211 protein-coding genes and 1 riboswitch (2 of these 212 only partly in view) are annotated in these 227,224 nt (G+C 63.2%); of the genes, 103 read left to right on the top strand and 108 right to left on the bottom strand.

The features are described from left to right. The 3 genes in view from fliE to flgB are tightly spaced (at most 1 nt apart) and all read right to left on the bottom strand, a layout consistent with a single transcriptional unit that may run on beyond the window. Nucleotides 1-235, bottom strand: partial view of a flagellar hook-basal body complex protein FliE gene (gene fliE / locus JKL45_RS03380; RefSeq protein WP_201859692.1) — the 5' portion only. Its footprint begins 98 nt before the window's first position; 235 of the gene's 333 nt are visible here — the first part of the coding sequence; its start codon is at nt 233-235; the stop codon falls past the left edge of the window. A gap of 1 nt (nt 236) precedes the next feature. Then, nucleotides 237-653, bottom strand: a complete 417-nt coding sequence (flgC, locus tag JKL45_RS03375) for a flagellar basal body rod protein FlgC (RefSeq protein ID WP_201859691.1) — start codon at nt 651-653, stop codon at nt 237-239. After that, the gene (gene flgB, locus JKL45_RS03370; RefSeq protein ID WP_201859690.1) at nt 650-1,039 is read right to left on the bottom strand and encodes a flagellar basal body rod protein FlgB; all 390 of its coding nucleotides are present in this window, start codon (nt 1,037-1,039) and stop codon (nt 650-652) included. The genes flgC and flgB overlap by 4 nt, the downstream gene beginning before the upstream one ends. A 395-nt stretch (nt 1,040-1,434) precedes the next feature. Here flgB and JKL45_RS30755 point away from each other — a divergent pair, with 395 nt between their 5' ends. From JKL45_RS30755 to JKL45_RS03355, 3 genes are all read left to right on the top strand, one after another. Then, nucleotides 1,435-4,173, top strand: coding sequence for a PAS domain-containing sensor histidine kinase (locus JKL45_RS30755; RefSeq protein WP_201859689.1), 2,739 nt, complete (start codon nt 1,435-1,437; stop codon nt 4,171-4,173). Further along, nucleotides 4,139-4,759: a response regulator FixJ gene (fixJ, locus tag JKL45_RS03360; protein ID WP_201859688.1), complete on the top strand. Its 621-nt coding sequence runs from the start codon at nt 4,139-4,141 to the stop codon at nt 4,757-4,759. The genes JKL45_RS30755 and fixJ overlap by 35 nt, the downstream gene beginning before the upstream one ends. 66 nt (nt 4,760-4,825) lie before the next feature. Further along, entirely contained in the window at nt 4,826-7,582 is a 2,757-nt protein-coding gene (locus tag JKL45_RS03355; protein ID WP_201859687.1) for a heparinase II/III domain-containing protein, read from the top strand. Nucleotides 7,583-7,675: 93 nt separating this feature from the next. Here the strand turns inward: JKL45_RS03355 and JKL45_RS03350 are convergent, their stop codons facing one another. The 5 genes from JKL45_RS03350 to JKL45_RS03330 form a co-directional block, all read right to left on the bottom strand. After that, complete coding sequence (locus tag JKL45_RS03350; RefSeq protein WP_201859686.1) at nt 7,676-8,377, bottom strand: protein phosphatase CheZ; 702 nt, start codon at nt 8,375-8,377, stop codon at nt 7,676-7,678. A 19-nt stretch (nt 8,378-8,396) separates the two neighbouring features. Continuing rightward, nucleotides 8,397-8,780 (bottom strand): response regulator, encoded by a 384-nt coding sequence (locus JKL45_RS03345; RefSeq protein ID WP_036358805.1) that lies wholly within the window; start codon nt 8,778-8,780, stop codon nt 8,397-8,399. A gap of 59 nt (nt 8,781-8,839) precedes the next feature. After that, nucleotides 8,840-9,328 carry a chemotaxis protein CheW gene (locus JKL45_RS03340; protein ID WP_201859685.1) on the bottom strand — a complete coding sequence of 163 codons (489 nt, stop codon included), beginning with the start codon at nt 9,326-9,328 and terminating at the stop codon, nt 8,840-8,842. Between the two features lie 2 nt (nt 9,329-9,330). Continuing rightward, the gene (locus JKL45_RS03335) at nt 9,331-12,135 is read right to left on the bottom strand and encodes a hybrid sensor histidine kinase/response regulator (protein WP_201859684.1); all 2,805 of its coding nucleotides are present in this window, start codon (nt 12,133-12,135) and stop codon (nt 9,331-9,333) included. 766 nt (nt 12,136-12,901) lie between these two features. After that, complete coding sequence (locus tag JKL45_RS03330; protein ID WP_201859683.1) at nt 12,902-13,588, bottom strand: response regulator transcription factor; 687 nt, start codon at nt 13,586-13,588, stop codon at nt 12,902-12,904. 922 nt (nt 13,589-14,510) lie between these two features. Between JKL45_RS03330 and JKL45_RS03325 the strand changes: the two genes are divergently transcribed. Both JKL45_RS03325 and JKL45_RS03320 read left to right on the top strand, forming a co-directional pair. Then, entirely contained in the window at nt 14,511-17,414 is a 2,904-nt protein-coding gene (locus JKL45_RS03325) for a bifunctional diguanylate cyclase/phosphodiesterase (protein ID WP_201859682.1), read from the top strand. 141 nt (nt 17,415-17,555) lie between these two features. Continuing rightward, nucleotides 17,556-18,440 (top strand): aldose 1-epimerase family protein, encoded by an 885-nt coding sequence (locus JKL45_RS03320; protein ID WP_201859681.1) that lies wholly within the window; start codon nt 17,556-17,558, stop codon nt 18,438-18,440. 16 nt (nt 18,441-18,456) lie between these two features. On the opposite strand, the gene JKL45_RS03315 is transcribed toward JKL45_RS03320, so the two are convergent. Next, complete coding sequence (locus JKL45_RS03315; RefSeq protein ID WP_201859680.1) at nt 18,457-18,843, bottom strand: response regulator; 387 nt, start codon at nt 18,841-18,843, stop codon at nt 18,457-18,459. Between the two features lie 70 nt (nt 18,844-18,913). On the opposite strand from JKL45_RS03315, the gene JKL45_RS03310 reads away from it, so the two are divergent. Continuing rightward, nucleotides 18,914-19,150 carry a hypothetical protein gene (locus tag JKL45_RS03310; protein WP_201859679.1) on the top strand — a complete coding sequence of 79 codons (237 nt, stop codon included), beginning with the start codon at nt 18,914-18,916 and terminating at the stop codon, nt 19,148-19,150. Nucleotides 19,151-19,239: 89 nt separating this feature from the next. Here JKL45_RS03310 and JKL45_RS03305 read toward each other — a convergent pair whose 3' ends face one another. Further along, complete coding sequence (locus JKL45_RS03305; protein WP_201859678.1) at nt 19,240-19,455, bottom strand: hypothetical protein; 216 nt, start codon at nt 19,453-19,455, stop codon at nt 19,240-19,242. Between the two features lie 360 nt (nt 19,456-19,815). On the opposite strand from JKL45_RS03305, the gene JKL45_RS03300 reads away from it, so the two are divergent. The 7 genes from JKL45_RS03300 to JKL45_RS03270 all read left to right on the top strand — a co-directional run bounded on the left by JKL45_RS03300 (nt 19,816) and on the right by JKL45_RS03270 (nt 28,791). Beyond that, the gene (locus JKL45_RS03300; RefSeq protein WP_376770998.1) at nt 19,816-21,360 is read left to right on the top strand and encodes a UbiA family prenyltransferase; all 1,545 of its coding nucleotides are present in this window, start codon (nt 19,816-19,818) and stop codon (nt 21,358-21,360) included. A gap of 81 nt (nt 21,361-21,441) precedes the next feature. After that, nucleotides 21,442-21,837 carry a GtrA family protein gene (locus JKL45_RS03295; RefSeq protein WP_201859676.1) on the top strand — a complete coding sequence of 132 codons (396 nt, stop codon included), beginning with the start codon at nt 21,442-21,444 and terminating at the stop codon, nt 21,835-21,837. Next, nucleotides 21,834-23,168 carry an FAD-binding oxidoreductase gene (locus tag JKL45_RS03290; RefSeq protein WP_201859675.1) on the top strand — a complete coding sequence of 445 codons (1,335 nt, stop codon included), beginning with the start codon at nt 21,834-21,836 and terminating at the stop codon, nt 23,166-23,168. The genes JKL45_RS03295 and JKL45_RS03290 overlap by 4 nt, the downstream gene beginning before the upstream one ends. Beyond that, the gene (locus JKL45_RS03285; RefSeq protein WP_201859674.1) at nt 23,168-23,911 is read left to right on the top strand and encodes an SDR family oxidoreductase; all 744 of its coding nucleotides are present in this window, start codon (nt 23,168-23,170) and stop codon (nt 23,909-23,911) included. The genes JKL45_RS03290 and JKL45_RS03285 overlap by 1 nt, the downstream gene beginning before the upstream one ends. Before the next feature lie 25 nt (nt 23,912-23,936). Beyond that, nucleotides 23,937-25,553: a hypothetical protein gene (locus JKL45_RS03280; RefSeq protein ID WP_201859673.1), complete on the top strand. Its 1,617-nt coding sequence runs from the start codon at nt 23,937-23,939 to the stop codon at nt 25,551-25,553. Beyond that, nucleotides 25,550-27,172 carry a hypothetical protein gene (locus tag JKL45_RS03275; RefSeq protein WP_201859672.1) on the top strand — a complete coding sequence of 541 codons (1,623 nt, stop codon included), beginning with the start codon at nt 25,550-25,552 and terminating at the stop codon, nt 27,170-27,172. The genes JKL45_RS03280 and JKL45_RS03275 overlap by 4 nt, the downstream gene beginning before the upstream one ends. Further along, entirely contained in the window at nt 27,169-28,791 is a 1,623-nt protein-coding gene (locus JKL45_RS03270) for a hypothetical protein (protein ID WP_201859671.1), read from the top strand. Before JKL45_RS03275 ends, JKL45_RS03270 begins: the two co-directional genes overlap by 4 nt. Before the next feature lie 12 nt (nt 28,792-28,803). Here the strand turns inward: JKL45_RS03270 and JKL45_RS03265 are convergent, their stop codons facing one another. Then, entirely contained in the window at nt 28,804-29,982 is a 1,179-nt protein-coding gene (locus tag JKL45_RS03265; RefSeq protein ID WP_201859670.1) for a glycosyltransferase family 87 protein, read from the bottom strand. Between the two features lie 212 nt (nt 29,983-30,194). Here JKL45_RS03265 and JKL45_RS03260 point away from each other — a divergent pair, with 212 nt between their 5' ends. Beyond that, a complete protein-coding gene (locus JKL45_RS03260; RefSeq protein WP_201859669.1) occupies nt 30,195-31,385 on the top strand; it encodes a YihY/virulence factor BrkB family protein in 1,191 nt (396 codons plus the stop codon). Between the two features lie 204 nt (nt 31,386-31,589). Here the strand turns inward: JKL45_RS03260 and JKL45_RS03255 are convergent, their stop codons facing one another. The 7 genes from JKL45_RS03255 to JKL45_RS03225 all read right to left on the bottom strand — a co-directional run bounded on the left by JKL45_RS03255 (nt 31,590) and on the right by JKL45_RS03225 (nt 39,442). Then, a complete protein-coding gene (locus JKL45_RS03255) occupies nt 31,590-32,624 on the bottom strand; it encodes a UDP-glucuronic acid decarboxylase family protein (RefSeq protein ID WP_201859668.1) in 1,035 nt (344 codons plus the stop codon). 111 nt (nt 32,625-32,735) lie between these two features. Then, nucleotides 32,736-33,845, bottom strand: a complete 1,110-nt coding sequence (locus JKL45_RS03250; protein ID WP_201859667.1) for a CgeB family protein — start codon at nt 33,843-33,845, stop codon at nt 32,736-32,738. Then, nucleotides 33,842-34,936: a CgeB family protein gene (locus JKL45_RS03245; protein WP_201859666.1), complete on the bottom strand. Its 1,095-nt coding sequence runs from the start codon at nt 34,934-34,936 to the stop codon at nt 33,842-33,844. Before JKL45_RS03245 ends, JKL45_RS03250 begins: the two co-directional genes overlap by 4 nt. Next, the gene (locus JKL45_RS03240) at nt 34,933-36,045 is read right to left on the bottom strand and encodes a CgeB family protein (protein ID WP_201859665.1); all 1,113 of its coding nucleotides are present in this window, start codon (nt 36,043-36,045) and stop codon (nt 34,933-34,935) included. The genes JKL45_RS03245 and JKL45_RS03240 overlap by 4 nt, the downstream gene beginning before the upstream one ends. Further along, the gene (locus JKL45_RS03235; protein WP_201859664.1) at nt 36,042-37,175 is read right to left on the bottom strand and encodes a glycosyltransferase family 4 protein; all 1,134 of its coding nucleotides are present in this window, start codon (nt 37,173-37,175) and stop codon (nt 36,042-36,044) included. Before JKL45_RS03235 ends, JKL45_RS03240 begins: the two co-directional genes overlap by 4 nt. A gap of 42 nt (nt 37,176-37,217) precedes the next feature. Further along, nucleotides 37,218-38,333 (bottom strand): SDR family NAD(P)-dependent oxidoreductase, encoded by a 1,116-nt coding sequence (locus JKL45_RS03230; RefSeq protein WP_201859663.1) that lies wholly within the window; start codon nt 38,331-38,333, stop codon nt 37,218-37,220. Continuing rightward, a complete protein-coding gene (locus JKL45_RS03225; RefSeq protein WP_201859662.1) occupies nt 38,330-39,442 on the bottom strand; it encodes an NAD-dependent epimerase/dehydratase family protein in 1,113 nt (370 codons plus the stop codon). Before JKL45_RS03225 ends, JKL45_RS03230 begins: the two co-directional genes overlap by 4 nt. 402 nt (nt 39,443-39,844) lie before the next feature. On the opposite strand from JKL45_RS03225, the gene JKL45_RS03220 reads away from it, so the two are divergent. Genes JKL45_RS03220 through JKL45_RS03195 form a run of 6 tightly spaced genes read left to right on the top strand, consistent with a single transcriptional unit; the run spans nt 39,845 to nt 45,168 of the window. After that, a complete protein-coding gene (locus JKL45_RS03220; RefSeq protein ID WP_201859661.1) occupies nt 39,845-40,927 on the top strand; it encodes an inositol-3-phosphate synthase in 1,083 nt (360 codons plus the stop codon). A gap of 12 nt (nt 40,928-40,939) precedes the next feature. Next, the gene (locus JKL45_RS03215; RefSeq protein WP_201859660.1) at nt 40,940-41,539 is read left to right on the top strand and encodes a histidine phosphatase family protein; all 600 of its coding nucleotides are present in this window, start codon (nt 40,940-40,942) and stop codon (nt 41,537-41,539) included. Next, nucleotides 41,536-42,645 (top strand): CgeB family protein, encoded by a 1,110-nt coding sequence (locus tag JKL45_RS03210; protein ID WP_201859659.1) that lies wholly within the window; start codon nt 41,536-41,538, stop codon nt 42,643-42,645. Before JKL45_RS03215 ends, JKL45_RS03210 begins: the two co-directional genes overlap by 4 nt. A gap of 2 nt (nt 42,646-42,647) precedes the next feature. Further along, on the top strand, nt 42,648-43,460 hold the full coding sequence (locus tag JKL45_RS03205) for a sugar phosphate nucleotidyltransferase (RefSeq protein WP_201859658.1): 813 nt from the start codon (nt 42,648-42,650) through the stop codon (nt 43,458-43,460). A gap of 8 nt (nt 43,461-43,468) precedes the next feature. Continuing rightward, on the top strand, nt 43,469-44,242 hold the full coding sequence (locus JKL45_RS03200) for a TIGR04290 family methyltransferase (protein WP_201859657.1): 774 nt from the start codon (nt 43,469-43,471) through the stop codon (nt 44,240-44,242). Next, nucleotides 44,239-45,168, top strand: a complete 930-nt coding sequence (locus tag JKL45_RS03195; protein ID WP_201859656.1) for a glycoside hydrolase 5 family protein — start codon at nt 44,239-44,241, stop codon at nt 45,166-45,168. The genes JKL45_RS03200 and JKL45_RS03195 overlap by 4 nt, the downstream gene beginning before the upstream one ends. Before the next feature lie 85 nt (nt 45,169-45,253). Here JKL45_RS03195 and JKL45_RS03190 read toward each other — a convergent pair whose 3' ends face one another. The 8 genes from JKL45_RS03190 to JKL45_RS03155 form a co-directional block, all read right to left on the bottom strand. Next, the gene (locus JKL45_RS03190; RefSeq protein WP_201859655.1) at nt 45,254-46,282 is read right to left on the bottom strand and encodes a Gfo/Idh/MocA family protein; all 1,029 of its coding nucleotides are present in this window, start codon (nt 46,280-46,282) and stop codon (nt 45,254-45,256) included. After that, nucleotides 46,282-47,235: an MDR/zinc-dependent alcohol dehydrogenase-like family protein gene (locus tag JKL45_RS03185; RefSeq protein ID WP_201859790.1), complete on the bottom strand. Its 954-nt coding sequence runs from the start codon at nt 47,233-47,235 to the stop codon at nt 46,282-46,284. Before JKL45_RS03185 ends, JKL45_RS03190 begins: the two co-directional genes overlap by 1 nt. 156 nt (nt 47,236-47,391) lie before the next feature. Next, on the bottom strand, nt 47,392-47,682 hold the full coding sequence (locus JKL45_RS03180) for a DUF8829 domain-containing protein (RefSeq protein WP_201859654.1): 291 nt from the start codon (nt 47,680-47,682) through the stop codon (nt 47,392-47,394). A 70-nt stretch (nt 47,683-47,752) separates the two neighbouring features. Further along, nucleotides 47,753-48,214, bottom strand: coding sequence for a hypothetical protein (locus tag JKL45_RS03175; protein WP_201859653.1), 462 nt, complete (start codon nt 48,212-48,214; stop codon nt 47,753-47,755). 181 nt (nt 48,215-48,395) lie between these two features. After that, nucleotides 48,396-49,940, bottom strand: coding sequence for a SpoVR family protein (locus JKL45_RS03170; RefSeq protein WP_201859652.1), 1,545 nt, complete (start codon nt 49,938-49,940; stop codon nt 48,396-48,398). Then, nucleotides 49,937-51,244 carry a YeaH/YhbH family protein gene (locus JKL45_RS03165; RefSeq protein WP_201859651.1) on the bottom strand — a complete coding sequence of 436 codons (1,308 nt, stop codon included), beginning with the start codon at nt 51,242-51,244 and terminating at the stop codon, nt 49,937-49,939. The genes JKL45_RS03170 and JKL45_RS03165 overlap by 4 nt, the downstream gene beginning before the upstream one ends. Before the next feature lie 29 nt (nt 51,245-51,273). Beyond that, nucleotides 51,274-53,220 (bottom strand): PrkA family serine protein kinase, encoded by a 1,947-nt coding sequence (locus JKL45_RS03160; protein ID WP_201859650.1) that lies wholly within the window; start codon nt 53,218-53,220, stop codon nt 51,274-51,276. Between the two features lie 72 nt (nt 53,221-53,292). Continuing rightward, nucleotides 53,293-53,523 (bottom strand): hypothetical protein, encoded by a 231-nt coding sequence (locus JKL45_RS03155; RefSeq protein ID WP_201859649.1) that lies wholly within the window; start codon nt 53,521-53,523, stop codon nt 53,293-53,295. Nucleotides 53,524-53,768: 245 nt separating this feature from the next. On the opposite strand from JKL45_RS03155, the gene JKL45_RS03150 reads away from it, so the two are divergent. Genes JKL45_RS03150 through JKL45_RS03140 form a run of 3 tightly spaced genes read left to right on the top strand, consistent with a single transcriptional unit; the run spans nt 53,769 to nt 57,570 of the window. Then, nucleotides 53,769-54,833: an NAD(P)-dependent alcohol dehydrogenase gene (locus JKL45_RS03150; RefSeq protein ID WP_201859648.1), complete on the top strand. Its 1,065-nt coding sequence runs from the start codon at nt 53,769-53,771 to the stop codon at nt 54,831-54,833. Between the two features lie 15 nt (nt 54,834-54,848). Continuing rightward, on the top strand, nt 54,849-56,648 hold the full coding sequence (locus tag JKL45_RS03145) for a hypothetical protein (protein WP_201859647.1): 1,800 nt from the start codon (nt 54,849-54,851) through the stop codon (nt 56,646-56,648). 58 nt (nt 56,649-56,706) lie between these two features. Further along, the gene (locus tag JKL45_RS03140; protein ID WP_201859646.1) at nt 56,707-57,570 is read left to right on the top strand and encodes a YihY/virulence factor BrkB family protein; all 864 of its coding nucleotides are present in this window, start codon (nt 56,707-56,709) and stop codon (nt 57,568-57,570) included. Between the two features lie 55 nt (nt 57,571-57,625). Here the strand turns inward: JKL45_RS03140 and JKL45_RS03135 are convergent, their stop codons facing one another. Beyond that, the gene (locus JKL45_RS03135; RefSeq protein ID WP_201859645.1) at nt 57,626-59,341 is read right to left on the bottom strand and encodes a catalase; all 1,716 of its coding nucleotides are present in this window, start codon (nt 59,339-59,341) and stop codon (nt 57,626-57,628) included. Between the two features lie 230 nt (nt 59,342-59,571). Further along, complete coding sequence (locus JKL45_RS03130) at nt 59,572-59,871, bottom strand: HlyU family transcriptional regulator (RefSeq protein WP_201859644.1); 300 nt, start codon at nt 59,869-59,871, stop codon at nt 59,572-59,574. Nucleotides 59,872-60,062: 191 nt separating this feature from the next. Here JKL45_RS03130 and JKL45_RS03125 point away from each other — a divergent pair, with 191 nt between their 5' ends. Genes JKL45_RS03125 through JKL45_RS03115 form a run of 3 tightly spaced genes read left to right on the top strand, consistent with a single transcriptional unit; the run spans nt 60,063 to nt 61,783 of the window. Next, on the top strand, nt 60,063-60,416 hold the full coding sequence (locus JKL45_RS03125; protein ID WP_201859643.1) for a DUF6152 family protein: 354 nt from the start codon (nt 60,063-60,065) through the stop codon (nt 60,414-60,416). Nucleotides 60,417-60,421: 5 nt separating this feature from the next. Beyond that, entirely contained in the window at nt 60,422-60,889 is a 468-nt protein-coding gene (locus tag JKL45_RS03120) for a hypothetical protein (protein ID WP_201859642.1), read from the top strand. Nucleotides 60,890-60,937: 48 nt separating this feature from the next. Beyond that, the gene (locus JKL45_RS03115) at nt 60,938-61,783 is read left to right on the top strand and encodes a lytic transglycosylase domain-containing protein (RefSeq protein ID WP_201859641.1); all 846 of its coding nucleotides are present in this window, start codon (nt 60,938-60,940) and stop codon (nt 61,781-61,783) included. A 68-nt stretch (nt 61,784-61,851) separates the two neighbouring features. Here JKL45_RS03115 and JKL45_RS03110 read toward each other — a convergent pair whose 3' ends face one another. The 3 genes from JKL45_RS03110 to JKL45_RS03100 all read right to left on the bottom strand — a co-directional run bounded on the left by JKL45_RS03110 (nt 61,852) and on the right by JKL45_RS03100 (nt 65,723). Further along, nucleotides 61,852-62,646 (bottom strand): CYTH domain-containing protein, encoded by a 795-nt coding sequence (locus JKL45_RS03110; protein ID WP_201859640.1) that lies wholly within the window; start codon nt 62,644-62,646, stop codon nt 61,852-61,854. 402 nt (nt 62,647-63,048) lie between these two features. Next, nucleotides 63,049-64,524, bottom strand: a complete 1,476-nt coding sequence (locus JKL45_RS03105) for an aldehyde dehydrogenase family protein (protein ID WP_201859639.1) — start codon at nt 64,522-64,524, stop codon at nt 63,049-63,051. Between the two features lie 2 nt (nt 64,525-64,526). Next, nucleotides 64,527-65,723: a fumarylacetoacetate hydrolase family protein gene (locus JKL45_RS03100; RefSeq protein WP_201859638.1), complete on the bottom strand. Its 1,197-nt coding sequence runs from the start codon at nt 65,721-65,723 to the stop codon at nt 64,527-64,529. 223 nt (nt 65,724-65,946) lie between these two features. Between JKL45_RS03100 and JKL45_RS03095 the strand changes: the two genes are divergently transcribed. From JKL45_RS03095 to chrA, 3 genes are read left to right on the top strand one after another with little or no spacing between them, the layout of a single operon-like run. Further along, a complete protein-coding gene (locus JKL45_RS03095; RefSeq protein ID WP_201859637.1) occupies nt 65,947-66,162 on the top strand; it encodes a hypothetical protein in 216 nt (71 codons plus the stop codon). Between the two features lie 53 nt (nt 66,163-66,215). Then, nucleotides 66,216-67,004: an LOG family protein gene (locus JKL45_RS03090; RefSeq protein ID WP_201859636.1), complete on the top strand. Its 789-nt coding sequence runs from the start codon at nt 66,216-66,218 to the stop codon at nt 67,002-67,004. 51 nt (nt 67,005-67,055) lie between these two features. Continuing rightward, on the top strand, nt 67,056-68,456 hold the full coding sequence (gene chrA, locus JKL45_RS03085; protein WP_201859635.1) for a chromate efflux transporter: 1,401 nt from the start codon (nt 67,056-67,058) through the stop codon (nt 68,454-68,456). Nucleotides 68,457-68,496: 40 nt separating this feature from the next. Here the strand turns inward: chrA and JKL45_RS03080 are convergent, their stop codons facing one another. From JKL45_RS03080 to JKL45_RS03065, 4 genes are all read right to left on the bottom strand, one after another. Further along, a complete protein-coding gene (locus JKL45_RS03080; protein WP_201859634.1) occupies nt 68,497-69,276 on the bottom strand; it encodes an SDR family oxidoreductase in 780 nt (259 codons plus the stop codon). Nucleotides 69,277-69,293: 17 nt separating this feature from the next. Further along, nucleotides 69,294-70,205, bottom strand: coding sequence for a dihydrodipicolinate synthase family protein (locus JKL45_RS03075; RefSeq protein ID WP_376770995.1), 912 nt, complete (start codon nt 70,203-70,205; stop codon nt 69,294-69,296). Between the two features lie 99 nt (nt 70,206-70,304). Further along, the gene (locus tag JKL45_RS03070) at nt 70,305-70,478 is read right to left on the bottom strand and encodes a hypothetical protein (protein WP_201859632.1); all 174 of its coding nucleotides are present in this window, start codon (nt 70,476-70,478) and stop codon (nt 70,305-70,307) included. Between the two features lie 124 nt (nt 70,479-70,602). Further along, entirely contained in the window at nt 70,603-71,913 is a 1,311-nt protein-coding gene (locus JKL45_RS03065) for an Hsp70 family protein (protein WP_201859631.1), read from the bottom strand. Nucleotides 71,914-72,096: 183 nt separating this feature from the next. On the opposite strand from JKL45_RS03065, the gene JKL45_RS03060 reads away from it, so the two are divergent. From JKL45_RS03060 to JKL45_RS03045, 4 genes are all read left to right on the top strand, one after another. Continuing rightward, on the top strand, nt 72,097-74,439 hold the full coding sequence (locus tag JKL45_RS03060) for a Tex family protein (protein ID WP_201859630.1): 2,343 nt from the start codon (nt 72,097-72,099) through the stop codon (nt 74,437-74,439). Between the two features lie 47 nt (nt 74,440-74,486). Then, a riboswitch (TPP riboswitch) is annotated at nt 74,487-74,593 on the top strand. A gap of 70 nt (nt 74,594-74,663) precedes the next feature. Then, nucleotides 74,664-75,668: a thiamine ABC transporter substrate binding subunit gene (thiB, locus tag JKL45_RS03055; RefSeq protein WP_201859629.1), complete on the top strand. Its 1,005-nt coding sequence runs from the start codon at nt 74,664-74,666 to the stop codon at nt 75,666-75,668. A gap of 6 nt (nt 75,669-75,674) precedes the next feature. Next, on the top strand, nt 75,675-77,252 hold the full coding sequence (locus JKL45_RS03050) for an ABC transporter permease subunit (protein WP_201859628.1): 1,578 nt from the start codon (nt 75,675-75,677) through the stop codon (nt 77,250-77,252). Further along, on the top strand, nt 77,239-77,940 hold the full coding sequence (locus JKL45_RS03045; protein ID WP_201859627.1) for a thiamine ABC transporter ATP-binding protein: 702 nt from the start codon (nt 77,239-77,241) through the stop codon (nt 77,938-77,940). Before JKL45_RS03050 ends, JKL45_RS03045 begins: the two co-directional genes overlap by 14 nt. Before the next feature lie 10 nt (nt 77,941-77,950). Here JKL45_RS03045 and JKL45_RS03040 read toward each other — a convergent pair whose 3' ends face one another. The 4 genes from JKL45_RS03040 to JKL45_RS03025 all read right to left on the bottom strand — a co-directional run bounded on the left by JKL45_RS03040 (nt 77,951) and on the right by JKL45_RS03025 (nt 82,234). Continuing rightward, nucleotides 77,951-79,042 carry an ABC transporter ATP-binding protein gene (locus tag JKL45_RS03040; protein ID WP_201859626.1) on the bottom strand — a complete coding sequence of 364 codons (1,092 nt, stop codon included), beginning with the start codon at nt 79,040-79,042 and terminating at the stop codon, nt 77,951-77,953. A 25-nt stretch (nt 79,043-79,067) separates the two neighbouring features. Further along, nucleotides 79,068-79,895, bottom strand: a complete 828-nt coding sequence (locus tag JKL45_RS03035) for a carbohydrate ABC transporter permease (protein ID WP_201859625.1) — start codon at nt 79,893-79,895, stop codon at nt 79,068-79,070. Between the two features lie 13 nt (nt 79,896-79,908). Continuing rightward, a complete protein-coding gene (locus tag JKL45_RS03030; RefSeq protein ID WP_210345648.1) occupies nt 79,909-80,871 on the bottom strand; it encodes a carbohydrate ABC transporter permease in 963 nt (320 codons plus the stop codon). Between the two features lie 73 nt (nt 80,872-80,944). Continuing rightward, nucleotides 80,945-82,234, bottom strand: a complete 1,290-nt coding sequence (locus tag JKL45_RS03025; RefSeq protein ID WP_201859624.1) for an ABC transporter substrate-binding protein — start codon at nt 82,232-82,234, stop codon at nt 80,945-80,947. Between the two features lie 355 nt (nt 82,235-82,589). Here JKL45_RS03025 and JKL45_RS03020 point away from each other — a divergent pair, with 355 nt between their 5' ends. Genes JKL45_RS03020 through JKL45_RS03000 form a run of 5 tightly spaced genes read left to right on the top strand, consistent with a single transcriptional unit; the run spans nt 82,590 to nt 87,511 of the window. Continuing rightward, nucleotides 82,590-83,471: a glucosamine kinase nucleotide-binding domain-containing protein gene (locus JKL45_RS03020; RefSeq protein ID WP_201859623.1), complete on the top strand. Its 882-nt coding sequence runs from the start codon at nt 82,590-82,592 to the stop codon at nt 83,469-83,471. Continuing rightward, on the top strand, nt 83,468-84,253 hold the full coding sequence (locus tag JKL45_RS03015; RefSeq protein ID WP_201859622.1) for a GntR family transcriptional regulator: 786 nt from the start codon (nt 83,468-83,470) through the stop codon (nt 84,251-84,253). The genes JKL45_RS03020 and JKL45_RS03015 overlap by 4 nt, the downstream gene beginning before the upstream one ends. Continuing rightward, nucleotides 84,240-85,298, top strand: a complete 1,059-nt coding sequence (locus JKL45_RS03010) for an SIS domain-containing protein (protein WP_201859621.1) — start codon at nt 84,240-84,242, stop codon at nt 85,296-85,298. The genes JKL45_RS03015 and JKL45_RS03010 overlap by 14 nt, the downstream gene beginning before the upstream one ends. After that, nucleotides 85,298-86,431 (top strand): N-acetylglucosamine-6-phosphate deacetylase, encoded by a 1,134-nt coding sequence (nagA, locus tag JKL45_RS03005; RefSeq protein WP_201859620.1) that lies wholly within the window; start codon nt 85,298-85,300, stop codon nt 86,429-86,431. Before JKL45_RS03010 ends, nagA begins: the two co-directional genes overlap by 1 nt. A gap of 12 nt (nt 86,432-86,443) precedes the next feature. Beyond that, on the top strand, nt 86,444-87,511 hold the full coding sequence (locus JKL45_RS03000) for a Gfo/Idh/MocA family oxidoreductase (protein WP_201859619.1): 1,068 nt from the start codon (nt 86,444-86,446) through the stop codon (nt 87,509-87,511). A 4-nt stretch (nt 87,512-87,515) separates the two neighbouring features. Here JKL45_RS03000 and JKL45_RS02995 read toward each other — a convergent pair whose 3' ends face one another. The 4 genes from JKL45_RS02995 to JKL45_RS02980 all read right to left on the bottom strand — a co-directional run bounded on the left by JKL45_RS02995 (nt 87,516) and on the right by JKL45_RS02980 (nt 91,296). Further along, nucleotides 87,516-87,950, bottom strand: coding sequence for a GNAT family N-acetyltransferase (locus tag JKL45_RS02995; protein WP_312896901.1), 435 nt, complete (start codon nt 87,948-87,950; stop codon nt 87,516-87,518). A 2-nt stretch (nt 87,951-87,952) separates the two neighbouring features. Then, entirely contained in the window at nt 87,953-88,777 is an 825-nt protein-coding gene (locus tag JKL45_RS02990; protein ID WP_201859617.1) for an ABC transporter permease, read from the bottom strand. 4 nt (nt 88,778-88,781) lie between these two features. Next, nucleotides 88,782-89,729, bottom strand: coding sequence for an ABC transporter permease (locus JKL45_RS02985; RefSeq protein ID WP_201859616.1), 948 nt, complete (start codon nt 89,727-89,729; stop codon nt 88,782-88,784). Nucleotides 89,730-89,796: 67 nt separating this feature from the next. Beyond that, on the bottom strand, nt 89,797-91,296 hold the full coding sequence (locus JKL45_RS02980; RefSeq protein WP_201859615.1) for an ABC transporter substrate-binding protein: 1,500 nt from the start codon (nt 91,294-91,296) through the stop codon (nt 89,797-89,799). 141 nt (nt 91,297-91,437) lie between these two features. Between JKL45_RS02980 and JKL45_RS02975 the strand changes: the two genes are divergently transcribed. The 6 genes from JKL45_RS02975 to JKL45_RS02950 all read left to right on the top strand — a co-directional run bounded on the left by JKL45_RS02975 (nt 91,438) and on the right by JKL45_RS02950 (nt 98,091). Next, nucleotides 91,438-92,535, top strand: a complete 1,098-nt coding sequence (locus JKL45_RS02975) for an anhydro-N-acetylmuramic acid kinase (RefSeq protein WP_201859614.1) — start codon at nt 91,438-91,440, stop codon at nt 92,533-92,535. A 7-nt stretch (nt 92,536-92,542) separates the two neighbouring features. Further along, on the top strand, nt 92,543-93,562 hold the full coding sequence (locus JKL45_RS02970) for a serine hydrolase domain-containing protein (RefSeq protein ID WP_201859613.1): 1,020 nt from the start codon (nt 92,543-92,545) through the stop codon (nt 93,560-93,562). Nucleotides 93,563-93,670: 108 nt separating this feature from the next. Continuing rightward, entirely contained in the window at nt 93,671-94,561 is an 891-nt protein-coding gene (locus JKL45_RS02965; protein ID WP_201859612.1) for an N-acetylmuramic acid 6-phosphate etherase, read from the top strand. 35 nt (nt 94,562-94,596) lie between these two features. After that, nucleotides 94,597-95,505, top strand: coding sequence for an N-acetylglucosamine kinase (locus tag JKL45_RS02960; protein ID WP_201859611.1), 909 nt, complete (start codon nt 94,597-94,599; stop codon nt 95,503-95,505). A gap of 97 nt (nt 95,506-95,602) precedes the next feature. After that, nucleotides 95,603-96,553 carry a sugar kinase gene (locus JKL45_RS02955; RefSeq protein WP_201859610.1) on the top strand — a complete coding sequence of 317 codons (951 nt, stop codon included), beginning with the start codon at nt 95,603-95,605 and terminating at the stop codon, nt 96,551-96,553. A 71-nt stretch (nt 96,554-96,624) separates the two neighbouring features. Further along, on the top strand, nt 96,625-98,091 hold the full coding sequence (locus JKL45_RS02950; protein ID WP_201859609.1) for a sensor histidine kinase: 1,467 nt from the start codon (nt 96,625-96,627) through the stop codon (nt 98,089-98,091). A 19-nt stretch (nt 98,092-98,110) separates the two neighbouring features. On the opposite strand, the gene JKL45_RS02945 is transcribed toward JKL45_RS02950, so the two are convergent. From JKL45_RS02945 to JKL45_RS02910, 8 genes are all read right to left on the bottom strand, one after another. Beyond that, nucleotides 98,111-99,694 (bottom strand): peptide chain release factor 3, encoded by a 1,584-nt coding sequence (locus tag JKL45_RS02945; RefSeq protein ID WP_201859608.1) that lies wholly within the window; start codon nt 99,692-99,694, stop codon nt 98,111-98,113. A gap of 274 nt (nt 99,695-99,968) precedes the next feature. Next, complete coding sequence (locus JKL45_RS02940; protein WP_201859607.1) at nt 99,969-101,087, bottom strand: succinylglutamate desuccinylase/aspartoacylase family protein; 1,119 nt, start codon at nt 101,085-101,087, stop codon at nt 99,969-99,971. 30 nt (nt 101,088-101,117) lie between these two features. Then, nucleotides 101,118-102,056, bottom strand: coding sequence for a glucokinase (locus tag JKL45_RS02935; RefSeq protein WP_376770997.1), 939 nt, complete (start codon nt 102,054-102,056; stop codon nt 101,118-101,120). A gap of 104 nt (nt 102,057-102,160) precedes the next feature. Continuing rightward, entirely contained in the window at nt 102,161-103,969 is a 1,809-nt protein-coding gene (locus JKL45_RS02930; RefSeq protein ID WP_201859605.1) for a glycoside hydrolase family 15 protein, read from the bottom strand. A 1-nt stretch (nt 103,970) separates the two neighbouring features. Further along, entirely contained in the window at nt 103,971-104,723 is a 753-nt protein-coding gene (otsB, locus tag JKL45_RS02925; RefSeq protein ID WP_201859604.1) for a trehalose-phosphatase, read from the bottom strand. A 22-nt stretch (nt 104,724-104,745) separates the two neighbouring features. Further along, on the bottom strand, nt 104,746-106,980 hold the full coding sequence (locus JKL45_RS02920) for an alpha,alpha-trehalose-phosphate synthase (UDP-forming) (protein ID WP_201859603.1): 2,235 nt from the start codon (nt 106,978-106,980) through the stop codon (nt 104,746-104,748). 241 nt (nt 106,981-107,221) lie between these two features. Further along, nucleotides 107,222-108,547 carry an HlyD family type I secretion periplasmic adaptor subunit gene (locus tag JKL45_RS02915; RefSeq protein WP_201859602.1) on the bottom strand — a complete coding sequence of 442 codons (1,326 nt, stop codon included), beginning with the start codon at nt 108,545-108,547 and terminating at the stop codon, nt 107,222-107,224. Continuing rightward, the gene (locus JKL45_RS02910) at nt 108,548-110,320 is read right to left on the bottom strand and encodes a type I secretion system permease/ATPase (protein ID WP_201859601.1); all 1,773 of its coding nucleotides are present in this window, start codon (nt 110,318-110,320) and stop codon (nt 108,548-108,550) included. It abuts the gene before it with no gap. A gap of 406 nt (nt 110,321-110,726) precedes the next feature. Between JKL45_RS02910 and JKL45_RS02905 the strand changes: the two genes are divergently transcribed. Beyond that, complete coding sequence (locus JKL45_RS02905; RefSeq protein ID WP_201859600.1) at nt 110,727-111,593, top strand: hypothetical protein; 867 nt, start codon at nt 110,727-110,729, stop codon at nt 111,591-111,593. On the opposite strand, the gene JKL45_RS02900 is transcribed toward JKL45_RS02905, so the two are convergent. The 7 genes from JKL45_RS02900 to JKL45_RS02870 form a co-directional block, all read right to left on the bottom strand. Continuing rightward, nucleotides 111,584-111,724: a hypothetical protein gene (locus JKL45_RS02900; RefSeq protein WP_201859599.1), complete on the bottom strand. Its 141-nt coding sequence runs from the start codon at nt 111,722-111,724 to the stop codon at nt 111,584-111,586. The two genes, JKL45_RS02905 and JKL45_RS02900, sit on opposite strands and share 10 nt — an antisense overlap. Further along, complete coding sequence (gene cydB, locus JKL45_RS02895) at nt 111,724-112,773, bottom strand: cytochrome d ubiquinol oxidase subunit II (RefSeq protein ID WP_201859598.1); 1,050 nt, start codon at nt 112,771-112,773, stop codon at nt 111,724-111,726. The genes JKL45_RS02900 and cydB overlap by 1 nt, the downstream gene beginning before the upstream one ends. An 11-nt stretch (nt 112,774-112,784) precedes the next feature. Beyond that, nucleotides 112,785-114,221 (bottom strand): cytochrome ubiquinol oxidase subunit I, encoded by a 1,437-nt coding sequence (locus JKL45_RS02890; RefSeq protein ID WP_201859597.1) that lies wholly within the window; start codon nt 114,219-114,221, stop codon nt 112,785-112,787. 73 nt (nt 114,222-114,294) lie between these two features. Next, on the bottom strand, nt 114,295-115,173 hold the full coding sequence (locus tag JKL45_RS02885; RefSeq protein ID WP_201859596.1) for an MBL fold metallo-hydrolase: 879 nt from the start codon (nt 115,171-115,173) through the stop codon (nt 114,295-114,297). Between the two features lie 84 nt (nt 115,174-115,257). Then, entirely contained in the window at nt 115,258-115,590 is a 333-nt protein-coding gene (locus tag JKL45_RS02880; RefSeq protein WP_201859595.1) for a hypothetical protein, read from the bottom strand. A 325-nt stretch (nt 115,591-115,915) separates the two neighbouring features. Continuing rightward, nucleotides 115,916-117,088 carry a DNA topoisomerase IB gene (locus tag JKL45_RS02875; RefSeq protein ID WP_201859594.1) on the bottom strand — a complete coding sequence of 391 codons (1,173 nt, stop codon included), beginning with the start codon at nt 117,086-117,088 and terminating at the stop codon, nt 115,916-115,918. Between the two features lie 27 nt (nt 117,089-117,115). Next, nucleotides 117,116-117,433 carry an SWEET family sugar transporter gene (locus tag JKL45_RS02870; RefSeq protein WP_201859593.1) on the bottom strand — a complete coding sequence of 106 codons (318 nt, stop codon included), beginning with the start codon at nt 117,431-117,433 and terminating at the stop codon, nt 117,116-117,118. A 109-nt stretch (nt 117,434-117,542) separates the two neighbouring features. Here JKL45_RS02870 and JKL45_RS02865 point away from each other — a divergent pair, with 109 nt between their 5' ends. From JKL45_RS02865 to JKL45_RS02840, 6 genes are all read left to right on the top strand, one after another. Next, nucleotides 117,543-118,694, top strand: a complete 1,152-nt coding sequence (locus tag JKL45_RS02865; RefSeq protein ID WP_246498255.1) for a glycosyltransferase family 4 protein — start codon at nt 117,543-117,545, stop codon at nt 118,692-118,694. Beyond that, complete coding sequence (locus tag JKL45_RS02860) at nt 118,691-119,341, top strand: class I SAM-dependent methyltransferase (RefSeq protein WP_201859591.1); 651 nt, start codon at nt 118,691-118,693, stop codon at nt 119,339-119,341. Before JKL45_RS02865 ends, JKL45_RS02860 begins: the two co-directional genes overlap by 4 nt. 162 nt (nt 119,342-119,503) lie before the next feature. Next, on the top strand, nt 119,504-120,010 hold the full coding sequence (locus JKL45_RS02855; RefSeq protein ID WP_201859590.1) for a Fur family transcriptional regulator: 507 nt from the start codon (nt 119,504-119,506) through the stop codon (nt 120,008-120,010). A 115-nt stretch (nt 120,011-120,125) separates the two neighbouring features. After that, a complete protein-coding gene (gene ispG / locus JKL45_RS02850; protein WP_201859589.1) occupies nt 120,126-121,412 on the top strand; it encodes a flavodoxin-dependent (E)-4-hydroxy-3-methylbut-2-enyl-diphosphate synthase in 1,287 nt (428 codons plus the stop codon). Nucleotides 121,413-121,594: 182 nt separating this feature from the next. After that, entirely contained in the window at nt 121,595-123,541 is a 1,947-nt protein-coding gene (locus JKL45_RS02845) for a potassium transporter Kup (protein ID WP_201859588.1), read from the top strand. Between the two features lie 24 nt (nt 123,542-123,565). Further along, nucleotides 123,566-124,129, top strand: a complete 564-nt coding sequence (locus JKL45_RS02840) for a GNAT family N-acetyltransferase (protein WP_246498253.1) — start codon at nt 123,566-123,568, stop codon at nt 124,127-124,129. Nucleotides 124,130-124,214: 85 nt separating this feature from the next. Here the strand turns inward: JKL45_RS02840 and JKL45_RS02835 are convergent, their stop codons facing one another. Next, the gene (locus JKL45_RS02835) at nt 124,215-124,910 is read right to left on the bottom strand and encodes a hypothetical protein (RefSeq protein ID WP_201859587.1); all 696 of its coding nucleotides are present in this window, start codon (nt 124,908-124,910) and stop codon (nt 124,215-124,217) included. Between the two features lie 143 nt (nt 124,911-125,053). Here JKL45_RS02835 and JKL45_RS02830 point away from each other — a divergent pair, with 143 nt between their 5' ends. From JKL45_RS02830 to JKL45_RS02820, 3 genes are read left to right on the top strand one after another with little or no spacing between them, the layout of a single operon-like run. Continuing rightward, on the top strand, nt 125,054-125,617 hold the full coding sequence (locus JKL45_RS02830; RefSeq protein ID WP_201859586.1) for a PepSY domain-containing protein: 564 nt from the start codon (nt 125,054-125,056) through the stop codon (nt 125,615-125,617). Further along, on the top strand, nt 125,617-126,279 hold the full coding sequence (locus JKL45_RS02825) for a response regulator transcription factor (RefSeq protein ID WP_201859585.1): 663 nt from the start codon (nt 125,617-125,619) through the stop codon (nt 126,277-126,279). Before JKL45_RS02830 ends, JKL45_RS02825 begins: the two co-directional genes overlap by 1 nt. Next, nucleotides 126,276-127,703: a sensor histidine kinase gene (locus tag JKL45_RS02820; RefSeq protein WP_201859584.1), complete on the top strand. Its 1,428-nt coding sequence runs from the start codon at nt 126,276-126,278 to the stop codon at nt 127,701-127,703. Before JKL45_RS02825 ends, JKL45_RS02820 begins: the two co-directional genes overlap by 4 nt. Before the next feature lie 25 nt (nt 127,704-127,728). Here JKL45_RS02820 and JKL45_RS02815 read toward each other — a convergent pair whose 3' ends face one another. Beyond that, a complete protein-coding gene (locus JKL45_RS02815) occupies nt 127,729-128,655 on the bottom strand; it encodes a polyprenyl synthetase family protein (protein ID WP_201859583.1) in 927 nt (308 codons plus the stop codon). Between the two features lie 103 nt (nt 128,656-128,758). Here JKL45_RS02815 and mtgA point away from each other — a divergent pair, with 103 nt between their 5' ends. The 3 genes from mtgA to JKL45_RS02800 all read left to right on the top strand — a co-directional run bounded on the left by mtgA (nt 128,759) and on the right by JKL45_RS02800 (nt 131,631). Then, a complete protein-coding gene (mtgA, locus tag JKL45_RS02810; RefSeq protein ID WP_201859787.1) occupies nt 128,759-129,454 on the top strand; it encodes a monofunctional biosynthetic peptidoglycan transglycosylase in 696 nt (231 codons plus the stop codon). A gap of 148 nt (nt 129,455-129,602) precedes the next feature. Continuing rightward, nucleotides 129,603-129,788 carry a 50S ribosomal protein L32 gene (rpmF, locus tag JKL45_RS02805; protein ID WP_036358586.1) on the top strand — a complete coding sequence of 62 codons (186 nt, stop codon included), beginning with the start codon at nt 129,603-129,605 and terminating at the stop codon, nt 129,786-129,788. Between the two features lie 208 nt (nt 129,789-129,996). Next, nucleotides 129,997-131,631 carry an EAL domain-containing protein gene (locus JKL45_RS02800; RefSeq protein ID WP_201859582.1) on the top strand — a complete coding sequence of 545 codons (1,635 nt, stop codon included), beginning with the start codon at nt 129,997-129,999 and terminating at the stop codon, nt 131,629-131,631. Between the two features lie 75 nt (nt 131,632-131,706). Here JKL45_RS02800 and phaR read toward each other — a convergent pair whose 3' ends face one another. Further along, entirely contained in the window at nt 131,707-132,282 is a 576-nt protein-coding gene (gene phaR, locus JKL45_RS02795; RefSeq protein ID WP_201859581.1) for a polyhydroxyalkanoate synthesis repressor PhaR, read from the bottom strand. Nucleotides 132,283-132,506: 224 nt separating this feature from the next. Here phaR and JKL45_RS02790 point away from each other — a divergent pair, with 224 nt between their 5' ends. Further along, nucleotides 132,507-133,685, top strand: a complete 1,179-nt coding sequence (locus JKL45_RS02790) for an acetyl-CoA C-acetyltransferase (RefSeq protein ID WP_201859580.1) — start codon at nt 132,507-132,509, stop codon at nt 133,683-133,685. Nucleotides 133,686-133,842: 157 nt separating this feature from the next. Further along, nucleotides 133,843-134,568, top strand: coding sequence for an acetoacetyl-CoA reductase (gene phbB, locus JKL45_RS02785; protein WP_201859579.1), 726 nt, complete (start codon nt 133,843-133,845; stop codon nt 134,566-134,568). 46 nt (nt 134,569-134,614) lie between these two features. On the opposite strand, the gene JKL45_RS02780 is transcribed toward phbB, so the two are convergent. Continuing rightward, nucleotides 134,615-135,133 (bottom strand): MepB family protein, encoded by a 519-nt coding sequence (locus JKL45_RS02780; RefSeq protein ID WP_201859578.1) that lies wholly within the window; start codon nt 135,131-135,133, stop codon nt 134,615-134,617. 156 nt (nt 135,134-135,289) lie between these two features. Between JKL45_RS02780 and yddG the strand changes: the two genes are divergently transcribed. Then, nucleotides 135,290-136,165 carry an aromatic amino acid exporter YddG gene (yddG, locus tag JKL45_RS02775; RefSeq protein WP_201859577.1) on the top strand — a complete coding sequence of 292 codons (876 nt, stop codon included), beginning with the start codon at nt 135,290-135,292 and terminating at the stop codon, nt 136,163-136,165. Here the strand turns inward: yddG and JKL45_RS02770 are convergent. Together JKL45_RS02770 and gloB are read right to left on the bottom strand one after the other, a co-directional pair. Then, complete coding sequence (locus JKL45_RS02770) at nt 136,137-136,901, bottom strand: GNAT family N-acetyltransferase (RefSeq protein WP_201859576.1); 765 nt, start codon at nt 136,899-136,901, stop codon at nt 136,137-136,139. The two genes, yddG and JKL45_RS02770, sit on opposite strands and share 29 nt — an antisense overlap. A gap of 100 nt (nt 136,902-137,001) precedes the next feature. Then, nucleotides 137,002-137,769: a hydroxyacylglutathione hydrolase gene (gloB, locus tag JKL45_RS02765; RefSeq protein ID WP_201859575.1), complete on the bottom strand. Its 768-nt coding sequence runs from the start codon at nt 137,767-137,769 to the stop codon at nt 137,002-137,004. Nucleotides 137,770-137,863: 94 nt separating this feature from the next. Here gloB and JKL45_RS02760 point away from each other — a divergent pair, with 94 nt between their 5' ends. From JKL45_RS02760 to JKL45_RS02745, 4 genes are all read left to right on the top strand, one after another. Beyond that, on the top strand, nt 137,864-138,598 hold the full coding sequence (locus tag JKL45_RS02760) for a class I SAM-dependent methyltransferase (protein WP_201859786.1): 735 nt from the start codon (nt 137,864-137,866) through the stop codon (nt 138,596-138,598). Nucleotides 138,599-138,733: 135 nt separating this feature from the next. After that, a complete protein-coding gene (locus JKL45_RS02755; protein WP_201859574.1) occupies nt 138,734-139,687 on the top strand; it encodes an acetyl-CoA carboxylase carboxyltransferase subunit alpha in 954 nt (317 codons plus the stop codon). 260 nt (nt 139,688-139,947) lie between these two features. Next, nucleotides 139,948-141,210: a L,D-transpeptidase family protein gene (locus JKL45_RS02750; RefSeq protein WP_201859573.1), complete on the top strand. Its 1,263-nt coding sequence runs from the start codon at nt 139,948-139,950 to the stop codon at nt 141,208-141,210. 328 nt (nt 141,211-141,538) lie between these two features. After that, nucleotides 141,539-142,057, top strand: a complete 519-nt coding sequence (locus JKL45_RS02745) for a hypothetical protein (RefSeq protein WP_201859572.1) — start codon at nt 141,539-141,541, stop codon at nt 142,055-142,057. A 66-nt stretch (nt 142,058-142,123) separates the two neighbouring features. On the opposite strand, the gene JKL45_RS02740 is transcribed toward JKL45_RS02745, so the two are convergent. The 4 genes from JKL45_RS02740 to secA form a co-directional block, all read right to left on the bottom strand. After that, entirely contained in the window at nt 142,124-142,831 is a 708-nt protein-coding gene (locus JKL45_RS02740; RefSeq protein WP_201859571.1) for a protein phosphatase CheZ, read from the bottom strand. A gap of 5 nt (nt 142,832-142,836) precedes the next feature. Then, nucleotides 142,837-143,220, bottom strand: coding sequence for a response regulator (locus tag JKL45_RS02735; RefSeq protein ID WP_036358554.1), 384 nt, complete (start codon nt 143,218-143,220; stop codon nt 142,837-142,839). Between the two features lie 184 nt (nt 143,221-143,404). Next, on the bottom strand, nt 143,405-145,027 hold the full coding sequence (locus tag JKL45_RS02730; RefSeq protein WP_201859570.1) for an ABC-F family ATP-binding cassette domain-containing protein: 1,623 nt from the start codon (nt 145,025-145,027) through the stop codon (nt 143,405-143,407). Between the two features lie 92 nt (nt 145,028-145,119). Continuing rightward, complete coding sequence (gene secA / locus JKL45_RS02725; RefSeq protein ID WP_201859569.1) at nt 145,120-147,930, bottom strand: preprotein translocase subunit SecA; 2,811 nt, start codon at nt 147,928-147,930, stop codon at nt 145,120-145,122. Between the two features lie 250 nt (nt 147,931-148,180). Between secA and JKL45_RS02720 the strand changes: the two genes are divergently transcribed. Together JKL45_RS02720 and argJ are read left to right on the top strand one after the other, a co-directional pair. Further along, on the top strand, nt 148,181-149,080 hold the full coding sequence (locus tag JKL45_RS02720) for a peptidylprolyl isomerase (RefSeq protein ID WP_201859568.1): 900 nt from the start codon (nt 148,181-148,183) through the stop codon (nt 149,078-149,080). Nucleotides 149,081-149,300: 220 nt separating this feature from the next. Continuing rightward, a complete protein-coding gene (gene argJ / locus JKL45_RS02715) occupies nt 149,301-150,542 on the top strand; it encodes a bifunctional glutamate N-acetyltransferase/amino-acid acetyltransferase ArgJ (RefSeq protein ID WP_201859567.1) in 1,242 nt (413 codons plus the stop codon). On the opposite strand, the gene JKL45_RS02710 is transcribed toward argJ, so the two are convergent. Then, complete coding sequence (locus JKL45_RS02710; RefSeq protein WP_201859566.1) at nt 150,543-150,926, bottom strand: hypothetical protein; 384 nt, start codon at nt 150,924-150,926, stop codon at nt 150,543-150,545. Between the two features lie 102 nt (nt 150,927-151,028). Here JKL45_RS02710 and mutT point away from each other — a divergent pair, with 102 nt between their 5' ends. Both mutT and JKL45_RS02700 read left to right on the top strand, forming a co-directional pair. After that, nucleotides 151,029-151,451: an 8-oxo-dGTP diphosphatase MutT gene (mutT, locus tag JKL45_RS02705; protein ID WP_201859565.1), complete on the top strand. Its 423-nt coding sequence runs from the start codon at nt 151,029-151,031 to the stop codon at nt 151,449-151,451. Nucleotides 151,452-151,459: 8 nt separating this feature from the next. Continuing rightward, the gene (locus tag JKL45_RS02700; RefSeq protein ID WP_201859564.1) at nt 151,460-152,386 is read left to right on the top strand and encodes a DMT family transporter; all 927 of its coding nucleotides are present in this window, start codon (nt 151,460-151,462) and stop codon (nt 152,384-152,386) included. Here the strand turns inward: JKL45_RS02700 and JKL45_RS02695 are convergent. From JKL45_RS02695 to JKL45_RS02680, 4 genes are all read right to left on the bottom strand, one after another. Beyond that, the gene (locus JKL45_RS02695; protein ID WP_201859563.1) at nt 152,370-152,804 is read right to left on the bottom strand and encodes an acyl-CoA thioesterase; all 435 of its coding nucleotides are present in this window, start codon (nt 152,802-152,804) and stop codon (nt 152,370-152,372) included. The two genes, JKL45_RS02700 and JKL45_RS02695, sit on opposite strands and share 17 nt — an antisense overlap. Nucleotides 152,805-152,812: 8 nt before the next feature. Next, the gene (locus JKL45_RS02690) at nt 152,813-153,961 is read right to left on the bottom strand and encodes an iron-containing alcohol dehydrogenase (RefSeq protein ID WP_201859562.1); all 1,149 of its coding nucleotides are present in this window, start codon (nt 153,959-153,961) and stop codon (nt 152,813-152,815) included. Between the two features lie 80 nt (nt 153,962-154,041). Then, nucleotides 154,042-154,407, bottom strand: a complete 366-nt coding sequence (locus JKL45_RS02685; RefSeq protein ID WP_201859561.1) for a DUF427 domain-containing protein — start codon at nt 154,405-154,407, stop codon at nt 154,042-154,044. 81 nt (nt 154,408-154,488) lie between these two features. Next, on the bottom strand, nt 154,489-155,367 hold the full coding sequence (locus JKL45_RS02680; RefSeq protein WP_201859560.1) for a methyltransferase domain-containing protein: 879 nt from the start codon (nt 155,365-155,367) through the stop codon (nt 154,489-154,491). 100 nt (nt 155,368-155,467) lie between these two features. Between JKL45_RS02680 and JKL45_RS02675 the strand changes: the two genes are divergently transcribed. Genes JKL45_RS02675 through JKL45_RS02660 form a run of 4 tightly spaced genes read left to right on the top strand, consistent with a single transcriptional unit; the run spans nt 155,468 to nt 157,930 of the window. Beyond that, nucleotides 155,468-156,250, top strand: coding sequence for a ComF family protein (locus JKL45_RS02675; RefSeq protein ID WP_201859559.1), 783 nt, complete (start codon nt 155,468-155,470; stop codon nt 156,248-156,250). A gap of 52 nt (nt 156,251-156,302) precedes the next feature. Next, nucleotides 156,303-156,560, top strand: a complete 258-nt coding sequence (grxC, locus tag JKL45_RS02670; RefSeq protein ID WP_201859558.1) for a glutaredoxin 3 — start codon at nt 156,303-156,305, stop codon at nt 156,558-156,560. 16 nt (nt 156,561-156,576) lie between these two features. Further along, nucleotides 156,577-157,440, top strand: coding sequence for a carbon-nitrogen hydrolase family protein (locus JKL45_RS02665; protein ID WP_201859557.1), 864 nt, complete (start codon nt 156,577-156,579; stop codon nt 157,438-157,440). 43 nt (nt 157,441-157,483) lie between these two features. Continuing rightward, nucleotides 157,484-157,930 (top strand): DUF1178 family protein, encoded by a 447-nt coding sequence (locus tag JKL45_RS02660; RefSeq protein WP_201859556.1) that lies wholly within the window; start codon nt 157,484-157,486, stop codon nt 157,928-157,930. Between the two features lie 37 nt (nt 157,931-157,967). Here the strand turns inward: JKL45_RS02660 and JKL45_RS02655 are convergent, their stop codons facing one another. After that, nucleotides 157,968-158,345: a hypothetical protein gene (locus JKL45_RS02655; RefSeq protein WP_201859555.1), complete on the bottom strand. Its 378-nt coding sequence runs from the start codon at nt 158,343-158,345 to the stop codon at nt 157,968-157,970. Nucleotides 158,346-158,382: 37 nt separating this feature from the next. Beyond that, entirely contained in the window at nt 158,383-158,712 is a 330-nt protein-coding gene (locus JKL45_RS02650; protein WP_246498251.1) for a hypothetical protein, read from the bottom strand. A gap of 255 nt (nt 158,713-158,967) precedes the next feature. Here JKL45_RS02650 and JKL45_RS02645 point away from each other — a divergent pair, with 255 nt between their 5' ends. Then, on the top strand, nt 158,968-159,489 hold the full coding sequence (locus JKL45_RS02645) for a metallophosphoesterase family protein (protein WP_201859554.1): 522 nt from the start codon (nt 158,968-158,970) through the stop codon (nt 159,487-159,489). A 103-nt stretch (nt 159,490-159,592) separates the two neighbouring features. Further along, the gene (gene nhaA, locus JKL45_RS02640; protein ID WP_201859553.1) at nt 159,593-160,813 is read left to right on the top strand and encodes a Na+/H+ antiporter NhaA; all 1,221 of its coding nucleotides are present in this window, start codon (nt 159,593-159,595) and stop codon (nt 160,811-160,813) included. On the opposite strand, the gene ubiG is transcribed toward nhaA, so the two are convergent. Beyond that, a complete protein-coding gene (gene ubiG, locus JKL45_RS02635) occupies nt 160,782-161,525 on the bottom strand; it encodes a bifunctional 2-polyprenyl-6-hydroxyphenol methylase/3-demethylubiquinol 3-O-methyltransferase UbiG (protein WP_201859552.1) in 744 nt (247 codons plus the stop codon). The two genes, nhaA and ubiG, sit on opposite strands and share 32 nt — an antisense overlap. Nucleotides 161,526-161,658: 133 nt before the next feature. Between ubiG and JKL45_RS02630 the strand changes: the two genes are divergently transcribed. The 6 genes from JKL45_RS02630 to JKL45_RS02605 all read left to right on the top strand — a co-directional run bounded on the left by JKL45_RS02630 (nt 161,659) and on the right by JKL45_RS02605 (nt 169,012). Next, nucleotides 161,659-162,897 (top strand): aspartate kinase, encoded by a 1,239-nt coding sequence (locus tag JKL45_RS02630; protein ID WP_201859551.1) that lies wholly within the window; start codon nt 161,659-161,661, stop codon nt 162,895-162,897. A gap of 89 nt (nt 162,898-162,986) precedes the next feature. After that, the gene (gene ptsP, locus JKL45_RS02625) at nt 162,987-165,254 is read left to right on the top strand and encodes a phosphoenolpyruvate--protein phosphotransferase (RefSeq protein ID WP_201859550.1); all 2,268 of its coding nucleotides are present in this window, start codon (nt 162,987-162,989) and stop codon (nt 165,252-165,254) included. Next, complete coding sequence (gene prfA, locus JKL45_RS02620) at nt 165,254-166,342, top strand: peptide chain release factor 1 (RefSeq protein ID WP_201859549.1); 1,089 nt, start codon at nt 165,254-165,256, stop codon at nt 166,340-166,342. The genes ptsP and prfA overlap by 1 nt, the downstream gene beginning before the upstream one ends. Continuing rightward, the gene (gene fosX / locus JKL45_RS02615) at nt 166,339-166,764 is read left to right on the top strand and encodes a FosX/FosE/FosI family fosfomycin resistance hydrolase (RefSeq protein ID WP_201859548.1); all 426 of its coding nucleotides are present in this window, start codon (nt 166,339-166,341) and stop codon (nt 166,762-166,764) included. Before prfA ends, fosX begins: the two co-directional genes overlap by 4 nt. Further along, nucleotides 166,761-167,609, top strand: a complete 849-nt coding sequence (gene prmC, locus JKL45_RS02610; protein WP_201859547.1) for a peptide chain release factor N(5)-glutamine methyltransferase — start codon at nt 166,761-166,763, stop codon at nt 167,607-167,609. The genes fosX and prmC overlap by 4 nt, the downstream gene beginning before the upstream one ends. 383 nt (nt 167,610-167,992) lie before the next feature. Further along, nucleotides 167,993-169,012, top strand: coding sequence for a DUF4167 domain-containing protein (locus tag JKL45_RS02605; RefSeq protein WP_246498249.1), 1,020 nt, complete (start codon nt 167,993-167,995; stop codon nt 169,010-169,012). A 216-nt stretch (nt 169,013-169,228) separates the two neighbouring features. Here the strand turns inward: JKL45_RS02605 and JKL45_RS02600 are convergent, their stop codons facing one another. Then, complete coding sequence (locus JKL45_RS02600; RefSeq protein WP_246498247.1) at nt 169,229-170,065, bottom strand: MOSC domain-containing protein; 837 nt, start codon at nt 170,063-170,065, stop codon at nt 169,229-169,231. Nucleotides 170,066-170,175: 110 nt separating this feature from the next. Between JKL45_RS02600 and JKL45_RS02595 the strand changes: the two genes are divergently transcribed. Further along, nucleotides 170,176-170,952, top strand: coding sequence for a Crp/Fnr family transcriptional regulator (locus tag JKL45_RS02595; protein ID WP_201859545.1), 777 nt, complete (start codon nt 170,176-170,178; stop codon nt 170,950-170,952). Nucleotides 170,953-171,019: 67 nt separating this feature from the next. Here the strand turns inward: JKL45_RS02595 and JKL45_RS02590 are convergent, their stop codons facing one another. Continuing rightward, complete coding sequence (locus JKL45_RS02590; protein ID WP_201859544.1) at nt 171,020-171,283, bottom strand: hypothetical protein; 264 nt, start codon at nt 171,281-171,283, stop codon at nt 171,020-171,022. Nucleotides 171,284-171,289: 6 nt separating this feature from the next. Next, nucleotides 171,290-171,613 (bottom strand): hypothetical protein, encoded by a 324-nt coding sequence (locus JKL45_RS02585; RefSeq protein WP_201859543.1) that lies wholly within the window; start codon nt 171,611-171,613, stop codon nt 171,290-171,292. Nucleotides 171,614-171,793: 180 nt separating this feature from the next. On the opposite strand from JKL45_RS02585, the gene clpB reads away from it, so the two are divergent. Beyond that, nucleotides 171,794-174,415 (top strand): ATP-dependent chaperone ClpB, encoded by a 2,622-nt coding sequence (gene clpB / locus JKL45_RS02580; protein WP_201859542.1) that lies wholly within the window; start codon nt 171,794-171,796, stop codon nt 174,413-174,415. Nucleotides 174,416-174,628: 213 nt separating this feature from the next. Here clpB and hpf read toward each other — a convergent pair whose 3' ends face one another. Continuing rightward, entirely contained in the window at nt 174,629-175,069 is a 441-nt protein-coding gene (gene hpf / locus JKL45_RS02575; RefSeq protein WP_201859541.1) for a ribosome hibernation-promoting factor, HPF/YfiA family, read from the bottom strand. A gap of 100 nt (nt 175,070-175,169) precedes the next feature. Next, nucleotides 175,170-176,288 (bottom strand): S1C family serine protease, encoded by a 1,119-nt coding sequence (locus JKL45_RS02570; RefSeq protein ID WP_201859540.1) that lies wholly within the window; start codon nt 176,286-176,288, stop codon nt 175,170-175,172. Between the two features lie 186 nt (nt 176,289-176,474). On the opposite strand from JKL45_RS02570, the gene JKL45_RS02565 reads away from it, so the two are divergent. From JKL45_RS02565 to JKL45_RS02545, 5 genes are all read left to right on the top strand, one after another. Beyond that, entirely contained in the window at nt 176,475-177,749 is a 1,275-nt protein-coding gene (locus JKL45_RS02565; RefSeq protein ID WP_201859539.1) for a glycoside hydrolase family 1 protein, read from the top strand. 77 nt (nt 177,750-177,826) lie between these two features. After that, nucleotides 177,827-178,552, top strand: a complete 726-nt coding sequence (locus tag JKL45_RS02560) for a DUF4142 domain-containing protein (RefSeq protein ID WP_201859538.1) — start codon at nt 177,827-177,829, stop codon at nt 178,550-178,552. 151 nt (nt 178,553-178,703) lie between these two features. Beyond that, entirely contained in the window at nt 178,704-179,318 is a 615-nt protein-coding gene (locus tag JKL45_RS02555; RefSeq protein WP_201859537.1) for a hypothetical protein, read from the top strand. A gap of 374 nt (nt 179,319-179,692) precedes the next feature. Further along, complete coding sequence (locus tag JKL45_RS02550) at nt 179,693-180,784, top strand: TRAP transporter substrate-binding protein (RefSeq protein ID WP_201859536.1); 1,092 nt, start codon at nt 179,693-179,695, stop codon at nt 180,782-180,784. 129 nt (nt 180,785-180,913) lie between these two features. Beyond that, complete coding sequence (locus JKL45_RS02545) at nt 180,914-181,078, top strand: hypothetical protein (RefSeq protein ID WP_201859535.1); 165 nt, start codon at nt 180,914-180,916, stop codon at nt 181,076-181,078. A 218-nt stretch (nt 181,079-181,296) separates the two neighbouring features. Here JKL45_RS02545 and JKL45_RS02540 read toward each other — a convergent pair whose 3' ends face one another. Then, nucleotides 181,297-182,163, bottom strand: a complete 867-nt coding sequence (locus tag JKL45_RS02540; RefSeq protein WP_201859534.1) for a DMT family transporter — start codon at nt 182,161-182,163, stop codon at nt 181,297-181,299. Between the two features lie 206 nt (nt 182,164-182,369). Here JKL45_RS02540 and JKL45_RS02535 point away from each other — a divergent pair, with 206 nt between their 5' ends. Next, nucleotides 182,370-183,260, top strand: a complete 891-nt coding sequence (locus JKL45_RS02535; protein WP_201859533.1) for a YihY/virulence factor BrkB family protein — start codon at nt 182,370-182,372, stop codon at nt 183,258-183,260. A 137-nt stretch (nt 183,261-183,397) separates the two neighbouring features. Here the strand turns inward: JKL45_RS02535 and JKL45_RS02530 are convergent, their stop codons facing one another. The 5 genes from JKL45_RS02530 to JKL45_RS02510 all read right to left on the bottom strand — a co-directional run bounded on the left by JKL45_RS02530 (nt 183,398) and on the right by JKL45_RS02510 (nt 188,456). Next, on the bottom strand, nt 183,398-183,541 hold the full coding sequence (locus JKL45_RS02530; protein WP_201859532.1) for a hypothetical protein: 144 nt from the start codon (nt 183,539-183,541) through the stop codon (nt 183,398-183,400). 155 nt (nt 183,542-183,696) lie between these two features. Beyond that, nucleotides 183,697-183,921 (bottom strand): hypothetical protein, encoded by a 225-nt coding sequence (locus tag JKL45_RS02525; protein ID WP_201859531.1) that lies wholly within the window; start codon nt 183,919-183,921, stop codon nt 183,697-183,699. Between the two features lie 87 nt (nt 183,922-184,008). After that, entirely contained in the window at nt 184,009-184,746 is a 738-nt protein-coding gene (locus tag JKL45_RS02520) for a hypothetical protein (protein ID WP_201859530.1), read from the bottom strand. A 299-nt stretch (nt 184,747-185,045) separates the two neighbouring features. Next, entirely contained in the window at nt 185,046-186,989 is a 1,944-nt protein-coding gene (locus JKL45_RS02515) for a bifunctional 2',3'-cyclic-nucleotide 2'-phosphodiesterase/3'-nucleotidase (protein ID WP_201859529.1), read from the bottom strand. Between the two features lie 315 nt (nt 186,990-187,304). Then, nucleotides 187,305-188,456, bottom strand: a complete 1,152-nt coding sequence (locus JKL45_RS02510) for a trans-sulfuration enzyme family protein (RefSeq protein ID WP_201859528.1) — start codon at nt 188,454-188,456, stop codon at nt 187,305-187,307. 72 nt (nt 188,457-188,528) lie between these two features. Here JKL45_RS02510 and JKL45_RS02505 point away from each other — a divergent pair, with 72 nt between their 5' ends. Next, complete coding sequence (locus JKL45_RS02505; RefSeq protein ID WP_201859527.1) at nt 188,529-189,038, top strand: TspO/MBR family protein; 510 nt, start codon at nt 188,529-188,531, stop codon at nt 189,036-189,038. Here JKL45_RS02505 and hpt read toward each other — a convergent pair whose 3' ends face one another. Continuing rightward, nucleotides 189,039-189,614, bottom strand: coding sequence for a hypoxanthine phosphoribosyltransferase (hpt, locus tag JKL45_RS02500; protein WP_201859526.1), 576 nt, complete (start codon nt 189,612-189,614; stop codon nt 189,039-189,041). It abuts the gene before it with no gap. Between the two features lie 247 nt (nt 189,615-189,861). Between hpt and ftsE the strand changes: the two genes are divergently transcribed. The 5 genes from ftsE (at nt 189,862) to JKL45_RS02475 (ending at nt 193,886) form a co-directional block, all read left to right on the top strand. Beyond that, the gene (ftsE, locus tag JKL45_RS02495; protein WP_190845451.1) at nt 189,862-190,572 is read left to right on the top strand and encodes a cell division ATP-binding protein FtsE; all 711 of its coding nucleotides are present in this window, start codon (nt 189,862-189,864) and stop codon (nt 190,570-190,572) included. Nucleotides 190,573-190,578: 6 nt separating this feature from the next. Further along, complete coding sequence (locus tag JKL45_RS02490) at nt 190,579-191,556, top strand: cell division protein FtsX (protein ID WP_201859525.1); 978 nt, start codon at nt 190,579-190,581, stop codon at nt 191,554-191,556. 135 nt (nt 191,557-191,691) lie between these two features. Further along, nucleotides 191,692-192,396: a YdcF family protein gene (locus JKL45_RS02485; protein WP_246498245.1), complete on the top strand. Its 705-nt coding sequence runs from the start codon at nt 191,692-191,694 to the stop codon at nt 192,394-192,396. 70 nt (nt 192,397-192,466) lie between these two features. Next, on the top strand, nt 192,467-193,234 hold the full coding sequence (locus JKL45_RS02480; protein ID WP_201859523.1) for a lysophospholipid acyltransferase family protein: 768 nt from the start codon (nt 192,467-192,469) through the stop codon (nt 193,232-193,234). A gap of 253 nt (nt 193,235-193,487) precedes the next feature. Continuing rightward, nucleotides 193,488-193,886: a hypothetical protein gene (locus JKL45_RS02475; RefSeq protein ID WP_246498243.1), complete on the top strand. Its 399-nt coding sequence runs from the start codon at nt 193,488-193,490 to the stop codon at nt 193,884-193,886. Here the strand turns inward: JKL45_RS02475 and JKL45_RS02470 are convergent. Continuing rightward, nucleotides 193,874-194,410: a gamma-glutamylcyclotransferase gene (locus JKL45_RS02470; RefSeq protein ID WP_201859521.1), complete on the bottom strand. Its 537-nt coding sequence runs from the start codon at nt 194,408-194,410 to the stop codon at nt 193,874-193,876. The two genes, JKL45_RS02475 and JKL45_RS02470, sit on opposite strands and share 13 nt — an antisense overlap. A 186-nt stretch (nt 194,411-194,596) precedes the next feature. On the opposite strand from JKL45_RS02470, the gene JKL45_RS02465 reads away from it, so the two are divergent. After that, entirely contained in the window at nt 194,597-195,649 is a 1,053-nt protein-coding gene (locus tag JKL45_RS02465; RefSeq protein WP_201859520.1) for a DUF2125 domain-containing protein, read from the top strand. Nucleotides 195,650-195,879: 230 nt separating this feature from the next. Here JKL45_RS02465 and JKL45_RS02460 read toward each other — a convergent pair whose 3' ends face one another. The 3 genes from JKL45_RS02460 to JKL45_RS02450 are packed head-to-tail and all read right to left on the bottom strand — an operon-like array spanning nt 195,880 to nt 198,816. Further along, complete coding sequence (locus tag JKL45_RS02460; RefSeq protein WP_201859519.1) at nt 195,880-196,830, bottom strand: prephenate/arogenate dehydrogenase family protein; 951 nt, start codon at nt 196,828-196,830, stop codon at nt 195,880-195,882. After that, on the bottom strand, nt 196,823-197,923 hold the full coding sequence (gene hisC, locus JKL45_RS02455) for a histidinol-phosphate transaminase (protein WP_201859518.1): 1,101 nt from the start codon (nt 197,921-197,923) through the stop codon (nt 196,823-196,825). The genes JKL45_RS02460 and hisC overlap by 8 nt, the downstream gene beginning before the upstream one ends. Nucleotides 197,924-197,976: 53 nt before the next feature. Beyond that, the gene (locus JKL45_RS02450; RefSeq protein WP_201859517.1) at nt 197,977-198,816 is read right to left on the bottom strand and encodes a chorismate mutase; all 840 of its coding nucleotides are present in this window, start codon (nt 198,814-198,816) and stop codon (nt 197,977-197,979) included. Nucleotides 198,817-199,625: 809 nt separating this feature from the next. Between JKL45_RS02450 and metX the strand changes: the two genes are divergently transcribed. Then, the gene (gene metX / locus JKL45_RS02445) at nt 199,626-200,795 is read left to right on the top strand and encodes a homoserine O-acetyltransferase MetX (RefSeq protein ID WP_201859516.1); all 1,170 of its coding nucleotides are present in this window, start codon (nt 199,626-199,628) and stop codon (nt 200,793-200,795) included. Further along, a complete protein-coding gene (gene metW / locus JKL45_RS02440; protein ID WP_201859515.1) occupies nt 200,792-201,436 on the top strand; it encodes a methionine biosynthesis protein MetW in 645 nt (214 codons plus the stop codon). Before metX ends, metW begins: the two co-directional genes overlap by 4 nt. Nucleotides 201,437-201,658: 222 nt before the next feature. Here the strand turns inward: metW and xerD are convergent, their stop codons facing one another. Together xerD and JKL45_RS02430 are read right to left on the bottom strand one after the other, a co-directional pair. Continuing rightward, complete coding sequence (xerD, locus tag JKL45_RS02435; protein WP_201859514.1) at nt 201,659-202,594, bottom strand: site-specific tyrosine recombinase XerD; 936 nt, start codon at nt 202,592-202,594, stop codon at nt 201,659-201,661. Further along, nucleotides 202,591-202,740, bottom strand: coding sequence for a histidine kinase (locus tag JKL45_RS02430; RefSeq protein WP_201859513.1), 150 nt, complete (start codon nt 202,738-202,740; stop codon nt 202,591-202,593). Before JKL45_RS02430 ends, xerD begins: the two co-directional genes overlap by 4 nt. Nucleotides 202,741-202,878: 138 nt before the next feature. On the opposite strand from JKL45_RS02430, the gene JKL45_RS02425 reads away from it, so the two are divergent. The 3 genes from JKL45_RS02425 to JKL45_RS02415 are packed head-to-tail and all read left to right on the top strand — an operon-like array spanning nt 202,879 to nt 205,951. Then, nucleotides 202,879-203,511 (top strand): shikimate kinase, encoded by a 633-nt coding sequence (locus tag JKL45_RS02425; protein ID WP_201859512.1) that lies wholly within the window; start codon nt 202,879-202,881, stop codon nt 203,509-203,511. Then, on the top strand, nt 203,508-204,647 hold the full coding sequence (gene aroB / locus JKL45_RS02420) for a 3-dehydroquinate synthase (protein WP_246498242.1): 1,140 nt from the start codon (nt 203,508-203,510) through the stop codon (nt 204,645-204,647). The genes JKL45_RS02425 and aroB overlap by 4 nt, the downstream gene beginning before the upstream one ends. 5 nt (nt 204,648-204,652) lie before the next feature. After that, complete coding sequence (locus tag JKL45_RS02415) at nt 204,653-205,951, top strand: HlyC/CorC family transporter (RefSeq protein WP_201859511.1); 1,299 nt, start codon at nt 204,653-204,655, stop codon at nt 205,949-205,951. Nucleotides 205,952-205,954: 3 nt separating this feature from the next. On the opposite strand, the gene JKL45_RS02410 is transcribed toward JKL45_RS02415, so the two are convergent. The 7 genes from JKL45_RS02410 to JKL45_RS02380 form a co-directional block, all read right to left on the bottom strand. Next, the gene (locus JKL45_RS02410; RefSeq protein ID WP_201859510.1) at nt 205,955-206,824 is read right to left on the bottom strand and encodes an alpha/beta fold hydrolase; all 870 of its coding nucleotides are present in this window, start codon (nt 206,822-206,824) and stop codon (nt 205,955-205,957) included. Then, nucleotides 206,821-208,617 (bottom strand): glucan ABC transporter ATP-binding protein/ permease, encoded by a 1,797-nt coding sequence (locus JKL45_RS02405; RefSeq protein ID WP_201859509.1) that lies wholly within the window; start codon nt 208,615-208,617, stop codon nt 206,821-206,823. Before JKL45_RS02405 ends, JKL45_RS02410 begins: the two co-directional genes overlap by 4 nt. Before the next feature lie 93 nt (nt 208,618-208,710). Then, nucleotides 208,711-210,588, bottom strand: coding sequence for an ABC transporter ATP-binding protein/permease (locus JKL45_RS02400; RefSeq protein ID WP_201859508.1), 1,878 nt, complete (start codon nt 210,586-210,588; stop codon nt 208,711-208,713). A gap of 241 nt (nt 210,589-210,829) precedes the next feature. Next, on the bottom strand, nt 210,830-211,459 hold the full coding sequence (locus JKL45_RS02395) for an FMN-binding negative transcriptional regulator (RefSeq protein ID WP_201859507.1): 630 nt from the start codon (nt 211,457-211,459) through the stop codon (nt 210,830-210,832). 206 nt (nt 211,460-211,665) lie between these two features. After that, nucleotides 211,666-212,163, bottom strand: coding sequence for a CAP domain-containing protein (locus JKL45_RS02390; protein ID WP_201859506.1), 498 nt, complete (start codon nt 212,161-212,163; stop codon nt 211,666-211,668). Then, complete coding sequence (locus JKL45_RS02385; protein WP_201859505.1) at nt 212,160-214,715, bottom strand: DUF3772 domain-containing protein; 2,556 nt, start codon at nt 214,713-214,715, stop codon at nt 212,160-212,162. The genes JKL45_RS02390 and JKL45_RS02385 overlap by 4 nt, the downstream gene beginning before the upstream one ends. Nucleotides 214,716-214,914: 199 nt before the next feature. After that, the gene (locus tag JKL45_RS02380) at nt 214,915-215,205 is read right to left on the bottom strand and encodes a hypothetical protein (RefSeq protein ID WP_201859504.1); all 291 of its coding nucleotides are present in this window, start codon (nt 215,203-215,205) and stop codon (nt 214,915-214,917) included. A gap of 326 nt (nt 215,206-215,531) precedes the next feature. Between JKL45_RS02380 and JKL45_RS02375 the strand changes: the two genes are divergently transcribed. After that, nucleotides 215,532-218,282 carry a glycoside hydrolase family 2 protein gene (locus JKL45_RS02375; protein ID WP_201859503.1) on the top strand — a complete coding sequence of 917 codons (2,751 nt, stop codon included), beginning with the start codon at nt 215,532-215,534 and terminating at the stop codon, nt 218,280-218,282. Nucleotides 218,283-218,405: 123 nt separating this feature from the next. Here the strand turns inward: JKL45_RS02375 and JKL45_RS02370 are convergent, their stop codons facing one another. The 7 genes from JKL45_RS02370 to JKL45_RS02340 all read right to left on the bottom strand — a co-directional run bounded on the left by JKL45_RS02370 (nt 218,406) and on the right by JKL45_RS02340 (nt 224,795). Continuing rightward, nucleotides 218,406-220,580 (bottom strand): SDR family oxidoreductase, encoded by a 2,175-nt coding sequence (locus JKL45_RS02370; RefSeq protein WP_246498241.1) that lies wholly within the window; start codon nt 220,578-220,580, stop codon nt 218,406-218,408. 72 nt (nt 220,581-220,652) lie between these two features. Continuing rightward, nucleotides 220,653-221,807: a UDP-galactopyranose mutase gene (glf, locus tag JKL45_RS02365; RefSeq protein WP_201859502.1), complete on the bottom strand. Its 1,155-nt coding sequence runs from the start codon at nt 221,805-221,807 to the stop codon at nt 220,653-220,655. A gap of 6 nt (nt 221,808-221,813) precedes the next feature. Beyond that, entirely contained in the window at nt 221,814-222,875 is a 1,062-nt protein-coding gene (locus JKL45_RS02360; RefSeq protein WP_312896900.1) for a glycosyltransferase, read from the bottom strand. Nucleotides 222,876-223,224: 349 nt separating this feature from the next. Then, nucleotides 223,225-223,536: a polyhydroxyalkanoic acid system family protein gene (locus tag JKL45_RS02355; protein ID WP_201859500.1), complete on the bottom strand. Its 312-nt coding sequence runs from the start codon at nt 223,534-223,536 to the stop codon at nt 223,225-223,227. 56 nt (nt 223,537-223,592) lie between these two features. Continuing rightward, entirely contained in the window at nt 223,593-223,916 is a 324-nt protein-coding gene (locus tag JKL45_RS02350; protein ID WP_246498240.1) for a hypothetical protein, read from the bottom strand. A 44-nt stretch (nt 223,917-223,960) separates the two neighbouring features. Beyond that, entirely contained in the window at nt 223,961-224,317 is a 357-nt protein-coding gene (locus JKL45_RS02345) for a hypothetical protein (RefSeq protein ID WP_201859499.1), read from the bottom strand. A gap of 58 nt (nt 224,318-224,375) precedes the next feature. Continuing rightward, nucleotides 224,376-224,795, bottom strand: a complete 420-nt coding sequence (locus JKL45_RS02340; protein WP_246498239.1) for a septal ring lytic transglycosylase RlpA family protein — start codon at nt 224,793-224,795, stop codon at nt 224,376-224,378. Nucleotides 224,796-225,087: 292 nt separating this feature from the next. On the opposite strand from JKL45_RS02340, the gene crtI reads away from it, so the two are divergent. Both crtI and JKL45_RS02330 read left to right on the top strand, forming a co-directional pair. After that, nucleotides 225,088-226,638 (top strand): phytoene desaturase family protein, encoded by a 1,551-nt coding sequence (crtI, locus tag JKL45_RS02335; protein ID WP_201859498.1) that lies wholly within the window; start codon nt 225,088-225,090, stop codon nt 226,636-226,638. 139 nt (nt 226,639-226,777) lie between these two features. After that, nucleotides 226,778-227,224: the 5' portion of an SAM-dependent methyltransferase gene (locus tag JKL45_RS02330; RefSeq protein ID WP_201859497.1), read on the top strand. The gene runs 651 nt beyond the window's last position; the window shows 447 of its 1,098 coding nt (coding positions 1-447); the start codon lies at nt 226,778-226,780; the stop codon falls past the right edge of the window.

The raw sequence follows: 227,224 nt of genomic DNA, 5'->3' as shown, positions 1-227,224 counted from the left end.
CAACCACCTGCTGCACCGAGGCTTTTCCCTGGATGCCCGCAATCGATGCAGCCTCGCCCGCCTTCATCGTGTCGACAGTCGATGTCGCCACTTGAGCCATCATGTCGCTGAAGCTCACTGGAGCGGCGCCTGCGACAGCTCCTGCAGCCGGCGCTGTCGTGCCGAACGCCGGAACGGCCGAGACCGCTGCAGGGCTGTCAATCATTGAAGAGATGGAGGATACGGCACTGATCATATCAGCCTCTCATGAGATCAATTGTTGCGGAGATCATGGCTCTCGCCTGCTTCATCATCTGCAGGTTGGCCTGATAAGAACGATTGGCCTCGCGCATATCGGCCATCTCGATCAGCATGTTCACGTTCGGCTTCTTGACCATACCGTTCTCGTCGGCAGCCGGATTGCCCGGGTCGTACTCGACGGGGTACGGAGCCTCATCCTGACCGACATCCTTCACCGACACCGAAGCCGCGCCCAAGGCCCGATCGAGCTCGGAGCGGAAGGTAATTGTTTTGCGCGAGTAGGGGTCGGAACCCGGAGTCCGCCCGGTCGAGTTCGCGTTGGCGATGTTTTCGGACACCACACGCAGGCGCGCAGACTGCGCCTCAAGGCCGGCGCTGGAGAGCTTGCCGGAAGCAATCAAAGGATCGATCATGACGAGCTCCTCACGCTGGTCAGCAGCATTCTGTGGAATGACTTGACGATGGTCGTGTTCAGGGTGTGCTGGCGATTGACTTCGCCAGCTTTGATGAGTTCCTGCTCAAGGCTCACGGAGTTCTTCGAGTAGACCGTGTCCCAGCTCTCGGACTTCTTCACCTTCGTGGCCTCAGCGTGCGAGGGAGACATTCCGATATGGCCATTGTTCGTGGCAGCCATGACCAGCTTCGTCTTGTCCAGAACATCCGCGAAGGGCTCGACGTCCCTGGCGCGGTAACCGGGAGTATTGGCATTGGCAACATTGCCGGAAATGGTCGTCTGGCGGGTAGCAAGCCACTGAGCCTGCCGCGATGCCAAATCGAACAGATAGACAGGTGCCGTCACAGGAATCTCCGAGCAAACATGGTAAAGAGGGATTTAAGCCTCCAACCTTGCACGAGGCTGACTTGTCTAGCGGAGCTATCGCCGAGGGTAGAGTGCGCAGGCTGGGCCGCGTCTTTAGGATTTGAGTCCGCACCCATGACACGTCCCACTGTTTTGCGATGGGCTTTCCGAAACTCTATTTCATCAACTTTGAACTGAAACCAAGTTATAGATTGATTTCGAGCGATACCATGTCGCAACCGAATCAGTTGCATTTCAGCCAGCTATCCTCATGAAGAACTTGGTCGCCGAATTACTGACCGATGCGGCAAGAGCCCATCCATGTTGCCGATTGACGCGATCATTTGCCAAGACGTTAAAAACCTGCAAGCAACGCAGCTCTTGGGTTGGGGGCTATGACTCATACATCTGCGTTAAAGGAGCTCACTGACGGGCCTGAGGGTCACACGGGTCTGCATCCTGCGCACGTTCTTGCTGCTGTGACGGATTTCGCCCTGATCACGCTTGATCGTTCAGGAAACATTATATCGTGTAATTCAGGTGCAGAGCGCATTTATGGCTGGCGATCAGATGAAATCGTGAACTGCCACTTCTCACTCCTTTACTCCTCCGATGCTCAGCTCCGCGGAAAGCCAACCCAGGATCCCAACGCAGCAGCAGCTTCCGGACATTCTGCCGACCAGGTTCGCTGCAGAACAAAAGATAACATTCACATCCTATGTCGGCTGACACTGGATGCAGTGAGTGTCGAAGCAGGCGACAATTCTTACTTTGTCCTGACAGCCCGTGACATCAGCCGCTTCATGGCCGCGGAAGCGGCTCTGAAAACCCAGGAAGAGCGCTATCGGGCTCTCATCGAGGCAAGCTCCGCGATGGTGTGGCGCGCCGATGCCGGTGGGATGATCATCGACGGATCGCTGAGTTGGGATAATCCCTCCTACACACCCTCTGGAAACAGCAGTGATTATGCTTGGCTGGATTCCGTGCACCCCGAGGATCGGGAGCGCGTGACGGCAGCCTGGCTGGAGACCCTCGCCTCGGAAGAAGCCAGCACCAATGAGTACCGGGTTCTTGCGTCCGGTGGCGAATACCGCTGGGTCTTGACGAGAGCCATTCCGCTTCATGATGCCGATGGAGTGGTTCAGGAATGGATTGGCACCGTCACGGATATCCATGAGCAGAAGCTTGCTGCTGAACGGCTGCGCCGAAGCGAAGAGCAATACCGCGCTCTGATTGAGGCCAGTTCTGCCATCGTCTGGCGCGCAGCGACGGATGGAGCGATCACCAAGGTTTGGGGCTGGGAAAGCTTCAGCGGCCAGTCCAACGAGAACTATACGGGCTTCGGCTTCTTGAACACTGTCCATCCGGACGACCGGACAAAGCTTCTCATGCAGTGGCAGGCCATCCGTATGTCGGGTGAGCCTGGGATGCTCGAGTATCGTGTCCGCCGCCTCGACGGCAAATATCGCTGGATGCTTGCTCGGGCGGTCCCGCTACTGAACGAAGACGGCGAAGCTCAGGAGTGGGTGGGCACTGTCACGGACATCCATGACCAACGCCAGGCGGAGATGAGGCTGCGCAGCAGCGAGGAAAGGCTGCGCCTGGCCATCGAGACGACAGCCCTCGGCATTTGGGATCAGGATCTTGTCACCGGCCGTCGTCAGTGGATGCCCGAGGCGCGGCAGATCCTCGGCCTGGCGCCGGATGTGACCATCACGCGCGAACTCATTCTCGACTGCGTTCATCCCGACGACCGTGAGAGGATGGCAAACGCCTTTTATGATGATCAGCCGGGCATCGACCTGACCTACAGCGGCAGCTTCAGAATCATCCGCGCCGATACGGGTGAAGAACGCTGGATTACTGCCATCGGCCGCACCTTGGTCGATGATGACGGCCGCCCTATTCGCAAGATCGGGACTGTTCAGGACATCACGGAGCGCAAGCTGGCCGAGAACGCCCTGCGTTCGAGCGAAGAGCGCCTGCGTACGAACGAGGCGCATCTCAGGTCCATTCTCGCGACGGTTCCCGACGCCATGGTTGTGGCCGACGAGACCGGCATCATTCGATCCTTCAGCGCAACAGCCGTGAACATGTTCGGCTATCGTCCTGAGGAGGTAATCGGCACAAACGTCAAGTTTTTGATGCCTCTCCCATATCGCGAGCAACATGATGGCTATATCCGCCGTTATCGCGAGACAGGGGAGCGCCGGATTATCGGGAGCGGGCGCGTAGTGGTGGCACAGCGCAAGGATGGTTCAACCTTCCCAATGGAGGTTCAGGTCGGGGAGATGGAATCGGAGGGAGAGCGCTTCTTCACGGCCTTCATCCGGGATCTGACGGAACGCCAGCGCACCGAGACGCGAATGCAGGAACTGCAATCCGAACTTGCCTACATGTCCCGCTTCACGGCCTTGGGAGAAATGGGCTCGACGCTGGCCCATGAAATCAATCAGCCGCTGACCGCAATCACAAGCTACCTGAAAGGATGCGGCCTCATCCTGAACAACGTGGAGGGCGAAAAGGTAGCCCTTGTCCGTCATGCCGTGAACGAGGCTGCCGAGGAAGCCCTGCGCGCTGGAGAAGTGATCCGGCAATTGCGGGAGTTCGTGGCCCGAGGAGGGAGCGAGCACCAAATCGAGGGGCTGCAGCGCCTCGTCGAAGAGGCCAGCGCCCTAGCTCTGGTCGGGGCGAAGGAAAAAGATGTGAAGGTCGAATTCGATTTTCCGTCCGAAAACCCGCTGGTCTTCGTGAACCGTGTTCAAATCCAGCAGGTTCTGCTCAACCTGATCCGCAACGCCGTCGAAGCCATGCAGGATGCAGACCTCCGTGAATTGGTGATCAAAGCGCTGCCTTTGCCTTCCGAATCCATGGTCCAAGTCAGTGTTCAGGACACTGGATCTGGGATCGACCCGGAGGTCTTGAAGAACCTTTTCAAGCCCTTTACCACCACCAAACGAAGCGGCATGGGCGTGGGGCTCTCGATCAGTCGGACGATCGTGGAGTCCCATGGCGGCAAGATCTGGGCTGAATCGATCCCCGGTGAAGGCACCACATTTCATTTTACCCTGAGAACTGTCGACAAGGAGGACATGGCCAGTGTCGAACACGCCGATCGTGTATGTGGTGGATGATGACGTCGGAGTGCGAAAGGCCCTCTCCTTTCTGCTGGTGTCGGCTGGCTTGAACGTCCGATTGTATGAATCCGCCAAAGCCTTTCTCGACGAGGTCAGCGATCCCGGGCGATGCTGCATTGTTACGGACGTGCGAATGCCTGGCATCGACGGCTTGGAATTCATTCGGCGCCTCAACGCGCGCGGATTGAATGTTCCTGTCGTCGTTATGACCGGTCATGCGGACATTCCACTCGCCGTGGAAGCCATGAAGACGGGGGCCATCGACTTTCTTGAAAAGCCATTCCGAGAAGATCGCTTTCTGGAAGTGGTACGCTTTGCACTGGTCTGCGACGAGAAGAGCGTTCGCAGGAACCAGGAGCTTCTTCGCACCCAGGCGCGGCTGCAGTCCCTTTCGCAGCGGGAGCGGCAGGTGCTGGACGGCTTGGTTGCCGGCAAAGCCAACAAGATGATCGCTCACGAGTTGAACATCAGCATCCGCACCGTTGAAATCCACCGTTCGAACGTCATGGCAAAGATGGAAGCCAAGAGTCTCTCCGAATTGATCCGCATGGCTCTGTTCCTGGAAGTCGCGTCAGGACAATAGTCAGGCAGCAGCCGTGTAGGGCAGGCTCCTCTCGACCACTCTCAAACCAAGAACTCTGGTGCCTCGATGCCCGATGTCAGACAGATCCTCCCAGTGCCCCGGGAACGCGGCGACGAGACAACTCATGAAGAACCCGGCATCCGGCAGTTCATCGTTTCCAATCAGAACCGATGGTCGCGCGCCACCCTCGACTTCAAAAACCTTACCCAGGATGCCTGGTGTGAGTTGACCTTCCAGATTTGCTGGCACCCTGAGGAGAAGAGCCGGGCAGCGCATGATTTCGCAGTCGCTGGCATCGACTTTCTGACCGAGGATGGGTCGAGCATCGATTTCGCCTATGTTCCGGGTTTGACCAGGGCTCAAATCGATCCTCACAACTGTCACATTGCTGGGCCGGATTACTATGATCCGAGCAGCGACCAGACGCACGCAGCGAAGGTTCAATTCACGTTTCTGATTCCTGCTCCGGCAAAGCATATCTCGGTTACCTTCCGCAGCTGGCGCAACTCCCATCCCTTCACGATCATCGACCCGACGCTTCAGCAGGTCGGCCAGAATACGAGCGACGATGCTCAAGCAGAGCTGGAGCATGTGCCCCCCTCTCGGACGCCGAATGACCCACGCCGCTCCTGGATTTGGCTGAAGACTGAACCGGCATGGCTTACCTATGGAGTCGTTGCGGCCAAGGTGCTTTTCGTTCGGGGTCAGCTGATCAACTGGAATGCAGGTGCCGAAGGAGCTCTAGCGCGCGTCGTCTTTCGCAACAGGCATGGAGAAATCGTCGCCTCTCCGGACGATCTGGCGACCTCACCTGCAATCGGAGCCTACATCGACATTCCGATCAATCGGCAAACGAGGCGGTTCACGCTGGAACTAATCCCACCGGAGCAGGCGGCAACAGTCGATCTTGGTTTTCAGGTCTTGCGTGAACAGGCAGAGATCAGCCTTGTGACACCACTTGAGACGTCTTTGAGCGACGATCTCCTGTTGGAAAGTCTTCTCAGTGAAGGAAGCTCTGATTATTCCAGCATCGTAGGTGAAGCCTTCAGACGTCTTCAGCAATCCTCAGCTTCCGGGGCTGTAACTCGGGACAACGAGCTGATTGACAGTCTTATTGATCATCAGGCACTGGCAGCGGCACCGACCATGCACGATAAGCTGCAGGCGGTTCAGCAAGGTCAACCGACAACGCTTGTCGAGAACCAACTTACTCTCGGCAGCTTCCAAGCGTGGCCCTTGCCCTCAACGCCGGATTGGACTGAAGATCCTTATCAGTCACCTGCTTGGCGTATGGAATATCAATCCCTGTCCTGGCTCCTAAATCTTGTTCGCGACAGTGAAGCTAATGGAGTGCTTAGGGCTGTCGATCTCGCCATCTCTTGGTCACGTGCCAATGCAAGGGGTCAGCCCAAGGACGCGCTGAGCGCCTATCCGGCATCGGTTGCCGTACGCATGGAAGTTCTGTTGCGGCTTATCATGGCCGCAGCCTCGCTCAAAAAGAGACCGATTGACAAGCTGCGCGCCCTTACTGAGGAGGTCATTCAGCACGGCTTCGCGCTTTCCGAGATTCTGAGCCAGAATATTTTTCTTCATTCGATTCTGCAGGTACGGATTGCCTGCGCTCTTCTGAGCGCTTCGATAGGGATGCCGAATTTTCATCTCTCCCCCTACTGGAGATCCGTGGCTCTTGCTCACCTGCGCAACGGCTTCGACCATCTCCTCGGGCCGAATGGATCCTCGATAGAGCAATCACAACATTACCGGCTGGAGGTGATTTCCATCGGCTTGATCCTGGCGCAGCACCTCAAGGATCACCGTGATGCCGAGGATCTCAGCTCACTTCTCAACGTTCGCTTGAAAGGCAGCCTTAAAGCCCTTGTGGCGGTAACAGACCCAGTCGGTATGCTTGCTCCGTTTGGGGACACACCATCCGGCCTCCATCATGCCTCATGGCTTCGACGCCTCATCTCCGGATATGGACGATATCTTCTTTCAGATCGGGAACTCGCAGAGGAGCTGGCGTACCCCTTGGGCACAAGGCTCCAAACAGAAGAACATGCAGGTCTCATTGCTTTTCGAAACTACGTGCAGAAGCCGGACTGGGGCTATCTCTGCGCTTCACTCAACGAGCAGCGTCATGAGAGCGGGCACTATGATTGCACCTCCTTCGTTTACTCTGCTCGCGGGGTAAGGTGGATTACGGATCCGGGTGGATCAGCGGGCATGGAGACCGGTCCAGCACGCCAGTATCTGCTCTCAGCTCGTGCCCATAACGTGGCAATCCCAGACGCCCGCGAGCAGGGCGCAGGCTTCGGCTGGATGGAGTCAAGGCTGTCGCTCGAGAAAGCTCATGCCGTTCGGCTAGGCACGAACGTGCATGGCCCGGGCTATACTCATTCGCGCATTTTCGTGTGCCTGGACGACATGAACGCGATTGCCGTTTTTGATCATTTCCGAGCAACACGAGACGCTGTCAGTTTTGAGGCCTTTCTTCACTTTGAAGACACTATTGCAGTTGCTCTTGCCAACAACCGGCTCGCGCTAGCCTTTCACAAACGGGATAGACTTCGGATCGTCCCTCATCCCATTGCAGGACAATTTACAGGTCTCAAGGTCCAGAATGGCTACAAGGGTCGAGCCGGTTCCATGCAGGGCTACCTTTCCGCTGGCACCGGCGGTCTCAGACCTGGCAATGTGCTGAGCTATGGCTTCAGCGGTGCGTCTGACGTGTGCGGCGGCGTGGTTCTCGCAGTAACGGAAGAGGGTTTGAAGAGGCTTATGACACTCATTGCCTCGCAGCAGGTGCAAAGCTTGCTCAGTTAGGCCTTGCAGAAAGCCTCCCCTACGCAAAGAAATGCCCAGCCTTCAAAGGCTGGGCACATGAACACCTATAACTCTAACTTGCGCTTGATCAGGCTAGTTGAACAACGCATCAATAGCGTCCTGAGACGTCACTCCGTTGTCGTAAGCCAAGGCAGGTCCATTCAGAAGCGCCTTCTCCCCCTGACGTTTCGGATCATCGATAGTCTCGATATCCTTGAAGCTTTCCATGCCACCCCAGATTTCCATCATGTGATGAACACGTTCCTCGACGAACTTCATCGCACCGACGACCTTGCTGATACGCTGGCCAGTAATATCCTGGAAATTGCACGCCTCGAAGATACTGATCACGTGATCGAGGATCTCACGAGCGATATCCTGATCGCTTCCAACCAGTCTGGACGAGAGGTTGCTGGAAAGATCGTCGATCCTTTCCGCCGCTGCCAGGATCGAATTGGTCGCTGTTTCCGTCCCAGTGACGATAGCACCGAGTTCGTCCGTAACCCGGGTGATCTCTTTTCCCTGAGCACCGGCATACTTCAGTGTGGCGATCTCTCTCTTCGTGCGTTCGATCGCTTCGTAAATCGAATCAAGCTCCGACTTCAGGCGGAGAGCCTCCTGCATGTCACGGCGATGCTCCTCCAGCAGAGAGTTCGAGATCTCCTTTGCAGGAACGATCGACTCCTTGATTGCCGCCAGCATGCCCATGACTTCGGAATGACGGTCCAGAACTCCCTCGTCCTGAGAAACAACGCCCAAGTTCGCTTCGATGCGATAACTCTTTCTATGAATCATGATCTCGCTCTCGTTCTGCTCATGCACCAAAGACAGCGCTGATTTTTGAACGAAGGGTGTCCGCATTGAAGGGCTTGACGATGTAGTTGTTGACGCCAGCCTGCTTGGCCGCAACCACGTTCTCGGTCTTGGCCTCGGCGGTGATCATGATGAAGGGCAGGCTGCCCAGCTCCGCATCGGCGCGCACCTGCTGCAACAGCTCGAAGCCGGTCATGGGCGCCATGTTCCAGTCGGAGATCACCAGCCCGTACTTCTTCTCCTTGAGCTTGCCCAGAGCCTCCGAGCCATCCTTCGCCTCGTCGACGTCGTTGAAGCCGATCTGCTTCAGCAGGTTGCGGATGATGCGCAGCATCGTCTGATAATCGTCAACGATGAGAACTGGGGTGGAAAGGTCAAGGCTCACGGCAAACTTCCTGTATTCTGATTACATAAACTGACACACATGCATTCAACGAGCAGGGCTTAGGCAGCCTCCCGCTCCGTCTCGAAGGCAAGAACGGCATCGACATCGAGTACGATCAGCAATTGGTCACGCAGCTGGTGGACACCCTGTGACAACCCCACCCAGCCGCGATCCATATGAACCGGGTTCGGTTGCATCTCATCCGGATTCAGCTTGAGAACCTCACCGACGTCATCCACGAGCAGTCCATAGGCCTCGCCTTGGTTCTCAAGGCCAACGGCCATGCGGCGCCCGGCATCAGGGATGTCGCCCAACCCAAGACGGCGGCGCAGTGACACAGCTGTCACGACCCGACCCCGGAGGTTCAAGAGACCTGCGATCTCTCCTGGCGCGAGAGGAACGGTTGTCATCTCGCTCACAACAAAAACGTCGTGCACACGGCTGATCGGCAATCCCAGCAACTGTCCGGCCACCGTGACCGTCACAAACTCCATTTGCCTGGAGGCTGCTTTAACGTTCCCCGAAGGGGTTGAATCTACGAGCTTCATGATCAGGCAGCCTCTTCGAGCGTTCCATTGAGCTCCGCGAGGGCGGAGAGCAGGCCTCTGCGGTCGATTTTCGAGACGATCTCGGAAATGTGCAGCTTTCTTGCCAAGGCAATCTGCTGCGGATCGGGCTTGACGGTCAGGCCGATCACAGGCGTCGTGCTGTGGTGCGGATCAGCCCGCAACGAAGCAACCAGGGCGAAGCCGGAATGCCCTGAAAGTTCGAGATCCGTTACCACCACGTCGATATGCAGTCCGTTGGAGAGCAGGCGGACTGCCTCTTGTGCTGTGGAAGCGGTCTGAACGCGATATCCGGACGCCTTCAGAACGGGCACAAGCATATCTCGGAAGAAAGTCGAGCTGTCGACGAGGAGCAGTGAGCGCTCCGACCCGCCCTTTCGTTCCTTGCGGGACCATGTCTCGAGGACCATCGGCAGATAGTGCGCCACATTGACGATCTCGGTCGTGCGCCCTCTGACGACGGCAGAGCCGACGAGATCGGAGCGCTCGGCGAGAAGTTCGATATCCAGCTTGTCCTCCACGATGTCGACGATCTCGGCGACTGCCAGACCCATCGATACGTCGCCATCCGAGAACACCAGCAGCGACTGCATCCCCTCACGCTTGATCGTTAGTTCTTCGTCACAGGAGACCAGCGGCATCAGGCGTCCGCGATATTGGACAACAGGGCGCCCGCTCGACCACTCGATCGTCGACGCTTCGATCTCCTCAAGGCGCGTCACCAGGGAAAGCGGCACAGCCTTCAGGCTCTCGCTCCCGCCGCGGAAGACCAGCAGGCTGGTCATCTCGTCTGCTGCAACAACCGCCTGCTCGGCACTTGCATCGCTTTGGAATTCGTTACGATCCGACTCCGAGCCGACCATGCGGGCGAGCCCGTTGGGATCAATGATCAGCACGACGGCGCCGTCGCCCAGGATGGTGTTGCCCGAGAAGAGCTGGATATGCCTCAGCTTCGTGGACATCGGCTTGACCACAATTTCCTCGGTATGGAAGACACCATCGACGAGGATGCCGAAGCGCTGATGGGCAACCTGCGTCACCACCACGAAGCCGTGATTGGCGTCCTCATTCCCGGACAGCCCCATGACCTTCGACAGGGGCACGATTGGCAGCAGACGATCGCGCAGACGCAGGATCGGCGTTCCGTTGATGCGCTCAATGGAATGCTCAGAGGTTGGCGATACCCGGACGAGCTCCGAGACCGCGATTTGCGGGATGGCGAAGCGCTGATCCTTGGAGGAGACGATCAGTGCGGCCACAATGGCCAGTGTCAGCGGGATCTTGATCGTAAAGGTCGTTCCGCGGCCCTGCTCGGAGCGGATATCGACTGTTCCGCCGATCAGCTCGATGTTGGTTTTGACCACATCCATGCCGACGCCGCGGCCTGAGACGGATGTGACCTTTGCGGCCGTGGAGAAACCGGGATGGAAGATGAACTTTGCTACCTGAGCATCGCTCATGCGCTCCAGTTCGGCGTCGCTTGCGATCCCACGCTCACCGGCCTTCTTCCTGATGGCGGCGAAGTTCAATCCCTTTCCATCGTCGGCAATCTCGATCGTGATCGATCCGCCTTCGTGATAGGCATTGAGGCGGATCGTACCCTTCTCCGACTTGCCTGCGGCCTTTCGGTCAGCCGGATTCTCGATGCCGTGATCCGCCGAGTTGCGAACCATGTGCGTGAGAGGATCCTTGATGACCTCCAGAACCTGACGATCAAGCTCGGTGTCCGCACCCTGCATCACGAGGTCGATCTTCTTCGAGAGCTCGTTCGACAGGTCGCGCACAACACGCGGAAGCTTCTGCCAAGCATTTCCGATTGGCTGCATCCGGGTCTTCATCACCCCATCCTGCAACTCGGCGGTGACCTGAGACAGGCGCTGCAGCGGAACCTTATATCCATGGTCCTCCGAACTGCGCCGGGCAATCTCGAGCAGCTGATTCCGGGTGAGAACGAGCTCGGACACCATGGTCATAAGGTGTTCGAGGGTGTCCACGTTGACGCGGATTGTCTGAACCTTTCCGGAGATGCCTTCACCGCTCTCCCCGGTCTCGGGCGAATCAGCATTCTTCTTCTGCTGAATCGCAGGCGGTGAGGCGGGAGCCGCAGGCTTCTCGCTTGATACTTTCTCGACCGGCTTATCGATCACGAGAGGAGCCGGCCCTGGAGCCTCGCGGAACGCGCGCTCAAGATCATCCAGCGAAACCTCGCCCGGCTTCAAAGGGCGTTCAAGAACTTGATAAGTCAGGGTGCCGGCGGTCGTAGACTTCTCCGGACCAGGAGCCTCCTGGAAGGCGCGCTCCAATTCGTCGAGAGAAACCTCACCTGGCTTCAGCTCCCTCTCGAGCACTTGATGGATCGCCGCGCCTGTTGATTGTGGAGCTTTCGGCGGCGGAGCTGCTTCAGGAGCAGGCGGCTCCTGCGATGCCATCCTGTCCAGCAGCTCGATGAGATCACCATCGGATCCTTCTGGTTCAGCTCCCTGACGCTCGAGCTCTCCGAGAATTTCTTTGATGCGATCAAGAGTGCTGAGGATCAGCGAAACGGCAGGGGTCGTCACCGCCATCCCATCACGGAACTTGCCCATGAGGGTCTCGGCTGCGTGAGCCAGTGCTTCGAGCCGGGGCAGACCAAGGAAGCCGCAGGTCCCTTTGATCGTATGAACCAGGCGGAAGATGTTGCTGAGGATCGCTTCGTTGTTCGGATCCTGCTCGAAACGAACCATCTCCACGTCGACCGTTTCGAGGTGCTCGTTGGTCTCCGTAAGGAACTCAAGAAGAAGGTCGTCCATTGCCGTGTCTCAACTCTTACTATGTGAACTGAACGGCGCCGGTCGTCTGGCGCTTCAGAATGGGGAGTTTGCGGCCTTCACGCCGGCAATAAAGCGCTGAACCTCATGTTCACGCGTGGGAACTGAAGGGCAGGTAGCGGCTCAGGATTGGGAATTCCGGGAGCGCCTGCTGTGCATTGACAGCATGCAGACGTCAGCCCGCGAAATTCTCAGCCGCATGATTGTGCCCCACCAGTGCGCCTCGTTCACTACATCACTTTGTCAGCCATCAAGGCTGAGCGGCTGGACCTGATCAACGCTTCGACCGCAATGAGACGAAGTGCCGATCTGTTGAGCTTTGCGCCTCTGCGGTCGCAGCCATGACGTTGACGAAGAATAGGTCGGCGTTTCCTGCAATAGAGTTAACGCAGACAGGAGATGAATGCTGAATCGACTGATTTTCAAATAAAAATCGCGCGGAAGAGCAGCATCAATGTTGCACTCCCCGCTGCTCACCTCCCCGCTATCCTAGCATGATCTAATTCGGGGAAGCTGCCCGCCAAAGCATGGTACAATGCTGCACCCACGCACATCACAAGCAAGGACTCGTTTGGAGATGAGCATGATCTGCGCTGGACAGGCTCGTTGCCAGCTAGCCACAACTGATCATTGAGCGGGTAGGAGCAGGTTCAAAGGCCGTTCGAAGATTGGCTTTGTTTTGCACGGTCATGAAACGAGGCTGACTGCCGAAACGAGTTCCGGCAGCCAGACATCGCAGTGACAAGACCTACGACGCGATTCCGACGTAGGAGTAACCGATATACCGCTTGGCATCGATCGGGTCATAACCGAGGCGCTGCCGCAGCTTCTTGCGCAGCTTGCTGATGTGCCCCTCGACAACGCTGTCTTCGACATCATCGCTATAGATCCCGTAGACCGCATCGAAGATCTGCTTCTTGGTCAGTCGGTGGCCCTTCTTGCGAACCAAGTACTCAAGGATGTGCCGCTCACGGCGGGGAAGGGAGAGAGGAAGACCGTCGATCTCCGGGTCGCGACCGTCGAAGAAAACCTTGAGCCTGTCGCTCTCATCCTGAACCTTCTTACCCGCGCTTGCATTCACCCGGCGCCATACGGCTTCGGCCCGTGCAAGAATTTCCCGAACATGAACGGGCTTACGGACGACATCGTCAAATTTCGCGGTGAAGAGCTCCAGCGTCTCCTCGAGAGAGCGGACATCGCTCAATGCGATGATTGGGGCCTTCGAGTAGCGCCGGATGCTTTCGGCGGAGTGAACCCGCTCTTCGAAGGTGCCCAGCACGAAGCCCTGTACGGCTTCCAGATCGGCATCGGAGGCCGTCTCAAGCCAGTCGCTGAACTCATCTGCGTATAAGCCAAGGGAGGATATGCCTTCACGCTTGAAGCTTGCAACATATCCAGACGTAACCATCTGCCGGTCATCGACGACGATATACATTTCTTCTGCCCCGCCTTAGTGATTAAGTGCGTTTTATATTTATATGCTTTCCACTCGCGTTATATTTACTGTGTTCAACATCGCTGAGCGGCTGAGACAGAAACTATATTTTGGCCCCTTGTCGGACAATACGTAAATAAAGGGAGATGTTACTAGCTTATGGTTAATGCTCCTTAACCAACGTTAATCAAAGATTTATCAGGTAAATTATCCCGCTCGCTCACGACAGAAGCGCACGAGCGACAAGCTCAAGGGATTGTTAAATCTGATATTTTTCAGACAACAGAACTCAGCCTCCCTTCTCAAGCCTTCTGGAGGAGCCGTTATGATTTCATGTAACTACGTAATTTGCGAAATTCGCGGCTACGTAGAACCACCTACGCGACTGGCGAAGACAGCAGCCTTCCAAAGTCGGATTGCATAGCCAATGGCTCCCGCAGTTCGCGGAGAAAAGCCCTTCCGGGCACTTGCTGACGACAGATCATCATGCCGACAGAACAGGAGCCTACAGGCTTTACATTGGGCAAGTCTGTCATGAAGCCTCTGTTAACTCTAAAGCGTGGTGTCGCGGCTTGGCTTCTTGACCTTACGCGAGGCGGCAACTACCCCATTCGGTTGAAGATTCTTCGATCATTGCAGACAAGAACTCATCAGCACTATGGCAGGTTCTCTCTGAGAGCCGGCATGACGCACAGCCATTTTACCGGTTGGCCCGGATCAGAGAATTGCAGCGGATCGAGCACCTGCTCGAGGCATGATGCCGCTCCGCTGAGTCGGTTGCAGCCCGACATTCCTGAAAAGCTCCTATGCTCCCCAACGGGCAGTTTTTTACATGCAAGAGTGTTCTGGTCACAGCAATCTGCCTCATTGGAGGGAAGTCGAACGCCTTGCTGCGCTCCGTAACCACGACATTCTGGATACAGTGCCGGAAATTGAGTTCGACAACCTTGCAAAGATAGCGGCTCAGATCTGCGAGACTCCAATCGCCTGTATCTCCTTCCTCGACGAACATCGGCAGTGGTTCAAAGCCAGCATCGGACTGGAATTCGCAGCGACACCTCGTGAGAACTCGGTCTGCAACCATGCCATCCTTCAGCCCGGGCTATTCGTCGTCTCCGACTTGAGCCTCGACCCAAGGTTCAAGGATAGAATCCGTGTCGAAGGTGAACCGGAGGTCTCCTTCTACGCGGGAGTTCCGCTCATTACGAAGGATGGCCTGCCTCTCGGGATGCTCTGCGTTCTCGATCATGACGCGCGACCTGAAGGTCTCACTAAACAGCAGGGGGAAGCGCTTTCGACACTCGCGCAAGCCGTCATGTGTCAGCTCGAGCTGAAACGCACGAGCAAGACAGCAGCGGAAAACGAAGAGTTCACCCGTCGCCTTTTGGCGAGTTCTGATGACTGCATCAAGGTTTTCGACCTGAAGGGACGTCTCCGCTTCATGAGCCAGGGCGGCATGCGCGCCATGGACGTCGAGGATTTCCGCACGATTGAGGGCCGACACTGGACGGATATCTGGAGCACCATCGCCGGCGAGGACGCCAGCACGGCTGTCGAGGCTGTCAAATCGGGCGGAATCGGGCGCTTCCAGGGCCCGTGCGCGACGATGACAGGAACCCGAAAGTGGTGGGATGTCGTCGTGACTCCCATCACGGGACGCGACCGTGCCCCACAGGGCTTCCTTTGCATCTCACGGGACATCACAGAATTTCGCGCAACGGAAGAGCGTCTTCGGAAAAGCGAGATGCGCCTTCGGACCCTTGTGGATGCCATGCCGGCATCGATGAGCACCCCACAGATTGTCTGGTTCAGCGCTCCGGATGGAAACTTCACCTATTGCAACGAGCTCTGGTACGAGTACACCGGGCTGCGCTCCGAGAACGGCCTTACCGGGAGCTGGATCTCGGTCATCGCCCCCCTCTATCGGGAGCAGATCCTCGGTAGATGGCATGAAGCCCTCGGCGAAGGCGCATCTTTCGAGATCGAGATGCCCTTGCGCCGCGCCTTGGATGGCATGTACCGCTGGTTCATCGTGCGTGGCCAACCCTTGAAGAACGAGCAGGGCAATGTCGAGCAATGGTTCGGCATTGCGATGGACATTCACGAGCGCAAACAGTCGGAACAGGCGCTGAGGAAAAGCGAGGAGCGTCTGCAGCTCGCCCTGAAGGCAGCCCACATGATCGCGTGGGAGTTCAACCCGCAGTCGGGGGCGACCACCCGCTCCGAGAACTCGCTCGCGCTGCTTGGAATAAGGCCAGGCACCGACGGAACCTTCATGACGGGCATCCATCCCGACGACCATCAGAAGGTCGAAGGATTCCTGGGAGAAATCCGGGCAGATGGAGCCAGTTCCATCGAATGCCGCTATGTCCTGCCCAGCGGAGAAACGCGATGGCTGCGTGCCCGTGGCGAGCAGGCTGGTCCTGATCGCATCGTGGGTGTCACCTTCGATATCAGTGAGCAGAAGGAGGCGGAGAGGGAAATCTGGCGCTCAGCCAATCATGATGCGCTGACAGGTCTCCCCAATCGCACCCTGTTTCAGCATCGCCTGGAGAGCGCTCTCGATAGCGCCCGGCAGAACAGCACAAGTGTCAGCCTTCTCCTGATTGACTTGGACGACTTCAAGGACATCAATGACACCCTTGGTCATGATGCTGGGGATGCTCTGCTGCAGGAAACGGCCCGTCGCCTATCCACGATGGTACGCGGATGCGATACCGTGGCGCGAATCGGCGGCGACGAATTTGCCGTTCTCGTCGTCGATCCCTTGAAGCTGGAGAACGCGACGAGGCTCGGCTCACTGATCGCCGAAAAACTTCGGCAGCCGTTCATCTACCAGAAAAGGACGCTGATCAGCCGAGTGAGCATCGGCATCGCCGCTTATCCCGATCATGACGGAAATCCGGCCGAGCTCATCAAGGACGCGGACATCGCGATGTACCAAGCCAAGTCTCAGGGGCGGAACCGGGTCATCACCTACTCTCCTGCGATGCGGAACGTCATCGAGCAACGCGTTTCTCTCGGACGGGACATACGTGAGGCTATCTCCAACGATGAGATCGTTCCCTTCTATCAACCTAAGATCTGTCTCACGACAGGAGAGATCATCGGCCTTGAGGCTCTGGCACGGTGGCAGCATCCAACAGAGGGCATTCTCACCCCAGGCTACTTCGGCGCAGTATTCGAAGACCATGACATTGCGGCGTCGATCGGCAAGCAGCTGATCGCGAAAGTTGCTGCAGATGTTCGAAGCTGGCTGGATCAGGATCTTTTGCTTGGCCGGGTCGCCCTAAATCTGTCGCCAGCTGAGTTCAGCCAATCAGCTATTGTCGACAACCTGCTGCGGACGCTCGACCGATTGAGGGTGCCAGCCTCATCTTTCGAGGTGGAAGTCACCGAAACCGTTCTTCTTGGCAGAAACTCGGACAATGTGTCTTCGGCACTCGCCCAGTTCCGGCATCATGGAATCCAGATCGCGCTGGATGACTTCGGGACCGGATATGCATCTTTGACCCATCTCAAGCAATTTCCTGTCGATCATATCAAGATCGACCGAAGCTTCGTGCGGGATCTGGAGCAGGACTCCGATGATGAAGCCATCGTCGCGGCGGTTATCAGCCTGGGCAAGAGCCTGCAGCTCCAGGTCACGGCCGAGGGAGTGGAGACACATGGTCAGGCCCGACGCCTGCGCGACTTGGGCTGCGACCATGCCCAAGGCTTCCTATACGCAAAGCCAATGGCGGCCTCACAGATTCCGGATCTCGTGAGCCGCTGGAAGTCTATGCTTGTCAGACCACGGCCTGACAAGTCGGCAAACAGGTCATAGGACACGCTACAAAGATGGTTCGAAGGAAGTTTGGGCTTTCTTCTTGCATTCTTCCGCCTGCCTTGCCGATCCTGCCTCCAGCCCCATCTGTCTCTCCGCGCCTGCGTGCCGAGACAGGGGCCTGAAAGGGTAGGCTGAGGAATGAGCGTCACGATCTCCAGTCCACAACTGCGTGCCGAGATATCGGCCGATGGTGCCGAGCTCATTCGCCTTCAGGATGAGCAGGGACGTGATTGGTTGTGGGATGGAGATCCCGCGTTCTGGACCGGGCGATCTCCGCTGCTGTTTCCCATTGTCGGTCGTGTGAAAGATGACCGCATCCATATCAATGGCTTGGAGTACGAGTTGCCCAGACATGGCTTTGCTCGCACGTCCCGCTTCGAGGTCGAAGAAGAAAACCCATTCCAATGTCGCCTCCGGCTCCGATCCAGCGAGGCAACGCTTCAACGCTATCCTTTTCCCTTCCAACTTGATGTGACCTATGCAGTTGAAGGCGCCGCTTTGAGCATCACAGCTGCGGTGACAAATACCGGCTCCTCCGCGATGCCCATATCATTCGGCTTCCACCCGGCCTTTCGGTGGCCGCTGCCCTACGATGCCCCACGCGAGGACCATGAAATCCGGTTCGAGCAGGAGGAAACGGCGCCGATCCGTCGGCCTGTCGATGGCCTTATCAGCCGTCAGGCTGATCCTAGCCCCATACGGAACCGAACCCTCGCTCTGGGCGACGATCTCTTCAAGGCAGACGCTTTTGTGTTCGATCAGCTGGAAAGTCGTTCCGTCGAGTACGGTGCCCGTGGCAGTGCTTGGCTGCGCGTCGACTTTCCTGACATGCCGCATTTAGGGATCTGGACCAAGCCAGGGGCAGGCTTCATCTGCATCGAGCCTTGGCAGGGCCATGCGGATCCGCAGGACTTTACCGGCGATTTTTCAGGCAAGCCCGGGCTTGTTTCCATTCAACCCGGGGGAACGCGCCGCTTCGCGATCACCGTCACGGTCAAGCCGCCCGTTCGGCAATCGGTCTGAGACAAGTAGATCGGGTTCAATGGTTCGTGACGAGTTCTTGAATCTGTTGGACGACATCGTCACTGCAATAGGGTTTTGGCACGAACCGCCCGTCGTCAGGAAGCGCCTCGGGAGCGGGACGATGGTAGGCCGAGGAAATCAGGAGCGAGATGTGCGGCCAGCGCTGCTGAACGTTCTCGGCAAGAGCCAGTCCGTTCATGGAGCCAGGCATATCGATATCCGTGAAGAGAACCTGCACGTCGTCGGAGCACGATTCCAGAACCGCCAGCGCGACATCGGCATTGGCAGCTTCAAGAACATGAAAGCCGGCATCCTGCAGATCGTCGGCGGCTGCCATGCGCACAAGCGGCTCATCTTCAACCAGCAGAACGACGGGGGAGCGGTGTGAATAGCTGTTCATCATGAGGCGTGGAACGAAACTAACCTATGTTAGTTCCTACTGCTCAGGTGATTATCGAGCGGGGGATCGCGCCATGACGTCGCACAAGTTCAAAGTCGGAGACCGGGTGCATCTGGTCAAGCTTGCAAGCACCAACACGGTGGAAGCCTTTCTGAACATGGTGACGACCACCGATATTGCGCGCCCTGACGACGTATGGGAAGTCACCCGTCTCCTTCCAGCGGATCAAGCAGGCTTTCAGTATCACGTGCGGGGAACCCATGATGGACCCGCACGTCTCGTCCGCGAGGAGCAGTTGCAGCCGATTTGATGCTGCAGCGGCGCGAGCCAGAGGTCGCCTGATCGAGCTTCCCGCACATTGTGATGAAGCGGCCTTGGCAGACCGCCAGGCAGGAGGCTTTAGCCTGCCTTACGGAGGAGAGCACCAGCCTCGTGCTCAACCTGCCCAGCGGCTGAGTGCTGACGGCGAAAATCGTGCAGCTCTTGCCTCACCGTTTCCAGAACAGGATCGAAGGCCGGCCCATGCTCTTTGGCTATGTCGACGAGGACATCGATCGCCCGGAGCAGGCGCTCCTCGGTGACAGGCTCCCATTTGCGCCCTGACCATTCGTTCATCTCAGATCCTCCTCATGGATTGAGACAAACACTGGCCCAACATCCTTGCCACGCAGTTAAAGGTGATGGTTAACGCTTTTCGACCTCAACAGAGCCCCTGTCCCCTCCTTGGAATCTGCCCTTCAAGGCAACGAAGCAAACCCGTTCATGAAACTTTTTACAGCCGCGTTTGTTGGTTTGCCGTCAAGTTCTGCCCGACAGCCATAAATGACGAGTCCGGATCAGCCAGACGACGATGATCGTTGGCTGGAAGGAGCAAAAATGGCTTGGCATGGAGCAGCGGTGCTCCATCTACACGGCGGCAGAATCAGTAAACACACGTTCTTTGATGTCTTTTTAAAATGGGAGCACGGGCTCTTGGTGCAATCTGAACTCAAATCGCAGACCTTGCCCCATCGAGCCCGCAGCCTTCGCTCCCATGAGCGGCCCGATCGCCGATATGAGAGTGACGAGGCGCACTGGACGACCCTTGAGATCGAGACTCCCAAGGAGGTGTCCCGCCCCCTCGTGGTGGATCTCGACGGCACCCTGATTGCCTCCGACCTGCTGATCGAGACCGCCTTCTCGGAATTGGGCCGTCGGCCGCAATCCATCGTCGACATGCTGATGGCTCTCTCCCGGGGCAAGGCCGCGTTGAAGCACCGCCTGTCCGAACCTGTCGATTTCGATCCGGGAACGTTGCCTTACGATCCTGAGGTCCTGTCCCTGATCCGTCAGGCCAGAGCGGCCGGACGCCCGGTTTATCTTGCGTCCGCCAGCCATGAGCGTCTGGTGAGGAGCATCGCCGATCATCTTGGCCTCTTCACCGGATGGTTCGCTTCCAACGAGACCACGAATCTGGCCGGCCACAGGAAAGCCCAGCAGCTCGTTGAGGCCTTCGGCGAGCGCGGGTTCGATTATGTCGGAAACGACGCTGCCGACCTGCCCGTCTGGGAAAAGGCCGCCCAATCGATTGCCATCCGCACCCCTGCCGGGGTGAGGAAGAGGCTTGCCCGCCAATGCCCCGAGGCGGAGCATCTGAACCATGCGCGCCCGACGTGGCGAACCTGGGCCAAGATGCTGCGCGTGCATCAATATGCCAAGAACGCGCTTATCTTCCTCCCGCTCCTGGCGGCTCACCTGTTCACGCTGGAGGCCGTTACCCAGGCCGTTCTGGCCTTCATCGCCTTCTCGCTCTGCGCATCGAGCATCTACATCCTGAACGATCTGGTTGATCTGCAGGACGACCGGGGGCATCGCAGCAAGTGCAAGCGCCCGCTGCCGAGCGGCGCCATCCCGCTGATGCATGGCGTCATGGCCATACCTGTTCTCTTTCTCGCAGCCTTGGCTGTTGGGTCTGCTGTTTCGCTGTCGTTCTTAGGCGTGTTGCTGGGCTATTTTACCCTGACCACCGCCTATTCCTTCGTGCTCAAGCGCATGATGGTGGTCGACGTGATCACGCTGGCTGGCCTTTACTCGGTCCGAGTAGTCGGTGGTGCCGTGGCCATATCCGTGGCCGTGTCGGAGTGGCTGATTGCCTTCAGCATGATGATCTTCATGTCGCTGGCCCTCATCAAGCGCTACGTGGAACTGGCGGCACGCCGGGACGCCAACTTGCCCGACCCCACCAGCCGCGACTATAAGAACAGCGACTTGGACATCGTGGCGGCCCTGGCTGCGGCGGCCGGCTTCAACGCCGTGACGATTCTGGCCCTCTACATCTCGAGCGACAGCGTCAATGAGCTCTATTCGCGTCCCCAACTCCTTTGGCTCGTGGGCCCGTTGCTGATGTTCTGGATCGCGCGGGCACTGATGCTCGCCGGGCGGCGGATCATGGATGACGATCCTGTGGTGTTCGCACTCAAGGATCGGGGTAGCCTCCTCACCGTGGCAGCCGCTGTCGCCCTGATCGTGGCTGCCGTCTAAGCTATGTCTATCAAGTCAGTGATTGGAGAGCGCGAGCTCCTGCCGAAGCCTCCCGCGGACCCTAGGGGCAAAGCGGGGTCGATGATGTTCGTCCGCTATGTGGTGTTCGCCTTCATCGCGACGCTGGTCAACCTGGTCACCCAGGAGATCGTCGTCGGGATCGCGCCGATAGCCCCCTTGGCTTTGTCCATCTTGATGGGCACGGCCGCCGGCTTCATCCTCAAATACGTGCTCGACAAGAAGTGGGTGTTCGACGATGACTATGGGAGCCCTCGGCAGGAGGTCCAGAAGATCACCCTTTATGGTGCCTTCAGCGTCCTGACCACCTTGGTATTCTGGGGTTTCGAGGTGGCTTTCTGGATGATCTGGCAGACGGATCTGGCAAAGTATACCGGTGCGGTGCTCGGACTTGCGATTGGCTATGCGGCCAAGTTCATTCTGGATCGGACCTTCGTGTTCAAGGAGCGGCAGGCATGACGGAACTCACCGGTTGGGGACGCTACCCCCGCCATCCGTCAGAGACCCTCAGCCCCTCGTCCCCCAACGCCCTCCCTTCCCTGATGGCCTCCCGGACCGGACTGGTGGCCCGCGGCAACGGGCGGGCCTATGGCGATGCCGCCATCGGAGAACGCGTGACCCTCATGGCCCGGGGGCTCGACCGCATTCGGGCTTTCGATCCGGCGACAGGCCGCATCCAGGTGGAAGCCGGGGTCCTGCTCTCCGATCTGCTCGGCATCGTGGTCCCGAAGGGCTTCTTCCCTCCTGTTGTGCCGGGCACCAAGTTCGTCACCATCGGCGGCATGATCGCCTCGGATGTCCACGGCAAGAACCATCACCGGGACGGCGGGTTTGGCGACCATGTGGAGAGCCTGACCCTGGCTCTGCCGGACGGTGGCGTCGTCACGTGCTCACGCAATGAGAATCCCGAACTTCTGTCCGCTACGATCAGCGGGATGGGGCTCACAGGAACCATCCTCGACGCCACCTTCCGGCTCCGCCCTATCGAGACCGGGTGGATGCGCCAGACGACCAGTGTCGCCCGCAATCTCGACGACGCCATCCAGGCTCTCCAGACGACGAGCAACGCGACCTATTCGGTGGCCTGGATCGACTGCCTGGCCCGTGGCGCTTCGCTCGGTCGTTCGCTGATCTTTGCGGCCGAGCATGCCACCCAACGGGATCTGGATGCCCTTCAGCCGGGGGCTGAGCCCTATCCAGCCTCCAAGCTTGGACGCCTGGGCGTTCCCCTTGACCTGCCCGCTTTCACTCTCAACCGTCTATCAGTGTCCGCCTTCAACGAGTTGTACTTCCGGGCAGGGGCCGTGAAATCCGGCTATCCCTTCCTGGTTCATTGGAATCCGTATTTCTTTCCCCTCGATGGAATCGGCAGCTGGAATCGGATCTATGGGCGGCGTGGCTTCCTTCAGTATCAGTGCGTCATCCCCACGGCGCAGGCTCAAGCGGTCCTGGGCGGCATCCTTGAACGCATCTCCAAGCACGGCAGCGCGTCATTCCTGGCTGTACTCAAGCAGCTTGGCGCGGGCCACGGCGACCTCTCGTTCCCGCTTGAGGGCTTCACCCTGACCCTCGATCTGCCCGTCAGCGACGATGTCTTCCCTCTGCTCGACGAGCTTGACCGTTTGGTGGTCGAAGCCGGGGGTCGGCTCTATCTAGCCAAGGATGCAAGGCAATCGCCTGCAACCTTCGAGGCTGGTTATCCCGGATTGTCCCGCTTCCGTGACCTGCGGCGGGCCATCGGTGCGACTGGCAGAGTCTCTTCGCGTCTGTCTGTACGGCTGGGCATCTGATGGAACCTTCCAAAATCCTTCTTCTCGTCGGCGGCACCTCCGATATCGGGCGCGCCACGGCTCTGCACTACGCTCAGGCCGGATGGCACGTGCAGCTCGCTGCCCGGAACGAGGAGGAGGCCCGTCGCAACGCTGACGACATCCGTGCTCGCACCGGCGCCGAGGTGACGGTGCACCGGCTCGACATTCTCGAGACCGGCGACTTCGAGAGCTTTGCCACCAGCCTGCCTACGCTGCCTGACACGGTGGTGTGCGTTGTCGGCGAACTGGGCGATCAGGCCAAGGGCCAAGCCGATACTGCCCACGCATCCCTTGTGCTGCGGACGAATTTTGAGGGTCCGGCACTCCTGCTCGGCTTCTTCGCCGAGCGCTTCCTGGCACGCGGATCCGGTACTCTCGTAGGCGTGAGTTCCGTGGCAGGTGATCGCGGTCGCGGCTCCAACTATCTCTATGGCGCTGCCAAGGCGGGCTTTACGGCGTTCCTGTCAGGCCTGCGCAACCGCTTGGCGCCCAAGGGCCTGCGGGTGGTCACCATCAAACCCGGTTTCGTGCGCACGCAGATGACAGCAGGCATGAAGCTGCCTCCCGTCCTGACCGCGGAGCCCAGCGAGGTTGGACGCGCCATCTTCACGGCAGCCGAGAAGAGCAGCCGCGATGTGATCTATGTGCGCCCGATCTGGCGCCCCGTTATGATGGCGGTGGGAAGCATCCCGGAGCGCTTCTTCAAGCGCTTGCGCCTCTAACCCTCGACGCAGGGAGGTCAAAACCATGCGGCTCTGGACTGAGCGCCCCATGAAGGTGGGTCCGATTCTGCTGGCTGCCGCAGTTCTCTTTGCCCTGCTGCTCGCCCTCCCCGGACAAACCGTCACGACCCATTATTTGAATGACCTCTTCGTCATCCTGGACGGCGCCTACCGGGTTTCCGCAGGCCAGGTGCCGAACCAGGATTTCCATACCCCTCTGGGTCCATTTGCCTATTACCTTTCGGCTGCCGGCTATGCTCTTTCGGGAACCCTCGGCGGCGCAATGCCCACGGCCATGGCCCTGGTCACGCTTCTGATTGCCCTGCCGATGGCACATGTTCTCAGCTCACGGCTTCATCCTTTCATTGCCATTCCTTACGGCGTATTCCTGCTCCTGATCGTGGCGGTGCCTATCAATCTCGGCGAGGGCGTCACCGCCCTGTCCTTCGCCAAGTTTTACAACCGGATCGGCTGGGCTGCGCTGGGCGTGCTCCTCGTCATGTACCTCCAGCCATTGAGCATCAGTCGGCGCCAGGCGATCCTTGATAAGGCCTGCGCAACTGCCCTCACTCTGCTGATGCTCTACACGAAGCTCAGCTACGGTGTTGTTGCCCTTGCCTTTCTTCTGTTCATGCTTTTCGACCATCGGCAGCGCCGCTGGTCCGCCATTGCCTTGGGATTAACAATCCTTGCCGCGCTGATCATCGAACTCGTCTGGCAATCGTCCCTGGCTCATCTGGCAGATCTGCGGATGGCCTTCGATGTAGGTGGCGGGCTGCGCGGCACCTGGGGGCAGATCGTGGACCACGTCCTCGTGAACCTCAGCGACTATGTCCTGCTCGGCCTCTTCGCCGGGATGGCCCTATACCGCACCCACAGCATCCGGGATCTTCTGTTCTATGCCTTCTGCGCCGTAGCAGGCTTTCTGATCATCAATCAGAACTTCCAGGCCTGGGGCATCATCATGCTTCACGGCGCGGCGGCTGTTGCTGCGGAAACGATCCTTCGGTCAGAGGATCGCCGGGCAGGAACCATCGATCCGGGCGGTTGGTCGACGGCTGCAGGCGCGAAGCTGCTTTTTCTTGCCGTCGTGCTGCCCACCAGTATCCATTCCTTGGCAGCGCTCAGCCTTCACACGGTTGCAGCGAGCCTGAGATCAGGTTCCGCCATATCGCTCCCGAACCTGGAGCAGGTTCGGGTGGCGAACCTCTGGACATGGAACGACTACGATACGGCCTCCGCCTATCAGGAGGTTCTACGCGATGGATTCGACGCCCTATCAAGGCTCGATCCGAAGCCGGGCCGGATCTTCGTGCTCGATACAGGAAACGCGTTCTCGATGGCGCTCAACGCTCCTCCGGCGCAAGGCGATACACCATGGCTGCAATGGGAACGCACTCTCGGGCGCGCGAACCATATTCCGGCCGACACGCTGCTCGCCGATGTGCAGTTCGTGATGGAGCCGAAACCTGCCGATAGTCCGAATGCTGCAGAAGGACCGCTGCCACAGCTTCAGGCTCTCTACGGTCCCTATATCGCAGCGCAATTCGAAACGGCTGAGGAAACAGAGCATTGGAAGTTGTACCGGCGCCGAGCCTCTTCGATTCCTGAGGCCGCATTGAATCAGGACGGTCGTTCATGACGACTCGTCTCGCGCGGCAGACGCGCTGGGTCTCCAGCACCCTTCTAATTGCGGCAGCAGCATTCGGATTGCTCCTTGCGCTGCCGGGGCAGACGATCACGACCGCGTACCTCAACGATCTGTTCATCTTTCTCGACGGCGCTCATCGGATTGCCTCGGGTCAGGTTCCAAACCGCGACTTTCATACGGCCTTGGGCCCGCTGTCGTTCTACGTCCCGGCTCTCGGATACTGGATCTCCGGCAGCGTGGGCGGCGCGATGCCAGCAGCCATGGCTGCCATGACTGTCGGGCTTGCCCTGCCGATGATCCACATTCTCGGTTCACGCCTGCAGCCGGTGGTGGCAATCCCCTATGGCCTGTTCCTGCTCCTGATCGTCGCCGTTCCCACGAATCTCGGAGAGAGCATCGCATCACTGTCTTTCGCGATGTTCTACAACCGGATCGGTTGGGCGGCCCTCAGCCTGCTTCTCGTCATGTATCTCCAGCCTGAGAAGCCACATGGGCGCCAATATCTGCTCGACGCTCTCTGCGGGGCGGTTCTCGCCCTGGCGATGGTCTACACCAAAGTGACCTACGGTCTGGTTGCTCTCGCTTTTCTCGGCTTCATGCTGTTCGACGCTCGCCAGCGTCGCTGGGTCTTGTGGGCTTTCGGCCTGATTGCCGTCTCCGCCCTTCTCATCGAGGCTGTCTGGCAATCCTCTCTTTCTCATCTTGAGGATCTCGCGCTCGCAGGCCGGGTGAGCGGGCCCCGGGGCATCGTCGATCTGTCATTGGCGTTCCTCCGCCACCTTGCCGATTACGCGATCCTCGCCATTTTCACGGTCCTCGTGCTGTGGCGAACACGCAGCCTTCGCGATCTGCTGTTCTTCGGGATCTGCGCAGGCCCTGGCCTGATCATTCAGAGCCAGAACTCTCAACCCTGGGGGATCATCACTGTGTTCGCCGGCGCAGCCGTCGCGACGGAGATCCTGTTGCGCTCCCGCCGTCTTGCCGGCCATGAAAGCCATGGGGTCCTGGCCCAGGGGGCTCCGCTTCTGCTGATCGCCTTTCTCCTGCCGACGAGCCTTCACTGCTTTGCGGCGCTTGGTGTGCATTCCGTCGCGGCCGTCACACGGACGGGCGAGCCTTTCGGGCTGCCTCGCTTCGGTGAGCTGAGGCTGACCAAACTTTGGGTGCCGGGCGACCGCACTTTCATGACCGACTATCTCATGAGCGTCCGCGAAGGCGCGCAGCTCCTTAGCCAACTTCCCGTGAAGCCCGAGAATGTGTCGGTGCTGGATTTCGCCAATCCCTTTACGGCAGGCCTTGGTCTGCCCCCCTCCCGCGGCGACTACGCCTGGCTCCACTGGGGACGCAACATCAATGATGCCCACCACCTGCCTCCGGAGCGGTTACTTGGAAACGTCGATGTGCTGATGGTGCCGAAGGCCGGGATCAACGGCATCCCACTGCGCAATCTCTACGGAGCTTATATCCAAGAGGCATTTGATCCCATCCGCCAGACCGACCTGTGGACCGTGTACAAGCGCCGCGAAGCGCGTGTGCTCAGCAGCGTCGGACAGTCGGTGGAACATGCAAAGCCATCCCGTGTTGGGGCTGGGGATGGAATGTCACCATGAATGTTTCGAAGATACGCCCGGCATCCGTGGCGGCGCTCGTTCTTGCTATGGCGACGATCTGTGCCCTGCTGCTCGCTCTTCCGGGCCAGACGGTTACGACACGCTACCTGAACGACCTCTTCATCTTCCTTGATGGTGTTCATCGCGTCAGCGAAGGACAGGTTCCGAACCGTGACTTCCACACGGCCCTCGGCCCCCTCGTCTATTACGTGCCGGCCTTGGGCTACTGGATCTCCGGGCGTCTGGGCGCAGCCATGCCGGTAGGAATCGCGCTTCTGGTTCTGATGATAGCATTGGCCGCAGCCCACATCGTCAGTTCGCGACTGAGACCTGCCATTGCCCTGCCTCTTTCCATCTTCCTGATCCTGGTCGCAGCCGTTCCCATCAATCTGGGCGAGAGCATTGCCGGTCTCTCCTTCGGTATGTTCTACAACCGGATCGGCTGGGCGGCTCTCGGCCTCCTCCTGATCATGTATCTCAGGCCAGCCCACCGCCGCTCGTTTCAAAGCCTGATCGATGCCTTCTGCGCCGCATCGCTGACCCTGCTCATGCTGTATATGAAGCTCAGCTACGGGTTGGTGGCACTGGGCTTTCTCATCCTGATGCTGCTCGACTCGCAGCAGCGGCGATGGACACTGGGGGCATTCGGCTTGGTCCTCGCGGGAGGTCTGCTGATCGAAACCGTCTGGGATGCAACGGAAGCCCACTTCAATGACCTCCTTCTGGCAGGTGGTGTCAGCGGCAGCTTCAAATCCATGGATGAACTCGTCGCCATGTTCTTCAGGAACTTGGCCGACTATACCTTGTTCGTCCTGTTCGCCGCCTTCGCCCTCTGGCGCACGCGCAGCTTCCGCGATTTCCTGTTTTATGGGTTCTGCGCCGGCTCCGGCTTCATGCTGATCATGCAGAACTTCCAGACCGGAGGCATCGTCATCCTCCCAGCCGGAGCGGCCGTCGCGGCGGAGCTTCTGGCGCGAACGGCTCCGGCACCAATTGACAGGAAAGCTCCGGCCCTGGCTGCTGGCACTCAGCTTCTGCTTCTGGCCCTCGTTCTGCCGAGCAGCATTCACCATGCCGCCACTCTCGGCCTCCACGCCGCTCTGGCCAGCACGAGCCAGGGCCAGCCAGTACCTTTGCCCAAATTCGATCGGGTCAGGCTCGTGCAGTTGTGGACCGAGGATAGCTATCCGGCCTTCTCTCGCTACCTCGAAAGCCTCGGCGACGGGGCTCGGGCTCTTTCTGCGCTCGGCCCCGAGGCGGGCCGGGTCCACGTTCTCGATTTCGTGGGTCCGTTCTCGGCCGGACTCGGCCTTGCACCGCCGCGAGGCGACAGCACGTGGCATCATTGGGGGCGCACGATCAACGAGCACCACCACCTTCCTCCCGAGACGCTCTTCCAGGATGTACACGTTGTGATGGAGCCGAAATGGCCCGTCGAATTCTCAACTGCCGAAGGCTTGCGCCAGATCTATGCGGACTATCTGTCGGACCATTATGACCTTGAAAAGGAAACAAAGGACTGGAAGGTCTATATGAGGCGCGAACCCGCAGAGACAGTCAGCCGCTCACCGGAAGCCGAACAGGGCAAGGAGAAGACATCTCCTTCAAGCGGCGGCTGACTAATCGCATCCTCAAGAGGCAGTTGACCTGTATTGGCGCTCAGGCAACGGCATCGCGGACGATTTCCGGCCATCGCCCTGCCTGATGCGACGCCACTCCTCAGCGATGAGAATGACGAGGCACAGCACCAGTGCCCAGCCATAGACGGAACCGATGGTCAGCTGAAGCCAAGCCGGCTTTCCCAGTTGATCGATGATGAAGGGGACCGGGATGATGAGCAGCAGGGCGACGACCCGCATGGCCAATCGGTTCCAATGCATCACGACCACGGGGAGCAGGAACAGCGTGTAATGAATCCAGCCGAGCGGCGAAGCAAGAATTGAGGCCAGGAGTGCCATGGCGCTGACCGTGAGAACATCGGGCCGTCGCCACAAAGCCCAGACCGCCAACCCCAGCAGGAGAAGAATGCCGATCACCAGACCGAACGACGGGATGCCGGCCCGCGCGGCAAGTCCAGCAAAGGATCCGTTCGTGAGAAAGAGAGCACGGCCTCCGTCTGCAGCGACGAGCTCGAACCATTGGCGGTAAACATCGGGCCCATAGATCACCAGCGGGATCAAGCTGATGGCGCCGGCCGTGACGAAGGCAGCAAGCGCAGACCGATGCTGCCCCGAGAGAAGCAGAAGCACCGGCCAGACCAGAAAGTTCGGTTTCATGGCCACGATGATGCCGATGAGAAGACCAGCCCAAAAGCCCTCTCCTCGCTCAAGCAGTAGCCACGCTGCAACGCCTGCGAGAACCAGCGGCAGATAGATCTGCCCGAGAAAGAGCGTGTCCCAGAATCCGGCCATCGCAAAAGCCCATATGGCGATGACCAATGCCTCAACACGATTGCTGCCCCGGCTGACGAGAAGAAGGATCGCCGCCGCATAGATAGCCACCGAGATCCAGCGCCAGACCTGATATGTCACATAAGGATCTGCCACATCGAAGGCCTGGAACAAAAGCGCCGAGATAGGCGGATTGAGATTAGGATTCCACGATTCGAACCCCGGCAACTCCACGCGAAGAGTCAGCGGGTAAATCCCATACGGATTGAGCCCTTCGCTTGCTGCGCGGCCGGATGCCACGAAGGATCCAAAATCCCACAAGCCGGGCTCATGGATGATGCGGGGAAACTCGGCGCGGATCGCCAGGAGAGCCGCGATGACAATGAGGAGGCCTGTGACCCAGCGCGCCACTCGCGTCATTGCTGCTCCTTAAAGTCAAGGTTGAAGGACTCATCCTGGGTTGTAGTGCAGCCCTGTTCGAAACATACCCTTGCAGGATCAAGTGCGAAACTTTGCAGACGTTATCCTGTGCGACGGAGACAACCATTTGGAACCGCTGCCTAATTTGCGCGGTTTACGGTTGAGCCAAAGCCGTTCCGGCTGGCAACCGACAAGTGAGGCTGTGTCTGACTATGGCGAATAATCCGGCTGTCCAGCAACCTGGAACGCAGCAAACCTCCTCGGCCGCCACAACCATGTGGGCTGTGGTGCTCGGGTGGGCCCTCATAAGGCTTGTGGCATCCGGGGAACGCCGGCCCGTTCCGGCTACAGCTGGGAGTCCAGCACGGCGCCCTCAGCAGCGAGGAGCAAGTCAAACTCAGGATAGAGATACGGGTTTTTCAGAGAAACAGCATGCCCCGCCACATGCCGCCAATGAGAAGGGCCGCGGGCGCAGCGCGGACACGCCCACTGAAATTCCATCCAAGGGATGGAAAGACATCTTGTGGCGCACCTATGAGGAATTCGGCAAGGATCGGGTGATGTCCGTTGCCGCCGGCGTGACCTATTATGCTCTTCTCGCCATCTTCCCAGCTATCGCCGCCTTGGTCTCGCTCTATGGTCTTTTCGCCGACCCCGTGTCGTTGCAGGATCACCTCAACACCCTGTCAGGCGTCCTTCCCAGCGGCGCCCTCGACATTATCCGCGAACAGGTCACGCGAATTGCCTCGCAAGGTGGCGGGACCTTGGGTTTCAGCTTTATCATAGGCCTGGTGCTCTCGCTCTGGAGCGCGAACGCCGGTATGAAGGCCGTCTTTGATGCCCTCAACATTGTCTATGACGAGGAGGAGAAGAGGAGCTTCGTCAAGCTGAACATCATGTCCCTTTCATTCACCTTAGGGGCCATTCTTTTCATCATTCTCGCTGTCACTGGCATCATCGTCCTTCCGATCCTTCTGGATTTTATCGGCCTAGGCAGAAGCCTTGAGTGGCTGCTGTCGCTGGCGCGCTGGCCGGTCCTGCTGCTTATCGTCGTGTTCGGGCTGTCGCTAGTCTATCGCTACGGCCCGAGCCGCGACAAGGCAGAGTGGAAATGGGTCACGCCGGGCGGCATCATCGCTGCCGTTCTCTGGCTTGCGGTGTCGATGCTGTTTTCATGGTATGTGGCGAATTTCGGCAGCTACAACGAAACCTACGGCTCGCTCGGAGCGGTAATCGGCTTCATGACATGGATCTGGATCTCATCGATCGTCGTCCTGCTCGGCGCAGAGATCAACGCCGAGATGGAGCACCAGACAGCCAAGGACACAACGGAAGGCACCCATCAGCCCATGGGAACTCGTGGCGCGCAGATGGCAGATACGATCGGCGTCGCGAAGAGCTGATCTGCCAGACATAGTTGGCAAAAGGCGCTCCTCGGGGCGCCTTTTTTCTTTGCGCTCTGTTGATTGGGAGCCGTCCTGCAATCACCATCACGACTTCCACAAGACTCTTAAGAAAGGCAAAGCGGAATAGCACAAAGAATGCGCCGACAGACTGTCAGCGCACTGATGCAACTCATCATAAGAGAATGAGAGAGTAACCGGTCCTTAGAGCTGCCCCGCCGTGGCCGTACTCTCCAGGGCAGATGATGTCCGGCTGGATTTCCCGTCGTGAGCCGCCTCGTCGGAGAACCACGCGATCGTAGACTTCAAGCCAGCTTCAAGAGAAGTACGTGGAGACCAGCCGAGGAGTTGCTTGGCGCGTGTGATGTCGGGGCGGCGGCGGCGCGGATCATCGATGGGTAAAGGCCGGGTAACGACGCGGGAGGAGGAGCCCGTCATCGCCAGAACCTTCTCGGCAAGATCGCCAACGGTCAGTTCAACCGGATTGCCGAGGTTAACCGCGCCCGGGAATGTATCTTCATAAGCCATGAGCCGGAGAAATCCGTCGACGAGATCCGACACGTAGCAGAACGAGCGCGTCTGGCTTCCGTCCCCATAGATCGTGATGTCCTCGCCGGCCAGCGCCTGGCAGATCACGTTCGAGACGACGCGGCCGTCATCGGCACGCATGCGGGGGCCGTAGGTGTTGAAGATCCGCGCAACCCGGACATCAGCACGACCGGAACGGTCGAAGTCGAAGGTCAGGGTTTCGGCGGCCCGCTTGCCTTCGTCGTAGCAAGCGCGAGGACCTGTGGGATTGACATTACCCCAATAGCTCTCGGTCTGTGGGTGAACTTCGGGATCGCCGTAGATCTCGCTCGTGGATGCAAGGAAGAAGCGAGCCCTGATCTCCTCTGCGAATGTCAGAAGATTGTGCGTGCCGACGACGCTCGTGAGCATCGTGTGCTCGGGGTCGGCCTGATAATGAGGCGGCGAGGCCGCGCAGGCGAGATTGTAGATCTCGTCGAACTTGACCCGCTTGGAGCGCAACCGTGCCGGCAGTGGCTTGATGATATCGCTGTCGATCAAATCGAAACGTGGCTCGCGCTCCAGATGAGGTAAATTCTGCTTCCGGCCTGTCTGAAAATTGTCAATCGCAACCACGTGAGCGCCTTCGCTCAAAAGAGCATCGCAGAGGTGGGATCCTAAAAACCCGGCGCCACCCGCAACGAGGACGTGCTTGTCTTTGCCATTCTTCATGCGAACGCTCCTTCACAAATCGGCAGCAGAGATCCCGAGGTAAAAACTTGTCCGGTCCAACGTTGAAGCTTGGCACCGGTTCGATGCCGGCTTCCGAATTTGTTCACCAAGTCAGGCCCTGACATGCAAGGCGAGAGAAGAATTCCTGACCATGCGGTGCATCGCTTCCATAAAATCATGCTCCATGGACGCCGCGCGGTGAGCTGCCGTATGCTCAGCCAAAATTCGCTTTTGCGCCGAAGCGCCCATGGCCTTCCGTCGGGTCTCAGGCCATGCATCGATCACCTCGAGAACATCCTGCGACGTCTCGGCAAGGATGATGTCCCGCCCCGGCTCGAGCAAGGTCTCGATCCCATCCCAGATGTCGGAAATGATGGGCGTCCCACAGGCCGCCGCCTCGAAGAGGCGAACGCTCGGGCTGTATCCCGCGCGGATCATGTCAGCTCGGGTCACATTGAGCGTGTAGCGGCTCTGGGCATAGAAAACCGGATGCTCGCCGGGAGGGACATGGTCGATGCGCTCCACATTCGACGGCCAGTCGATATCGTCCGGGTATTGCGGGCCCGCCACCACGAAGCGCAGGTGCGGCGCACGGCGCGCCGGCTCGATCAGAAGACGCTCAAGGGTGGGCTGCCGGTCAGGGCTGTAGGTACCGAGATAGCTGAGATCCCACCGCTTTTCGTGATCGAGCGCGGGATAAGCCTTAGGATCAACGGAACAATAGAGCGCCCGAGCCGCCGGCGAGCCGTAATGCTCCATAAGATAATCGAGAGTGGGACCACCTGTGAAGGAGAAGTAAACGTCGTAATCGCGGATGAGAGCGGGGGTGAGATATTCGTAATCGCCCCGCTCCAGTTTCGCGAGCGTCACCGGCGTATCGATGTCGTAGAACGCCACCACGCCTTTGGCCGTCTGCTGCACCCATTGCCCGACAGCGACACCCTCGGGCACGTAGGAACCGACTATGACCGCATCCGCTCCGGCGATCGTGTCGCGGTAGCGCCTGAGATCGTCCAGGCTCGAGTAAAACTCAAGCCGGCAGAAATCAGGATCCTTCAGATCGCGATGAGAGGCGTACCAGGGCACGTCCCGCTCAAGAAACAGGATATTATGCCCCCGTGATGCAAAGGCTTTTAGTAGTGCGCGGAAGGTCGTCGCATGGCCGTTCCCCCACGACGAGGACAGGCTCAGGCCCAGAACGACGACGCGAAGCTTGCTCACGCCACGCTCCTTTCACGCTTCAGGGATGCCTCCTCGCGGAGGATCTCGTCCACTTCCGCGCCGCGACGGGTATAGGTGTGCTCGGCCATGATCCGCGCCCGTGCGGCATCGCCGATGGCGCGGGCACGCTCGAGTGTCAGCGCCTCGACATGATCGGCCACGTCCTTGCCATCGCGGGCGACGAGCACCTCCTCACCTTCCTTCAGGAAAAGCTCAAGGCCAACCCAGGCATCGGTGATCAGGCACGCGCCGGCGCCGGCCGCTTCGAAGACACGGGTGGCAGGCGAATAGCCTGTTGTGGCCATCGAGTCCCGGGCGATGTTGAGCACCGCCAGTGGGCTTGTGTTGAAGGCATTGTGATCGCGTGTATAGACATGGCCGATATGGCGCACGTTCGATGGCATGCCCTTCGTTTCCCAGCCGTTGCCGCCGATGAGGAAGCTCCGGTTCGGCAGGCGGGCGGCGGGCTCCAGGAAGAATTGCTCCACGCGGGCTTCGCGGTCAGGCAAGCGGTTGCCGAGGAAGGAGAGATCCGCCTTGAAACGCCCGTCTGCCGGCACTGGATGGTGGGTCGATGGATCACAGGCATTGTAGACCGGGATGCAGCGTCGGGCGCCAAAGCCTTCATAGGCTGCGATCACCGGTGGGCCTCCGCCATAGGTGAGCACCAGATCGAGCGCCGGCATAGTGCGATGGATCGGATGATCCGGGCTTTCCCGCAGTTCGGCGAGGGTTGCCGGGGCATCCACGTCCCAGAAGATGCGGATGGCGTCCGAACGTGATGCGGCCACCACTCCTTCGAGCAGTTCGTGGTCGAACACACCGACGCCGGAAGCCTTCACCACCACGTCGGCTTTCGCGGCTTCAGCCACCACGCCGCGCATGGCCTCCTCGGTAGCCGGATAGACCTTCACCTCGGCCCATTCCGGCGGCTCGATGTCACGATGCTTCTGGCGGTCGAAGGCATCGGGCTCGTAGAAAGTGATGCTGTAGCCACGGCGGGCGAGATCGCTCAGCAATCCGCGATAATAGGTGGCGGCGCCGTTCCAGTAGGAGGAGAGAAGACTGGAGCCATAAAAGGCGATTTTCATGCGGACATCTCCATCGGCGCTCCGGCACCGTGAGTGGCGAGGATGGCAAGAAGCTGTTCGGCCCTGTGGGTGCACGAATGGCGGCTGCGAATGGCATTGAGGCCGTTCTCCACCAATGAGCGACGCAGGTCGGCATCGTTGCCGACCGCTTTGAGATGGCGCTCCATTTCAGCCTCGTCCCGCGCGACGAGATAATCCGCTCCCGGATTGAACAGGCCTTCCGAGTCGCTCCAAGGCGCGGAGATCAGCGGGATGCCGCAAGCCAGGGCCTCGAACACGCGGATGGTGGGGATGCCCGGCAGCATGTCGACATAGAAGCGGCGAGGCACATGCACCGTTGCCAGATGACGGGCAAACACTTCAGGAGCGCGTGCATTGGGCAGCCAGCCGCGATAGGTGACACCATAGCGGGCCAGCGTTTCAAGCGCATGTTCGGGATAGCGGACCCCATAGATATCCAGCGAGAGACCGACGGTCTGCGCCGGACGGAAAAGGAAACTTTCCAGTTCGGTGTTGCGCTCGTCGTCGCCCCAATTGCCGATCCAGACGAGACCTTTGCGCTCAGTCTCTTCGGCCGGTGGATGAAAGAGACGTGTATCGGCAGCCTCATGCCAGACATGGACGCGCTCACCCCAGCCCCAACGGCGGTAGACCTCCGCAAGGGTCTCGCCAAAGGCGAGAACGCCGTCATAGCCGTCGAGATCGAACTGGCGGATGGCATTGGGGTCGCTGACCGCCCGGTGGTGCGTGTCATGGAAGAGAAGCGTGAACCGGCCGCCCTTCCTGCGCACCTTGCCGATGGCAGCAATCAGCCAAGGATCGTTCCATTCGTGGACGATCACCACATCAGCGTCAGCAAGGGTCTCGTCCAGATTGAGCTCAGGATCGAAAACGGTTGACGAAAGCTCGGGATAGAGACTGTGGTAGGCATCTAGCCCTGTCCCGCCATGATCCTTCAGCAGGTTCTCAAGACTCCATGCATCCCTGGGCTCATAGGCCGCCACCTCATGGCCGCGATGAACGAGATCGCGCAGCACGCCGCGCAGGAAATGCGCGTTGCCATGGTTCCAGCAGGAGGCAAGGGAATGGGTGAAATAAACAAACTTCATGCGGCAGCGCCCTCAAGAGAGGATTCGTGCTGTGTGCCGGCAAGCACGGATCGATAAACTCTCAGCACACCTTCAGTCATGGCCTCAACGGAATAGGATTCAGCCCGCTTTCTGGCTGCACGTCCCAAAGCAGCCCGCGCGTCCGGGTCCTGCACCAATCGTTCAATCGCTGCGGCGGCTTCACTCTCATCCCTTGGATCGACGAACAACGCCGCACCCTCCCAGAGTTCGCGGAAGGTCGGGATATCGGTGAGGACAAGCGCGCAGCCAGCCTGGGCCGCCTCCAAGACGGCGAGACCGAAGGGCTCATAGAGGGCCGTCGATAAGAAGATCGGCTGCTTGCCGAGATACCGAGCGACATCGTCATCGCTCAAGCGACCGAGAGGCTCGGCATGATGTGCTTCGATCCGTACACCATTCGGCCCCTGCAGCGGACCAGCGGCAAGCACCGGGACCGAGAGGCGCGCAGCGACGCGATCAATGGCTGCAAAATTCTTTCCTTCGTCCCAAAGGCGTCCTGCTGTGAAAACGAAAGTCCTGTCCTGAGGCCGCGTTTGGCCCTGCAAGTCACGCCTTCCGTTTCTCACAACGGCAGGAGCCTGCGCGAGCCCATAGATCTCAGCCGTTGCCTGAGCGAATGCCAGAGTGGGCGCCATGAGCCTGCTGGCAGCAGCATAGCCTCGCCTGACAAGATCCGTGCGCCACAGGAAGTCTTTCGGCAGCGGCCCATCCTTGACCGCCTGCCACCAGGTTGCGACACAGGAATGGCAGACTGCTACGACCGGAACATCGAACGGCGCGTCGGCTGCCAATGCAGGCGTGTTGAGATGAACGAGATCCGGCCGGACCTGCGCTGCGAGGCGCGCGACGGCATGACTGGCTTCTTTCACCTCAGCCTGATTGGATGCGGTCCAATCGAGGGGAAGGCCCGTTACGACAACCTCCGCGCCAGCCGCTTCTGCCATGGCCCGCTGATCCATCGATGGTGCAGGACCCAGCACCGCGATGGTCGTTCTGACACCATGCGCCCGCAGGCCGGCGGCAAGGTCGAGGGCATATTGCCAAACCCCGCCGACTGCATCGGCCGTCATGAGCACATGCAGGGCACCTGCGGCCTCAAGCGCGGACATTGCAGCCCTCGGCGATGTGCAAGTTGGCCCCGAGGAACACCCTCATGACAGGGCCCCGGCGGTCTGCAGGCGAGATGCTGATCCCGACGGAGCAAGCCCCCTCTCCGCCTGCAGCCAGTTCGCCAGAGCGGCAACGCCCTTGAGCCATGAGGTTGGCGGCTTCAAGCCGAGTTCCCGCGTCACGAGCCGGGTATCGGACACGTAGTAGCGTTGATCGCCAGCGCGCCAGTCGGAATAGATGGTCTGGACCGGGCGGCCGATCACGTCCTCGATATGGGTAATGAGCTGGCGCAGGCTGATAGCGTTCGTCGGTCCTCCACCCAGATTGAAGGCCCGGCCTTGAGCGGCTTCGATCCGGTTCCATGCAGCCACGTAGGCATCGACTGCATCGGAGATGTTGAGCACGTCGCGGACTTGGCAGCCATCACCATAGATCGTGATGGGCTCACCCTCGAGAGCACGGATCAGGAAGTGAGCAACCCAGCCCTGGTCCTCTGTACCCATCTGCCGCTGCCCGTAAATGCAGCTCATGCGCATGACGCAGGTGGGAAGGCCAAAGGAGCGGGCATAGTCCAGAACATACTGATCGGCCGCACCCTTGGAGCAGCCGTAGGGAGTATGAAAGTCGAGCGGCCGCGCTTCCCCAACCCCGAAATCACCGATAGCGGGATCGCGGGGCCTGTAGGCATTGTTCGTCTGCTCGAGTTCCACATCTGCAAGATCGCCATAGACCTTGTTGGTGGACGCGAAAATCAGCGGCACCCGCTCGTTGCGTTGCCGGAGCGCATCGAGCAGGTTCAGGGTGCCACGGATATTGATCTCGAAATCTTCGCGCGGATCGACAAGACTCGTCGTAACGGCAACCTGCGCCGCCATATGGAACACGGCCTGCGCCTCACCCGCGGCATCGGCCACAGCCGTCTCGTCGCGAATGTCGCCGATGATGGCCGAGATCTTGCTCGGATGCCGCTTCTTCAACCATTCCAGGTTGCGATCGACGCCAGGACGCGCGAGGGCGTCATAGACCAGAACATCATGACCTTCGCTTGCGAAGCGGTCGGCGAGATTGGAACCGATGAAGCCCGCACCGCCGGTGACCAGAACAGGCCTCCGACGAAGGGCGGCAGGGGCACCGGCATGAGTGTCGGATGTCTTCATGCCACCAAGCCTCTCGCCTCAAGCTCCTTGCGGGCTTCCTGCACGAGATCCTTGGCTTCCTGCTTGGCGACCCAATCGGCGAGTTCCGCCAAGCCCTCAGAAAAGTCTTTCTTCGGCTTGTAGCCGAGTTCTTCCTGGATCTTCGTGATGTCGGCGATGCAATGGCGGATGTCGCCGATGCGCGCTTTGCCGGCAATTTCGGGCGCCATGGGCCGGTTCATGGCCTGGGACAGCAATTCTGCAACCTCGGACACGGTGCGATCCTGGCCGCTGCCCACATTGTAGACGCCGCCCGGGGCCTTCTCGTGCTCGAGCGCCAGGACGAAAGCCTGCGCCACGTCCTCGACATGCACGAAGTCGCGGCGCTGCTGCCCGTCCTCGAAGATCATCGGCGGCTGGCCATTGTGGAGCCGCGAGGCGAAGATCGCGAGGACACCGGTGTAGGGATTAGACAAGGCCTGTCCGGGGCCATAGGCATTCCAGAGCCTGAGAGCCACACCCTCCATGCCGTAAGCCGGGCAGAGGGTGAGCGTCAGCCGTTCCTGGACATATTTGGACAGAGCATAGACGGATGCCAATGCCGGCTTCTTCCATTCCGGAGTCGGGACCGGAATGAGGGGACGCCCCTGCTCATCGAGGGGATCCCAGGGATCGTTCTCGCTCGCGCGGGGCGTGCGCACAACATCCTCGCGGATCCGCCCTTCCGCGTCCTTGTAGAGACCCTCACCATAGATGCTCATGGACGAGGCGACGACCACGCGCTTGACAGGATTGTCGATGAGTTGCTGAAACAATACCGCCGTGCCGTAATCGTTCACGGAAACATAGCGGTCGACGGCGTACATGCTCTGACCCACACCGACCTCCGCGGCAAGGTGGACAACCTTGGTAGCCCCCTTCAGCGCCTTCAGGACTGCAGTCTCGTCACGCACATCGCCAACGACCACATCGACTTCGGGATCGAGCCCGTCGGCCTGAGTCTTGTCGCCGTGAACCTGCTCGATCAGGCTGTCGAGCACCCGAACCCGATGGCCGCGCTGTAAGCAGGCGCGCGCAACATAACGCCCGATAAAACCCGCACCGCCGGTGATGAGGATGGTATCCGTCACGAGATATCTCCAGACTGGTTTCTGGTCTAAGTACCGATGGATAAAGCACGAAGCGTCACTCCATTTCCGGTTTGGAAATGTGACGCGGGGAATGCATGCATTCCTATCGAAAATATATCACGCAGATTTCGGATGCTTTCCGCCTTGCGAATCTCATCCCAAACTTAAGGTTACCTTTCGGAAACAAACCAACATCATCTTTGTTCCTGAGCTGTTTTATTACTTTGGGCGGCGAATAGACAAGACAAGAGTCACAAGGCCCGCAATCCGAGCGGAACAACAAACGTTCTTCAACCGTTGGAAGCCAAGCTTAAGAGAGAGCCGAGGCTTGATGTCTGCGGCCCCCGGGCATGCGTTCGCCTGGGAAGAAGCGTTCTTCCGTCAGCACAAGGGAGATGGATCATGAATACGGGAAAGGTCCGTGTCGGGATCGTGGGCGTCGGCAACTGTGCCTCGTCCTTCGTGCAAGGCCTTTCCTATTACAAGGATGCGAAGGGCAACGAGCCCGTGCCGGGTCTGATGAATGTGGAGATCGGCGGATATCATATCAGCGATGTCGAAGTTTCCGCTGCCTTCGACGTGAACGCCTCGAAAATCGGCCGTGATGTCTCCGAGGCGATCTTCGCTACGCCCAACAACACGCAGCGTTTCTCTGCCGTTCCGGAGAGCGGCATCATCGTCCATCGCGGCAAGACCCTGGATGGGCTCGGCAAGTATCTGCGCGAGGAGATCAAGGAGTCGGATCAGGACGAGGCCGACGTCACGGAGATCCTGCGCCAGTCCAAGACGGACGTCCTGGTCTCCTATCTGCCCGTAGGGTCCCAAAAGGCGACGGAATGGTATGCCGAGCGGGCGTTGGAGGCGGGCTGTGCCTTCGTCAACTGCATTCCGGTTTTCATCGCGTCCAATCCGGAATGGCGCAAGCGCTTCGAGGAGCGCAATCTTCCCATCATCGGCGACGATATCAAAAGCCAAGTCGGCGCCACCATCGTGCATCGCGTGCTGGCCAATCTCTTCCGCGAGCGTGGCGTGCGGCTCGACCGGACCTATCAGCTCAATTTCGGCGGCAATACCGACTTCCAGAACATGCTTGAACGGGAGCGGCTCGAATCCAAGAAGATCTCGAAGACGCAGGCCGTTTCAAGCCAGCTCGACATCCCCTTGCCCGCCAGCGACATCCATGTCGGCCCGAGCGATCACGTGCCGTGGCTCACGGACCGCAAATGGGCCTATATCCGCCTGGAGGGCACCACGTTCGGCGGCGTGCCGCTGAACATGGAGGTGAAGCTCGAAGTCTGGGACTCGCCCAACTCCGCCGGCATCGTGATCGATGCGGTGCGCTGCGCGAAGCTCGCCATGGATCGCAAGATCGGCGGAGCGCTGACGGGTCCCTCCAGCTATTTCATGAAGTCGCCGCCGCAGCAGTTCACCGACAACGAGGCCCGCGATAGAACCATCCGCTTCATCGACGGCGATGAAGAATAGGGGCTCCAAAACGTGACCACCACGTTCTATCTTGTGCGCCATGCGGCCCACGACAGGGTCGGCACCGTCTTGTGCGGGCGCATGCCGGGCGTGCACCTTGGCACGCTCGGAAAGGCTCAGGCTGAACGCCTGGCGGAGCGCTTCGCTACTGAGACCATAGCCAGCATTCACACAAGCCCTCTTGAGCGGGCCGTCGAGACTTCCGAGCCTATCGCGACCCGCCTTGGACAGCCGCTTGAAATCTGCGAAGGCATCGCTGAGATCGATTTTGGAGCGTGGTCCGGCACGAGCTTCGAGGCTCTGGCACAGGATCCCCGCTGGTCGGTATGGAACAATGCCCGCAGCAACAGCCGTCCGCCCTACGGGGAGACCATGCTTGAAGCGCAGGCGCGGATCGTGGCCGTCCTGGAGAAGTTGCGCAGCCGCTATCCGGATCGCTCCGTGATCCTTGTCAGCCACAGTGACGTGATTAAAGCCGCCCTGCTCTACCATCTCGGCCTGCCGCTCGACGCCTATGGGCGCTTCGACATCGAGCCTGCCTCCATCAGCACCCTCGTGGTCGGCGACTGGGGATCCAAAGTGCTGCGCCTGAACGAGGTGGTGGCCGCATGAAGATCGTCATTTTCGGTCTCACAATATCCTCGTCCTGGGGCAATGGCCACGCGACGCTCTGGCGAGGTCTCATCCGTGCCCTTGCGAAACGCGGGCACACGGTCGTGTTCTTCGAAAAGGATGCGCCCTACTACGCCGCCAACCGGGACCTCTTCGAGATTCCAGGCGGCGATCTCGTCCTCTACCAGCAATGGGATGACATCCGTCGACGGGCCGAGACCGAACTGGGCGATGCGGATGTGGCAATCGCGACCTCCTACTGCCCGGACGGCATCCCGGCGAGCGAACTCCTGCTCAACGCGCCGCTTCCGCTACATGTGTTCTATGATCTCGACACGCCGGTTACCTTCTCGCGCCTGGAGGCAGGTGAGCCCATCACCTATATCGGCTCACGAGGCCTGCGCGACTTCGACCTGGCGCTCAGCTACACAGGCGGTCGTGCCCTCGACAGGCTTCAGTCGGAGCTTGGAGCCCGCCGTGTAGCGCCGCTTTACGGGCATGTGGATCCCGACGTACACCATCCGGTGCAGCCGGCAGATCACTATGTCTCGGATCTTTCGTATCTCGGCACCTTTGCGGCGGATCGACAGTCCGCCCTGCAGCGCCTGTTCATCGATCCTGCGGGCTTGCGTCCGAGACACCACTTCCTGATCGGAGGCGCGCAATACCCTGCCGACTTTCCCTGGCAGCCTAACATCTCTTTCGTCCGGCATTTGCCGCCGTCCGAGCATCCCGCCTTCTTCTCGTCCTCGCGTCTGACGCTCAACATCACCCGGCAGGCCATGGCGGAGATGGGATGGTGCCCTTCGGGACGCCTGTTCGAGGCCGCGGCCTGCGGGACACCCATCCTGTCGGACAACTGGGAGGGCCTTGACAGCTTCTTCGAACCTGGCCAGGAAATTCTCATCGCGGAGACAAGCGAAGACTCCGTCAGCGCCCTCGATCTCACGGATGCCGAGTTGAAGCGGATCGCCAGGGCCGGTCGCGAGCGGGTGCTTGCGAACCATACCTCGGAGCATCGGGCGCGCGAGCTTGAGATCCTGCTGGAGGACGCCAGTTCTATCCCGTCATCAACCGGCGGCTCTGCCGCCATGATGGAGGCTTGACCATGTGGGGGATCATTCCCGCAGCGGGGATCGGCAGCCGCATCCAGCCGCTGGCCTTCTCGAAGGAGCTTCTCCCGGTGGGCAGCCGGCTCGACGATGGGGTAGAGCGTCCCTGCGCGGTCAGCGAGTACCTGGTCGAGCGCATGATCCATGGCGGTGCCAACAAGATCTGCTTCGTGATCTCGCCCGGCAAGTCCGACATCATGGAGTATTACGGCGCAAGCTATGGCACCGCCTCCATCGCCTATGTGGTCCAGCCGCAGGCGAGTGGCCTGTGCGACGCCATCTTCCAGGCGGCCCCTCTGATCCCTGCCGATGAGAGCGTGATTGTCGGCCTGCCGGACACGGTCTGGTTTCCCGAGAAAGCCCTTGCGGAGCTGCCGGAAGACAAACTTTCGTTCCTGCTTTTCCCAGTCGACAACCCGCAGGTCTTCGATGCTGTCGTCCTGGATGAGACCATGCGCGTGCAGGAGATTCAGGTGAAGCGGGAGGATGCAACCTCAAGCTGGATCTGGGGCGCCTTCAAGATGCCGGGCCATGTGCTCGTAGCGCTGCGCCAGCTCTGGCTCTCCCGCATCCGTGAGGATGAATATTTCGGCACTCTGGTGAACGCCTATCTCGCCCAAGGAGGCGAGGCCCTCGGGATAAAGGCCGGCATATCCTATGTCGATGTCGGGACGCTGCACGGCTACCGGTCGGCCATCGGCTTGCTGAGCGAAGCGGCCCAGCAGGAGAACGTCACAGGCGCCCGGGTGGCCCTGGGCTGGCCCGCCGGTCGGCTGCCGCGTGGACTGCATGATTTGAACAGGGAGTAGACTCCACGATGAACGCATTTGACCCGATGCCACCGGAAGAAATCCGCCGGAGAGCCGATGCACTTGGCCCCTGGTTTCACAATATCGAGCTCAAAGGCGGCGTCTGGACTGCGCCCGACCATTTCCTCGGCAACTACCCTGCCGTGAAATGGGAACAATTCGCCGATGCGATCCCGCAGGACCTCACCGGCAAAAGCGTGCTCGATATCGGCTGCAATGGCGGTTTCTACTCCATGGAGATGAAGAAGCGCGGCGCGGAGCGTGTGCTGGGCGTTGATTTCGACGATGCGTATCTGGCTCAGGCCCGTTTCGCCGCTCAAACGATGGGCTATGACATCGAGTTCCAAAAGCTTTCGGTCTACGACCTGGGACAGCTTGGCGAGAAGTTCGACGTAGTGCTCTTCATGGGCGTTCTCTACCACCTGCGCCACCCTCTTCTTGCCCTCGACCTCATTCACGAACACGTCGCCAAGAATCTCCTCGTGTTTCAGTCGATGCAGCGCGGCTCGTCAGACACCATGCCGGTCGATGAGAACTACACTTTCTGGCAAACAGACCATTTCGACGATCCGCGTTACCCCAAAATGCACTTCATCGAGCACCGCTATGCCGATGATCCGACCAACTGGTGGGCGCCGAACTCGGCCTGCGTGGAAGCCATGCTTCGCAGCGCCGGGTTCGAGATCGTCCAGCACCCGGAAACCGAAGTTTACATCTGTCGCCGTGTCGATGCCCCGTCTGGCGCGGGCGCTGTCTACCCGGCTCAAGGGAGACCCGCATGATCGAAGCCGCAATGATCTGGAACGAGCCGAACAACAAGTCCCACTGGGATCCGGAGATCGATCCGGATTGGAAGCTCTTCTCCGACATGGTGATTGCCGCCGGTCAAGCGATCAAGACCGAGAATCCCAACCTTCCCCGTGTGCTCGGCGGCATCTCCCCCATCGATCCCGGCTTCATCAAGAAGCTAGAAGCCCATGGCGCCCTCGAACATCTCGACGTTGTTGCCGTGCACGGCTTCCCGCTCGACTGGAACCTGTGGCAGATCCATGAGTGGCCATCAAAAATCGATGAGATCCGGGCTGTCACCGACAAGCCTATCTGGGTCAGCGAGGTCGGCATCTCGACCTTCGGGGCCGAAGAAGTGCAGGTGTGGGGTCTGAACAGAACCGCAGAGCTTCTCATCGGCAAGGTACCGAAGATCCACTGGTACAGCCTTTACGACCTGCCCCGTGCCTGGGAAGCAACCACGCGGCACCGGGAAGCGGAAGGATCCTCCTACTTCCGCCATTTCTACATGGGCCTTTTGCGCGAAGATGGCACCCCAAAGCCTGCTCTTGAGGAATATGCGAAATGCGCTTCCCAAATGGGTTTGTGTCAGTGGTTCCATTATGAGGATCACCGCCTCGACGACGCGGTGACGTGGATGAAGCGGCTGGGCGTGAAGTATCTGCGCACAGGCCTGTCCTGGGCCGACAGCTTCCGGCCCAATGCCATGGATTGGTTCGACCGGCAGATGGAGGCGCTCGCCGATTTCGACGTGACGGTGACCTTCTGCTTCACCCCCGAGCATCGCGGAATTGCGCCGCATCACACCAGCGCTCCTCAGGTGAAGGAAGAGTTCGCGGAGTTCTGCGCCACCATGATCCGGCGCTATGCACCCTCGAGCCAGTCGACGCAGGCCAGCAAGGTTCTGGAAGTGCTCTGAACCTGACTACTGAATGACTTACGAAAAGAGGCGGCTGAACCGGGTTCAGCCGCCTCTTTCAATTGGGCTTTCTGCATGCCGATTCTTATCGTCTGTAAATTCGGTCCAGCACGCGCGCGACATCGACCAGGTGATCCGCCGCAGGGTCGAAGCGCTCGCCTGCCGCCAACCGCGAGGCCCAGTCGGCCGCCGCTCGGCCGCCCCATTCGTCGGGCGGTGTCGTCAGCGTCTCGCTTGAGGTGCCCCAGTAGCGCTCCGCGGTGAAATCGTAGAACGAGCCGTTCACGTTGCGCAGCGATACGCCGCCCTGCGTGCCGTAAAAGGTGGCGGAAATCACGGCCTCACGTCCTGCCTGCAATCGCCAGGAGCAGGCGAGTTGCACCACCGCGCCGGTTTCCAGCTCCACGGTCGCGACCGCATAATCCTCGACCTGCGTCGCGGTATCTTTGAGCGGCGCACCGCCCGTGAAGAGCTTGCCCGTGACGCTGGCGACGCCAGGATTGTTCAAGCCCCACAGCGCCAGATCGACGAGGTGGACGCCGAGATCCATCACGCAGCCACCGCCGGAGAGAGCCGGATCGTAGAACCATGGCTTGTCCGGGCCGTAGGCGTTGTGGAACACCAGGTCTACGGCGTAGATATGCCCCAGCTCTCCCGAGGCAATGATCTCGCGGATGCGACGCATGCCTTCCGTGAAGCGGTAGGAGAGATCGACGCAGAGCAGTCGATCTGCCTTTCGGGCGGCCTCGACCACCGCCTGCACCTCCGAGACGGTACGGCCGAGCGGCTTCTGGCAGAACACCGCAACCCCGCGCTCCAGCGCGCGGATCGACTGCTCCGCATGCATGGCGCTGGGCGTTGCGATCACCACGCCATCCACGCCGTGATCCAGGATCTCGTCGAGCGTCGAGACGAGCTTCGCATCCGGCCCCAGCTTGGCCGCCTCCGAAGCCATCTCCGGTGAAGCATCCGCAATGGCCACTGCATCCACCGCTCCCGCACCGAGGATAGCCTGCATGCGGTGCCGGCCAATCCAGCCGACACCGAGGAACCCGATACAGGGGCGGGCCAGCGACGTTTCGGATTGTTCTTTGAGGGAGGCCTGCGGCGCCATCAGTAGGTCACCAGAGCTTTGAGGAAGCCGTCCGGCCGGTCGCGGGTGGCATTGAGCGCTTCGCCCAGCCGATCCAGAGGATAGGTGTGTGTATAGAGGGAGCTTGGATCGATCCGGCCCGATGAGATGGCGCCCACCGCCTCGCGAAGGCCCTGCATGTAGATATTCGGGTCGCGCTCATGGGCGTTGATCACATCGATGCCGCGCCAGTTCCACAGCCACATATTGACCTGGCGCGGACCGTCCTGATGGTAGCCGGCGACAATCAGCTTGCCGCGCTCGCGAGTCAGTTCACCGGCGAGGTCCAGCGGCCATTGCTTGCCGACAGCCTCAATGACGCGGTCGCAGAACATGCCGCCCGTCAGTTCCTTCACCTTCCCAATGATCCCGTTGTGATCATCCATCGGGATCGTCTCGGCCGCACCCATACGGCGGGCGAGATCGAGCGAGAACGGCCGGCGTGAAATCGCAATCACGCGAGCGCCAGCGTCCGTTGCCAGCTTTGTCAGGATGGCACCGAGAAAGCCGATGCCAATGATGGCGATGGTCTGCCCGTCCTCGATCTCGCTGCGGCGAAAGATGTTCATGGCGCAGCCGAGCGGCTCGCCGGGAAAAGGCTGCCCTGCAAGCGCCTCAGGCAGCCGCATCACGGCTCCTGCATCGGCGAGGTCGTACTCGGCATAGGACCTGTAGGAGAGCGCCGCAACGCGATCACCGATCGACAGATTCTCGACACCCTCGCCAAGGGCATCCACGAAGCCCCAGGCTTCATGTCCGAGGGCACCCGGTTCGGTAGGATACTGCATCCATTCGGGCCCGGCCCAGGGGGTGAGATTAGAGGCGCAGACGCCGCACCCTTCCAGGCGCAGGCGGACCTGACCAGGACCGGGCTCCGGGCGCGCCACTTGGCGCACCTCGATTTGCCCAGGTCCCGTGAGAATGGCAGCGCGCATGGTTTGTGCCGCTTCGGCTGACCCGTCAGTCCTGTGTGCGAGAGTGGAAATATCGCTGCTCGTGCCGTTTTCGTTCAGCAAGGGTGTCCCTCCACCATGATGCTCGGGCAACTAGGAACCGGGGAGGAGACTTCAAGGCTTGGCTTTATGCCCCTATCAAGGGGCGTTTTCGGAGTTCTTCTCGGCAACGTAGTCCCTGCGTGCCGCGCTGTCGGGCTCCACGCCTCTCTCGGTGCACCAGCGGGCGAAAGCCTCAGGCTCGATCATGATGCGCGTGACGTGAAGGCCGGCCTGTCTGCCGACGGATTCATTGTTCTCGGCAGCCGCGAGCCAGCTCTCATAGGTGGAGGCGAGATTGTGCCGGTCGGCCATCATTTCGCGGACACGGGGGTAATCCTCAGGTCGGTACCACGGCAGCCCGATGCGACGCGCCGGCTCATTCGACATTCCCATTGCCCCTACATCGACCAGCCATCGAGCCCTCGTGCCCTGAGAGGGCTCGACGCTGCAGGTTTCTTCAGCTCAGCAGATAGAGCACAGCGGGCGCTGCAGTCAGCAACCCGGCTGCCGTCAATAACGTGAGCCGATGATCAGGGTTCGCGATGCGATGAACTTTTCGGGCGGTCGTTCCGGCCTCCATGCTCCAGCCGTTCATGCAGGAGCAGAGAAGACGGTGAGAGGCTCCCTCGGACAACTCGAAGAACTCCATGGCGTCCCCGAGCGTATCGCCCTTCAAGCCGGCTGCCCGAAGGATCGGATCCTCGAAGGCGACCGTGATCGGCGACTCATCCGACCGCAATTGCGGCCGCTTGTCCTTCGGGACGAACTCGATCTCTCCCAGAGACCTCAAGCGCCGCTTCGGTTGGCGCTCCAGCACCTCCGCCCAACGCTCAAGGCGCTCGCGGCGGGACAGGAAACCTTGGTTGAACTCATGCACCTCAGCGACGCTACGCAGCTTCTCTACAGGCTTGTGTTCCATAGGTATTCTCCTGCAAGGGAGCCGACCCTGAAAAATCAGGGCCGAGCCCAGGGGAACCTATGATCCTGCGAGTCCCAGGCTTTTTTGCGTCAAAGACGCGCATCGTCCGGAAAAGTGGATCCGGTTTTCGCCGGCGCGGCCTGCGGGGTCCGGTCACGCGATGCGCCAATGCCCCAACCCATCAGAAGAGAGTTTCGTGCGGATGGGCCACGTGCTCCTGGAAGATCGCGCCGGTCGATGGCTCGACCTCCTTGAGCACGACCGCATAGCCCCAGAGATTGGCCACCATCTGCAGCACCCGCTGGGCATCGTCCTTATGGAGGAGGGTCCGGTTGAGCACATGATGGTGGAGGATCAGGCGCCGGTCGCCGGCAAGGTCGACGTCGATCACCTGGATGTCGGGATCGCTCCAGCCGACATCGTAGTGGCGCGACAGGGAGCGCCGCAGTCGGCGATAGCCACGCTCGTCGTGGATGGCCTCGATCCTGAGTTCGGGCTGGTCGGGATCGTCAACAAGATAGAACATGCGCCACTGACGCATCAGATGCGGGCTCAAATACTGCGAGATGAAGCTCTCGTCCCGGTAATTGGCCCAGACATCCCGCAGGACCGCCATGGCGTCGCCGCTGCCGGCGATCTCGGGGAACCACTCCCGATCTTCGGCCGTAGGCTTGATGCAGATGCGCTCGATGTCCTGCATCATGCCGAACCCGAGGGCATAGGGATTGATGCCGCCGTAATGCGGGTCGTCGTATTCCGGCTGGCGCGTGACGTTCGTGTGCGACTGCAGGAACTCCAGAAATGATCCGTCGCTGATCTGCCCCGTCTCGTGCAGGCGGGTCATGATGCGATAATGGCAGTAGGTGGCGCAGCCTTCGTTCATCACCTTGGTCTGCCGCTGGGGATAGAAATACTGCGCGATCTGGCGGACGATGCGCAGGATCTCCCGCTGCCAGGGCTGAAGGCGCGGCGCCGACTTCTCCAGGAAGTACAGGAGGTTTTCCTGCGGCAGCTCGAGGAGGGCGCGGCGGCGCTCGTCGCTCAGTTGCGGCTTTGCGGCGGCACCTTTGGTGGGCACCGTGCGCCAGAGGTCGTTGAAGGTCTGCTCCAGATGAAGATGCCGCTCCTTCTCCCGCCGCTCCTCGGAGCGCAGATCGGGGCGCTTCTTGCGCGGATAGCGGTGGACGCCATGGGACATCAGCGCATGGGCGGCATCGAGCACACGCTCCACGGCAGCGTGACCGTATCGCTCCTCACACCGCGTGATATAGCCCTTTGCGAATTCGAGATAATCCAGGATGCCGTCGGCGTCCGTCCAATCCCGGAAGAGGTAGTTGTTCTTGAAGAAGTGATTATGCCCGAAAGCCGCGTGGGCGATCACGAGCGTCTGCATCGTCGCCGAGTTCTCCTCCATGATGTAGGAGATGCACGGGTTCGAGTTGATGACGATCTCGTAGGCCAACCCCATGAGCCCTTGGCGGTAGCTCGATTCGTGGAGTGCGAATCGCTTGCCGAAGGACCAGTGCTTGTAGAACAGGGGCATGCCGATCGACGCATAGGCGTCCAGCATCTGCTCGGCGGTAATCACCTCGATCTGGTTCGGGTAGACATCGAGCCCCAGTTCCCCGACGCCGATCGCCTCAACGGCATCGTGAATGCGCTGGATGGTGCCGAAATCCCAATCGGCACCCTGGAACAGCAGATGATCGCGTTCCATCACGCTCATGGCACCCTGGCTCCTGCCTCCGCGTCGCGCCGGCGGAAGAGTTCGCGGAAAACGGGATAGATCTCGCGGCGGTGATTCACCTTGCGCATGGCGAGGTTGGCGCCCTGCTCCTGAAGCGTCTCGTAGGTCTGCCACAGGGACGTCTTGTGATTGATGAACCCGGTCTGCATCCGGTCGCTGTCGCTGCCGACCTCAAGATAGGCATAGTACTGGCAGACGGGCAGGATCACGTTGCGCAGGAGCGAGGCGCTCGTGCTGCCGTCATTGGGCGAGTTGTCGCCGTCCGAGGCCTGGGCCGCATAGATGTTCCAGCTGTCCGGGGAATAGCGCTCCTCCACGATCCGCTGCATCTCGCGTAAGGCCGACGAGACCACTGTGCCGCCCGTCTCGGGGCTGTTGAAGAAGGTCTCCTCATCCACCTCCTTCGCCTCGTGGGTGTGCCGGATGAACACGATCTCCACGTGCTTGTAGCGGCGCGTCAGGAAGATGTAGAGCAGCATGTAGAACCGCTTGGCGAGATCCTTCATGTGCTCGGTCATGGAGCCCGATACGTCCATCAGGCAGAACATGACAGCCTGCGCGACCGGCCGCGAGACCGGCTCGAAGCGGCGATAGCGCAGATCGAGGGGATCGATATAGGGGAAGCGCTTGGTGCGCACCTTCAGCTGCTCAAGCTCCTGGTGCAGCGCGGTGAGTTGCTCGGACGGCCCTTCATGCTTTTCGAGCCGTTCGATCTCCTCCTGGAGGCGCAGCAGTTCCTCGGGCTTGGGGCGTCGCATGGCAATGCGCCGCGACAAGGCATTGCGCATGGAGCGCAGCAGCGCCAGATTCACAGGCGATCCGGTGACCGTGTAGCCAGCCCGCCGCATGCCTTGCGTTTCGACCGTTGCAACCCGGCGCTTGGCAAGGTCGGGCAGTTCCAGATCATCGAGAAAGAGGTCGAGGAACTCGTCGCGGGTCAGGGCGAAGCGGAAATCGTCCTCACCCTCCCCACTATCGCCACCAGCCGAACTTCCGCCACCGCCCCTAGGCGGCCGGTCAACCGTATCGCCTTCGATGAAGCGCTTGTTTCCGGGCAGGATGTGGTCGTTCACACCGCCTTCGCCAGAGCGCCGGAAGCTGGGCTCGCGAACACCATCGGCTGGGATCGTGACCTCCCCTCCCCGTTCGAGATCGGTGATGTCCCGGTCTCCTGCGGTCTGGCGCACGGCCCTCTGAATCTGCGCCTTGGCGCGGCGAAGGAAGCGTTGGCGGTTCGCCAGACTCTTGCCCCCTGGGTTGAGGCGCCGGTCGATGATGTACATAGGAACGCCTGATCTGCCTCCGTATTCTGTCAGCCCGCCTGCTTCACCCGCATGTACCACTCCACGAGACGCCGAACTTGGCGCTCGGTGTAGCCACGATCCATCATTCTTGCCACGAACTCCCCGTGCTTCTTCTCCGTCTCGCCGTCCTTCTTGGAGCCGAAGCTGATCACGGGCAGGAGTTCTTCCACCTGGGAGAACATGCGCCGTTCGATGACGTCGCGGATCTTCTCATAGCTGGTCCACGAGGGGTTGCGACCGTTGTTGCCGGCCCGCGCCCGCAGAGAGAACTTGACGACCTCGTTGCGGAAGTCCTTCGGGTTCGCGATGCCCGCCGGCTTCTCGACCTTGGTCAGCTCCTGGTTCAGGAGCTCCCGATTGAGAAGCTGGCCTGTATCGGGATCCTTGAAGTCCTGATCCTCAATCCATGCATCCGCATAGGACACGTAGCGATCGAACAGGTTCTGACCGTAATCGTGATAGGACTCGAGATAAGCCTTCTGGATCTCATGGCCGATGAAGTCGGCATAACGCGGCGCAAGCTCCGCCTTGATAAACTCCAGATAGCGCCGCTCCACGTCCTGCGGCAGCTGCTCGCGCCGCAAGGATTGTTCGAGCACGTACATGAGGTGAACCGGATCCGCCGCAACCTCGATCGTGTCGTGATTGAAGGTGGCGGACAGGACCTTGAAGGCGAAGCGGGTCGAGATCCCGTCCATGCCCTCGTCCACACCGGCCGAGTCCTTGTATTCCTGCAGGCTGCGAGCGCGCGGATCGACCTCGCGCAGGCTCTCGCCGTCATAGACCCGCATCTTGGAATAGAAGTTGGAGTTCTCATGAGCCCGCAGGCGCGAGAGAACCGAGAACCGGGCCAGCATCTCCAGCGTAGCCGGCGCGCAGGGTGCGGCTGCCAGTTCCGAACTGCGGATCAGCTTCTCGTAGATCTTCTGCTCCTCCGTGACCCGCAGGCAATAGGGCACCTTGATCACATAGATGCGGTCGATGAAGGCCTCGTTGTTCTTGTTGGTGCGGAAGGTCTGCCATTCCGCTTCGTTGGAGTGAGCGAGAATGATGCCTGTGAACGGAATGGAGCCGATATTCTCCGTACCGACGTAGTTGCCCTCCTGCGTGGCTGTCAGCAGGGGATGGAGCATCTTGATCGGCGCCTTGAACATCTCGACGAATTCGAGGATGCCCTGGTTCGCCCGGTTGAGACCGCCGGAATAGCTGTAAGCATCGGGATCGTTCTGGGAGAGCGTCTCGAGTTTACGGATATCGACCTTGCCGACCAGGGACGAGATATCCTGGTTGTTCTCGTCGCCCGGCTCCGTCTTGGCGACACCGATCTGCCGCATGCGGGACGGGTTGATCTTGACCACCCGGAACTTGGAAATGTCGCCCTTGAACTCGTCGAGGCGCTTGATCGCCCAGGGGCTGAGCAGGTTGGTCAGCCGCCGCTGAGGAATGCCGTAGCGCTCCTCCAGCACGGAGCCCATCTGCTCCGGATCGAACAATGCGAGCGGACTCTCAAAAACCGGGCTGATCTCGTCGCCGGCTTTCAGAACGTAAATGGGGTTAACCTCCATCAGCGCTTTCAAACGCTCAGCCAGGGAGGATTTGCCGCCGCCGACGGGACCGAGCAGGTAGAGGATCTGCTTGCGCTCCTCAAGGCCCTGGGCTGCGTGGCGGAAGAAGCTGACGATCATCTCGATCGTCTCTTCCATGCCGTAGAATTCGGAGAAGGCCGGATAGACCCGGATGGTGCGGTTCATGAAGATGCGGCCAAGCCGCGCGTCCTTCGAGGTATCGACGAGCTGAGGCTCGCCGATGGCCGCCAGGATGCGCTCAGGGGCGCTTGCATACATCATGGGATCGGTGCGGCACCCTTCCAGGTAGTCCGCCAGGGACATCTCCGCCTCGCGGCGGGTCTCATAGGCTTTCAGGAAACTCGAGAACAGGTCGTCGGAATGAAGCATGGCGCCACCGATATCCAATCCCTCTCAGAGACAACGATTGTGCACCGCTAAGGTTGCCCAGACCATGCGATACTATGATGCGGCCAAATGGTGCGGCATATCCCTTTCGTTGTGGCGGCTGTTGCTCAGGTCGCGACAAATCCGGTTGATCTCGGGTCCGTCCGTGCGACTTGGAAGTTTGCCCGCCCTGACGATCAGGGTCGCGGATTGTGGGCGGAACGGCAAGTTAAAGTTTCTCACCAGCAGCCTGTTTGCAGTGTGCCGCATTGCCGCCTGCACCACGTTGAAGAGACTTTTCTTCAAGTGAGCGCAAGCTCTTACCTAAGATGTGGGAAGACTTGGCCAGCAAGCCAGAATCCGGCGCTTCACTTGCCCGTGACCATGTGGAAAAGCCAGCAGGCGCTGCAATGCAGCAAAAGCCTGTCACCGTGATGAAACAATCCTTGCCTGCGTCGGTTGACGGCGGATCGATGGGGCCTATCGTTTGTAGCGTCCGAATACCTAACGGGACTTACCCCTTCAGTTCGCTCAATCCGGAGAACTTTCCTGTGATCAAAGCTTTCGGCTACGCCGCTCAGGATGCGAGCACACCGCTGTCCCCCTTCAGCTTCGAGCGCCGGGAACCCGGCGAGCGCGACGTTCAGATTGAGATCCTCTATTGCGGCGTCTGCCATTCCGATCTGCACACGGTTCGGGAGGAATGGGGCGGCACGCTTTATCCCTGCCTGCCGGGTCATGAAATCGTGGGCCGCGTCAACCGCGTCGGCTCAGGGGTGCAGAAGTTCAAGGCCGGTGATGTCGTCGGTGTCGGCTGCATGGTGGATTCCTGCCGCACCTGCCGCTCGTGCCGCGAGGGCCTGGAGCAATACTGCGAGGTTGGATTCACCGGCACTTATAACGGCCCGGAGCAGGGCACGGGCGCCAACACCTATGGCGGCTATTCCGACACCATCGTGGTCGATGAGAGCTTCGTCCTGCGGGTACCGGATGGTCTTGATCCGGCGGCAGCGGCGCCTCTCCTGTGCGCCGGCATCACCACGTTCTCGCCCTTGCGCCGCTGGCGCGTTCAAGCTGGGCAGAAGGTCGGTGTCGTGGGCCTTGGCGGCCTCGGTCACATGGCTGTGAAAATCGCCCGCGCCATGGGCGCGCATGTGGTGCTGTTCACTACTTCTCCCAACAAGCGTGAGGATGCCCTGAAGCTGGGCGCTCACGAGGTCGTTGTCTCCAAGGACCGGGAGGCCATGAAGGCGCACCGCAACAGCTTCGATTTCATCCTCGACACGGTTGCGGCTCCGCACGATCTCGACAGCTACCTCGTTCTGCTCGCCCGCGACGGCGCCATGGTGCTCGTGGGGGCTCCCGCCGAACCGCATCCGGCCACCACCGTCTTCAACCTGATCATGAAGCGGCGCCAACTCGCCGGCTCCCTCATCGGCGGCATCGCGGAGACGCAGGAAATGCTCGACTTCTGCGCCCAGCATGGGATCACCGCCGAAATCGAGATCATTCCCATTCAGCAGATCAACGAGGCTTATGAACGAATGCTCAAGAGCGACGTCAAATACCGCTTCGTGATCGACATGGCCTCGCTCAAGCAGGAGGCTGCCGCTTAAAGCCCGGCAGCCTTGATGCTGGTCTACGGCGACATCGAACGAGACGAGACGGTCGGAGCCAAGCAGGCTGCCATCACGGATCATCTGTCGCATGCCTTCTCAATGCCACCCGGCATCGAGCGGCATGGGGCCCTCGTCACCGCCTTCATCAGCGCGAGCGAACTCGTCCAGGGCATCATCGATGCGGAGTTCCACGAGCGTGGCTTCGACGCCCGCACCAAGAGCCATGAGGCAGGGATGGAATGGCTATCCATCCTGGCCCGTGCCATTGGAGAGTCCTGGCGCAGCGGCTTCGGGCAGCTTACCCCCCTGCCCCCTGCTTTCTTCGAGACGCTGCAAAGGTTCGATCCGTCACGCGCCATTCGGGCCAAGCAGGCGGAAGGCTATGCCTTCTATGCCCTCTACCCGGAAAGCTACCTGGAAGCCGCCAGGGCTTCTGGCCTGGGTCCGGATACCCAGGTCATCGGCATCCGCAGCATCGGCACGGGCCTGAGCGCCCTTGTTGCGGCAGATCTCGGCGCGCCCGCTCCCGTCACCCTGCGCCCGGTGGGCCATCCTTTCGAGCGCGAGGTAAGGGTCGATCCGGACCTCACGAAGAGCCTTGTATCCGACAGCCGGAAAGCCTTCGCCATCGTCGACGAGGGTCCAGGCCTGTCGGGCAGTTCGTTCGGAGCCGTGGCCGACTGGCTGGAGGAAGCCGGGGTCTCGCGGCACCAGATCCACTTCTTCCCGAGCCACGGCGGCGCACTCGGTCCGCAGGCGAGCGCCAAGCATCGAGAACGGTGGAACTCCGCTCCGCGCCACCTCGTCGCCATGGACGATCTCCTGCTGCTCGGCCTGCCTACCCATCGGATCCGGAACTGGGTGGAGAGCCTCCTCGGCCCGCTGGATGGCCCTGTGGAGGAGATCTCGGGAGGAGCTTGGCGATCCCGGCGCTACGCGAACAAAAGCTCGTGGCCGCCGGCCAACATCCAGCAGGAACGGCGCAAGTTCCTGGCGCGGGCGAACGGCAAGGCCTGGCTGGTCAAGTTTGTGGGCCTAGGGGAAACCGGCGTCCGGAAGGTCCAGATGGCCCGCCAGCTTCATGAGGCTGGCTTCACCCCGGAGCCCGCCGGCTGCCTGCATGGCTTCCTCGTGGAGCGCTGGCACGAGGAACTGGACGGCCTTGATCGGTCTCGCATCAGCCGTGAGAGCCTTATCGATCAGATCGGCGCCTATCTGGGCTTCCGCGCTCGGCATTGTCCCGCGGCCGCGCACCAGGGCGCCTCCCTCGAGGCGCTGCGCCGGATGGCGATCTACAATGCAGGCCAAGCCCTCGGGGAGGCCACGGCAGCAGCCCTGGAGCAATCCCTGGCAGATCCGGGCATTCTTGAGGGCAAGGCGCACCGGATCTGCACCGACAACCGCCTGCATGCCTGGGAATGGCTCGTTTCAGGCGACAGGGTGATCAAGACGGACGCGCTCGATCACAGCGCCGCCCATGACCTCGTTGGACATCAGGACGTGAGCTGGGACGTGGCTGGCGCCATCGTCGAAATGAACCTCTCCGAGGACGAAACCTCTCGGCTCTGCCAGATCATCCGGCGGGAGAGCGGTCGTCCGGTCGATCAGGCCCTGCTCGCCTTCATGCGTCCCTGCTATCTGGCCTTTCAGCTCGGCGCCCACGTCATGGCGACAGGCGCATTGGGTGAAGGGTCGGAGGTTACCCGCCTGCGCCAGGCCGCCGTCCACTATGGCCGCCTCCTCACCGATCACGTGTCCCGGTTGAGCAGCCCTGAACCTTTGCAGGAACAAGAGGAAGCGCCGGTCAGTTAAACGCCAGGCAACACACTTGCGTGGCCGGACCGATCCGTCCGGCAGGATCGGCTCTTGCATGCTTTCCGAAACATGGCAGCTCTTGAAGGTGGCGCTCTCAGGCTGGTGGAACGACCGCGCCATGAGTCTCGGCGCCTCGATCGCTTTCTTCACGGTTTTCTCACTGGCTCCGATGCTGCTCGCTGCGATTGCAGTCGCTGGGCTCGCTTTTGGCCGGGAGGCGGCACAGGGCGCCATCGTGGCGGAACTCGGCGGCATGATCGGCAACAACGAAGCCTCGGCCCTTGAGGCGATGATTGCCAGCGCCAGCAACGTCGGCTCCGGCATCATCGGCATGACGGTCGGGATCGTCACCTTTCTGCTCCTGGTGACCGGAGCGGTCGTCGAGCTCCAGGACAACCTGAACATCATCTGGAAAGCGAAACCACCCGCCAGCTATGGCGTCATGAGTTTCATCCGCACGCGGTTGGTGAGCCTCGCGCTTGTTCTCGGCATCGGGTTCCTGCTTCTCGTCTCCCTGGTCATCGATACGGGCCTGACGGCTGTCGGATCATACCTCGAGGCGAATTTTTCAGGCGCGACGATCATCCTGCGCTTCCTCAACAGCCTCGTCGCCTTCACCGTCGCCACGCTCCTGTTCGCGATGATCTTCAAGATGCTGCCGACCGTCGATCTCGAATGGGGCGACGTCTGGACGGGAGCGCTTGTGACAGCCCTCCTGTTCACCCTCGGCAAGTTTCTGATCGGCTACTATCTCGGCAAGAGCAACGTGGCCTCGAGCTATGGAGCTGCCGCTTCGATCATCACGATCCTGCTGTGGATCTATTATTCGTCCCTGATCCTGCTCTTCGGCGCGGAATTCACCAAAGCCTACGCGGAAAGCCGAGGGAGCCGAAGGGGGCGTCCAACGATAGAGCCATAACGAAAACGGGCCAGGAATCCCTGACCCGTTCTGTTGTGATCCTGAGCAGTGCTGCCTACTCAGCAGCCTCCTTCGCGGCAGGTTCAGTCGGAACATCGCGCATGCCGCCCAGAACCTCTTCGGCGGAAGCCTTGTAGTTCTTCACGGAACTCGTCCACTGGCCCCAGACGGTCGGATCGATCTTGTCGCCGTTCTTGCCCAGATTCTGCAGGCGACGCTTGTCCTCGTCGGTCAGCACCTGCTTCGGCAGCGGCTGGAGGTTGCGCACGTCGTCGGCCGTGATCCCGATCATCTCGCCCACACGGGTGCCGTAATCGTCATGAACCAGCAGCAGGTGCCACACCATCCGTTCCTGCACATCGCGCTCGCACTGGCCGAGCAGCGTGCCCAGGTTGAGGACGAGGTCATCACGCTCCCAATCCATCATGGTGCAGTAGCGGCCCCGCGCCTGAACGTAGTCATTGCGGCGCTCGAGGACGCTGCGGGTCAGGCGGCCCCTGATCTCAGGTGCGTTGTTCGGCTCCTCGCGGGATGATTCATGCAGGCCGTTATGGATCGACGGCTCGTAGTTCACATGCGGGTTCTGCCCCGGCGCCAGATCGCGGCGGTAGGACATCTGCCCGCCGTTCAGGTTGGTGGAAACCTTGGCGCTCTTGGCCTGGTTCACCGGCAGTTGCAGGTAATTGGTGCCGACGCGATAGCGCTGGGTGTCGGAATAGGAGAATGTCCGGCCTACCAGCATCTTGTCGTCGGAGAAATCGAGCCCGTCCACGAGAACGCCCGTGCCCATGGCGATCTGCTCGTTCTCGTTGAAGTGATCCTGGACGTTGCGGTTGAGCGTCATGACGCCCACATGCCGCAGCGGGAAATCCTTCTCGGGCCAGACCTTGGTGTCGTCGAGCGGATCCCACTCCAACTCCGGATGATCGTGATCCTCCATGATCTGGACGTACATGTCCCATTGCGGGTGCTCGCCCCGCTCGATGGCCTCAAAGAGATCCTTGGAGGCGGAGCCGAGATCCTGGCCCTGCACCTTGGCGGCTTCATCCGCCGTCAGGCTGGCGAGGCCGCAGCGCGGATGGAAATGGTACTTCACCAAAACGGTGTCGCCCTGGGCATTGACCATCTTGTAGGTGTTGACCCCGAAGCCTTCCATGTGCCGGTAGCTCGCCGGAATGCCGCGCGGACTGAACAGGTGTGTCAGCATGTGCATGGATTCCGGGGTCTGGCTCATGAAGTCGAAGATGCGGTTCGGCTCCTGGCGGAACGTGATCGGATCGGGCTTCAGGGAGTGAATGACATCCGGGAACTTGATGGCATCGCGGATGAAGAAGACGGCCAGGTTGTTGCCGACCAGATCCCAGTTGCCGTCCTCGGTATAGAACTTCACGGCAAAGCCGCGCGGGTCCCGGGCCGTCTCGGAGGAATCGCGGCCGCCGATCACGGTGGAGAAGCGGATGGCGAGCGGCGTCTTCTTGCCGGCTTCCTGGAACAGCTTGGCGCGGGTGTATTTGGAAGCGGGCTCGTCGCCGATCTTGCCGGTCACCTCGAGTTCGCCGTAGCAGACGAAGCCACGTGCGTGGACGACGCGCTCAGGAATCCGCTCGCGGTCGAAATGGGTGATCTTCTCGAGGAACTGATAGTTCTCCAGCGTGGCCGGACCACGGCTCCCGACGGTGCGCTGGGACTGGTTGTTGGTGATCGGATGGCCCTGCCGGTTCGTCAGGACTTGGTCCGTCGTTCCCGACGGTGCTTTGGGGCTCTTGTCCATGGCTTTCTCCTTTGAATAGGTGTTTGGCGGCAATGCGCCTTCTGAAAGACCTTAGAAGGTCTGCAATCATCAATGCCAATCGATATTTTTAGGGTTGTCGATCAGTTTATCTGATCGGACCTGTCAGTGCGCTACCGCATGTTTGCGGAGGCAACATCCGGAGCCGGCATTAGTTTCGCCCAGACGCAAATGACGCGTCGAGGATCTCGAGCCCTACCCGTCTGTAAGGCTCAGCCGAAGATGCGGTCACCCTGCTCGTCGATGATCTGCTTGCCCTTCATAATCGCGAAGGCGGTCGCCTCATCCTTGCTCGGATGGGTCTCGGCACGCACGAAGCGGTGCTTCCTCATGCCGGTTTCGGAGTCCTTTTCGATGATCCCTGCCGTCTGGTACCCGCCCTTGGCCGAATAGGGCGCGGGACGGATCCGGAAGCCCTTGTACTCGACCGCCTCGGCAGCAGGCTCCTCGTGGCCGCTCGCGCCACCTCCGCCTGCAAAGCGGTTCCAGAGGTCTTTCAGGATCGACGGCATGGGCCAACTCAAGCTGTGATGATTCGTGAGGCGAAGCATAGTCGGGCCTTGGCCGATGAGCGAATCCTGACCGTCCCATCACGATCCGATGATCAGCCTAAACCTATGCGCATCAATGCCTTGACGGCGGCTGAACTGCAGTCGACTCTGCAGGACAATATGCCGTCTGCAAGCCGCAGGAGCCCACGATCATGAAATATCCTCTGTTCGGATTGTTCTTCTCCGGGGCTCTCCTGACCGGTGGCATCGCCGTCGCGCATCATGGCTGGGGGAGCTACGACGCGGGCCGGCTCGTTTCGATCACCAGCAATGTCCAGAAAGCCAATTGGGAAAACCCTCATGTGACAGTAGTCGTCACCCATGAGAACAAAAACTGGGACGCGGTGCTGGCGCCGCCCTTCCGGATGAGCGCGAGAGGCTTGAACCCGGACATGATCAAGCCTGGAACATCGGTCAGGCTTGAGGGCTATCCGTTGACCCGCGAGGAGACGGAGATCAGGGCCGAGCGCATCATCGTTGACGGCAAGACCTACGAACTGCGCTAGGCCCCATGTATCTGGACCTGCTCGCAGCCCTGGAAGGCTCCTGGCTGGGCCATGTGGGGCGACATTCCGCATGGCTTTATACGACCGCGAACCTGCTGCATGTGCTCGGGGCCGCCTTCGTGGTCGGCGGCATTGCCGTCTTCGACATCAAGGTGCTGGCGGAGCGTGGCAAACACGCTTGGCAGGTAGGGCGCCATGCCATCCCCCTTGCGGCGGCCGGTCTCGTTCTGCAGATCCCGACGGGCGTGCTTCTGCTTGCCGTGGAGGCCCGTGCGCTCGGAACCAACCCTGCCTTCTATGTAAAGCTCGCGTTCATCACGCTGGGCCTCGTCAATGTCGCGCTCTTTCATGCCCGCTTCGGATCGGCCCTGCGCACTGGTGCCCTGCCGCCGGAAGCCCGTGCCTATGCTCTCATCTCGCTCCTCGCATGGGTCGTCACACTCTTGGCAGGACGCATGATCGCCTATCTGTAGCCTGGCACCATCTGGTATCACCTGACCCCATTCATCACTGAGGTGTTCATGCGCTTGCAGCTGGCGCTTTGCGGAATCCTTCTTTGCTGCAGCGCAGGCTCAGCGCACTCTCAGTCGTCAGGCGAAACCGTCGAGCAGGCCCTGTGCCGGCTGATCGAGGGCGCTGCGCGGGTCCAGAAAATCCCCCGCGACCTGCTCACCAGGCTGATCTGGCAGGAAAGCTCTTTCCGGTCGAATGTGGTCAGCCCCGCAGGGGCGCAAGGCATCGCACAGTTCATGCCTGGCACGGCCAAGGAACGCGGATTGACCGATCCCTTCGATCCTGAGCAGGCGATCCCGAAGGCCGCAGAGTTCATCGCCCATCTTGCACAGCAATTCGGCAATCTGGGCTTGGCTGCCGCTGCCTATAACGGCGGCCCGGCGCGCGTCGCCTCGTGGCTGGCCGGTCGGGGAGGATTGCCGGCGGAAACACAAAACTACGTTGTCAGCGTGACAGGCCGCTCGGCGGAGGAATGGGCCTCCGACGCACGGGACAAGAAGGATGCCGATCGAGAGACCTCCGATACTGAGCCGCAGACATGCCTGCAGATCGTCGCCACTTTGCGGGTGCCCGGTCGTGGCGACACGTTCGAGCCACCCTTTGCCCCCTGGGGCGTTCAGCTTGCCGGCAATTTCTCGAAGGACAGAGCGCTGGCCAGCTTCAGGCGTGCAAGTCGGACATATGCGTCACTGATCAAGGATTCGCGGCCCATGATCATCGGCACACGCCTGCGCTATCGCGGGAGCCGGACCTTCTATCGCGTGCGCGCACCGGCCGAGACGCGGCAGGCGGCGGAGCAGCTGTGCCGGGACATCCGCTCGGCCGGAGGAAGCTGCATCGTCTTGCCGAGCTAAAGAACTTGCCGAGCTAAAGAAAATGCCCCTCGGCGTTTCCACCGAGGGGCTTTCCGGAATGACCGAGATCAGCGGCGCTGGGGCCGGAGCGAACGGGCCAGTTCACGGATGACATTGTCCTCAATGTTGAGGTTCAAATCGTTGTCGTCGTTGTTGTCGTCATCATCGCGCAGGTCGGCATCCGCCGGAGCGGCGGGCCTGGACAGAACACCGCGTTGCGAGGCCGCCGGCCTCTCGCCGGCTTGGGCTGCAGGAGGCGACGGAGGTGCATTTCGCTGACCACCGCCCTGCTCGACAGGATTGCGGGCGGGTGTGTGAGTCGTATAGCCCCTTGGCGCCACATAGCGGTTTTCCAGAGCATCGAGCAGGCTGTTGAGAGCCGCGTTCGACATCGGCACGTCCGGCGCCTGAGGGGCGCCCTCCAGCGCGATGGAGCGGTTTTGATAGGCCACTTCCGTCGTGACGTCCGCACCGAACCAGGACAGGGGGCGGAAATCCCGGGCCTCGTCCTCGCTCTCGAAGAACACGGAAATCAGGTCCAGGGGACCCGGCGTCACGAAGCGGAGAATCTGGATATCGCGGGTGCCGACTGTCAGGTGGGTGAGCAGGTAATCCAGCTTGCCCGGTGTCACGTCGAGAAGCGCCTCGGCATGAGCCCGTGGAACCTCGGTGCGCTCCTCGATCGGTCCGCCAGAACTGGTGTGAACCAGAACGAGGCTGCCCTTGTCACCTTCGACGACTACGAAGGAGCTGCGGTCGGCCTGATTGGGGAAGTGGCCTTCCGTGACACGATTGCCTCCTCGCTCCTTGCGGATGAGACGCGCAAGGGAGGAAGCAATGAGGTAACGCCGGGAAGTAACCATATTAAGTTCTCTACTATTAACGGAGCGCCACGCACCAGCTCGAAGAACTTGCAGCAGTCTGACTTAAAACAACGAAGTTACAATTCATACTCCAGAGGCAACTCGCCTGGGTTCGACATGCAACAACGTTTGATACTGCGGAAATTCGAGCGTGTAAGCGAAATCTCTTGAAAGCCTATGATGGCGTTCGCGTGGCAAAGTTCAATGGATGTGGCAAAAAGCTGCCAGAGTTTTGTCGATAGAGTTAATGGAGCTCAATTCATGTGCTCCAATGTTCACCCAACGAGCTTTTCGAGCTCGAGCGGCTCTTAATTCCGAGGATCAGTCCATCACATAGGTTAAGCTCCGGCACCTTATTGAAGATGCCGGAGCCGGAATGCTTTGCGTCTTGAAGTCGTAAGGTTACTCGCTTGCTGTGGTCTTCGGCACGTAGGGTGAGTTTCCGTCGAAGGTGTAGGCGGTTTTCACCGTGGTGTAGAACTCGGCGGCATACCGGCCCTGCTCGCGCGGACCATACGACGAGCCTTTCCGACCACCGAACGGTACATGGTAGTCCACGCCGGCTGTCGGCAGGTTCACCATCACCATGCCGGCTTCCGCATTGCGCTTGAAGTGCGAGGCATATTTCAGGCTCGTGGTGCAGATGCCGGACGACAGCCCGAACGGCGTGTCATTGGCGATCTCCAGCGCCTCTTCATAGTCCTTGGCTCGGATGACCGTCGCCACAGGCCCGAAGATCTCCTCACGCGCCACCCGCATCCGGTTGTCCACCTCCGTGAACAGGGCCGGCTCCAGATAGAAACCGGGCGCATCGCGCTTCAGAAGCTCGCCGCCCGCCACCAGCTTGGCGCCTTCTTCCTGGCCGATGCGGATGTACTTCAGGTCCTGGTCGAGCTGGCCCTGATCCACCACCGGGCCGATATGGGTGCCGGCCTTCAGGGCATCGTCCACCACCAGGCCGGCCATGCGCTCCTGCATGGCGGCCACGAAGCGGTCGTGGATGCCCTCGGTCACGATCAGCCGCGAGGAGGCGGTGCAGCGCTGGCCGGTGGAGAAGAAGGCCGAGTTGACGGCGCAGTCCACCGCAACCTTCAGGTCAGCATCGTCGAGCACTACCATGGGGTTCTTGCCGCCCATCTCGAGCTGCAGCTTCTTCATGGGATCGGCCGTGATGCAGGTCTGAGCCACGCGGCGTCCTGTGGGCACGGAGCCGGTAAACGAGATGGCCGAGACCTTGGGGCTCTGCAGCATGGCTTCGCCCACCACCGAGCCCTTACCCATCACCAGGTTGAACACGCCGGCCGGCACGCCGGCCCGGATGATGATCTCGGAGAGCGCGTGGGCCGAGCCCGGCACGAGCTCGGCAGGCTTGAACACCACCGTGTTGCCGTAGGCAAGCGCCGGGGCGATCTTCCAGGCCGGAATGGCGATGGGGAAATTCCAGGGCGTGATCAGGCCGATCACGCCTACCGGCTCGCGGGTGATCTCCACGTCGATGAGCGGGCGCACGGATGGCAGCTTCTCGCCCGCCAGACGCAGGCACTCGCCGGCGAAGAAGTGGAAGATCTGGGCCGCGCGGGTAACCTCACCGATACCCTCGGGGAGCGTCTTGCCCTCCTCGCGGGAGAGCAGGCGTCCGAGCTCCTCCTTGCGGGCCAGGATCTCGTCGCCGACGCTCTTCAGGATATCGTGGCGCTGCTGGATCGAGGAGCGCGACCAGGCCGGAAAGGCGTCATAAGCAGCAGCAATCGCGCGCTCGGCCTCTGCCGCCGAGGCGCGGGCGAACTCGCCCAACACATCCTGCGTGTTCGACGGATTGATGTTCGGCGAGGCCTCCGATGCGGCAAGCCACTCGCCCGCAATATAATTCTTCGTCATCGTTAACCTGCCTGTTTGGTGTTGATGAGGCCCCGCTGGGCCAGGTTGGACATGAGTGCGCGGATACCGAAGGTCCAGGGCTCACATTCGGAGCTCGGCTTCATTCGGTTGACGAGCGCCCCAAGCTTGGGAGCCGCGATGGTAACGACGTCACCATGCTTGTGGGTAAAGCCCATGCCAGGCTCGCCCCGATCCTGCGTGGGAGCAAACATGGTTCCCAGGAACAGCGCAAAACCGTCCGGGTATTGATGGTGCGGTCCAACGGTCTGTTCAACCAGATCCTCGGGATCGCGGCTGATCTTCGTGATCGAGGACGAGCCTTCGAGCCTGAACCCGTCCTCCCCTTCCACCGTGAGCGTCACCGTGGTCTGGCGCACATCATCGAGAGAGAAGGTCTCGTCGAAGAAGCGGACGAAAGGACCGACCGAGCAGGACGCGTTGTTGTCCTTCGCCTTCGAGAGCAGCAGAGCAGACCGCCCTTCGAAATCGCGCAGGTTCACGTCGTTGCCGAGCGTGGCGCCCACGATTTTTCCTTGAGCCGTGACAATCACCACCACTTCCGGCTCAGGGTTATTCCATGTGGATTTGGGATGCAGGCCCGCATCCATGAAGGCCCCGACGGAGGAGAGGGTCGGGGCTTTGGTGAAGACCTCCGCGTCCGGCCCGATGCCGACCTCGAGATACTGGCTCCAGGCACCCTGCGCCATAAGGACTTCTTTGAGCGCCATGGCCTCAGTGGAGCCCGGCTTGAGACGGCTGAGATCGTCGCCCACGAGTCGCAGAACCTCGGCCCGAATCTCCGCTGCAGCGCTGGCATCGCCGCGTGCCCGCTCCTCGATGACACGCTCCAGCATGGAGACCGCGAACGTGACACCGGCAGCCTTGATGACCTGAAGGTCGATGGGAGCCAGGAGCCAAGGCTTCGAAGGGTCTCGCCTGTCGGGGGCCGTATTCATGGCAATGTCTTCCAGCGAGCCGACCCTCTCGCCCTGGGCGGCCTTCACGGCACGCGCCGGGTCGTCCATGGCGGCAAGATCGCTGACCGTGGAGCATGCGGCGGAGATGTCGAAGAGGCCATCCTCTCTGACGGCCACCACCGACGGTCCCAGGCCGGGACGCCAGACACGCCCGACGAGCGCACCCTGGAACCCATCTTCCGGCAGAATACGGGCAATGTTCGTTGAAGACAGGTGGTCCATCGGCTGGCGCTCGCTTTCCTTGAGAGCTGTGCTTCGCCCTCTTTCCTTGTGTGCCTTTGATATAGCGAGCATGCCGCAAGGGGCTATAGGGAAAATTCATTGCAGCCTTGCCCTGCAGGGAGGGCTCGGAACAAACCCGGTTCATCCTCCGTTCGCAGCCTAGTTACGCCACTGCGATGCCGTGGAGGTGCCGGCCGGCGCCGAGCCAGGAAGGATGCGAGAAATGTCCCATACACCGTCTCCCAATCCGCAGCCCGATGTTCCCGATCCGATGCCCCAGCCCGTGCATCCCGATCCCGGCCCGGCCGGCATTCCGGGCCCTCAGGAGCCGGTTGGCGTCCCGCCGGTCACGCCCAATGACGCTCCCAGCCCGGCCGAGCCGGTGGGTATTCCCCCCTCGGGACCTCAGGAACTCCCAATCGGCCCGATGGGGAATTAACGCCGCGCTGAAACTGTGCTTTGTGCGTGGCCGGGTCAAAGGAGCCCTACCCCATGGATGACAGCAAGCGCTCGGTTGCGGCGAATATGGCCTCGCCCTCCTACCGCCTGGCAGCACTCGACCAGGATTTCCTGCTCGGCGATTCCACGCGGGGTGTGCGGTTCATGCTGGAATACGCAAAGGCCGAGGAGAGCCTGCGGACCTGGGGCGTGCGATCCACTATCGTGGTGTTCGGCAGCGCCCGCATCCGGGAGGACGGGCCCGGCCGGCACCCGTTCTGGTATCAGGAGGCGCGCTCCTTCGGCGCCATCGCATCGCAACGCGGCGGCGCGATGACGGTCACCAGCGGGACACGCGACAACGTCATCGCGACGGGTGGCGGACCCGGCATCATGGAAGCCGCCAACCGGGGGGCGTTTGACGTAGGTGCACCGTCGATCGGCTTCAACATCACCCTGCCGCACGAGCAGGAGCCCAATGCCTATTCGACCCCGGACCTGACTTTTCGCTTCCATTATTTCGCGATGCGCAAGATGCATCTGGCGATGCGGGCCAATGCCCTCGTGGTATTCCCCGGAGGCTTCGGCACCTTGGACGAACTGTTCGAGTTCCTGACCCTCCGGCAGACGGGCAAGGCCCCGCCCTTGCCCATCGTGCTCTTCGACAAAAGCTACTGGCAATCCGTCATCAAGCTCGACGCTCTCCTTGAGCACGGCATGATCAGCGAGAGGGATCCCGACCTGATCAATTTCGCCGATACGGCGGAAGATGTGTGGACCGCATTGATCGAAAACGGCCTTGTGGTTCAGACGCTCGACAGGCAACCCGATCAGGACTTTTGATGCCTGCACGGTTGCATTACATGTGATCGGCCTCAGGAGCTTTGCCTTAAAATGAACGGGACCGTGCAAGGTTCGACGAGTGCCAGTCCTCAAGACCGGCCTGATCATGGCGTCTCCTTAAGCGAAGCCTTCCGGGTCTGGCTGCGCGTCGCTGCCCTGAGCTTCGGCGGGCCCGCAGGCCAGATTGCCGTGATGCATCGCATCCTGGTCGAGGAGAAGCGCTGGATTTCGGAGAGCCGGTTCCTTCATGCGCTCAACTACTGCATGCTGCTGCCGGGCCCGGAGGCGCAGCAGCTTGCCACCTATGTGGGTTGGCTCATGCACCGTACTCTCGGCGGCATCATGGCCGGCGGCCTGTTCATCCTGCCGGGCATCATCGCCATCATGGGCCTGAGCTGGATCTATGCGCTCTATGGAAAGGTCGGCTTCGTCGCGGCGTTTTTCTTCGGCCTGAAGGCGGCCGTGCTCGCCATCGTCCTCGAAGCGGTGGTGCGGATCGGCAAACGGGCGCTCAAGAACCGGGTCCTGATCGGGATTGCGGCGGCTGCCTTCGTGGCGATCTTCTTTCTCGAAGCTCCCTTTCCGCTGATCATCCTCGCCGCCGGTTTGGTGGGCTTCTTTGGGGGAAAGGCAAACCTGCCGCAGTTTCAGGTCGGTGGGCATGGCGGTCACAGTGCAGAGGAAAATGACAACCTACTCGGAGAGCATCTGCCGGATCACGCCAGACCCAACACAGGACGAAGCCTCAGCATCGCCGCCGTATGGCTGGCACTCTGGCTGGTTCCGGTTGGCGCCCTTCTGCTGCTCCTCGGCGGTGGCCACGTATTCAGCCAGATCGCGATCTTCTTCTCCAAAATGGCCATGGTGACCTTTGGTGGCGCCTACGCGGTTCTGGCCTATGTTGCGCAGCAAGCAGTGGAGACCTATGGCTGGCTGCGGCCCGGCGAGATGCTGGACGGCCTCGGCATGGCTGAAACGACCCCCGGACCCTTGATCATGGTGCTGCAATTCGTAGGCTTCATGGCGGCCTTCCGGGATGCAGGCGCCCTTCATCCGCTTATCGCAGGCACACTGGGCGGCCTTCTCGCTACATGGGTGACCTTTGCACCCTGCTTCCTCTGGATCTTCCTCGGCGCTCCCTACATCGAGGTTTTGCGTGGCAATCGCTCCTTAAGCGGTGCATTGACGGCCATTACGGCTGCCGTTGTGGGCGTGATCCTGAACCTTGCCATCTGGTTCGGCGTCCACACGATCTTCAGGGATCTCCGCCCCATAGAATGGGGGATCCTCAACTTCGACGCACCTGTCTGGCAGAGCGTGGATCTCTGGGCACTGCTGCTCTCAGGCGCAGCCATCGTCGCCATGTTCCGCTTGAACGTCGGAATGCTGACGACTCTCACTGCGACATCGATTGCCGGAATTGCGCTCTATGCGGCCGGGATCATCGCGTGAGAGTACGGGTGAGGCAATGTCTCGCCTCACCCGTACTTCATCAGGTCACGGACGAGATCTGGCCGCCATCGACGCGCAGGATCGAGCCCGTCATGAACGAGGCCTTCTCGCTGGCGAGGAACACGGCGGCGGCCGCGAACTCCTCGATCTCGCCATAGCGACCCGCCGGAATGCCGGCACGAGCGGCGGCAGCTACATCCTCAACGGAGCGGCCCGTGCGCTCGGCATTGGCGGCATCGAGCTGCTTCAGGCGATCCGTGGCGATGCGGCCCGGCGCAATCGCATTCACCGTCACGCCCGAAGACGCCACTTCGCTCGCCAGGGTCTTGCCCCAACCCACGAGAGCGGGACGGATGGCGTTTGAGATGGCGAGGTTCGGGATCGGCTGGATCACCCCGGATGAGATCACCGAGATGATGCGGCCGAACTTGCGCTCGATCATGCCGGGCAGCAGTTGATCGGCGATACGCACGAGATTGACGAACATCGCATCGAACGATTGACGCCACTGATCGGACGACACCCCTTGAGCCTTGCCGGGCGGCGGACCGCCGCTGTTGAGCACGAGGATGTCGACACCGCCTAGGGCCTCCGTCACGTCCTTGACCAGCGCGTCGACCTGATCGACCTTGCCCGTGTCGCAGATGAACGGCAGAACGTCTTTACCGATCTTGTCCGCAGCGGCTTTCGAGCCTTCCATCGTGCGGCTCGCGATGGCGACGCGAGCGCCCTCTTCCGCCAATCCTTGAGCGATGCCGAAGCCCAAACCCTTGCTCGCGCCGAGAACGAGCGCGCGCTTCCCTTCCAATCCTGTCTTCATCTGTGATTCCCCTGTTTTTAAGCGCGCTCAATGCGCTCCATCAGCCATTCGATATCGGCAATCGTTTCCGGGCTCAGCTTCGGCCCGGGCTTGCGCAGCGTGTCGGTCGCGATGATGCCGCGCCGCTTCAGCACGTATTTGCGTACAGCCAGCCCCACGCCGGGCTGCGTCTCGTAGCGCACCAGCGGCAGATGGCGGTCGAAGAGGTCATGCGCCTCTGCCCGCTTGCCCTGGTTGATGAGGTTGACCACGCCCACCAGCATTTCGGGATAGGCATAGCCCGTCATGGCGCCGTCGGCACCGCGTTCCATTTCGAAGGGCAGGAACATGCCGCCGTTGCCGCACAGGATCGACACGCGGCGCGCTTGGCCGGCATCGCTCGCGCGGCGCAGCGTGGTGATCTTATCGAGGCCTGGCCAGTCTTCGTGTTTCAGCATGACGCAGGAGGGGCTCTGCTCGATGATGCGCATGATCACCTTGGGCGTCATGACCACGTTCGTCGTGAGCGGGTAATCCTGGAGCACCCATGGCACATCTGCGCCAATGGCTTCGACAGCATCGGCGTAATAGGAGACGATCTGATCGTCGGTCTTCAGGGTCGAGGGCGGGGCGATCATGACGCCGGCTGCGCCTGCATCCATAGCCTTGGAGGAGAGCCCCGACATGGCGGCAAAGCCTGCAGCCGAGACACCGACGACGACCGGAACGCGCCCTGCCACTGTCTTGATCACTTGGCGCGCAAAGGCCAGCGCCTCGTCAGCCGCGAGCTTCGGCGCCTCGCCCATGATGCCGAGGATGGTGAGCCCCGTGGCTCCGGCCTTCAGATAGGCCTCCACCATCCGGTCGGTGGAGGCTTCATCCACCCGTCCATCGCTCTCGAAGGGTGTAGGACAGATGACATAAACGCCGGCGGCTGAACTGGTGAGCAAGGCTTCCTCCATGGCAGAGCTTGGCAAAGGGTCAGGGGACCCTCATACACCTGCTTTCCGCCCGGCGCACTACCCTTCCAGGGCTGCCCAGCTATGCCTTTAGCTGCGTCCGGAGCCGCTCTTCTTGCCGCCGCCATCCTGCTTGTTGACGGTCGCCCAGGCGCGCCGCTCGGCTTCCTTCTCGGACATGCCGCGGCTCTCGTAGGATTCCTCGATATGCTCGGCCTTGCGCTTCTGCTTGTCCGTATAGGCGGACTTGTCACCGCGTGACATGGCACTCTCCTGATCGTGTCGCCGCTCGAATGAGATGACTTCGCACAGGCTCAACCGAACTATCGGAGAACGGTTCCGTAACTCTGTTCTCAGGTGTCTGTCGCATCAGCCCACTGGAGCAGATCTAGTTGGCAACCGCCCATCGACCCGGATCCTCCGTCTGACCGATGAGGGCAAGACCATAGGCGATCGATTCGAACTGGTCGGCGGAGGTCAGGCAGTTCTCGCCGAAGCGCTCCACGAACAGGCGACGAATGGCAGGCACGAATGATGTGCCGCCCGTAAGGAAGACGCGCTCGATCTGCTCCGGCTTCACACCGGCCTTGGTGAGGGCCTCATCCACAGTGCCGGCAATCTTCTGGACGTCCTCGGCGATCCAGCCTTCGAAATCAGCGCGAGTGATCCGCGCCTGGACATCGACACCCTCACCCTGAAAATGGAAATCCGTCTCTTCCTGGCTTGAAAGCGCTACCTTGGCAGACGACACGGCGCGATAGAGGGCAAAGCCCAGATCGTATTCGATGATGTCGATGAATTTCTCGAGCGGTTCAGGCTCGAGAGCGGCACGGGCGAGTTCCCGCAGCTCCTTCAGATCTCCGCTGCCCTTCATCATGGCGAGCTGGTTCCAGCGGGCGAAGTTGGCGTAGTAGTGGTTCGGGATCGACAGGATCTTTCCCATCGAGCGGTAGAGCCCGCCCTTGCCTAGGCGGGGCGAAACAACCCGGTCGACGATCCGGTAGTCGAAGGCATCGCCGGCAAGCCCGATGCCTGCATGGCCCAGAGGCTCGGCCCGCAGGGCTCCGCCTTTTCTGGAAAAACGCATGACAGAAAAGTCGCTGGTGCCGCCGCCGAAATCGGCCACAAGCACGGTCGCATCGTGGTCGAGCTGCCGCGCATAGAAGAAGGCGGCTCCCACAGGCTCGTAGACATACTGGGCATGGTCTGCCCCAAGGCGACCGAAGGCAGCCCGGTAGCGCTGCATGGCGAGATCGTCATCCGGGTTGTAGCCGGCGAACTGGACCGGCCGGCCGATGACCACGTTCCGCGCTCCCCAATCCAGCCGTGAGCCGCCATGGCGCGCCAGCGTACGCAGGAAGGCGCTCAGCAGGTCCTCGAAGCCGTAGCGCTCCCGGAAGATGCGCGTTTCCTTGAAGGTGGCGCTCGCCGCGAAGGTCTTGAACGACTGGATGAACCGGTGGGCGTGAAGCCCTTCGAGGAACTGCTCGATGGCCCAGGGGCCGCCCTCGACCTCGGTGCGCAGGCCGTTGCCGTGGCGTTCGTCCCAGAAGCAGAGCGCAGTTACATAGACCTTGAGGCTCTCGCCCCCATGCTCGAAGGTCAGCGCCTCCACATGCCCGTCCGGACCTGCAATGGCCACGACCGTGTTGCTGGTGCCGAAATCGATGCCGATGGAAAAATCACGGGATTGTGGCATGAGGACCTCGGGCGCGGACGGGAAGGGCCGGACGGTCTATACGCCAAGGCTTTCGGAGCCAAGCGAAATTGCCGGGAAAAATGCTTTCCCTACGGGCACTGCGACCCTGGCGCTGTGGACTGGCCGTTGACCCGGGGGCGCCCCGCACCGTAGAAGCCGCGCCTCAACCTTTCGGAGACTTTCATGCAATCCATCGGTCAGCGCATTGCGAGCGAACTGAATGTCCAGGAATGGCAGGTCAAGGCGGCCGTCGACCTCCTCGACGGCGGTTCGACCGTGCCCTTCATCGCGCGCTACCGCAAGGAAGTCACCGGCACCCTGGACGACGCCCAACTGCGCACCCTGGAGGAGCGCCTAGGCTACCTGCGCGAGCTGGAGACCCGTCGCAAGACGATCCTCGACAGCATCCGCGAGCAGGGCAAGCTTACCGACGAGCTGGCGCTCCAGATCAACACCGCCGACACCAAGGCGCGGCTTGAAGACCTCTATCTGCCCTACAAGCCGAAGCGGCGCACCAAGGCGCAGATCGCCAAGGAGGCCGGTCTGGAGCCGCTGGCCGACCTGCTCCTGAATGAGCCGACCCGTGACCCGAAAGAGGCTGCGGGCGCTTTCGTGAATGCCGAAAAAGAGATTGCCACTCCGGAGGCGGCGCTTGAGGGCGCCCGCTCCATTCTGGTCGAACGCTTTGCCGAGAACGCGGAGCTGCTGGGTGCCCTGCGCGACATCTATTGGGAGCGCGGCAGCCTCACCTCCAAGGTGCGGGACGGCAAGCAGAATGACGGCGCGAAATTTTCCGACTATTTCGACTTCGCCGAGCCTCTGCCCAAGCTGCCCTCCCACCGCATCCTCGCGCTCTTCCGCGGCGAGAAGGAGGAGATCCTCGATCTGCGCATGGAGGAGGACAAGGACGCGGCCGAGCCCGGCTATGTCAGCCGCTATGAGGGCCGCGCCGCGCTGGCGTTCAACATCACCGATCAGGGCCGTGCCGGCGACAAGTGGCTGCTCGACACGGTGCGCTGGGCGTGGCGGACGAAGCTGCGTTTCTCCATCGAGCTCGATATGAAGATGAAGCTCTGGCAGCTCGCCGAGGACGAAGCCGTGAAGGTCTTCGCCGGCAATCTGCGCGACCTGCTGCTCGCGGCTCCTGCCGGTGCGCGCCCGACGCTGGGCCTCGATCCGGGCTACCGCACCGGCGTGAAGGTCGCGATTGTGGATGCCACCGGTAAGGTGGTGGCCACCGACACGATCTACCCGCACGAGCCTAAGCGGCAATGGGACGAGTCCATCGCTATCCTGGCGCGCCTCTGCCGTGTGCATAAAGTCGAACTCGTCGCTATCGGCAACGGCACGGCCTCGCGCGAGACCGATAAGCTCGCGGCAGAACTGGTGTCGAAGCACCCGGACCTAAAGCTCACCAAGATCATGGTCTCGGAAGCGGGCGCTTCCGTCTATTCGGCCTCCGCCTTTGCCAGCCAGGAGCTGCCGGATCTCGATGTGTCCATACGCGGCGCAGTCTCCATCGCCCGACGCCTGCAGGATCCGCTCGCCGAACTCGTGAAAATCGACCCGAAGTCCATCGGCGTCGGGCAGTACCAGCACGATCTCGCCGAGTACAAGCTCTCCCGCTCCCTCGACGCGGTGGTGGAGGATTGCGTGAACGCCGTCGGCGTCGATCTCAACACGGCATCCGCACCGCTGCTCGCCCGCGTGTCAGGCCTTGGCGATTGGGTCGCGCAGAACATCGTCAGCCATCGTGACGCCAATGGTCCGTTCAAGACCCGCAAGGCCTTGACCAAGGTCTCAGGGCTCGGACCCAAAACCTTCGAACAGGCGGCCGGCTTCCTGCGCATCCCGAACGGCGATGACCCGCTCGATGCCTCCGGCGTCCATCCGGAGGCCTATCCGGTCGTGCGTCGCATCCTTGAAGCCACGAAGAGCGACATCAAGGTGGTGATCGGCAACGGAGCGGTGCTGAAGAAACTCAACCCGCAGAGCTTCACCGACGAGAAGTTCGGCGTGCCGACCGTGAAGGACATTCTAAGCGAGTTGGAAAAGCCCGGCCGCGATCCACGCCCCGAGTTCAAGACCGCCACCTTCATGGATGGCGTGGAGAAGATCAGCGATCTGAAGCCCGGTATGATGCTGGAAGGTGTCGTCACCAACGTGGCGGCCTTCGGTGCCTTCGTGGACGTTGGTGTGCACCAGGACGGGCTCGTGCATATCTCGGCGCTCGCCGACACCTTCGTGAAGGATCCCCGCACCGTCGTGAAGCCGGGCGATATCGTGAAGGTGAAGGTGCTCGAGGTCGATATTCCCCGCAAGCGCATCGCGCTCACCATGCGCATGAGCGACCCGGCCGAGAAGCGGCCGGTCGGCCGGCAGGATGACAATCGCGGAGCTTTCCAGAAGCACCGAGCCCAAGCGGAGCGGAAGCCTGCGGCACCAGCTCCGGCTTCCGGTGGCGCCCTGGCGGACGCCCTTCGCCGGGCTTCAATGGCCAGCGGCAAGGACGGCAATCGGAAGTGATGTCAACAGGGGTGGCTTGTAGCCGCCCCTGAACTGTTCTAGAAGCGAAGCGTCTCACGGGGAGCCTCATACGGGGCTGAGAGGCGGCCAGGCCGCCGACCCGTCGAACCTGATCCGGGTCATGCCGGCGGAGGGAATGAGCATGCGACATCGCCATAAAAGCCATGCCCCGTGCAATTTGCGCCGCCTGTCCGGCCTGCCTCTTGCATGGGAGCGCCCTTAAGATGTTACGCCGACTGCTTCTCACCTTCATTTCGCTCGGGCTCGCCACTGGCCTCGCCCAGGCTCAGACCAAGCCGACGCTCACCGTCTACACCTACAGCTCGTTCGCCGGAAAATACGGTCCGGCCAAGACCGTCGAAGAGCGGTTTGAGGCGACCTGCAACTGCGACCTCACCTGGGTTACCGCCGAGGATGCCGGCAGCCTGCTCGGACGGCTGCGTCTCGAAGGCCAGAACACCAAGGCGGATGCGGTCGTGGGCCTCGACATGAACCTCGTGGCGGAAGCCAAATCCCTCAACCTCTTCGCTCCACACAGCGCCGAGGTGAAGGACCTGTCGCTTCCCATCGAGTGGAAGGACGACACCTTCATTCCGTTCGACTGGGGCTACTACGCCTTCGTGTATGACGCCAACAAGCTGCCGAACCCGCCCAAGAGCCTGAAGGAACTTGTCGACAATCCCAACGGCCCGAAAGTGGTCCTGCAGGATCCCCGCACCAGCGCGCCGGGCCTCGGTCTTCTGCTCTGGATGCAGAAGGTCTATGGCGAGAAGGCCGGCGAGGCCTGGGGCAAGCTCAAGCCCCGCATCGTCACCTTCACCAAGGGCTGGTCGGAGGCTTATGGCCTCTTCATGAAGGGCGAGGCCGACATGGTGATGTCCTACACCACGTCTCCTGCCTATCACATCGTTGCGGAGAAGAAGGACAACTACAAGGCCGCCGCCTTCACGGAAGGGCACTACCTTCATGTGGAACTCGCCGGCATGACCCGCACGACGAAGCAGCCGGAGCTCGCGAAGAAGTTCATGGCCTTCATCCTCAGCGAGCCGTTCCAGACGGCAATCCCTGAGACTAACTGGATGTACCCGGCGAAGAACCCGCCTTCCGGCATGCCGGCGGCTCTCAAGGGGATGATCGAGCCAAGCCAGGCGCTTCTTTTCACACCCGAGGAGGTGCAGCAGAACCGCCGCGCCTTTACCGATGCCTGGCTCAACGCCACCGCGCGCTGATTGCTCATGCTGACCTTGAGGCTGCCCCATCCCGGAACCCTGGTGGCCTTTGCCATCCTCGGCCTGGTTGCGGGCGGCTTCATCGCGCTTGCCACATTCGATGGAGGAACGCCGACGCTTTTCTCCATCGGCCCCTACCTCGGTCGCGTGCTCGCCTTCTCGATCATCCAGGCGACGCTCTCGACCATTCTGTCCCTTGGCCTCGGCATCGGTCTGGCGCTCGCGCTTGTCCGCCGCTCATTCCCGGGCCGAGGCATTGTTCTGGCTGCCTTGAGCACCACGATGGTGATGCCCACCATCGTGGCGGTTTTCGCAGTTTTCGCCGTGTATGGCCGCAGCGGCTGGCTTGCTGAGATGCTGGCCTCCTTTGGATGGGAAGGAAACTTCAGCATCTTCGGCTATCCGGGCATTCTCATCGCCCACGTGTTCCTGAACGCTCCCTTCGTGGCGCGGATCACGCTGGATGGCTTGAACCAGATCCCCGCCGAGCACTGGCGTCTCGCGACGGCCTTCGGCTTCACGCCGGCGCAGATTTTCCGCCACCTCGACTGGCCCGTGCTGCGCGCTGAGCTGCCCGGCATTACAGGCCTCATCTTTCTCATGTGTTTCAAGAGCTTCGCCATCGTGTTGGCTCTGGGCGGCGGCCCGAGCCGCTCCACCCTGGAGGTGGCGATTTACGAGGCGCTCAAGATCGATCTCGATTTCGGCCGCGTGGCCTGGCTGGCGCTGATCCAGCTCGCGATCTGCCTCTCGATGACCGCGCTGCTGCACTGGGCCTTCACACGCCCACCTGTCGGTCACACCATCCGCAATCTCGTCCGCCGTCCCGATGCGAACGATCGTCGCCTGAAAGTCCTGGACGGCATTATGCTCGCGATCGCAGCCCTGTTCATCGCGCCGCTCGCCCTCAGCGTCCTGACAGGCATTCGCAACATGCCCGACATCCTGGAGGCGGATCTTCTCCAGGCTTTCTTCACGAGTATGATGATCGCCGCCGGAGCAGCCGTGATCGCCTGCCTACTCTCTCTCGCGCTCGCCTCCGCCGCAAGGCGCCGGCGCCTTGCCTTACGCTCTCCGCGCATTGCTGCCTTCTACGATTTCCTGCCCGATACGCTCCTTGCCGTTCCGCCCTTTGCGCTCACCGCCGGCCTGTTCCTGTTGATCCAGCGTTTCGGGGATCCTTCGTCCGCCGGTCTGATTCTCCTGCCGCTCATCAACGGGCTGGCGGCCGTGCCCTTCGCCTACCGCTTCGTCGCGCCGCATTTGCTCACCGTCGAGGAACGCTACGGGCGCGTGGCAGCCTCTCTCGGCGTCACCGGATGGGCAAAGCTGACAATCATGGACTGGCCTGTGCTCAAGCGGCCGCTCGCTGCAGGCTTTGCCTTGGCCATGGCCCTGTCGTTCGGTGATTTCGGCATCATCGCCCTTTTCGGCGGCACGGAGCTGGTGACGCTGCCTTACCTTCTCTACGAGCGTCTCGGCGCCTACCGGCTCGACGAGGCCTCGGCCATCGGCCTCGTCATCGTTCTCGTGGCCTTCCTCCTCGCTCACATATCAGGTCGCCTGTCCCATGCTGGCCATTGAGAACTGCCGCCTCTCCTGGCCCGATTTCGTCGCCGATTACTCGCTGACGGTGAAGGCGGGACACCTCTGCGCCGTCATCGGCCCGTCCGGCGGCGGCAAGACCACCCTGCTGCACATGATCGCCGGCTTTGAGACTCCGGAGAGCGGCACGCTGACCCTCGACGGGCAGAACCTGCTGCCGCTCGCACCGGCCAAACGGCCGACGGCAATCGTGTTCCAGGATCACAACCTGTTTCCGCATCTGAACGTGGCGCAAAATGTCGGCCTGGGTCTGCGGCCTTCGCTGCGCCTGACCGATGATGAGAAGCTGCTCATCAGGGAAACGCTGGAATCGGTTGGCCTTGAAGGCTTTGATACCCGAAGGCCCGGCGAGATGTCGGGTGGTCAGCGCCAGCGTGTGGCCCTGGCCCGCGCCCTCGTGTCCGGCCGCCCGCTGATTCTGCTCGACGAGCCTTTCAGCAGCCTCGACCCCACCCTGCGGCGAGACATGATCCTCCTCGTCGACGAGATGCGGCGCAAGCGGCCCGTCACTATCCTCATGACGATCCACACCCCTGAGGATGCCGCCGACGTGGCCGATCAGATGGTGTTCGTCGCCGACGGCAAGGTCGTTGCTTCGGGTCAGCCTGCCGACATTCTCAACAGCGCACTGGCGCCGAGAATCGCGGCAGCCGTATCGGATTCATAGAGGTTCCGCTTCAGGAACGCTCGGGCAGAACCGACAGGCCCGCGGCATCGAAGACATGAAGCGCGCGGGTCGGCACATGGGCTGTATAGTCGCCGCCTGGGCTCGCCTCGGTCTCACCGGGTGCACGAACGATCACGTCGTCCCCGCTGGCCAGCCGCATATAGACATAGCTCGACTCGCCGAGCTGCTCCACGGCGTCGATGGTGCCCCTGAGGGATGTGGAACCGGCTCCCCCCGCTTCCATGTGCTCGGGCCGGATTCCCACCGTCACGTGATCGCCGGACTTCACGCTGCCGGGCCTCACATCCAGGGTAGCCTCCGTGCCGGCAAAGCCGATGGTGACGCTGCTCCCCTCGGCGCGAAGAACCTGTCCCTTGATGAAGTTCATGCGCGGCGAACCGATGAAGCCGGCAACGAACAGGTTGCGCGGCGAGCGGTAGAGCTCCAGCGGCGCCCCCACCTGCTCGATCCGGCCCTGGTTCAGTACAACGATCTTGGAGGCGAGCGTCATGGCCTCGACCTGATCGTGAGTGACGTAAATCATGGTGGCGCCGAGATCGCGATGCAGCTTGGCGATCTCGAGACGCGTGTTGACGCGAAGCGCCGCATCGAGGTTCGACAAAGGCTCGTCGAAGAGGAAGACGCTGGGATTGCGCACGATGGCCCGGCCGATGGCGACGCGCTGCCTCTGACCGCCCGAGAGTTCCCGCGGCTTGCGGTCGAGAAGCGGCGTCAGTTTCAGGATCTCGGCCGCCTGCCGCACCCGGCGGTCCGCCTCTGCCTTGTTGGTCTTGGCGAATTTCAGCCCGAAGGCCATGTTCTTGTAGACGTTCATATGCGGGTAGAGCGCATAGGACTGGAACACCATGGCGATCTTGCGATCCGCCGGCGGCAGCTCGTTCACTCGCCTGCTGTCGATTCGGATCTCGCCGCCGCTGACTGTCTCGAGGCCCGCGATGATGCGCAGCAACGTGGATTTGCCGCAACCCGATGGGCCGACGAACACCACGAACTCGCCATCGTCCACGGACAGGTTGATGTCGCGCAGGATTTCGGTGGCCCCGAAGGACTTGTCAACTCCATGGAGGGAAACGTCAGCCATTGCGGTCAATTCCTGGAAGAAGCTGTCACTTCACGGCGCCGGCGGTCAGGCCGCGCACGAGATAGCGCGAGAAGAGAAGGTAAAGAACGAGAACCGGCGCAATCGCCAGCGTCAGGGAAGCCAGCACCGCATTCCAGTCGGTCACGTATTGGCCGATGAACTGCTGCACGCCGAGGGTAATCGTCTGCTTGCCGTCGCCGGGCGCCAGGATCAGCGGGAACCAGAGATCGTTCCAGACCGGCACCATGGTGAACACGGCGACCGTTGCGATGGCCGGACTGATCAGGGGCAGAATGATGCTGAAGAAGATCCGGTACTCGCTCACGCCGTCGCAGCGGGCCGCATCGCGCAGGTCCTTCGGGATCTGCTGGATGAACTCGCCGAGGATCAGGATTGCGAGAGGCAGCCCCTGAGCCACATAGACGAGGATGAGCGCCGTCAGGGTGTTGACGAGGTTCAGCTCCACCATCATGCGCAGGATGCTGACGCTGCCGAGGCGGATCGGCACCATGATGCCGATGGCGAGATAGAGGCTGAGCAGCGTGTTGCCGCGAAAGCGATATTCCGTCAGCGCCCAGGCGGCCATGGCCCCGATCAGGACGATGAGAACCAAGGACACGAGAGTGACAGTCAGGCTGTTGAAGAAATAGAGGCCGAAATCGGAATTGGCGAAGACACGGTCGAATCCGATTGTCGTCCACGTCTGACCGTTCGGAAGGCCGAGCGGGTCGGCAAAGATCGCCCGCCGGGTCTTGAAGGCGTTGATCAGGATCAGAAAGATCGGCCCGAGCGCCAGGATCGTGTAGAGAATCAGGGCGAAGTGTACGGCGATGCGGCCGGGTCTGATGGTCATGTCCCCGGTCTCCTCAGAACGTATGCCGCTGCAGCCGCCGCTGCACGCCGAACAGATAGATCAGCACGCCGATCAGGATAATGACCAGCATGGCGGTCGCCACCGCTGCCCCCATAGTCGGGCTGCCGACCTGGAGCTGGAAACCGAAGAAGGTGCGATAGAAGAAGGTGCCGAGAATGTCGGTCGAGAAGTTCGGGCCTGCCAGTGCCCCCTTGATCGCATAGATCAGGTCGAAGGCGTTGAAGTTGGCAACAAACGTGAGGATCGACACGACGCCGAGCGTCGGCAGGATCAGCGGCAGGCGCACGAACCAGAACACGCTGAACGGCCCTGCCCCATCGACGGTCGCGGCATCGAGCAGATCGTCGGGGATGTTTAGAAGGGCCGCATAGATCAGCATCATCGGAATGCCGACGAACTGCCACACGGAGATGAGCGAGACCGTGAGCAGGGCCGTCGATTCCTGCCCCAGCCAGGGACCGAAAAGGCTGCCCAGGCCCACCGCCTTCAACAGGCTCGGCGCGATGCCCCAGAGCGGGTTGAGCATGAGCTGCCAGATGAAACCGATGATGACCACGGACAGCATCGTCGGCAGGAAGATGAGGGTGCGGTAGACGCTGCCACCCGTCAGCCGTGGCAGGCTGAGCAGCATGGCCAATCCTAACCCGATCCCGTTCTGCACCACCATGTGAATGGCGAAGAAGATCAGGTTGTTGCGCAACGCGTTCCAGAACTGGCCCGACCAGTTGGGATCCGTCAGAAGGGTATGGAAATTCTGGAAGCCGACGAAGCTGCGGGCGCCGGTCTCGTCGCCGGCATAGAGGCTCAGGCGGATCGTGTCGATCAGCGGATAGATCGAGAATACGCTGTAGATAACCAGCGCCGGCGCCAGAAAAACCGCAATGTGAATCGGAAAGCGCGAACGGGTGGGGACCACGTCCGTCACTGGCACACTGGAGGCCGTGAGATCCGTCATGCTGCTCCAGGTCGAAGGAGAAAGGGGACCGGGTCGCTCCCTCCGAGCGACCCGCCTTCACACGCCTTAGCGCTTACTTCTTGTGCGGCTCATACCAGCTGGCAAGCCCGTCCTCGGCCTTCTTGGCCGCCTCTTCGGGCTTCATGGTGCCGTTCATCACCTGGGCGCTCACGTTCCAGAGCTCATTCTCGAGATTCGGCGTGCCGCGCGACAGGATCTGGTAGGAGTTGCGGATCGAGCTCTCGCAGGTTCCGCGCCAGCCGACGAACTTGGCCGCCACCGGATCCTTTACGTCAACCTTCGCCTTGGAGAGCGGGAAGAAGCCCGGCAGCTCGTTGGCGTAGATCTCGGCGAATTCGGGCGAAGCCACCCATGACAGGAAGGCCTTGGCGGCTTCCATGTTCTGCGACTTGGCGTTGATGCCGATGGCGATATCCGTGTGATCGCTGATGTAGCACTTGTCGCCGGCATTCACCACGGGCGGGGCGAAGGCGTCGAACTCGAAGTCGGCCTGCTTGCGGAAGATCGGAACGTCCCAGGAGCCGGCCGGATAGATGGCCGCGCGGCCCAGGGTGAACAGGTTCTGGGTGTCCGGATATTTCTGCGCCTTGTAGCCGTCGCCCATATAGGGAGCCCAGCTCGCCAGTTCCTTAAACGCGTCAACATAGGGCTTGTCGGTGAACTTCTGCTTGCCCTCGACGAGCGCCTTGCGGCCCTCTTCGCCCTTCCAGTAGTTCACGCCGATATTCTGGAAGCCCATGGTGGCGGCTTCCCACTGGTCGGCCGTGCCCATAGCGATGGGCGTGTACTTGCCGTCGGCCTTGATCTTGTCGAGCACCGCATGGAACTCGGCCACGGTCTTCGGCGGCGTCAGCTTCAGCTCGTCGAAGATTTCCTTGTTGTAGACGAAGCCGTGGATCACCGAGGCCATCGGCATGCAGAAGGTGGTCTTGCCGTCGTCCGTGGACCAGGCGCTCTTCGCCACGTCCGAGAAGTTCTCGATGCCCTTCACGTCGTTGACGGAGGCGAGATTGCCCTTCTTGAACAGGTCGAGGGAGGCATCGAACGGCCGGCAGGTGATGAGGTCGCCGGCGGTTCCGCCTGCCAGGCGCGCATTGAGAGCAGCGTTGTATTCGGTCGGCGGATCGGCCTTGAACTGCACCTTGATGTTCGGATGCTTCTTGTTGAAGGCTGGAATGATCTTGGTGTTCCACACATCCGCGTCGTCGTTTCGCCAGCTCTCGATGGTGAGCGTCTGGGCCGAGGCGGCGTTGGCGAAAGCCAGAGCGGCCGCGACGACGGATGCCGTTGCCAGCAGCTGTCCCGCACGGCGCCGGAAAGCCTTCGAATGGAGCGTCTTCATTGTTTTCGTCCTCCGTAGCCCTAAAGGCGGCTTTGAGGCGCGCCTTGCGAGCATGTTCCCTTTTGTTGCCCCGTGCCCATTATGTGCATTCTTGTGCTTCCAGCGAGCAGCGATGACTGTTTCACTGGACGATGCGTTGGACAAGTGACCTCATATTGGTATCGACAAAATTCAAAGACAACTCCCCTTCGGCTGGATCCTCTGGAAATTACCGGGACTTGTCCACGCTCTGACGAATCTGCATCCACAGGACAGGCATGCTGGGCTCGGGGCAAGACGATCTCTGCCCCTTCCCGAACTGGACATTAAGTGGCATTGTGCCGTCCCATTGTCCGATCCTGAGATCCATCCGCGCATGACCGATCTGCTTTTCCTTGGCATCGATGGCGGCGGCACCAAGTGCCGGGCACGCCTGCGCAATGCCCAAGGCGATCTGCTGGGAGAAGGAACGGGCGGCCCATCCAATATCCGCCTCGACCCGGATCTGGTCTGGAACTCGCTTCTCACGGCCTGCCGCGAAGCGCTGTCCCAGGCAGGACTTCAGGAAAGCGACCTCGGCCGGATTCATGCCGGCATGGGGGCTGCCGGCGCGGGCCAGACCAGCGCCGTGGAGTGCCTGCTGGCGCGCTCCCATCCCTTCGCATCCTTCGAGATCGACACGGATGCCCACACCGCCTGGCTCGGCGCGTTCAGCGGAGGCGACGGGGCGATTCTCATCGTCGGCACCGGCTCCTGCGGCTATGGCGGCGTGAGCGGCCAATGCCATTATGTCGGTGGCTGGGGCTATGAGGTGTCCGACGAGGGCAGCGGTGCTGCCATCGGGCGGGAACTCCTGCGCCGCTGCATCTGGGCTTATGACGGCCGCGCGCCCTCGACCCCGCTCTCGGACGCGGTGCTGGACGAGTTCAAGAACGACCTTGAGATCCTGGTCGACTGGGTCGGCAAAGCCCGACCGAGCGATTACGGGCGTTATGCGCCGCTCGTGCTTAACTATGCCGAACGGCGAGACCCGCTCGCCATCGACCTTGTTGCGAACGCGGCCGCTGGGTTGGGTTTGATTGCCACGCGCCTCCTCGATCTCGGCGCTCCGGCCATCTGCCTCTTCGGCGGCCTCGCCGAGCCGATGCGCCCTTGGCTGCCGCCCCCGGTCCAGCGCACCATCGCGCCTCCCATGGCCGATGCCGTCGACGGCGCCATTCTGCTCGCCCGCACAGCCATGGCAGGGAGGCCCACATGAGCGAGCCATCCGGCGAGGCCCTGTCTCTTCTTCCGCTGAACGAGGCCAACCCGACGCCCCTGTACCTTCAGCTTCAGCAATCCATCGAGGAGGCGGTGCGCAAGGGGGACCTCAAGGCGGATGCCGCGCTGCCCGGAGAGCGGGATCTCGCCAAGCAGCTCGGCATTTCCCGTGTCACGGTGCGCAAGGCCATCACGGGCCTCGTGCAGAAGGGCGTGCTCGTCCAGCGCTGGGGCTCGGGCACCTTCATCGCGCAGCAGATGCGCCTGGAGCAGCCTCTGTCCCGCCTGTCGAGCTTCACGGACGACATGTCGGCCCGCGGCCTGAAATCCTCCGCCGTGATGCTTAGCCAGTCGACCGGACAGGCCTCGACGGACGAGTTGATGGCGCTCGGCCTCTCGCCCGGCGATCGGGTGAGCCGCGTCAATCGCCTGCGCATGGCAAACGGCATTCCTATGGCCATCGAAAACGCGGTCATTCCGTCACGCGTTCTGCCGGATCCTTCCCTGGTGCAGCAATCGCTCTACGCGGTGCTGCACGAGAAGGGCTACATGCCGACGCGGGCGCTGCAGCGGCTGCACGCGGTTCTCCTGACCGAGGAACAGGCTTCGCTCCTCGGCGTTCCGCCCCAGAGCCCTGCGCTCTACATCGAGCGGCGCTCCTTCACGGCCACTGGCGAAGTGGTCGAGTTCACCTCGTCCTATTACAGGGGCGATGCCTATGATTTCGTGGCCGAGCTGACCATCAGCCAGCCCGAGCGGATGCACCATGATGACACCTGACACGAACAGCGCTGTTTCCACCGTCACGGCCATGCTGCGCGAAGCGCAGGAGGCCCCGCAGGTGGTCGCGCGCCTGCTCGACAGCAATGCACCCCTCTGCCGGAACTTGGGCGAGCGCCTGCGCGCCTCTTCTCCGCCCTTTGCCGTGACTTGCGCGCGGGGCAGCTCTGACAATGCGGCAACCTTCGTCAAATACCTGCTCGAGATCCATTCCGGTCTGGTGACCGCCTCGGTGGGCCCGTCGGTGACGTCCGTCTATGAGGCGCGCCCGCGCATGCGCGATGCGCTGTTCCTCGCCGTATCGCAATCGGGGCGCAGCCCGGACATTCTCAATCTCGCCCAGGCGGGGCGCGATGACGGCGCGCTGACGGTCGCGCTGGTGAACGACACCTCCTCGCCCCTCGCCTCCACCTGCGAAGTGGTGCTGCCACTTCACGCGGGGCCTGAGAAGAGCGTGGCTGCCACGAAATCCTTCATCGCAGCCCTGGCAGCAGGCCTGCAGCTTGTCGCTCACTGGTCGCAGGATCAGGACCTGCTGAACGCGCTCGACACGTTGCCGGACGTGCTCGCCAAAGCCTCCGCCGTCGATTGGTCGTCCGCGCTGCCGCTCCTCTCGGATGCCGACAACCTCTTCGTCGTCGGACGCGGCGTCGGCTTTGCGGTCGCGCAGGAAGCGGCCCTCAAGCTCAAGGAGACATCGGGCGTTCATGCAGAGGCCATGAGTGCCGCCGAGCTGATGCACGGCCCCTGGACCTTGGCCGGCGACCACTTCCCCATCCTGGTCCTCAGCCAGCAGGACGAGACCCTCAGCGGCGTCAATGATCTTGTGACGAAGCTGAACGAACAGGGCGTGCCCATCGTAGTCGCAGGCGCGGCGGAGGGTCCTGCCTCGGTCATGCTGCCGGCTGTTGAGAATGTGCATCCTTATCTCGCGCCGATCGCTCTCATTCAGAGCTTCTACCCTCTCGTGAACGCCGTGGCGCTGGCGCGCGGGCGCAATCCCGACAATCCGCCGCGCCTGCGCAAGGTGACGGAGACTGTCTGATGACCATTGCGCTCACAGGCGCCCGCATCTTCGACGGGTCGCACATGCTCGACGGCCGCGCCGTCATCATCGAGAGCGGCCGCATTGTCGGCGTGCCGCATGACAGTGACGTTGGAACCGGAATCGAACGCCGCCCGGTGAGTGGCCTTCTGGCGCCCGGCTTCATCGACGTTCAGGTCAATGGCGGCGGCGGCGTTCTTTACAACGACGTGCGCTCTGTTGAGGGCATCAGGACCATCGCACAGGCGCACCGCGCCTACGGCACCACCGGGCTCCTGCCGACCTTCATCACCGATACGCGCGAAAAGATGGCGGAAGCCGTGGGGGCGATGCGGGAGGCTCTGGCGGCCCACGTCCCCGGCGTTCTCGGCATCCATGTCGAAGGCCCCTTCATCAGCCCCGAGCGCAAGGGCGTGCACAACCCCGCCTTCATGCGTCCGATGGAGGAGGAGGACATCGCCATCCTGACCTCGCTGAAGGAAGGCCGTACTCTGGTGACGCTCGCGCCCGAGCGCAACAGCATGGAATCCGTCGCGCGTCTTGCATCGGCCGGCGTGTTGATCTGTGCCGGGCACACCGCGAGCGATTACGCCACCGTGATGGAGGCCGCTCGCCACGGGCTGCGCGGCTTCACGCATCTCTTCAACGCCATGCCGCCGCTCGCCGGCCGCGATCCGGGCCCTGTGGGTGCGGCGCTCGACAGCCCCGACACGTGGTGCGGTCTCATCGTCGACGGGCATCATGTGAGCGATGCTGCCTTGCGGGTAGCGATTGCCGCCAAGGGCACGGAGCGCATGATGCTCGTGACCGATGCCATGTCGGTGACGGGCACGGATCTGTCGAGCTTCGAGCTCCATGGCCGCACGATCTACCGCAAGGACGGCAGGCTCACCACGGAGGACGGAACGCTGGCCGGTTCCGATCTCGACATGGCGAGCGCCGTGCGCAACAGCGTCAACCGCTTAGGGCTCGCTTTGCCGAATGTACTGCGGATGGCGTCTCTCGTGCCGGCGACGTTCCTGCGCCTCGATCATGAGCTCGGCCGCATTGCACCAGGCTACCGCGCCGATCTCGTCCTGCTCGACGAGGGCCTTCAGGTGCGCCAGACTTGGATCGCGGGACAAAGGGAATAAGGGAAAGCATCGATGAGCGTGCAGAAGGTTCTGGTGGTCGGCCTCGGCAATATGGGTCTGTCCCATGCCCTCGCTTATACGCGGATCGAGGGCTTCGAGATTGCGGGACTCTGCACGCGCAACATCGAATCCATGGAGTTGCCTGAGGCTCTGCGCGGGGCTCCTCGCTTCACCGATTTCGAAGAGGCGCTCGCAGCCACGAAGCCGGACGTGGTGTCCATCAACACCTGGTCCGACACTCACGCGCCTTATGCCATACGCGCGATGGAGGCAGGCGCCCATGTGTTCGTGGAAAAGCCCCTGGCCGATACGGTCGAGGATGCGCAGCGCGTGGTCGAGACGGCGCAGCGCACCGGGCGTAAGCTGGTCATCGGCTACATTCTTCGCCACCACCCGTCCTGGATCAAGTTCATCGAGATCGCCCGAACGCTCGGCACCCCGCACGTCTTCCGGATGAACCTCAACCAGCGATCGAGCGGCGCGGCCTGGGAGGCGCACAAGCGCCTGCTGCAATCCCTCTCGCCCATCGTCGATTGCGGCGTGCACTACGTGGACGTGATGTGCCAGATCACGAAGGCGAATCCGGTTCAGGTCCACGGCGTCGGCACGCGCCTGACGGAGGACATGCCGGCCGGCATGTACAATTACGGCCACCTCCACGTGACCTTCGACGACGGATCGGTTGGCTGGTACGAAGCCGGGTGGGGTCCGATGATGAGCGAGACCGCCTATTTCGTGAAGGACGTGATCGGACCGAAGGGCAGCGTCAGCATCGTCATGGCCGAGACGGTGGGCGAGATCCGCTCCGACGACATCAACGCGCATACGAAGACCAACCAGATCCTGCTCCACCATGCCGCCCTGAATGGCGATGGCAGCTTCGCCAAGGCGGACGAGCGGATCAGCACCACGGACGAGCCGGACCACGACGAACTCTGCGAGCGCGAGCAGCGCTACCTCCTGCGCGCGATCCAGGAGGATCTCGATCTGACGGACCACATGAACGATGCCGTCCGTTCCTTACGCATCGTGCTCGCGGCCGACGAGGCTGTGCGGACAGGCCGGGTGGTGACGCTCTGAGGGATCAGCCCTTCTTCGCGTAAAGAACGAAGCTGCGGCTCTTGCCGGCGAACTCCCGCTCGTATTCGCGCTCCATATGCCAACCGTGACGCTCATAAAAGCGACGGGCCGCATGGTTGTCGCGGAAGCATTCGAGGCTTCTCGCGCCTTGCTGCTCAGCCTCCTTCAGAAGAAGCGCGCCACCTCCCCTGCCGACGGCAGTGGGGTCCATGAACAGCATGTCGATATGACCGTCGGTCATGAGCAGGAAGCCTACGAGCGCTTCGCCTGAACACGCGACGAGCATGCGATCCCAAGAGGACGCAAAGCGTTCGGCAAAGAAACCCTCATCGCGGCTCGCAAGTACATCCGCTTCCAGAATCCCTGCAAAGGTAGCGCGATAGGATCGTTCGGCGACAGCCGCCAGAGCAGATATGTCATCTGCTCCGGCAACCCGCACGATCAAGGCTGTCCCCTCAGGCGCGGATCGAGAGTATCGCGCAAGGCGTCGCCTAAGAGATTGAAGCCGAAGGACAGGAACAGGATGGCAAAGCCTGCGAAGATCGCGCTCCAGGGCGAGAGCATGAGGAAGTTGCGGCCTTCCGACAGCATCAGGCCAAGCGACGGTGTCGGCGGCTGGGTGCCGAGGCCGAGGAAGGAGAGCGAGGCCTCGACCAGAATCGCGGCGGAGAGCAGCAGGCTCGTCTGAACCAGGATCACCGAGGCGAGGTTCGGCAGGATGTGCAGGAAGATGATGCGCGCGTCCGATGCACCGATAGCACGGGCGCCGGCCACGTACTCGCTCTCGCACAGCACCAAGGCTGGACCGCGCAGAAGACGGGCGAAGATCGGCGTGTAGACCACCGCGATGGCGGCGGCAGCACTGTAGGTGTGCGGCCCCAGCACCGCGATGATGCCGATGGCGAGAAGCATGACCGGAAAAGCGAAGAGCACATCCATGACACGCATGATGATGCGGTCGATCCAGCCGCGGTAATAGGCGGCCACGAGCCCGAGGGTGCCTCCGGCCAAAAGTGCAATGGTGACAGCGAGCAGGCAGGCGATGAGGGAGGTGCGGTAACCGTAGAGGATGCGGGTGAGCACGTCGCGACCGAGCTGATCGGTGCCGAACCAGTTCAGCTCGGTCGGCGCCCGCAGGCGCCGCGCGACGCTCTGCGCCATGGGATCGTAAGGCGCGAACAAGGGCGCCCCGAGGGCGAGGATGATCTGGATCGAGACCAGAACGACCGCGAAGGCGAGAAGCTTGTTCTTGGCCAGACGCTGCACGGCTTCAGGCCCTCACACGGGGGTCGACGACGATGTAGAGAAGGTCGACGAGAAAGTTCACGAGGACAAAACCTGCCGTGACCACCAGGATGGTGGCCTGGATGAGCGGGTAGTTGCGCTCGGCGATGGCACCAAGGATGAGCCGGCCGAGACCCGGAATGGCGAAGACCTGTTCGACCACGATGGCGCCGCCAAGCAGGTAGCCCGTCATGATGCCGACGCTGGTGAGGAACGGGATCAGCGCGTTGCGCAGGGCATGCTTGTACACGACGTTACGCTCGGCCAAGCCCTTGGCCCGCGCCGTGCGGACATAATCCTGCCCCAGCGCATCGAGCATCGCCGAGCGCACGAGACGAGAGAGATTGGCGAGAATCGGCAGTGCCAGGGCGATGGCCGGCAGCGTCATGCGCTGCAGGTTGCCGACCGGATCTTCGGAGAATGGCACATAGCCCAGCGATGCGAAGCCCGGCGCCCAGGAGGCGAGAAGGAGGATCAGCACGATGCCGAGCCAGAAGGAGGGAATCGTGAGACCGGCGATGGCCGTGACGCGCATCGCCACGTCGGCCGCACCGCCACGGGTCTGCGCCATCAGGCAGCCCACCGGCACCGCCAGCACGGCCCCGACAAGAAGCGCCAGAAAGGTGAGCTCGAGCGTCGGCCACAGATGCAGGAGAATTTCGCCAGCCACGGGCCGGCCCGTCCAGAGCGAGGTGCCGAAATCGCCGCGCAGCGCAGCCCCCGCCCAAAGCAGATACTGCTCGACGATGGGACGGTCGAGGCCGACCCGGCGGTTGAGCTCCGCCATGCGCTCAAGCGTGATCTCGGTGTTCGCCCCCAGCATGATCGCGACAGCGTCACCCGGGATCAGGCGGATCATCAGGAACACGATGATCGACACGCCGAACAGGACGATGACGAGATCGATAAGGCGCGCGAGCAGGACTCGGTTCATTCAGGCTGGCTCTTTGATAACAGGATCCCGGCGCCACTCGGTTGCGGCGCCGGGCGTTGGGGACCGCTCAGTTGGAGGCGTTGCGCAGCAGCATCAGCGAGCGGTTCGGCATCACGTCGTAGCCCTGCAGCTTGCTGTTCATGGCCGAGAACAGCGTGCCGTAGGTGAGGTGCGCCGCGGGACCGGAGCAGGCGAGCTTCTGCTGCACCTTGTCGTAAGCCGCCTTGCGCGCCGCCTGGTCCTGCTGGCTCCGCGCCTGATCGAGCAGGCCGTCGATCTCCGTGTCCGAATACTTGAACACATTGGTCGATCCGCCAGTGCGGAAGGTTCGGTAGAAATACTCGTCCGGATCCGGCTGACCGGCATTGATTGAGGCGAACATGTCGAAGTTGCTGTTGCGCCAATCCTGGATGAATTGGCCCTGCTCCTGGTTGACGAGTTCAACCTTGAAGCCAGCCTTGTTCAGCTGCTCCTGCACCACCTGGGCGACGTCCTTCACATCCTGACGCGGCAGGACCTTCAGGGTAACAGCCACCGGCGTCGCGACGCCTGCCTCCTTCAGGAGCGCCTGGGCCTTCGCCGGATCGGGCTTGTAGCAGGCGAACTGGTTCACATTGAGCGCCCAGGATTTCAGGGCCGGCGACAACGGTCCACCCGGAACGCCTGCACCGAAGAGAGCCGCGTCCACGATCTCCTGGCGGTTGATCGCGTAGTTCACCGCCTCGCGCACCTTCGGGTTGTCGAAGGGCGGCTTGGATACGTTCATGCCGATAAGCGTGTAGGCGAGATCCATGGTCTCGGCGAGCTTCACGTTCGGCTTGCCTTTGAGCTGCAGCGCGGTCGCCGCATCGATGTTGGGCAGGAGCGCATATTGCCCGTTGCTCAGGCCCACCTGACGGGTGGCCGATTCAGGCACGATGTTGAACTTGAGCCCGGCGAGCTTCGGCAGGCCCTTCTCCCAATAGGCGTCGTTCTTGGCGAGAAGGATAAAGCCATTGGGCTGCCATTCCTGGAACTTGAACGGCCCCGTGCCGACCGGTGCCTTCTGCAGGGCGTCCTTATTGGCCTCCATGGCGCTCGGCACGATTGCGATGGTGGCAAGCGACGACAGGAGCGCCGCGGACGGTTCCTTCAGCTTCAACTCGACCGTCTGGGGATCGACCGCATTGGCGCTCTCAATCGCTGCCAAGCGGCTCGCCAGAGGCGAGGCGATGTCCTTGCTCTGCACCCGCTTGATGGAGGCGACCACGTCCTCAGCGTTCATGTCGGAGCCGTCGTGGAATTTCACGCCTGAGCGCAGCTTGAACGTGTAGCCCTTGCCGTCCGGCGCGGCGGTCCAGGACTCGGCAAGACCCGGGACGGTCTTCAGATCCTTGTCGATGGCCGTGAGGCCCTCATAGATGTTGCCGTTCACCACCATGAAGCTCGGAAATGCGGTGATGAGATGCGGGTCGAGGCCCGTCGGGCCTGCATCCGCGCCGATTTCCAGAACCTGAGCCGAGGCGGAGGCCATTGCCGCCACCATGAAACCTGCGCCGAGCGCGCCGCGCAGAGCTGACCTGACCATACGTTTATTCCTCCCTTGGAAGCCACAGGGTAATTTATAGGTCATTGGCGCGGACCTGTCATGGTCCAATATCATACCACTCTGGACCGGTTCGCGCGCTGTGCTATGGTCGCGACCAACCACGCGCAGTCGGAGACACAGATGTCGGATCGTTCCATTGTCAAAGCCATCGGGGTGATCAGCGGCACATCGATGGATGGCATCGACGTCTCTATCGTCGAAACCGATGGAGACACTGTCGTGAAGCCGGGGCCCGGCCGCACCTTCTCGTATCCGGACGATTTGAGAAAAACCCTCCAAGCGTTGATCGCCGAGCCGGCGCGGGCGCAGAGCGAGCCGCTGGAGGAACTTGAACAGGCAGTGACGGACGCGCATGTCGCCGCCATCCGGCGCTTCATGGACGAAGCGGGGATTGCCGGCACGGAAGTGAAGCTCATCGGCTTTCACGGCCAGACGGTTTATCACCGGCCGGAGATCCGCTTCACGCGTCAGCTGGGGCTCGGCAACAAGGTCGCCGAGGCGCTCGGCATCGATACGGTCTATCGCTTCCGTCATGCGGATGTCGCGTCAGGCGGGGAAGGCGCTCCCTTCGTGCCTCTCTACCACCGCGCGCTCGCCAGCGACCTTCAGCAGCCGATCATGATCCTCAATCTCGGTGGGGTCGGGAACGTCACCTATATCGACGGCGATGTGGTGATCGCCTTCGATACGGGCCCGGCAAGCGCGCTGCTCGACGATTTCGTGCTGCGCCGTCGGGGCCTGAGCTATGACGAGAATGGACAGTTGGCGGCCTCCGGCACAGCCGACGAGACACTCGTCTCCGCGTTCATGCAGAACCCGTTCTTCGATCGGCCCGCGCCGAAATCCCTCGACCGCCAGGATTTTCACGCCCGCGCCAAAGGCGTGGAAGCGCTCTCGGATGAGGACGGCGCGGCGACCCTGGCGGAATTCACCGTACAATCCGTGATCGCAGCCTTGCGGCATGTGCCGCGTGCCCCGCAGCGATGGCTTGTCACCGGCGGCGGGCGGCAAAACGCGCACTTCATGAAACGTCTGCATGAGGAACTCGGCGTTGCGGTCGATCCGGTGGAAACCGTGGGGTGGAACGGCGACTTCCTTGAGGCGCAGGCCTTCGGCTACCTCGCCGTGCGCTCCACCCTCGGCCTTCCCTTGAGCCTGCCGACCACAACCGGCGTGCCGCATCCCATGCCCGGAGGCGAACTCCACCGGGCCGCGTGAGGCAATCATGGCCCTGACGGATCTGATTGACCAAGCCTTTGCGCCTGCCGCCGCCTCGATACGGAGCGGCAACATTCCAGGCGCGGTTCTTGGGATCGTGACTGCACATGGCGAACGCGCCGTGCAATGGGAAGGCCATTCGCAGATCGAGCCGGAGCACGAAAATGTTTCCCGTGAAACATGGTTCGACCTCGCGTCGCTCACGAAGGTGATCTTCACGACGACACGCATCCTGCAACTGGTCGAGGAAGGCCGCATTGCGCTCGACGATCCGTTGGTGACGGTTATCCCGGATCTTCGCCAATACGACATGAACGCGGCCGAGCGGCGGCTCACCTTCCGCCAGTGCCTCGCGCATCAGACTCATCTGCCAGCCGTGGAGCCGCTCTACACCTACGGGCAGGATCCGAACACGCTGCGTGCCTTCATCCTGCAGCGGGTCTGGCAGCCGGGGCCGCCCGTCTATTCCGACATTAATTACATGCTGCTCGGCATCGCCATCGAGCGCATCACAGGCGAGGCACTGATCGATCAGCCGCTTCCCGAACGCTTCTCGTTCAGGCCCGATCCGAAGCTTTGCGCGGCGACCGAGAAGGATACATGGCGCGGGCGCGTGATCCGTGGCGAGGTGCATGACGAGAACGCTTTCGCGCTCGGCGGCGCCTCGGGCCATGCGGGTCTGTTCGGCACCGTCGACGGTGTGCTCGATTTTGCCCACTCACTCCTCGAGGGCACAGGGCTGTCGCCCGCCTCCATCAAGGCCATCCGCACGCGGGAATCGGAGAAGCGGACCGTGGGCTGGGAAGGCTTCTATCCCGGCTGGCACGGCGGCGATTCCTGTTCGCCCGACACCATCGGGCACACAGGCTTCACGGGCACGGGTCTCTGGATCGATTTCGAGCGCGGGCTTGCCTGGTCGCTCCTGACCAACCGGGTTCATCCGAGCCGGCACAAGGACAGCGGGATCCTTCCCCTTCGCCGTGCAACAGGCGAGCGGGTGATCGCGTTGTTCGATCGGCTCGCCTGACTTTAAGGATGCCAACAGAAACTTGAAGGCCAGCGCCCCTCAATCCTCTTCGGGCGATTGTTGCGGGTCTCAACTGGTCCTATATTGGTCTGGAAGAAAGTTGGCATCATGGCGACAGAACATTTCAGTACCCGCTACCAGGACCTTGACACTTGGCCGAGCCTCGATGTGCTCTCGGCCTTTCTTGAGGGGCAACTCTCCGCCGTCGCAGCCGTCAGGCCATCCCTGCCTGCCATCGCCTCCGCTGCGGAAGAGGCCGTGCCGCGTCTGCGTCGCGGCGGACGGCTTGTTTATGCCGGTGCCGGAACCTCGGGCCGGATCGGCGTTCAGGACGGCACCGAGCTGCCGCCGACCTTCAACTGGCCCGACGACCGCATCGTCTACCTGATCGCCGGCGGCGAAGGCGCCATCATGCAGGCAGTCGAGAATGCCGAGGATTCGGTCGAGGACGGCATCGCGGGCATTCGCGACAATAACATCGGGCCGGACGATGTGGTGATCGGCGTGGCGGCCAGCGGCCGGACGCCGTTCACCATCGCGGTCCTTAAAGAAGCGGCGGCACGCGGGGCCCAGACCATCGGCATTTCCAACAATCCCGACACGCCGTTGCTCGAGGTCTGCTCCCATCCGATCCTGGCCGATACGGGCGAGGAGGTGGTGGCCGGCTCGACGCGCATGAAGGCCGGCACGGCGCAGAAGGTCATTCTCAACCTGCTCTCCACCCTGATCATGGTCAGGATGGACCGGGTCTATCGCGGCCTCATGGTCAACATGCGCGCGACGAACGCCAAGCTGCGCCGCCGCAGCGAGATCATGGTCATGCAGATCACCGATTGCGACGAGGCCACGGCAACGGATGCCATCTTGGAGGCCGGCGGCGACCTGAAGACCGCCGTTCTCATCGCCATGGGCGCCAGCCCGGCGGACGCGCAGGGCGCGCTTGAGCGCCACGACGGCAATCTGCGCAAAGCCCTGGCGGATGTGCCCAAGACGTCCTAACAGAAAGCTGGCACTGACAAGAAGGCTGCGGGCGCATGGGGCTGGGGCTGGGCATCGATGCGGGTGGAACCGCCACGCGCTGGCGGCTGGCGGATATGGCCGGCCAATGCGTCGCCAAGGGCTCCGTTGCGCCCCTGACCGGCCATCTCTTTTCGAGTGCCGCGGAAGAGCGAGCGCGCCAGATCGTCCTCGACATGGCTCAAGCCGTGCTGGAAGTCGGCAAGCCGCTCGGCATCATCGCGGGCATCACCGGCCTCACCCGCGACACGCCCGCCGAGGCCACCATGCGGGCGATGTTCGCGGAAACCTTCGAGCTGCCGCCCGACAGGGTCTTCGTCGCCGAGGACATGTGGATCGCCTACCTGTCCTATTTCGCCCTGGGCGAAGGCATCCTGGTCTATAGCGGCACCGGCTCCATCGGCTACTACCTGTCCGAGGACAAGCAGGTGATGCGGGTCGGCGGTCGCGGAAACCTCATCGACGATGGCGGCTCCGGCTTCTGGATCGCCCGCGAGGCGTTGAAAGCCATTCTGCGCACCGAGGAAGAGAGCCCCGGCGCAGGCTGGACCTCGACATTGGGCACCTGTCTTGCCCGGGCGCTCGGCGGCACCGACTGGAACATCGTCCGCTCCTTCGTCTATGGCGGCGACCGGGGCAAGATTGGGTCGCTGGCCCGCGCTGTCGGCGAGGCCGCCTCCGCCGATGACGCCACGGCCCTTCACATTCTAAGGGAGGCCGGCGAGGAACTGGCTCGCCTGGCCAATGCCCTGATCAAGCGCCTTGGGCCCCGGCCCGTCGCTCTCGTGGGCGGCAGCGCGCGTCTCCACCCGATCGTGGCCAGCGCCTTCCGCAAGGGGCTTGTCGCTCCCGTCGAGTTCATTGCCACCGATCTGGACGCGGCCCTGACGGCAGCCCGCCTGGCCGCGACCCTCAACAGGGCCTGAAAACCGCCAAGTCCAAAGGCCAAGCCCGCACGGCTTGCCTATTCATGCCCGCTCGTCCAAGACTCGGGCGGCGAATTCAGCAGGACGATGACTAGCGATGCATGCTCTCTTTGTCGGACAGACCTATATCGACGTGACTTTCCTGGCGGACGAGTTGCCGACCGGGGACGAGAAGACCGTGGCGCGGGATTATGCGATCTCGTTCGGCGGCAATGCGGTCACGGCGGCTTTTGCCTGCGCCAAGCTGGGACTGCCGCCCGACCTGCTCACCTCGATTGCCGACGACTGGCTCGGCCGCATGTTCATCGACATGGCGGCGAAATACGGCATTTCGGTCCACCACCGGAAGGTCCATGAATCCTCCCTGTCCTTCATCATGCCCCGCGGCGGCAAGCGCGCCATCGTGCGCTGCCGCGACGACCATTACCTGCACCCCGTTCCGCCGCTGAACCTGCAGGGCTGCAAGGCCCTCCACCTCGACGGCCACCAGGCCGATGCGGCCATGCACTACGCCAAGGCCTGCCGCGAGGCCGGGATCCTCACCTCCCTCGACGGCGGCGGCCTGCGCTCCAACACCCATGAACTCCTGGAATTCATCGATGTCGCCATCGTGGCCGAGCGCCTGTGCGAGCAGATGGACCTGACGCCTGCCGGAATGCTGGGCTATCTCAAGAGCCGCGGCTGCAAGATCGGCGGCGTGACCTTGGGCGAGCGCGGCCTTGTCTGGTACGACGAGACCGGCCAGGAAGGGGTTCTGCCCGCCCTGGACGTTCCGGGCGACAAGGTGGTGGACACGAACGGCGCGGGCGACATCTTCCACGGCGCCTATGTCTATTCCGCCATGGCCCGGCCTGAGCTGCCCTGGCGCGAGCATTTCATCTTCGCCCGCGGGGCTTCGTCCCATGCCATCCAGCATCTCGGCAACGAGGCGAGCCTGCCGACCATCGCCGACATCGTGCAGGCGCAGGTGCAGTTTTCAGAGAAAGCCCCGTCCCGCGCTCTTCTGGAGGCTCCGGATACCGCTGGACAAAGCAAGCTGACAGCCTAGAACAAGATTGCAAAACAAGATCAGCGTGGCATGACCCCTCCCGTTCATGTGCTTTCGCAAAGGATGTCAGCGTGAGTCCCTCTCAGCCCTGGGCCTATGGTCTCGATGAGATCCGTCTCCAGGGGGGAGCGGAAGGGTTCAGCCGGGAGGCTTTGTCCGAGCTTCTCGAGAATGTGCCGCTGGCCATCTCGGTGACCCTTGGGCCGCACCAGCAATTCGCCTTTGCGAACCGCCTGTTCCGGTCCGCCCTGTCCGTCCCCGACGAGGACATCGTCGGCCGAACCGTGTCCGAGGTCATGGGTGAAAAATACACCCATGAGCTTTGGACCTTGCGGGGAAAGGTGTTCCAAACCGGCGAGCCGCAGGAGCTGAAGGACCATCCCCTCGTCCTTACGCCCGGCACCACCACCTATTGGGATATCAAGTTTCTGCCGGTCCGCGACGGGGGCGATGAGATCAGCGGGATCCTTGCTCTCGCCGCCCATGTAACCGAGCGGGTCAAGGCGCGTGGCGAGGCTGAGCTCAAGGCCCGCGAGGTTGCGCTTCACAACGAGCGTCTGGCGCTTGCCGTCGAAGCCACCGAGATGGGCCTGTGGGAGTGGAACGTCCAGACGGGCGAGACCTTCTGGTCGGACCGGCAGAAGGACATCTTCGGCCTGCCGCGGAGCGAGCCCGCGACTTATGAGTTCTGGTACTCGGCCATTCACCCGGACGATCGCGAGCATGTGGCGAGCAGCGTCGGGTCCTTGAGCGATCCCCGCTCGGGGGGGCAGATCCAGATCGAGCACCGGGTTGTGCGCCCTGACGGTGAGATCCGCTGGATCCTCAGCCGTGGCCGCATGCTCTACGAGATCATCAATGGCGAGCTGAAACCCGCCCGGGTTCTCGGAACGATCATCGACATCACGGAGCGCCGCAGGAACGAAGAGATCCGCCAACTCCTGGTGCAGGAGCTCAACCACCGGGTCAAAAACCTGTTCGCCATGACGAGCGGCATGATTGCCATGACGGCACGGACGGCTGAGACGCCCAAGCAGATGGCTGCCGCCCTGCGCGGGCGCATCGACGCCCTCGCCCGTGCGCATGAGCTGATCCGTCCGGCCATCACGGGCAGTGAGCCGACCGATGAGGAGACCACGGTCGAGAAGATCGTGGAGGCCATCCTGGCGCCGCACGTCAACCAGGACGCGCCGTCCCCGATCACCCTTGAGGGGCCGCCGGTGCGGATCGGCCCGAAGGCTGCAACGATCCTCACCCTGGTGCTGCACGAACTGGCCACCAACGCGTTGAAATACGGCGCCCTGTCGGTTCCCGAAGGTCGCCTGAGGATCGCCTGGATACGGGGCGTGATGCTCACACTCACATGGCAGGAAGAAAACGGGCCGGCGACGCAGGGCGTACCGAGCACGGAAGGCTTCGGCTCGAAGCTCGTGCACCGGAGCGTAACGGACCAGCTCGGCGGCGCCATCGCGTACGACTGGCGCGCGGAAGGCCTGCAGGTGCGCATCGACCTGCCCCTGAACCAGCTCAAGGCCTGAGCAAAAAGAAAGGCGGCTGTTAAGCCGCCTTCTTCTGATAATCCTTCACGTCCGAGAACTGGATCGCCTTGTAGCGATCAACCTCGTATTGAAGGTTGAACTGGTTTGCCGCCATGAACACGGGCGCTTCGTCGAGATCCCGCGCCATGGACGACAGGTGGCTCTCGATGAACTTGTCGAGCTCCCGCGGATCGTCCGCCGTGATCCAGCGGCAGATGGAGAAGCGCGTCGGCTCGTAGTCGATCGGCAGGCCGTATTCGGCGGCCAAGCGCTCCTTCAGCACGTCGAGCTGCAGCGCGCCCACGACGCCCACGATAGCGCCGGAGCCGTCCTGCGGCACGAAGAGCTGCACGACGCCTTCCTCGGCCATCTGCTGCAGGGCCTCACGCAGCTTCTTGGCCTTCATGGCATCCTGCAGCTTGATGCGGCGCAGGATTTCCGGCGCGAAGCTCGGCACGCCGCGGAACACGAGGTCCTCGCCCTCGGTGAGCGTATCGCCGATGCGCAAGGTGCCGTGGTTGGGAATGCCCACCACGTCGCCGGCCCATGCCTCGTCCGCAATGGCACGATCCTGCGCGAAGAAGAATTGCGGCGAGTTCAGGCTCATGGGCTTGCCCGTGCGCACGAGCTTCGCCTTCATGCCGCGCTGGAGCTTGCCCGAGCAGATGCGCATGAACGCGATGCGGTCGCGGTGGTTCGGATCCATGTTGGCCTGGATCTTGAACACGAAGCCCGACATCTTGGGCTCGCCCGCCTCGACAAGGCGCTTGTCGGCCTCCTGGCCGCGCGGCGGCGGCGCGTAAGCAGCCAGCGCATCGATAAGATCGCGCACGCCGAAATTGCGCAAAGCCGAGCCGAAGAACACGGGCGTGAGATGACCTTCGCGGAAGGACTCCAGATCGAACGGCTTGCAGGCCTCCTGCGCGAGCATCACCTCCTCCTGCCAAGCATCCGCCTCTTCCGGCGGCAGCAGGCTCATCAGCTTCGGATCCTCGGGACCGGAGACGGGCGTCGGCTCCTCGTCGGTGTCGATGCGGCGCACGACGTTGCGGCGCAGGTCAAACGTGCCGGCAAAGCTCCGGCCCTGGCTGATCGGCCAGGTGACGGGTGCGGTGTCCAGCGCCAGCGTCTTCTCGATCTCGTCGAGCAGGTCGAAGGGGCTGCGCGCCTCGCGGTCCATCTTGTTGATGAAGGTGACGATCGGGATGTCGCGCATGCGGCACACCTCGAACAGCTTGCGGGTGCGCGCCTCGATGCCCTTGGCCGCGTCGATCACCATGATGGCGGAATCGACGGCGGTCAGCGTGCGATAGGTGTCTTCCGAGAAGTCCTCGTGGCCCGGCGTGTCGAGCAAGTTGAAGACGCAGTCGCCATACTCGAAGGTCATGACCGAGGTCACCACGGAGATGCCGCGCTCCTTCTCGATGCCCATCCAGTCGGACCGGGTCGAGACGCGGTTCTTCTTGGCCTTCACCTCGCCGGCAAGCTGGATCGCGCCTCCGAAAAGCAGCAGCTTCTCGGTCAGCGTGGTCTTGCCCGCGTCCGGGTGGGAGATGATCGCAAAGGTTCGGCGGCGGCCCACCGGGGCCGGAAGATCGGTCATGGGTTTCAAAAATTCTCTGGGATCGAAGTGGGAGACAGAACGCCGCAGCGCCCTGCCCTTTCGCTGGGCTCTTCTCACCCCATATGGGGCTTTCCCGTCAACAACGAAAGGAGGTGATCCAGTGTCTCATTGTCATACCCTACGTTCCCCGGTTGCCGCGACCTGGATCTTGGCCTCTGCTGAGATTTGTGCGTAACGCACCTTTAAGGGCGGCTCTTCGGGGCCGTGGAACCGACAATGGAAAGGCCGCCCTCCAGGGCGGCCTTTCTTGTTTTTAGGCGCTGAGCAGCTTGCCGGTCCGCTTGGCTTCAGTGCCGGCGATCTTGGCCAGCCGCATGCCTTTGGTGACAAAGCGCTGAGCGATCCGGGCGAACATCACGCCGTCGCAGGGCGCCTTTGCCTCGACGGTGGCGCCCGTCAGCGGATCGATGACCTCGGCGATCACATCGCCAGCCTTCACCCGCGCACCGATATCTGCCTTGAACACCAGGATACCGTAGGCCGGCGCCTGAACCGGCTCGGAGGCGGCCAGCGGCGTGGCCCGACAGAGGGCCTCCGGCACCTGCGGAGCCTCACCGGCGATGGCGTCGCGCAGGATCAGATAATCGATCATGGCCGCCGCATCGGCCCGCCCCGTCTCGTGGCTCACGTCCCGCTCGCCCCGGAACTCCAGGGTCGTGGAATGGCAGCCGAAGGGGATCGGGTGATCCGGGAAGCGGTCGGCCAGTTCCGCCCAGGGGCGGCTGCAGGCCTCGTCGAAGGGCTCGTCGCCCGAGATATCCGCAAGCAGATAGGCATGGGCGCCGATCAGCGCAGAGAGGGACGCGAACGCCTCATCCGAACGGGTATGGGTGTAGAGATGCACGACGGCTTCCGAGTCGCAATGCATGTCGAGCACGATGTCGGCCTCTTGCGCCAGGCCCAGCAGAGCCTTCTTCATCGCCTCGGCCGGGTTGGCGGGCTGCCAGGCCTCACATTCCGCCCGCAGAGCCTCGCGGATCAGGCGTACATTCGCCTCTCCGTCGCCGGTCAGCTTGCCGTCGATACGCTCTGCCACCTTGGGCACGAAGTCGGGATAGCCCCGGTTGAAGTTGATGCCATCGCTCAGGTTGAAGCGGCCGATATGGTCGCCCAGCACCCTTTGCGCCAGGCCGATGGGATTGGCCGAGGGCACGAGCACGATCTCGCCCTTGATCCGGCCCTCGTTCTCAAGCGCGACAAGGCGCTCGCGCAGGTGGTGCGCTGCGATCATGCCGGGGATCTCGTCCGCATGGAGCGAGGCCTGGACATAGATGCGCGGACGGGCGCCTTCGGGGCCGAAGCGTTGAACGGTCAGAGAGAGGTCGGCTCCGGGAGCCAGCGGAGCAAGAGCGATCTGTTCGGTTTTCATCATCCATCTGCAGGTTGGAGAGCAGGCGGCCCCTCAGGTAGCCTGCCACCCCTGCGATGGGAAGACGAAGCGCTCGGGATTCGTCACGATGGCGGCCAAGCCCTGCAGGGCCGGCTCCGGATTGACGATGGCGTAGACCGGCACCTTCCGGGCCCAGTCGTCATGCGGCGCCTTGCGGTCGAAGGCCTCGCGGAAGCCGCCGGCCTGGAGGATGTCAATCATCCGGGGCGCGATGCCGCCCGCGATGAAGACGCCGCCGGAGGATTCGAAGGTAAGCGCCAAATCGCCGGCGAAGCGCCCGAGGAAGCGGGCGAACAGGTCTAGGGCATCCTTGGCCAAGCTGTCGCCCTCGCGAGCCGCCGCCAGAACATCGTTGGGCATGGTGAAGGGACAGTCCACGCAGCGATGGGCGGCGAGCGCCCTGGCGATGCGGAAGAGCCCCGGACCCGACAGCACGACCTCTCCGGAGACGCGCCCGCCGACCCGCTCCAGATGCGGCCAGAGAGCTGTTTCCTCGTCGGTGATCGGCCCGAATTCCATGTGGCCCGCTTCCGTCGCCAGAATGGCGAAGCGGTCCTCCACCGGCACCAGGGCACCGGCGCCAAGGCCCGTGCCCGGCCCCAGCACCACGCGCGCGCCCGATCCGGCCGGTGGGAAGCTCCCGAGAGCCGCGAGATCGCCTTTCGCCTCGTCGAGCACCGTCACGGAGGCTGCGACCGGGGTATAATCGTTGACGAGGGTCACGCGTTCGAGGTTGAGCGCCGTTCCGATGGCTTCGGCATCGATGAGCCAGTGAGCATTGGTCAGCCGGATCGCGGGCGCGTCCACCCTGGTCGCCACGGCGATGATGGCAGAGCGTGGCGCCGATCCCTCATAGGCTTCGAGCGCGATCCTAATGGCCCCGACCGGATCCGGCGTCTGCGCCGTCAGAGCGCGTGGCAGGAGCTGAACGGGCTCGCCGGGCGCAGGCAGAACGGCGAAGCGGGCATTGGTGCCGCCGATATCGCCGAGCAGAACGGGAAATGCGAACATCGAAGCCTATCGTCCTTTTTGCCTTTAGCGTTCGATCAGAATGATCAGAACGCCTCCTCCCAGCTTCGGCTCAGGCGCACGGCCGAGTTGATGAGACCGACCATGGAGTAGGTCTGGGGGAAATTGCCCCACAGCTCCCCGGTGGTGAAATCCGCGTCCTCGGAGAAGAGACCGAAGGAATTGCGCAAACTCAGGATGTGCTCGAACAGTTCCTTCGCTTCTTCCTTGCGCCCGATGGCGCTCAGGGCATCCACGTACCAGAAGCCACAGATCATGAAAGCCGTGTGCATGAGGCCGAAATCGTCTTCCACATCATAACGCAGAAGAAGGTCGCCGCGCCGCAGCTTGGTGCCGACGGCATCCACGGTGGCGATGAAGCGCGGATCATCCGGCTTCACGAAGTCGAGCTCGGCCAGGAGCAGCAGCGTCGCGTCGAGATCCTCGCCTTCGAAGGAGGACACGAAGGTGCCCTTGTGGGCGTTGTAGGCGCGCTCGTCGATGACCCGGTGCATGCGCTCGGCATTCTCGCGCCAGAACGCGGCGCGGTCCTCGCGCCCCATGGCTTCGGCGATCTTGATGAGCCGGTCGCAGGCGGCCCAGCACATCACGCTCGGAAAGGTATGGACGGCAGCCTTGGTGCGCAGCTCCCAGGGGCCGGCATCGGGCTGGTCGAACACCTCGATGGCCCTGTGTCCCAGCTTTTCCAGATGCGCGAACAGGGCGTTGTTGCCGGAGCGGATCAGGCGCTTGTCGAGGAAGGCGTGAACGGAGGCGAGCACGACGCTGCCATAGGCATCGTTCTGGATCTGCGTATAGGCCGCGTTGCCGACGCGCACCGGCCCCATGCCGCGATAGCCCGCGAGCGCCGTGGCCTCGCGCTCATCGAGATCGGGCGAGCGGGTGATGCTGAAGAGCGGCGGCATGTCCTTCTGGTCAGGGACGGCATCCATGTCGTCGACGATGTTGGTGATGTAGGTGAGGTATTCCTCCATGGTCTTCGTGGTGCCGAGCCGGTTGAGCGCCTGGATCACGAAATACGCGTCCCGCAGCCAGCAATAGCGGTAATCCCAGTTGCGCTGCGTGTGGGGCGCCTCCGGCACGGAGGTGGTGAGCGCCGCCACGATGGCGCCCGTCTCCTCGAAGTTGCACAGCTTGAGGGTGATGGCGGCGCGGATCACCGCCTCCTGCCAGTCGAACGGGATGGAGAGCGAGCGCACCCAGTCGCGCCAGAAATCGACCGTGCTGTCGAGGAACGCGCGGGCCGTGGTGTCGGCCTCAGAGCGCAGGGGCTCGTCCTCGCCGAAGAAGAACGAGATGGGCCGGTCCGCCACGAAGAAGCGTTCGTCCTGGACATAGGAGATCGACGCATCGGTGGTCAGGCGAAGGGATGTGTCGGGGCCGACGAAGCGCAGGTGATTGCTGCCCCGCGTCAGGCCTGGCTGATGCTCGCCCCATTCGAAATGCGGCCGCAGCCGGACGCGGATGCGCGGGCGCCCTTTGACGGGCGTGACCCGGCGGATCAGCATGGGCGGGCGGAAGGTGCGGTCGAAATGCTTGAAGCGCGGCGCGAAGTCCGTGACCTCCACGATGTTGCCGGAGGAATCCGTCATGCGCGACACGAGCACGGCCGTGTTCTGGAGATAGCTTTGCTCGCAGCTCACCATGCCGGCCATGTCGATGGCGAAGACGCCCTTCTGGTCCGCATCGCTCTGGCCCTCGGGGCAATCGAGCAGGGCCGAGAAGACGGGGTCGCCATCGAAGCGCGGAAAGCAGCTCCAGACGATCTGCGCGCGGCGATCGACCAGGGCCGAGATCATGCAATTGCCGATGACGGCAAGATCCAGCGAACTCATATCAACAATCATCCTCATTGAAGGGACAGGATCCATCGGACGCCCATACGGACAGGCGGTGCCGCAGATCCGCGGGCGTTCCGAGGCGCATCTTGGCGATGGTCTCGCCGCCACCGATGCGCACGGACAGGCCGCCATGGGCGTTCACGGCCTTGAAGCCGTTCTCGTCGGTCAGGTCATCGCCGATGAAGATCGGGCGCCGCCCCTTATAGGGGGCTTCGTGAAGAAACCGCTCGATCACCTTGCCCTTCCCTGCCGCCGAGGGAAGGATTTCTGCCACAGCTTTGCCGTGCTGAACACGGTAATCGTTGCCCAAGGCCTCGATGGCTGCATGCGCCGTGGCCAACGCGAAGTCCTTCTCGTGCGGGGCGAGCCGCCAATGGATCGCCACCGAGCAACCCTTGTCCTCGATCAGGATGCCTTCCTTATCCGCGACGATCGCGTTCAGACGCTCGACCATCTCGCGCAGGGCCGGATGCTCGTCCGGATCGCACATGGAGAGCCGGCCGGCGATGCGATGCTCGAGCCCGTGAAGCCCCGCCATGTCGAATTCATGGGGCACGAAGCGACCATCGAGAAACTCGACGGGACGTCCGCTGATGATGGCGAGTGCACCGCCGAGCCGGGTCTGCAGATCCGTGAGCACCTTCGGCAGGGCCGGATCCACTGCAACCGCGTCGGGCCGCTCAACGATGTCGACGAGGGTCCCGTCGAAATCGAGAAAGAGGGCATAATCCTCGTTTGTCTTGGTCATTGCCTTGTATCCTGCAGAAGCGTCACGCATTGGCCGCTGCCTGCCTGCGTCCCCTGGCGATCAGCTGTCTGATCCGCTGCTGCTTGCGCAGGCGCGACGCCGCAAGCAGCATCTGCCCGGCCCAGCGATAGACATTGCGCTCCTTGACCTGATCGCGCATCAGCCGCATGCGCTCGCGCTGCTCGGGTTCGGGCATGGTCAGGGCACGGTTGATGGCCTGGCCCATGGCATGGGCGTTGTAGGGATTGACGATCAACGCCTCCGACAATTCGCGCGAGGCGCCGGCGAAGGCCGAGAGAATAAGCACGCCCTGCTCGTCGTCGCGGGCGGCCACGAACTCCTTGGCCACGAGGTTCATGCCGTCGTGCAGGCTCGACACGATGCACAGATCCGCCGCGCGGAACAGTTCGAACACCTCGTCGGGCTCGTGGTGGCGAATGAGAAGCCTGATGGGCTGGTATCCGTCGCCGCCGTGACGCTCGTTGATGTCACGGGCGAGAGCTTCCGCCTCCTCTTGGAGCAGGCGATAATTGGCGAGCTTGCTCCGCGTCGGCGCCGCAACCTGCACGAAGGTGAAATTGCCCCTCCACTCCGGATTCTCCCCGATGAGGGCATCGATGGCCTGCATGCGGTCGAGAATGCCCTTGGTGTAATCGAACCGCTCGATGCCGACGCCGATGCGCATGTCCGGCGACAATCCTAAGCGCTCGCGCACGATGCGGCGGCACTCCTCCACGGGCTTCTGGCCTTCCATAGCGGTGGGCGGCCATTCGATGGAGATCGGATAGGGGCGGATCAGGGTTTCCTCACCGCCGAAGAACACGGAATCCTTCTCCCGGTCGATGCGGCTTTCCACGAAGGAATCGACCGAGTCCAGGAAGTTGTTGCAATGGGCCTGGGTGTGGAAGCCGAGGATCGACGAACCGAGCAGCCCGTCGACGATCTCCTCGCGCCAAGGGCAGATGCCGAAGGTCTCGGCATTGGGCCAGGGGATATGCCAGAAGGTCACGATGGTGGCCTTGGGCAGCCTGTCGCGGATCATGCGCGGCAGCAGGGCGAAGTGGTAGTCCTGCACCAGGATGATCGGGTCCTCGCGCTTGGCCTCGGCCACGATGGCGTCGGCGAATTTCTCGTTCACCGAGCGGTAGAGCTGCCAGTCGGCTTCACGGAAGATCGGCCGCACGAAGGCGATGTGGCAGAGCGGCCAGAGACCCTCGTTGGCGGCGCCGTAATAATAACCGTCCTGCTCCTCTTCCGAGAGCCAGACCCGGCGCAGGGTGTAGGACGGGTGATTCGGCGGGACGGGCACCCGGTCGTTGGCGTCGACCACGTCGCGATCTGCTGTGCCGCTGCCATGGGCCACCCAGGTGCCGCCGCAGGCGCGCACCACGGGCTCCAGAGCCGACACGAGGCCGCTTGCGGGGATCTGCAGCGAGATCTCCCCTGCGTCGGTGCGGTTGTGGATATAGGGCTCGCGGTTCGACACCACGATGACCTCGGAGCCGGACAGCTCGTTGGCGAGCGCCGCCCTCAGCGTATCCGGGCTCCAATCCGTATGAGCGGCATCGATGGTCCGCCGGGAGGATTCCAGCTCCTGGAGCACGTCTCGGATTTCCTTGCCGAGCGGGATGATGTTCTCCTCCGTGGCCGGCTGCGCATTGCCCGCGCGGGCGCTCTCCAGCGCCTGCCGGATGGAGGCGAGCCATCGCCGCATGATGAGGGCGGCGATCATGGCGGCAAGCGCCGCCGCCCCGAAGGCGACACCGGCAAGGGCCAGGAAGAGATAGTTTCTCGCCTCCCCGCCCCGCTCGTCGGCATAGCTCAGATCGTGCAGGACGATGAGGTGGCCCGGGCGTCCGCCGGCATTCAAGGGGAAGGAACTGACCAGGACGTTGTGATCCTGGTTCCTGACCGTGGAGAAGCTCTCCGCATCGGAGCGGGCCGCCTCCGCGCAGGAAAAGGATTTGGGCATGTTGACGGTGGGAAAGCGCAGATCCTGTCCGTCGCAATAGCCGATGGCGAGCACGCGCTCGTCGGAGGCGATTCGCTCGAACAGGCCCGCCACCTGCTGGGCATCGTTGCGGGCAAGAAGGCCCGTGACCTGGTCGCGGGCGGAATTGAACACCAGGCGGGACCGCAGCTCGACGTCGCGGCGCGACCATTGTTCCACGAAGGATGTCGCAAAGGGCAGCACCGCCAGGATGACGATGGCCGCCACGAGCAATGCGATGCCGCCAAAGCGGAAGATGATCCTCAAAACACTTAGTTCCTCAAGAAACCAGCACCATCATCGAAGGGGAGGCCTGGCCTCGGAAGAGCCTTCGACATGCCTTCGATGGAGAGCCACGGGGATGCGGCCTTCGCCCCTGTTTATGGGTTCTTGGGCGGAACTTTCCAGACTTGGGTGGAGCTTGAGACGGCTTCAGCCTGGACTTCCAACAAAAAACGCGGCCGGACTGTTGGTCCGGCCGCGCTTCATCTCGGAGTGATGAGGGCGATCAGTGCTCGCGGAAGGCGCGGGTGATCTGCTCCTGCATGGGCTTGAAGAAGTATTGCAGCGGGGTGCGCTCGTTCACCTCGACGAAGACTTCCGCCTGCATGCCGGCGATGAGTTGCACCTTCTCAAGCTTCTTGATCTCATCCTGAGGCAAGTCGACCCGGATGGTATAGAAGGTCATGCCGGTCTGCTGGTCCTTTGACACGTCCGCCGAGATCCGACTGACCTTGCCGTGCAGTTCCGGCGTGTTGCGGGCATTGGAGGCATGAACCCGCACATTCGCCTTTTGGCCGATCTTCACCTGGTCGATCTCGTTCGGGAGAACACGGGCCTCGAGCTCGATCTTGTCGTTCACCGGAACGATGTTCATCACCGGTTCGGCAGGCGAGATCACGCCCCCGATGGTGTGGACATTGAGCTGGTGGACGAAGCCGTCGCTCGGCGCCCGGATATCGATGCGCTTGAGCTGGTCCTCGGCGGCCACGCGGCGCTCGGTATATTCCGCCACCTTGCCCTGGATCTCGCGCAGTTCCTGCACGGCCTCGGCGAGCATCTGCTCGTCGATCTGGATGATCTGGAACTCGGTTTCGGCGATCCGGCTCTCGGCCTGGGCGACCGCTGCGATGAGCTGGCCGCGCTGGCCTTCGATGCTGGCGGCGTCACGCTCGAGAGCATTGAGGCGGGTGATCGGAACCAGGTTCTTCTGGTAGAGATCCCGCACGCCCTTCAGCTCGTCGACGATCAGCTCGGCTTCGCGGGTCTTGGCGTTCTGCTGCGCCTTCAAACCCACGATCTCATCCCGGGACTGGGTGATGCGCTTCCGGAGCTGATCCTTCTGCGCGTCACGCGAGGCGCGACGTGCCGTGAACAGGGTCTTCTCGGACGACATGATCTTCTGAACCGCCGGTTCGTTGAGGCGGCTGGCGAACTCGACCGGCATCACGATCTCGGACGCACCGTCGCGCTCCGCCTCAAGGCGGGCCTGACGGCCGAGATACTCATCGAGCTGCTTTGACACGACCTGCATGTTTGCGCGGGTCACGGTCTCGTCGAGGCGGACCAGAAGGTCGCCTTGGGAGACACGGTCGCCTTCCTTGACCTTCAGCTCGCCAACGATGCCGCCGGTCGAGTGCTGTATCTTCTTGACGCTGGTATCGACCACGAACTGACCGCCGGCCACGACGGCGCCGGACAGGGTCGATGTCGCCGCCCACAGGCCGATCGTGCCGCCGAACAGGGCGATCATGGCGATGCCGCCGATGGTGGACTGGCGCAGGATCCGCTGGTGGGTGGAAGGCTTTTTCTCGGGAGCTTGAAGGACCAACATTTAACCAACCTCTCGCAGGTTAGCAGCCTGGGCGGCCGGCGCCTGCTGCGGGCGGACGGCAGGAGCCGGCGCCGCATTGCGTTTCATGACGGATTGCAGGACCTCGTCCCGCGGGCCAACGGCTTTGATCCGGCCTTCTTCCATGATGGCGACCTGATCGACCTGGCCGAGAGCGGCCGGGCGGTGCGTGATGACCACCACGATGCCGCCGCGCTTGCGCACAGCCAGGATCGCCTGGTTCAGGGCTTCGTCGCCGGCGCCGTCGAGGCTGGCATTCGGCTCGTCGAGCACCACCAGGAACGGGTTGCCGTAAAGGGCACGGGCGAGCGCCACGCGCTGGCGCTGACCGCCCGAGAGCGATGCGCCGCCTTCGCCGATGCGGGTGTCGTAGCCGTCGGGCAGGTTGAGGATGAGCTCATGGGCGCCGGCCGTCTGCGCCGCCGCGATGACGTCGTCCGGCTTCGCGTCGGGCTGGAAGCGGGCGATGTTCTCGGCAATGGTGCCTTCGAACAATTCCACGTCCTGCGGCAGGTAGCCGATGTTGCGGCCGAGGGGATCGGCTTCCCACTGGTCGAGGGCGGCGCCGTCCAGGCGGATCTCGCCGCGCAGGGTCGGCCACACGCCGACGAGAGCGCGGGCAAGGGTCGACTTGCCGGAGGCGCTGGGGCCGATGAGGCCGAGACCCTGGCCGGCCTGAAGCTGGATGGTGGCGGCCTGCACGATCGGCAGGGAGGCGCCGGGCGCACCGACATAGACCTCGTCCACCAGCAGGGTCGACTTGGGCGCGGGCAGCGGCATGCGCTGACCCTGGGCCGGCACGATCGACATGATGTGCGCGAGGCGGCGATAGGCCTGGCGGGAGGCAGTGAAGCCCTTCCAGTGCGCGACCGCAATTTCGATGGGCGCGAGGGCACGGGACATGAGGATCGAGCCGGCGATCATGAGACCGCCCGACATCTGGCCCTTGATCACGTAGTAGGCGCCCAGGCCCAGGACGGCCGACTGCAGGACCATGCGGAACACCTTGGCGAAGGCGCTGATGCCGGCAGACGATTCGCTGGCCATCAGGCCGTCATTGACGTGGCGCACATGCACCTCGTCGTAGCGCTTGGACAGGAAGCCCAGCATGCCGTTGGCCCGGATGGACTCGGCGTTGCGGCGGCTGGTTTCCGCAATCGCATGACGCTCGGCGCCGCTCTTGGTCACCTCGTAGGACGGGCCCTTGCTCTTGGAGTCCGTGTAGATGGTCAGGCCGATGATGATGATGCCGCCCACCACCGACATGACGCCGATGCCCGGATGGATCATGAAGCAGCCGATGAGGAAGATCGGCATGAAGGGCATGTCGAACAGGGCCGTGGGACCCAGGCTGGAGAGGAAGCCCCGGATCGTGTCGACGTCGCGGATCGGCTGCATGCTCTCGGCCTGCTTGGCGCCCTTCAGCGGCATCGTGGCCACGAGGTCGAAGACGCGGTGAGAGAGGAGCTCGTCGAAGCGGGCGCCGATGCGCGCCAGCATCCGGCTGCGCAGCATGTCGAGGCCGCCCGAAAGCGCATAGGCCGCGAGTGTAATCAACGAGAGACCGATGAGGGTCGCGATGTTCTGGCTCGACAGCACCCGGTCATAGACCTGGAGCATGTAAATGGAGCCCGTCAGAGCCAGAAGGTTGACCACCGCCGAAAAGACGGCAACCCCCGTGAATGAGGGAAGGCAGGATTTCAGAGCGTCCTGGACCTCTGTGCTCTCTTCCCGATTTCTCGATGCCTGCTTCATGTCTTCTTTCCATCAGCGCACGCGTGACCGGCGCCAGCTTGATTGCAATGCCGCTCCGCAAGGTTATTACCTAGCACAGCGGTGGCCATTTGGCGATGGCAGCCATTATCGGGGTTTTGGCCCCACAAGAGTATCTCTTCATAGTTAGGCCTAGCGGCCTGCGTTGCTCTTACTCTTATGGGTATTGAAATGCCCCTAAGGTGTCGCTTTCCGTTACGCCACCTGTTGTAACCCTATTATATGTAACTATGTCAATAAAAAGTTCTTAGTAAATATATGCTGGTGTGCGCAAAGTTACCTTCCCTCTTTGTTTAGAGGGGACTGCCAATGCGGACAAAACCTTAACCATAACGCTTTGGTAAACATTCGTGGTTAACCGTCTGTGACCTGCAAATGAGGTCGCAATATGGACATCAACAAACGTCTTCAGGACTGCAGCCAAGCCAAGGCAGAGACCAGCGCGGCGTCCGAGGGAATCGTCCGGATCGACTCTCCGGCCAGCGCCGCCCTGGCCGAGGCCATCAAGAGCGCCCGTGAGAGCGCCAAGCTCACGCCCCCAGTTTCCGAGGCGAAGGCTTCAGACGCTGCCGGCCGCCGGCCTGGCGCCTCCCGCTTCGCCGCCCAGGCAGCCATCGTCCTCCTGCTGCTCGGGGCCGGCTGGTCCGCCTCCTACCTGGGAACACTTGCCAACCGCGGCGCAATCGAGAAGCTCGAAGCCGAAACGGCTCGCAGCCAGGAGATCCTGGCCCGCCTGAGCAGCGACCTCGAAACCCTCAAGAACACGGCTGCGGCCTTCAAGGAGATCGAGCACACCTCGTCCACCACTGCGAAGTCGGACCAGGCGAAGCTCACCGACAAGGTCGAGCGGCTCGCGATCAGCCTCCAGGAGCCTGCCAAGAAGCTCTCTTCGCTCGAGGGCCGGCTGGACAAGATGGAAAGCCAGATCATGACCACCCTGGCCGGCCTGAACACGAAGCCCGCCACGCCGACCGCTCCTGCCACGCCTGCTCCTCCTCCGGCTCCCCCGGTCACTGAGGCGGCAGCTCGCGAAGAGACGCCCGCGCCGAAGCCGGTCAGGAACGAGCCCGTGGACGGCTGGGTGCTGCGCGAGGTTTACAAAGGCGCGGCGCTCGTCGAGAGCCGCAACCGTCGTCTGTACGAGGTCATGCCGGGCGGCATCCTACCCGGCGTCGGCAAGGTCGAGGCCATCGAACGCCGCGGCGCCCGCTGGGTCGTGCTCACCGATAAGGGCTTCATCGGCACCTATCGGTAAACATCAGCCACCAAACTCCGCAGGCTGTAGACGAGCCCCGCGAAGACCGCGAGGCTCGCCACGTAGAGAAAGACGAACCAGAGCAGGCGCTTCCCGCGCCGCTCCCCAGACCGATGCGTATCGTCCGGCATCAGTGATATCCGTAGCCGCCGCCCGAGATCTCTTCCGCCACCTTGCCGCGGAAGACCCAATAGGCATAGGCCGTGTAGGCAAAAGTGATCGGCAGCACGATGGCAAAGCCCACCAGGGCGAAGAGCTGCGAACTGACCGTGTTGGACGTGTCCCAGATCGTGAGGTTCGGCGGCACGTTGTAGGGAAAGAGGCTGATGCCCAATCCCAGGTAACCAAGCAGGAACAGGCCGATCGTCAGGAAGAACGGGCGATAATGACGCCCCTCCTCCAGATCGCGGAAAAGACGGTAGGCCACATAGGCCGTGATCAGGGGAATCGGCGCCAGGAAGGCGATGTTGGGCCAGGTAAACCAGCGCGTCTCGATCTGGCGGCCGAGGAACGGCACCCACACCGACACCGCCGCCATGGCCACGATGGTGAGCAGAAGGAAGCGCACCGCCATGCGCCGCGCCCAGATTTCCAGCTCGCCCGTGGTCTTCATCACGCACCAGGTGGCGCCCAGAAGGGCATAGCCGAAGATCAGGCTGATGCCGGTGAGCACGCTGAACGGCGTCAGGAAGTCGAAGGTGCCTCCGGTGAACTGGCGCCCGTCATTGGCAAAACCCTGCACGAAGGCGCCGAGCACCATGCCCTGAAAGAAGGTCGCAAGCAGAGAGCCGAAGAAGAAGGCATTGTCCCACAGGAATTTCGAACGATCCGCCTTGAAGCGGAACTCGAACGCCACGCCACGGAAAATGAGCGCGATGAGCATCAGGATGATCGGCACATAGAGCGCCGGCATCAGAACCGCATAGGCCACATGGAACACGGCAAAGAGCCCGCCGCCGCCGAGGATGAGCCAGGTCTCGTTGCCGTCCCAGATGGGCGCGACGGAGAACATCATGCGGTCACGCCAGTTCTCCGTGTGGGCGGCCTTGAACAGGATGCCGACGCCGAGATCGAAGCCGTCGACGATCACGTACATGGCCACCGCCACCGCGATGAGGCCCGACCAGATCAGCGGCAGCCAGAAGGCCAGTCCTTCGTATTCCGTGCCAAAACCGAACATGGTGCCGTCTCCTATCGCGCAGGCAGGGCTTTGTCGCCGGGGCGTCCTTCGAGGCCTTCATCCGGCACGGAGAACGGACGCTTCGGCTTCTTGCCGAGATCCTCGCCGCGAATATCCTCGATCGGGTCGGGGCCGCGCCGCAGGAGCTTGGCGAGGTAGTACGAGCCGAAGCCGAACACGAAGGCATAGACGACGACGAAGGTGAGGAGCGATGCGGTGACGGCTCCTGCCGTGATCGGCGAGACCGCATCCGCCGTGCGCAGGTGACCGTAGACCACCCAGGGCTGGCGGCCGATCTCGGCGGTGAACCAGCCGAAGAGCACCGCGCCGAAGCCCGAGGGCGTCATGATCATGGCAGCTGTCAGGAAGGTTCTGTTGGTGAACAGCGTGCCTTTCCAGCGCAGGTAAAGGCTCCAGAGGCCTATCCCTAACATCGCAAAGCCGATGGCCACCATGATGCGGAACGAGAAGAAGACGGGCCAGACCGGAGGACGATCCTCGGGCGGCACTTCCTTCAGCCCGGGCACGACACCATCGAACGCATGGGTGAGAACCCAGCTGCCGATCTTCGGAATGCCGATCTCGTAATGGTTGGTCTCCGCTACCTCGTCGGGAATCGCGAAGAGGCGCAGCGGCATGTTGGCCATGCGGTCCCAGTTGCCTTCGATGGCTGCCAGCTTTGTCGGCTGATATTTCAGCACGCCGAGGCCGTGAAGATCGCCGATGATGATCTGGACCGGCACGAAGATGGTGGCAAACCACAGCGCCATGGACATCGAGCGCCGCGAGGCGGCGAGCTTCGCCTCCGGCGCATCGTGCGGATGGCGCAGCAGCATCCAGGCGGACATGCCGGCGACCGCAAAGGCCGTCGTCAGGTAGCAGCCCATCACCATATGCGCATAGCGCAAGGGGAAGGATGGATTGAACACGACCTTGAACCAATCGACCGGAACCGCCTTGCCGTTCTCGATGGCAAAACCATCCGGCGTCTGCATCCAGGAATTGGCGGAGAGAATCCAAAAGGCGGAAATGAGCGTGCCCAAGGCCACCATGCAGGTGGCAAAGAAATGCAGACGGTCGCCGACGCGCTCCCAGCCGAAAAGCATGATGCCGAGAAACGCCGCCTCCAGGAAAAACGCCGTGATGACCTCGTAGGCGATGACGGGCCCGAGGACGTTGCCGGTGAACTCGGAGAAGCGCGACCAGTTCGTGCCGAACTGATAGCTCATGACGATGCCGGACACGACGCCGAGGCCGAAGGAAACCGCGAAAACCTTCACCCAGAAGCGGAAGAGATTGCGGTAGAGCGGGTTGCCCGTGCGCAGCCAGTTGAACTCCAGCGCCGCGAGCCAGCTGGCAAGCCCGATGGTGAAAGCCGGAAAGATGATATGGAAGGCAATCGTGAACGCGAACTGGATGCGCGAGAGCAGAAGGGCATCAAATTCCATATCCGCTTTCCCCTTGTCGACGTACCTGCCTGCTTTTAGGGCGGCGGCAGGCCAGGACCAGGGGTTCGGCGGGCTAGTAGGTCTGCATTCCTGACATAGGCTCCGAGCGCAGCGGACGCCATCCGGTGCTCAGGCGCTGCAGCGCCTCAAGTTCGACTGGGTCATGGCTGCAGAAGATCCTGACATCGGCACGAGGATCGTTCGCCAGGTCCCGCAGGCGCTCCTGGTTGTGGAGGCGCAGCGGCCGGTTTTCCTCCATCAGCTTCTGGTAGGCGGCGAGCCCCGGCGTGCAGGACGGATCCTCGTCCATCTCGTGCCGGTGGAAATAGGCGTCGCCCGCATTGAGCAGCCAGCCCTCCGGCGTGTCGATGGCGATGCCCGCATGCCCCATCGTATGGCCCGGCAGGGGAATCATCAGGATCTCGGGGGGCAGGCCGTCGAGGTCGCGCACGGAGCCGAAGCCGAACCAGCGCTCGCCGGTCGGATCGTAGAAGCGCCAGTCGCGAACGCCGTCCCATTGCTCCGGGCGGTAGCGGCGGCGATGGATGAAGCCCTGACGAACCTCGGCCTCCTCCAGCTCGGCGCGCAGGACATGCACCGTCGCATCCGGGAAATCCTCCAGGCCGCCCGCGTGATCGAAATCGAGATGCGTCAGCACGATGTGGCGCACGTCGCGCGGGGAGAAGCCGAGGCTCTTCACATGTTCGAGCGCCGTATAGCGGTGCTCCAGCTGGATCCGATTGACGTGGACGAAGAGCGGGCTGAGGCGCTCGTAGGGATCCTCCACGTCACGGGCGCCGATGCCCGTATCGACGAGCACAAGCCCGTTGCGATCTGTCTCGATCAGCTGGCAGTGGCAGACCAGATGAGCGGTCAGCCCGCGGCTCACCCCATCCCAGAGCCGTCCGCCCACCGGACACATGCAGCCGCAATTGAGGTGGTGGATGCGCATGGGAGCCTCGCTGACCGAAGGGAGCGAAGGCCTAACGCGAGGAGGGAGGAAAATGTTCGAGCAGCTGAAATTCCGAGTCGCCGATCACTTGCGGCAGGCGAAAGGCGGGAAGGTGCTCGCCGTGCCGGCATTCATGGCCGCGACCACCATGACGTTGGCCAAGTCGAGCTCCTCTGTGGATCGTGGGCAGACATCGGCCCGTGCCGTGCAGCCTGATGCAAGGAAGGCCTCGTGACGCTCGACGAATTCCGGGCTCAGGCCCTGCCTCCCCCGCCGGGCAAGCGCTTCTGTCCAGGCCTTCCCGTAGCGCTCGCATTTCACCTCGGGCCAGGACTTTGGCGGCGTATTCTGAGCCAAAGCAGGTGAGAATGCGCCCGCCATCAAGCACGCAAGCGCAACAGCCGCCGTTACTCTCATCGCGGGATCCCCCCAAGCCACCGAAGGAGCGCGATGGATCATGCAAGATGCCAAGGGTCAACCCACTGCCTATGAATATGGGCGGGTATACAGGTGGTCATCCCGGACGCTGCAGGCGATCCGGGATCGCACGCAGGATCAAGCGCGGGTTTCCCTCCCCCTTGTGGGGAGGACTAAGGGTGGGGGTGCCGACGTGGAACTGAACCAGTGTAGCGCCCACACCCCCACCTCCAACTCCTCCCCACAAGGGGGAGGAGGGCTCCAGCGCATTCTCGTCTCACGATCCCGGATCTTCGCTGCGCTTCATCCGGGATGACGATAAGGTTTAAGCCCGCATCTCGGCTTGAACTTTGCCCTGCGCCTTGCGCACCGGGGAGCGACGCTTCTTCGAAGGCTTCGCCTCCTCCTGCTTCTTCACCTCGCGGGACAGGCGCTCCTGCAGCAGTGTGAGAACGGCAGCCTCTTCGGGTTTGAGGGATGGCAGATCCTCGCGCAGCTCCGTTTCGATCTCTTCTTTGATATCGAGTAGAAGCTCGCCGTCCATGTAGGAGGTGAAGACCTCCGGGTGCACATAGCACTTGCGGCAGATGCTCGGGGTGTTGCCGAGCCGTCCGGAAACCTTCTCGATGGCGGCGCGGATGTTCTTCTTGGCCTTGGCCTCGCTGTCGAACTCTTCGAATTCTTTGAGGGCAAGCGCGGCGAGCACCGTTCCGGCCCAGGTACGGAAATCCTTGGCCGTGATGTCTCGGCCGGTGATCTCCTTGAGATAGGCGTTCACGTCGGCGGAGGTGATCGATTGCTGCGCACCGTTCTCATCGAGGTACTGGAACAGATCCTGCCCCGGCAGGTCCTGGCAGGCCTTCACGATCCTGGCGATGCGCCGGTCTTTCACTTGAAGCTTCCAGGTCTTGCCGCTCTTGCCCTTGAACTGAAAGCGCAGTTCGCCGCCCTCCACCTTCACATGCGGGTCGCGCAGGGTGGTGAGGCCATAGCTCTTGTTCTGCTTCACGTAGTCGGCATTGCCGACGCGGATCAGGGTGTTCTCGAGCAGATGCACCACAGTCGCCAGAACCTTCTCACGCGGCAGCCCGCGCAGGCTCATATGCTCGTCGATGGTCTTGCGGATCGCCGGAAGGCCTCGGGCGAATTCGAGCATGTGCTCGTATTTCGTGCTCTCGCGAACCTCCCGGAAGGCCGGATGGTAGCGGTACTGCTTGCGGCCCTTGGCATCGCGCCCGGTGGCCTGGATATGGCCATTGGCTTTGGCGCAGATCCACACGTCCGTATAGGCGGGCGGAATGGCCAGTGACTTGATGCGCTCCAATGTCGCCTCATCTGCAACCTTCGCGCCGTCGGGCTTCGTATAGGTGAAGCCCTTGCCGGATTTCTTGCGCCGGATGCCGGGCTCCTCATCCGAGACGTAACGAAGGCCCGCCGTCTCGGCGGCATCCCGCGGGTCGACGATATTCTCGGTGGTGGCGTTGGGTTCCAGCAGCATGGCGCGCCTTGTCTGAAGAGCAGAACGTCAACCGGGTCGCGCCACTTCGGGTTCCCTGCGTGTTCCTGACGCGCGGGGCTGGCTTCGATCATTGCGGATCTTGAGGATGAGAATGGTGGCGCTCAATCCCAGGCTGAGCAGGTTGAAGATCATGATGGGCCAGCTGCCGATCAGGAATCCATAAACCGTCCACAGGACGAAGGCCGTGACGGTAACCATATACATGTGCTTGGAGATCGCCCGCGTGTCGCGCTCCCGCCACGCTTTCAGCACCTGAGGCACGAAGCTTGAGGTTGAAAGGATTCCAGCAATGGTTGCCAGGATCGTTGGCAGCCAGCCCTCCATCTGCGACGCTCCCGTTCATCAAGACAACGGCAACGGGTGCCGCCAGGGGGAGTTCCCTTTCCCCGCGCGGGGGGGTTACAAGGACGCCTTGCTTCACCCGGATCGTCCTTTGCCCTCCATTCCTTCTCCTGACATTCAAGGCCGCAAGCTCGTCTTCGTCGTCACCGAGGACTGGTTCTTCGCCTCCCACTTCCTGCCGATGGTGAGAGCCGCCCGCGAGCTGGGGCTTGCCGTGACGGTAGTCACACGGGTGCGGGCGCACCGGGAGGTGATCGAGGCTCTGGGCGCGAAGGTCGTGCCGCTCGACATCGAGCGCCGCAGCCTCAACCCCATCACCATGGGCGATGCCTCCGGCCAGCTGGCCGCGATCCTCAAGGCCGAAAAGGCCGATATCGTCCACTGCATTGCCATCAAGGGCATCCTGCTCGGTGGTTTTGCCGCTACGCTCGCCGGTGTCGGGCGACGGGTCTATGCGCTCACGGGCCTTGGGTTCATCGGCACCCGTACCGACACGGTCGGGCGCCTGTCGCAGCGGGCGATCCGCCTGCTGATGCGCGGCCTCCAGACGGGCCGGACCCGGTACGTGTTCGAGAACACCGACGATCCGAAGCTTCTTGGCCTCGATCCGGCCGAGGCCCGCGTCACCATCCTGGGTGGCGCCGGCGTCGATCCCGAGGCCCTCAAGCCTGAGCCTCTGCCGGTTCAGCCGCCGCTCAAGGTCGCCGTGGTTGCCCGCATGCTCTGGTCCAAGGGCATCGACGTGGCCGTGGAGGCGGTTCGCATGGCGCGGGCGAATGGCGCGCCCATCGAGCTCTCCCTCTATGGGGCTCCTGACCCGTCGAATCCGAAGGCGATTCCCGAAGCGACCCTGAAGGCCTGGAGCGCGGAGCCTGGCATCGCCTGGCATGGCGCGACGCGGGACATCGCGGGTGTTTGGCGTGAGCACCATGTGGCCTGCCTGCCCTCCCGCGGCGGCGAAGGCCTGCCGCGCACGCTGCTGGAGGCGGCCGCCTGCGGTCGTGCCATCGTCACCACGGACGTGCCCGGCTGCCGGACCCTCGTGCGGCACGATGTCGAGGGGCTGCTCGTGCCGCCCGGCGATGCCGCAGCCTTGTCCGAGGCCTTGATCACCCTGGCTCAAGAGCCGGATCGCCTCGCCCTCACGGGCCAGGCCGCCCGCGCCCGGGTTCTCGACGGTTTCACGGAACGGGACGTCATGGAGAGCGTCAAAGAGCTGTACCGCTCCATGCTGGCCTCATGATCGCCGATCCGGTCGCCTTCATCCTCGCCGAGACCCGGCTCCGTCCGGTGCCCCATGCACCGGAGATCATGCTGCACGTGGCGGATGAAGCCACGGAGCTGTGGCAGAAGACCGAGGAGGAACTGGGCGAGATCGGCCTTCCTCCCCCCTTCTGGGCCTTCGCCTGGGCCGGAGGGCAGGCGCTGGCGCGCTATATCCTCGATCAACCCGAGACGGTGCGTGGCCGGCGCGTGCTCGATTTCGCCTCCGGCTCAGGGCTTGTGGCCATCGCGGCCATGAAGGCAGGCGCCGCCGAGGTGACCGCCTGCGACATCGACCCCTTCGCCGTCGCGGCCATCGGCGTGAATGCGCAGGCCAACGGCGTTGCCGTCACTCCATTGGCCGCCGACATCGTCGGGCAGGACGGGGGATGGGATACGGTGCTCGCCGGCGACATCTGCTACGAGCAGGATCTCGCCGCCCGCGTGATCGAGTGGCTGCTGGCCTTGAGCAACCGGGGTGCGACGGTCCTGATCGGCGACCCTGGGCGCAGCTACCTGCCGAAGGACAGGCTTGAGAACTTAGCCGCCTTTGAGGTGCCGGTGACCCGCACCCTTGAGGATTCCGATATCAAGAAATCGAGCGTCTGGCGTTTCAGGCAGCCGTGATCCGGCTTCAGAGATAGGCCGGCATTTTATCGCCCTGACCATCGAGTTTGCTGTTTACCCCTCAAAATAGGTAGTGTTATAACCTATATGAACGAGGTGGATGCACCTGATTTGCAGGTGTGGCGCCGTACCGCTTTCAGCCTTATTCGAAGAGGGATCCCGATGGTCCACGCTCCGTCTCTGCAGCACCCCCTTCCCGGCGACAATGCTCGCTTCCAGGTGTCCCAAGCTTCCAGCACCGGGAAAGCCCTGGCGGAATCCGAGGCTCTGTGCCGGGCCAAGGGCGTGCGGCTGACGCCGATCCGCCGGCGCGTGCTCGAGGTGCTTCTCGGCGCCCCCAAGCCGCTCGGCGCTTACGACCTTGCGGATGTTCTGGCATCCCAGGGGCGGAGGATGGCCCCCATTACCGTCTACCGCGCTCTCGACTTCCTGATCGAGCAGGGGCTGGCCCATCGCTTGGCTAGCCGGAACGCCTACATCGCCAGCACCGGCAGCCACAGGATCCCAGCCTTCCTGATTTGCGAGGGCTGCGGCGAAGCAACCGAGATCACCTGCTCCGACGTGGCCGAGACCGTCCGCAAGGTGCTGACGGAGCAGGGCTATCAGCCCCTGAGCCGCGCCCTTGAGATCACCGGGCGGTGCCAGCACTGCCAGGATGTTCTCGGATGAATCCTAAAAGCGCAGATCCACTTTTGGGTCTGATGCTCTAAGCCGCGCTTGACGACGGGGGCTTTTGGCATCAGCTAAACGGCGGCAGCCCGGAGCTGCCGTCGTGGGTTGCAGCATGTCCTTCATCTCGTCTCCTGAGACCGATCCCGCCTCCGAGAGCTCGGCAGGTCCCGCGCCGCGCCACCGCACGGTGGGCGTGCGTGTGGGCTCCGTGATGGTCGGCGGCGGCGCGCCCATCGTGGTCCAGTCGATGACCAACACGGACACGGCGGATGTGGACGCCACCGTCGCCCAGGTGGCGGCGCTCGCCCAGGCTGGCTCCGAGATCGTGCGCATCACGGTCGACCGCGACGAGGCGGCAGCCGCCGTGCCGAGGATCCGCGAACGGCTCGACCGGCTCGGCGTCGACGTGCCCCTCGTGGGCGACTTCCACTATATCGGCCACCAGCTTCTCGCCGATCACCCGGCCTGCGCCGAGGCGCTGGCCAAGTACCGGATCAACCCCGGCAATGTGGGCTTCAAGGAAAAGAAGGACCGGCAGTTCGGCGCGATCGTCGAACAGGCGATCCGGCACGATAAGGCCGTGCGCATCGGGGCCAATTGGGGCTCCCTCGATCAGGAGCTGCTCACCCATCTGATGAACCAGAACGCGGCCTCGGCCCGCCCGCGAGACATGCGTTGGGTCACCCGCGAGGCGATGATCCAGTCAGCGCTGCTGTCGGCCGCCCGCGCGGAGGAGATCGGCCTCGCACGCGACCGGATCATTCTCTCGGCCAAGGTTTCGGCCGTGCAGGACCTGATCGCCGTGTATCAGGATCTCGCCCGCCGCTCCGACTACGCTATCCATCTCGGCCTGACCGAGGCCGGCATGGGCTCGAAGGGCATCGTGGCTTCTTCCGCCGCCATCGGCATCCTGCTCCAGCAGGGCATCGGCGACACGATCCGCTTCTCCCTGACGCCGGAGCCCGGCGGCGACCGGACCGTGGAGGTGAAAACAGCCCAGGAACTGCTTCAGACCATGGGGTTCCGCACCTTCGTGCCCCTGGTGGCCGCCTGCCCGGGTTGCGGGCGCACCACCTCGTCGGTGTTCCAGGAGCTGGCGCGCGACATCCAGACCTGGATCTCCACCTCGATGCCGGAATGGCGCCGCACCCATCCGGGCGTCGAGAACCTGAACGTGGCCGTGATGGGCTGCATCGTGAACGGGCCGGGCGAGTCGAAGCATGCCAATATTGGCATCTCGCTTCCCGGCACCGGCGAGCAGCCGGCGGCCCCGGTCTTCATCGACGGCAAGAAGGCCATGACCCTGCGCGGGCCGACGCTGGCCCAGGACTTTCAGAAGATCGTCATCGACTACATCGACAGGAACTACGGCCAGCCCGGTCGCGACGCTGCCGAATGAAGCCGCAAGCTTGACCATGGAACCTTGAGAGAAATTCCGTTTTAAGCTCAGGCACGATATGCTAGAAGCCTGCCGCGCCGGCAATGACGGCCGCCGCGCTCTTTGAAAAGGGCGCCCTTCGTCGATTGCAAAATGACTTGAACAAGGGCCGTCCGCGGACACGTCCGCAAAGAAAAACACCCATGGCAGAACAGCACGCCGTCGTTCCCGGACATGCGGATTCCGCAGTCCCAGAGGCGACTCTTCCCGAAAGCCACCACAAGGCGAGCTTCTGGACCCTGACTCTTGGCGCCATCGGCGTCGTCTATGGCGATATCGGCACCAGCCCGCTCTATGCCATGCGTGAGACGGTGGCAGCCGCCACCGGAGGCCATCATGGTGTCCCGGTCGACCTGACCCGCGAACTGGTGATCAGCATCCTGTCGCTGCTGCTCTGGGCGCTGATCCTCACGGTCACGGTCAAATACGTTATTCTGCTGCTGCGGGCTGACAACAAGGGCGAGGGCGGCTCTCTGACCCTGGTCGCCCTGACGCAGCTCGCCCTCGGCCGCCGGAGCCTGCCCGTGCTCGTGATGGGCATGGCCGGAGCGGCCCTGTTCTATGGTGACGCCGCCATCACCCCGGCCATCTCCGTGCTCTCCGCCCTGGAAGGCCTGAAGCTCGTCGCCCCCTCGTTCGAGAGCTATGTTCTGCCGGGCGCCCTGGTGATCCTCGTCGGCCTGTTTGCCGTCCAGAGCCGCGGCACCGGCAAGGTAGCGGCCTTCTTCGGGCCGCTCACCCTTCTGTGGTTTGTGACCATGGCGGGTCTTGGCGTCCTGCATATCGCCGACGACTGGGAGGTGCTGCTCGCCTTCAACCCGTATTACGGGGTGTCCTTCCTGGTCACGCATCCAGGAACCGCCTTCGCGATCCTGGGCAGCGTCTGCCTTGCGGTGACGGGAGCCGAGGCCCTCTATGCGGATCTGGGCCATTTCGGCCGCAAGCCGATCCGCATGGCCTGGGGAACGGTGGTCTTTCCGGCCCTTGCCTTGAACTATCTCGGCCAGGGCGCCCTTGTCCTGTCGAACCCTGAGACCATCGCGAACCCGTTCTTCCTGCTGGCGCCTCCGTGGCTGCTTCTGCCGCTGGTCATCCTTGCGACGCTCGCCACCATCGTGGCGAGCCAGGCTGTCATCACCGGAGCCTTCTCGCTGACCCGGCAGGCGATCCAGCTCGGCATCCTGCCGCGCCTCGAAGTGCGTTTCACATCGGAGACGCACCAGGGGCAGATCTATCTGCCGCGTGTGAACTGGCTGCTGCTTGCTGCGGTTGTGACCCTCGTGGTGCTGTTCGGCTCGTCGAGCAGCCTTGCCAGCGCCTATGGCATCGCGGTGTTCGGCACCATGGTCGTGACCACCCTGCTTGCCTGCGTCGTGATGAGCCGGAGCTGGGGCTGGGGTCCGGTGAAGACCGGGCTGGTGATGATCCCCCTTCTGCTCATCGACCTCACCTTCCTGTCCTCGAACCTCGTGAAACTCCTGGACGGCGGCTACGTGCCCCTGCTGATTGCCGGCACGTTCTTCCTGGTCATGTTCACCTGGGTGAAGGGAACCCGGATCCTGTTCGAGAAAACCCGCAAGGTCGACGTGCCCTTCGTCGAGCTGGTGCAGATGCTCGAGAAGAGCCCGCCGCACCGGGTGAAGGGCACGGCCGTGTTCCTCACGAGCGATCCGGACACTGCGCCCGCCGCCCTCCTGCACAATCTCAAGCACAACAAGGTGCTGCACGAAAAGAACGTGATCCTGACCGTCAACAGCGCGGACATTCCCCGCGTGGAGGACGAGGACCGCGTCTCCATCGAGCATGTGGGCGATTCGTTCTGGCGGATCCGCCTGAGCTACGGCTACATGGAGACGCCCAACATCCCGCGCGGGCTGGCGATCCTGCGCAAGCAGGGCTTCAAGTTCGACATCATGGCGACGTCGTTCTTCCTGTCGCGGCGCTCGATCCGGCCGGCGAGCCAGTCGGGCATGCCGCTCTGGCAGGACAAGCTGTTCATCAGCCTCGCGAAATCGGCCAGCGACGCTACGGACTTCTTCCAGATTCCCACTGGGCGCGTGGTCGAGGTGGGAACCCAGGTGACGGTGTAAGCCTGTTGCCGTCATGGCAGCCTGATGTCACCTTCGGGCGCCATGACCGACATTACCCTCCTGCGTCCAAGCCTTGCCTGGTTGCCTGCTTACGAAGACGCTCTCGCCCGCGGCTGGTCGCCCAACACCGACCAGGATGTCAGCCGCGAGCAGCTCCGGCAATTGCGCCGCAACCCTGAGCGCTTCCTGCACGATCTCTACAACAGCCCGATGATCCGGCTGGCCGACGGGCGGGAGGTTCCCCGCCTGCCCGCGCACGACTTCTGGATCAGCGACGGAGAATTCTGCGGCCGGATCGGCTTTCGCTTCCAGCGTGGCACGGAAGAGCTGCCGCCCAGCGCCTATGGCCATATCGGCTATACCATCGTGCCGTGGAAGCAGCGGCGCGGCTATGCCACCCAGGCGCTTCGCATGATCCTGCCCGTCTGCCGTGAGGAAGGGTTTTCGCGGGTCCTGATCACCTGCGACGACGACAATGAGGCCTCGCGTAAGGTGATTCTTGCCAATGGCGGCGTGGCCTCCGGGGCGGTCCGGCACAATGCCCGGCTCGGACACGTGAAGCTCCAATTCTGGGTGCCGACGGACTGAAGCAGGGGGGCGCCTCAGCCCGTCGCGCGAAACCGGATGCGAAAGGAGGGGGCCGATCCCGCACCCGGCATGCTCGCAATTCTTGCTATTGCCCGTTGACCCGACGGTCGTCGCCCGGCTCGAAGCGCTTGTCACGATCGAGGCGGCCGCCGTTGTCGTCCCGCGCAGAGACGGGATCATCCGCGCCGCGGGTGCGGGATCTGCGCACATCCGCCACATGATCGGCGCCTCGCGTCCGGGTGCGGGTCTGGTGCTGATCCCGGGTCTGGGTTCGCGTCTGGCCCTGCATCAGGGCATCGTCCGCTCCGCGGCCCCGCCGGTGGTCATCGGCGCGCGCCATTCCATCATCGGCACCCCGGCCGCGTCCACGACCATGATCGTCCGTCCTGTCGCGACCATGATCATCGCCACGTTCGGCATGGTCGCCGCCGCGCCCGCGCCCACGGCCGCCGTCATTGTCCCGGCCATTGTCGTCGCCGCCCCGTCCGCCGCGGCCACCGCTGTCGTCGGAACGGCCGCCTCGGTCGTCACCGCCACCTCGTCCACCACCGTGGTCGCCACGGCCTCCGCCGCCATGATCACCGCGGCCTCCACCATTGTCGTCGCTGCCGCCGCGATCTCCTCCTCCACGGCCACTGCCGCCGTCGTCGCCACCGCCACGGGCCAGGACCGGCGACAGGACCGCACTTGCAACCATTGCCGGAATCGTGGCCGCCGTCAGCGAGGCCACCATGGCGCCCAGGACCAGAACACTCGGACCATTCTTGATCGACTTCAGCATCGTCTTTCTCCATTCATCCGGCGCAGGCTCAATCGGCGCCGATGCCCGAGCAATCTGAATGAAGACCGGCACCTCAACCTGACGGGAGATGTCAGCGAAATATCAGTTTGGGCGTGCTATGCTGGGTTGCGTTGGAAAGCTTCATGACACGGCGTCGCCTCATCGTTCTGCTTCTGCTTCCCCTGACCCTCGTCACGTTGGACCACTTCTGCCCGACCGCCGCCATCGCCAAGGATGGCGACAGCGGAGGTGGAGGGGGCCATGGCGGGGACGGCGGCGGCCGTGGGGGCGGCGACAACAGCGGGCGCGGCAGTGACAATTCCGGCCGGGGCGGAGGGGATGACAGCGGTCGCGGAGACGATGGCGGCCGCGGTCGGGGCCGCGGCGGCGATGACGACGGTGGCCAGGGACGAGGGCGTGGCCGCGGGGGCGACGATGCACCGGCCGGAGCCTATGGCGGAGGCTGGGGCAGCACGTCCTCCGATCATGCCCGTCAAGCCGTCTCCGAAGGTTGGGCCCTCGCCTTGAGCACCATTCTCCCCACCGTCACGAAGGCTGTTCCGGGACAGGTGCTCGAGGTCGACCTGCGCCAATCCTGGAGCGGCGAATGGCGCTATGAATTTCTCGTCCTCAGCCGGGACCGCCGCTACCAGGAGGTCGTCGTGGATGCACGCCGCAATCGCATTCTGCAGATCAGGAGCCGTTGATGAGGATCCTTCTCGTCGAGGATGAACCAGCTATCGCCCGGGATGTCGCGGGCGCCCTGGGCGAGACGGGCTATGTGGTGGACATCGCCAGGGACGGCGAGGAAGGCTGGTTCCGGGCCTCGACCGAGGACTACGACGCCATCATCCTGGACTTGGGCTTGCCGAAGCTCGATGGTTTGTCCGTGGTGCGTCGTTTGCGCGAGGAGGCTAGCACCATTCCCATCCTCGTGCTCACGGCCCGCGGCTCGTGGCTGCAGCGGGTCGAAGGGATCGATGCCGGCGCCGACGACTACCTGACCAAGCCCTTCGAGATGGAGGAACTGCTCGCCCGCCTCGCCGCTCTCCTGCGCCGCGTTGGACGCCATGTGACGCCTCTGATCGAAGTCGGCGCGCTGCGCATCGATACGCGGCGGTTGCGGGTGATGATCGGCGGCCGTGCAATCGAGCTCTCCCCTCTGGAGTTTCGCCTGCTGCGTTATCTCGCCCATAACCGCGACCGCGTCGTCGCCCAAAGCGAACTGGTCGAGCATGTCTACGGATCGGACGAGCCCGGAAGCAACACGGTCGAGGCCTTGGTGGCGCGCCTGCGGCGCAAGATCGGCTCGGAGACGATCGGCACCCGCCGTGGCCATGGCTACATCATGGAGACGCCTGCGCCATGATATGCAACTCCATACGGTTACGGCTTCTGGTCGTCGCCATCACGTCGATCGTTGTGACGATCGCTGTGGCCGGAGCCTCCCTGGTGGTGTTCTTCGAACGTCAGGTGCTTCGCTATGTCGAGCAGGATCTCAACATCCACTGGACCGAGCTCGCCACCGCCTTCGGCACGGAGGGTGAAGCAGGCCTGAGCCAGAAGCTGACGGATCCGCGCTATCACCAGCCCTATGGCGGCGCTTATTGGCAGGTATCCGAGGGAGGGCGGCCGATCCTGCGCTCCCGCTCACTCTGGGACCAGACACTTCCCCCAGGCGAGCCGCGCGCGGGCGCCGAACGCGACAAAGCTTTCGAAGTCGAGGGACCGGATGGCTCGGAACTCTATGTGATCGAGCGCGAGGTCACGATCGACGGCGAGCAGGGTTCACGCACCTTAAGCCTCGCGGTCGCGCTCGATCATGCGCAGGTGGTGGAGTTGCGCCAGGCATTTGGATGGGATGTCACCCGCGTGCTCATTCCGATTGCGGCAGTCCTTGTCCTCTTTGCGTGGCTCCAGCTCTCGCTCGGTCTCCGGCCCTTGCGCGCCGTCGGGCACGATCTGAACAGGGTTCAGACCGGTCATATCCGGCGCATGACGCGCCGTTTCCCCGACGAGGTCGCCCCTCTGGTCGAGAGCATCAACAAGCTGCTCGATCGGCAGGAAAACCTGGTTCGAAAGGCCCGTGATCGGGCCGGCGCCCTGGCTCACGGGTTGAAGACGCCCCTGACCATTCTCGGCGGCGAAGTGCGGCGCCTCGACCAGACAGGCCGGCCCGACGCAGCAGAGCGCATGCAGGAGCAGCTGGAGATCATCCGCACCCATGTGGAGCGCGAAGTGGCGCGAGCCCGCACCAGCGGCGCATCGGTCGGCTGCGGTGCTTACACCCAGGTGGACGAGACAGTCGCCCGCCTGCTTCGTCTCATGCAGCATCTGCCGAGAGGCGAGGAGCTCGTCTGGCAGATCGAGATCCCGGTGGGTTTCGCCGTGGACATGGATCCTCACGATTTCGGCGAGGTCATGGGCAACCTTCTCGACAATGCCCGGAAATGGGCGGACACACGGATCACGGTTCGTGCGGAGCCTATCGGCGAGAAGGCCCGGATTGTCATTGAGGATGATGGAGCTGGTTTCAGCGGAACCCATGGCGCGCGGCCGGAGCGGGGCATTACGGAGCGCTCCGACCCTTCGTCCAGTGGCCTCGGCCTCGGCATCGTGGAGGACATCCTCGCCGAATACGACACGAGAGCCGAGATCGACGGCAACGGACGCTGCCGCATCTCGTTCGAGATCCGACTCTGCCGCGAGCCGCTGCCCCACCTCAAGGAGACAGTCGGCCTGCAACAGGATCAGACCTTGGATGCGCGGCCACAGGTCGCGATAAGAGGCTGAGCGCCACGAAGGGCACCAGACCGCGCTACGTCTGCCGCTCGACCACGAAGCGCACCGCTTCGCGCAACGTGTCCGCCTTTGCGCCGAACCTCTCGAGAGAGGTGTGTGCCTTCTCCACCAGCTGGCGGCATTCACGGCGGGCGCCGTCCATGCCGAGCAGGTCGACGAGGGTGGCCTTGCCCTTCTCCTGGTCCTTGCCGGTGCGCTTGCCGAGCGCTTCCACTGATGCCTCCCGGTCGAGGATGTCGTCGGCCACCTGGAAGGCAGCGCCCAGCGCCCGTCCGTAATCAACGAGGCTGCGGCGCGCCGCAGCATCCGCCTTGCCGAGGATCGCTCCCGCCTCCACCGAGAAAGCCAGGATGGCACCGGTCTTCATCATCTGGAGCAGGCGCACGTCCGCCTCTCCCAACTCCGCCGGCCCGTAGCGGCCTTCCGCCGAGAGATCGAGGAGTTGGCCGCCCACCATGCCGCCGAGGCCCGAGGCGCGGGCAAGGCCGAGCACGAGGTCGGAGCGGATGGCGGAATCCGAGTCTGTCGCCGGGTCGGCCAGCACCTCGAAGGCCAGGGTCTGGAGAGCATCGCCCACGAGAATGGCCGTGGCCTCGTCATAGGCCTTGTGCACGGTGGGACGGCCCCGGCGCAGTTCATCGTCGTCCATTGAGGGCAGATCGTCATGCACCAGGGAATAGCAGTGCAGGAGCTCGACCGCGCAGCCCGCGCGCAAGGCCCCCTGCCCCTCCACTCCGAGGAGGCGCGCCGTCTCGATGGTCAGGAAGGGGCGAAGGCGCTTGCCGCCGCCTAGGGCGGCATGACGCATGGCAGCCATGAGCCGGGGCGGCCGGGCAATCTCGCCGGAAGTGGCTTTGTCTGATAGCAAGGCTTCGAGACTGGCTTCGACCGTTCTGGCCGCCTCGGAGAGCCGCGTCGTAAAAGCAGGGGTGAATGGCATCATGATGAGCCTGGATTCGGGTGGGGCCGCCGCTCCGCCCGAGGGGAACGTGGGTGAACGATCGAAGCCGGAATGGGCGTTGCGGTCGGGACGGTCGGGTAAGCCGATGACGGCTGCCCGCTTTCTCCGCCGCATCGTCCAGATCGGCCTCGGTCTCGTTCTCTTATGGGTCGGCGCGGTCTTTTGGCTAGGCCTTTTGTACTGGGCCGTGCCGCCGGCCTCGACCCTCATGCTCGGCCGCTGGCTCACCTTGCAGCCGGTGGAGCGGACCTTCGTCAGCCTCGATGAGATCGCGCCGAGCCTTCCCCTGGCAGTCCTGACCGCCGAGGACAGCCGCTTCTGCGAGCATAACGGCGTCGACTGGGACGCCCTCCGGGACGTGGTGGAGGCAGCCGACGGGGACGGGCCCGCCCGCGGCGCCTCGACCATTCCCATGCAGGTGGCCAAGAACCTCTTCCTGTGGCCGAGCCGCTCCTACATCCGCAAGGGCCTCGAGATCCCGGTGGCGCTCTATCTCAACATGATCTGGTCCAAGCGCCGGATGATGGAGGTCTATCTCAACATCGCCGAGTGGGGTGACGGGGTGTTCGGGGCCGAAGCCGCCGCACAAAAATACTTCCGCAAGTCAGCCAGGAATCTGAACGCCCGTGAGGCGGCCCTCCTGGCCCGGGCCCTGCCCAATCCCCTGGTCCGCAATCCGGCCAACCCGAGGCCAGGGCATCGGGCGCTCGCCGGGCAGCTGCAGGTCCGGATGGCAAGGGCCGCGCCCTTCACCGATTGCCTGAAACTTGATGCCTCCTGAGCCCCCTGCGGCAATGAAAAACACCCCGAATGCGCCAGGGGGCTAGATATTTGCCCGAAGACCTTGTATGAGGCGCAACCTCATCAAGTTTGAGATGTGAGCGTTCCCCGGTTGAGCGGGCGCTCCGCTTTTTTACCGGAGACGAGAAATGGCCGTTCCTAAGAGAAAAACGTCGCCCTCGCGGCGTGGCATGCGTCGCTCCGCCGATGCCTTGAAGGCCCCGACCTATATCGAGGACAAGGATTCCGGCGAGCTGCGCCGTCCTCACCACGTTGACCTGAAGACCGGCATGTACCGCGGCCGTCAGGTCCTGAAGGTGAAGGCTGACGCGTAATTCTACGCGACATGCGAGTATAACAAACCGGCGCTTCGAGCGCCGGTTTTTTTATGCCCGCAATCCCCAGTTTGCTGATTTTCCAACGCTTTTTACCCTTCATTAAGCCTGAAGGCCGATCCTGCACCCTTGTTCTCCAGGATTGGCCCGATCTGCGACCCATGCGTCGCCATCCTGGATCTGTTGCGTATTCCCAAGGGTGAGAGTGATGGCAGCGAAGCGGCAAGGCCCGATGGGTTTGTTCAAGGGAGCCTCCCGGCCGCCGCGCAAGAGCCAAGCTGCGACCTCTCGCCCGTCTGGCGCCAGCGTTCTCTATGCCTGGGATATGATCACCGACGCCCTCGCCTGGGGACCCGGCGCCGCCGAGGCCCTTGGGCTTTCGTCCAGAGACCTGCCCAAGACCGGCCACGCCTTCGCGCAGCTTGTCGAGCCGGGCTGCGGCCTCGCCCGCCCCGATGCCATCGCGGCCGCGGAAAACCCCATCCATGCCTACGAGACTCGCTACGCCCTCCGGCTTGAACCGGACCAGGTGGTGATGATCGAAGAGGCCGGCCGCTGGCAGCCGGACGTGCAGGGCCGTCCCGCTTTCGCCAGGGGCCAGCTGCGCGTCGATCCTGCCTCCGGCGCGCGGGAGCTTCTGCCTGCCCGGCTGAAGGAGCGCTCGGCGCTTCTCTGCGGCATTCAGGACGCCATCAACGAGGCTGTGCGCGTCTCCCAGACCTGCACTCTCATCGTTGCTGCATTCGACCCGGGCGAAGCCGACGAGATGGCGGAGATCGCCCGCCGGATCCGGCCGATGATGCGCCGCCACGACCTGTTCGCAACGCTTGGGCCAAACCGTTTCGTGCTGGCTCTGGCCTACTGCCCGGCCGTGGAAGCCGCAGGCGCCATGAAGCGCCTGTCAGGGCTCCTGCAGGATCATCCGGTCGGATCCTCGCTGCGCCTGGGCGCGGCTTTCGCGCCGGACCACACCTTCAAGGCCACCAAGCTGCTGCGCTTTGCCGAGCAGGCGCTGGCTGCCGCCATGAAGCGGGATGAAGCCACGGCCCTCTACAAGCCCCGCTCCGCCAAGGCGACGCCTGTGGCCGAACAGTCCCCGTTCGATTGGGTTGCAGCGCTCAACGACCGAAGCCTGATCCTGGCATGCCAGCCCATGGTGGACGCGCAGACCCGTGCGCCGACGCTGGTTCACGCCTGTGCCGCCGTGGCAGGACGCGACGGACGCATCACTCCCTTGGGCCCTGCACCCGTTTTGCCGGAGGCAAATCTTCCCCTGCTCATCGATGGGCGCATGCTGGAATTGGCCGCCGATCACCTGGCCCGGAATCGGGATCAGCGTCTGGCCCTGCCGGTTTCGGGCAAGACCCTTCAGGATGCCGAATGGCCGTCGATGCTGGCAGCCCATCTGGGTGCCCGCCCCGGCATCGAGTCTCGGCTTGTTCTCGAGATCCCCGAGATCGCCCTTGTGGAATGCCGGCGCAATGTCGGCCGCCTTCATGCCATGAAGGCGCTCGGCGTCGGAATTGCGCTGACAGGCTATGGGGCAGGCCATGTGCCGCCAGAACACCTGCGGGTGCTTCCGATCGATCTCCTCAAGATCGACGGCGCCTTCATCCAGCCGCTCAAGCGCTCCACGGACGACCGGCTTCATGTCCGCACCCTTGTCGACCGTGCCCAGCACATGGGCATCGCCACCGCGGCCGAATGGGTCGACGACGAAGCCATCGCGCGGCTTCTCGCCGCCTGGGGCGTGGATTACCTGCAGGGCGGGTTGTTCGGGGAGCCCGAGGCCGTCGTGCAGCCGTCCGCGCTCCGGCAGATGCTGAAGAAGGCGCGGGGCTAGAGCATCGGGCCCAAAAGTGGATTTGCACTTTTGGGGTCGAACCCGATGCGTTCTTCTTGGATGATAGACGTCAGGTCACTTGCTCGCCAGCTTGTCGAGCTTGGCCTGCATGTCGGCCATCTGCTGCTTCAAGGTGTTGAGGTCATCAGGCCCCTCCCCCTTGGGAGCGGACTTCGCCTCGGGTGAGCCCCCGTTCGCCGGCGGGAAGGGCGAGAACATGCGCATGGCCTCGCTGAAGAAGCCCATGTTCTTGCGCACCTGCTCCTCCATGGCCTGGAAGGCCGAGGGGCCGAAGGCCTGCGCCATCTGCTCCCGGAGCTTCTGCTGCTCCTGGGACAGGTTGTTCATCGAGAACTCGAGATAGCTCGGCACAAGAGCCTGCATGCTGTCGCCGTAGAAGCGGATCAGCTGGCGCAGCACCGTCACAGGTAGAAGGTTCGGCCCTTCCTTGTTCTCCTGCTCGAAGATGATCTGGGCCAGAACCGAGCGGGTGATCTCCTCGCCGGACTTCGCGTCAAAGACCACGAAGTCCTCGCCCTTGCGCACCATGCCGGCCAGATCTTCCAGCGTCACGTAGGTCGAGGTGCCGGTGTGATAGAGGCGGCGGTTGGCATATTTCTTGATGACCGTCGGTTGTTTGTCCGTCGCCATGTTGTCCCGATACGCTCCTGGGAAATCCACCGGGCCCGGCACCCTTCAGGATGTCGGCCTCCTTTGATTATAGGCCTTATAACAGAGGTGCAAAGCGCCAAAAGTCTAAGGCTTCTTGAGAGTGGGTCGGATGATCCTATCCTTGACATCCCACCCTCTGGGGCTTTCATCGAGCAAGCACTACATAGATTCCAGCATCACACGGATCAGCACAGGAGACAGGCATGGCCGGAGACAGCATCGTCATCGTCGGAGCGGCGCGCACCCCCGTCGGCTCGTTCAACGGGGCCTTCGCCAACACCCCGGCCCATGATCTCGGCGCCATTGCGATCAAGGCGGCTCTCGAGCGCGCCAAGGTCGACGGCTCGGACGTGGACGAGGTGATCCTCGGCCAGATCCTCACCGCGGCCCAGGGCCAGAACCCGGCCCGTCAGGCCGCCATGGCGGCCGGCGTGCCGCAGGAGAAGACCGCCTGGGCGCTGAACCAGCTCTGCGGCTCGGGCCTTCGCACTGTCGCCATCGGCATGCAGCAGATCGCCAACGGGGATGCCAAGGTCATTGTGGCGGGCGGTCAGGAATCCATGTCCCTTGCTCCGCACGCAGCCTACATGCGCAGCGGCACCAAAATGGGCGACTTCAAGCTCGTGGACACCATGCTGAAAGATGGCCTGATGGATGCCTTCAACGGCTATCACATGGGCAACACCGCCGAGAACGTGGCCCAGCGCTGGCAGCTCACCCGTGAGGAGCAGGACCAGTTCGCCACCGCCTCCCAGAACAAGGCGGAAGCCGCCCAGAAGGAAGGCCGCTTCAAGGACGAGATCACGCCCGTCACCATCTCCTCTCGCAAGGGCGACATCGTGGTGGACCAGGACGAGTACATCCGCGCCGGCACTACGGTGGAAGCGCTCGGCAAGCTGCGGCCTGCCTTCTCGAAGGACGGCACGGTCACAGCCGGCAACGCCTCAGGCATCAATGACGGCGCCGCTGCCCTGGTGCTGATGACGGAAGCCGAGGCCCAGAAGCGCGGCCTCACCCCGCTTGCCCGTATCGCCTCCTGGGCAACCGCCGGCGTGGATCCGGCCATCATGGGCACGGGCCCGATTCCCTCCTCCCGCAAGGCCCTGGAAAAGGCCGGCTGGAAGGTTCAGGACCTCGAGCTCGTCGAGGCCAACGAGGCCTTCGCCGCGCAGGCGCTCGCCGTCAACAAAGACATGGGCTGGGATCCGTCCATCGTGAACGTGAACGGCGGTGCCATCGCCATCGGCCACCCCATCGGCGCATCGGGAGCCCGCGTGCTCGTGACCCTGCTACACGAGATGGGCCGCCGCAACGCGAAGAAGGGTCTGGCCACCCTGTGCATCGGCGGCGGCATGGGCGTTGCCATGTGCCTTGAGCGCTGAAAACCTCTGTGAAGCTCCGTTTGGGAAATTACGGAGCTTCACCCTTCCACGTTCTGCCACATATCGTAAGCTATGTTGTGGGGCGGGCTGAATCGACCCGCCTTACAACGAATGGATCCTTGAGAGATCCGCAGAACTGTCCTGGGAAGGAAACAGCATGGCGCGCGTTGCATTGGTCACCGGCGGCACTCGCGGCATCGGTGCCGCGATTTCAACAGCCCTGAAGCAGGCAGGCTACAAGGTTGCGGCGAATTACGGCGGCAACGATGAGGCCGCAAACCAGTTCAAGGGCGAGACCGGCATCCCGGTCTTCAAGTTCGACGTGTCCGATGCCGCCGCCTGCGAGGCGGGGATCAAGGCGGTCGAAGCCGAACTCGGCCCCGTCGACATTCTGGTGAACAATGCGGGCATCACCCGCGACGGCATGTTCCACAAGATGACCTTCGATCAGTGGTCGGCCGTCATCCGCACCAATCTCGATTCCATGTTCACCTGCACGCGCCCCGTCATCGACGGCATGCGCTCGCGCAATTTCGGCCGCATCGTCATCATCTCGTCCATCAACGGCCAGAAGGGCCAGATGGGACAGGCAAACTACTCCGCGGCAAAAGCCGGCGTGATCGGCTTCGCCAAGGCGCTGGCGCAGGAAAACGCCAACAAGGGCGTCACCGTCAACGTGATCGCACCGGGCTACATCGCCACCGAGATGGTGAAGGCCGTGCCGGAAGAGGTGCTGAAAGCCAAGATCCTGCCGCTCATTCCGGTGGGCCGTCTCGGCGAGGCGGAAGAGATCGCCCGCACCGTGCTCTTCCTGGCTGCCGACGACGCCGGCTTCGTCACCGGCTCGACCCTGTCGGTGAACGGCGGCCAGTACATGGCGTGATGAACGCCCCTTAGTCGAAGTCTGGAATCGGAAAACGCTTCCAGACTTACAAATGATAGAGCTGTCGTGCTCTGGCCAAGTCGATTGGCCTGTCTTCTGGCGTTTCAAGAAAATAAGGGAGCTGCCAAGTCTGCGTTTTCAACGCTTGGTGGCTCGTGGGCCGATCCCAAGGTGGATAGACGCGGATGGCTCGCTTGCCACCTTCTCCTCTGAGCGAGAGAACATCGCGCTCGCACAGGACGGATTGTGGAAAAACGAACTGTCCCAGAAGCTGACCCTTGCGACAGCTGACCACCAGGAAATCGATACGGTCAGCTGCATCGAAAGGCTGAATCGGCCCATTTCCAGTTCGCTTCCAAAAAGTGACGAACTGCCCGACTTTCGTCGGCGTAATCTTAGAAACCCGGAATATCAAAGCCTTCCCATTCATATCGACGGCGCAGGCCCCGTATTCAGCACTCTCCGGTTCGACTTGCGGTTTGGAAGCTTCAAACCCGCCTTGTCCGTAGATGAGTTCCTGAGCCACCAGGAAATCCCGGTGAATTCCTGCATTGAATTTACTCAAGAAGCCGTCCCTTTATATCAGTGCGCACCTGCATCCCTTTCCTCCTCTTAATCATGACAGAGCCTTTCATCAAAAGCTCACGCCAACAAATCTCATCCGACACCGATCAAATCTAAACTTCGCTTCGACCGGGATGCCATGCTAGGTGCCAGCACCATGAAGACTCGCACCGCCACCACCATCGGCCTGATCGCCATTCTCCTCTGGTCCATGCTCGCCCTGTTCACGGCGGCAACCGGCACGATCCCGCCGTTTCAGCTCAATGGCATGACCTTCCTAGTCGGTGGGCTGGTGGGTGTGGCGAGCTGGATTGCGCGACCCCAGGGCCTTAAAGCGCTCCGCCAGAAGCCGGTCGTCTGGGCGCTGGGTGTCGGCGGTTTGTTCGGTTATCACGCCCTTTATTTCGCGGCTTTGCGCTGGGCGCCACCGGCGGAATCTGGGCTGATCAATTATCTCTGGCCGCTCCTGATCGTGCTCTTCTCGTCCTTCCTGCCGGGTGAGCATCTGCGGCGGGCGCATCTCGTCGGGGCGCTGCTGGGCTTTGCCGGGGTGATCGTGCTGATCGCCGGCCGCGGCGCTTTCGACGCGCGGGCGGAATACATGCCGGGCTACATCTGCGCCTTCGTGGCAGCCTTCGTGTGGGCCGGCTATTCGGTGCTCTCGCGCCGCTTCGGCCAGGTGCCGACCGACGCAGTGGCGGGCTTCTGTCTGGTGACCTCGCTGCTCAGCCTCGTCTGTCATCTCGCCTTCGAGACCACCGTATGGCCCGAGACGACCACGCAGTGGCTCGCCCTTGTGGCGCTCGGCATCGGTCCAGTGGGTGCGGCCTTCTATGTGTGGGACATCGGCATGAAGCAGGGCGACATCCGCTTCCTCGGCGTTGCCTCCTACGCGACGCCGGTGCTCTCGACCCTGCTGCTGGTGGTGGCCGGCTATGCGGCGCTGACCGTCTCGCTCGCGGCGGCCTGCGGCCTCATCGTGGCGGGAGCGCTGGTGGCGACGCTCACGCCGAAGAAGAGCGTCCCGGCATGACCCGGTGGGTGTAGCGATAGGCGGTGCCAAAACCGAGCGCCCCGTAAAGCGAGCGGGCGATCTCGTTCTCCTCCCGCACCTGGAGGTAGGCCGTGTGCGCCCCCTCCCCGCAGCCCCAGGCCATCAGGCTTGAGACCACGCGGCGGCCGAGGCCGATGCCGCGCAGGTCCGGCGCGACGACGATGTCGTAGAGGCCGACATAACCCCGCTCCACCACCCCCAAGCCCCAGGCGACGGGCCTGTCGTCGAGGCTGAGCGTGGCGAAAGCCGCCTTCTGGCGGATGCGTGAGACGATCCTCATCAGGGTCTCGTCGTCGGCCTTGTCGCCGCCATAGGATCCCGCGGCCTCCCGCACCCAGCGCTTGGAGACCTGCGGCTCGAGAATCACCTCGGGATCGCGCTCGCAATCCTCGCTGCTGATGGACGCGGTGAGCACATGCGTCGCTTCGATCTCCTTGAAGCCGCGCAGCTTCAGCCGCTTGTCAACATCGGAGGCTTCCACCCCGTTGAGGCGGAAGGTCGGGCGCACATTGGCCTCGACGAAGCGGGCGACCATGTAGTCGATGAGCTCGTCGTCGAGGGTGACGTCCGACCGGAACGGCGTCGAGGAATTGGCGCGCTTCGAATAGCCATCCGCAAGGCGCAGAACCCAGCCGTCATAGATCTGGTAATCGAATGAGGGCCAGGCATTCACGAGGCGGCTCTCGAGTCCGATGATGAGGCTGTGATCGTTCATGAGGCTGTCCGCTCCTGCAGGATCCCGTGCTTTGAGTTTTTTGGTTCGACGCATCTTTTTACGCAAAACCGGTGCCCACTTTTGCGTTCGATGCTCTAGGTCAGAACCGGTTCTTCCATTCGCGCAAGGCCTGGAACACCTCTGCCGGACTGGCTCCCTGCTTATCAACGGATTTCGCGAGCGCTGGCTCCCCGGCGCGCAGGAAAGGATTGGTCGCCTTCTCCTGCCCGATCGTCGACGGCACCAGGAAGCGGCCTTGCGCCTTGGCCTCCTCCGCCTCCTTGGCCCGAGCCTTCAGCGCTGCGTTGTCCGGATCGGCCGCGAGTGCGAAGCGTGCGTTCGAGAGCGTGTAGTCGTGCCCGCAATAGACCCGCGCCTCGTCCGGCAGGGCCGCCAAGCGCTGCAGCGAATGCCAGAACTCCGCGTAGGTGCCCTCGAACATGCGCCCGCAGCCGAGAGTGAACAGGGTATCGCCCGCAAAGAGCGCGCGATCCGCCGCAAACCAGTAGGACACGTGATCGACGCAATGGCCCGGCGTCTCCCACACATGCGCCTGCAGGCCGCCCACATGCACCGTGTCGCCCTCGCACACATAGGCATCGGCATGAGGAACCGCCTCGCGCGCCTTGACCGGCGCCACCACCCGGCAGCCCGTGCGGCGTTTCAGGCCGTCGACGCCCTGAACATGGTCGCCATGACGATGGGTGACGAGGATGTCGGTGAGCTGCCATCCTGTCTCGGCCAGAGCTGCCAGGATCGCGCCCTCGTCAGGCGCGTCAATGGCCGCGCAGGCGCCCGTATTGGGATCGTGGATCAGAACACCGATATTGTCCTGCAGGCAGAGAAAGGCGTGGATCTGGGCTGACATCGGGGAACCTTGTCTTGATGTGCTCTGAGCTATCATGGGACAGTCGGCCCGTGAAACCAGACCCGATCGGGCCGAGAACCAACCTGTTGAGGTCATGAGCATCGACATCACCGATCTGCGCGGCTTCTATGCCAGCCCCCTCGGGGCGGTGACGCGCCGCTTCGTGGGCCGAGCCGTCGACCGGTTCTGGGGCCCGCTGACGGGTCTGCGCGTGCTCGGCCTCGGCTATGCCCCGCCCTACCTCTCGGCCGTGAAGAACGAGAGCGAGCGCACGCTCGCCTTCATGCCGGCGAACCAGGGGGTGGTGAACTGGCCCCGGAGCGGGGCGTCGGCCTCGGCTCTCGTCGATCCTCTAATGATGCCCTTGCCCGACGCCTCCATCGACCGGGTTCTCGTGGTCCATGCCCTGGAGACGGTGGAGAGCCCGAGCGAGCTCCTGCACGAGATCTGGCGCATTCTCACCCCGGGTGGGCGGATCATCCTGGTGGCGCCCAACCGGCGCGGCCTGTGGGCCCGGATGGACACCACGCCCTTCGGCTACGGGCAGCCCTATAGCCGCTCGCAGCTCAAAAGCCTGATGCGCCAGACCTGGTTCTCCCCGGAGGGCTGGGCCGAAACCCTTTACGTGCCGCCTCTCCGCAACCGCTTCCTGCTCCAGACCGCTCAGGCCTGGGAGCAGGTCGGCGCCGGCTTCTCCCTGCCCTTCGCAGGCCTCCATATCGTCGAGGCGACCAAGCAGCTCTACCGGCCTGGCGCCGTGCGAGCCGTGCGGCGCTCGCGCCGCCTCTCGCCGGTTTTCGTACCGGCTCCCGCCTCGCATCTAGGCTGATTATCCTTGATTCCGCCGCGTTTCAGGTGACTAAGCCAGGGCTCAACTTGACTTGGAAGCCCCGAAACGCCAGTGTCCGCCCCGCTTCGGCAGGGCTATAGGGTCACGCCGGTCTTCATTTTCCCATAGAGTCTGATGCGCAGTTATCTCGATTTCGAAAAGCCCGTCGCGGAGCTGGAAGCCAAGGTCGAGGAGCTTCGGGCGCTCGGTGAGAACCGTGACGCCGTCTCCATTGCCGACGACATCTCCCGTCTGGAGGTCAAGGCCGCCGACGCCCTGAAGGATCTCTATGGCAGGCTCACGCCCTGGCAGAAGACCCTTGTGGCCCGGCATCCCCAGCGGCCTCATTTCATCGATTACTGCGCCGGGCTTATCACCGAGTTCACCCCGCTCGCCGGCGACCGCAAGTTCGCCGAGGACGAGGCCATCGTCGGCGGCTTCGGGCGTTTCCGCGGCCAGCCGGTCTGCGTGATGGGCCAGGAGAAGGGCCACAACACCGAGACCCGCATCCGGCACAATTTCGGCATGGCCCGCCCCGAGGGCTACCGCAAGGCCGTGCGCCTGATGGAAATGGCCAACCGCTTCAACCTGCCGGTGCTCACATTCGTGGACACCGCCGGCGCCTATCCGGGCATCGAGGCGGAGGAGCGCGGGCAGGCCGAGGCCATCGCCCGCTCGACCGAGATGCAGCTCTCGCTCGGCGTTCCCAACGTCGCTCTCGTGATCGGCGAGGGCGGATCCGGTGGCGCCATCGCGATCGCTACCGCCAACAAGGTGCTGATGCTGGAGCACGCGATCTACAGCGTGATCTCGCCGGAAGGCGCGGCCTCGATCCTCTGGCGCGACGCGGCCCGGGCCCAGGATGCCGCCACCAACATGAAGATCACGGCCCAGGACCTCCTGCGGCTCGGCATCATCGACGGCATCGTGACGGAGCCCGTGGGCGGCGCCCACCGCGATCCACAGGCGACGATTCAAGCCGCCGGAAACGCCATCGAGGAAGCCCTGCACGACCTCGGCAACATGGGACCGGCTGAGATCCGCGACCACCGGGCCGACAAGTTCCTGGCCATCGGCCGCAAGCTCTGATCCTGCCCCCTCGTGACAGACGGAACCCGCGCGATCCGAGTGGGCTCCGGCGCCCTTGGGCCCGGCTTTACCTCCAAAGGGAGCCCTGATCTCCAAAGAGACAGGCCCAAAAGCTGCCAAAGGCGGATTTTTTACCTTCTGTTCACCACGACTCCATCATGGCCCCGCTTGCAGTAAGGGCGGGTTAAGGCTAACGATTTAGGGGTAAAGGGGAACTGTTTGGCAAAGGCGCTGGGCAGATCAACAAATGCGGGGTCCCCATGATGAAGCGTATCGCATTGGCCGCGAGTCTGGTGCTCGCGCTTGCTGCCTGCCAGGACGATAATCTCTCCCGTGGCTCCACGCGCCACCTTGTGCCGATTCCGTCCGCCACCATGGCGTTGATGTCGACCAAGGGCATGTCCAAGGAAGACCCGATTCTGATCCGGGCCTACAAGAAGGAATCGGAGCTGGAGATCTGGAAGCGCGGCTCCAACGGGAAGTACGCGCTCCTCAAGAGCTATCCGGTCTGCCGCTGGTCTGGCCAGCTCGGCCCCAAGAACCGCGAGGGCGACCGTCAGGTGCCGGAAGGCTTCTACACGGTCACCCCGGCGCAGATGAACCCCAACTCGAATTTCTACCTCTCGTTCGACACCGGCTATCCGAACGCGCTTGACCGTTCGATGGGCCGCAGCGGCGGCGACATCATGGTCCACGGCTCGTGCTCGTCGCGCGGCTGCTTCGCCATGACCGACCAGAACGTGGCCGAGATCTACGCCATCGCCCGCGAGGCGCTCGGCGCCGGACAGCGCGGCTTCCAGTTCCAGTCCTATCCGTTCCGGATGACGGCCGAGAACCTGGCCAAGCACCGCCTCGACCCGAACATCGCCTTCTGGAAAAACCTGAAGGAAGGCGCCGACACATTCGAGGTGACCAAGGACGAAGTCCGGGTGGCCGTCGGCCGTGGGCGTTACGAGTTCAACATCGATCCCGACGCAGCCTCCGTCGTGGCGCAGAAGCGCGCCCAGGACGAGCAGGAAGTGGCGGAACTGGTCGCCAAGGGCGAGAAGCCGATCAAGCTCGTCTACCACGATGGCGATACGCACGAATCCTTCCGCACGGCCCTGGCCAATGTCACGGGCGTGACCGACACCAAGCTCGGCTACGTGAGCCGCACCGAGGGCATCTCATCCGGCCCGCGGGTCGTTGCTCTCAACGACACCGGTAAGGAAGCTCCGGAGGCGCCGCCGACCGCCCTGGCCTTCGCGTCCATGAAGGAAGTTCCCGTCCCGCAGGCCGAGACCCGCGCGGCCGTGACCCAGCAGACGGCTCCGGTGGCGGCTGCCGCAGCGTCTGGAGAGACCCCGTTCTACAAGAAGATGTTCGGCGGCGTCGCCGATCTCTTCAGCACCTCGTCGCAGCCGGTGGCTGAGACGGTTCAGGTGGCGCCTGCCACCCCGGACAAGGCTGCACCGGTCATGAAGCCCGTGCCGCAGAAGCGGGCTCAGGCTCCGACGAAGGTCAATGTGGCCGCTGCGAACTGAGCAGGAACCACAATGAGCATTCAAAAGCCCGCCTCATCGGCGGGCTTTTTTCATGTCCCGCCGTTCAGCCCCGCCATGATCCGGCCTGCCAGCCCCCTGGCTCCGCAGCAGGTAAAGCACCGAGACTCCGCCCCGGCCTTGCATTCCAACCCGATGACGATTCAGACTTAAGCTCAGCAATTCGGCAGCGCTTTCAGCCCTCGCTCATGGAAGGACGCCCGATACAGGTATAATGAGATCAGGCTGAGCGCAGCCAAATCTCAAGGGCCCTTGTCATCGAGGACGTACGGCAAAGGCCCGGTTTACACGATTCCCGAGGGAGGCATCCATGCACTGCCCTTCGCACCGGTTCGTCTGCGTCATTCTCTTGGCTTGTGCCGCAGCCGGCAGCGTGAGTGCAGCTCCCGAGGTCCTCGGCCGCTATGCCGGCTCGTTCTCCGGCTCTGGAACCATATTGGAGGGGCCGGAGGCCAGCCCCCATAAGGTCCGCTGCAGCTTCACGATTCTGCAACAGGGGACGACAGACTTGTCGCTTCAGGGCACATGCTGGGCTTACCTGATCGTGGCGCGATCCGTTAGCGCGCGTCTGTCCTGGGATCCCCGTTCCGGCCAGGTGACCGGCACCTATAGCGGTTCGCGGGTCGGGATGGCCCAGCTCTCGGGTCGACAAGTAGGAACCGACTTCGATCTAACGATTCAATGGCCAAGACCTCTGTATGGGGACATGGCCGCTGAGATGAAAGTTGTCAGCTTCGATCCCGACCGCTTTCGGATCGTTGTCACGGATCGCATCGGTGTGAATGGCCCTGTGCGGGCGACGACGGACCTGACGCTGCTCCGACGCTAGCGTGTCGTACAGCAAAAAGCCCGGCTGTCGCGCCGGGCTTTTCCTCGATCGCCGCTTCAGGTCCAATCACCCGAACAGGGCGTCGATGGCGTCCTGGGAGGTGCGGTTCGGATCGCCGTCCAGGGCCGGACCGTTCAGGAGAGCCTCGTCCCCTTCCCGCTCCGGCATCTTGAAGGCTTCCACGTCGTTGAAGCTTTCCAGGCCGCCCCAGATCTGCGCCATCTGGGTCACGCGCTCCTCGATGAACTTCATGGAGCCCACAACCTTGCTGATGCGCTGGCCGGTAATGTCCTGGAAATTGCAAGCCTCGAAGATCGTGATCACCCGGTCCGAGATCTGCCGCGCCATCTCGGCGTCGGGGCCGGATAGCTGGGTGGCAAGCTTGCCCGTGATCTCGTCGATCTCCTCGGCTGCCGCCAGGATGCTGTTGGTGGCAGCTTCCGTGCCGCACACCACGGCTCCGAGTTCGTCGGTGACGCTCGTCACCTGCCCGCCAGGACTGTGGGAGTGCAGGGTCGCGATCTCGCGCTTGGTGCGCTGGATCGACTCCGTGATGGCGTCGAGTTCATCCTTGAGGTGGAGCGCCTCGCGCAGATCGGTTCGGATCTGATCCAGAAGGGCTTTGGAGGCCCCGCTGCTCGGTTCCATTGCGGCGTGAATGGCCGCCATGCCCCGCATGATCTCGGCGTGGCGACGGGCGGCGATGCTCTCGCGGGACTGGGCCAAGAGATCCAGGCTCAGGGGGTCGAAGGAAACAGGCGGTGGGAGACGCATGGCGGCTACTCACCCAGCACGGCGGCGATCTTCGAGCGCAACGTATCGGCATTGAAGGGCTTGACGATGTAGTTGTTGACGCCAGCCTGCTTGGCCGCAACCACGTTCTCGGTCTTGGCCTCGGCGGTGATCATGATGAAGGGCAGGCTGCCCAGCTCCGCATCGGCGCGCACCTGCTGCAAAAGCTCGAAGCCGGTCATGGGCGCCATGTTCCAGTCGGAGATCACCAGCCCGTACTTCTTCTCCTTGAGCTTGCCCAGAGCCTCGGAGCCGTCCTTCGCCTCGTCGACGTCGTTGAAGCCGATCTGCTTCAGCAGGTTGCGGATGATGCGCAGCATCGTCTGATAATCGTCAACGATGAGCACCGGGAGAGACGTGTTCAATGCCATGATGGTTCGGCCTGCAAAGTGAGAAAGGAAATGTGAAGAAAGACCGTTGAAGGACGCTTCTTCAAAAAAGGTTGTTCGGGTTCCTGCCTTATCCCTCACGATGCTTGCCTCAAGCTGGCGTCACGCAGCAAAAAGCCCGGCTTTTCGGCCGGGCTTCGAGGTTTGATCTTATGGTGTTTAGTGTTCAGTGCCGTAAGCCCGGCGCCTCCTGGCCGGTGCGCTCCACGTATTCGGTGTAGCCGCCGCCATATTGATGAACGCCCTCCGGGGTGATTTCCAGGAGGCGGTTGGACAGGGCCGCCAGGAAGTGGCGGTCGTGCGAGACGAAGAGCATGGTGCCCTCGTACTTCGACAGCGCGTCGATCAGCATTTCCTTGGTGGCGATGTCCAGATGGTTCGTGGGCTCGTCGAGCACCAGGAAGTTCGGCGGGTCGTAGAGCATCTTGGCCATCACGAGGCGCGCTTTCTCGCCGCCCGAGAGCACGCGGCACTTCTTCTCCGCGTCGTCCCCTGAGAAGCCGAAGCAGCCGGCGAGCGTGCGCAACGATCCCTGCCCGGCCTGCGGGAATGAGTCCTCAAGGAACTCGAACACCGTGCGGTCGCCTTCCAGCACCTCCATGGCGTGCTGGGCGAAGTAGCCCATCTTGACGCTCGCCCCGATGGTCACCGATCCCTCGTCGGGCGCGGCGGCGCCCGCTACCAGCTTCAGGAGCGTCGACTTGCCGGCGCCGTTGACGCCCATGACGCACCAGCGCTCCTTCCGGCGCACCCCGAAGTCGAAGCCCTCATAGATGCTGCGGCTACCATAACGCTTGTGCACGTTCTTGAGGCTGACCACATCATCGCCCGAGCGCGGCGCGGGCAGGAAGTCGAACGCCACCGATTGTCGGCGCTTGGGCGGCTCCACCCGGTCGATCTTCTCCAGCTTCTTGACCCGGCTCTGCACCTGCGCGGCGTGAGAGGCGCGCGCCTTGAAGCGCTCGATGAACTTGATCTCTTTGGCAAGCATCGCCTGCTGCCGCTCGAACTGCGCCTGCTGCTGCTGCTCGTTCAGTGCGCGCTGCTGCTCGTAGAACTCGTAATTGCCCGAATAGGTGGTGAGCGAGCCGCCGTCGATCTCCATGATCTTGTTGACGATGCGGTTCATGAAGGCGCGGTCGTGCGAGGTCATGAGCAGTGCGCCATCATACCCCTTCAGGAACTCCTCCAGCCAGATCAGGCTCTCGAGATCGAGGTGGTTGCTCGGTTCGTCGAGGAGCATCACGTCGGGGCGCATGAGAAGAATCCGCCCGAGCGCGACGCGCATCTTCCATCCACCGGATAGAGCGCCGACATCGCCGTCCATCATTTCCTGGGAAAAGCCGAGGCCTGCAAGAACCTCGCGTGCGCGGCCCTCCAGGGAATAGCCATCGAGTTCCTCGTAGCGCGCCTGCACCTCGCCGTAGCGCTCGATGACCGCGTCGAGATCATCCGCCTTGTCCGGATCCACCATGGCGGCTTCGAGCTCGCGCAGCTCTGCCGCCACGGCACTCACCGGGCCTGCGCCCTCCATCACCTCGGCGGCGGCGCTGCGGCCCGCCATCTCGCCCACATCCTGGCTGAAATACCCGATGGTGATGCCGCGATCGACGGAGATCTGGCCTTCGTCCGGCAGCTCCTCCTTGGTGACCATGCGGAACAGCGTGGTCTTTCCCGCCCCGTTGGGGCCCACGAGGCCGATCTTCTCGCCCTTCTGAAGGGTCCCGGAGGCTTCGATGAAGAGGATCCGGTGGCTGCTCTGCTTGCTGACGTTTTCGATGCGAATCATGGGGCTTTGAAACTTGAAGATGTTGGGCGGCGCAGAAAAAGCCCGGCCATGAGGCCGGGCTTTTCATGAATATGGTTCAGGACGTCGCGGCTTTAGGCCACGAACTGCCCGTGGCAGTGCTTGAACTTCTTGCCCGAGCCGCAGGGGCAGGGCTCGTTGCGGCTGACGCGACCCCAACTTGAGGGATCGTTCGGGTCGCGGGACGGCGTCGGCTCGGTGACTGCTGCGGCCGCGAAGCCGAGGGCCGGTCCGGCCCCGAAGGCGCTCCCTTGAGCCAAGTCGAACTCGTTCTCACCGGTGGCCGGATCGAGGTGCTGAGCGAACATGGGCGGCAGCTCCTGCGGCTCGGGCTGCTGGAAGACAACCTGGATGCGCATGAGCTGGCCCGTCACCTGCTCGCGCAGGTGGCCGATCAGGCCGTTGAACAGCTCGAAGGCCTCGGACTTATACTCGTTGAGTGGATCGCGCTGGGCGAGCCCGCGCCACCCGATGACCTGGCGCAGATGGTCCAGGGTCACGAGGTGCTCGCGCCAGAGGTGATCCAGGCTCTGGAGCAGAACCTGCTTCTCCACGTAGTTCATGACCTCGGCCGAGTTCGCCTCGATCCGCTGGGCGTAAGCCTCATCGGCCGCCTTGGTGATGCGCTCGCGGATCTCGTCGTCGGCAATGCCCTCTTCCTTCGCCCATTCATCGACGGGAAGGTCGAGGTTGAGGAAATTGAGGACGTTTGCCTTGAGGCCCTCGACATCCCACTGCTCCGCATAAGCGTTCTCGGGGATGGCGCGGGCGACGATGTCTTCGATCACGCCATGGCGCATGTCGTCGATGGTCTCGCGCACGCTCTCCTGCGCCATGAACTCCTTGCGCTGTTCGAACACGACCTTGCGCTGGTCGTTCATGACGTTGTCGTATTTCAGGATGTTCTTGCGGATGTCGAAGTTGCGCGCCTCGACCTTCGCCTGCGCCCGCTCGATGGCCTTGTTGATCCACGGATGGATGATGGCCTCGCCTTCCTTCAGGCCGAGCTTCTGCAGCATGCCGTCCATGCGGTCGGAGCCGAAGATGCGCATCAGGTCGTCCTGAAGCGACAGGTAGAACTTGGAGCGGCCAGGATCGCCCTGGCGGCCGGAGCGGCCGCGCAGCTGGTTGTCGATGCGCCGCGACTCGTGGCGCTCGGTGCCGAGCACATAGAGCCCGCCGGCGGCGAGCGCCTTCTCCTTGAAGGACGCCACCTCGTCGAGGATCTCCTTCTCTCTGGCAGCGCGCTCCTCGCCCTCGACGCCGGCGAGTTCACGCTCGACGCGCATCTTGGCGTTACCGCCGAGCTGGATGTCGGTGCCGCGGCCGGCCATGTTGGTGGCAATCGTGATCGCGCCCGGCACGCCGGCCTGGGCGACGATGAAGGCCTCCTGCTCGTGGAAGCGGGCGTTCAGCACCGCGAAGTGCTTGGTGCCGCGTCCAGCGCGGGCGTCCTGGTAGAGAGGCTCGAGCGCCAGCGGATTCTCGAAGTCGATGAGGGTGTAGCCCTGCTTGACCAGCATGTCGGCCAGATGCTCGGACTTCTCGATGGAGGTGGTGCCGACCAGGATCGGCTGCCCTTTGGCGGAGGCCTCCTCGATGTCGCGGATCACCGCCTGATAGCGCTCCTCGAAGGTCCGGTAGACCTCGTCGTCGTCGTCGATGCGGGAAACCGGTCGGTTGGTCGGGATCTCGACCACTTCGAGATTGTAGATCTCCAGGAACTCGTCGGCTTCGGTCGCCGCCGTGCCGGTCATGCCGCCGAGCTTGTCGTACAGGCGGAAGTAGTTCTGGAACGTGATGGAGGCGAGCGTCTGGTTCTCGGGCTGAACCTGAACCTTCTCCTTGGCCTCGAGCGCCTGGTGCAGGCCTTCCGAATAGCGGCGGCCCTGCATCATGCGGCCGGTGAACTCGTCGATGATCACCACTTCGCCGTTGCGGACGATGTAGTCCTTGTCGCGCTGGAACAGGGTGTGGGCGCGCAGCGCCTGGTTCATGTGGTGGACCAGGGTGGCGTTCTGGGCGTCGTAGAGGTCGCCCTCTTTCAGAAGGCCGATCTCCCGCAGCAACTCCTCGATCTTCTCGGTGCCGGCCTCGGTGAGGGCTACGGAGCGCTGCTTCTCGTCGAGCTCGTAGTCGCTCTTGTCGAGGCGCGGGATCACCACGTCGATGGCGTTGTAGAGTTCGGAGCGGTCATCGAGCGGGCCGGAGATGATGAGCGGCGTACGGGCCTCGTCGACCAGGATCGAGTCCACCTCGTCCACGATGGCGAAGTTGTGGCCCCGCTGGACCATCTGCGCCATCTCGTACTTCATGTTGTCGCGAAGATAATCGAAGCCGTATTCGTTGTTGGTCCCGTAGGTGATGTCGGCCGCATAGGCCTGGGCACGCTCCACATCGTCGAGCCCGTGGACGATCACGCCGACGGTGAGCCCCAGGAAGCGGTAGATCTGGCCCATCCACTCCGAGTCGCGCTTGGCCAGGTAATCGTTCACCGTGACCACATGAACGCCCTTGCCGGCGAGCGCATTCAGGTAGACCGGGAGCGTCGCCACCAGGGTCTTGCCCTCGCCGGTGCGCATCTCGGCGATGGATCCCTCATGGAGGACCATGCCGCCGATGAGCTGGACGTCGAAGTGGCGCTGCCCCAGCGTCCGCTTGGCCGCCTCGCGGACGGTAGCAAAGGCCGGCACCAGGAGGTCGTCCAGGGTCTTGCCTGCCGTGAGCTGGGCCTTGAAATCCTCCGTGCGGGCGCGGAGCTGCTCGTCGGACAGGGCCTCCAGCTCGGCCTCCATCGCGTTGATGGCCGCAATCTTGGGCCGGTAGGACTTCAGCCGGCGATCATTGACCGAGCCAAAGATTTTCTTCGCGAGAGAACCGAACATCGGGAGCCTTCGAAAATTCCGTAAAGGGATAAGGGGCGTTTGGGCCGCCTTATAGACCTAATCATGCCAGATTGCATCTTAAAGGCCGTGCCTTTAGTGGCGCAGCCCCAGGGGGTGCCCGGAGGGGTGTTCAAGACCCCGCGAGCGGCGATGCTGTGACATAAATATGCCATCTCTTGCAAACGTAAACACATTCGGCCATCTGATCGTCGCTGTCCGTGGGCGATCACGCTCACCAGAGGAAACACGAATGAATCGCTCACTCAACGTCCGGAAGAGCCTTCTGACCCTCGGCGTCGCCCTGCCGCTCCTAGCCGGCGCCGGCGCTGCCCTCGCCCAGACCCCGCCTGCCCCCGCGACCTCGCCGGCTGCCGTTCCGGCCGTCGACCCCGCCAAGGTGGTGGCCCGCGTCAACGGCATCGAGATCACGGAAGGTGATCTTGCCATTGCGGCCGAGGACTCAGCCCTGCAGATGCCGAACGTGCCCGACGAGCAGAAGCGCGAGCTTCTCACCGGCTACCTGATCGACCTGAAGCTCGGCGCCAAGGCGGCCGAGGCCGCCAAGGTTGGCAGCGGCGCCGAATTCGCCCGCAAGCTCGCCTATAACCGGGACAAGACCCTCCTCGACGAGTACCTCGACCAGGAATCCAAGAAGGCCGTGACCCCGGAGGCCGCCCGCAAGCTCTATGACGAGACCGTTAAGAGCGTGCCGTCCGAGCAGGAAGTCCGCGCCCGCCACATCCTGGTGGAGAACGAGGACGACGCCAAGAAGGCCGCCACCCGCGTGAAGGGCGGCGAGGATTTCGCCAAGGTCGCCGGGGAACTCTCCAAGGACCCGGGCTCCAAGACCGACGGCGGCGACCTCGGCTTCTTCACCAAGGACCGTATGGTCGAGCCCTTTGCCGAGGCGGCCTTCAAGATGGAAGCCGGTCAGATCTCCGATCCCGTCAAGAGCCAGTTCGGCTGGCACGTGATCAAGGTCGAGGAGAAGCGCAACAAGCCGGCTCCGACCTTCGAGGAGACCAAGGACCAGGTGGAAACCTACCTCGCCCGCAAGGCCCAGCAGGACCTGATCCTCGGCCTGCGCAAGAACGCCAAGGTCGAGCGCCTGGACGACAAGGGCAACCTCGTCGAGCAGAAGCAGCCGTAAGCGTCAGGGCTTTGGCAAAGATTTAGGGCGGCCTCCGGGCTGCCCTTTTCATTGGTTGACGCTGTCGCTTATTCATCCAGCCCGGATCAACGGCAGACACGAGGCGTCGTTGCGCGTCGTGACGGTGACGCTCGGTGAACCTTGCACTTGACAAAAAGCCTTAAAAAACCGCAGGTCGCGGCTCGCAACGTCGTATCTCAACACCTCTCCCGGATTCCTCATGTCCAAGACCGTGTCTCCGCTCGCCCCCAAGTCGGTCCCGACGCTCCCCGCCCTCGAGGGCGTGAGGATCGCCACCGCGGAGGCCGGCATCCGGTACAAGAACCGGACGGACGTGCTCTACGTGACGCTGCCGAAGGATACGACCGTCGCGGGCGTGTTCACCCGCTCCAAATGTCCCTCTGCCCCAGTCGACTGGTGCCGCAAGAATTTGACGAAGGGCACAGCACGGGCGCTGGTGGTGAACTCGGGCAACGCCAACGCCTTCACGGGCAAGAAGGGCGCAGAGGCGGTGAAGCTCACGGCCGACATCGCCGCCGAGGCCGCAGGCTGCCGCGCCTCGCAGGTGTTCATCGCCTCCACGGGCGTCATCGGTGAACCGCTGGACGCCACCAAGTTCCAGGGCGTGCTGAGCGCCTGCGAGAAGAAGGCCAAGCTCACCGGCTGGACCGATGCGGCCAAGGCTATCATGACCACCGACACCTTTCCGAAGGTGGCGACCCGCACGGCCAGAATCGGCGGCGTCGAGGTGACCATCAACGGCATGGCCAAGGGTGCCGGCATGATCGCCCCCGACATGGCGACGATGCTGTCCTTTATCTTCACCGATGCGCCCATCGCGGCCAACGCCCTGCAGGCCCTGCTGAAGAAGGGCGCCGACAAGAGCTTCAACTGCGTGACGGTGGACAGCGACACCTCCACGTCCGACACGTTGCTCTTCTTCGCCACAGGCACCGCCGCCGCCAAGGGCGCGCCAACGATTTCCCTGCCGAGCGACCGGCGCCTCAAGGAGTTCCGCGCAGCGCTTGAAAGCCTGCTTTGCGACCTCGCCCAGCAGGTCGCCCGCGATGGCGAGGGCGCGCGCAAGTTCGTGACGGTAAAGGTGACAGGCGCTACGGGCGCGACCTCGGCCAAGCGCATCGCCATGGCCATCGCCAACTCACCCCTGGTGAAGACCGCGGTGGCCGGCGAGGACGCCAATTGGGGCCGCGTGGTCATGGCTGTCGGCAAGGCGGGCGAACCCGCCGAGCGCGACAAGCTCGCGATCTGGTTCGGTGACATCCGCGTGGCCGTCAAAGGCGCCCGCGATCCGGACTACGACGAGGCCAAGACTACGGCCTATATGCAGGGCGACGAGATCACGATCCGGGCGGATCTCGGCCTCGGCCGCGGCGAGGCCACGGCCTGGACCTGCGACCTCACCAAGGCCTATGTGGAGATCAACGGCGATTACCGGAGCTGATTAGAGACTAGGAACGACAGTCACCTTGCGCTTAACGGAAACTCTCATCGGCCCGCCATACTGGTCCGTGCCGATATAGGTGTAGGTGAACTCGTCAGGGCCTTGGTAGCCAGGCTTTGCCACATAAACCGGGCGGAGGTTTTCAACGCCTGCCCGACCATTCTTCGGAGCCTGAGTAATCTGCACCTCTTTGATGGCTCCAGGAACACCATTGACTCCGAAGGCGCAACCCGTTCCTGCCTTGACCGTAAGTGGGACTTCAAGCTCGGCTAAGTTTCCTGGGATAATGAAGGGAGGTCCTTTGCATTCGGCGTGTGCTGCGCCGGTGGATACCAGCCCAACAACGATCAGCATTCCCCTCAGCATATTCTTACGCCCAATCATTCGTTGCTCCCCCACAAATATTATACGAAATATCATCACATACATCTAATTGGTCAATGCGAATTGTTTTCTGCTGTGGAATCTGCTGAGTGAAAGCTAGCTATGAAAACAAACACGCCTCCTCTCAAGCTCACCCTCGTCGTTGCGGTCGCCCTGATCGACACGGACAACCGCATCCTTCTGGCGCAGCGCCCGGAGGGGAAGCAGCTAGCGGGGTTGTGGGAGTTTCCCGGTGGCAAGGTGGAGCCGGGCGAGCGACCGGAGGAGACCCTGATCCGGGAGTTGGAGGAGGAGCTTGGAATTACGGTGAAAGAGGCATGCCTCGCGCCACTGACCTTCGCGAGCCACCCTTATGAAACCTTCCACCTGCTCATGCCGCTTTATATCTGCCGCCGCTGGGAAGGCTTCGTGCAGCCGCTGGAAGGACAGGGGCTGAAGTGGGTCAAGCCGCAGGAGCTGCGCTCCTATCCCATGCCGCCGGCCGATGAGCCGTTGATCCCCTTCCTCGTCGATCTCCTGGGTTGAGGTCGCGCATGTCCGTCGCACCCGGGGAAGCCGCCGCGCTTCCCGCAGCCCCGACTCCGGTCTTTCTGGCGGCGAACCTTCTCGTCTGCTCGATGCTGTGGTCCACCTCGTTCCTGTTCATCAAGCTGAGCGGAAACATCAACCCCTTCGTGCTGGCCTCGATCCGTGGCCTTATCGGTGCGTCCGCCCTCCTCGTGTGGTTCACCGTGCAGGCCAAGAGCATCCGCCCCGACAACGGACAGTGGCACCATTGGGTGATCCTCGGGGCGCTTAACGGCTGGATCCCGAACGTGCTCGTGGCGCATGCGCTGACCCAGATCGGAACCGCGCCGGCGGCCATGATCCAGGCCTCCGGGCCGCTTATCGTCGCGGTCCTGTCGCACCTGCTCTACGCGGACGAGCGGCTGACCCCGCGGCGCTTTGTGGGCGTTATCGTCGGCATTGCAGGGATGGGCATCCTCATCGGACCCGCCGCCCTGCCGGACAGCGGCATCAGCGCCTGGGGCGTGCTGACCATGGTGGCGACGGCTCTCAGCTATGCGATGGCGAACCTCTATGTTCGCTCCATCAAGCAGGCGGACCCGGCCCGCCTCGCGCTCGGTCAGCAGATCTGCTCGGCCATTCCGGCAACCGTGCTGGCACTCGTCGTCGCAGGCCCTTCCGCCTTCGTAGCCGTGCCGGGCAGTGCGCCCTCACTCCTGGCGCTCGGCATCGTCTCCACCGCTCTGCCGATCCTGCTCTTCATGCGGCTCATCCGCCGCGCAGGTCCGACCAGGGCTTCGATGGTCGGTTATCTCCAGCCGGTCTGGACGACGATCCTTGCCGTCCTCTTCCTCAACGAGATCATCGGACTGCGCGAGATGATCGGCGGCGCCGTGGTGTTGTCGGGTGTGGCGCTCGTGTCGTTGAGCGGGCGGATCAGGTCAGCTCGCTGAGCATGGCGCGCGTCTCGCGCGGGATCTCCACGGGCTTCTGGGTTTCACGGTCCACATAGACATGGACGAAGTGCCCCTGCGCGGCCGCCGCTTGAGCGCCCTGCTTGAAGATCGCGATCCGGTAACGCACCGATGAGCGCCCGAGATGCGCCACCGCGATGCCGGCCTCCAGCGCGTCCGGAAAGGCGACGCTCTCGAAATAGGTGCAGCCCGACTCCACCACGAGGCCAATGGTCGGGCTCTCAGTAATAGTGAGCAGCCCCTTTTCGACGAGCCAACCATTCACGGCCGAGTCGAAATACGAGTAGTAATGCACGTTGTTCACGTGCCCATAAGCATCGTTGTCCATCCAGCGGGTGGCGATGGGGCGAAACAGCTTGAATTCCGAGCGGGCGGGACGCGAAGGACGATCCGTCATGGCGCGTCTTACCAGGCCGCTTCGTAGATCGCGCGCGCATCCTCGAGAGTGAGCGGGCGCGGATTGTTCACCAGAAGGCGCGTCTGCTTCATGGCATCCTCGGCCATCAACGGGACTGCCTCCTGCGGGATGCCAACGTCGCGCAGGCGCGGCTGCAAGCCCACCTTCGTGCACAGGGAGGCCAGCGCCTCGACGAAGGCCGAACCCGTAGCGCGGTCTTCGAGTTCCGGGAAGGCATGAGGGGCAAGTTCCGCGTAAGCTTTCTCGCAGGCGCTCGCGTTGAAGCGCAGCACATGCGGCAGCACGAGGGCGTTGGAGAGCCCGTGCGGAATGCCGAAATGCCCGCCGATGGGATAGGCCAGCGCATGCACGGCGGCGACCGGCGAGTTGGCAAAGGCCTGGCCGGCCAGCATGGAGCCCAGCAGCATGGCGGAGCGCGCTTCCACATCCTGCCCCTGATGCACCGCGCGCTCGATGTTGCGGCCGAGCAGGCGCAGCGCCTCCTTGGCGAGCGCCTGCGAGACCGGATTGTTGTTGGCGCTTGTCGAGGTATAGGCCTCGATGGCGTGCACCATCGCGTCGATGCCGGTGGCTGCTGTCACATGGGGCGGAAGACCGAGCGTGAGATCGGGATCGAGCAGCGCGATGTCCGGGATGATGAGCGGCGAGACTACGCCCTTCTTCTCGTGCGCGCCGGTGGTGACGATGGAGATCGGCGTCACCTCCGAACCTGTCCCCGCCGTGGTGGGAATGGCGAGCAGCGGCAGGCGCGGCCCCTTGGCGACACCGACGCCGTAGATGTCGGCCAGCGACTCGCCGCTGGCGGCTAGCAGCGCGACAAGTTTTGCCACGTCGATGGACGAGCCCCCGCCGAAGCCGATGACGGCTCTCGCATCAAAAGCCTTGGCTTTCTCGACGGCGGCCAGCACCACGTCTTCCGGCGGATCGGCCACGACAGCGTCGAACACGTCGACGGCGACGCCTGCTTCCTCCAGGGCGCGAAGAGCGGACGCGATAAGCCCGGCTTTCATGAGGCCCGCATCGGTGACGAGCGCCACCCGGGGCCCGAGGCGCTGGGCGGCGATTTCCCCTAAGCGCGCGATGCTGCCGGAGCCGAAGACGAGGGACGGAGCGGTGTTGAAGGTGAACGGCGTCATGGGTGTTTCCTCTGGCGCCGAAGATGCCCCGTGCTTGCCGAGGCAGCAACCCGGATCCCTTACACCCTTAGGAGAACGCCCTAATCCTTGAACTCCTCGATGGCATCGACCTTGTTCGGGTAAAAGGCGAGATGCTCCTTGATGCTGGCCACCGAAGGAAACGGCTGCTTATAGCTCCAGGCCGCATTCTCCCGCACGAGCCCACCTCCGTTGACGGTGAAATAGGAGGCCTCGCCCTTGAAGGGGCAATGGGTGTGGTGATCGGTCGAGTCCAGCAGGTCCATGTGCACATCCTCGCGGGGGATGTACTGAACCGGCGGGTAATTCGCCTCCTGCAGGGTGAGCGCCTGCGTGGTCTCCGCGACGATGAAGCCGCCGAGCATGACCCGGATGCGATGCGGGTTCTGCGTGATGGTGATCGGATGATCCGGGCCGGGCTCCTTCATGGCACTTCCTTCTCCAAGACAGGCTCTCTGGAAAATGAAGATAGGGCAACCTGGTTGCACCCCAAGACGCGAGACGGCCGGCTACTCCTTCTCAGGCTTGGGCGCGCCCTCCTTCACGCCCAGGGCATCGGCCAATCGCACCTTGGCGGAACCAGGGCGCAGGGGCTTCTGCTGGCTCTCATGCGGTGCCCAGCCGGAGAGCCACACGATCTCGAAGGTCGCCGGAATACGGCCATCGGCCTCGCCGAAACGCTCCGCATAGATTTCCGCCGCCCGGATCAGGGTAGCGCGCTTGAGCGGTGTCTTACGACGGTCGTTCAGCGCGTTGGTCAGCCCCATCTGGCGCAGGTCGCGCATGAGCGCAAAGGCATTGGCATAGCGCACCCTGACGACATCGGAATCCGTCACCGGCAGGGCAAAGCCTGCACGCTGAAGCAGCCCGCCGATGTCGCGCAGATCCGCGAAGGGCGCCACGCGGGGGCTGACGCCGCCCTCCAGCTCCGACTCGGCCTGCGTCAGCGACTGGCGCAGCTCGGTCAGCGTGCTGCCACCCAGCAGCGCTCCCACGAACAGGCCATCGGGCTTAAGCGCACGGCGGATCTGAATGAGGGAGCCCGGCAGATCGTTGACCGAATGGAGGGACAGGAGCGATACGGCGAGGTCGAAACGCTCGCCGGAAAACGGCAAATGCTCCTCGTCGCCCAGAATGCTCCCGGGCTCCGGCACCGGCGAGAGGCGGATCACCGTCTCGGCGCGCCCGCTCCGGCGCAGGACCTCTGCGGCAGCCGGCGTGGGGGTGCCCACGTCGAGGACGAGCGGAAACTCCCGCAGAACGGCCGAGAGCCGCTCTTCCAGGTCTTCGACGGCGCGGACCAGCAGGAAATCGGCATAGCCCTGGCGCATTGCGCGGGCCAAGCGGCAGCGGACAAGGGGACGGTCGAAAACGAGAGGCGTGCTCATGAGGCGCTGGATATGGCGTGTGACGGCTCAGGAACCAAGGATTTTTTGATCGCTTCGACAGGGAGGTGGCAGGACATGGCTCATCGGCTAAGCTTCACCCATGAGCGACCCTCTCGACGTTGAGCCGATCCAGCTCCGCGCCCGCCTCCATCGGGGAGCGTGGGAGGTTTGGCGCTCGGCGCTCGGTCTCCTCTACCCGCCCACCTGCATCGCCTGCCAGGCTGCCACAGGGGAGCCTCACACCCTCTGCGCCGCCTGCTGGTCGGGCATGCGCTTCATCGAGCGTCCCTATTGTGAGCGGCTTGGGACGCCCTTTTCCGTCGATCTCGGCCAGCCCGTGCTCTCGCCGGCGGCCATCGCCGACCCGCCGGTGTTTCAGCGGGCCCGAGCTGTCGCGGAATATGACGGCACCGCAAGTCTTCTCGTTCACCGCCTCAAATACAACGACCGTCTCGAACTCGCCCAGGCTCTCGGTGGAATGATGACGCGAGCCGGGGCGGAGCTTCTGGCCGATGCGGATGTGATCGTCCCCGTGCCGCTCCACCGCTGGCGGCTCTGGTGGCGGCGCTTCAACCAGGCCATGGCGCTGGCGAAAGCCGTCTCGGCGGAGAGCGGCATCCCCTGCGACCCGTTCCTGCTCGCCCGTGTCAAGCACACGCAGCGGCAGGTGGGGCTTACGAAGGCGCAGCGGCAGGAGAACCTCCAGGGTGCCTTCCGCGTCTCCGTGGAGGCGAAGGCGCGACTGCAGGGCAAACGGGTGCTCCTCGTCGACGATGTGCTCACCACCGGCGCCACGGCCAACGCCGCCTCCCGGGCACTCCTGCGCGGCGGAGCGGCTTCCGTGGACGTGCTTGCCTTCGCCCGGGTGGTGAAGGAGTTGTGATAGAGGCGCAAGGCTTCCTATATCCCTGCCAACCACAGGAGACCGTTCGACCATGACTGCCATCACGATCTACACCAAGGGCTGGTGCCCCTATTGCTCGGCCGCCAAGAAGCTTCTCACCGAGAAGGGCGCCGCATTCACCGAGATCGACATCGAGAAGAAGCCTGAAGCCCGGGCCGAGATGATTCAGAAGGCCAAGGGCCGTTCCACCGTTCCGCAGATCTTCATCGGCGAAAAACATGTCGGCGGCTGCGATGACCTGTATGATCTTGATGACAGGGGCCAGCTTGAGCCTTTATTGCAGGCCTGACGGAGACTGACAGTTCATGAACCCGCCCCGCTTCACCGCTGCCTGCATCCAGATGCGCTCCGGGCGCGATGTTCTCAAGAACCGCGACGATGCGGTGGCCCTGGTGCGCCAGGCGGCCGATCAAGGCGCGCATTTCGCCCAGACGCCGGAGATGACGTCGCTCGTCTGCCGCGACCGGGACGAGTTGTTCTCGAAAGTCGGGCCGGAGGTGCAGGATCCGGTGTTGGCTTCCCTACGCGAGGTGGCGCGGGAGCGGAGCATCCTGATCCAGATCGGCTCCATCGCCGTGAAGGAGGGCGATAAGGTCGCCAACCGGGCTTTCCTGATCGATCAGGATGGCGAGGTGATCACATCCTACGACAAGATCCACCTCTATGACGTGGACCTGCCGAATGGCGAGAGCTGGCGCGAATCGGCCACCTATACGGGTGGCGCCTCGGCCGTGGCCGCCGAGACGCCCTGGGGCTATCTCGGCATGACCATCTGCTACGACGTGCGCTTCGCCGCCCTCTACAAGGCGCTCGCCGAGAATGGCGCCTCCTTCCTGTCGGCACCTGCCGCCTTCACCAAGCAGACGGGTGAGGCGCATTGGCATATCCTGCACCGAGCCCGCGCCATCGAAACCGGCTCCTTCATGATCTCTGCGGCCCAAGCGGGTCTGCACGAGGACGGGCGCGAGACCTATGGCCATTCGCTGATCGTCGATCCCTGGGGTCGCATTCTAGCGGAAGGCGGCACGGAGCCCGGCGTGTTCCTGGCCGAGATCGACACCGCCCTCGTGGCGGAGGTGCGCGGGCGCATTCCAACACTCAAGAACGCCCGGCCCTTCAAGGTCGAAATCGTCCCCACCATCGAGACGGATCGGGCGGCCACCGCCTGATCCCTTCCTTTTCCGATCCAGAATCCTTAAGTCTCACCGAGACATGATCAAGTACGCCCTGGCCTGCGAGCAGGCCCATGAGTTCGAGAGCTGGTTTCCTTCAAGCGATGCGTTCGAGACGCAGCGCAAGCGCGGCTTCGTGATCTGTCCGTTCTGCGACTCGGCCAAGGTCGAGAAGCAGATCATGGCCCCATCCGTCGCGCGCACGGACAAGGCGCCGGTTGCACCGGTTCCGGAGCCGCAGGCCATGGCGGTTCTCTCGGACCGGGAACGCGAATTGCGGACGGCGTTGCGGGCCTTGCGCGAGCACGTGATGAAGAATGCCGAGAACGTGGGCAAGGACTTCGTCGAGGAAGCGCGCAAGATGCATTTCGGCGAGACAGAGGAGCGCTCGATTTACGGCGAGGCGGACCTTGCCGAGGCGCGAGCGCTCCTGGAGGAAGGCATCGACGTGCTTCCTCTGCCCATTGTGCCTGACGACAGGAATTAGGAGCCGTCTCCCAACTGTCCCGCCATTTCTAGACAGGCTATTTCTTCGGCGTGATCAACTCGACGCCGAGCTGGGTCTCGCCCTTGAAGGCCCAAATGCTCTTATACCCGCCTTTGTTCTCGTCATCCTCGACGAGAAGGGCCGTCCCGCTGGAGCCTTTGCTGGTGAAGCTCGCCGCGAGAAAGCGCTCGTCGCCGATCGCGAACCCATCGTACTTTTCACCGGCAATGTTCCAGGTGAGCTTGAACGTATCCTTGCTCGTCTGAACGATAGTCAGTGTTCCGGTGTAATCGCTGTCTGGTTCGCCATTGTTGCCCTTGACCGCATAGACGCCAGGGCCGCCAGCGATGGCCGGAAGGCTCACGCCCATGGCAAGGCCCATGAGGGCCAGTCCGAAAAGCTTGGATTTGATCATGTGTTGTCTCCCGCGAGGGACCCTCGGAGCCAGAGGCTCAGCGCTGATAGGTGAATGTCGAAATGGAACAGACATTGACGGCACGCCTCACATGGGAGGAGCCATCGGTGAAGACCGCCTTGAAGTCGAACTTGCAGGCTCCCGAGCCGTCGTCGATATCGACGTCGAACACTTCTCCATTCGCCAGGGTGTCCGAACCGAGGATGTCTTCCTCCCAATCGTCGGCTCCGGTGGCAGAGGCATAGAACTCCGCCATGGTCATTCCGGTATCGTTGACGATATCGACATGCCGGTTGGCAGCATTCGCTAGGCTGAAAGCAGACATGGCAAGAAAGCCCGCCACGGTAAGGCTGGTGATGATCTTCAAGATTTGCCCCTCAAAGTTGCAGTGATGGCAATATTGCCCTGCAGAATGCATCTCAGTTACAGCGAGCCTAGCTGTTGGGGACTTTTATTGTCTCGATTTGGCAGGATGCGGATTCGGCATAGCATAACTTACGTTAAGGAAGCATTTTCAGCGGGATCGACCGCTCCGGCCCTTCATGATCGAACTGAACTCTCCTCCAAGGTCGACGTTTCAACCTCGAGCTTCACTTCACAAAGACGAGTTGCAGGGGCTGATTTGGCGACTTTCTTCACCAGCGACACCCATTTCGGCGACCCCAGGGTGCTGCGCATCGACAAGCGCCCGTTCAAGACGATCCCCGAGCACGACGAGGCGCTCATCGCCAACTGGAACGCGATTGTCTCGCCCGACGACGAGATCTGGCATCTGGGCGACTTCGCCCTGCATGTGCGCCCGGAGCGGATCGATGAACTGCTAGGGCTCCTCAATGGACGCAAGCACTTGATCACCGGCAACAACGATGGCGCAGCAACCCTTGCGGCCAAGGGCTGGGAGAGCGTGCAATCTTACGCCGAACTGATGCTCGACGGGCAGGCGGTCGTCATGTGCCACTACGCCTTCCGCACCTGGAAGAACATGGGCCGTGGCTGGATCGACCTACACGGCCACTCCCACGGCAAGCTCAAACCTCAGACCCGGCAATACGATGTAGGCGTGGACGCCTGGGAATATCGGCCCGTCACCCTCGAAACGGTGCTTGGCACGAGACGCCGGCGCCCGGCTGCCATAACGGGCTGATCCAGCAGAGTTGCTCCTGGTTTTGTTATTGGACCGGATCATTTCCAGAGGCTTTAACCGAACCATTCGCCCCAGGTCCGGTTGGGGTTGAAAGGAGCCCCGGATGGATCAGCCGAAAAGCAGCGTGAGGCCTGTGCGACGCATCTCGCTCATGCGTCGCTTCTTCGACAGCGAGGCCTCCGGCGGCATGATCCTCATGGGCGTGACGGTAATCGCCCTCGTGATCGCCAACTCGCCCTTGGCCGATGCCTATTTCGGCCTGCTCAAGACCTATGTCCTGGGCCTGAGCGTCCTGCACTGGATCAACGACGCCCTGATGGCAGTGTTCTTCCTGCTGGTGGGGCTCGAGATCAAGCGCGAAATGCTGGACGGTCAGCTCTCCACCTGGCCGCGCCGCATGTTGCCCGGCATCGCGGCCTTCGGCGGCATGGTCGTGCCGGCGCTCGTTTATCTCGCCATCACCTGGAATGAGCCAAATCTCCGCTCCGGATGGGCCATCCCGGCCGCCACCGACATTGCCTTCGCACTTGGCGTCCTGGCGATTCTCGGCTCCAGGGTGCCGACCTCCCTCAAGATCTTTCTGACGGCGCTGGCGATCCTCGACGATCTCGGCGCGATCATCATCATTGCCCTGTTCTATACGAGCGATCTGTCGCTGATGATGCTGGGCGCAGCCGCCCTCTGTCTCGTCGTTCTGGTGGCCTTCAACCGTCTCGGGATCGTGTCGCTTCTGCCCTATCTCGCCGTCGGCGCGGTGCTGTGGTTCTTCGTCCTGAAATCGGGCATTCACGCCACACTGGCAGGCGTTGCGCTTGCGCTCACCATCCCGCTCCAGGCGGGCCCGAAAAAGACACGTGCCGAGGACGCGCCCCTCCACAGGCTCGAGCACGCCCTGCATGGGGCTGTCGCCTATGCGATCATCCCGGTCTTCGGCCTTGCCAATGCGGGCGTGTCGCTGTCCGGGCTTTCCCTCGATGCAATCTTAAGTCCCCTGCCGCTGGGTATCGCCCTGGGCCTCTTCATCGGCAAGCAGGCAGGTGTCTATGCCTTCTCGGAGCTGGCAATCAGGCTCAACCTCGCCGATGTGCCGGCGGGCGCGACACGCCTTCAATGCTACGGCGTCGCGCTCTTGTGCGGCATTGGCTTCACCATGAGCCTGTTCATCGGAGCGCTCGCCTTCCCGGGCCAGCCGGAGCTGACTGACGCCACCAAGATCGGCGTTCTCATAGGATCGGCCCTCTCGGCGATTGCCGGCTATCTGGTGCTCAGCGTCGCCCCGCGGGAGATCTCGATCAAGCCTTCGAGGCCAGCAGCATATAATTGACGGCGGTATCGCGGGACAGGGACCAGCTGTCCCGCAACGGGTTGTAGGCGACGCCCTTGAGGTCGTCGACCTTGAAGCCCGTAGTCTCGATGGCGGCGGTCAATTCCTCGGGGGTGACGAACTTGTCCCATTCGTGGGTGCCTTTGGGCAGCCAGCCCAGGATGTACTCGGCCCCCACGATGGCGGACGCGAAGGAGCGCAGGGTCCGGTTGATCGTTGCCATGGCGAGTGCGCCGCCCGGCTTCACCGCCTGGGCGCAGGCTTCCACGAAAGCCTCCCGATCGGCCACATGCTCCACCACCTCCATGGCGAGCACAATGTCGAAGGTCTCACCCCCGGCGACCACCGCCTCCACGGTCTCGTTGCGGTAATCGACCCGCACCCCTGCCCGCTCCGCATGGAGCCGGGCAACGGAGATGTTCGTAGGGGCAGGATCGAGCCCCGTCACGGTCGCTCCCAGGCGTGCGAGCGGCTCTGAGAGCACGCCCCCGCCGCAGCCCACATCTAGGATGGAGATCCCCTCAAGCGAGCGCGCCGAACGCGGGTCGCGCCCGAAGCGGCGGCAGGCCTCGTCGCGGATATAGCCTAAGCGCACCGGATTGAACTTGTGCAGCACCTTCATGGGCCCCTTCGGGTCCCACCAGGTCTCGGCGATCTTGTCGAAACGGGCGACCTCGGCGGGGTCGATGGTGGTGGATGCGCCGTGGGTCATCGGAGCCTGATTCCTTAAGGCAAAGAAATGGTTTCCGCGCGTTGACAGGGCGCGGCCCTACCGTCATGTATACGCGCCTTTCGCACCGCGAAGGGCAAAATTTTCCCTGAACCCTTAACGGCCTTCTTCGACCATGCCCCGTCTCGTCATGAAGTTCGGCGGAACATCCGTCGCCACCGTAGAGCGCATCCGCAACGTGGCCCGGCATGTGAAACGCGAGGTCGAGGCCGGCTACGACGTGGCCGTCGTGGTGTCCGCCATGGCGGGCAAGACCAACGAGCTCGTCGGCTGGGTGAAGGACGCCTCCCCGCTCTACGATTCCAAGGAATACGACGTGGTGGTCGCCTCGGGCGAGCAGGTGACCTCGGGTCTCCTGGCGCTCGCCTTGCAGGAAATGGGCCTCAAGGCGCGCTCCTGGCAGGGCTGGCAGATCCCGATCATGACCTCGGAAGCCCATGGTTCGGCCCGTATCGCCGCCATCGACGGCACCGGGATCATGAAGGGCTTCACGGACGCTAGGCAAGTCGCCGTCGTGTCCGGTTTCCAGGGCATGCATCAGCCCTCGGGCCGCATCACGACCCTTGGCCGCGGCGGCTCCGACACCAGCGCCGTGGCGCTGGCCGCCGCCATCCAGGCCGAGCGCTGCGACATCTATACGGATGTGGACGGCGTCTACACCACCGATCCGCGCATCGTGCCCAAGGCCCGGCGCCTGGATAAGGTTTCTTACGAGGAAATGCTGGAGATGGCCTCGCTGGGGGCCAAAGTGCTGCAGGTGCGCTCGGTGGAGCTCGCCATGATGCATCGTGTTCCCACTTATGTGCGCTCCAGCTTCGACGATCCCGCCGACCCCAAGCTCGGCACCCTCATCTGCGACGAGGAAGACATCATGGAACAGCAGATTGTCACGGGCATCGCTTATTCGCGCGACGAAGCCCAGATCACGCTGCGGGACATTGCCGACAAGCCGGGCATCGCGGCCTCGATCTTCGTGCCCCTGGCCGAGGCCAACATCAACGTGGACATGATCATCCAGGTCGTGTCCGACAACGCCGCCACCACGGACCTGACCTTCACGGTGCCCACCGCCGATTACGAGCGGGCCTGTGCGCTCCTGAACGCCCACAAGGACGAGATCCAGTTCCAGGATCTCCAGGGCGCCACCGACGTTGTGAAGGTCTCGGCCATCGGCGTCGGCATGCGCAGCCATGCGGGCGTGGCGGCCCGCGCCTTCAAGGCCCTGGCCGACAAGGGCATCAATATCCGGGCGATCACGACCTCAGAGATTAAATTCTCAGTCCTAATCGAATCGGCTTACACGGAGCTTGCGGTTCGCACGCTCCACTCGCTATACGGCCTTGATCAAGCCTGATTGACGAGGGATTGGTCGGGCTGCGACAGTGAACATGCCGGCCGCCGGTCCGCCCTGCCGGCCCTGATAGGACGGGAACAGAGAAGCTCATGCCAAGCGCTCCCGGCGGTCCGCGCCTACTGCTGCGCCGCCTCCGCGAGATCATGGCGGAGCCGGTCGGGGCGCAGGACCGTCTCGACAAAATTGTCACCCAGATTGCCGCAAACATGGTGGCGGAGGTGTGCTCCGTCTATGTGATGCGTGGCGATGGCGTGCTTGAGCTCTTCGCCACCGAGGGCCTGAACCGGGAGGCCGTCCACCTCACCATCATGCGCTCGGGCGAGGGCCTCGTGGGCCTCATCGCCGCGACGGCCGAACCCCTGGCCCTGTCCGACGCCCAGAGCCACCCGGCCTTCTCCTACAAGCCCGAGACGGGCGAAGAGATCTATCACGCCTTCCTGGGCGTACCGCTGCTGCGCGCCGGCAACACGCTTGGCGTTCTGGTCGTCCAGAACCGCACCTATCGCGTCTACACCGAGGAAGAGGTCGAGGCCCTTCAGACCACCGCCATGGTGGTGGCCGAGATGCTCGCCACGGGCGAGCTGCAGGCCCTGGCGCCCGTCGAGACCGGCATCGCGCTTCGCCGCCCCCTCTACCAGAAGGGCGTTGCGCTTGCCGACGGCGTGGGTCTCGGTCACGTGGTGCTCCATGAGCCCAGAGTGGTGGTCAAGAATCTCATTGCCGAGAACATCGAGGCGGAGCTGAAGCGGCTCGACGCCGCCATCGGCGAGGTGCGCCTGTCCATCGACCAGCTCATCGAGCGCGGCGACGTCGCCCATCACGGCGAGCACCGGGAGGTTCTGGAGACCTTCCGCATGTTCGCCCACGATCAGGGCTGGCTGAGGCGCATGCGCGAGGCGGTGACCTCCGGTCTGACGGCGGAAGCAGCCGTGGAACGGGTGCAGTCCGACAACCGCGCCCGCATGCTGCGCCAGACGGACCCATACCTGCGCGAGCGCCTGCACGACCTCGACGATCTCGCCAACCGCCTGCTCCACCGGCTGGTGGGCCGGGAATTCGTCACCGAGCGCGAAAATCTTCCCGAGAACGCCATCCTCGTGGCCCGCTCCATGGGCCCGGCCGCACTCCTCGACTATGACCGCTCGCGCCTGCGCGGCCTCGTGCTCGAAGAAGGTGGACCGACGAGCCACATCGCCATCGTGGCCCGGGCGCTCGGCATTCCGGCCGTCGGCGAGGTATCGAACGCCACCTCGCTTACGGAACAGGGCGATGCCATCATCGTCGATGGAGCCGCGGGCGAGGTGCAGATCCGCCCCAACCCGGACGTGGAGGCCGCCTATGCCGAGAAAGCGCGCCTGCGCGCCCGCCGGCAGGAGCAGTATCTCAAGCTGCGGGACGTGCCCTCCGTCACCAAGGATGGCGTCGAGATCACCCTGCAGCTCAATGCCGGCCTCGTGGTCGACCTGCCGCATCTGGCAGAAACAGGCGCTGCGGGCGTCGGGCTGTTCCGCACCGAGCTGCAGTTCATGATCGCCGAGCGCATGCCCTCGGCCTCCGAGCAACAGGCGCTCTACAGCACCGTGTTCGCGGAAGCCGGTGACCGGCCCGTCACCTTCCGCACCCTCGACATAGGCGGCGACAAGATCCTGCCGTACATGCAATCCGTCGAGGAGGAGAACCCGGCCCTCGGATGGCGCGCCATCCGCATCGGCCTCGACCGCCCGGGCCTGCTGCGGGCCCAGATCCGCGCCCTGCTGAAAGCCGCCGCCGGGCGGCCCCTGAAGATCATGTTCCCCATGGTGGCAACCTGCGACGAGTTCGAGCGCGCCAAGGAATATGTGGAGCGGGAGAAGATCCACCTCGCCAACCACGGCTATCCGCTGCCATCGGACCTGAAGCTCGGCGTGATGCTGGAGGTGCCCTCACTCCTGTTCCAGCTCAAGGAAATCTGCGAGAGCGCCGATTTCATCTCGCTCGGCACCAACGATCTGATGCAGTTCCTCTTCGCCAGCGACCGCGAGAACCGGCGGGTGGCCGACCGCTTCGATCCCCTGAGCGCACCCATGCTGCGGGCTCTCAACATGGTGGCCGAGCACGCCGAGGCCTCCGGCTGCCTGGCGACGGTCTGCGGCGAGGTCGGCGGACGCCCTCTCGAGGCCATGGCGCTGATCGGCTTAGGATTCCGTTCCCTATCCATGTCCCCGGCCTCTATCGGCCCGGTCAAGGCCATGCTGCTGGAGATGAACGCCGCGGAGGTCAGCGCCCTGATCCGCGAGGAACTTAAAACAGCCGGGGGCGGCCAAACGCTGCGCCCGAAGCTTGCCCATTTTGCGGAAACCCATGGTATTCCGGTCTGATGTCGATTGCCCCTCCCTCTGATCGCCTGAACGCTATTCTCGCCCGCCATGACATCATCACGGCGACGCTCAATGCCGGGCCCGACCCGGAAACCTTCGTGTCGCTCTCCCGCGAGCTCGCAGAGCTTGATGGGGTGGTGGATGCCATCCGGGCCTATCGGGCCATGGAGGACAACCTCCATGGCCTCCAGGCCATGCTCGACGATCCCGCGATGGATGCCGAGATGCGCTCGCTTGCCGAGGACGAGCTGCCCCAGGCCCGGGAGGATCTGGAGAAGGCAGCCCAGGACCTGCGCCTGATGCTCCTGCCCAAGGACGAGGCGGACGAGAAGAGCGCCATCCTGGAAATCCGCGCCGGCACCGGCGGCGACGAGGCCGCCCTCTTCGCTGGCGATCTGCTGCGCATGTACACCCGCTATGCGGACCTGAAAGGCTGGAAGGTCGAGATCGTCTCGGAGAGCGAGGGCACGGCCGGCGGCTACAAGGAAGTGGTGGTCGAGATCAAGGGTCGGAGCGTGTTCGCCCGGCTCAAGTTCGAAAGCGGCGTCCACCGGGTCCAGCGCGTGCCGGACACGGAAACGCAAGGACGCATCCACACCTCCGCGGCCACGGTTGCCGTGCTGCCGGAAGCCGAGGACGTGGATATCGTGCTCAACGATGCGGACCTGAAGATCGATACCATGCGGGCGCAGGGCGCCGGCGGCCAGCACGTGAACAAGACCGAATCCGCCATCCGGATCACCCATATCCCCACCGGGATGGTGGTGTTCGTCCAGGACGAACGCTCCCAGCACAAGAATCGTGCCCGCGCCATGGCCCTGCTGCGCGCCCGGCTCTATGACGCCGAACGCACCGCCAAGGATTCCGCCCGCGCCGCCGACCGCAAGGCCCAGGTGGGCTCCGGCGACCGGTCCGAGCGCATCCGCACCTACAACTTCCCGCAAGGGCGCGTGACCGACCACCGCATCAACCTGACCCTCTACAAGCTCGAAGAGGTGATGGCCGGGAATGCTCTCGACGAGCTGATCGACGCCCTCGTGACCGAACATCAGGCGGCCCAGCTCGCCGCCCAGGATCAGGCGGCATGAGCGAGGGCAGGGTCGAGGGCCTCAGCCACATCACCCTGATCACCCGTGATCTCGACCGCATGACCGCCATCGTGGAAGGGGCGCTCGGCGGCCGGGAAATCTATGCGTCCGGCCACGACACCTTCTCCCTCTCCCGCGAAAAATTCTTCGACGTGGGCGGGCTCTGGATCGCCGTGATGGAGGGCGAGAGCCTGCCTGGCCGCAGCTACAACCACATCGCCTTCAAGATCCCGGCCTCCGCCATCGGTGAATACCGGGCCAGGATCGAGGCATTGGGGCTGGAGTTCCGCGAGTCCCGGCCTCGGGTCGAGGGCGAAGGGCATTCGCTCTATTTCTACGACGATGACAACCACCTGTTCGAGCTGCATACCGGCACCCTGGACGAGCGGCTGGCACGCTACCGGCAGGGCCGAAACCCTTGAAAACCCGCGCTGAGGCCTTGAGGGAGCTGCGCCGGACCCTCGCCGAGGCCGGGTTCGAGACCGCAGCCCTGGATGCCCGGCTGCTCGTTCTGACAGCACTTGGCATTTCAGCGACTGATCTTATCACCTGGCCTGACACTCCCCTGACGCCTGACCAGGCTGGCACCCTCGCCGCCTTCGCCCAGCGCCGCCTGAACCATGAGCCGGTGGCCCGGATCGTTGGCGAGCGGGAGTTCTGGGGCCTGCCCTTCCGGCTCTCCCCGGAAACCCTGGTGCCCCGGCCGGACACTGAGACCCTGGTCGAGACCGCCCTCGATCTGCTTCCCGACCATCAGGCCCCTCTGAGGATCGTGGATTTCGGCACCGGCTCCGGCTGCATCCTGGTGGCCCTGCTCCATGAACTGCCGCAGGCCACCGGGCTTGGGGTCGATCTGTCCTTTGGTGCCGTTGTGACAGCGCGTGCCAATGCGGATGACAATCGGGTTGGCAACCGCTGCCATTTCGTCCTGTCGCGCTGGGCCGATGCGATTTCGGGCCGGTTCGACCTGATCGTCTCGAACCCGCCCTACATTGCCTCCGGGGTGATCCCAGGCCTGGACCAGGAGGTGCGGGAGCACGACCCCAGGCTCGCCCTCGACGGCGGACCGGACGGGCTGGAGCCCTACCGGATTCTCCTCGCCGAAGCGGAGCGGCTGCTGGCTCCCGGCGGGCTGCTGGCGGTCGAGATCGGCTACGATCAGGCCGAGGCCCTATCGAGCTTGGCCGGGCTTCATGGCCTTGAAATCCTGCGGATCGCACACGATCTACCAGGCAACCCGCGCTGCGTCGCCATGAAGCGATTGTGATGGCCTGGGTGAGGCTTTCTTGTCCCATCCTGGGATAAAGTCGGAAATAGCCCTTGTTGGACCGAGAGGAACCCGCTAGATTCAGGGTAGAGATCGTCCTCGGTCTAAACAAATCGGTGGCCCCTGGAGGGGCATGCCGGAAGACCAAACGATATCAATCGCGCAGGCAGGGGCTTTTGAACGAAACGGCCTAGCGCGATCACCTGAACCCGACACTGAAGGATGGCCAAGCTTCTCGAAGGCTGTGGCTGAACGACAGACGGTTTGCCACGCGAACGGTGGGCGTTGAGCCCGTTCGTTGAATATTGGCTTGCATATCGCGTGGGCTTTAAAGAACCAGCGAGGCTCGTAGAGCGAAAATGAGACCAGGACAAAACAGGCGTATGCGCGGTCGTCCCAACAACAACCGCAGTAACAACAACAAGGGGCCCAATCCCCTGACGAAGAGCTACGAGTCGAACGGTCCGGACGTGAAGATCCGCGGCACGGCTCAGCATGTCGCCGAGAAATACAGCCAGCTCGCCCGCGATGCGCAATCCAGCGGCGACCCGGTGGCGGCCGAGAACTACTTCCAGCACGCCGAGCACTATTTGCGCATCATCGCGGCCGCCCAGGAGCAGCTGCGCGAGCAGTACGGCTACCAGCAGCAGCAGCGCTCCCTCGACGAGGACGGCAACGAGGAAGAAGGCTTCACCCAGGGTGAGCGCCCGAACTTCGAGCGTGCCGGCGGCGGCCAGGATTTCGGCAACGGCGACGAGGGCGATTTCGGCTCCCAGCCTCAGCCCTACGACAACCGGGCCGAGCGCCAGCCGCGTTTCGACCGCGGGGACCGCAGTGATCGTAACGACCGTCAGGATCGGGGTGATCGCCAGGATCGCGGCGATCGTCCCGATCGCGGTGACCGTCGCGATCGTTTCCAGCCGCGCGACCGCGGCCCGCGTCAGGACTACCAGCCCCGCGACGAGCAGCAGCCCTTCGAGGCCCGTCCGGAAAATGGCGAGCGTCCTGAGCGCAATGACCAGCGCCCTGCCCGCTTCGACCGCAACGACCGCCAGGATCGGGGTGACCGTCCCGAGCGCACAGATCGCCCGGAGCGCAATGACCGCTTCGATCGCGGTGACCGCCCGGAGCGGCGCGAGCGTTTCCAGCGCGACCGCCGCCGGGACGACGAGCCGTCCGACCAGGGCACCCTGCCGGCCTTCCTGACGAACCCGGTCCGTGCGCCGGCTCCCGTGGAAGCCGAAGCTCCGGCTCCCGCGCCTGTGATGCAGGAAGCGGCCAATGACGAGACCGCAGCCCGTCCGCGCCGTCGCCGTCGCACCCGCCAGGAAATGATCGATGCGGCCAATGCCGAGAACCCCGGCTTCATCCCGGATCCGGCCGAGACCCCGGCTGCCGAATAAGGCAGCGCGATTACCTGAAACGAAAAGGGAGAGCCCAGGCTCTCCCTTTTTTGTTGGCGATAGGATCCTTTCGCAGCGGTCATCGCTCCGCTGTCATTCCCGGCCGAAGCGTCAGCGGAGGGGAAGGGAATCCACTCGCACCCTCAGCGCTATGGATCCCCTTCCCGGCCTTACGGCCGCCGGGGATGACACCAGGGCCGCATGGCCTCCATTCCCCTACAGCGCCAGTTCCGCCTGCTCGCGCTCCAGGCTCCCGCCTGCTTCGAGCGAACCGTCGCCCACCACCTCGGCATAGATGCCGCAGTCGAAGTGCCCATAGGCCTTCATCAGGCTTTTCGGGATCTCCAGGTCGCGGATGCCGGTGTCCGGGTCCACGTTGGTGGCGGCGCAGCGCTCGATCCGCTTGGTGACCTTCAGGCGCAGGCCCGAGGGCGCGGTGAGCACCTGGCCGACGAGGTCGAACTCCTCCCAGGCTTTCAGGCCCTCCACATGGATGTTGCCGCGAAAGCGCAGGGGATCGACGGGCGCGCCGATCATGGTCTCCAACTCCCGCACGCTCGCCAGATTGATGAGGGAGACGAAGCCGCGCCGGGAATCGGTGAAGCGGAAGCCTTCCGGGGCGGCGAGCACCTTCGGCGGGCCGCGCAGCTCCTTCGGCATGAAGCGGCGGAAGAAGGCCTCGATGGCAAGCCGCCCACCAGGGGTCGAGAGATCGCCGCGCGCCACCTCGCGCCCGCCCTGCTCGATGAACAGGGTCGTGATGGAATCGATGTAGCGGGTTCTCAGCCGCGCCAGGCTCTCGTTCCGCATCAGCATCAGGAACTTGATCTTGGGCTGATACTGCGGGTTTTCCGGCTCGAACCCGGCCGGGCCGTTCTCGATGGCAAACAGCCGGTCACCGGGAAAGTAGTCCCCCTTCGTGAGGGTGACGGAGGACAGGGTCTCGGGCGAGAGGCCCTTCACCGGATAGCGCTGGAGGGAGACGATACGGATGGTCATGAAACCATGGATACGGTCTCGGCTTAAGACGAGCAAGGTGGGTCCAGGTGCCATGCCCGGCTTCTGCGCCTGAGGCCTTGAGAATTCACCGGATGACGGAGCGAACCGCCCGTTCCGCGCGTTAGCCGCATGGGGCTAATTCCGGCTGAATCGGGGCCTCTGCCATGGCACAGGTTCGGAGAACTCCGCAGCATCAGGACAACCGCCTTTTAGCGGCCCTGGCGCCAGAGGATTTCGCATTTCTGGAGCCGCATCTCGCCGTCATCGACCTGCAGCGCGGTGAGATCCTCTACGAAGTCGGCGACACCATCGTGTACACCTACTTTCCTCTTGATGGGATGGTGTCCCTCGTGACTGTCATGCATGACGGCAAGTCGGTCGAAATGGCGACCTTCGGCTGCGAGGGCTTGTTCGGTCTGGTGAGCGCCTTCGTGACCCGCCAGTCGTTCGGCCGCTACATCGTCCAGCTGAGCGGCACCGCCTCCCGGGTCGAACTGAACATCATGCACGAGGCCATGGCGGCCCGGCCGGCCATCCAGCACCTCGTCATGCGCTTCACCGAGGCGCTGATGGCGGAAACTCTCCAGGCTGTGGCCTGCAATGCCGTTCACAGCGTCGAAGCCCGCTGCTGCCGATGGATCCTCATGACCCAGGACAGAGCAGGCCGGCCTGAACTGCCGCTCACCCATGAGTTCCTGGCAGAGATGCTTGGCGTCCAGCGCTCGACGGTGAGTGACGTAGCCAGGTCGATTCAGGACAAAGGACTGATCCGCCAGGGCAGAGGCATCATCACAGTTACCGATCGTCCGGGCCTCGAGGAAGCCGCCTGCGAGTGTTATGGGATCATCAGGCGGAAATTCGAGCAGCTTCTGCCGCACACCTACGAGCGGGCTGAACGGAAACATTATACTGCCGATATGGCTCTTAAGCCCGATCGATAGAGCGGCTCATAGGGAAAAGCCCCGCCGAACGGCAGGGCTTTTGTCTCATGCACAATCGCGAGAAAGCTTACGAAGCATCCCCCGAGCGGGCAACCCTGGAGCGCTTGAGCTCGGGCGTGTTGAACCCCTCGCGAGCCGGGATGTGATCCTCGTTCGTGGTCTTGGGGTTCATGCCCTCGCTGGCGGTCTGGTGCTTAGGAATGTTGGTCTGGGGACCGGCCTCCTGCTTCATGCGCAGCGCCTTCTCGGCATTGGCCACCAGCTCCTCATGGGCCTTTTCGGCCTTGCGCTTCTTGGGGGTGAACATGGAGAAGATGTCGGAAAGAGCCATGTTGATTTACTCCTTGGCGCGGGAGAGGACGCCGTCCTCTTCGTCGCTGCGATGGGTCGGTGGGGATTGGACGTTCTGACGCGAGACGGGAATATCGCGAGAGGTCGCGATGGTGCCGGTGGAGTCGCTGACATCGCGGTCCGCCGCGTTGGACGACCGGCCTTGATCATCCCGGATCACCCGGCCGTTCTCGGTGGTGTCGCCGAACGTCTCCGGCGTTACCGAGGGCTGCTGCTCGACCGGGCTTTGCGGCACGCCCAAACCCATCTCCGCATTGCGGGCGAGGTCGGCACGGGCTTTTTCGGCCTCCGAGCGCGGGTCGCGTGTCATGGGAACCTCCTCAAACTGTCGTGGGGTCAATGCCAGCACTGCGAGCAGGTTCCCCCTCTTGTTGTGACGAATTAGACACACCATCTTGGAGCTCAGGCGGACGCCTCGAGATGAGGGTCCGACATCGCAGGATTTGTCCGTGCCTCAAGCAGGGCGGGTGGATCTGAGGAGGGATGATTGATGAATTTCGAAAAATACACCGAACGCGCCCGGGGTTTCGTGCAGGCGGCGCAGAACCTCGCCATGCGGGAAGGCCATCCGCAGCTGTCGCCGGGCCATGTGCTGAAGGTCCTGCTGGACGATCCGGAAGGCCTCTGCGCCGGTTTGATCGACCGGGCCGGCGGGCGCTCCCGCGACGCCCATGCGGCGGTCGAGCAATGGCTTGCCAAGCAGCCGAAGGTGTCAGGCTCCGCCGCGCAGCCGCAGGCCACCCGCGATCTGATGCGCTTCTTCGACACGACCGAGAAGGCAGCCGAAAAGGCGGGCGACTCATATGTCACCGTCGAGCGGATGCTGCTGGCGCTCGCCGTCGAGAAGGACTCGGAGGCAGGCAAGATCCTGGCCCAGGCCGGCGTGACCGCTCAAGGGCTCAACACCGCCATCAACACGCTGCGCAAAGGCCGCACCGCCGACAACGCGACGGCGGAGAACGCCTATGACGCGCTGAAGAAATACGCCCGCGATCTCACGGAAGCGGCCCGCGACGGCAAGCTCGATCCGGTGATCGGCCGCGACGAGGAGATCCGCCGTACCATCCAGGTGCTGTCGCGCCGCACCAAGAACAATCCGGTGCTGATCGGCGAGCCCGGCGTCGGCAAGACCGCCATCGTCGAAGGCCTGGCGCTGCGCATCGTCAACGGCGACGTACCGGAGTCCCTCAAGGACAAGCAGCTGCTCGCGCTCGATATGGGCGCGCTGATCGCAGGCGCGAAATATCGCGGCGAGTTCGAGGAGCGCCTGAAGGCCGTGCTCAGCGAAGTGACCTCGGCCGAGGGCGGCATCATCCTGTTCATCGACGAGATGCACACGCTCGTCGGCGCCGGCAAGGCAGACGGCGCCATGGATGCATCGAACCTGTTGAAGCCAGCGCTCGCCCGCGGCGAGCTGCACTGCGTCGGCGCGACCACGCTGGACGAATACCGCAAGCACGTGGAGAAGGACGCGGCGCTCGCCCGTCGTTTCCAGCCGGTCTTCGTGAGCGAGCCCACGGTGGAGGACACCGTGTCGATCCTGCGCGGCCTGAAGGAAAAGTACGAGCAGCATCACGGCGTGCGCATCACCGACTCGGCGCTGGTGGCGGCAGCCACGCTGTCGAACCGCTACATCACCGACCGGTTCCTGCCGGACAAGGCCATCGACCTCGTCGACGAGGCTTCCTCGCGCCTGCGCATGCAGGTCGACTCGAAGCCGGAAGAGCTCGACAACATCGACCGCGAGATCGTGCGCCTCAAGATCGAGCAGGAAGCCCTCAAGAAGGAGACGGATGCCGCCTCCCGCGACCGCCTGGAGCGCCTCACCAAGGAGCTGGCGGAGCTCGAAGAACAGTCTGCCTCCATCACGGCCCGCTGGAAGGCCGAGAAGGACAAGCTCGGCACCGCGGCCGATCTCAAGAAGAAGCTCGAGGAAGCCCGCAACCAGCTCAGCCAAGCGCAGCGCGCGGGCGATTGGGCGAAGGCCGGCGAACTCTCCTACGGGGTCATTCCGGGCCTGGAGAAGCAGCTCACGGATGTCGAGGCTCATGCCGATGGCGGCGGGCTGATGGAAGAGGCCGTGACGCCCGACCATGTGGCCGGTGTCGTGTCGCGCTGGACAGGCGTTCCCGTCGACAAGATGCTGGAGGGCGAGCGCGAGAAGCTGCTGCAGATGGAGCAGGCGATCGCCAAGCGCGTCGTCGGTCAGGCTGAGGCGGTGGCGGCGGTTTCGACCGCCGTGCGCCGTGCCCGCGCCGGGCTGCAGGATCCGAACCGGCCCATCGGCTCGTTCATGTTCCTCGGCCCCACGGGCGTCGGCAAGACGGAGCTGACCAAGGCGCTGGCGAGCTTCCTGTTCGACGACGAGACCGCCCTCGTGCGCCTCGACATGTCGGAATACATGGAGAAGCACTCGGTGGCCCGCCTCATCGGCGCGCCCCCCGGCTATGTGGGCTACGAGGAGGGCGGCGCTCTGACTGAGGCCGTGCGTCGCAGGCCCTATCAGGTGGTTCTGTTCGACGAGATCGAGAAGGCGCACCCGGACGTGTTCAATGTCCTCTTGCAGGTGCTCGACGACGGACGCCTCACGGACGGGCAAGGCCGCACCGTGGACTTCCGCAACACGCTCATCATCATGACCTCGAACCTGGGCGCCGAATATCTGGTGAACCAGAGCGAGGGCCATGACACCGACGAGGTGCGCGAGGAAGTCATGGGCGTGGTGCGCTCGCACTTCAGGCCCGAGTTCCTCAACCGCGTGGACGAGATCATCCTGTTCCACCGGCTGAAGCGCTCGGAGATGGGCGCCATCGTGGACATCCAGCTCGGCCGCCTGCAGAAGCTGCTCACGGATCGCAAGATTACGCTGGAGCTCGACGATGAGGCACGCGCCTGGTTGGCCGACAAGGGCTACGACCCGGCCTATGGCGCGCGTCCGTTGAAGCGCGTGATCCAGAAGCACGTGCAGGATCCGCTGGCGGAACTGATTCTTGCTGGCGAGATCAAGGACGGCGAGACCGTGCCGGTGCATGCGGGCCCCATGGGCCTGATGATCGGCGACGTGACCGTCAGCGGCGCCGAGCGCCCGCCGCAGGGTGTGCGGTTGAATTAACTGCAATGCTGGAAGCAAGAATGGCCGGGCGCGAGCCCGGCCTTTTTATTCGGCACTTCACTGCCATTGTCCTTCAGCTTGGCTTGGGGGTCACACCCTCCGCGTCATGGCCGGGCTTGTCCCGGCCATCTCGATTCTGAGAAACACGCGCTTCGCACAACCGGGATCACCGGCACAAGGCCGGTGATCCCGCAGTCGAATAAAGATGTCTGGCTACTCCGCGGCCGCGCGGTAATCGCTCTCGTCGTTCATAGGCAATCCCGCATTGTCGGCAGCCCGTTGCGGAGCCCTTGATCGCGTCGCTTCGCGCAGGAGCATGTCCTTGTCGGTGCGCTCGCCCTTGTCCTCGCGCAGCTCGCGCTTCGTGCGGCGAAGCTGCTTGGCGGTTTTCTGCAAGGCGGCCCGGAAGGCGGTATAAAGATCCTTGTCCTTGGCTTCGCCGGTCATCACCTTGATCGCGCCCATCTGCATGTTGACCGTGCATCGATAGGTCGGCCCCTCGCGGGTGACGTGCACGGAACCCATGCTCAACCGCCCGAAATACTTTCCGGCAATGCGCTGGATGTTCGTTTTGGCAAATTCGGGAAAATTTTCGCCCAGATCGACTGTTGCGCTTTGAACGAGGATGTTGTTGTCGCCGCTATCAGGGTTCATTCAGTCCTCCGCTGGTGAAGGTTCGATGGCTAACGGCGAGAGGGAGACAAGGTTGCGGCCGGGGTGAAACAAATTCGACCCCGCCAATGTTTTACGTGGTTCAAGGTCTGCGCGAGCGTGCTCCCTGCTGGTCCACATCGATGACAGTGACCTCGACGGTCTCGGTGCGGTTGTTGCGCACGATGGAGAGCCTGACCGTATTCCCGACGCCGGTTCGCTCGAGCCTGTCGGTCAGGTCCGACAGGCGGCGCACGGGTGCATCCTCCACGCCCACGATCACATCGCCGATGATGCCGGCCCGCTGGTCCACGCCGCGTAAGCCCGCCCGGTCCGCCGGCGATCCCGGCACGACGTCGGCCACCACCACCCCGGTCACGCCAAGCTGAGCGGCGAGCGTCTCATCGCCGGCGAGGATGCCGATGCCCGGTGTCGGCACGCGGCCGGTGCGGATGAGTTCCGGCACCACCCGGTTCACCACATCGACGGGAATCGCGAAGCCGATGCCGGCATTCGTCCCCGATGGAGAGAAGATGGCGGTGTTGACGCCAATGAGGCGACCGGCGGAATCGAGCAGCGGGCCGCCGGAATTGCCCGGGTTGATGGCGGCATCCGTCTGGATCACGTCGGCGACCTCGCGCCCGCCGCTGGTGGGCAGGCGGCGCTTGAGCGCGCTGATGACCCCGGAGGTCAGCGACTGGTCGAGACCAAACGGATTGCCGATCGCATAGGCCGTCTGCCCCACTTTCAGATCGGCCGAGCTTCCCACGTTCACGGGCGCCGGCAGGGAGCCCTGACGCTGCAGCCGCAGGATCGCGAGGTCGTAATTCGGGGCGCGTCCGATCACCTCGGCGGGCCGCACCTCTCCCGAGGCGAGGCGCACCGCGAAGGAGGAGCCGTTTGCCACCACGTGGTCGTTGGTTACGATATGGCCGGCCGCATCCCACACGAAGCCCGTGCCCGAACCCGAGGGCTCAGCTTCGGTCGTGCGCCCGCGCCTCGATCCGCCCCCTGACAGGCTCACCACCTGCACCACGGAGGGCGCCACCGTCTCGAACACTTCGATCGTGGTGCGTTCGAAATCCGCCAAGTCGCCCCGTGCTGCCACGGGCCGGGGCTCCCGGGCGGATGTGAAATAGGTGTTCACGTAAGGCTGCAGCACCAGGATCGCGAGCAGCACCGCCACGACCAGCATGATGATTCGTGTCGTGCGGTCCTGCATTGGGCCTCCTGTGCCTGATCGATCCCTGTCACAACGGACACGCTTGAACGAAGTTCACCTCAATTCGGCGCAACCCGTTGGAGGAACCCGGCGGCCATCATCCGCTTGTCCCTGCGGATGGATGATTGAGCTTGGCCGGCGAAAGGCAAGGTCTCGCGCACCCACTTGGCCCGGGAGGATGCTGTCTTGCATGATCCGTCACCGCCAGGAAGCCGTCCCGCTGTTCACGCGGGCATCTTCCCAACCTTCTTCCTGTCGGGTTTCGAGTGCTCCACCTTTGTCTGGAAGGATCAGGGCCGCCGGGACCTCGTGGCCGAGACCCAGCACCGGGAGCATGTGGACGAGGATTACGCCTTCCTGCGTTCGCTCGGCATCGCGGTGGCGCGCCAGGGCATTCCCTGGCCCTTCGTGGACCGGGGCGGCGTTTACAATTTCTCGGGGCTCGATCCCTTCATCGCGGCCATGAACCGCCACCAGATTCTGCCGATTTGGGATCTGTGCCATTACGGCTATCCCGATGACGTCGATCCGTTCGCCGATGATTTCACGAAACGCTTCGCGGCTTACGCGAAAGCGGCGGCGGAATATGTGACGCCGCGGATCCGGGGCCCGCATTTCTTCACGCCGATCAACGAGATTACCTTCTTCGCCTTCATGGGCGGCGAATGGGCCTGGACCGCGCCGTTCGGCAATACCGACGAGCAGCGGCAGCGCTTTCGCCTTGCTTTGTGCAGGGCCGATATCGCGGCTGTCAAAGCGATCCGCGAAGTCGATGCGCAAGCGCGCATGGTGCATATCGACCCGCTCATTCTCGTAGTCGCGCCGCGTGATCGCCCCGACCTCAAGGACGAGGCGGAGCACGAGACCTATACGGACACGTTCTACGCCTGGGACGTGATCGCCGGACGGCGCCACCCGGAGCTTGGCGGCTCGCCGGAGGTGCTCGATATCGTGGGCGTCAACTGCTACTCGTTCGGCCAGATGGAGTATCGCGAGAACGGTCCGCACGCCTCGCTTGAGCCGCATGACGAGCGCATCCGGCCGCTCGGCGATCTTCTCACCTATGCCTGGGAGCGCTACCGCCGCCCGATGATCGTGGGCGAGACGAGCGGGCTGCGCGAAGGCCGTCCCGACTGGCTGTGCGACATCGTCGAGGAATCGCTCGCCGCCGTGCGCAAGGGCATCGACCTGCACGGGGTGTGCCTGTTTCCCGCAATCGACATGCCCGATTGGCACAAGGGCAACTGGCTGCATAACGGCCTTTGCGATCTTGTGGAGGAGAACGGACGCCTGAAGCGGGTGCCGTATCAGCCTTACATCGACGAGCTGCGGCGCTGGCAGAAACGCCTGAACCGGGTGACGGAGCTCGACGAGGATCCGTTCAGCGATCCCGTCGATCTCGACGACATCAAGCAAGCGGCCGACGAGATGCAGATGAGTTCGGACAAGGATTGGTGCTGACCGCCGCTTCCGACGAGCCTGAACCAAACTTTCCCGCAAACGTTCGCTCTCACGATCCCTTTGCAGGAGAATTCCCGATGTCACGCCGTCTCGTGATCGCCGGCCTCATGGCCGCTGTCGCCATTCCAGCCTTCGCCCAGCAGCAGAACCAGGCCATTCCTCAATCGACCACACCCCAACCTGCGGAGACGCAGACCAATCCGGCGCTCGGCCAGAATGCGCAGCAGCGCCAGCAGCGCACGCAGCAGGGCGGCGCCCCGCAGGATACGCAGACACCAGCCCGTCAGGGCCAGGCCAACAGCGCCCCGGCCGCCATGGGCGAGGCACAGTCGCAGGCCGACCGGCAATACATTCAGCAGGCGCTGGCGCTCGGCACCGTATCGCTGCAGCAATCGAACTTCGCGCTGAGCAAGGCGCAGAATCCGCGCGTGAAGCAGTTCGCGGAGTTCGAGGTGGGCGAGCAGAACCTGCTCGCCGAGATCATGCATTCCTTCGCCGATCCGAACGCCACTGCGTCCACCACACGCGGCGCCCAGGCTGCGGCCTCGACCGCACCCGAGCTTCCGGCCAAGGACGCGCAGGCCATGGAACGCCTGTCCAAGGCTGAAGCGGGAGCAGCCTTCGACAAGGATTATGTGGCCCTGCAGATCCAGGGGCACCAGGAACTGCTGAAGCTGCAGGAGAGCTATCTCAAGCAGGGCTCCGGCAACCGCGAGACGACGAACGTGGCCAAGCTCGCACGCGGCCAGATTCAGGAACATCTCACGATGCTGCAGGACATGCAGAAGGAGCTTGGCCGATAGCATCGTCGGGCGAAGTAGACGCCTCACGTCAATCGTCCGGCCCTGCCTTTTCACGATCGCAGGGCCGGAACACCCGTCCCGAACAGGACGTTGGCTCTGTGAAACTCTTTAAGCCATCAGCCTGCTGATACCCGAAGAAGAGGAATAGCCCATGGCGCAAGACAAACGAGGCCGCCCTCCCGAGCCGCCTGTCGATGAAGTGCTGAACGAGGTCACGCAGGAAGAGACCGGAGACGACTTCGTCGCAGGACCGACCCAGCGCAACGATGTCGGCAACACCAAGCGCGCGGCCGCCAAGGCCACAGGCGCGATGGGCGCCTCGAAGAAGCTCGACCCCGATCTTGACATCAGCCACGTGGATGACGGCCGCGTGAAGAGCGGCTCAAATGCTGGCCTGCACTCCTTCAAGGAGGTGCCGGAAGAGGAAGATGACAACGCCGGCTTCCAGCTCTCCAACGAGGAGATCGCCGAGGGCGTCAACACCACCGCCAACAAGAGCCCTGCTACCCGTGCCGCTCAGACGGAAGGTACGACAGGCCCCTCGGGCATGAGCGGCGGTGCGGCCTCCCGGGCCCGCGTGCCGGCCCCCGGCAATGCGGTGGACGTGCCCAAGGGCACCCTGGTGCGCGGCCATCCGACCGCCAGCCAGTCCGGCGGAAAGTCGACCGCCTCGACCGGCGACGAGAAGCCGCCGAAGCGCTCCGGTCGGGCCGCCGAGGGACAGGTGGACCGTCCGCTCTCCAAGGGCGGCAGCGAGGAGCGGTAGGCCCACCATCCACCTACTCGTCATCCCGGACGGCGCAAGCCGATCCGGGATCGGGTGCAGGATAAGGTGCTGTTTCCCTCCCCCTTGTGGGGAGGGGTGGCCGCGGCAGCGGCCGGGGTGGGGGTGTAAGCGATAGCCTATGCAGGTCTGGCGCCGACACCCCCACCTCCACTCCTCCCCACAAGGGGGAGGAGAGTTCCCGCGCCACACTCGTCGAGCCATCCCGAGTTCTGCTGCACTCCATCCGGGATCGCCCAATGAGCCTACTGCATAGCTGTCTCTACGGAAGATGGAGTGACAGCCGCAGGCCTCCCGCTTTATGGATTGTTCAGCCGAACCGGCAGTGACGATATAAAACGGTTGAGGAAACGCTCATGGACAGAAGAAAAGTTCTCAAAGGCGCAGGCCTGGCAGCTGCAGCGGGCGCGGTTGCGTCCCCGGCCATCGCGCAGGCGCAGCCGGAGGTTCGCTGGCGTATGGCGTCGGCCTATCCGAAGAGCCTCGACACCCTCTTCGGCGCGGGCGAGATGATCTCCAAGCGCGTGGCCGCCGCCACCGACAACAAGTTCCAGATCCAGCCGTTCGCCGCAGGCGAGATCGTCGGCGCGCTCCAGACCCTCGATGCCACCCAGAACGGCACGGTCGAGTGCTCCTACACCCTGTCGAGCTTCTTCATCGGCAAGGACCCGACCTTCATGTTCGACACCTCGGTGCCGTGGGGCATGAACGTGCGCCAGCACAATGCCTGGATGTATTACGGCGGCGGTCTCGACCTCATGCGCGAGTTCATGAAGGACTACAACGTCTATCCGATCCCGGCCGGCCAGACCGGCGCGCAGATGGGCGGCTGGTTCCGCAAAGAGATCAAGTCCATCGCGGACCTGAACGGGCTGAAGATGCGCATCGCCGGCATGGGCGGCCAGATCATGCAGAAGCTCGGCGTGGTGCCCCAGGTGCTCGCCGCAGGTGATATCTATCCGGCGCTGGAGCGCGGCACCCTCGACGCGGTGGAGTTCTCCGGTCCGCATGACGACGAGAAGCTCGGCTTCGTGAAGGTGGCCCAGTACTACTATTATCCGGGCTTCTGGGAAGGCGGCGCGCAGCCTTCGCTCTACGTGAACATGAACAAGTGGAATGAGCTGCCGGCCCATTACAAGGCGATCCTCGAGGCAGCCTGCGCCGAGGCCAACGCCATGTGCGTGGCGAAATATGATGCGCAGAACGCCGACGCGATCCGCCGTCTCGTGGGCCAGGGCGTGCAGCTGCGTCCGTTCCCGCGCGACGTGATGGAGCAGAGCTACAAGGAAGCCTACAAGCTCTATGGCGAGCTCGCGGCCTCCAACGCCAAGTTCAAGAAGGTGTACGATTCCTGGAACGCCTTCCGCGAGAAGGAGCTCACTTGGTTCCGCATCGCCGAGCTGCCCTTCGACTACTTCGTCAACCAGCAGCAGGGCCAGCCGCGCTGATCTTTTTCAACGCTCAGGAACGGCGCCGCAAGGCGCCGTTTTCTTTTGGGCATTCGTCCGGCGGATCGAAGCTTGGCGCCTTGCGTTGTCCCAATGACAAGATGAGCAATCCAGCCAAGGAGGCAGGCTATGACTGACAAAAATCGCCCTGATGAAAACGCTCAGGACAAGAACGACCGCAAAGACGACAACCAGACCGAGAAGAAGAAGCACCAGGAAGAGCTTCTTGATGAGGGCGTGGAAGAGACCTTTCCCGCCAGCGATCCGGTTTCCGTGAAGATCATCACGAAGTAGTCCGCTTTCCAGAGACCAACTCGTAAATCTCAGTCCTTATCCTGAGATCTGTCCGAAAGAACTTGGCGCGTGTTTCCCCTCCCCCTTGTGGGGAGGGGTGGCTGCGAAAGCAGCCGGGGTGGGGGTGCTGGCGTTACGCTAGTCCAGCTCAGTGCTCACACCCCCACCTCCAACTCCTCCCCACAAGGGGGAGGAGGGCTGCCGGCGCTTTCTTGTTCTCAGTTCCTGCTCGCCACCGCGACGCCCAACGCCGCGAGAGCCATGCCGGCGAGTTGGATCGGGCTTAGGGTTTCGCCGAAGAGCGCGAAGGCCATCAGGGCTGCGACCGGCGGCACGAGATAGAGCAGCGTCGCGACGCCCACCACGGCGCCCTGCCGGATCAGGAACAGCAGCAGGCCGATGGCCCCGATGGACAGGCCGAGCACTGCCCAGGCAAGCGCGCCGAGGAGTGGCAGCGTGAGTTCCAGATGTCCCTCTTCCAGCAGCAGCATCAGCGGCAGGGTGACGATCGCGGCCCCGATATACTGGATCGTCGCATTCACCCGCAGGTCGAGATTGCTGCCGGTGCGCTTCTGCCAGATGGTCCCGAAGGTGATGGAGAGCATGCCGAGCACGCAGATGAAGAGCGCCAGCGGCGGCACGCCGCCATCGCCGAGCTTCGGCGCCACCACAAGGGCTGCGCCCATGAAGCCGATGCCGATGCCGGCCCAGCGGCGCGGCGACACCCGCTCGCCCAGCAAGGGTCCTGCAAGCAGGCCCGTGGCCAGGGGCTGGAGACCGGCCACGAGGGCGGAGATCCCGGCGGGCAGCCCGTGCTTGACCGCCCAGAACACGCCTCCGAGATAGAATCCGTGCAGGAGCACCCCGGCGATCATGCTGTTGCGCCAGTCGCTCCACCGGCGCGGCCAGGACACCCGCGCCACCACGACGATGCCGGCCAGCACGAGGGTGGCGAGCACGTAGCGCACGAACAGGAACGTCAGCGGCTCGGCATAAGGCGCCACAAGGCGCGCCACGACGAAGCCCGTGGCCCAGATGAGCACGAACAGCGGCGGCGCGAGGCGAGCGAAGAGGGATGGGCTCATGACGGGACGGGAACGGAAACCACAAAAGAGGAAGAGCCTTGTAGGCCCGAGCCTTTATGTTTGTCGATCCGTAAGGCCTCATCCAAATGTCGACCTTGGGACGCCGCGCTGTGCTGCGTCTGTGAAAACCTGCTAGGCTGACAGGTGTTGTTTCCTTGCCCTGAAACCCCTACCGCACCATCTCCAGCCTCCTGGAGACCCCGCTGTTGAACCGCCTTCGCCTCTGGCTCGAACTCGTCGCCATCGCCTCAACGCGCTTCGTGCTGCACGATGCCTGGGCGATCGCGAGCCATATCGCCCTGTCGGTGCTGACCTCGATGTTCCCGTTCCTCATCCTGGTCACGGCGCTGGCGAGCCTGTTCGGAACCGGGACTCTGGCAGACGAGGTGGCGGACATCATCCTGGAGGCTTGGCCCCGGGAGATCGCGGGCCCCATCGCGGGCGAGGTGCATACCATTCTGTCGGTCAAGCGCAGCGACGTGGTGACCTTCGGCCTCGTGCTCGCGCTTTACTTCGCATCGAGCGGCGTGGAGAGCCTGCGGGTCGGGCTCAACCGTGCCTATGGGGTGCGCGAGACCCGCGCCTGGTGGCTGACGCGGCTCGAATCCATCGCCTTCGTGATCGCAGGCGCCCTCATGCTGCTCGCGCTCGCGCTGCTGGTGGTGCTCGGTCCTTTTCTGTGGCGGTTCGTGCTGTCGTGGGTGCCGGCGCTGCAGCCCTTCGACGGGTTGATCGCCTTCCTGCGGATCGGCGTAGCCACCATCGTCATCGTGGCGGGCCTGCTGCTCGCCTACAAGCTCATTCCATCGGGGCGGCGCAGCTTCCGTGCGGTGCTGCCGGGCGTGGGCGTGACCCTGGCTCTGTGGCTTCTCGGCGGCTTCGCCTTCAGCTGGTATCTCGAGTTCTACCCAGGAGCCTATGCGTCCACCTATGGGGGGCTGGCCACCGCCATGGTGGCGCTGATCTTTCTCTATACGTTGTCCGCCATCTTCCTGTTCGGCGGAGAGATCAACGGCACCATCATCCTGGCCAAGCGCCGGCGCCTCGGCAAGGAGCCGAAGCCCGAGCACCTCAACGACGTGATCGCCCTGCCCTGACCGGGCGCTCCGTCAGGGCATTCAGGGGGTTAAAATCACCATCAGGACGAGCCCGAACAGGCCGATGGCGGCGATGCCGATGAGGCTGAGCCAGGGATATCTGCTGTCGCGGTCCGGATCCAAGAGCAGGGCTCCCTTCATGTGCCGAGGGTGATGATCCAAAGACAGAGTCCAAGACCGACAGCGACGGCAAGCCAGTTCAGGGAGCGATCCACGACCAGGTTCCATGATGCCGGAACGGCCTGGGCGAGCTTCTTCTGCGGGGGGAGATCGACGGGCATGGCTGATGCTCCAAAGCCTGAGGAGCTTCGAGACGCACCATGCGCCCAAAAGGGCAGCGGTCGACTAAGGAATCGCTGATGAGTGAACCATACAGGGCCAATGCGTCATTTGTAAGTGTGGTTCATGTCCAGGATAGCCGCGATGGCCACGCGGGTCAGATGATCGTCGAGCCGTCCGTTCTCACCCGCTCGTCGCCGATCTGGCGCACGAGCTTATCGGCTTCTCCGCCGCTCACGCGGATGCGCACCAGGGTCCACTCGTTCTCGGATTTCCAGAGGCGGAACGAGAGCATGAACCCGTCGCCGTCTTTCTGCGCATCGGCATGGGTGGCATTGGGCAGGTCATAGGGGCCACGGCCATCGAAGGTGATCTGTCCCACGGCGTTCTCCGGTCATGAGGATAATCTCCCAACGACTGAGCGCCTGACAGGTTCATGGCCTGCCTTTGTCGTGAGCAGACGCCCCTGTCAGAGATTGGGCGTGATCCTCAGCTCGAGCCTCGCCGAAGCGACGGGCTGCGTACGCGGCGCAAGGCCATAGCCGATTGAGACGTTGAGCACCGACTTGAGCCGATCCGCGGGTGCGCTGAGCAGCGCCTGGCCCATCACTTCCGACAACAGGCCGGTGCTGAAATCCCCGTTGGCGGCATCGAGGCTGATGCTCGGCGCAAAACGCAGCTGCGTGTTCCAGGACTGGAGCGGAAGGTCGAGGGGGATCCCCATGGTGCCGCTGACGGATTGGGCGTAGCCGTGGCTCGTCATGTCCATGAAGCCTGCCGTCGACAGCCCGAAGGTGACGCCGCCCAGGCTCTCCCAGTCGTGCGTCGTGAAGGCTTCCCACGTGGCTTTCGACTGCAGCGACCCCTGATACCCGCCGCCACGGATCAACTCGGTTCCAACGAGAAAATTGTAGTCGTGCAGGGGCTGCAGCTTGGCCCCGACGGCATGGTCGGAGGCATTTCGCTGGAAGCTCTGGACAGGGCTCCTGGCAAGGCCGTTCGTCCAGACCTGCGTGCGCTTCAAAGTGTAGGAGGAGCGCGGACGCTTGCTGCGCCTTGACACGGCAACATGCTCATCGAGCCACTGAGGCGTGAGATTAACGCTCCAGATATCGGCTTCTTGGGTCGTCTCTTGAGCCCATGACGCGGTGGAGCCCAGCACGAGGGACAGCAGGAAGCATTCGGGTCGGCGAAGAAGCAAAAACATCGAGGAGGTCAGAATAAAAGCTTAATGAAGGATGCAATGTCACCTCCATTCCAATAGAGGCCGGTTAATCGTCGGTTAATCGTTCTTCGATCTTCGAAGGCGCTGATTTTTTAGCCAGCGCCCGACGATGCACCCAAGGAATTTCGATTGCGAAATCAGAGACGTGCCTCGTGGGACTGCCGCTTTTCTCACCAATAGCCAAAAGGACGCACCGCCTGATCGAACCCGTTCTTGCGCCGCTTCCCAACGAAAACGGCCGGGCGTGAGCCCGGCCGCCTCGCATTCAGCTGAGGACAGAATCAGCCCACGATCTTGTACTTCACGAAGCCTTCCGGTGCGTCGCCCATCTTCTCGACCTTGATGCCGGCCGGCTGATAATTGGCGGCGTTCGGGCCGGTGGTGAAGGTCATGGTGACGCCGGCAGGAACCGCGAGCGACCAGGAGCCATCAGCCTTCGGAGCCACTTCCTTCTTCTCGATGATGAAGCGCATGATCGCGTCGCGGGTCAGATCCGGGGCCTCGAACACGATGGTGGTGCCATCGGCGCCCGGGAAGTTGCCGCCGCCGCCGGCGCGGTAGTTGTTGGTCACCACGAGGAACTGCTGATCGTCCGCCACGGGCTTGCCGTTATAGGACAGGTCCTTGATGCGGTGGGCATCGGCATTCACGACCTTGCCGTTGTCGTCGTAGCGCGAGGCCTGCGTCGGGTCGATCTTGTACTGCACGCCCGCGATGACGTCGAAGTTGTAGGCCGGGAACTTCGGGTTGACGAGTTCCTGCTCGCCGCCCTTGGCCGGGTCGATCTGGTTGTAGATGCCGGCCGAGCGCTCGAGCCACTCGCGCACCTGGGCGCCGGTGACCTTCACCACGCGGATCGTGTTCGGGTAGATGTAGATGTCCGCCATGTCCTTGATGGCGAGCGGGCCGGGCTTGATCTCGGTGAAGTAGTTCGGGCCGCCGCGGCCGCCTGCCTTGAAGGGCGCGCCTGCGGAGAGGATCGGCAGATCCTTGAAAGCGGACGCTTTCAGCTGGTCGGCCACGTACCAGGCCTGCGCCTCGGTCACGAGCTTCACGGAGGCGTCGTCCGACACGAGCGAGAAGTAGGAGTGGATCGGAACCGCCGTGGTGCCGACGGGCTCGCGCACATATTTCAGCGTCGCCTCATGGCCTTCCTTGGCGGCCGCCATCACGGCTGCGTCGGATTCCACCTTCGCCACCACCTTGCGGTCGACGCGGTCGTAGATCGGGCGCGCCTCGGTGCGGAAGTTCGCCACCTTCCAGGCATTGCCTTCCTTGGTCAGCTCCAGGTCGATGAGGCCGAGATGGCTGCCCCAGAAGCCGGCCATGACGGCGGGCTTGCCGTGCAGCGTGCCCTTCTGCACGTCGACGCCCGGGATGTTGTTGAATTCCTTGCCGCCCGGGAACGTGAAGTGCTGGTGGCCGGTGAGGATCACGTCGATGCCGTCGACCTTGGCGAGGTGCAGGGCCGCGTTCTCCTCGCCGCCTTTGCGCTCGCCGCCGGCGATGCCGGAATGGCAGAGCGCCACGACGATATCGGCACCGGCCTTCTTCAGGTCGGGCACATCCTTGTTGGCCGCATCGACGATGTCGATCGTGGTGGCCTTGCCGTCGAGGTGCGACTTGTCCCATTGGACGATCTGCGGCGGCACGAAGCCGATCACGCCGATCTTGATCTTTTGCTTGGCGCCGGCCTCATCGGTGAACTCGCGGTCGAGCACGATCCAGGGCTTCTGCAGGGTCTCGCCGTTGGCTTTCAGCACGTTGGCGCAGACCAGCGGGAATTTGGCCGTGCCCAGCGCGTTCTGCAGGAATTCGAGGCCGTAGTTGAACTCGTGGTTGCCGAGCGTGCCGCAATCGTAATTGAGCTCGTTCATGGCGGCGACCATGGGGTGCACGTCGCCCTTCTTCATGCCGCGGCGATAGGCGACGAAGTCACCCAACGGCGAGCCCTGGATCAGATCGCCGTTGTCGAACAGCAGGGTGTTCTTGGCCTCAGCCCGGGCGCCCTTCACCAGGGTGGCCGTGCGGGCGAGGCCCACCGTGTCGTCGGCCGCGTCGCGGTAATAGTCGTAAGGGAAGACGTTCACGTGAAGGTCGGTGGTCTCCAGGATGCGGAGCTTCACGACCGGGCCGGCGGCCCAGCTGACTTGCGACAGGCCGGTGAGAGCGGCGGCAGCCACGCCGGTCTGAAGGACGCGGCGGCGAGTGATGGATTGGGTCATGGTCTTCCCTATGGGCTTGTTGTGCAGTGAAACTTAATTCGCCTCTACACGACAGAAGCACAGGTTTTGTGACAGAATCAATATAGCCGGCGAAGGAGGGCCCAGAATTCACCGCCCTCCCTATCCGTCATGGCCGGGCTCGTCCCGGCCATCCACGTTTTCAGCGCCGTAAGACGTGGATGCCCGCAACAAGTGCGGGCATGACGCTGGTGTCATCCCCGGCGCACGAAGTGCGGGAAGGGGATCCATGGTGCTGAGCGGCTGAGTGGATTCCCTTCCCCTCCGCTACGCTCCGGCCGGGAATGACACAGGGAATTACCCGCGCAGCGCCTCATCAAGATCCCGATACAGATCCTCCACATCCTCGATGCCCGTGGACAGCCGCAGCAGATCCGGCGGGCACGGGGTGCCCGGCCCCTCGATGGAGGCGCGGTGCTCGATCAGGCTCTCGACGCCGCCGAGCGACGTCGCCCGCTTCCACAAGCCGACTCGCGCCGCCGTGCGGATCGCCGCGGCCTCGCCGTCCGAAACCTGGATCGAGAGCATGTAGCCGAAGCCGTTCTCCATCTGCCGGGCGGCGATGTCGTGGCCGGGATGCTGCGGCAGGCCGGGATAGAGCACGCGCGCCACCTTGGGATGAGCGGAGAAGCGCTGCGCGAGATCAAGCGCGTTCTTGGCTTGTGCAGCCGTGCGCACATGGAGCGTGCGCATGCCGCGCATCAGGAGATAGGCCTCGAAGGGGCCAAGGATCGCGCCCTGCATCTTGCGGATGTTGGCAACCCGCGCCCAAAATTCGTCCGCCCTGGCGCCCGCGAGCGCGCCGGCCACCACGTCGGAATGGCCGTTCAGCACTTTTGTCGCCGCATGCATGACGATGTCGGCGCCGAGACTGAGCGGTCGGGTGTGGATCGGCGAGGCGGTGGTGGAATCGACCGCGAGCCTGGCGCCTGCCGCATGCGCGATCTCGGCCGCGGCGGCGATGTCCGTGATGGTCCAGAGCGGGTTGGAGGGCGTCTCGATCCAGACGAGCTTGGTCTTGCCGGGCTTCACGGCCTCGCGCAAAGCATCGAGGTTGTCGGTCTCGACGAAATCGACCTTGAGGCCCCAGCGCACGGCCTCCGTCATCAGCCAGCTGCGCAGAGCCCAGTACATGACCTTGGAGGCCACGATGTGATCGCCCGGATCGAGCGCCTGGAACACCGCGGTGGCCGCCGCCATGCCGGAGGAGAACAGGAGGGCACCGGCCTCGGCCTCCTCCAGCATCGCCAGCACTTCTTCCGCCTCACGGATCGTGGCGTTGTCCGGCCTTCCATAGACGAAGCCGGACGAGTAGGCATTGTCCTCATCGCGGATATAGGTGGTCGCCACATGGATCGGCGGCACGACCGCCTTGGTGATCGGATCCACATGGCCCATGGCCTGAGCGGTCAGGCTGCGCTTCGACCAACGGGAACGCGATGACGACATGGGGAACCTCCGGAGAGCGTGACAGTTGCGTCACGAGAGAAATGACGCAACGTCCTTAAAGGGATTTCAGGGATGCATACAGAGCAAACTGCGCCGGGCAGCCATGCCATGCCGCCGCTGCCACGTTTTCTTGTGGCCGTGCTGCCGGTGGTCGCCGTGGCGGTGTCGGCGAGCCTGATCACGCAGCCGAACATCCCGGCCTGGTATGCGGGCCTCCAGAAACCCGGCTTCACGCCGCCGAACTGGGCCTTCCCGGTGGCCTGGACAATTCTCTACGCCATGATGGCCTATGCGCTCTGGCGCATTCTCTCGCTGCCGGAGAACCGACCCGGACGAGCCGCCGCCATCGTGGCGTTCTTCGTGCAGCTGATCTTGAACGGAACGTGGTCCTTCGCGTTCTTCGGCGGGCAGAGCCCGGTGGCCGGGCTTGTGGTCATCGTGGCCCTGATCGTGGCGATCCTCGTCACGATCCGCACCTTCTGGCGGCTCGACCACACGGCGGCAGGGCTGCTCATGCCGTATCTCGCCTGGGTCTCTTACGCGACCCTGCTCAACGGCACGATCTGGCGGCTGAACGGCTGATCAGGCCTCGGGCTTGTCGAACAGATCCGGGTCCTTGTCGTGGTGGTCGAGGACACCGACGAAAGGCAGCTGCCGGTAGGAATGGGCCACGTCCATGCCGTAGCCGATCACGAATACGTCCGGGCAGGTGAAGCCCACGTAATCCGGGTGGATCTGCACGGCGCGCTTGCCGGGCTTTTCCAGCAGCACGGCGGTCTTCACGCTGTTGGCGCCGCGCGCCATGAGCAGATCCTTGGCGAAGGTGACCGTGCGGCCGGATTCGAGGATGTCGTCGACGAGCAGCACGTCGCGCCCGCGCACGTCACTTTCGATGTCGCGCAGGATGGTGACATTGCCGGTGGAGACCGTTCCGTTCAGGTAGCTCGACAGGTGCACGAACTCGACCTGAGGGGTGAGCCCGGTCCGGTGCAGGGCGCGGATCAGGTCCGCGGCGAACATGAAGCTGCCCTTGAGGATCGCCACGACGAGCAGGTTTTCGGGCTTGGAGGCCGCGATCTCCTGGGCCAGCGCCTCGTTGCGCTTGGCAATTGTGTCTTCGTCGAAAAGAACCCGGATGCGGTGGGCAGTGCTCATCATGATCGTCCAGAAAAGAAATATGGGGCTCCTAAAGCCGCCTCTTCACGACCATGCTTGGCCTGGGATGTCAAACGAAGTTGGCGCGATTCGTAAGGATTTGGGCCGCAGCCGGGCCGTCCTGCGGCAATGTCCCGCGAGAGGCTCGCTTCCCGTCACAGGCCCGCAAGTTTATGGCTTGCTAACCATAACGGGGCGATAAGGAAGCGAATCGCCGAATTTCTTCACCTCAAGGATGGCTCGGATACGTGTGAAAGCGCTCGATCACGACGATTATCACTACGATGAAGGCGCGCCGCCGGTGGTGCATTTCGAGAATGTGGGCGTGCGTTACGGCATGGGGCCCGAGGTTCTGCGCGACCTGACCTTCTCCATCGAGCCCAACTCCTTCCAGTTCCTCACCGGCCCGTCCGGCGCCGGCAAGACGACGCTGCTGCGCCTGATCCTGCTCTCGGTGAAGCCGACCCGCGGCCTGATCTCGATGTTCGGCGAGGACGTCTCCCGGATCTCGAAGGACGAGCTGACCTCCTTGCGCCGCCGCATGGGCGTGGTGTTCCAGGATTTCCGCCTGCTCGATCATCTGACGACTTATGAGAACGTGGCCCTGCCGCTGCGCGTGCAGGGTAAGGAAGAGGCTAGCTACCGGGCCGAGGTGGTCGAGCTCCTGCGCTGGGTGGGCCTGGGCGACCGCATGCATATGCTGCCGCCGGTGCTCTCGGGCGGCGAGAAGCAGCGCGCGGCGATTGCCCGCGCGTTGATCGTGCGCCCCGACCTGCTGCTCGCCGACGAGCCCACCGGCAACGTGGACCCGTCGCTGGCGCGGCGCCTCCTGCGCCTCTTCATCGAACTCAACCGGCTCGGAACCTCGGTGGTCATCGCCACCCACGATTTCAGCCTCATGGATCAGCTCGACGTGCGCCGCCTCGTGCTCGGCGACGGCCAGCTGCATATCGACGAGTGAGCTGAGATGAGCGGTTCCCCACAGCCCCGCTTGAGGAAGGCCTCCGCGTCCTCCGACGGGGCGAGGCGCCCCCTGCCCGCGTCGTTGAGCCGGAACGCGCCGCTCGTGCCGGTGGACTCGGCCGGAGGCCAGGCGCTCGCCGCCGTCATCGCGATCCTGACCTTCCTGGCGGCCCTGTGCGCCGGCGGCGCGGAGCTCGTGGCGGCCTCTTCCGCCCAGTGGCGTTCCGAGATCGCCCGGGAAGTCACCATCCAGATTCGCCCTAATACCCAGCGCTCCATCGACCAGGACGTGGAGCGCGCGGTGGCGCTCGCCCGTCAGGCGCCCGGGGTCGAGACGGCCCAGGCCTTTTCCAAGGAGGAATCCGAGCGCCTGCTTGAGCCATGGCTCGGGACCGGGCTCGACTTCAACGACCTGCCGGTGCCGCGCCTGATCGTGATCAAGATCCAGGAAGACGCGAAGCCGGATTTCAGCACTTTAAGGCAATCCCTCCAGCGGGATGTGCCGGGGGCTACGCTCGACGATCACGCCCTCTGGGTGTCGCGGCTCTCCACCATGGCCAACACCATCATCGGCGTGGGCGTGTTCCTGGTCAGCCTGGTGCTGATCGCGGCGGGGCTCGCCGTCATCTTCGCCACCCGGGGCGCCATGGCGAGCAACCGGGAGGTGGTGGAGGTGCTCCATTTCGTGGGCGCGAACGACGACTTCATCGCCAAGGAGTTTCAGCACCGCTTCTTCCGGCTGGGGCTGCGCGGCGCTGCCTTCGGGGCGGGCGGCGCCATGGTGCTGACCCTCCTCCTGGGCCTTGTGACCCGCTCCTGGCGGGCGAGTCCCACGGGCGACCAGATCGAGGCCCTGTTCGGCGCCTTCACCATCGGCTGGCGGGGCTATGGGGTTGTGGTGCTGATAGCACTCTTCGTAGCCGTCATCACGGGCATCGTATCGCGGTTGACCGTGAGACGCTTTCTTAACGAAAATGGTTGATGGTGAGAGTTAACAGGGAAAAAGCGGGCTGCCTCTCCATTGCCGCAATCTCCACTATCCTCGTCCAGGATGACCTCGCAAACGCAGAGTTTGGGTACGCCGGACGCCACGGAAGCCGTCGGCTGGGGCTGGACGATGCAGGAATCGCCTAAGGCTCCCGCCCGGCGGTCGTGGACGCGCCGCGTCTTCGGCTGGGGATTCTGGGCCGCAACATGCGCGGTCATCGTCGGCTTCCTGGGCTTTCTCGCCTTCGTCTACAGCCTCGACCGCTCCGAGCAATGGCCGGAAACACGGGCGGACGGCATCGTGGCCATGACCGGCGGCGCCCAGCGCATCGGCGACGCCATCGACCTTCTGGATAAGGGCTATGCCAAAAGGCTCCTGATCTCCGGCGTCAACGAGAATACCAGCCGGGACCAGATCGCCCGACTCAATCCGGGCCAGCGGCGCCTGTTCGATTGCTGCGTGGATCTCGACTACCGGGCCCGCAACACCATCGGCAACGCCATCGAGACCCGCCGCTGGGCGGAGAGCAACGGCTTCGACACCATCATCGTCGTCACCTCGAACTACCACATGCCGCGCACCCTCGTGGAGCTCGACCACGCCCTGCCGAACCTCCAGAAGATCCCCTACCCGGTGGCGGCCACCATCGACCCGCACGATTGGTGGCACAACCCGGCCGTGGCCCGGGTGATCTTCACCGAATACCTGAAGTTCCTGGCCGTTTGGGTGCGCACCTATCTCGAGGACGACCCGGAGCGCTCCTCGGTGGCCCACCTCATCAGCGGCGGGTCCCCGGTCAAGGCGCAGGTCATCGCCGAGCCTCTCTGGCGCTAGACCCGAGGCGAAAACCTTCTATGGTGGGGGCCGCGGGGCAAGAGGCTCCGCATTTCCTTTTCAAGACGTCATGCTGATCCTCCGCTCCCTGCTGTTCAACATCGCCTTTTACGCCAACCTGATCCTGTGGCTGATCCTGCTGATTCCGGGCCTTCTGGTGCCGCGCCGGACCTTCATGGAGATGGTCAAGCTCTGGGGCCGCACGTCGATCTGGCTTCTGCGGGTCATTGCCGGCATCAGGGTCGAGATTACAGGCCGGGAGAAGATCCCGCCGGGCGGGGCGCTGGTGGCGGCCAAGCACCAGTCGTTCCTCGAGACCTTTGCGATCGTGACGATCCTGGACGATCCGACCTACATCCTGAAGCGCGAGCTGATGTGGCTTCCCATCTTCGGCTGGCATCTGGCCAAGGCCCAGTGCGTGCCGGTGAACCGCAAGGCCGGCACGATCGCCCTGGTGCAGATGACCCAGCGCGCGAAGGAAGAGGCCGAACATGGGCGCCAGATCATCATTTTCCCCGAGGGAACCCGCCGCCCGCCGGGCGCGCCGCCGGCCTACAAGTACGGCGTGGCGCATCTCTACCAGAACCTCGGCTTCCCCTGCATTCCGATTGCCCTGAACGCCGGCCTCTACTGGCCGCGCCGGCAGTTCATCCGCCGGCCCGGTACGGTGCGGATCGAGGTGCTCGATCCCATCCCGGCGGGCCTGCCGCGCGACGAGTTCTTCCAACGGGTGCAGACCGAGATCGAGACGGCCTCGGACAGGCTCTACGAGGAGGGCCGCAGGGAGCTCGGCCTCAGCCCTGCAAAAGCCTCGGAGACGTCGCTGTCGAAGGCGTGAAACGACACTCGCCTCGTCATGGCCGGGCTTGTGCCGGCCATCCCGATACGGGCAAGCGCAACGCCTCAAATGTTCGGGATCACGGGCACAAGGCCGATGATGACAGCAAGAAGCCAAGTGCTTGCGACCAACTGCGCAAAAATCCTGCAAACCCAAGCCCTGCCAAGCTTTTCATTAACTTGACGACTCACCCGGCCGTTCTTACATATAAGAACATATGGCGAACAAACGAACCATATCCTGGAACGCGGCCATGCGGGATCTCCGCAACGACCGAATGCGGAGGGCTGGCGTGCGCGAGGAAAGGCTACGGGCGACCGCAGGGCTTCGCTCCTCTTCCACCTTGAGTTCCTGGCGCGGCCGTTCGGGCCGCCGCTACATCGTCGGCGTGCATCCGCTCAACGAGGCGGAGCTGCTCGACGTCACGGACGCCGTGATCCTGGCTGTCAGGCGGGACCGGGACGGCACCGGCACGGTGATCGATGCCGCCATGGCCGCGTCCGAGCCGGCCGAGCACACCCGGATGCGTTGGCTTGCCAAGGTCCAGGCGTCAGGCGCCACCGAGCTTCACATCCACCGGCTGGCCGAAACGGACGAGGATCGCCGCGCGATCTTCGAGGATCTGCGCGAGGACGAGACTCAGGCTTCCTGATCGAGCGCACCCACGATCTTGTGCAGCAATGGGTCGACCACGCTCATGCCGATGAGATGGTCGTAGGTGTTGCGCACGTAATCCGGGTTGCGCCCGGACACGCCCTGGCCCTGCCGCACGTGCTTCAGGACATCCTCGAAGGACAGGCGCCCGGCATATTGCCCATGATAGCGGTCGACCACATAAGCCAAGGCGTGAGCCCGCCGGCCATCGGCGAGCCGCACCGGCAGGCGGCGCTCCAGATAGACGGCGGTGACCTGCTCGCGCTCGCGCAGATATTGGATCGTGGCCTCGGCCTCCTCCGGGGCGACCCGGAACGCCACGCCATGGCAGCGCCCGCCGCGATCAAGCCCGAGCACCAGCCCCGGATGTTCGGGGGTTCCGCGATGCACATGGGAGAAGACGCAGAGCGACCGGTGATAGCCGTAGAGATGGGCATGCACGCGCTCCAGAAAGGGAAAGCCCGGCCGCCACATGAGCGAGCCGTAGCCGAACACCCATAAATCCTCCGTGAGGTCCTTCATCTCACCCCGCCCGAACCTTGCCTGCTTCGGGCCTATAGCATCGAACCCAAAAGCGGGAACCACTTTTGGGACTGAATTCGATGCTTTGTATTTTCATGAGCGCATCGTGCTCGCGGAAAAAGTGAGGTCCACTTTTCCGCACGAGGCGCTAGAGCTAGGAAGCACCAACACAACAGGAGATCGCGCATGGATCAGGCCGCCCCGACGGGGAATGTTCGCCGCAGTCGCTTCTGGCTCTACACGCCCTTGGTCCTGCTGCTTCTGCTCGCCATTGCCTGGAGCATCGCCTGGTTCGTGATCCGCAACCGCACGGCGGAGGCCCTCGACGGCTGGATCGCCGCGGAGGCGCGCGCCGGGCGGCAATGGACCTGCAGCGACCGCACCATCGCCGGCTACCCGTTCCGCATCGAGGTGATCTGCAACGCCCTCGACTTCAAGCGCGGCGCAGTGACGGCCTCCTTCGGGCGCACCGAGGCCGTGGCGCAGGTCTATCAGCCCCGCCGCATCATCACCGAGGTGGCTGGTCCGTTGCGCGTGACGGATGGCACCGTGACGGTGCAGGGCAGCTGGGATCTGCTCCAGGCGAGCCTCAATACCTCCACGAGGGGGCTTCAGCGCGTGTCGCTTGCCGCCAATGCGCCCAAGGTGACCGTCACAGGATTGCCGGCCGGCGAGTTGACCGGATCCGGCAAGCACCTGGAGCTTCACGTGCGGCCCAACCCCTCGCGATCCGCCGAGCAGGCCGCCGACGTGGCGGCTTCCGTCACGGAGGCGCGCATTCCGCTTCTCGACGCGCTCATCGGCGGCGCGGAGGCGACGAACCTCAACGCGGACGTCACGGTCACGCAAGCCGATGGTTTCAAAGGCGGCACCATTGCCGACGAGATGGAGCTGTGGCGCAAGGCCGACGGCAAGCTCGACATTCTGATGCTCTCGGCCACCAAGGGCACGCGCCAGATCGAGACCAAGGGCGAGCTGCGCCTCGACGATCAGCACCGGCCCGCCGGTCAGCTCAACGTGGCGGCCGCCGGCCTCGACGGCCTCCTCGGCAACCTCACCGGAGGGCGCCTCGGCGGCAATCTTTTAGGGATGCTGCTGGGCCAGGGCTCACGCGCCAATGCGGCGCAGCCGAACGCCAAGCCGCAGCTCGCCTCCCTGCCGCCCCTGCGGCTGGAGAACGGTTCTCTCGCCATGGGGCCGTTCGTGATCCCGAACGTGAAGCTGCAGCCGTTGTATTGACGCCCCTCCACGTCATCACCGGCCTTGTGCCGGTGATCTCAATGTCAGGCACACCCACTGTCATTCCGGGGCCGCGCAGCGGAGCCCGGAATCCATAACCGCTAACGGTGCAAGGACTAGTGCGACGTTGATCATCCTTTTCTGACACGTCGTGTTTATGGATTCCGGGCTCGACCTGCGGTCGCCCCGGAATGACAACAGGGTGACCGTCCCGCGTTGATGACCGCGGCTTAAGCCTTGTCCTCTCGCCGCCGGCCGAAATCCGGCTCCGGGGTTTCCTGGCCCGACGAGATGATGCCGCGGCGGATGGCGCGGGTGCGGGTGAAGAGGTCGAACAGCTTGTCGCCCTCGCCCCAGCGGATGGCCCGCGCCAAAAGCGCGATGTCCTCGTTGAGGCGGCCGAGCATTTCCAGCACGGCCTCGCGGTTGTGCAGGAACACGTCGCGCCACATGGTCGGGTCCGAGGCCGCGATGCGGGTGAAATCGCGAAAACCGCCGGCCGAGAACTTGATCACCTCGCCCTGCGTGACCGTCTCCAGATCCGCCGCGGTGCCGACGATGTTGTAGGCGATGAGATGCGGCACATGGCTGGTGATGGCGAGCACGAGGTCGTGGTGCTGCGCGGTCATGACCTCGACGTTGGAGCCCATGGCCTCCCAGAAGGCGCGCACGCGCTCGACCGCCGCCTCATCCGTGCCCTCGGGCGGGGTGAGGATGCACCAGCGATTGTGGAAGAGCGTCGAGAAGCCCGCGTCAGGCCCTGAATGCTCGGTGCCCGCCACCGGATGCGCCGGCACGAAATGCACGCCCTCGGGCAGATGCGGCTGCACCTGCGCAACCACCGAGGCCTTCACCGAGCCCACATCCGACACGATGCTGCCGGGCTTCAACCCTGACCGCATCGCTTCCGCCACCTTGCCGCAGACACCGACCGGCACGCAGAGGATCACGAGATCCGCATCCCGCACGCCCGCCACGATATCGGTGGTCGCCTCGTCGGCAAGCCTAAGCTCGCGCACCCGCGCCACAACGGCTTCGTTCGCATCCACCGCCACGATGGTGCGCGCGAGGTTGAGATGGCGGGCCGCGCGGGCAATCGACGAGCCGATCAGCCCGAGGCCGATGAGAGCGACGCGCTCGACGAGGGGCGTTTCACGCGGGGGACCGAGACGCTCAGGCATGTTTGCCACCGAGAAAATCGCGCAACGCCGACACCACGAGGCCATTCGCCTCCTCGTCGCCCACGGTCAGGCGCAGGGCATCGGGCAGGCCGTAAGCCTCGACCTGGCGCAGGATGAGCCCGCGCGATGAGAGGAAGCTATCTGCCTCCTTCGCCGTCCGGCCTGCTGCTTTCGGGAAATGGATCAGCATGAAATTGCCGACGCTTGGCGTCACCTGCAGGCCAAGCGCCTCGATCTCGCGGGTAAGCCACGCGAGCCATTTATCGTTGTGCTCGATGGCCTTTGCGATATGCGCCTCGTCCTGGATCGCCGCGATGCCGGCAGCAATCGCCGGGCCGTTCACGTTGAACGGGCCGCGGATGCGATTGATCGCATCCGCAACATGGGCGGGCGCCACCATCCAGCCGAGGCGCAGGTTGGCGAGGCCATAGATCTTCGAGAAGGTGCGCGTCATCACCACGTTCTCTGAAGTTGCGACGAGTTCCAGGCCCGCCTCGTAATCGTTGCGGCGCACGTACTCGGCATAGGCCGCGTCGAGCACCAGCAGCACATGCGGCGGCAAGCCCGCGTGCAGGCGCTTGACCTCATCGAACGGAATGTAGGTGCCGGTCGGGTTGTTGGGATTGGCGAGAAAGACGATCTTGGTCTTGCTCGTCACCTTCGCCAGAATCGCATCCACATCCGTGTGCAGATCCTTCTCGGGCGCCACGACAGGAGTGCCGCCGGCTGCCATGATCGCGATGCGGTAGACCAGGAAGCCGTGCTCCGTGAAGATGCCCTCGTCGCCCGGGCCCACATAGGCGCTCGTGATGAGCGACAGCAATTCGTCCGAGCCCGTGCCGCAGATGATGCGGTTCGGATCGAGCCCATAACGGGCCGCGATCGCCTCGCGCAGCTTGGTGGCGGCGCCGTCCGGATAAAGCTCGAGATGATCGAAGGTCCGGATCGCTTCCATGGCCCTCGGCGAGGGGCCGAGCGGCGTCTCGTTCGAGGAGAGCTTGTGGATCTTGGCAACCCCTGCGGCCTTGCTCTTGCCGGGCACATAGGCGTCGATCTGCATCACGCCGGGACGGGGCTGGGGACGAACGGACATTTTTAGTTCCTAACAATCGATCTGTTGGCGGATGCTCTAGCTCAGGCTTGATTTCATTTCACGTGGAAACGTTCGGCATGGCTGCCGACCTCGGCAAGTTGGGCCAGACTCGCACCTGCCTTCGTGAGGGTTTCGTGCAGTTGTGCGGGCGCGACGGTGCCGGGCACGGCGATGAGCTCCGACAGGCCATGGGCGTCGGCGGCGCTCGCCACCACTTCGCCGCCGAGGCGGACGAGCGCCTCGTTGGCGCCCCGGTGCCAGCGCTCGAACTGGGCGGCATAGAGCACCACGTCGTGCACGGCCGCATCCACCAGCGGCTTCGAGATGACGAAAACGGGCGTGCCGGCCGGATGATCGGGCCGCTCGATGAAGGGCAGGCGGGCGATGACCTTCGGGCGGTCGCGGTCGGCGAGCGTGCGCCACCAGGCGCCGCTCGTCGCCCCCTGGTCGAGGCGGAAGATGCCGAGATCGCCCCCGGAGGAGGCCACCGCCTCGATCACCGCAGCGGCGCTGGGATGCGTGACGTACGGCACCGTGAAGCCGAAATGGAACCGGGCCGAATCCCGCATGGGCGCATCGCCCCCGGACACGTCCGCATGGACGGAATAATTCGACTGCACATAGGTGAAGGTGCCGATGATCACCCGCCAGATGCTCTCCACCGTGTCGAGCGGCAGCAGGCCCTCGTGGCGTTCGGCCAGCGCCTTCATCATCGAGGCCTCGCGGCCGGGGCGGAAGGCGGACGCGATGCCGGTCTTCGAGGCCTTCTTGGAGGCGATCAGACGGTCGATGATGGTGCCGCGCTCCATGAGCAGCCGGTGCATCGCCTCGTCAATGCGGTCGATCTCCTGGCGGAGTTCGGCAAGGGCTGGCGCGGGCTTCTCGGCGGTCATGGGCAGGGATCCTCAAGGGAGAGGCTTTTCTTTGGCGGTTTTGGCCGGGCTTGTCATCTCTGATTGCGCGACGGGTTTGAGCCAGCACCTTGGGGCCCGCAGCGTGAGCTGCGAGCCTGAAGGTTGATCGAGGGTGGCGCGTCGGGCAGCCTGACTCGATGTGATGGTGAGAAGTGAGAGCCAGACTGCTCGTCACGCGCGGTTTGTTTCAGCGGACCTGGAGGCATGCCAGGATCGGCCACCCGCGATCACAGGCGTGCGAGGCCTGCGGCGGGACCGCTCCTTGCCCCGCATCTGCGACGCCTCGCGAGCGCGCCCCTCATTGGACGAGGATGTCTCTAGCTATAGCCGAGCTTAGGATGATTGTCAAGAACAAAGTCAGAACATGCGCACTCTTTCCCTCTCCCCTGTGCGGGAGAGGGTGGCCTGCGCAGCAGGTCGGGAGAGGGGCCGAGTTCGTTCGATGACTGCCCCTCTCCCGGCTCACTCCGTTCGCCACCCTCCCCCGCAGAGGGGGGAGGGGAAAACTCGCGCCTCATCCTTCACCCGATCCCGGATCGGCTCCGCCGTCCGGGGCGATCATAGTGCGAATGAGGGAAGGCATGGCAGGAACGGAAGTGTCATTCCCGGCCGGAGCGCAGCGCAGGGGAAGTGAATCCATGGCGCAGTGCCTGATCGTGGATCCCCTTCCCGACCTACGGCCACCGGGAATGGCACCCTGAGCCATCCGCCGAGACGTTATGTTCGTTGACGCAACCGCCTCCCCGCAGTACCGATTGTTCGAAAGAACGAACGTTTCCGCTGACAACATGTCCTTTGCTCCCCTTGTCTCCGAACCGCGAAGCCAGGTCGACGACCCGTCGAGCCTCGTGATGCGCTTTGGCCAGGATGAGCCCCTGATGATGGATGCGGGCATCGCGCTCGCGCCCTGGCAGATCGCCTATCAGACCTACGGGACGCTCAATGAGACTAAGTCCAACGCGGTGCTGATCTGCCATGCGCTCACCGGCGACCAGCACGTGGCGAATGACAATCCCGTTACGGGCAAGCCCGGCTGGTGGCTGACCATGGTCGGGCCCGGCCGGCCGGTGGATACCAACCGTTTCTTCGTGATCTGCGCCAACGTGATCGGCGGCTGCATGGGCACCACGGGCCCGGCCTCCATCAACCCGGCGACGGGCCAGCCCTACGCCCTCGACTTCCCGGTCGTGACCGTGCCCGACATGGTACGAGCGCAGGCCGCCCTCATCGACCGGCTCGGTATCGAGAAGCTGTTCTGCGTGGTCGGCGGCTCCATGGGCGGCATGCAGGTGCTGCAATGGGCGGTGAGCTATCCGGACCGGGTGTTTTCGGCGCTTCCCATTGCCACCGCCGCGCGCCACTCGGCCCAGAATATCGCCTTCCACGAGGTCGGCCGCCAGGCCGTGATGGCCGATCCGGAATGGCGCGGCGGGCGCTACCTGAACGAGGGCACGCGCCCTTCCAAGGGGCTCGCCGTCGCCCGCATGGGCGCGCACATCACGTATCTGTCAGAAGTGGCCCTGCACCGGAAGTTCGGGCGCAACTTCCAGGACCGGGCCGCCCCCACTTTCTCCTTCGATGCGGATTTCCAGATCGAGAGCTACCTGCGCTACCAGGGCATCGCCTTCGTCGAGCGCTTCGACGCCAATTCGTATCTCTATGTCACCCGGGCGATGGATTATTTCGACATCGCGGCCGAGCATGGCGGCTCGCTGGCGAAAGCCTTCAAGGGCACGCCGACGCGCTTCTGCGTGATCTCGTTCACCTCCGACTGGCTGTTCCCAACGTCAGACTCGCGCGCCATCGTCCATGCGCTGAACGCAGCAGCAGCGTCCGTCGCCTTCGTGGAAGTGGAGAGCGACAAGGGGCACGACGCCTTCCTGCTCGAGGAGCCCGAGATGTTCGCGGCCGCCCGCGGCTTCATCGATGCGGCCGCGCGGGTGCGGGGGATCGCATGAGCCTGCCCGGCACCCTGCCTCTCACCGACACGGCAAGCGGCCACCGCCTCGACTTCCTGATGGTCACCGACATGGTGGAGCCCGGCTCCCGCGTGCTCGATGTCGGCTGCGGGGACGGGGCTCTGCTCTCGCTCCTGCGCGACCGCAAGGGGGTCGACGGGCGCGGCATCGAGATTTCGCGCGAGGGCGTGGCCGCGTGCCTCGCCAAGGGCCTTCCGGTGATCCAGGGTGATGCGGACACGGACCTTGCCGATTACCCGGACGACGCCTTCGACTACGTGATCCTGTCGCAGACGATCCAGGCCACGCGCCAGCCCAAGGTGGTGCTCGAGCATCTGTTGCGCATCGGCCGCCGGGCCATCGTGTCCTTCCCCAATTTCGGACACTGGCGCGTGCGCATCGACCTCGGCGTCCGGGGCCGGATGCCCATGACCGAGAACCTGCCCTATTCCTGGTACGACACGCCCAACATCCACTTCTGCACCATCCGCGACTTCGTGGAACTCTGCCGCGACGTCGGCGCCCAGATGGAGAAGGCCGTGGCGCTCAACGCCGGCGGCCAGCCTATGCGCGTCACCCTGCCCTGGTGGGTGTGGAACCTGCTCGGCGAGCAGGCGGTGTTTCTGCTGAAGCGGCGGTGAGATTCGCCTTCAGTGTCATTCCCGGACGAAGCGTCAGCGGAGCGAAAAGGGAATCCATAGCGCTGCACCCAGTCGTGGGTCCCCTTCCCTCGCTTTGCTCGCCGGGGATGACACCCTCTTCGTCATGGCCGGGCTCGTCCCGACCATCTCGATGCAGTGAGGCTCAGCGTTTTGTCCAATCGGGATCACCGGCACAAGGCCGGTGATGACGGGAAAACGCGACTACCCCTCCCCACCCTCCGCCAGAGGATGCAGGTCCCGCACCATGCTCTTCAGGCGCTCGTCGAGCACGTGGGTGTAGATCTGCGTGGTCGAGATGTCGGAATGGCCCAGGAGTTCCTGCACCACGCGCAGGTCGGCCCCGTTCTGGAGCAGGTGGCTGGCGAAGGCGTGGCGGAGCACGTGGGGGCTGACCTTGTCGGCGCGCAGCCCCGCGGCGCCGGCCACCGCCTTCAGGTCGCGGGCGAAGGCCTGGCGGGTCAGGTGGCCGCTCTCGCTGTCGGCCGGGAATAGCCAGGGGCCCGTGGCCTTCTTCTGCTCTTCCAGCAGGGCGAGGTAGGTGTTGGCGGCCTGTTTGGCCGCATCGGTCAGCGGCACCAGCCGCTCCTTGGCGCCCTTGCCACGCACCACGAGAAAGCGGTCGCGGGTCTTGGCGGCGCTTTTGGGCAGGGCGATCAGCTCGGAGACGCGCAGACCCGTGGCGTAGAGCAGTTCCAGCAGGCAGGTCATGCGCGCGGCGCGCAGGCGCTCCGGCTGCGTGGCCTGCGGATGCGCGATGCCCTCGGACGCGACATGCAGCAGGCGGTCGACCTCGGCGACGGAGAGCACCTTCGGCAGTACCCTGCCGCGCTTGGGCGCCGACACGGCGGCTGTCGGGTCGGCCGGGGCATAACCCTCCACATAGAGGAACTTGTGGAACTGGCGCACGGCCGAAAGCCGGCGGGCCGCAGACGACGCCTTGAGGCCCCGCTCCTCCAGGCTCGCCATGAAGCCCCGAATGGTCGTGGAGGTGGCGCTGTCGGGCTGGGCGCCGGCTTCGGCGAGGAAGCTCAGGTAATCGTCAAGATCGCGCCGGTAGGCATCGAGCGTGTTCTTGGAGGCGCCGCGCTCGGCGGCGAGCATGTCGAGGAAGAGGCTGGCGTGGCGGGCGCCGCTCATGAAGACGAGGGCGGACGGCTGGTCTGAACCGGAACGTTGATCTCGCGCGGGTCGGGATCGACAAGGGTCGCCAGGGCAAACATGGCGGCAAAGCCAAGGCCCGCGAGAATGGCGACAACGAGGAGAAACCGAAAGAGCGTGGGCACCTGAGCCTCTTAAAGTGTTAACCCGCTAGAACCATGCCAAGGTCCGGAAGGCAACCCCCTGTGGTCGGTTAAGTTTCGGAGGACCCGAGGGTAACGCCCTTGTGACAGGCCGCCGCGCCCGTGCTAGGACATGGAGCTATGAACAAAATCAGCCGCTTCAATTCGCTCGATGAAGCAGGCGGGCAAGACCAGGCAAGCCAGCGCGGCCATCCCATCAGCCGCCTGCTCGGCACGCGATCGCTCGTGCTCGTCGGCCTCATGGGCGCCGGAAAGAGCACCGTGGGCCGCAGGCTCGCGCAGTCGCTCAAGCTGCCTTTCCGTGACGCCGATCACGAGATCGAGGCGGCGGCCGGCATGACGATCCCCGAGATCTTCGCCATCCATGGCGAGGAGCACTTTCGCGACGGCGAGCGCCGCGTGATCGCCCGCCTCCTGCAGGAGGGGCCCATCGTGCTGGCTACCGGCGGCGGCGCCTTCATGAACGAGGAGACCCGCCGGCGGATCGCCGAGCAGGCAGTCTCGGTCTGGCTCAAGGCCGATCTCGACGTTCTCATGCGCCGGGTGCGCAAGCGCTCGACCCGCCCCCTGCTGCAGAATCCCGACCCTGAGGGCACCATGCGCCGCCTCATGGACCTGCGCTACCCGGTCTATGCCACGGCCGACATCACGGTGGATTCCCATGAGGCCCCGCATGACAAGGTGGTGAGCGAACTCGTCAAGGCCCTGCGTGACTGGTTCGAGCACGACCGGCAGGAGAGCGCCCGGACATGACGCTTTCATCGGCTAGAATGGACAGCCATTCCCCAATTACTGTGCCGGTTCCACTCGGCGACAGGGCCTACGACATCCTGGTCGGGCGCGGCCTGATCGAGTCCGCAGGCACGCGCATTGCAGCACTCGGAGCCCGTGCCGCCGCCATCGTGACGGACGAGCATGTCGGCCCGCTCTATGCCTCTGCGCTCACGGCTTCTCTAGAAGCTCAAGGGTTGCGGGTCTGCGTGATCACCCTGCCTCCCGGCGAGGCCACCAAGTCCTATGCCAGCCTGGAGTGGGTCTGCGATGCGGTGCTGGCCGCGAAAATCGAGCGCGGCGATCTCGTGGTGGCGCTCGGCGGCGGCGTGATCGGCGATCTTGCGGGCTTTGCCGCCGCTGTGGTGCGCCGGGGCGTGCGCTTCGTGCAGGTGCCCACCAGTCTGCTCTCCCAGGTGGATTCTTCTGTTGGCGGCAAGACCGGCATCAACTCGCGCCACGGCAAGAACCTTGTCGGCGCCTTCCATCAGCCGAGCCTCGTCATCGCCGACACGGCGCTGCTCGATACGCTGCCGTTGCGCGAGATGCGTGCCGGCTATGCGGAGGTGGTGAAGTACGGCCTCATCGACGACGCGCGTTTCTTCGCCTGGTGCGAGGCCAACTGGCAGGGCGTGTTTGCCGGCGGCCATGAACGCGACGAGGCCGTGGCGCAGAGCTGCCGCGCCAAGGCGGCTGTCGTGGTGCGCGACGAGCACGAGAACGGCGACCGCGCGCTGCTCAATCTCGGCCACACCTTCGGCCACGCGCTGGAAAAGATCACGGCCTACGATTCCGCGCGCCTTGTCCATGGCGAGGGCGTGGCCATCGGCTTGGCGCTTGCCTTCCGCTTCTCCGCGTCCCTCGGCCTCTGCCCGATGGCGGATGCGGAGCGCGTCGAGGCTCATCTGAAAGCCGTGGGGCTTCCCACACGTCTGTCCCAGGTTCCGGGCGGCTGCGGCACGGTCGACGAATTGCTCGACGCCATGGCTCAGGACAAGAAGGTCAAAGGCGGCGCCCTCACCTTCATCCTGGCGCGGGGCATCGGCCAGAGCTTCATCGCGCCCGGCATCGCGGCCGACGAGGTTCGCAGGTTCCTGACAGGCGAGATCAGCGCGTAACGATCATGGTCGAAGAATCATCCGGCAATCTCTGGCTTGCAGCGGCTTTCGTCGTTTTCTGCCTGCTGCTCTCGGCCTTCTTCTCGGCGAGCGAGACGGCCTTCACAGCAGCCTCCCGCTCCCGCATGCTGGTGCTGGAAAAGACCGGTGACAGGCGCGCAAAGCTCGTGAACCGACTGCTCGAAATGCGCGAGCGCTTCATCGGCACGGTGCTGATCGGCAACAACATCGTCAATATCGGCGTCTCGGCCTTTGCCACCAGCGTGCTTGTGGCGATCTTCGGCGATGGCGGTGCGATCTACGCCACGATCATCATGTCGATCCTGGTGATCGTGTTCGCCGAGGTGCTGCCCAAGACGCTCGCCATCTCCTCGCCCGAGACCGTGTCGCTCGTCCTCTCGCGCCCTATGTCCTGGGCCGTGGCCCTACTGGGGCCGCTCGCCATCACGGTCGAGCGCATCGCGCGCCTCATGCTGCGGCCCTTCGGCATCCGGATCGGCGAGAACACGCCGATCCTCTCGGCATCCGAAGAGATCCGCGGTCAGGTGGCCCTGCTGCACAAGGAGGGCGGCGTCGCCAAGGCCGACCGCGACATGCTGGGCGGCCTCCTCGATCTCAAGGACCTGAGCGTCTCGGAGGTGATGGTCCACCGCACCAAGATGCGTACGATCAACGCGGACCTGTCGTCGGAAGAGATCGTGCGCGAGGTGCTGTCCTCGCCCTATACGCGCATGCCGCTGTGGCGCGAGAGCCAGGAGAACATCGTCGGCGTGCTGCATGCCAAGGACCTGCTGCGGGCGCTGGATGCAGTCGGCGGTGATGCGAGCAAACTGAAGGTCGAGGCGATTGCGCTGGAAACCTGGTTCGTGCCGGACACCACGTCGCTGCGCGATCAGCTGAAGGCCTTCCTCGCCAAGAAAACGCACTTCGCCCTCGTGGTCGACGAGTACGGCGAGGTGATGGGTCTCATCACCCTCGAGGACATCCTCGAGGAGATCGTCGGCGACATCAAGGACGAGCACGATCTCTCCGTGCAGGGCGTGCGGCCGCAACCCAACGGCTCGGTGAACGTGGACGGTTCCGTGCCGATCCGCGACCTCAACCGCGCCATGGACTGGAACCTGCCGGACGAGGAAGCCACCACCATCGCGGGCCTCGTGATCCACGAGGCGCAGGCCATTCCCGACACGGGCCAGATCTTCACCTTCCACGGCTTCCGCTTCCAGGTGCTGCGCAAGTCCCGCAACCGGATCATGGCCGTGAGGATCACGCCGCTGTCGCTGGTGCGGACGAGGGCGGAATGAGGGTCAGGCCTTCAAAAACTCCACCAGCGCCGCGTTGACCGCCTCCGGCTCCTCGTGCTGAACCCAATGGGTGGCGCTCTCGATCCAGCGGATGCTGCCTTTCTCGCACAACGCAAGGCTCGCCTCCGCCAGCCCCTTTTCCAGGAAGCGGTCCCGGCTGCCCCAGATCACCAGCGTGGGCGCGCGCACCGTCGCATCCTTCATGCTGGGCTTGAACGGCAGCGCACGATACCAGTTCAGCATCGCCGTGAGTGCGCCGGGCTGCGACCATGCTTTCTCGTAAGCCGCGATATCGTCATCCGAGAACGTGCCCCGGCGGCTTGTGCGCTGGAGTGCATCCTTGAGGCTGCGGTGGCCATTGGCCGAGAGCATCGTTTCAGGCAGGAACGGGATCTGGAAGAAGCCCACATAGAGGCTTCGCATCATCTGGCTCGGATGGGAGCGCATATAGGCGCCGGCCACATGGGGATGAGGCGCGTTGAGGATGCCGAGGCTCTTCACGCGGTCCGGATAACGCGAGGCCGTCCACCAGGCCGCCAGCCCGCCCCAGTCGTGGCCGACCAGGGAAAAGGTCTGCCGGCCGAGAGCATCGGCCAACCCGACGACGTCCTTCGCCAGCATGTCGAGATCGTAGGCCCGCCGGCCCTCCGGCTTGTCGCTGAGATTGTAACCGCGCTGGTCGGGCACGAGCACGCAAAAGCCTGCGTCAGCCAGCGGCCCGATCTGGTAGCGCCATCCCCACCAGAACTCGGGAAAGCCGTGGAGCAGGATGACGAGTGGACCGTCCTCCGGCCCTGCCTCGATGGCATGAAGCGTGATGCCGTTGGTGCGGTGGCGGGTGCCGGGCGTACTGGGATCGAAGGTCTGGCTCATGCGTGTGCCGACACCTTCACGCGCTTCGGCGGCGGCTCGTCGGGAGCCATGAACTGTGCCCTGGCAAGCTCCGCGAAGCGTCCGCTTGTCGCCACGAGTTCGTCGAAGGTGCCACTTTCGATGACGCGCCCCTGATCGAACACGAGGATGCGGTTGGCATTGCGGATCGTGGCGAGGCGGTGCGCGATCACAAAGGTGGTGCGGCCTTTCATGACCTCGTCGAGCGCCATCTGCAGCTTGCGCTCGGTGGCGGCGTCCAACGCGCTCGTGGCCTCGTCGAGAATGAGGATCGGCGGGTTCTTCAGGAGCGCGCGGGCAATCGACAGGCGCTGGCGCTCGCCGCCCGACAGGGAGCGCCCGCGCTCGCCGATCACAGTGTCGAGACCGTCGGATTGCCGCGCGATGAACTCGATGGCCTGTGCCCGCTCCAGCGCCTCGATCATCTCAGCATCCGTCGCATCGGGCCGGCCGACCTGCAGGTTCTCACGGATGGTGCGGGCGAACAGCATGGGCTCCTGGAACACCACACCGATGTTGCGGCGGAGCGACGAGAGCGTCACGTCGCGGATGTCGAGCCCGTCGATGCGGATGCTGCCCGATTGCGGATCGAAGGCGCGGTGCAGGAGACCGAGCGTCGTCGACTTGCCGGACCCGGTGGCACCCACCAGCGCGACGTTCTCGCCTTCATGGACGGTGAAGGAGACGTCCTGCACGGCGGAGCGCTTGCCGTCATAGGAGAAGCTCACATTGTCGAAAACCACGTCGCCCCCGTAGCGCGGCACGTTCTGGGCGTTCGGACGGTCGTGCACCACCGGCGCCGTGTCCAGAATCTCGAAGAATTCCTGCAGCTTCGGCGCCTGCATGAAGAGCTGGTTGATGAAGCTCACGGCCTGCTCGAGGCGCCCGATCAGCATGGTGGCCATGCTCATGAACATGACGATCTCGCCGATGGTGGCGAGCCCGTTCAGGTGCAGCCACGTGCCGAGCAGGAAGATCGCCGTGACCGTGATGGTGGCCGACGCCCGCGACGCGACGGCGGCGAGCGCCCACCAGGACAGAACGGGATTCTGTGCCTGGAGCAGCTGGTTGATGATGGTTCTGAGCGAGCGCGTCTCGGCCTCGACGCGGGTGAAGGATTGAATGACCGGCACATTGCCGAGCGCGTCAGAAGCATGCTCCGCGAGATTCGAGTGGTAGCGCTCGACGGAGCCCTGCAGGGTTTCGGTCTTGCGCAGGACGACGGCGGTCAGCACCGCGAACACGGCGACGAGCGCGACGAGCAGGATACCGAGGCGCCAGTTCAGGAATACGGTGAGCGGCAGCAGCACCACGAGTGCAATCAAAGCCGACATGTGCTCGCGGAAGAAGCCGAGCCACAGCCAGGACATGGCGCCCGAGCCGTCCAGCATCACCTTCAGGACGCGGCCCGAATGAGTGGAGGTGTGGAAGGCAAGCGGCAGTTCGAGCACGTGCTCGAAGTAATTCGCCACCACGGCGAGGCGCCGGCGATGGGCGAGCCGGTCTGCATGGAGCGCCACGAGGGCGCCTGCCCCGATGGAAAACATGCCGAAGGCCACCCAGGCCAGGATGAGCGGCATCAGGACACCGAAGGTCACGGGCGGCGTATTGGGCAGCTGGCCGCGGGTGAGCACGTCGATGATGCGGCCGAACAGGATCGGCTCTGCGAAGGCGGAAATCGCCAGCGCCACATTGGCCAATGCGAGCACGGCGCCGATCCGGAGATCGGACCCGAGCTCGCCGAGAACACGGATGTAGAGCCTGATCAGCCGCATAGGGATGACTCTGCCATGGGAACGAACCTTAGGACGGAAACTCCGCTCACGATAGAGAGTTGCGTACCTCCGGACCATGCCGCCCGCATCGTGTCATCCCTCGTGGGCATGAGCCGGCCGCAGCCTCCGCCGGAAGCGGCCGATCCATTTCGGTCCCAGCTTCGGCCTCGAGTGACGCACCGGCCGCGCGAGAAGAACGGCGCCCTCGCTGGTCTTGCGGATGTGCAGGGTGCGGGTGTGGAACTCCTCCAGGCCCGGACGGTGCCCGATGGACAGGACGCTTGCGCCCTTCAGCTCGTTCTCGAACAGCGCCAGCATGGAGGCTTGGTTGTCCTCCTCCAAAGCGGAGGTTGCCTCGTCCATGAACACCCATTGCGGCTTGTGCAGGATCACCCGGGCGAAAGCCACCCGCTGCTGCTGACCGAGGGACAGGCTGCGGTCCCAGCGCTCGTGCCGGTCGAGCATGTCGAGGAATTCGCCCAATCCGCAGCGCTCAAGCGCCGCGCGCACGTCCGCATCGTCAAAGGTGTCGGGCGAAGCCGGATAGCTGATGGCCGCCCGCAGGGTTCCCAAGGGCAGGTAGGGGCGCTGCGGCAGGAACATCATCTGCTCGGGCTTCGGAACGCGGACCTTGCCGGAGCCCCAGGGCCAGAGGCCGGAGATGGCGCGAAAGAGCGTGCTCTTGCCGGCGCCCGATTCGCCCATGATCAGCACGCGCTCGCCGGGCTTGATCTCGGCGGTGGCATCCTCGATCAGGATGCTGCCGTCGCTCAGCGCGATCGACACACTCTCGAAGCTGAGCCAGCCCTGAGGATGCGGGGCGATGTCGATGCGGCGGCTCTCGGCCGCGACTTCGTCGAGAGCCAGGGCCGCCTGCCGGAAGGTGGCCACGCGCAGCACCGCCGAGCGCCAGTCGGCGATCTTCGGGAAATTGTCGACGAAGTAGCGCAGGGCCGACTGCACCTGATTGAAGGCGCCCACCACCATCATCATCTCGCCGAACGAGAGGCGTCCGGCGAAATAATCGGGTGCTGCCGCCAGGATCGGCACCACGATGGCGAGCCAGCCATAGCCCGATGTGATCCAGGTGAGCCGGGCCAAGCCACTGGAGAGGCGCCGCGAGGCCTTGAGGACGGCTTCCACGAACTCGTCCAGGCTGCGGCGCTCGTCCGGCTCGCCGTTGTAGAGCGCTACGCTCTCGGCGCTCTCGTTCACGCGCACGAGCGCATAGCGCAGCTCCGCCTCGCGGGCGTAGCGTTCGGTGTTGAGCCGGATCAGCGGCCGGCCGACGAGCCAGGTGAGGCCCGACCCGATGCCCGCATAGCCCAGGGCAACCCATACCATGTAGCCGGGGATCGTGATGGCGTTGCCCGCAATCGTGAAGGTGACGGGGCTGGACAGGCCCCACAGCACGCCGATGAAGCTGACGAGCAGCAGAAGCGCCTGCAGCATGCCGACCCCGAGCTCCGTCGAGAGCTCGGAGAAGAGGCGGCAATCCTCCTGCATGCGCTGATCGGGCTGCGCCCCGCTCTTGCCCATGAAGCCGAGCTGGTAGGCATGGTTGGGCTTCAGCCAGAGATCGAGCAGAACCTGGGTGAGCCGCTCCCGGAGGCGGATCTTGAGGCGCTCCTGCAGCCAGGTCTGGGCCACCACCAAGGCCAGCAGAACCACAACAATCACGATGAAGACGAGGAGCTGGTCGAAGAACGCCGAGGTGGCGCGCTTTTCCACCGCGTCGAAGAAGGCGCCGTTCCACTGGTTGAGCCGCACCTGACCGAACATGTTGCCGATGAGGACCATGAGGATGGCCACGGACAGCCGCAGCATGGGCCAGCCCTTCCGGCCCCGGAGCATGTCGCGGAAAAGCGCATAGAGCTCCCGGCCGATGCTGGGCTTCACCTCGGCGATGGCATCGTCAGGATGGTGAGGATCGGGCTCGTGCGCGGCCGCTTTCCTGGCTTCCTTGGCCAACGTGTTATCCTGCCCGGGACCGACTTCCTGTTCCCGTCCTGTCGCTGGCGGCGGGGGCACTTGCCTGCCCAATTTCGGGTCGTAGTCCGGCATGTTAAAAAAACGCGCACTCGTAAAGCTTGAGAGTTCCTCAAGCTAAAGCCCGCTAACATGGGTTAAGTTCCGGACTGCTCCCTTGTTGCACCAGGCAAGGAGTTGCTGAAATGCCCTGCGGATCTCACCGTCAGAGGCAGTTGGTGGATCAGCAACTGGTGATGCCACGTTCCCGGTCCATGAGAGCGGCCACGGCTATTGAGGCAGGATCCGTCGTGGTCCGCAGGCCCGCCACCGCTCCTTGGTGATCGCTCAATCCTTTGTGCTGCCCGAGCTTCCAGTTCCCCTCAACAGTATCCACCTCAATCGTGAGGCCAACGATGGCATTCATCATGGCTGCGAGGCGGTGAGGGTCAACCTTTTCGGAAGTCCAGGGCATCTTCCGCAACCACGCCTCAAACTTTGCAGACAGCCGATCCAAATGAGCCGGAAGCCAGTCCTTTTCCATGAGCTGAGCACGCCCGGTGGCGTGAACGGCGATGTAGTTCCAAGTTGGAACCTGATTGGGCGAGCCATACCAATCCGGCGACACATAGGCATCAGGCCCTGTGCAGACGAGAAGAACCTGAGGGTGAGCGGCAACGACTTCGTGAATGGGGTTGGCGCGAGCGACATGCAGCTCAATCAACCCGCCTCTTTCATTGGTCTGGAAAAGAAACGGCACATGGACCGCCACCGGCGTGCCGGGACCTGGAACGATAAGCGTTCCAAACCCTCGTTCGGCCAGAAACGCTTTACTCGTCTCGATATCGGTTTTGAAAGCGGGATGAACATACATAGGAGCCTCCGTTATGAAGAGCTGGAGGCTCAGACCGCCTACGGACCGACCGCTCCAGCGGCCAGTTGCGGCAGTCGACGAGGGCTATGCCTCAGACGCGCGTCACCGAACCGGCCTTGAAGAAGGCGCGGCGTCGTGAGGAGCGCTGACGGGTCATAACCATGGCAGCCGCTATAGGATTACAGCCGAGCTGCGTCAACAAGCAATCAGCGCTTGTCGGCCGCGACAGCCAACGCCCAGTAGACCTTGTACTTGGAGTTGGGCGCATAGGCCGTGGCGATGCCGATCCGGGTCGCTCTCGAGTCAAGCAGCACCCGGTTGTGCGACGGGCTCTCGCGCCAGCCGGAGAAGGCCTCGGCCAGGGTGTGATAGCCGGCGGAGAGGTTTGCGGCCGGCTGGGCAAAGCCCGTGGAGGCAAGCCGTGCCTTGAAGCTGTCGGCGGAACTCGGTTTGTCGGCCCGCGCCATGGCGTCGGCTTCCGCCTGGGCTGCGGCCTGGAGATCCGGATCGAGCGCCAGCGGCCGCAGGCCGTTGTTGCCGCGATAGGCGCTGATCATGTCGCGCGCCATGGCGGCATCCACTTCCGCTCCGGCTTTCGCCATGGAGACGTAGAAGCTCGGGGTCTGGCCCCGGGTGACGGGCTTCTCGCTCTGGCAGGCGGCCACGGCGAGGGCGGACAGGCTGATGAGGATGAGACGCTTCATGCAGGCGTCTTATCCTTGAGAAGGGTTAAGGCTTCATCCTCCTTCTCGTCTGATTTTGAGGCTTTGTCCTCCGGGGCTTCCTCAGGCTCGGGAGCCGGCGCAGGCGCCGGCGCTCCGATGCCGGCTTTGCGCAGGCCGCGGAAGATCTCGAAATAGAGCTCGCTCGACACCCGCCCGGCCGCATCGATGTCGTCAACGAAGCAGACGAGGTCAAAATCGATGGTGTTCTCGGTGACCTTCTTGAACAGGACGCGCGGATTGGGCTCGCTCATCACCTCCCGGTGGGCCAACGCCCCCTTGCGCATGATCTCCGCCACCTGATCCGGGTCGGACGCACGGGGCACCGGAACCGAGACGAGCACGCGCCCGACGCGGTCGTTGCGCACGCGATTGCGCACGATGCCGGAGATCAGGTTCGAGTTCGGCACGATGATCGTCGAGCGATCGAAGGCCTGGATCTCCGTCGAGCGCACGTTGATCCGGCGCACATAGCCCTCGCCATCGCCGACGACCACGAGATCGCCGACGCGGATCGGACGTTCCCAGAGCAGGATGAGGCCTGAAATGAAGTTGTTGACGATGGATTGCAGGCCGAAACCGATACCGACCGAGAGAGCGCCGGCCACGATAGTCACCCGCTCCAGGCTCAAGCCCAGATAGGTGAAGGCCATCACGCCCGCGACGATGATGCCCACATAGCCCGCCGCCGTGCTGATCGAGTTGCGCAGGCCCGCATCGAGTTCGGTCGCCGGCAGGAACGTGTTGTTGAGCCAGCGCTGGATGATCCGCGTGACGGCGAAGCCCCCGGCAAAGAGCGCCGCCGCAATCAGGATCGACGACAGGGAGATGGTGACCTCGCCGACGTTGAAGCCGAAGAAGAGCGCCCTGAGCGAGCCCGTCACATCGGCCGAGTCGATGCCCCAGGGCAGCAGCACGAGCAGGACAGCGATGATGATGAGCGCAAGACGCGCAACACCGCTCACCAGAATGCCGATCTGCTCGAGCGAGCGGCGGCGCAGGCCCGTATTGGCCTGCAGCGTCGTGGCAATCCGGCTCTGGCCGCGCAGGGATCCGCCGATGAACTCGTCGGCGAAGGCGATGCCGAGAACCAGCAGGGCGATGATGATGGAGATGCCCACTGCCTGATCGACCAGGAACGACGCCAGGGCGATGTAGCCGCCCACCACGCTGCCGATGATGAGGGCTACGATGAACCAGCCGAGGCTGCGCAGGGGGCCGCCGATATCGACCTCCTGCGGAACGTAAGGCCCGAGGCATGCTTCGTCCTGCGTCTCCCGGGCCGCGAACCGGCGCAGCAACTCGGCGAAGATAAGAGCCGCTGCGAGCGCGAAAACCGCCCGGGTGATCACCGTGACCGGCAGGGCGGCTGCAATCGCCTTGTTGAAGGCCTCGATCACCTTGCCGACGACCATGACCGTCGCGAGGGTGATGGAGAAGCTCATGATTCGGGTGGCGGAGGCATCCCGCACCGGGATCAGTCGCCACGAGGTGTGATCCGGTGCCAGGATGGCGTCGATCAGGGCACGCACGAAAGCGATGAAGGCCAGACCGCTCAGGATGGCCCTGCCCACCTGCTCCAACCGGGGCGGCACGATATCGGCGGAGTCGAAGGCGACCCAGACGATCCAGCTGCCGGCAATGGCCGGGCCTGCTCCCAGGATCAGCACGCCGAGCGCCGCCAGCAGGCGGCTGCGGCGGGATGGATCGGTGATGGCTTGGTCGCGTCGCACAAGCCGGGGAGCGATGGAGCGCCGGCCGACATAGAGCGCGATCGCCGCCCCGATGGCGAGCCCGAGAAGGAGCAGGACGCCGAGCGTCGTGCTGCGCCGGAGCTGGTCGAGGGCATCCTCGGCGATGAGGCCGAGCGCCCGGAACTCCCGCGGAACCGCCTCCACCACGTCCATCCAGAGGCTTGGGCTGAGCAGGCCGTCGCTCTGCTCGAACAGGGCGCGGGTGAAGCCTGTCCGACGCAGGTCCCCGATCTGCGTGCTCAGCTGCTCGGCCTGCACCAGCAGGGCGCGGCCGAGGCGCTGGGTCTCATCGAGTTCCGCGACGGCTGCCTCGCGCTCCGCGCGGTCCCGGGCGACGTCGGCGCTCTCCTCGGGCTGGCCTTTCTCGGGCTTGGGCCCGAGCTGGGTCAGGCGCTGCCGGCTGGCCTCGAGCCTTGGTGCCTGCTCGTCCACGACGGTGCGGATATCGGTAATGATCGGCTCGATCTGCTGACGGATGTTCTGCAGATCCGCGTCAGGCATGGTCCGACCCTGGATCGCCGCCTCCTTCTGGTCGAGGTCGGCCTTGTAGCCATCGAGCTTGGCGCGGGCAGCCTTGGTTTCCGCCGATATGGTGGCTGGAGCGGGTGCAGCGGCGGCCTGTGCGGGGGCAGGAGTGGCCTGAGGCTGCGGTTGAGCCGGCGCTTGGGTCTGAGGATTGGGAGCAGTTTGTGCCTGCTGCGCGTTCGACGTCCCGCCCGCTGCAATCGCCAGCACGATAACGGCGGCCCCGAAGAGCCGCTTGAGGCCAATACCCGTCATTCGATCTACCCTATCGCATTCCTGGAAAGCCTGGGTTCGGTCCCATGCTTCCGTTCTGCCGTTCCGTTCTCCGCACGATGCCTGAGCGGGTCGGTTCTTCGCGAATCAATACGGCGAAAACTCGCCGCAGGGCAGGCCAAGCGCAACAAAAAAGCCGGGGAGGCTCGCGCCTCGCCCGGCTGACTTTAGGGAAGCTGCGTTACTGCTTCGGAGCCTCGTTGGCCGAAGGCTGGGCATTGGGCGCCGGATAGGCCGGGTTCGCCGGCGAAATCCGGTTGGTGGGATTGGCATTGGACGAGCCGGTGGTGGAGCCCGTCGTAGCCGAGCGGGCGGCGTCCGTGCCCGGATCGTCGGGCGAGGTCGATCCAACCCAGATCATGTAGCCGCCGACGGCCACGGCGAGGAGCAGGAGCGAGCCGATGAGAACGCCCAGGACCGGACGGCCTGAGCCTCCCTGCCGGGTACGATCGTCGGGGATCATTTGAGCCATTTTCCAGCCTCTTTCAAAAGAATCGGTATCGGGCGAGCAGCGAGGCTCGGCATTATCAGGGCAACGCCAGATGCAGGAGGCGGTTCCTGCCCGATTCAATCTTGGCCATTTAACGTTGCGCGCTCCTGCCGTCTGGATCCAATGAAGCTTTTTCCCGTTGTCCGACACAGGCCGCCAATCACGGTCAGAGACGAGGGGCCAATGGGTCGAGCAAGCGTGCGTGCACGAGGTGTCGCAGGGCGGTCAACGAACCCCGCCGGGCTGCTCTCAGCCATGTTTTCGCCGTTTTCGAAACCCTTGGGTAATCTCTGATTCAAGGAGAGATCATGCTGGACAATCGCATCAGTCTGGACGGGACTTGGGAATTTTTGCATGTGGCCGACGACCGTCTGGCTGGCCCGGCAGAGGTTCGCCAGATCACGGTGCCCAGTCCTTGGCAGGCCCAGTTCGCGGACCTGCGCATGCGCGCCGGCATCGGCATTTATCGCCGGACGATCAACATGGAGGAGGAGTGGCTCCACGACAGCGTCTGGATCCGCTTCGGCGCTGTCTTCCACAACACCAAGGTCTTCGTGAACGGCGAGGCCGTGGGCCACAACGAGGGCGGCTTCCTTCCCTTCTCCTTTGACGTGACCCCTCACCTCAAGCCCGGCGCAAACGAGATCAAGGTCCGGGTCGACAGCCCCACCGACAACCCGGCCGAATTCCCGGATTCGCCCTTCGCCGAAATCCCGTTCGGCAAGCAGAGCTGGTATGGCCCCCTCTCCGGCATCTGGCAGTCGGTCTATCTCGAGCGCCGCATTTCCGATCACATGAGCCGTGTGCGCCTCGTGCCCAACCTGACCACCGGCCGCGTGACCTCGGGCGTGTTCTTCGCGCGTCCCCTCACGGACGCGACGCAGATCCGCATCCAGGTGACAGACCCGTCGGGCGACGTGGTGCTCGACGAGATGCATGAGACACAAGTTGGCGTGACCTCGATGCCGTTCGAGTTCACCCTTGATGACGTGCGGGCCTGGTCGCCCGATCATCCGAACCTGTATCGGATCACCCTGCACCTCATGCGCGACGGCGAGGTGAAGGACGAGATCGCCGACAATTTCGGCTTCCGCTCCATCGAGGCCCGCAACGGCAAACTCTACCTCAACGGTGAGCCTCTCTACCTGCGCTCCGCGCTCGACCAGGACTACTACCCGGACACGATCTGCACCGTGCCGTCGGTGGAGTTCCTGGAGGACCAGTTCCGCAAGGCGAAGGAGATGGGCCTCAACTGCCTGCGCTGCCACATCAAGGCGGCGGATCCGCGCTACTACGAGGTGGCGGACCGGATGGGCCTGCTCATCTGGACGGAGCTGCCCAACGGCGGCATGGCCACCGACCGCTCGCGCGGGCGCAAGGAAAAGCTCCTGAAAGGCATCGTCGACCGCGACTGCAACCATCCGTCCATCGTCATCTGGACGATCATCAACGAGAACTGGGGCGTCGACCTCGTTAACGATGCGGATCACCGCGACTGGCTCAAGCGCACTTTCGCCTGGCTCAAGGCCTACGACCCCGCGCGCCTCGTGGTCGACAACTCGCCGCTCGCGCCGAGCTTCCACGTGGAATCCGACATCGCGGATTATCATTTCTATGCCGCCTATCCCGATCACCGGGAGCAGTGGGATCAGTTCGTCGATGAGCTGTCGGGCCGCGCCTCGTGGCTCTACTCGCCCCATGGCGATGCGGTGATCACCGGCCGCGAGCCGCTCATGTGCTCGGAGTTCGGCAACTGGGGCCTGCCCTATCCGAAGGACCTGCGCGACGAGAAGGGCGAGGAGCCCTGGTGGTTCGAGACCGGCCACGACTGGGGCGAGGGCGTGATGTATGCCCACGGCGTCGAGAACCGCTTCTCGGACTGGAGCCTGGACCGCGTCTTCGGCGACCTGCGCCGGTTCGTGATCGCGGCCCAATGGCAGCAGTTCCGCGCGCTGAAGTACGAGATCGAGGCGATGCGACGCAAGCCCAGCCTCGCGGGCTACGTCATCACCGAGCTGCACGATTGCCACTGGGAATCGAACGGGCTGCTCGACATGCGCCGCAACACGCGCGTGTTCCACGAGCTGTTTCCCATCGTCAATTCCGACACGGTGATCGCGCCGAATTGGGAGCGAGCCTCCTACTGGTCCGGCGAGAAGGCCTCCCTCGGCCTTGCCATTGCCCATGGTGCCGGGCCCGTGCTCGAAGATTGCTCGCTGGAAGTCTCAATCGGCGGCGAAACACAGACGCTGCCCCTGCCCCGCATCGAGGCGCCGGACGTGTTTGACCTAGGCCGCGTCGAAATCCAGCTGCCGCAGATGGACGAGCCTTCGCTCAGGCGGATCAACTTCGATCTGCGCGCCTCCGATGGCCGCGTGATCGCGCATAACCACCACGACATCGCGATCCACCCCAAGCGCGGCCGGCCGGCTCATGCGCGCGAGCTGGTATGGTCGCCGGACGAGGACATCCGCGACCACTTCCGGGCGCTGGGTTACACCCTCGCCCGCGCCTTCGAGGAATCGACCCTCGTCGTCGCCCGCACGCACAACAAGGCGATTGCCGACCATGTGCGCGCCGGCGCCAAGCTCCTGCTGCTGCCCGAGAGCGACATGAGCCTCTACCCGTTCTTCCCGCACTGGCAGGCGGTCAGGGTGCAGCCCCGTCACGGGACATTGTGGTCAGGCGACTGGGCGTCGTCCTTTGGCTGGCTGCGGCGCGCCGGGCATTTCGCCCGCTTCCCATCCGGGCCGCTGCTCGACGAGACCATGGACCGGGTGCTGCCGGACTTCGTGATCTCGGGCTGCAACCTGCTCGATTTCCAGGCCCGCGTCTTCGCCGGTCTCGTGGTCGGCTGGATCCACAAGCCGGTGGCGCTCGGCGTCGAGCGCTCCTATGGCCGCGGTCGATTGGTTGCCACGACCCTGCGCCTGCTCCGGGATGCGCCTCTCGCCGACCCGACGGCCACGATGCTCACGGATGCCCTGGTGGAGCTCGCGGTCGAATCGCGGGCAGCCCGCCTCGAGGAAGCGGTCCGGGCCGCGGAGGCGGCTGCATAAAACGCTTTGTACATGCGCAAGAAAGGGCGGTGCAGACATCTCTGCACCGCCCTTTGCATTTCTAGCCTGAACAGAAATGGCCGGCACCAGGCCAGCCATTGCCGATGGTTCTGAGCGGAACGGTTATTCGGCCGCCACCTTCATGATGGTGTCCGACCATTCCACTTCGTTCTCCGCGAAGAAGCGGTCGAGGGCGCTCTCCAGGCGCGGCATGAGAATGCCTCGTTCAGTCGACAGCGCCGTGTTGAGGGCCGGCAGATCGCCCGCATCGGTGACGAGGCTGGAATCGAACCCCGCTCGTTCGGCCGCCATGGCGGCGAGATCCCGCCAGGAGGTTTCTCCGATATTGGCCATATGCCAGATGCCCATGCCGCCATCGATCAGCAGATCGAGAGACGTGTTCACGAGATCGGGTACATAGGTGGGCGATACCACATCGAGGCTGGCCTCCACCCCTTCTCCCTTGCTCAAGGTGTTGAGGATGGACCAGACGAAGTTGTAGCGGTCCCAGGGGCCGAAGAAGGCGCTCGTGCGCAGGATGAGCGCCTCGCTGTGAGTCTCCAGCACACGGCGCTCTGCCTCGGCTTTGCTCTCGCCATAAACCGTGGACGGGTTGACCTCATCGCTCTCCACATACGGCCTGTCGAGTGAGCCGTCGAAAACGAGATCGGACGAGAAGGTCACAAGCGGAATGCCGAGATCGGCGCATACCTTCGCGAGAGTCTCGGCGCCTTTGGTGTTCTCGCGGAAGCAGGCCTTCCGGTCGTTCTCGGCCTCTGCCACGCGCACGTAGCCGGCGGTGTTGATCACCGCCCAGGGGCGATGGCATTTCAGAGCCTCGGCAACGGTCTTAGGATCGGCGATATCCATGTCCTGGCGCGAGAGCAGCGCATGGTTGAGTCCGCGGAAATCGCACAGGCGCGAATAGGCTCGACCGAGAGTGCCGGTGGCCCCCGTGATCAGGAGCTGGCGCGGCTCGTCGGCGAGCCAGCAGGATCGGGATTGCCGCGAGGGGCGCTTGTAGAAGCGGATGTCGCGCTTCCACCAGCCGGCGCGGTCGAGAACCGGGTGATCGAAGGTGCCGGTCTTGGCCAGCGCTTCGGCGGCATGCGCCAGGGCGGTGCGCCGCGGCACATCTGTGCGAACATCGAAAGGACCTGGCTCGTAGAAGCCGTTGCGGCGGGTGAGAAGGCTGTTCCAGTCCACCGCTCCATAAAGGGACCAGATGGTGACCGCGCGAATATCGGCGCCCTCGTCACGAAGCGTGGTGACGTCGTTCCACACCTCCATGAGCCAGCGAAGCTGGTCGTCACGGGTGCTGCCATGGTGAGCCTCGGTGACAGCAATCGGCCGTCTGTAGCGTTCCCACACCTCCCGCAACCGGGCAGCTGGGCCGAGATCCGCAGCTGGCAGCGGCATGCGAACCGCTTCCGCATCGGCATATTGATGCCGGCCGTTGCCGCCCCAATGATGCTCGGGATAGCGGCGCATGCGCTCATCGAGGTAGCGCTCGCTCGTGAGGTAGTGGTTGATGCCGATGATGTCAGGCGCGGCATCGGCCTCCAGGAAGAGTTCGAGATCCGCTTGATCGACGCCGTGATCGATCATGATCTGCCACCAGGGGTGATAGCGATCCACCATCCCGCACAGGAGGTCGAAGCTCAGGAAACGGCGCTGGTTCTCGTGCTCGGCCTGATAGGTGAGCATCGGCGTCGAGAAGGTCTTGCCCATATCGTCCGTCTGCACAAGTTGCGCATCGGACCGCACCTTGCGGATGGCCCGCATGGACAGAACGGTCGCCTTGCACTCGGTCACGAGGATCTTGAGGAATGCCTCATAGCTGGTTCCGTGCGGATACCAGTGGCCATAGAGCCCCGAGAACCGCGCGGTGGTGAGCGGCTCATTTACCGGCGTGTAGAGATCGAGATGCGGATAGCGCTCCGCCACATTGGCCGCATGGCGCGCCAGAAGCTCGGGCCAGGCGGGATCGAGCATGTTCGTATAGCGCGGTCCGCTGCCGTGATGGCACAGGCCCGCGATGGCGCGGATGTTCAGCTCTTGCAGGCGTTGCAGGCGCGTATCGTGCCAGGAGAAGTCCGTCCGGTCCGGGCTCTCGGGAGAGATTGTCTCCCAGAGCACCGGATGACGGAGCGTGCGGATCCCGAGTTCAGCGATGCGATCGAGATCCTCGATGCGATCATGATAACCGGTCTCCAGGCTTTGGTCGCGGTAGTCGTCGCCTACTCTTGCGACAGTACATTCCAACCCGCCCCAAAGCTCTAGTGATCGTTTCATCATGCAACTCCGAGCTATTTCACTAAGCGTTCGTCAACTGTTCTTAGCGCGGAATGTTCGATGTTTTTCAGTTGATTACGAAACTAATCCTGCTGGCGACGACATGACCTTGACGGCCGATGTGTCCGCACCGACCGGCAGGGACTCGTTGATGCGCCGGAAGGTGGCGAGCGCTTGGCCGACGATCTGGTCCATGTTGTAGTAGCGGTAGGTCGCAAGACGACCCACGAACCACACGTCGGGGGTGGCCAAAGCCAGGCGCTCGTACTTCTTGAAGAGCTCCTGGTTCTCCGCCTTCGGAATCGGATAATAGGGGTCGCCTTCGGCCGACGGATACTCGTAGGTGAGCGCCGTCTTGGCGTGCTCCTGACCGGTCAGGTGCTTGTATTCCGTGACTCGGGTGTAGTCGTTGGTCTGCGGGAAGTTCACCACGCCGACGGACTGGTGCCAAGGCTTATCAAGGGTCACGTGCTCGAAGCGCAAGGAGCGATAGGGCAGCTTGCCGAACTGGAAATTGAAGTACTCGTCGATCGGCCCGCAATAGATGACACGACGATGCGGGATGACATTCTTGACGTCGTCGTACTCGGTCTGGGTCATGATGTCGATGTTCGGATGGCTCACCATCTTCTCGAACATCCGGGTGTAGCCGTGCTTCGGCATGAACTGGAACTCGTCCGGGAAGTAACGGTCATCCCGGTTCGTGCGGGTCGGCACGCGGGAGGTCACGGACTTGTCGAGCTCGGACGGATCGAGGCCCCATTGCTTGCGGGTGTAGCCGCGGAAGAACTTTTCATAGAGTTCGCGGCCGACCACGGAGACCACCACGTCCTCCGACGTCTTGATCTCGCCGATGGACTCGGCGCGCTCGGCGAACCAATCCTGCAGCTGCTCGGAGGTGAGGTTCAGCCCATAGAGCTTGTTGACCGTGTCGAGATTGATCGGGATCGGCACCTGCATGCCGTCGACCTCCGCCAGCACCCGGTGCTCGTAGAAGCGCCATTCGGTGAACTTGGAGAGATGGTCGAAGATCTGCTTGGAATTGGTGTGGAAGATATGCGGACCGTATTGGTGGATCAGCAATCCGTCCTCGTCATACCGGTCATAGGCGTTGCCGCCGATATGAGGACGACGGTCGATCAGAAGAACGCGCTCGTTGCGCTCGCTCGCAAGACGTTCCGCCAGAACGCTGCCCGCAAAGCCGGCGCCGACAATCAGCCAGTCATACATTCCAGATCACTCCGCAGGCGTGGTGGCATAAACGGGAAGGGACGAAGCGGGGCGATCGGCCGTTGCATCGCCGGTCGAATCCAGCATCAGCTTGTGCATGGAACCCCAGGTCTTGTCCCAGGAGCCGGCGGCAAGGTGCCGGTCCACCCTGGCGAGCCAGGGATCCTTCGGACGGCCTAGAACGATCTCGACCTTGGCGACCACCTCCTTGGCGTTTCTTGCAATCTCGACGAGACCCTTCTCGCCGTAGGGACGCACCACGTCGGTGATCGCCGTGGAGACGACGGGAACACCGGCGGCCAGAAACTCGGGCGTCTTGGTGGGGCTGATGAACTTCGTCGCCTCGTTGAGGGCGAAGTTCATGAAGCCCAAGTCCCAGCCGGCCAGATAATGCGGCAGTTCGTTGTAGGATTTGCCGCCGAGCCAATGGATGTTGGGCCGCTGCGGCAGGCTGGCGGGATCGATCTTCACCACCGGGCCGATCATCACGAACTGCCAGTCGGGGCGCAGGTCGGCAACCTCGGCCAGGAGATCAATATCCATGCGCTCGTCGACCACACCGAAGAAGCCGAGGCGCACATGCGGGATCTGCGCCTGATCCTCCGGATCTTTGTCGATGGAGCGGGCTTGCGAGAAATGATTGAAATCGATGGAGGACGGGAAGCCGTGAACGCTGCGATGGCGATGCTTCTTGGCCTCGTAGAGGCTCATTCCGCCGGTGAACACGAGATCGCAGCGCGAGAACAACGCGCTCTCCAGGTCGATGAGCTCCTGCGATGCGCCACGAAAGAGCGAGAGCTCATCCATGTTGTCGTAGATGCACAGGTCGCATTCGAGATCGCTGGTGAAGGCCATGGCCATCGGCGTGTAGTACCAGAATACCCGCGGGCTCGTCGCCTCGCGGCCGATCATTTCTTCAATGAGGTCGTGCTGCTCGGAGATGATATCCTGGTGGGACAGGCCTTCGGGGAGCATGGGAACGGCGATCGTGACGCCCTGCGGACGCTCACTTACGTCCATATGCGGAGTCACGCCGGCTTTGAACATCGGCTCTTCGATGATGACCACGTTGTAATGCTTGGCGGCGCGGCTGAGAAGGTGTTGAGGGCGCTGCCAGACGAAGTCCCAACGGAGATGAGAAAAACAGACCAGGAGAGGCTTTTCTGAACCGGCTTTGATAGGCGAACGAAGGGCATAGGACTGCGTCGTCAAACGCTCATGCATAGCGCGAACCTCAGATAAAGGTGTGTTGTCACGATCGGACAGAAGAACCCGGTCCGGGGCGAATAAAGTGATATCTTTAGTGAAGCGCACCGGCGAAGGGTCGCGGTCGCAATCGATTTTACAACGCAGATGAAACCGTTTGGTTCCATCTGCGTTCATCTTGGTGAACGGCTATTCATGCGAATAGTGGGCGTCACTTCTTTTCAAGCAAGAGCGTTCCCTGCTTTTGGATGAAGGTCTTTGCCTTCTCTGCAACCATTGCAAGTATCCACGGCAACTGCAGTTCGACGCGCACCTGATCCTGCATGACTTCAAGATGGCCGCTGACATTCTGGCCCATGGCGCCGACGCGAAAATCCATGCGGTTTCCGCTCCAGGTTTCGTGAATGGACGCGACCTTGTCGCCGAACTGCGATTTCATACCCGCCATGCCGCCTTGAAGCCGGCGCATGGCTTCGGCTTGGCCCAGGTTGTGGGGAATGGAAACGACGAGGGGCTTCGACATAAAAGTGCTCCGCTTTTTGATGGAACAAGCGAAGCCGTGCCACATGAGTTCCGTAGTTAAATCATTTCCACGCGAATCGCCCGGATCACAATGGCTTCCTGGTCGAAGCGGCGCTCCAGATCAGCGCGGTAGCGTTCCCACCAATGGTGATCGATCTCGCGCGCCATGACCTCAAACACGACAATATCATCATGCGCCGTGTGTCCGCCTTCTTTCCAGACGCCTTCGGCCGGCGCACGCGTGAAGCTTGTGATGCCGCCGAATCGTTCGGCCAATTCTGAGCGCACGCGCCCATAGGCTGCGCCGTCGAATCGGCGGCCCGCATTGTCGGCAAGCGGCAGAAGGATTTGAATCAGGTGCATCGCCTTCTCCTGAGCCATGGCCGGATGAGGACATAGCTCACTGATTGGGAAAGGCGAGTCCCTCAGGCCTGGAGGGCCGCGAACACATCCTCGTCCGATTCGGGGATACTGTCGTCGATTCGGTAGGATCCCGAAGGCTTCGATACGCGCCAGGGCAAAGCCGTCGAGGCATGAAAGGCCTCGGAGGGGCGAAGCCGCCGACGCATGCCGTCGGCCTGAAGCTCATCAATCACGACGAAACCGAAGATGGTGAGCCGCGTGGCCATGGCCTTGGTCATCCGATCATCGGCCCCGATCGTCAGGGAACCGGCAGAATACACGGCATCCATAAGGCTCTTCTGGTCACGGCGGGGATTAGCCGACGAGCGCGCGCCCGGAAAGCGGATGACGTTCGTCGACTGTGACGATCTCGATTCCATGTAAGCAACCCTTGGTCCCGAATCGGGGCAAGAATCGCCGCAAGGGATTAAGAACCGCCTAATCGAGCCGATGAAGCGAGACGTACCCGACGCCGGACGAGGTCAGGCCGAGAGCCTGTGCCGGTCCCTTGGCGAGATCGATGATGCGCCGATGGGCGAAAGGCCCACGGTCGTTCACCCGGACGACCACGGAGCGGCCGTTGGTCTCGTTAGTGACTTTGAGCCGGGTGCCGAACGGCAGGGACCGATGCGCCGCCGTCATGTCGTAGGAGTTGAAGCGTTCGCCGCTAGCGGTTTTACGGCCATGAAAGCCGGGCCCGTACCAGGAGGCGGTGCCGCGCTGAAAGGCTTTGCCTGTCTCGATATTGGCCGTTGAGATGGATCCCGTGACAGTGGGGTCGTTGGAGGCAGTTGTATTGCAGGCCGCCATGAAAAGAAGTGGCACCATTGCAGATGCTCGGGCGAGGATATTCTTCAAGGACAGTCTCCCCTTTCATTGTGATTGGAAGTGAAGCTGATCTTTAAAAAGGCAAGAATAAGGCGACTAAATTTTTTCCTGCCTCACTCATACTTCAGAGATATGGAATTATTGGCAAAACTAGCCTGAAGAATTTTTCTTCTATCGCTCTATATGTGGAACAACGTTTCTTTTTGCCTGTCCGAGAAGATATTCACCCTTCCGTGATCGCGTGGATATGTGTCTGGCCGGACAGCCGGGCCGCCATAGGTAAGTCTCCACTGTCCCCAAGGCAGCCGAGGGCACCTGTTCGATGCTGAAATCTTCCCCATCCCCGCATGTTGCCATCGTCGGGGCCGGCCCAGGCGGCTTGGCGTCGGCCATGCTGCTGGCCCGCGAGGGGATTCCGGTGACCATCTTCGAGAGCGAGCCGGCTGTCGGCGGCCGCACCCGGACGATGCACGCTCCGGGCGGCTACAAGTTCGACATCGGCCCCACCTTCTTCCTGTATCCGCGCGTCCTGAAGGACATCTTCGAGGCCTGTGGCGAGCGCCTGGAGGACCATGTCGAGCTCAAGCGTCTCGACCCGCAATACCACCTCGTCTTCGAGGGCGGCGGCGACATCCGCGCGACCTATGACCTCGAACGCCTCGAGCAGGAGATCGCCCGTCTGGCGCCTGCCGATGCGAAAAACGTGCGGCGCTTCCTCGACGACAACCGTGACAAGCTCGAAGCCTTCAAGCCTGTTCTGGAACAGGCCTTTTCGAGCCCGGCGGATCTCTTCTCGCCCGCCATGCTGGCGGCGCTGCCGAAGCTCCGGCCGTTCTCAAGCGTCGACAGCGACCTCAAGCGCTATTTCGCCGATCCGCGCGTGCGCCTCGCCTTTTCGTTTCAGACCAAATACCTCGGCATGTCGCCGTTCCAGTGCCCGAGCCTGTTCACGATCCTGTCGTTCCTCGAATACGAGCACGGCGTGTTCCACCCCATGGGCGGTTGCGGCGCCGTGTCGGACGCCATGGCGAATGTCGCTCGCAAGATGGGCGTCGACATCCGGCTGAACACGCCCGTGGACCGCATCGTCTACGAGAACGGCGAAGCCGTCGGCGTCGAGGCCGCCGGCGAGCGGTTTGCGGCGGGCTCGGTTGTGGTGAATGGCGATTTCGGCCACGCCATGCGCCGCCTCGTGCCCGAAGAAATGCGCCCGCGCTGGAAGAACAAGAAACTCGATCGCGCCAAGATCTCCTGCTCGACCTTCATGCTCTATCTCGGCATCGAGGGTGATCTCGGCGACCTTGCCCATCACACGATCCTGCTGTCGAAGGAATACGAGCGCAACATCCATGAGATCACCAACGGCATCCTCCCCGAGGAGCCGTCGATCTATGTGCATCATGCGGGCGTGACCGACCCGTCCCTGGCGCCGAAGGGGCATGCGAGCCTCTACGTGCTGGTGCCCGTGCCGAACCTGCGCTGCGACGTCGATTGGGAGCGCGAGGCACCGCGCTATCGCAGGATCGCGTTGGAGCGATTGAAAGTGCTCGGCCTCAAGGACATCGAAAGCCGCATCCGCTATGAGCGCGTGGTGACGCCGCGCGGCTGGGAAGACGATTTTGCGGTCTTCGAGGGCGCTACCTTCAACCTCGCGCACAATCTCACGCAGATGCTCTATTTCCGGCCGCACAACCGCTTCGGCCGCAACGTCTATCTCGTGGGCGGCGGCACCCATCCGGGCAGCGGACTGCCCGTGATCTACGAGGGCGCGCGCATCACGACGCGCCTGCTGCTCGAAGACCGCGAGCACCGCAAGGTCGGAAGCGATGAACCGGAACCCGCCGTTGCACCTTTGGGCGAAGCGGCTTTGTGAGGGAGCATGCCATGAGTCGAATCGGATTGCTCGCGTTTCTGTTTCTCACTCCCTCGCATGAACCGAAGCCATCCGCTCAGCCGCGCCCTTCGTCGAGGATGCCTCGATGAAGGCACCACCCTCGATCCGCTAGACTCCCATGCTGTGGCGCGCCTATGCCCTTCTGTCTCATGGAGGAGACCGCTTCGGCCTCGGCCCCATCGGCCTTGGCTCCTGGCGCATGCCCCCCATTCCGACAACCTTCCGAAGAAGCAATGATGTCCTGAAGGTGCTCGAGGAGGCAGACACAGCCATCTGGTCGGCGAGCGCCCTGTCGGCTTGCGCCGAGTGCGGCCTGCTGGCGCGGCTCGGGCATCCAGCCATGATCGGTGAGTTGGCCTTGGCGCTGTCGCTTCCGCCGGCCCTCGTCCAGAGCCTGATCGATGCGCTTGCGTCCTTCGGCTTCGTCACATGGAAGGATGGCCGGGTGCAGGCCTCGCCTGCCCTGATGCCGTTCACGTCGCCTGAGGGAACGGAGACCTTCAGGGCCGCTTTGCGCGCGCCGCTGCTGCAGAGCGAGGATTTCCGGAACAGGCTCAAGACCGGA

This window comes from Microvirga soli, assembly GCF_016734765.1.
Classification (GTDB): Bacteria; Pseudomonadota; Alphaproteobacteria; order Rhizobiales; family Beijerinckiaceae; genus Microvirga; species Microvirga soli.
This window is presented reverse-complemented; position numbering and strand designations above follow the sequence as displayed.

Excerpts from the sequence above, each read along its gene's own strand:
- JKL45_RS03010 (WP_201859621.1), top strand. The coding sequence starts at position 84,240 with ATGATGACACCTGACACGAACAGCGCTGTTTCCACCGTCACGGCCATG.
- JKL45_RS02965 (WP_201859612.1), top strand. The coding sequence starts at position 93,671 with ATGGCGACAGAACATTTCAGTACCCGCTACCAGGACCTTGACACTTGG.
- JKL45_RS03335 (WP_201859684.1), bottom strand. The coding sequence starts at position 12,135 with ATGGACGACCTTCTTCTTGAGTTCCTTACGGAGACCAACGAGCACCTC.
- JKL45_RS02465 (WP_201859520.1), top strand. The coding sequence starts at position 194,597 with ATGGATCAGGCCGCCCCGACGGGGAATGTTCGCCGCAGTCGCTTCTGG.
- JKL45_RS03025 (WP_201859624.1), bottom strand. The coding sequence starts at position 82,234 with ATGAAGACGCTCCATTCGAAGGCTTTCCGGCGCCGTGCGGGACAGCTG.
- JKL45_RS03295 (WP_201859676.1), top strand. The coding sequence starts at position 21,442 with ATGATGTTCGTCCGCTATGTGGTGTTCGCCTTCATCGCGACGCTGGTC.
- JKL45_RS02875 (WP_201859594.1), bottom strand. The coding sequence starts at position 117,088 with ATGCTGCTGGAACCCAACGCCACCACCGAGAATATCGTCGACCCGCGG.
- JKL45_RS03275 (WP_201859672.1), top strand. The coding sequence starts at position 25,550 with ATGACGACTCGTCTCGCGCGGCAGACGCGCTGGGTCTCCAGCACCCTT.
- JKL45_RS03270 (WP_201859671.1), top strand. The coding sequence starts at position 27,169 with ATGAATGTTTCGAAGATACGCCCGGCATCCGTGGCGGCGCTCGTTCTT.
- JKL45_RS03060 (WP_201859630.1), top strand. The coding sequence starts at position 72,097 with ATGCAATCCATCGGTCAGCGCATTGCGAGCGAACTGAATGTCCAGGAA.
- yddG (WP_201859577.1), top strand. The coding sequence starts at position 135,290 with ATGAAGACTCGCACCGCCACCACCATCGGCCTGATCGCCATTCTCCTC.
- JKL45_RS02370 (WP_246498241.1), bottom strand. The coding sequence starts at position 220,580 with ATGATGAAACGATCACTAGAGCTTTGGGGCGGGTTGGAATGTACTGTC.
- JKL45_RS02860 (WP_201859591.1), top strand. The coding sequence starts at position 118,691 with ATGATCGCCGATCCGGTCGCCTTCATCCTCGCCGAGACCCGGCTCCGT.
- JKL45_RS03205 (WP_201859658.1), top strand. The coding sequence starts at position 42,648 with ATGTGGGGGATCATTCCCGCAGCGGGGATCGGCAGCCGCATCCAGCCG.
- JKL45_RS03230 (WP_201859663.1), bottom strand. The coding sequence starts at position 38,333 with ATGAAGACATCCGACACTCATGCCGGTGCCCCTGCCGCCCTTCGTCGG.
- ptsP (WP_201859550.1), top strand. The coding sequence starts at position 162,987 with ATGCCAAGCGCTCCCGGCGGTCCGCGCCTACTGCTGCGCCGCCTCCGC.
- mutT (WP_201859565.1), top strand. The coding sequence starts at position 151,029 with ATGAAAACAAACACGCCTCCTCTCAAGCTCACCCTCGTCGTTGCGGTC.
- JKL45_RS02555 (WP_201859537.1), top strand. The coding sequence starts at position 178,704 with ATGGCGCAAGACAAACGAGGCCGCCCTCCCGAGCCGCCTGTCGATGAA.
- JKL45_RS02790 (WP_201859580.1), top strand. The coding sequence starts at position 132,507 with ATGGCCGGAGACAGCATCGTCATCGTCGGAGCGGCGCGCACCCCCGTC.
- JKL45_RS02540 (WP_201859534.1), bottom strand. The coding sequence starts at position 182,163 with ATGAGCCCATCCCTCTTCGCTCGCCTCGCGCCGCCGCTGTTCGTGCTC.
- JKL45_RS02350 (WP_246498240.1), bottom strand. The coding sequence starts at position 223,916 with ATGGCTCAGGAGAAGGCGATGCACCTGATTCAAATCCTTCTGCCGCTT.
- JKL45_RS03235 (WP_201859664.1), bottom strand. The coding sequence starts at position 37,175 with ATGTCCGCGCTTGAGGCCGCAGGTGCCCTGCATGTGCTCATGACGGCC.
- JKL45_RS02890 (WP_201859597.1), bottom strand. The coding sequence starts at position 114,221 with ATGGAATTTGATGCCCTTCTGCTCTCGCGCATCCAGTTCGCGTTCACG.
- JKL45_RS03000 (WP_201859619.1), top strand. The coding sequence starts at position 86,444 with ATGAGCGTGCAGAAGGTTCTGGTGGTCGGCCTCGGCAATATGGGTCTG.
- JKL45_RS03305 (WP_201859678.1), bottom strand. The coding sequence starts at position 19,455 with ATGAACGAATGGTCAGGGCGCAAATGGGAGCCTGTCACCGAGGAGCGC.
- JKL45_RS03340 (WP_201859685.1), bottom strand. The coding sequence starts at position 9,328 with ATGAAGCTCGTAGATTCAACCCCTTCGGGGAACGTTAAAGCAGCCTCC.
- JKL45_RS02660 (WP_201859556.1), top strand. The coding sequence starts at position 157,484 with ATGATCAAGTACGCCCTGGCCTGCGAGCAGGCCCATGAGTTCGAGAGC.
- chrA (WP_201859635.1), top strand. The coding sequence starts at position 67,056 with ATGAACGGGACCGTGCAAGGTTCGACGAGTGCCAGTCCTCAAGACCGG.
- JKL45_RS02515 (WP_201859529.1), bottom strand. The coding sequence starts at position 186,989 with ATGACCCAATCCATCACTCGCCGCCGCGTCCTTCAGACCGGCGTGGCT.
- metX (WP_201859516.1), top strand. The coding sequence starts at position 199,626 with ATGTCCTTTGCTCCCCTTGTCTCCGAACCGCGAAGCCAGGTCGACGAC.
- JKL45_RS03065 (WP_201859631.1), bottom strand. The coding sequence starts at position 71,913 with ATGCCACAATCCCGTGATTTTTCCATCGGCATCGATTTCGGCACCAGC.
- JKL45_RS02745 (WP_201859572.1), top strand. The coding sequence starts at position 141,539 with ATGCACTGCCCTTCGCACCGGTTCGTCTGCGTCATTCTCTTGGCTTGT.
- JKL45_RS02460 (WP_201859519.1), bottom strand. The coding sequence starts at position 196,830 with ATGCCTGAGCGTCTCGGTCCCCCGCGTGAAACGCCCCTCGTCGAGCGC.
- JKL45_RS02380 (WP_201859504.1), bottom strand. The coding sequence starts at position 215,205 with ATGGCTCAAATGATCCCCGACGATCGTACCCGGCAGGGAGGCTCAGGC.
- JKL45_RS02980 (WP_201859615.1), bottom strand. The coding sequence starts at position 91,296 with ATGGTCAGGTCAGCTCTGCGCGGCGCGCTCGGCGCAGGTTTCATGGTG.
- JKL45_RS02735 (WP_036358554.1), bottom strand. The coding sequence starts at position 143,220 with ATGGCATTGAACACGTCTCTCCCGGTGCTCATCGTTGACGATTATCAG.
- JKL45_RS02830 (WP_201859586.1), top strand. The coding sequence starts at position 125,054 with ATGACACGGCGTCGCCTCATCGTTCTGCTTCTGCTTCCCCTGACCCTC.
- JKL45_RS03350 (WP_201859686.1), bottom strand. The coding sequence starts at position 8,377 with ATGATTCATAGAAAGAGTTATCGCATCGAAGCGAACTTGGGCGTTGTT.
- glf (WP_201859502.1), bottom strand. The coding sequence starts at position 221,807 with ATGTATGACTGGCTGATTGTCGGCGCCGGCTTTGCGGGCAGCGTTCTG.
- hpf (WP_201859541.1), bottom strand. The coding sequence starts at position 175,069 with ATGAACCCTGATAGCGGCGACAACAACATCCTCGTTCAAAGCGCAACA.
- JKL45_RS03245 (WP_201859666.1), bottom strand. The coding sequence starts at position 34,936 with ATGAAAATCGCCTTTTATGGCTCCAGTCTTCTCTCCTCCTACTGGAAC.
- JKL45_RS02960 (WP_201859611.1), top strand. The coding sequence starts at position 94,597 with ATGGGGCTGGGGCTGGGCATCGATGCGGGTGGAACCGCCACGCGCTGG.
- metW (WP_201859515.1), top strand. The coding sequence starts at position 200,792 with ATGAGCCTGCCCGGCACCCTGCCTCTCACCGACACGGCAAGCGGCCAC.
- JKL45_RS03285 (WP_201859674.1), top strand. The coding sequence starts at position 23,168 with ATGGAACCTTCCAAAATCCTTCTTCTCGTCGGCGGCACCTCCGATATC.
- JKL45_RS03100 (WP_201859638.1), bottom strand. The coding sequence starts at position 65,723 with ATGGACCACCTGTCTTCAACGAACATTGCCCGTATTCTGCCGGAAGAT.
- argJ (WP_201859567.1), top strand. The coding sequence starts at position 149,301 with ATGTCCAAGACCGTGTCTCCGCTCGCCCCCAAGTCGGTCCCGACGCTC.
- JKL45_RS02770 (WP_201859576.1), bottom strand. The coding sequence starts at position 136,901 with ATGAACGATCACAGCCTCATCATCGGACTCGAGAGCCGCCTCGTGAAT.
- JKL45_RS02695 (WP_201859563.1), bottom strand. The coding sequence starts at position 152,804 with ATGACGGATCGTCCTTCGCGTCCCGCCCGCTCGGAATTCAAGCTGTTT.
- JKL45_RS02975 (WP_201859614.1), top strand. The coding sequence starts at position 91,438 with ATGTCGGATCGTTCCATTGTCAAAGCCATCGGGGTGATCAGCGGCACA.
- JKL45_RS02760 (WP_201859786.1), top strand. The coding sequence starts at position 137,864 with ATGAGCATCGACATCACCGATCTGCGCGGCTTCTATGCCAGCCCCCTC.
- JKL45_RS03020 (WP_201859623.1), top strand. The coding sequence starts at position 82,590 with ATGACCGATCTGCTTTTCCTTGGCATCGATGGCGGCGGCACCAAGTGC.
- JKL45_RS02665 (WP_201859557.1), top strand. The coding sequence starts at position 156,577 with ATGAACCCGCCCCGCTTCACCGCTGCCTGCATCCAGATGCGCTCCGGG.
- JKL45_RS02680 (WP_201859560.1), bottom strand. The coding sequence starts at position 155,367 with ATGAGCACGCCTCTCGTTTTCGACCGTCCCCTTGTCCGCTGCCGCTTG.
- JKL45_RS02755 (WP_201859574.1), top strand. The coding sequence starts at position 138,734 with ATGCGCAGTTATCTCGATTTCGAAAAGCCCGTCGCGGAGCTGGAAGCC.
- JKL45_RS02475 (WP_246498243.1), top strand. The coding sequence starts at position 193,488 with ATGCGGGATCTCCGCAACGACCGAATGCGGAGGGCTGGCGTGCGCGAG.
- JKL45_RS03185 (WP_201859790.1), bottom strand. The coding sequence starts at position 47,235 with ATGCGCGCTGCCATTCTCACGGGACCTGGGCAAATCGAGGTGCGCCAA.
- JKL45_RS03105 (WP_201859639.1), bottom strand. The coding sequence starts at position 64,524 with ATGACGAAGAATTATATTGCGGGCGAGTGGCTTGCCGCATCGGAGGCC.
- hisC (WP_201859518.1), bottom strand. The coding sequence starts at position 197,923 with ATGTCCGTTCGTCCCCAGCCCCGTCCCGGCGTGATGCAGATCGACGCC.
- JKL45_RS02915 (WP_201859602.1), bottom strand. The coding sequence starts at position 108,547 with ATGTTGGTCCTTCAAGCTCCCGAGAAAAAGCCTTCCACCCACCAGCGG.
- JKL45_RS02985 (WP_201859616.1), bottom strand. The coding sequence starts at position 89,729 with ATGAACCGAGTCCTGCTCGCGCGCCTTATCGATCTCGTCATCGTCCTG.
- JKL45_RS02800 (WP_201859582.1), top strand. The coding sequence starts at position 129,997 with ATGGCAGCGAAGCGGCAAGGCCCGATGGGTTTGTTCAAGGGAGCCTCC.
- JKL45_RS02560 (WP_201859538.1), top strand. The coding sequence starts at position 177,827 with ATGTCACGCCGTCTCGTGATCGCCGGCCTCATGGCCGCTGTCGCCATT.
- JKL45_RS03310 (WP_201859679.1), top strand. The coding sequence starts at position 18,914 with ATGACGTCGCACAAGTTCAAAGTCGGAGACCGGGTGCATCTGGTCAAG.
- rpmF (WP_036358586.1), top strand. The coding sequence starts at position 129,603 with ATGGCCGTTCCTAAGAGAAAAACGTCGCCCTCGCGGCGTGGCATGCGT.
- JKL45_RS03130 (WP_201859644.1), bottom strand. The coding sequence starts at position 59,871 with ATGCCGTCGATCCTGAAAGACCTCTGGAACCGCTTTGCAGGCGGAGGT.
- JKL45_RS02405 (WP_201859509.1), bottom strand. The coding sequence starts at position 208,617 with ATGCGGCTGATCAGGCTCTACATCCGTGTTCTCGGCGAGCTCGGGTCC.
- JKL45_RS02595 (WP_201859545.1), top strand. The coding sequence starts at position 170,176 with ATGGCACAGGTTCGGAGAACTCCGCAGCATCAGGACAACCGCCTTTTA.
- JKL45_RS02845 (WP_201859588.1), top strand. The coding sequence starts at position 121,595 with ATGGCAGAACAGCACGCCGTCGTTCCCGGACATGCGGATTCCGCAGTC.
- JKL45_RS02940 (WP_201859607.1), bottom strand. The coding sequence starts at position 101,087 with ATGATGAAAACCGAACAGATCGCTCTTGCTCCGCTGGCTCCCGGAGCC.
- JKL45_RS02530 (WP_201859532.1), bottom strand. The coding sequence starts at position 183,541 with ATGCCCGTCGATCTCCCCCCGCAGAAGAAGCTCGCCCAGGCCGTTCCG.
- JKL45_RS02655 (WP_201859555.1), bottom strand. The coding sequence starts at position 158,345 with ATGATCAAATCCAAGCTTTTCGGACTGGCCCTCATGGGCCTTGCCATG.
- nhaA (WP_201859553.1), top strand. The coding sequence starts at position 159,593 with ATGGATCAGCCGAAAAGCAGCGTGAGGCCTGTGCGACGCATCTCGCTC.
- JKL45_RS02675 (WP_201859559.1), top strand. The coding sequence starts at position 155,468 with ATGAGCGACCCTCTCGACGTTGAGCCGATCCAGCTCCGCGCCCGCCTC.
- JKL45_RS02700 (WP_201859564.1), top strand. The coding sequence starts at position 151,460 with ATGTCCGTCGCACCCGGGGAAGCCGCCGCGCTTCCCGCAGCCCCGACT.
- xerD (WP_201859514.1), bottom strand. The coding sequence starts at position 202,594 with ATGAGCGGCGCCCGCCACGCCAGCCTCTTCCTCGACATGCTCGCCGCC.
- JKL45_RS03145 (WP_201859647.1), top strand. The coding sequence starts at position 54,849 with ATGCTGGTCTACGGCGACATCGAACGAGACGAGACGGTCGGAGCCAAG.
- JKL45_RS02345 (WP_201859499.1), bottom strand. The coding sequence starts at position 224,317 with ATGGAATCGAGATCGTCACAGTCGACGAACGTCATCCGCTTTCCGGGC.
- gloB (WP_201859575.1), bottom strand. The coding sequence starts at position 137,769 with ATGTCAGCCCAGATCCACGCCTTTCTCTGCCTGCAGGACAATATCGGT.
- JKL45_RS03080 (WP_201859634.1), bottom strand. The coding sequence starts at position 69,276 with ATGAAGACAGGATTGGAAGGGAAGCGCGCGCTCGTTCTCGGCGCGAGC.
- JKL45_RS02685 (WP_201859561.1), bottom strand. The coding sequence starts at position 154,407 with ATGAAGGAGCCCGGCCCGGATCATCCGATCACCATCACGCAGAACCCG.
- JKL45_RS02545 (WP_201859535.1), top strand. The coding sequence starts at position 180,914 with ATGACTGACAAAAATCGCCCTGATGAAAACGCTCAGGACAAGAACGAC.
- JKL45_RS02905 (WP_201859600.1), top strand. The coding sequence starts at position 110,727 with ATGGACATCAACAAACGTCTTCAGGACTGCAGCCAAGCCAAGGCAGAG.
- JKL45_RS03210 (WP_201859659.1), top strand. The coding sequence starts at position 41,536 with ATGAAGATCGTCATTTTCGGTCTCACAATATCCTCGTCCTGGGGCAAT.
- JKL45_RS02505 (WP_201859527.1), top strand. The coding sequence starts at position 188,529 with ATGCATACAGAGCAAACTGCGCCGGGCAGCCATGCCATGCCGCCGCTG.
- JKL45_RS02820 (WP_201859584.1), top strand. The coding sequence starts at position 126,276 with ATGATATGCAACTCCATACGGTTACGGCTTCTGGTCGTCGCCATCACG.
- grxC (WP_201859558.1), top strand. The coding sequence starts at position 156,303 with ATGACTGCCATCACGATCTACACCAAGGGCTGGTGCCCCTATTGCTCG.
- JKL45_RS30755 (WP_201859689.1), top strand. The coding sequence starts at position 1,435 with ATGACTCATACATCTGCGTTAAAGGAGCTCACTGACGGGCCTGAGGGT.
- JKL45_RS02870 (WP_201859593.1), bottom strand. The coding sequence starts at position 117,433 with ATGGAGGGCTGGCTGCCAACGATCCTGGCAACCATTGCTGGAATCCTT.
- JKL45_RS03180 (WP_201859654.1), bottom strand. The coding sequence starts at position 47,682 with ATGTCGAATGAGCCGGCGCGTCGCATCGGGCTGCCGTGGTACCGACCT.
- clpB (WP_201859542.1), top strand. The coding sequence starts at position 171,794 with ATGAATTTCGAAAAATACACCGAACGCGCCCGGGGTTTCGTGCAGGCG.
- cydB (WP_201859598.1), bottom strand. The coding sequence starts at position 112,773 with ATGTTCGGTTTTGGCACGGAATACGAAGGACTGGCCTTCTGGCTGCCG.
- JKL45_RS02740 (WP_201859571.1), bottom strand. The coding sequence starts at position 142,831 with ATGCGTCTCCCACCGCCTGTTTCCTTCGACCCCCTGAGCCTGGATCTC.
- JKL45_RS02470 (WP_201859521.1), bottom strand. The coding sequence starts at position 194,410 with ATGAAGGACCTCACGGAGGATTTATGGGTGTTCGGCTACGGCTCGCTC.
- ispG (WP_201859589.1), top strand. The coding sequence starts at position 120,126 with ATGTCCTTCATCTCGTCTCCTGAGACCGATCCCGCCTCCGAGAGCTCG.
- JKL45_RS02550 (WP_201859536.1), top strand. The coding sequence starts at position 179,693 with ATGGACAGAAGAAAAGTTCTCAAAGGCGCAGGCCTGGCAGCTGCAGCG.
- JKL45_RS02375 (WP_201859503.1), top strand. The coding sequence starts at position 215,532 with ATGCTGGACAATCGCATCAGTCTGGACGGGACTTGGGAATTTTTGCAT.
- JKL45_RS03175 (WP_201859653.1), bottom strand. The coding sequence starts at position 48,214 with ATGGAACACAAGCCTGTAGAGAAGCTGCGTAGCGTCGCTGAGGTGCAT.
- JKL45_RS03315 (WP_201859680.1), bottom strand. The coding sequence starts at position 18,843 with ATGATGAACAGCTATTCACACCGCTCCCCCGTCGTTCTGCTGGTTGAA.
- phbB (WP_201859579.1), top strand. The coding sequence starts at position 133,843 with ATGGCGCGCGTTGCATTGGTCACCGGCGGCACTCGCGGCATCGGTGCC.
- JKL45_RS02825 (WP_201859585.1), top strand. The coding sequence starts at position 125,617 with ATGAGGATCCTTCTCGTCGAGGATGAACCAGCTATCGCCCGGGATGTC.
- JKL45_RS03030 (WP_210345648.1), bottom strand. The coding sequence starts at position 80,871 with ATGACGGATCTCACGGCCTCCAGTGTGCCAGTGACGGACGTGGTCCCC.
- mtgA (WP_201859787.1), top strand. The coding sequence starts at position 128,759 with ATGACGGCTGCCCGCTTTCTCCGCCGCATCGTCCAGATCGGCCTCGGT.
- otsB (WP_201859604.1), bottom strand. The coding sequence starts at position 104,723 with ATGACCAAGACAAACGAGGATTATGCCCTCTTTCTCGATTTCGACGGG.
- JKL45_RS03280 (WP_201859673.1), top strand. The coding sequence starts at position 23,937 with ATGCGGCTCTGGACTGAGCGCCCCATGAAGGTGGGTCCGATTCTGCTG.
- JKL45_RS03330 (WP_201859683.1), bottom strand. The coding sequence starts at position 13,588 with ATGTATATCGTCGTCGATGACCGGCAGATGGTTACGTCTGGATATGTT.
- flgC (WP_201859691.1), bottom strand. The coding sequence starts at position 653 with ATGATCGATCCTTTGATTGCTTCCGGCAAGCTCTCCAGCGCCGGCCTT.
- JKL45_RS03200 (WP_201859657.1), top strand. The coding sequence starts at position 43,469 with ATGAACGCATTTGACCCGATGCCACCGGAAGAAATCCGCCGGAGAGCC.
- JKL45_RS03135 (WP_201859645.1), bottom strand. The coding sequence starts at position 59,341 with ATGGACAAGAGCCCCAAAGCACCGTCGGGAACGACGGACCAAGTCCTG.
- JKL45_RS02510 (WP_201859528.1), bottom strand. The coding sequence starts at position 188,456 with ATGTCGTCATCGCGTTCCCGTTGGTCGAAGCGCAGCCTGACCGCTCAG.
- JKL45_RS03120 (WP_201859642.1), top strand. The coding sequence starts at position 60,422 with ATGTATCTGGACCTGCTCGCAGCCCTGGAAGGCTCCTGGCTGGGCCAT.
- JKL45_RS02355 (WP_201859500.1), bottom strand. The coding sequence starts at position 223,536 with ATGTCGAAGCCCCTCGTCGTTTCCATTCCCCACAACCTGGGCCAAGCC.
- JKL45_RS02815 (WP_201859583.1), bottom strand. The coding sequence starts at position 128,655 with ATGATGCCATTCACCCCTGCTTTTACGACGCGGCTCTCCGAGGCGGCC.
- JKL45_RS02570 (WP_201859540.1), bottom strand. The coding sequence starts at position 176,288 with ATGCAGGACCGCACGACACGAATCATCATGCTGGTCGTGGCGGTGCTG.
- JKL45_RS02630 (WP_201859551.1), top strand. The coding sequence starts at position 161,659 with ATGCCCCGTCTCGTCATGAAGTTCGGCGGAACATCCGTCGCCACCGTA.
- JKL45_RS03040 (WP_201859626.1), bottom strand. The coding sequence starts at position 79,042 with ATGGCTGACGTTTCCCTCCATGGAGTTGACAAGTCCTTCGGGGCCACC.
- JKL45_RS02945 (WP_201859608.1), bottom strand. The coding sequence starts at position 99,694 with ATGACCGATCTTCCGGCCCCGGTGGGCCGCCGCCGAACCTTTGCGATC.
- JKL45_RS03190 (WP_201859655.1), bottom strand. The coding sequence starts at position 46,282 with ATGGCGCCGCAGGCCTCCCTCAAAGAACAATCCGAAACGTCGCTGGCC.
- JKL45_RS03320 (WP_201859681.1), top strand. The coding sequence starts at position 17,556 with ATGAGCGTCACGATCTCCAGTCCACAACTGCGTGCCGAGATATCGGCC.
- JKL45_RS03015 (WP_201859622.1), top strand. The coding sequence starts at position 83,468 with ATGAGCGAGCCATCCGGCGAGGCCCTGTCTCTTCTTCCGCTGAACGAG.
- JKL45_RS02605 (WP_246498249.1), top strand. The coding sequence starts at position 167,993 with ATGCGCGGTCGTCCCAACAACAACCGCAGTAACAACAACAAGGGGCCC.
- thiB (WP_201859629.1), top strand. The coding sequence starts at position 74,664 with ATGTTACGCCGACTGCTTCTCACCTTCATTTCGCTCGGGCTCGCCACT.
- JKL45_RS03240 (WP_201859665.1), bottom strand. The coding sequence starts at position 36,045 with ATGAAGTTTGTTTATTTCACCCATTCCCTTGCCTCCTGCTGGAACCAT.
- JKL45_RS02855 (WP_201859590.1), top strand. The coding sequence starts at position 119,504 with ATGGTCCACGCTCCGTCTCTGCAGCACCCCCTTCCCGGCGACAATGCT.
- JKL45_RS02930 (WP_201859605.1), bottom strand. The coding sequence starts at position 103,969 with ATGAGTTCGCTGGATCTTGCCGTCATCGGCAATTGCATGATCTCGGCC.
- JKL45_RS02415 (WP_201859511.1), top strand. The coding sequence starts at position 204,653 with ATGGTCGAAGAATCATCCGGCAATCTCTGGCTTGCAGCGGCTTTCGTC.
- JKL45_RS03265 (WP_201859670.1), bottom strand. The coding sequence starts at position 29,982 with ATGACGCGAGTGGCGCGCTGGGTCACAGGCCTCCTCATTGTCATCGCG.
- JKL45_RS02585 (WP_201859543.1), bottom strand. The coding sequence starts at position 171,613 with ATGACACGCGACCCGCGCTCGGAGGCCGAAAAAGCCCGTGCCGACCTC.
- JKL45_RS03290 (WP_201859675.1), top strand. The coding sequence starts at position 21,834 with ATGACGGAACTCACCGGTTGGGGACGCTACCCCCGCCATCCGTCAGAG.
- fosX (WP_201859548.1), top strand. The coding sequence starts at position 166,339 with ATGAGCGAGGGCAGGGTCGAGGGCCTCAGCCACATCACCCTGATCACC.
- JKL45_RS02840 (WP_246498253.1), top strand. The coding sequence starts at position 123,566 with ATGTCACCTTCGGGCGCCATGACCGACATTACCCTCCTGCGTCCAAGC.
- ubiG (WP_201859552.1), bottom strand. The coding sequence starts at position 161,525 with ATGACCCACGGCGCATCCACCACCATCGACCCCGCCGAGGTCGCCCGT.
- JKL45_RS02880 (WP_201859595.1), bottom strand. The coding sequence starts at position 115,590 with ATGAGAGTAACGGCGGCTGTTGCGCTTGCGTGCTTGATGGCGGGCGCA.
- JKL45_RS02385 (WP_201859505.1), bottom strand. The coding sequence starts at position 214,715 with ATGACGGGTATTGGCCTCAAGCGGCTCTTCGGGGCCGCCGTTATCGTG.
- JKL45_RS03125 (WP_201859643.1), top strand. The coding sequence starts at position 60,063 with ATGAAATATCCTCTGTTCGGATTGTTCTTCTCCGGGGCTCTCCTGACC.
- nagA (WP_201859620.1), top strand. The coding sequence starts at position 85,298 with ATGACCATTGCGCTCACAGGCGCCCGCATCTTCGACGGGTCGCACATG.
- JKL45_RS02410 (WP_201859510.1), bottom strand. The coding sequence starts at position 206,824 with ATGAGCCAGACCTTCGATCCCAGTACGCCCGGCACCCGCCACCGCACC.
- JKL45_RS03260 (WP_201859669.1), top strand. The coding sequence starts at position 30,195 with ATGGCGAATAATCCGGCTGTCCAGCAACCTGGAACGCAGCAAACCTCC.
- JKL45_RS02910 (WP_201859601.1), bottom strand. The coding sequence starts at position 110,320 with ATGAAGCAGGCATCGAGAAATCGGGAAGAGAGCACAGAGGTCCAGGAC.
- JKL45_RS02395 (WP_201859507.1), bottom strand. The coding sequence starts at position 211,459 with ATGTATGTTCATCCCGCTTTCAAAACCGATATCGAGACGAGTAAAGCG.
- JKL45_RS02390 (WP_201859506.1), bottom strand. The coding sequence starts at position 212,163 with ATGAAGCGTCTCATCCTCATCAGCCTGTCCGCCCTCGCCGTGGCCGCC.
- JKL45_RS03220 (WP_201859661.1), top strand. The coding sequence starts at position 39,845 with ATGAATACGGGAAAGGTCCGTGTCGGGATCGTGGGCGTCGGCAACTGT.
- JKL45_RS02490 (WP_201859525.1), top strand. The coding sequence starts at position 190,579 with ATGAGCGGTTCCCCACAGCCCCGCTTGAGGAAGGCCTCCGCGTCCTCC.
- JKL45_RS03090 (WP_201859636.1), top strand. The coding sequence starts at position 66,216 with ATGGATGACAGCAAGCGCTCGGTTGCGGCGAATATGGCCTCGCCCTCC.
- JKL45_RS03355 (WP_201859687.1), top strand. The coding sequence starts at position 4,826 with ATGCCCGATGTCAGACAGATCCTCCCAGTGCCCCGGGAACGCGGCGAC.
- secA (WP_201859569.1), bottom strand. The coding sequence starts at position 147,930 with ATGTTCGGTTCTCTCGCGAAGAAAATCTTTGGCTCGGTCAATGATCGC.
- JKL45_RS02600 (WP_246498247.1), bottom strand. The coding sequence starts at position 170,065 with ATGGCACCTGGACCCACCTTGCTCGTCTTAAGCCGAGACCGTATCCAT.
- JKL45_RS02485 (WP_246498245.1), top strand. The coding sequence starts at position 191,692 with ATGCAGGAATCGCCTAAGGCTCCCGCCCGGCGGTCGTGGACGCGCCGC.
- JKL45_RS03050 (WP_201859628.1), top strand. The coding sequence starts at position 75,675 with ATGCTGACCTTGAGGCTGCCCCATCCCGGAACCCTGGTGGCCTTTGCC.
- JKL45_RS03255 (WP_201859668.1), bottom strand. The coding sequence starts at position 32,624 with ATGAAGAATGGCAAAGACAAGCACGTCCTCGTTGCGGGTGGCGCCGGG.
- JKL45_RS03160 (WP_201859650.1), bottom strand. The coding sequence starts at position 53,220 with ATGCTTCATTCCGACGACCTGTTCTCGAGTTTCCTGAAAGCCTATGAG.
- JKL45_RS02690 (WP_201859562.1), bottom strand. The coding sequence starts at position 153,961 with ATGACGCCGTTCACCTTCAACACCGCTCCGTCCCTCGTCTTCGGCTCC.
- JKL45_RS02720 (WP_201859568.1), top strand. The coding sequence starts at position 148,181 with ATGAATCGCTCACTCAACGTCCGGAAGAGCCTTCTGACCCTCGGCGTC.
- JKL45_RS03170 (WP_201859652.1), bottom strand. The coding sequence starts at position 49,940 with ATGAGCGTGATGGAACGCGATCATCTGCTGTTCCAGGGTGCCGATTGG.
- crtI (WP_201859498.1), top strand. The coding sequence starts at position 225,088 with ATGCTGAAATCTTCCCCATCCCCGCATGTTGCCATCGTCGGGGCCGGC.
- aroB (WP_246498242.1), top strand. The coding sequence starts at position 203,508 with ATGACGCTTTCATCGGCTAGAATGGACAGCCATTCCCCAATTACTGTG.
- phaR (WP_201859581.1), bottom strand. The coding sequence starts at position 132,282 with ATGGCGACGGACAAACAACCGACGGTCATCAAGAAATATGCCAACCGC.
- JKL45_RS02750 (WP_201859573.1), top strand. The coding sequence starts at position 139,948 with ATGATGAAGCGTATCGCATTGGCCGCGAGTCTGGTGCTCGCGCTTGCT.
- JKL45_RS03195 (WP_201859656.1), top strand. The coding sequence starts at position 44,239 with ATGATCGAAGCCGCAATGATCTGGAACGAGCCGAACAACAAGTCCCAC.
- JKL45_RS02450 (WP_201859517.1), bottom strand. The coding sequence starts at position 198,816 with ATGACCGCCGAGAAGCCCGCGCCAGCCCTTGCCGAACTCCGCCAGGAG.
- JKL45_RS03165 (WP_201859651.1), bottom strand. The coding sequence starts at position 51,244 with ATGTACATCATCGACCGGCGCCTCAACCCAGGGGGCAAGAGTCTGGCG.
- JKL45_RS02425 (WP_201859512.1), top strand. The coding sequence starts at position 202,879 with ATGAACAAAATCAGCCGCTTCAATTCGCTCGATGAAGCAGGCGGGCAA.
- JKL45_RS03045 (WP_201859627.1), top strand. The coding sequence starts at position 77,239 with ATGCTGGCCATTGAGAACTGCCGCCTCTCCTGGCCCGATTTCGTCGCC.
- JKL45_RS02710 (WP_201859566.1), bottom strand. The coding sequence starts at position 150,926 with ATGATTGGGCGTAAGAATATGCTGAGGGGAATGCTGATCGTTGTTGGG.
- JKL45_RS02480 (WP_201859523.1), top strand. The coding sequence starts at position 192,467 with ATGCTGATCCTCCGCTCCCTGCTGTTCAACATCGCCTTTTACGCCAAC.
- JKL45_RS02520 (WP_201859530.1), bottom strand. The coding sequence starts at position 184,746 with ATGTTTTTGCTTCTTCGCCGACCCGAATGCTTCCTGCTGTCCCTCGTG.
- JKL45_RS02590 (WP_201859544.1), bottom strand. The coding sequence starts at position 171,283 with ATGGCTCTTTCCGACATCTTCTCCATGTTCACCCCCAAGAAGCGCAAG.
- JKL45_RS03035 (WP_201859625.1), bottom strand. The coding sequence starts at position 79,895 with ATGACCATCAGACCCGGCCGCATCGCCGTACACTTCGCCCTGATTCTC.
- JKL45_RS02730 (WP_201859570.1), bottom strand. The coding sequence starts at position 145,027 with ATGATTCGCATCGAAAACGTCAGCAAGCAGAGCAGCCACCGGATCCTC.
- JKL45_RS02900 (WP_201859599.1), bottom strand. The coding sequence starts at position 111,724 with ATGCCGGACGATACGCATCGGTCTGGGGAGCGGCGCGGGAAGCGCCTG.
- JKL45_RS03070 (WP_201859632.1), bottom strand. The coding sequence starts at position 70,478 with ATGTCACGCGGTGACAAGTCCGCCTATACGGACAAGCAGAAGCGCAAG.
- JKL45_RS03140 (WP_201859646.1), top strand. The coding sequence starts at position 56,707 with ATGCTTTCCGAAACATGGCAGCTCTTGAAGGTGGCGCTCTCAGGCTGG.
- hpt (WP_201859526.1), bottom strand. The coding sequence starts at position 189,614 with ATGATGAGCACTGCCCACCGCATCCGGGTTCTTTTCGACGAAGACACA.
- JKL45_RS03115 (WP_201859641.1), top strand. The coding sequence starts at position 60,938 with ATGCGCTTGCAGCTGGCGCTTTGCGGAATCCTTCTTTGCTGCAGCGCA.
- JKL45_RS02835 (WP_201859587.1), bottom strand. The coding sequence starts at position 124,910 with ATGCTGAAGTCGATCAAGAATGGTCCGAGTGTTCTGGTCCTGGGCGCC.
- JKL45_RS02970 (WP_201859613.1), top strand. The coding sequence starts at position 92,543 with ATGGCCCTGACGGATCTGATTGACCAAGCCTTTGCGCCTGCCGCCGCC.
- prfA (WP_201859549.1), top strand. The coding sequence starts at position 165,254 with ATGTCGATTGCCCCTCCCTCTGATCGCCTGAACGCTATTCTCGCCCGC.
- JKL45_RS02955 (WP_201859610.1), top strand. The coding sequence starts at position 95,603 with ATGCATGCTCTCTTTGTCGGACAGACCTATATCGACGTGACTTTCCTG.
- JKL45_RS03095 (WP_201859637.1), top strand. The coding sequence starts at position 65,947 with ATGTCCCATACACCGTCTCCCAATCCGCAGCCCGATGTTCCCGATCCG.
- JKL45_RS03110 (WP_201859640.1), bottom strand. The coding sequence starts at position 62,646 with ATGGTTACTTCCCGGCGTTACCTCATTGCTTCCTCCCTTGCGCGTCTC.
- JKL45_RS02885 (WP_201859596.1), bottom strand. The coding sequence starts at position 115,173 with ATGCGCATCCACCACCTCAATTGCGGCTGCATGTGTCCGGTGGGCGGA.